This is a genomic window from Stenotrophomonas sp. Marseille-Q5258 (assembly GCF_946900935.1).
Lineage (GTDB): Bacteria > Pseudomonadota > Gammaproteobacteria > Xanthomonadales > Xanthomonadaceae > Stenotrophomonas > Stenotrophomonas nematodicola.
On record NZ_CAMPPN010000006.1, the window covers coordinates 1 to 206799 of the forward strand.

A 206799-nucleotide genomic window follows, 5' to 3' on the forward strand; every position below is an offset into this window, starting at 1 on the left:
GGGTATAGGAAGTTCAACCGCCCTTTTTGGCGAGTCTGGCGGGTAGGAAGCGGCCGCGCAAGCGCCGCTTTGGGCACAGATCGGGCACAGATCGGGGGTTCATGCGTGGGTTTTCGACATCGCGGGGCCACGCAGCGGCTCAGTGCGTAGGCCGCGCAAGCGCCGCTTTGGGCACAGATCGGTGCGATTCGATCAGCCCTTGACAAGATTGTAGAGAGGCTCGTGTCCCTTCGGAGCTGCTTCGACAACTTGCAGCGAAGCGGCGAGATAAAGCCTTGCGGTTGCAATGATCCGGATTGCACTACCTTCCAGCTTAGCGAAAGCGCTGTGCTGGAGATGGACCGTCGACGGCTGGAGCTGTTGGCTGTGGCGCATTCGGTAGCCCCCTCAAGTCCTGACCAATTCTACAATCTTGACTGACGGTAGATGGCGCGTGCCATCGGAACTGGAGCGATTGCAAAACGATCGTTTCCTGTACGCCTCCACGACCGCTAGGCCAAGCTGCACTTTCCGCTAGCCAGACCGCAAGAAATGTCGTAAAACAATCAACGTACAGCCAAGGTACGTTTGATGATCATCGGCTATGCCCGCGTGAGTACGCAGGACCAGAACCCGGAGCTGCAGCTTAACGCGCTCCGTGGCGCCGGCTGCGAGGAGCTGTTCCAGGAGAAGGCAACCGGCAAGTTCCGCGAGCGGCCTGAGCTGACCGCCTGCCTGCGCTCGATGCGCAAGGGCGACACGCTGGTGGTCTGGAAGCTCGACCGCCTCGCGCGGTCGCTGAAGGACCTGGTCGAGATCGTCCACGACCTTAACCAGCGCGGCGTCGGCTTCCGATCGCTCACCGAAGCCATCGACACCCACAGCAGCGGTGGTCGGCTGGTCTTTCACCTCTTTGGCGCGCTCGCCGAGTTCGAGCACAGCCTGATCCGCGAGCGGACGATGGCCGGCCTTGTCGCGGCCCGCGCCCGTGGTCGGAAGGGCGGCCGCAAGCCCGTCATGTCGAAGGCCGACACGCGAAAGGCGGCGGCGATGCTGTCCGATCCGAATATCACCAAAACCGAGGTCGCCAAGCATTTCAGCGTCAGCCGCGTCACCTTGAACGCGGCGCTGGCTCGCGAAGGCTATGCTGCCACGGGCTCTGCGCGACCAACCCCCGAATCCTGAGCCCCCCCAATGCCGACACGAGTCACCCGATGACCAACGAAGAACTCAAACGCACACTCTGGGACACCGCCAACAAGCTGCGCGGCTCGGTGTCGGCGGCCGAGTACAAGTACCCGGTGCTGGGGATGGTGTTCCTGAAGTACGTGTCGGACCTGTTCGATGCGCAGTCGAACGTCATTCGCCAGCGCATCGCCGAGCCGGGCTCGGACTACTACATCGAGGACGAGGCCACGCGGAAGGCCAGCGAGGATGGTGGAAAGAGTCGCGCAAGAACGAGGACCGCTACCTACTCGCCCCCGATGACTTCAGCTACATCGTCGTCGTGGCGGATCGCGGAGGTTATGTCCTGCCGTGGACAGCCTTCTGGATCGAGCACGAGCATCAGCGCAGGAAGCGCGAACGAGCGTACCGGGCGTTCTGGGGCACCTAGAAAAGGCTGAGGCCGCCCCTAGGGACGGCCTCGTTACTCCTTCAACGCATGGTTGATGAGCTGACGCGAATGGTACCCATCAAGAGCTTGACCCGCAATGAACTCCCGATGGGCGGCCGCGAAGATTGCGGTCCAAGCCTCTATCTCGTTGTTTAATGGGGGCTTCCCGGCTACCGCTCAAGGGGCGACATGAACGAAAACCACCTCGAAGTCGTCTGCCTCGACTGGCTCGCGTCCCTGGGCTGGACCTGCCTGCATAGCGACGCGGTATCGCCGGGTGGGGAGCAGGCAGGCAGAGACCGCTACGCCGATGTCGTGCTGGCACCGCGATTGCGCGATGCGGTGTCGCGGCTTTCTCCCGATTTGGTCCCCGCCGAAGTCTGCGAGGTCGTGGCCAAGGTCGCGAGCTACGGCTCGCAGTCGCTGGTCGATGGCAACCGCGAGATGTACGACTGGCTGCGCAATGGCGTTCCGCTCGAGCGTATTGAGCCAGATGGGCGGCGCAGCGTGCTGCGTGTGCCGGTGATCGACTTCGACGGCCCCAATGATCTTCTCGCGGTCCAGCAGTTCACCGTACACGGCCAGAAGCTCCGCCGACCCGACCTGGTCCTGTTCGTCAACGGTCTCCCACTGGTCGTCATCGAGCTGAAGAACCCGGCCGACCCGAATGCCGACTACGAGAAGGCCTACCACCAGATCCAGACCTACAAGGCCGACATCCCGCAGCTGTTCGCGTACAACCTGCTCAACGTCATCTCCGATGGCACGGTGGCTCGCTATGGCTCGTTGAGCGCCGATCTGAGCCGTCATTCCCGCTGGCGCCTGGTTGGCGGCGAGAAGGCCGCCAAGGGCATGTTGGAGCTGGAGTCGCTGATGCGCGGCCTGATGGAGCCGCACACCCTGCTCGATTTCTTCCGCGGGTTCGTGGCCTTTGGCGGCAGCGACGGCGGAGCTAGCTTCAAGATCATCGCGCAGTGGCATCAGTACCACGGCGTGAAGAAAGCGGTGCAACGAGCTGTCGACGCCCTGACCCATCGCAAAGACGGCAAGGGCGGCGTGATCTGGTTCACCCAGGGCTCGGGCAAGTCGCTGCTCGCCTTGTTCTACGTGATGGCCCTGCGCGAGCGATCCGAGTTCGCGAACCCGACCGTCGTGCTGGTCACCGACCGCAAATCTAGTACTTCTCCCAGTGTTGCGTGGAAGATCTAGATTGGAGCCTCCCGTCCGCAACAGAGCCTTTGTTCGATGGTACATATAGTGTTGCTTCCTCAACAGGAAACTGCCTTTGCTCAACGTGCTTACGGATCCTCAGGTTCCAGCCTCACTACGGGGCGCCTTACTAGTTGACGATGTTCACAGGCTGCCTCGTTACTGGGCTAGCGTCCGGGCGTTGATGTCCAATCATGATCTCGCCGCATCTAGTCAGGTTCGTCAACGGCAACTTTGTCGCGCCTATCTATCAGTTCCGCAGCGGCGCCACGCATCAAACCGTGGGGGCCGCATTGGACGATCTGGATGTCGTTCGGCTCTGGCAACAAGCCGGTAGCCGGGTTCGGACTGAGCATCAACCTGGGGCGCTAAACGATTGCGTGGTGGAAAAAGGAGGTGAACGTATCTCGGCAAGGGCCCTTCGGGGCCCTTGTTCGTGCCAGCGCTTGACGAATCGGTTCTTTTCTTATGGGCATGTAGGTATACCCATAAATGCTCGCTGCGGCCTCTTCACTTGCAGGGTGATGTCTCGTTGTCACTCTTCGCGGAGCGCCTCATCAGCCATCCTCTCATCAAGCGCATTGAAGCGCTGATACAGCTGTTCCACCTCATCTGGAAGGCCAACACCCAGATGATTTGCGAGCTGCTGCAGGCCGACGAAGACATAGCGACAAGACGTCATCAAAAGGTGATCAAAATCCGTATCTTCCGGCCCTATCCGTATCGATTCCAGAACGTCCCCGTCCGTCACTAGTAGGCCTTCCAATGACTTCGGAGAAAAATGGAGCGCCTCGGAGGCCATGACGAACCTGCCATACATCAAAGGAACCACGCCACCCGCCTGAGCCCAGTCAAACGTTCTGATGTCACGCGCAGCCCGTCCCTGATGATCCTTGAAGTCGTTCAAGCGTTGCATAGCCTCTGCTATTTGCTGCTGCAACACCTCATCCGACGGCTCGCGAATCATCTCAGCCGGCCAGTCCTGGCGGAAGCTGAGGATGTCGCCCAACATCTTCTTCCGGTTCAAGACGTCTTGGATCAAATAGTCCTGAAGCCACTCAGGCCGAGCTATCAAAGCCGACAGACGGGCCAACGCCTCCATCAAGCTCCGCTGGTGTCCCAGTGCTTCGGTGTAGAACCCATTCACTGCCAAGAGGGTCAGAGCACGAAGCCCCGACACCTGCCTGATGAGAAGGCAGGTAGGGATGAGCTGATGCGGATCGTCGGCCGATATCTCAAGCTTGGCGACAAAGAGTTCACCAGCAGTTGCAAGAGAGCGGGTGACTTCCAGCGATTCAGCATGGCGATCAAGCATCTTTTCGACATGAGGCCCGCGGCCATTGATGGGATCAAGACACCGGCCAGACATAGAATCGGCTCCTTCTATCACTGAATCATCCCGCTCAAACTGGTTGAGAGCGAACACGAGAAATGGCCGTTGTCTGAAGACGACAGCGATCAGCTAACACTCTACTGTCCACGGGCGTTCGCCAACACCTCTTCGGCCTGCCGTGGCGGGATGTAGATGACCATAGCAATGCCTTTGGCATCAGATGTCATGGTATTGATCAGTCCATACCTACGGACGTTCTGCTCACTAATCGATGTCCCGTAGGGAATGAAGACACCGGCGCGGACCGCGGGACTCTGCGGAGCGGGCACACGGAAGGCTTTGAAGGAGTTGATGACATCTGCCTCCACGGCTGCTGATGCCTGACCACTGACCTGAATGCCGCACACTCCCAGGCTGTTGATCACGAGATTCAACGACGGAGCCTCATTGTCTGCCGAGGGGAGCACATACATCTTACGCTGCCCTCGCTGAGGCGATTTGGAGTAGCCGCTCGCGGCCTCGTCAGCAGGCTGTAGAGCGTCGGCCTCTATCAACTGCGCCACCTTCGACGTATCGCTCTGGGTGTCATAGCAATACTTACGAAAACTAGCGATTGCGGAGCTTTCTTCGACGCTCGAAGCAGAGGGGGCCTGTGAAGGAACATCTGCCGGGCTACTAACCTGCGGGCTATGCTCAGCCGCGACGGGGGCAGTTCCGCCCGATGCCGGTGTGCCACCGGGCTGGCAAGCCACCAGCAAAGTCCCCATCGCTCCGGCAAAGACCGATCCGCCAAATGCATTCGCTTTCAAGCTGGTTCTCCTTGAGCACCACACGGCTCTCCGCGAACTATAACGCACCTGCAAATCGTCAGCGCCCCAGTCCCTGCTGTAGCCGTGGGGCCGGAATCCGGGGGCCTTCCAGAGATCCTGGTGGTATGGTCGCTCGTTGACGGCCATGATCGAGAACCTCCAAGAGCCGGCGCGCTTTGCGCTCGCCGCCACTCATTTCCCGTCGTGTTCCCTGCCCTTCTTTGTGCTCGTGAAATAGCGCATCGAGCTTGCTTTGAAGCCCCCCGACCTGTGCCCCGGGCCGTTGGGCTGGCGGGATGGCCGCCGGCCGCTCCTTGACCCCGGCATCGAGCACGGTTGCCTTCAATCGCTCCAACCCCAACCGGGTATTGAGCTGCTCCACGTCGTCGTACGTCCCGTAGAGCTTGTAGCTCCCCTTGGTGAGCCGGGTAAAGGCCACCAGCGACGACGCGTTGTCCATCATCCCCAGGTTCATGAGGTGGAACACTTCGCGCTTGCCCTGCCCCTGGCTCTTGTGGACGGTCACCGCGTAGTCGTGGACCACCGCCTTGTGCTGGTGCGTGTTCCACACCACCTTGCGCCCATGTTCCTTTGGGTTTTCCGAACGCAAGGTGCCGACGATGTCGTAGCCGCCCGAGCGCGACGGCTTGATGGATTGGATGGTGGCCTGGGTGCCATTGACCACACCCAAGTCCTTGCTCTTGGCTGTGAACATCATCTTGCCGCCCCAGGCCATGGTGTCCTGCGCGCTTCCGTCTTTGTCGAGGTAACACTCGGTGAGCATCAGATACTCGACCACGGCCGCGCCGGACTTGCTGTCCTTGCCTTGTGCGGTCAATGCGGTGACGTTGAACATGGGGCCTCCCACTGCGAGCTTTACCATGCATAGCAAAAATATGCGTTTGAGCAATAGGGCTGCTGTTGTCAATCGAAGTGGCAGGCCCTAACATTCAAGGAACATCAGATTCTGAAGGAACTTTATATGCCACGGAAGAAGCAGCTAAAGGTCAGAGGCAGCACTATCACCAGTTATGATGTAGCTGTTAAGCGGATCAAAAGTGAGCACACAGATTCTTCGATCGAGGTCATCAAGCTCCAGATCGAAGCTGATCAGGTGATCTACGAATACCAGTTGCACAAGGACGAGAATTTTTCCGACCTGAAGATGGCAAGAGACGCCATTGATGCATCACTTAAAAAGGCACGAGAGGATTTTCTGAACGTGGAGATCTCTGAATATCCTGAGCGCTCCTACCTCACGCTTAAGGTTCAGGGGGAGTCGAGCAAGCAGTTCACGGGAGACCGCAAATAGGTTTCGTGCGGCGGTTTGAGACCAGTTCGGAAAGGATGCCTCCTTATCTATGACCTTACTTGCGGAAGATCGCTTCCAACTCGTCATCTGAAACGGCGCGGAGCTTCGGCGGCGTGGCACCGCGTTTTTGCAGCTCCGCGGCGGCCTGGCCGGCGGTCATCTTCAGCACGCGCTGGACCTCCGCGGCTCTCTGCGCGTTGGCTTCGGGCAGGGGATTTTTCTGAATCGGTTGCGCCCCCTGTTCGGTCCACGCGGCGCGTTCCTGGCCCTCGCGCGCGTGCGGGTAACTGACGCCTGGCCAGTTTAAGAGGGGCAAATCGCCGGTCGTTTGCACAATCGCCCTGATGCCCGACCTTTCAGGGCCGTATTGCCTTCCCTTCCTGGGCCCTAGATCATCGATCAGCCGGCCGGGGGAAACTACGGCCCGAGATTCTTCGTGGAGCGTTGCGTTCTTGTCATGTGTGCGCCAAGCCACGGTTCGCTTGCCCATCTTGCCGGCCAGCTCGATTGCTGTTGCCCCGGCGGTCTTGCAGCAGATCACGGTGCCGGTCATCGACTCGAACGCTTGAGCGGCCTTGTCTCCGTAGACTTCTTGGATCTGGCTCAGGTCCTGCACGCAGGCGACCAGCGAGACGCCCTTGCTTCTGCCCACGGCGATCAACGGCTCAATGTTCAGTTTTCCGGCCGTGGTCAGCTCATCGAAGTACAAGCCCGGGTGACGGCCTCGCTCATCGTCTTTCAATGTCAGGATTTCCGGGACAACGGTGTTGATCATCGCGCTGATGTATGCGCGCAAGCAATGGATCTCCGAGTAGTCGGCCAGCGGGCATCCCAGGAGAACCGCCGCGGCGCGCTCGGATAGGGCAGACGTGATCGAGGGGGCTTTGCCGAACGAAGCTTCCTAGGCCAGCGTCGTCTCAACCAGTTGTCGGCGGAGGTCTAAATCATAGCCCAAGCGATTCATTTGCATGAGTCATCCAACTATTAAGAGAACCAAGCGGATAACCACTTCAGCTTATTACCGGTGTAAAGCGTGGCTATAAGCCCGACGAAGGCAAGGAAAGCCGGCACGTAGACCTTATATGCATTCGCCCTCCACTCGTTCGCATATCGGTGATCCCCTATTCGCAACCTCAACCTAAAGAGATACCCCCGAAAACTTAAATCCCCATGGGAACTTGTTACAGCGAGGTATCGAAAGAACGTTGCGAAATGCTTTCGAAGTCTGCGCTCGCTCAAAGCGGTAGCGCAGCTATAGCGCGCTATGATCAACTCTTTTTCATCCATCCTCATATTCTTAGATGCGTATGGAGAGATGAATGCCGTAACTGCCCCGGTCGCGTCTTGCGCAAACCAAAGCTGCCCGCCCCTTTCGTCCATCAGCATCTTCCCCAGATTGGAGTCTGCGTATTGAACGTTGAGCATTCGGCTACCAACAATGATCCACAACGCATTTAGAACAGAGTCGGCGTAAGTCCCCTTAAGTGCAGGCATATCCCTCTGATTCTTGAGATAAATGTCCCCAAGCTCGGCACAACCTAGATTTCGGGCCTCATTGAAGAGCCGATCGATCCTTCGCTCAACATCTAACCAAGCAACCCGACTTACAAATGCCTTGACTCTCCCCCTGTGCAGGCACCGTTGCGCTCTCTCCAACTGCTTCTTCATGCCAGCCCTTAAAATCTATCCCTGATGGATGGTTCTACTTGTTCTTCCGCGCCTGTCCAACAATCGCTTTCCTGACCTGCTTACGCAACGGGTCCAAGTCATCGATCGCCGTAGCCACCACCAAGCGCCGCTTCGACCTTTTTAGTTCCTGGCATGCCCAAGACGCCAAGGCGATGATCGCAGTGGTAATCACCGGGCTCTCTTCTGCCGTCAAATCCTGGATCTGCCGGCGGAGCTTGGGCGGCACGGTCACCATCGTTCGCTCGGTCCTGGCGCCGTGGACGTCCCGGTAGTCGAACATCTGCGAGCCCCTCCCCACTTCGAGATGCACCTTCTTGCCCGACCGAGCAAACGGTTTCTCCTCGGAGTAGTCGAAATACGTCTTCCTCCCGGGCGCATCGCCAGCGGCCACCAGCAGCTCGGCCAGCTCTTCTTCGGAAAACTGGTCCAGGTCGATGAGCGGCGCATACGTGCGTTCCGGCTTGGCGTGGACCACTTTCGCAGCCTTGAACAGGTCTTTGCGGGCCGGTGCCTTCTTGGCAAAGGCTTTCTTGGCGGGGGTCTTCTTGGCAGCCATGAGATCCGGCAGGGGCAGCATTGGGATGTCCATCATGCCTTCCCCCGAGCCGGGTTGACCAACCTTTTTTGGATAGCCTGACCTACCCGCAGAATGTCCTCTCGAGCCTTGGCCACGCCCGCGCCGCGCATGGAGAACACGGTCTCGCCGAGCTCGTAGTAGCTCGCCAACGCCGCCCGCTCGGGAATGACGATGGCACCTGCAAGGTTCGGGTCTTCGAGCCGGCGGCGGTGCTCCGCGCGCTTGAGGTTGACCCGGTTGGCGACCGGCAGGAAGGCCTTGCCCTGACGTCGCAGCGTGTCGATGGTCCGCAGGTAAACAACGTAGCTGCCGCCGTCGAGCAGCGTTGGGACGAGATATAGGTCCGCGTCCGGCAGCTGGTCTTTCACTGGGGCACTGGGCGGCATGTCCTGGATATCCAGGTCAAATCCAGGCGAACTTGAGCGACTCACGGTGAACGGGGTTTCCCCGTCGCTCATCGCTGACCAGGCCACGGAACCGCATTGCGGGTCGCGGTCATTGACGAGAACGCGGGATTGGCCGGCGAACGCGGCGGCGAGGTTGAGCGAAAGCGTGGTGCGCCCCACGCCCCCTTTGAAGCAACAGACAACGAAGCGCATGAGCTGGGCTCCTTTCATGAGCTGGGCTCCTTTTATGAGTAGGTTGTGAAACACATTACGGTGCAAACCCAATCCCGCAAGGGCCGTGCAGCTAGAAGGTTTCAGCGGTGCAGACGTCTGAGGTTCAGCGACCCCAGGCCGCGGCGGGAGCCGTGGCCCACCCTGCCGTTGTCTCCACCCCGCTTTTCGGCGGCGAGCAGCCGCCGGCCTGGGCGTCAGTCCACGGCTTTGTGATTGCGACGGAGGTGGGCATAGGCGGGAATCGTCGCTGGATTCAAGATCTTCCCCCTTGAAGGTTAACTTCTTTCTAACTCAACCGTTGACCCTGACCCACCCACCGATTCCCTGTGCACCGTGAAGTAGGAAATTCTACCTTCCGACGCGCCCTACTACGAGGCAATGCTTCAAAACCCCTCAGTGCGCCAAGCAAACTTTCACTTGGCGATCCATAGTCCTGAGGAAAAGCCCTGCCTCGTAAATCAACTGATTGGCTTCGGCGCTCCCAATACTCAAATCAGAATTTATAGCTGGGCCTAATTGCACTCGCCACTCTCTAGTATTAGGGGCCGTGCGCGAGCTTTGCTTTCGTTTCTAATAGCGCAAAGTCCAAGGTCTGATAGACCACACGAACAGCGGCTGCGTAGCCAACTGCGACCACAAACAGTCCGATGAACGAGATTGCAGCAGCAATGGCTGGGAAGAGACTTGTCTCCAAAACTTCTTGGGCAACGGACGGGGAAAGCACGCGTGCCGTAACAAGCCAGAACAAGGCACCCCAGAGGATACCAATGAATACGTTGAATCGCGCCATTCGCTCAGTCGTTTGCGTTTTCACGAGCTGAACCCCAGAAGACAAACGCTCCAACTCCCCTTGATCTTTCACAAGTCCATCGATGGCGCCGGCAAGCTCTTCAATGGACTTTGCGCTGACACCAGCAAGAACCGTCCGAGTTGGGAGGCCGAAGTACACGCTGATAGCACCCAGCGTCAGCGCGGCGACAATCATGAAAGGATTAAAAGCCCGCTCTACAAGGAAGATACCAACCAAGATGATCAACGTAAGAAAGAAGATCCAGAGCAAACGTTTCCAGATGATGCCTAGGCCGCTCATGATCAACCACGGGCCGACTAGTAGTTCCTCTGAAAGTGCGCGTAGCGCGTCTTCCTTCGTCCGAAGCGGTTGGCGGTTGACGACCGCGTATTCGGCAAGCCTAACCGCTGACCGGATCCTATCGAACTCCATTTCCCCTCCTTTGAATAGCCCGGGCTTTTGTAGACACTCTTCTGCCGTTTAGTACGTACTGCTGTTCAAACTCTATCGGGGACAGCCCGCCATTGGAACCGTGTCGCCGTGTCGTGTTGTAAAATATCTCGATGTACTGGAAGACATCGGCGTATGCCTCGTTAACGACGCAGCATTGAGCGCGATTGTGCCTGCCCCTGCTTCAAGTTACAGGGAAAATGCCCTTCGTGAGGATAAGCCTGGCTTGCTACCCGTCAACTGGCTTTACCCAGGTCGGGTGCTTTTGCTCTATCACTAAGACGAAACACAGATCATAGCCAAGCCCACAACGCGGTATCCCGTTCGCCTAGTTTGTCAGTTATGTTGAGCTCCCATCCGCCTGCCCTAAGAGGGCTTGACGCTCAACGTCAGATGGGGCCCACCAGATTGATGGGATATAGCAAGATCCCGCAAACGCCCTACCCCGCGCTGCGCTACGCTTCCACCCAGTCACTGGTACGGAACAGGCGTCATGGGTGCGGCACGCAAGGCCTTGTGGTACATCGAAAGCCACTTTGCCGAGAACCCCTCGCTGGCCCAGGTCGCCGAGGCAGTCGAACTCTCGCCCTTCCATCTCTCACGCCTGTTCCAACTCAGTACCGGGACCTCGATGGCGCGCTACCTTCGTGTGCGTCGACTGACCGAGGCGGCAAGGACCCTGGCTGCTGGCGGCGACCCCATCCTTGACGTCGCCCTGGCCGCAGGCTATGCCTCGCATGCTGCCTTTACCAACGCCTTCACCGAGCAGTTCAAGCTGCCCCCGGAACAGGTTCGCCGGCATGGTCTGCACGGCCTCGCACTGTTGGAGGCCATCAAGCTCGACGCCCCAGCCCCGCCCTGCGAGGTGGAGCCGGTACGTCGCCGGCAGGGCCCGCTGCGTGTGGCGGGCATCCGCGCTCGCCACACCGCCGCTACGGTGGCGTCCATTCCCTCGCAATGGCAGCAGTTGGCGCTGCCCCGGGAGCTCGGCAAGGACATCGCCTTCGGGGTCTGCTGCAACCGCGATGGCGAGGGTACGTGCTCATCGGAACCGCGGCCTTGAACATGGTGCTCATCGGACTCGTCTGGTTCTGGCTGTACACCTCATGGAGCCGTGGCCACGCGGTGACCACCGCGACACTGGCCCAGCTCGGCTTGGTGATGTTGGTGACGGCCGGGCTCTGGTGGTTGTCGCGGCCGGTGTTCCACCTGCTTACACAGCGGGTCACCATGGCAGGGCCCTCGTTCCTGGCTCTCAGCGAGCTCTATGGTCAGCTCCGCACCATGCCGGCGCCAGGTCGAAAGTTGAAGTCCCGAGAGTTCGCCGTCGTGCGCCACTGGGGCACCTGCCCTATCTGCTCGGCCGAGGTGGATCTGGATCACGGACGGGCTGCTTTTCCGAACCGGCTGGTTGGTCGCTGCCATGATGCGCCGCTGGAGCACGTGTTCTCGTTTGACCCGGTGCGCCTTGTAGGGCGGTCATTGCTTAACGCGCAAGATGCAGGCTGAGGGGGTGGGGTCAGCCGCCCTACCCCGATAAATATCCCGAATCTCCAACCTTGAGAGTCTGTTCCCCTCCAGAAGTCGCCGCTCCCGTCGTAGCCGTACGGTAGTCATCCAATGGATCCTCATACTGGCGCTAGTTCAGATGTTCTATCCCTCGAATTGTGGCCTCAGGGAACAGATTCTGAGCAACGATCGCCTTGCGGGCCGCTGCGACTTCGGGCACAAAGACCACGACTGCTAGGTCCTTCATTGCTCGCGAGCAACACACATAGAAGAGGCGACGGGTTCGATCAAGTACGGACTCTTCACCTGCTGCCAGATTGGCTTCGTCCTTGTCCGAGAGGGGGACGTACCCGAGATACTTGCCGTAAGAATACTGCCGGAAGCCCGCTTCCTCATCGTCGATTACGACCAATACGCGCTCAAATTGGGCACCCTTCACCCCATGATGCGTAGCGAACGGTGACTCCTCTGTAAAGTAGCGCCGGTAGGCCCATAGTTCGTCGACACCGCATGCCAGATAGGCTTGAACGTTCTCGAAACCGCTGCTGCCGTCATCCACAGGCTCTGCAACCAGATGTATGGCGAAGCGATCATCAAGGCGCAGCAACTCGTGATCTCGCACATGCGTCAAGACATCCCGGATAGTCGCTTGCGATCCTGCTGCCAACAAACCGAAAAGCTCGTCGAGCGCTTGCTGTAGCGCTGTAAGAACGGAAGCCATCTCTTGTTCTCGAAGCCGCGCTGGTTCAAGCCTCGGGCATTCGCTGCGCAAGGTCGATATCACTGTGAACCGATCACCCGCTTGCGCCGCGACAACTAGCGGAATTATGTGCTGTACAAGTGGACGGAGCGGCCAGGCTGTGCCATCGCTCAGCCCTTCACTCAGACTCATTGGAGCTCGGTCATTGAGCGCAGCATACAGATTAGGGAACCCGAGCCGGTTGGCCGCTATGCGGTGCACCAGTACAAGCAGGCGGACATCGCCTTCCCGCACGTCGCTTAGCCACAGACCGTCGCCGGTTTCGGTGGCCAGCCACTGCCTAACGGCCGCGAGGCGCGCACTGCGCTCCGTGTCCGCCGGCAGGATGAACAGATTGGAGGTGCCGGCAAGCGGGTGCTCGATGCCATCAACGGTTATCGTCCGACCACGCACCTGCTCAAGACCGTCGCCAGGGGCGCGGACTGCATTGATGACCCCAAGCACCGATGTCGGGCATCGGAAGTTTTCGGGCTTTGTGATCTCCGCCCAGCCGTCGTTCAGCGGGACAGCGCCAGCTCCGCTCATATAGATCTTCTGCATCGGATCTCCGAAGAACCCAACACACAAGCCAGGATGTTCGCTCGCAATGTGCCGTAACGCCTCGACGACCTCCGGATTGGTGTCTTGGCTCTCATCGACGAAGATATAGGGAAAGCGCTTAGCAACGAGTTGCCTCAGCAGCGGATGCGCTGCGACGCAGGCTGGGGTGAGTTTGAGGATATCGTCATGGCCAAGAATGCCCTCAGCATAGCTGCTGCCGGTGCCGTAGACGAACTTCTCTACTTCACTGATCACAGTTAGCTCGGCTTCTAGATCTGCGATCTCCTGTTCGAGGCGGGCCTTCGTTTTCGCCTGAGTCCGAGACTTGTCGTAGTGCGCGCGTCGCTCCGCGATCTTATCGTCGATGCGAGTGGCTACCCAAGTCGCGATATCCGAATGGAACGGCCGGATGACTGACCACAGGAAACTGTGGATAGTCGAGATGTGGAATAGCGGCGAGGCCCCTACATCGGTCGAAATCTCACCGACGGCGACTTCGGTATATGTAATGCAGGCGATTTGCTGCCCGGCGCGGCGCAGGGCAGGACCGCGGGTTTCGGCTAGGTGCGCGATAGCCTTGATCAGCGAGGTCGTCTTCCCCGACCCCGCACCGGCGACCATGACAAACGAGCGTGGCGGCGTCAGATCGAGACAAGCTCGAACATCTAGATCGGCTTGTGTGTCAGGACTGCCGACCCGGCTTGTCATGCTGCTACCTCGTTGGTGGCGGCCGGTGCATCTTGGCGCGCGTCTCCATGCGGCTGGTCCTCATGCGGCAGATCCTCGTCCGGTTCCGGCGGCGCAATCTCGGTCTCAAGCCAGCTCAGGCCCTCGGCAATATAGGTTGGGACCGACCAACTGCTTGGATCTTCGGCTAACAAGGCTAGCGCGAAGTCCGTCTTGCTGAAGCTCTTAGCCTGTACGCGTTTGTGGATGCGTTCCGCAAGCGTGGTCAGGTTCTTCTCGTCGGACTTGGCGATGCGGAGCTGAAGCGGCTTACGGTTCTTGTCTTGGCACCAGCCGAGATTTTCGAGTGCGAATGCTTCCTCCAGCGTGCGCCCGGCCAGCGCCAGAGTTTCTCCGCCCCAAGTGACATCGGTTCGGCACTGGTAGGCAACGCGTACCAAAGCGTCTTTGTCGTCCGTCCTCGCCTGGATCTTCTGCTCAGCCGTCGCCTCCCACAGGGCGGCGACCGCGTCGCATTTCGGTAGCCATTGAAGCAAAGTCTGATTGGACGTCGCCGCGCCCGGATGACCGGCTATGCACGCCTTCCCGGGCTTCTCCGCAGCCGCAGGCAAATCCTCCTCGTCATCGTCAATATCCTCAGCGGCAGCGTCGGCAGCCTGCGCGTTCTCGGCGACTGGTTCCGCGACCTCCGGTTGACCAGCGGGTGCCGCGCCCTCGCCATCCTGTCTCAGTGGACCGAACACGCTGTCGAGATCGGTGATGATGAGCGTTGTCAGTCCGAGAAACTCGATCAGCGTTTTGAAACGGTAACCGAACGCTCCGCCGATCTCTAGGACGGTGAGATAGGTCGATTGCAGCCGCGGCGCGGCATTGGCAATCATCTGTGGCAATAGCAACCGTTCGACATTGCCTTCGACTAGCACGGTTCCATCGGCGAAGAATAGATCGCAGTGCGCGAGTTTCAAATAGCGCTCGAGGAAGCTTCGGATGTCCGGATCGGTGCTGTCGTAGAAATCCGAGAGGTTGAGCACATCGGAGGTCGACACATTCTGTGCACGGCTTCGACGAAAATAGCGGATCGGCCGGAAGCCTCGTTCGTAAAGGATATGAGTCGAATGGGTCGTGACGACGACCTGGCTCGTATAGTGTGTGCGGTCCTCGCCCTTGAGCGCTAGGATGTCCATCACCTTGCGGATGAAGGCCTGTTGAAGCTGGGCATGGAGGTGCGCTTCGGGCTCCTCGATGAAGATCAGGTGGACCGGCGGACGGTTTTCCTCGATCGCCAGCCATTGAGCGTGGAGGTCGAGTAGCTCGACGACCATGAAGATGAGGTTTTTGAAGCCAAGACCGTTATACCGATCGGGCAAGGTAGGCGGATCGGGCTTCCCGTCATCGGCTCCCAACGCATAGTGAACGATCGCGCCATCTCGACCGCTCATGATCTGGGCAGGGTCGAGGGCCGAGCGGATCATCATGCGCGGGTTTGAGAGGCCCGGATAGCCGAGCTTCGACAAGCTCTTGAGCGTCGGTTCGAACACTCGTTCGAGATGCTCATTAAGCGAGACTTCGGACGCTGCGAGGGCGCGCAACGCTTCGATATCTTCGCCCTTCTTTTCGAGGTTGCGCCCGTAGAAGCGACTGAGTACACGGGAGAGATCCTCGGCGCGAGAGCCACCTGGGCCGTCCGAGAGATGGCGTTGTGCGTTCAAGAAGTCAATGTGGAGAAGGCCCTTTAAGATCTCACGGCCGCTCCGGTCGCGTCCGGTGAGCGTGGCCGGGTCATAGCCAGCCTCTGCCACCATCTTCGCATCGAACCGCGCGGGATCTAGTACGAAATAGCGCAGCTCATATTCGTCATGTAGCCTGTCGCGAAGGAACTCCCGCAGGTTACGTGGCGAGGGATCGAAGGCGGGCGCTCCGTCTTCACCCTTAGCGACCGCATCGAGCACGCGCCGGCGCACTTCGATATAGCGTGCATGCGTCGCCGCGGGATTGGTGGGCGCGTAGGCAATACGCATCCCAACCAGCTTGCCTTCCCAAGCAAGGCTGGGAAGAAGATCGATGACGCGGTGAACATCGTCCGGACCGATTTCGAACCAAACGTCGACTTCCATCGTGGGAAGGCTCGCCTCGCCATCGCCCTCACCAAACGCGACGATGTCGGCCCAAAGGTCTGCACTAAAGTCGTGAATGTTGAAGCGGCCACCGCCAGTGAACAACTGGAGTGCGTGCCCGAGTGATGTCTTGCCGCTGTTGTTGGCACCGACAAAAATAGAAATGTCGGAAGCAAGGTCAACTACAACATTCTTAAGCCGCCTGAAATTGCGGACAGCCAACACCTTCAAGTGCATCTGGCACCCCTACTCAGTTTGATTTTGTCCGAAGCTTCAGCGCCTATCCCAAAAGGCTTGCTCTCTTAGTGGATTCTAAACCCATCTCAAAGGATCGCCGGATTGGTCCGTAAAGGTAGATCTGCTGGGATAGGCAGGATGTCCAGAGAACCCGGGGCGATTCAGTGCAGTGCGCTAACGTAAATTGCCACCTTGAAACGCAACACTGCTGGGCCACAGGGCTTTTGGGATCGGCGTTACCTGTTGCGGCGATCGCAGTCTTAGCTCGCAACGATCCCGGTCCGGTTTGCTATGCAACGATGGATACAGCGGATTTTGCAGAAGATGTAGTAATCACGCGCCTTATGCCCACGCAACACTATAGATATATACCAAGATTGCGAAATGCCCTAATAGCCGGCTGGCCCGGTTCGTTGGGTCCGGCTGGCGCTGGCTCAAGCTCTGGATCGGCTCTTGCTTCCTCTCTCGTTCTCCAAACAAGGACGAGATTGCAGCATGACTGAGATAGACCCGCACGAGCGTATCGACCTGGCCGGCGCATGGGACGGTTTCGGCTTTCAGGGAAACCACATGTTCACCCCAGAGGGCCACCACCTCGACGTCTGATTGCCACGACGTGATGCCCGGTGTCGACCAGGCGCCGGCGCAGCGCCTTCTCAGAGGCTTCCATCCTGGTGACGCCAGTGGTGCGTAGCTCCGCCCCCCCCGTCCTTCACAGCTTCATAGTCAGCCCGATATACACCTGCCGACCAGCCGAAGGCGAGAACATGGGTTGTGTCTGGCTCTGGAAGAAGCTGTCATACCATACGTAGGCGTACTCACGGCCGGTGGCATTCTTCACCTGCAGATCGACGCTCCAGGTTGGATTGATCTGATAACCGGCACTGAGATCCAGCACGGCGAAGTTTCCGTACTTGCCGGCCACATTACGCTCTTCCAGGTAGTAGTCACCCTGCGCGCGGCCCTGCAGCCCGAACTTCAGGGCGTCGGTGGCACGGAAATCAACACCCACGTTGCTGATGTGGCGCGGCACGGCAGCCACTTCATTGCCCTCCAGCGATTCCACGCCTGCCCGGCCGTCGCGTTCGATCCTGGCCTCCTGGTACGCATGGGACGCCCACACGGTCCAGCGCTCCCCCAGCGGTGCGGAAATCTGCGCATCCACGCCACGCCGGCGGGTCTTGCCCAGCTGCACGGTGGTCCCGGTGGCCGGCATGTTGGAGATTTCGTTTTCCGCATCCTGCTGCCAGACCGCCACGCGTGCCTGCGCACCGCGGAACGGGCTGAACTTCATTCCCAGTTCCATGCCGGTGTTGGTGGAAGGGCTCATCGCCGCCTGGCCCGGGGTCAGGTAAGCCGGGGCCGTGCCGCCGGTCAGCACCTGCGCTGTGCGCCCCCAGTTGGCGTAGATATTGGCGCTGGGGGTCAGCGCATAGACCACGCTCAACTTGGGCTGGTTGATGTTGCCGTAGCGCTGCAGCCTGCCGGTCGTGCCATCCACCAGGCGCGTGCGGCCGCTGTAGCGGTCAACACGGTACGCGGGAACGATCTTCAACGCCTCGATCGGTTGGTAAATGGCTTGCACGTATGCGCCCCAGTTGTCGAAGCTGTGTCGTTCGTCATTCTGGATGCGTGCCGGCGTGGCCCAGAAGTCGGTCGGCTCGGCGTAGCTGAATCGCATGCGCTGGTAACGGTTGTCCTGCTGCTCGTAGTTGAACCCACCTTCCAGGGTCAGCACGCTGCTCGCATTCCAGGTCAGGGTGTTGAGCATGCCGAACTGGCTTTCATCCCAGATGCGGCGCTGGCGCGGCGTATTGCCGGTGGGCAGGTCACTGAAGGTGATGCGGCGATCGTCTTCGTAGCTGTTGTAGTAGAGCTTGGTGCCGAAGTACAGAGCATCGGCCAGCTTCAGGTCGACATGGGCGGCGACCTGGCGCATGTCACGGTCGTCGCCATCGTTGCGGTTTCGCAGGTCCGATCCGCGGCGGTGGGTGCGCAGTTCCTCTGCCGTCATGAAGCCCGGCTCGTCGGCTTCGTTGTGATACGCGCGGGCGGTCAGGCCTGCACGCAGTCCATCGTCTTCCAGGTTGCCGTAGAACCACTTGCCGCCGATGCTGTACTTCTTCGATGCATCATTGTCGCGGTAGCCGTCGGCGTCCTGGTAGCCCAGGAAATAGTTCCGGGCGACTCCATCGCTTTCGCGACCGACCGCCAGCTGGGCACTGCGCGTGTTGTAGCTGCCGTAGCCCAGGCGCACGTCGGTGTAGGTGCGGCCCTGACGGGTGCCGAAGTTCACATTGCCACCGATGTTGTGCAGGCCGTAGCGCGGATCGTTGGTGCCGCGCACGACTTCGATGTAGCTGATTTCCAGTGGGAACAGCATGTCGATGAAACGCTGGTTGCCGCTGTTGACGTTGCTGGGCACGCCGTCGATCAACGTCTTAATCGCATTGAGGTAGCCCTCGCCGTTGAAGGCACGGAAGCTGACCTTGCCGGACTCGGCGCCCTGGCGGGTTTCGGTGAGCTGGATGCCGGGCATCTGACCGAGCAGTTCCCAGCTCTGCGACACGTTCTTGTCTTCAATCTGGTCGGCACCCAGTACATCGACCGAGGTCAGGACCTGGTGCGCCGTGAGCTGGCCTTCGGAATGCGAGTGGACATCGACCTTGCCCAAGGTCAGGGCGGAGTCGACCGATTGGGCGTTGGCCTGCATGGACAGGCAGGCGGCGGCAACGGCGACCACCAGGATATGGATTTTCATGGGTATTCGATGAGGAGATTGAACGGGGCCTACCGCCGCCTGTTGGCTGACGACGCAAATGTGATGATATAACATTTGCGTCAAGGCCGGTTGCCGACCAGACGCCGTTCGGGCACGCCTGCCTTCCGCCCGTTCGACGGCGGACCGTCGCCCTCCCCCGCTGTGCTTCCTGAAGCGGTGCGCTGGAACGCGCCAGGACGACCGCAACGGGTTCTACCTGTCCCCGCTGCATGCACTCCATCGCCTACCGCATCAGCGTACTGCGCGTGCGCTTACCACGCTTGATGCAGGTGCTCCCGACAACGAAAGCATTCCAGAATGCTAATGGCTGCTTAACTACGCCCTAATTCAGCCTTAATCCGGGCCGGCCAGCATGCTCGCCATGTCCTGGATCCCCACTTCCCTCGCTGTCACGTTCCCATCGATTCTGCCGCAGTCGCAGGTGGTGGGCCCGCAGGACCCGCGCCGCCACGAGGTGGAGCAGTTCATCGCCGATGTGTACCGCAAACGCTACGGTGCCTCGCTGCACGCGTTCCTGCCCCATCTGCTTGCGTTCCGGGATGGACAGGGGCAGCTGGTGGCAGCCGTCGGCATGCGTGTTGGCAGCGAGGGTCCCTTGTTCGTCGAGCAGTATCTCGATGAGCCGGCACAGGCACTGCTGTCCCACCGGGAAATCGCCTGCGTGGGTCGCGACCGCATCGCCGAGATCGGCAACTTTGCCGCCACCACCCCCGGCGTAGCGCGTGAGCTGATTGTCCGTTTGACCGACATGCTGCATGCCGCACGCGTGCGCTGGGTGCTGTTCGCGGCCACCCAACAGCTGCGGAACACCCTCGACCGGCTGCATCTGGTCACGGTGGACCTTGGCGAAGCAAGCCCGGGGCGACTCACCGGCGATGCATCCCAGTGGGGCAGCTACTACCATGCCCGGCCGAAGGTGGTCTGCGGGAATGTCGCTGCCGGACGCGCGTTCCTGCATCAAGCACTGAAACAGGATGCACGCCCCAGGACGGATTCGGATCCGTCTCTGCAGGTCATGGTGGGTGCGCAATGACCGCGTCGACCTCTCCCCTGATCGCCGGTCTCGGCGGACGCAAGGCGCGCGTGCTCATCTCCGGTGCGGAGGTTGGAGATGAGCAGATCCGGCAGCGCGCAGTGCGATTGGCTGATCGACTGGACCTGCAGGGCATCGACCGCGTCGCAAGCCGGCTGGACAACGGCATTCACTGGCTGGTTCTGGATCTTGCCGTGCGCGAGCTCGGCGGCGTGCATGTGCCGTTGCCTACGTTTTTCTCTCCTGAGCAGATTGCCCATGCGCTGGCGTCCAGCGGTGCCCACTGTGTTGTCACCGTCGGCGGTGCGCCAGCCCCACCCGGCAGCATGGGCGCACTGGGGACCTTGGATGGCGGGATGCTCGCCCAGTGGCGGACTGAAGCGGCGGCTCCGGTCGGCCTTCCCGCCGGCACGGCATGCGTGACCTACACCTCCGGCACGACCGGCCGCCCCAAGGGCGTGTGCCTGTCAGGCGACACGCTGCTTACAGTCGCCAGTTCACTGGTGCAGGCCTCCTCGTCGATTGCACCGCGCCGCCACCTCTGCCTGATGCCGCTCTCCACGCTGCTGGAGAACGTTGCCGGGCTGTATGCAACGCTGCTGTCGGACGCGCAGATCGCGCTCCCGTCGCTGGCGGAGATCGGCTACACCGGCGCCTCGGGCCTGGATGTACCGACGCTGCTGCGGTGTCTGCACCGCTACCAGCCGGAGAGCGTCATCCTGGTGCCCCAGCTGTTGCTTGCGGTGGTGATGGCCGCCGAAAGTGGTGCTCCCCTGCCCGCCTCGCTGCGCTATATCGCCGTCGGAGGTGGGCGCGTGGGGCCGGGACTGCTGGCACGCGCACGGGCGCTCGGTCTGCCGGTGTTTGAAGGCTACGGGCTGACCGAGTGTGCCTCGGTGGTCTGCCTCAACCGACCCGACGCCAGCCGGGACGGCAGTGTCGGCAAAGCGCTGCCACACGCCCGCGTCGCCGTTGTCGACGGTGAACTCCAGGTCGAGGGGGCACGTGCGCTGGGCTACCTGGGGTCGGAACCGCTCCCGGACGGGCCGATCCGTACAGGTGATCTTGGCCACGTGGACGCTGACGGATTCGTCCACGTCACGGGCCGCCGCAAGAATGTCTTCATTACCGCGTTTGGCCGCAATGTCTCACCCGAATGGGTGGAGAGCGAGCTGCTCTCCCATCCGGACCTGGCCCAGGCGGTGGTATGGGGCGAAGCACAGGCCGACAACGTCGCCGTGCTGGTGCCGCGTCGTGCCGACCTTGACGATGCCGCCCTCGCCCGCGCCGTGGCCCAGGTCAACGCAGGTCTGCCCGACTACGCGCGCGTCTCGCGCATCGTGCGGGCACCGGCGCCGTTCTCTGCCAGCGCCGGGCTGCTTACCCCCAACGGACGCCCACGCCGCGACGCCATCCTGTCCCATTTCCAGGCCGAGGTCGATGCGAGCTATCGCCGTCCCGCCGCCGTTCCTTCCACGGGAGTATCCGCATGAGTTTCCATTCCGAACTGCTCGCCCAGACCCAGGAGGAACGGGCCACCCTGATCTCCGTGCCTATCATCCAGTCCGCGCTGGGGGGGCAGATCGCCCGCGAAGATTACGTCGCTTTTCTCGGACAGGCTTACCACCACGTGCGGCACACCGTCCCGTTGCTGATGGCCTGCGGGGCGCGCCTGCCGGGCCGGCTGGAATGGCTGCGCACGGCCATTGGTGAGTACATCGAAGAAGAGATGGGCCACCAGGAGTGGGTGCTGGACGACCTGGCGGCCTGCGGTGCCGACCGCGCCGAAGCCGCCGCCAGCCGTCCCTCACTGGCGACCGAGCTGATGGTCAGCTATGCGTACGACACCATCCACCGCGGCAACCCGGTCGGCTTCTTCGGCATGGTCCTGGTGCTGGAGGGAACCAGTGTGGCGCTGGCAACCCGCGCAGCCAACACGATCCAGTCCTCGCTCGACCTGCCGCGCAACGCCTTCAGCTACCTGCTGTCCCACGGCGATCTGGACATCGAGCATGTCGGTTTCTTCGAAGGGCTGATGGACCGCCTGGACGATCCGTCTGATCAACAGGCCGTCATCCACGCCGCCCGGCGCTTCTACGTGCTGTACGGGGACATCTTCCGCACGCTTCGCCCGAACGGCGTGCGCTGGGCGGAGGCCGCGTGATGAACCTTGCCGGCAGGACCGTCATCGTCACCGGTGCCAGCGGCGGCATCGGCGTGGCGCTGTGTCAGGCGCTGGTCCACGCGGGCGCCTCGATCCTGGCCGTCGGGCGCAGCCGCAGTCGCCTCACCGCCCTTGCCGCAGGGCTGCCGATGGGGCGCGTGCACACCGTGGTCGCCGACCTGTCCACGTCACTGGGCCGTTCGCACCTGCTTGCTGCGATCCGACAGGCCGATGCGTCCCCGTCCGTCCTGGTGCTCGGCCACGCCCAGAGCGCGTTCGGGCTGTTCGAAGACCAGCATCCCGATGCGCTGGAACATCTGTTGCAGACCAACCTGGTCGGCTCCGCCCTGCTGATCCACGCCCTTCTTCCCGTACTGCGCCGCCACGAGCAGGCCAGCGTCGTGGCCATCGGCTCCACCTTCGGCAGCATCGGCTTCGCCGGATTTGCCACCTACAGCGCCAGCAAATTCGGCCTTCGCGGCCTCATGGAGGCGCTTGCCCGTGAACACGACGGCACCGGCCTGAGCTTCCAGTATCTCTCTCCGCGCGCCACGCGCACCGCCTTCAATACGCCTGCCGTCGATGCCCTCAACGCAGAGCTCAAGGTGGGCAGCGATGCTCCGGAGGCGGTGGCCCGTGCGCTTGTCCACGCCATCGGCCAAGGCGATCGGCGCCGCCAGCTCGGATGGCCGGAAAAGCTCTTCGCCCGCATCAACGGCATGTTCCCCGCGCTGGTCGACCGCAGCCTGCGCGCCCAGCTTCCCATCATCAGGCGCCACGCCTCGCAGGCGCAGCCCATCCACGAGGACTCCTCCCATGAAGCAACGTCACGGTAAAGCCATGTTCATCCTGCTCATCAGCGCGTTGGTCATGTTGGTCGGCATTGCCTGTGCCGCCGAGCAAGGAACGCCCATGACGGTTGCCCAGTTGCGGGACCGCTGGGCCCAGATCAACTACCAGACCAGCAAGCCGCAACGACAGGCCGCGTTCGAGGCGCTGGCCAGTCAGGCGGCGAAGACCCGGCAGACCGAGCCACGGAATGCCAGCGCACTGATCTGGGAAGGTATCGTCCTTTCCAGTCTCGCCGGCGAGAAGGGGGGCATGGGGGCGCTCAGTCTGGTCAAGCAGGCACGCGCGGACTTCGAGGCTGCCCTGAAGATGGACCCCAACGCACTGCAGGGGGCGGCCTATACCAGCCTGGGCGCCCTCTACTACCAGGTTCCCGGGTGGCCACTGGGGTTCGGCAATGACGAAACCGCGGCGGCCATGCTGAAGAAGGGGTTGGTCGTCGACCCGACCGGCATCGATGCCAACTACTTCTACGGCGACTTCCTGCGCGACCAGAAGGACTGGCACGGCGCCCAGGCAGCCTTCGAGAAGGCGCTTGCGGCACCTGCCCGCCCCGGCCGTGACATCGCCGATGCCGGACGACGGGCCGAAGCGTCCGCCAAACTCAAGGAGGTCCGGGCCCACCTTGCCAAGTGAATCCGGGACGACGAGACTGCCTGCATGCGCATTCTGCTCGCCGAAGACGACGCATCACTGGGTGAAGGCATCCGCACTGCTCTGCGCCGCGCTGCCTATGCCGTGGACTGGGTGCAGGATGGTGCCGCCGCGCTGACCGCCATCGGCGACGGCGACATCGACCTGGTCATCCTCGACCTGGGCTTGCCACGGCTGGACGGGATCGAGGTCATCCGGAAGGTGCGCGCAGCGGGCGGCAACGTCCCCATCCTGGTCCTCAGCGCCCGCGAGCGGGCGGCTGACCGCACCCTGGGGCTGGACGTGGGTGCGGACGACTATCTGGGCAAGCCGTTTGACACCCCCGAACTGCTTGCCCGCGTCCGCGCCCTGCTCCGCCGCAGCGTGGGGCGTGCAGCACCGACTCTGGAGGCCGGCGCGCTGTGCCTGGACCCGGCCCGCCTGACCGCTGTCTGGAAGGGGCACGCGCTGGACCTGACCCGCAGGGAGTTCGCTCTGTTGAGACTGCTCATGGAACAACACGGCAGGCCGCTTGGGCGCGAGACCATCCAGCAGCACCTGTATGGCTGGGATGAGGACGTGGCGAGCAATGCCGTCGATGTGCATGTCCACCAACTGCGCAGGAAACTGGATCCCGGCATCATCCGCACCGTGCGGGGAATCGGCTACGCCTTGGGTGACCCCTCGGATGCGGCTGCATGACGTCCATCCGTCGCCGCCTGCTGGTCGTGTTGCTGGGCGTGCTCTCCCTGCTCATGCTGCTGGCGGCCGGCCTGAGCTACCGGGCCGGGTTGCAGGAGGCCGGGGAGATGTTCGACGCCCGGCTGGTGCAGTCCTCGCGGGTGCTGTTGAGCCTGGTGGACGAGCCGCTCAGCGATCTGAGCGCGTTCCCTGGCGACCCCATCGTCCTGCGCGGTTGGCACGGGCGCGCCGAGGGCGTGGGCGAGGCACTGGCCTTCAAAGACGGGCATGCCTACGAGAACAAGCTGGCTTTTCAGATATGGACGCCGGAGGGTCGCCTGCTCCTTCGATCGGACAGTGCGCCCACTGCCCCAATGGCGAGCCTGTCGCCGGGCTACGCGGATGTCGATATTGACGGGGCGCAGTGGCGCACGTTCACGCTGCGCTCGCCACAGGGTCGATGGTTTCAGTCCGCCGAGCGTTCGGACATCCGCCAGGAACTGGCCGAGGACATTGCCATCGGCACGCTGCTGCCGCTGTTGTTTGCGCTTCCGGTGATGGCCGTGGTGATCTGGCTGACGGTCGCCTGGGCGACGCGCTCGTTGCGGAAAGTCTCCACGGACATCGGTGAGCGCGATCCCGACCGCATGACGCCCTTGGATGACACCCAGCTCCCGGAGGAGGTCCACGGCCTGGTTCGCGCGGTCAACGAGCTGCTGCAGCGACTCGATCTCGCGTTGGCGCGCGAGCGCCGCTTCATCGCAGACGCTGCGCATGAGCTGCGCACGCCCATCAGTGCGGTCAAGGTTCACGCAGACAATGCACGCCTCGCTACGCTGGATGAAGAGCGCCAGGAGTCACAGCGGTTGCTTGCGCGAGGAGTAGAGCGTGTCGAACGACTGGTATCGCAACTGCTGTCGCTGAGCCGGACCGAGCGCGGTATCGGCAAGGACGCGTTTCGCAAGCTGAGTCTGGACGCCCTGGTGAGCAGCGAGGTTGAAGAGCTCCGGGGCTTGGCCGCGTCCAAGCGTCAGGTCATGAATCTCGTTCTCGACAACGCCAACGTCTTCGGTGACGAGTTCTCGCTGGGCTTGCTGGTTCGCAACCTCGTGGAGAACGCCATCCGCTACACACCCGAGCATGGCGTCGTGGTGGTGTCTACCGAACAGACGGGGGAACACTGCGTACTCACGGTGGAAGACTCTGGACCTGGCATTCCCAACGATCTGCAGGACCGCGTCTTCGACCGCTTCTACCGGGTGATCGGAAGTGGCGCGGAGGGCAGCGGATTGGGCCTGTCCATCGTCCAGGAGACATTGGACGCGCATGGCGGGGAGATCAGCCTTGGCACGTCGCAATGCCTCAACGGGTTGAAGGTGACTGTGAGACTGCATGCCAGCGCCTCGCCACACGCCCGGGACACGTCATGAGGGGTGTTTCAACCGTGCCGGACTACCCTTGAGTCTTCGCAAAGATGAATGAGGGGCGTGCCGTGTGCCGCCGTCAGCCGAGGGTATGATCATTGAAACCAAGCTTGAAGGGCGCGTCGATGGCAGTGCTCGAACGACCCCTGATCGCCCGGCCACGCATCCTCCTGGTCGAAGACGATGCTGCCGTTGCCGGCCTCACGGCCCGCTTCCTGCAGAATCACGGCATTGAGTGCCACATGGCCGCGGGCGTTGCGGCGGCGGAGCAATGGCTGTCCCGCGAGGTGGTGGATCTGATCCTGCTCGACCTCGGCCTGCCCGATGGGGATGGGTTGACGATGCTGCGACGTCAGTCCTCCCAGATTCCCGTCATCGTGGTGACCGGCCGAGGCGACTCGGTGGATAGAGTCGTGGGCCTTGAGCTCGGTGCCGATGACTATGTCGCCAAGCCGTTCGACTACCGCGAGCTGCTGGCCCGCATACATTCGGTGCTGCGGCGGGCACAGCGCCCTCTGGTCCCAGCCGGACATGTGTTGCGCTTTGACGGGTTGCTCCTCGACGCGTCTGCGCGGGTTGTATTTGATCGTGAGGGCAATGCGATCCGCTTGACGTCGGCTGAGTTCGATCTGCTTTACGCGCTGGTTCAAGCCGCCGGCAAGGTACAGAGCAGAGATCAGCTGATGAACGCGCTACACGGACGCGACGCGGGCCCGTTCGATCGTGCTATCGACGTCCACATCGGCAGGCTGAGGCGCAAGCTTGAGCGTGATCCGTCGCAGCCTCAGCTGATCCAGGCGAGTCGAGGGGTCGGCTATCGGTTGGCTGCCAGCGTGTCGATGTGACCGGACTGATGCTCCCGCAGTTGTTTGATATCGTTCCTGACGCGCTGCTGCTGGTGGATGCAGAGGGGCGTATCAGCCGCGCCAATGGCAACGCAGAGCGTCTTTTCGGTTATGGCAACGACGGGCTGGTTGGTCTCGCTGTGGAGGCCCTGATGCCGACCGACGCGCGAGGGCGGCATCTTCAGCATCGCCTGGGTTACATGGCTTCCCCGCGCGTCCGACCGATGGGCCAATCCGACCAGGTGCTGGTCGGCCAGAAGGCGAACGGTCAGCAGTTTCCGGTGGAAATCGCGTTGAGTCCGATCGAGACTGCACACGGACGACACTTCCTCGCCTCGGTGCGCGATATCTCTGAGAGTCAACGCGTTCGGCAAGCCTTGGTGCGGGCCAGCTATGATGCCTTCATTGCACGGTTGGGACAGATGGCCCTGGACGCGGGTAGCGAGCAACAGCTCGTTCGCGCATTGCCTGGCATGCTTATCGATGAACTCAAGGCCGACGCAGTTGCGTTGGCCTTTCCTGAGTCGGATGGTCATGCGATCGATGTGCGCGTTGCCGGACAGATCAATGGTGAGGCCCTTCGCCACATACTGTCGTCGCGCTGGGACCTGCTCCAAGCATCGCTTCCAGCGGACCGTGCCACCATTCTGGATGATGGGCAGTTGGAGCTGCTGGCCGAAGCAGGTGATGGGTTTGCGTGTGGTGCGGCAACGCTGCTCCGTGACCGCGACCACCCGACAGGGATTCTGATGGTGCTTTCCGCAGATGCGCGACCGATCCAGCATGACATCCTTCATCTGATTCAGGGCGTCGCAGTCCTGGTCGCGGCGATAATGCAGCGCCGCAGAACGGCGGAGCAACTCGCCCATGCGCAACGCCTGGACGCACTCGGCCAGTTGACCGGCGGCATCGCGCACGATTTCAACAACCTGTTGACCATCATCTCCGGCAGCCTACAGCTTCTTGATGACGAGTATGTCGCTCACGAGGGTGCGCGCGATCTTATCGCAGGCGCCCTCCACTCCGTGGCGCGCGGAGCATCTCTCACGTCCAAGCTGCTTGCCTTTGCAAGACGCCAACCTCTGGCTCCCCAATCGGTCAAGCTTCACCAGCTGGTTCATGATCTCGGCACCATGCTGCAACGAACCTTGGGTGAGTCATTCTCACTGACGATCGAATGCCACCGCGGCCTCCCGCCTGCGCATGTTGATCCCTGCCAGCTTGAGACAGCATTGGTCAACGTGGTCTTGAATGCGCGCGATGCCCTTCCAGGAAACGGCGAGATACTGCTCTCGGTTGGGGAGCAGTGGGTCAGTCCGCAGGAGATGGAGGAGCTGCAGGCCGGGCACTACATTGTCATCAGCATCACAGACCACGGCATGGGCATGTCCGCCAGTACCGCTCGGCGCGCGGTTGAACCCTTCTTCACCACCAAGTCGATGGGTCAAGGGAACGGACTTGGCCTCAGCATGGTGTATGGCTTCACGAGGCAGAGTCGAGGCATGTTGCACATCGACACCGTCCACGGTCGAGGCACAACGGTAAGCATGTACCTCCCGGTTGCCACGTCCCAGCCAGAGCGGTCGCTGCCCCCGCGACATCGGGTGGAGGGCGCGCGGCAGACCATCCTGGTGGTGGAAGACGATCCGGGCGTGCGACGGATTGCCGTCTCGTTTCTCCAGGCTGCCGGTTACGTCACGTTGGAAGCATCTGACGCGGCCGAGGCACTTGCGATCGCACGGAGGCACCCGGAAACAGCTCTGGTCTTCAGTGACGTCATGCTCGGAGGCGCGACGAACGGCCATGCGCTGGCCTCTGCCTTGCGCGGGCAGCTGCCGGGCCTGGCGGTACTCCTGACCACGGGCCATGACGACGCGCCCGAGATCAATGCCGACACCGGGCACTGCGGCACCTTGCTACGCAAGCCGTATCGGCGCGAGGATCTCTTGCTCGCGGTCCAGCAACTGATCGCTTGACGGCGGTTCCCGCATGCGACATCGGCACAGCAGGACGTCAGTTCAGTGTTTTTGACTGGGCGCGAAGGCTCGGTAGATCGACGATGCGGATATGGGAACGACTGATCTCGATCAGCCCTTGATCCTGCAACCTGTGCAACGTGCGGACAACGGTCTCGATCTGCATGGCAAGGAAACTGCCGATGTCGGCACGCGTCATGCAAAGCAGCATCTGTGTCGCGCTGAAGCCGCGCTCGGCCAGTCGCGTGGAGTAATCAAGCAGGAACGATGTCACCCGCTGCTCGGCATTCAGGCTGCCGAGCGCCAGCATCCATTGCCAGTCACGTCTTATCTCCGAGGCGAGCATCCCGCTCAAGCGCTCTTGGAATCCGGGAATGCACTGACGCAGAAGAAACGGCTGCAGCTCCCAGACCTCACCGTCGTCCAGCGCTGTCACGTGGCATGGGTAGACAGCCAGGTCCAGTGCTTCCTGCCCGAGGAGCTCGCCGCGCATCGGGAACGCCGTCACACGTTCTCGGCCATCCTCACTGATCAGAGCACTTTTGAAGACGCCCGACTGCACCAGGAACAGTCCGCGAAATGGCTGGCCTGCGCGGATGACGTGCTGCTTCCTGCGAACGCGGCGTTTGACAAGGGGCGTGCCCTGCAGCAGGCGCTCCCAGCTCCCGCCACTACCGCCCACGACGTCGCGTTGAACGCCGAGAAAGGGTGCCACACCCGCTGTGTCGAGCATGACGTGACTGGCAGTGTCCCACATATCCCATCCTCCACTTGACCCACACCCAATCTAGGCGCGGCCGGGGGCTGACGGATGGCGGTGGATGGTCGTTTTGTAACGATATGTAAAGAACCGCGTTTCTTGATGCAGGTCAACACGCCCTCTCCCGGTGCGCCGCCAAATGGACATGCGCCCCGGCGATGCCGTGCATACGTCCGACCTGAGGAGGACGCTTGAAATGAATCGATTGAAAGGAAAGGTGTGCATAATCACCGGTGCGTCTGTGGGTATTGGCCGCGCCTGCGCAGTTCGCATGGCCGAAGAAGGCGCCGCGGTGGCCCTGTTCGACATACATGACGGAGAAGGCAACGCATTGGTCAATCAGCTGGCTGGCGCCGGTTCTGCCGCGATCTACTGGCACGTCGACGTTCGGAGCGAAACCAGTGTGCAGGATGCCATCGACGCCGTCGTGGATCGGTTCGGGCGTCTGGATGTCATGGTCAACAATGCCGGAATTGCAGGCGCCAACCGCCCGACCCACAAGCTCAGTGAGGCCGATTGGGACCAGGTCCAGGCCGTGAATGTCAAAGGCGTCTTCTTCTGTACCAAGCATGCCCTGCCCCACATGCGCAGACATCGTACCGGCAGCATCATCAATCTGTCTTCAATCTATGGTTTGGTGGGCGCAGCGGACCTTCCCGCCTACCACGCATCCAAGGGCGCGGTCACGCTGATGTCCAAGACCGACGCATTGATCTACGCGAGCGACGGCATTCGGGTCAACTCGGTACACCCAGGCTTCATCTGGACGCCGCTTGTCGAGCACCACTTGCAAGACAGTGGTATCGCTGATCTGGTGGCCGGCAGGCACACGCTGGATCAACTGCACCCGTTGGGCCATGTCGGTACGCCCGACGATGTTGCCTGGGGGGTCGTGTACCTTGCATCGGAGGAATCCAGATTCGTCACGGGGTCATCCCTGGTGATCGATGGCGGCTACACGGCGCGCTGAGTTCGCAGGTAGTGCCGTGTACGTTGATCTGCGTCAACTTGCCGGTTCCGCCAGGGTACTAGCCTGCATGCGTCCCCATTAGCCCTGGCTGCCATGACCACTCCAGACCTCCCGTCTTCCCTGTCCCCCGAGCTCTTTCCACGCTGGATAGAGGTGCTGCGCGACCGTACGAGGGTACTGATTCGACCCATCACGGCGGCGGACAGGGATATCGAGCGCGCGTTCATTGAAGGCTTGTCCCCGCAGGCCCGCCGTTTCCGGTTTCTGGGCCAGATTTGCTCGCCCAGCGAACAATTGCTGACGCAGCTGACGGTGCTGGACGATACTCACCAGGTCGCCTTTGCCGCCGTCATTTCCGACGCGTCGCGTGAGCAGCTCATCGGAGTAAGCCGTTACAGCACCAATGCCTCCGGGGATGCCTGCGAGTGCGCGGTGACGGTCGCCGACGAATGGCAGGGACGCGGGCTGGGGGTGATCCTCATGAACCACCTGATTGCCATTGCCAGGTCGCGAGGAATCAAGCGGATGTATTCGATTGACGACGCCCAGAACACACATATGCGGGAACTGGCCCAGCATCTGGGATTCAGCAGCCGCGTCGACCCCGAAGACCATCGTCAGGTCATTCATGAGCTGCCACTCGATCCCGGTACCTGAGATCGCGGAAGGCTCAGGCGATCACCGCATTCCTTTTCCAATCGAAAGACAGCCCGGGCACGTCCCGTCACCCTCCCCCCATCGCATCGGCGTGGGGAACAACGCACGCATCGCCTGCCTGTCAGTGACTACCGGGTAGTCCAGAAAGTGCGCGGCGACCGCATTGACCGAGTCTGTCGCGGCCAGATAGATGCACGTATCGGCCAGTACCGATGCTTGCGTCAGGGTTTCCATCGTGGTGACGGGTGCCGCATACACCAACAGCGTCGGACCATACACGCGAACCATTCGCAAGGATGACGCAATGGCGGAGGGTGTCGCCGAGCCGTCATCGAGCACGATGACCGTTCGCTGCGCCAGTCCAGCCGATGAGCAGATTCCGCAGCGCCTGCGATGCGCTTGAGCCTGGGCGAGGATCGCTCGCTGAACATCCTCAAGGTCTGCTTCGCAGGCCGCTTCTTCCGGACTGCCGAACGGCATTGATGATTCCGCGCGCTCCCTGCGGCTGGGGATCACCTCATGCCATGACGCAGAAGCCCACTCAGCGGGCAAGCCCGCGAGCCTCAGCTGCGCCCCAAGCGCATCGGCGATGAGCCGCCCCATCGGCAGTGATGCACAAGAAACGGCCAGTACTGACGCCCGGGTCTGCTTGTACGCCTCCAGCGCGTCCGCGAGCCCGAGCGCTGCTTCAAGAGAATCCCGGAAGACAAGGTGCGTCACGACGGTGTCCTGTTCTGCAGAAGGTGCCTTCCGCCGCCCATGCCGCCGGGTGGCAACGCTCTTTGGCCTCTGAAGGCCATGCCGAACCGCTCTCACCCCGAGTCGAGGTCAATGTGCTGCAGGTACTCGGGGATGCAGGCAGACCAATGCAGCTGCCGTTCGATGGCCAACCGCAGCGCGTCGGCGGCGTCTGGCTCACCGTGAGTGATGAAGACCCGCCGCGGGGTCGCCTGTGCCGTGCGTAGCCAGTTGAGAAGCTCGTCGGCGTCGGCGTGGGCAGAGGCTGCCTCCACCTGCACCACCTCGGCACGTATCGCCACATCCTGGCCATAGATGCGCAGCAGCCTCTCACCGCGGACCAGCGCTGCCCCGCGCGTTCCCCCTGCCTGGAAGCCTGGCAACAGGATCATGTTGCGTGGATCCGGGCCGAAGGCGATGAGATGATGGAGAATGCGCCCCCCGGTCAGCATTCCGCTTCCCGCGACGATGATCATGGGGCCCTGCCGACGGTTGAGCGCCTTGGATTCCTCGATGCTGTTGACGATCCGGGTTGTCGCGTGCAGCCGCTTCAATGGGGCATCATCCAGCAGATGTTCGTCCCTGTATTTCCCGTAGAGCAAGGTGACGTCCTTGGCCATCGGACTGTTCAGGTAGGTCGGGGCACGCGGGATCCGTCTCTCCGCCTGCAGGGTCGCGATCACGTGCAGCAGCAGCTGGGCGCGTCCCACCGCGAACGCCGGAATCATCACTACCCCGCCGCGCCCGAGGGTACGTCGGATAGGCTCGATAAGCAGGTCCGTCAAGGACGCGGCCGGATGGTGCCGGTTACCGTATGTTGATTCCACCACGACCCAATCCGAGGCCGGCAGCTCGGCGGGAGGGCGCATCACCGGATCGTTTGAACGGCCGACATCGCCACTGAACGTGATGCGCCTGCCTCGGTGGACCAGCGATACGGATGCAGCGCCAAGAATGTGTCCCTGCTTGCGAAACGTAGCCGTTACGCCAGGGACCGGCTTAATGGGGGCGGAAGCGTCGACGACGCGCATCCGCTCCAGGCACCGTTGCGCATCCTCCTCGATGTAGAGCGGCTCGGCCGGATGGTGTTTCGAGCTGCCGCGCTGATTGGCGTGGCGCGCCTCTTCCTCCAGCAGGCGCGCGGCGTCGGGAAGAAGAATCCGGCATAGATCGCGGGTGGCTGGTGTGCACCACACGCACCCGCGGAACCCCTGCTTGAACAGACGTGGCAGATATCCGCTGTGATCCAGGTGTGCGTGCGTGAGCAGCACCGCATCAATGGACGCGGGATCCACGGGAAACGGCAGCCAGTTACGCAGTCGCAGCGGCTTGTATCCCTGGAACAGCCCGCAATCCACCAGGACGCGAGCGTCTCCGGCCTGTACCAGATAGCGTGAGCCGGTGACGGTATCCGTGCCGCCCAGGAACACGACGCTGAAACAGGCTGCATCGTGAGGTTGATCGTTCATGTACATGGATCACCTGGGAGGCCATTGCATCAGGTGTGCGACGCGCCACGCCGGAGTTGCTCGGCAGCCGCTACCCGGCACGGGCGAACGGGTTGGACGGCAGGCTCCCCGCTGGTCTCAGTGGGCAAGAAGTACGGGTATCGGACTGTGCCGGATCAATGTGCGGGTGACGCCGCCAAACAGGAATTCCGAGGCTCGGGATCTGCCGTAGCCGCCGGCGACAATGCAATCAGCGCCGCTCTCCTTCAGGAAGTTCAGTATGGCCGGCCCTGCCCCACCTTCCTCATAGCCGCGGTGAACAGGCGACGCTGCTACACCGTGGCGCTGTAGATGAGTCACCAGGCGCAGACCTGCGTCGTCCTGCCTGCTCGGATCGTCCGGATCGGAATCGATATACAACAGGTGCACGCGCTGTGCTGCGATCAACAACGGCAAGGCGTCATGCACTGCGCGAATGGCTTCCTTGGTGTTCTTCCACGCAATCACAACATGACGCGGCACCGCGTCGCAGGCGTCCGGCGGGACGAGCAGCAGCGGCACGCCCGATTCCACCAGCAACGAGGAGACAAGCGTGTCTTCAATGCCAGGATCATCGCGATGCAACCCCAGGATGGTCAGGTCAACGCATCGTGCCTGAGGCAACACCTGATCCACCGGTCCCTCCCACACCCTCTCGTTCGCACACACGGTCCACTCCACACCTGCGCCCGCCAGCCGCTCCTCCAGCGTGGTGGCGAGCCCCCTGACCGTCTCCTTGGCCGGCTCGTGCAGGGCGGTGTAGACGGCTGGGTAGTACATCCAGCCCGTCGCCACCGGCGCAACTACACTGGCTCCCGCCAGTGCGACCAGGCGGCTTCCCTGCGCACGCGAAAGCGCCGTGGCCAGACCCAGCGCCTCCTCGTGCAGGCGGCCCGAGACGAAAGGCAGCAGAATGTCGCAGTACATGTTCGGTCTCCCCGGGGTGAAGGAGCCGTCAGCTTGCGCCCTGCGTGACGAATGAACTTGATCGAAGTCAATGAAATCCCTTCTGGATCATTGATCTGGATCAAGTCACCCCAGCGTGGGTTCTGCGCAAATGCCCTGACAGAATCGCCACTGACCGATTTCAATGGGCACCCGACCATGCTGAGCATCGTCCAGGATCCGGCAAGCACCGCCACGGGACTGATTGCCGCCTCGGTCGTGGGCATCCTTGCGGGACTGGCATGGCAGCGAGCGGGCAGGAGGTCGGCGGCGGCCAACACGCGATCCGGTGTCAGTGTTCTGCTTGCGCTGGTCGCGATCTCAGGCGGGCTGGGAGCGCTGCTGGGAGACGCGGGGCTGGTAGCTGGCGCGGTGCTGCTGGGCCTGGTCATCCGCCCTCGGCCGCAACGATTCCAGGCAACCGCCGGCACGCTGACGGTGCTGCCTGCCCTGTATATGGTGGGCGCCATTGCGATGGCGTCACCTGGAACGGCAATCCTCGCCGGCAGCGCCATCCTGATGTTACTGGTTGGGGGACCTGGGCTGATCCGCAAGGTGAGTGCGACGATCTCCAATCGAGATCTTCGGGACGTCGCAACCGTACTGGTTGCTGGCTTTCTGATTCTTCCTCTGCTTCCGGACCGCCCCATCGACCCCTGGGAAGTAATCAACCCGAGTCGGCTCGGGACACTTATCGTTGCGTTGATGGCTGTCAGCACCGGGGCGCATCTGGCGCTGCGCCATCTGGGACCGAGATCGGCGTTGGCCTTGACCGGTTTCGCCGGTGGGTTTGTCTCCAGCACCGCCACTGTCGCCGCGATGGCGGACGGAGCGCGGTCGGCCCCCGAACTGGCGCCTGCCTTCGCAGGCGCGGCCTTGCTTTCCAACGTGGCTATGATCCTGCAGTTGGGCCTGGTGATGGGCACCCTCGCACCTGCCATGCTCACCTACAGCATGGTCCCCCTGGCCTGCTCGGCAATCGTGGCCTTGGGAGCCGCATGGGCGTTGGGATGGCGGGCCCTGCTGCGTACGTCAGCAGTATCCGGGCTGGCAATCGGACGGCCATTCAAACCGTTGGCGATCATGGTCTTTGTTGGACTGATCGTTCTTCTCCTTCTGGCAGCAGGTCTGCTGCGGGAATGGCTGGGAGATGAGAGTCTGCCGTGGGTTCTGGGTATCTCCGGCATTGCCGACGTGCATGCTGCCACCGCCTCCGCCGCACAGATGGTGGGGGCGGAGCGGATCAGCAACAGTGCCGCGATACAGGCGGTCACCATTGCACTTGCGGCCAACTCATTGCTGAAGTGCGTTATCGCCGCAGCAAGGGGCGGGTGGCGCTTCTCCGCACCATTGTTGATTGGAACCAGCCTGATTGTCGGAACGTTCGCTGTGGCCGCCGCGCGTAACGGATGGCCGTCAATAAGTTGACCCATGTCAATATGTCCGCGCAGGACCAGCGGAAAATCTGGTCCAACGTCGGCCTCTGTGTCCAGCTGCCAAAATGGATGTTCTTGTCCCTTTGACGAATACGCCTGCTGACACCTCTGCCATGCAGCTGGCAGCAGCACTTGTCGGCGCCCGCGGCGGGCACGTCACGCTGGTGCAGCCGGTAGAATCTCCATTGCCTGACACCGCATACGTCAAGGTCCCCCCTCGAGTTGCCACGCTCGCGCGCCGGGTCGCGCAATGGAGTGTTCCTTATGACATCCAGATTGAGGAAGGACGCGCGGAACGTCCTGTGGACGCGATTTCGATGTTTGCGCAGCGTTTCGACCAGGTGATCATGGCCTGCTCCGGGCATGACCGCGCCGAGCGCAGGCTGCAACATGCCCAGTTCTCTTCACTGGTGAGTCGATCCGGACGCCCCATCATTGCATTGCCCGGGAGAACCCGGTTTGACGGAATCTTCAAGCGAGCGGTCATCGGCTGGAGTGCAACGCCAGAGTCTGCTCGCGCGGCACATGATTTCCTGAGACTGGATTTCGAGTGTTCGCTTGTGGTTGCCACCGTGGACGGAAGTGATCGAGTCCATGAGCACGCTCAGGCGTTCGTCAACAGCTTGGTGCGACAGGGCCGAGAGGCCACATGCGCTTCCTTGTCGTCGAATGGGAGGAGCGTGGCTGACGTGCTGCAGGGCCACGCGCTCGATAGCCAGGCGGATCTGCTGGTCTGCGGCGCCTACGGACATTCGCGCGCGCACGAATGGCTGCTGGGTGGGGCGACCAAGGCGCTTTTCGAATACACCCTCACGCCACTGTTCTTCTCACGATGACGCGACAGGGAGGGCGGGACCATGCTGAAAGACATTCTTGTGCCGCTGGCGGATTCGTCAACGGATGACGCGGCCATACGCTTCGCCATCGAGATCGGCAGATCGCAGGATGCGCGAGTGCGCATCATTGAAACCGTCTACCTGCCGCCACCTGCGATAGGAACGCCTGATCCGACGCCCAGGCCATCGTTCCTGGCGGCGCAGGACGCGCAGCGTAAGGAAGCCTCCGGGAGAGCGGCAAGGATCAGAGCCAGAATCACAGAACATCCCGGAATCTCTGTGGAAGTTCATGAAGCCGTAACGGAATCGCCCGCGGAGCTTGCCGCGCGACTGGCCTTCTCTGCGGACATGGTCATTCTGGGCGGCTGGTCAGGCTTCTCGACGCCCGATCCGATAGGTCTGGACCTGTTCAACGCGTTGCTTTTTGACGCGGGAAGGCCTGTTGTGGTGGTTCCGCCACACTGGCGGCCAAGTGGGAATGCGTGCGCAGTCGTGGGCTGGAAAGACACCCCGAATGCGTGCCGCGCCCTGCATGCTGCCATTCCGTTGCTGCAGCAGGTGCAGTCTGTGCAACTGGTGGAAATATGCAGGTACCGGGACGAGATGGATGTGGCTGACACTGTGATGCCCTCTCTCATCGAACACCTCCACCGCTGGGGCATCGCCGCATCCGCCATCAAACTGGCTGGTCAGCACCGTCGCTCCAGCGAGGTCCTTGTCGACCATGCCAACGCGGTCAAGGCATCGCTGGTCGTGGTCGGCGGTTACGGTCATTCCCGCCTCCGCGAGTGGGCAGTCGGCGGAATGACGAGTGCGCTGCTGCTGGGGGCGGCAATCCCGGTGCTGTATGCCCACTGACGATCCCGCACTGGCGACGCTTAGCCCGGCAAGGCCAGAACGCAGGTTCCGTGCCACGCTGTTGGAGCCGGGTCGCTTTGCAGTGTTGTGCCTTGCGATCTATGCGGGCTGCTGGCTGCTGGCCGCCGTGGAACCGTACCATCGACGCGATTGGTTGCTGGAGAATCTACTGGCGTTCGCTGCTGTTCCCTACCTCGTCGTCCAGCAGTGGCGGCGCCCGTTCAGGCCTGGCACCAACGCGCTGCTCCTCATCTTTCTGTGCCTTCATGCCGTGGGCGCACATTTTACCTATGCGGAAGTTCCCTATGACGCTTGGGCGCAGAAGCTGGTTGGCGGGACAATTTCCGATGTGTTTCACTGGAATCGCAACCATTTCGACAGGCTCGTCCACTTTGCCTACGGCGCATTGGTCGTGCCTGCGGCAAAGGAGCTCTATGCGAGGCACATGGTTGCCGGTGAGTTGACGCTGAACCTGATTGCGGTTCAGTTCATCATCGCCACGTCCGCTGCCTATGAACTCATCGAATGGGGCGCGGCACTGGTGGTCGATCAGGATCTTGGGATGGCGTATCTCGGCATCCAGGGCGACGTATGGGATGCACACAAGGATGTGCTGCTGGCGTCAGTTGGGGCGATCGTCAGCGTGGTGGCTGTCAGCGTACGGCGGGGCAGACGTGCTCATGGCCGCTCGTCGGGCTGATCCACGCAGAAGATTCCATGCAGGGCAACCAGCATCGCCTCAACGCGGCTGTCATCGATGCGATAGAAAACTGAACGTGACTCTCGCCGGGTCGTAACCAGACGCCGCTGGCGCAGCTCGGCAAGCTGCTGGGAAAGGGCCGGCTGTCGGATGCCGGTCGCCTCCTCGAGGGCACCCACGGTCGATTCCCCTTGAGACAGTTGGCAGAGCAGGAGCAGACGCGACGGCGTGGCCATGAAGCGCAGCAACTCTGCCACGTCAGGCACCCGTTCCTTCATGTCGGCCAGGTTGGTTGCGGTAAGACGGTCGTTCAAGAGCGGAGGCACCGGACAGGAGAGCTAGAGCGTACCCGTTAATCCGCACGGCAGCTGAACCGTACCACGGGTACACGCCAATAGTTGCATAGTTGCGGTAACTATGAAGTAATATCCACAATCCGACCGCCGGGAGCATGCCGTGAATACGCCTGTCATCATCGATTCTGCATTGGAGAGGGCTCAGGACATCGTACGCAGGGCGCGAGAAGGCGACACGCCTTCCCCCTGCATCAAGACGTTCTTCGATCCCGCCACGTTCACGGCCAGTCATGTGGTTCGTGATCCCCGTTCTTCAGCGTGCGCCATCATCGACTCGGTTCTTGATTTCGATATGGCCTCTGGACGCACCTCGACCGGCTCGGCCGCAGCGCTGGTCCAGTACATTCGTGACGAAGGCCTCCAGGTGCAATGGCTGCTGGAGACGCATGCGCACGCCGATCATCTTTCCGCCGCACCCTGGCTGCAGCAGCAGGTCGGCGGAAAGCTTGCCATTGGCGAGCACATCACCATCGTCCAGGACATCTTCGGCAAGGTTTTCAACGCAGGTACCGAGTTCAAGCGCGACGGAAGCCAGTTCGACCATCTGTTTACCGATGGCGCGGAGTTCACCGTTGGAAACCTGCAGGCCACGGCGTTGCACGTGCCGGGTCACACCCCTGCATGCATGGCCTACGTCATCGGGGATGCGGTGTTTGCTGGCGACACACTGTTCATGCCGGACTACGGCACGGCCCGCTGCGACTTCCCCGGAGGCTCGGCCCGCCAGCTCTATCGCTCGATCCAACGTCTACTGGCTCTACCGGATGAAACCCGGGTGTTCCTCTGCCACGATTACAAAGCCACGGGCCGGGATCGCTTCGCATGGGAAACCACCATAGGCGCGGAACGAACCGCAAATGTCCATGTGCATGAGGGCGTGACGGAGGCCACGTACGTGGAGATGCGCGAGAGCCGCGATGCGACGCTCCCCATGCCGCGCCTGATCCTGCCTTCGGTGCAGGTCAACATGCGCGCGGGCCATCTGCCCGAGCCTGATGACAACGGGGTGCGCTACCTGAAGCTGCCGGTGGACCTGCTATGACCCTGCCCTCCTTGGCGTGGTACTGGCCACTCATCGGCGGCCTGATGATCGGGACGGCAGCGGGTGGGTTTCTGGCGCTGACCGGTCGCATTGCCGGTGTTTCCGGTTTGCTTGCCAACACCCTTGGCCTGTCGCGAGGGGGCGACCGCGCGTTGTCGGCCCTGTTCCTGGCGGGGCTGCTGGTGTCGTCGGGCGTGGCGCTGGCCGTCAAGCCCATTTCGCTGCCCTCTCCCGCAGGCTCCCCACCGATGCTGCTCATCCTGGCTGGGCTGCTGGTCGGCTTCGGGACGCGGCTCGGATCTGGCTGTACGAGTGGTCACGGCGTTTGCGGCCTGGCCAGACTGTCACCGCGCTCCCTGGTTGCCACCGGCATGTTCATGCTCATGGGCATGGCCACCGTGGCGGTTGCGCGCATGATCATGGGAGACGGAGCGTGATCCGGTTGGCGGCATTTCTGTCTGGTGCCCTGTTCGGGTTGGGTCTGGTCATCTCGGACATGGCCAATCCCGCGCGCGTGCTTGCCTTCCTCGACGTCGCAGGCAAGTGGGATCCGTCACTGGCCCTCGTCATGGCCGGCGCCCTGATTCCGTCAGCGATCGCCTATCGGTGGGTCCGCGCACGCAATGCGCCTGTGCTCGCTGCCGCGCTGCACATCCCCCGTCAGCGCCAGATCGATCGACACCTGGTCATCGGCGCGGCCGTGTTCGGTATCGGCTGGGGACTCGCAGGCGTGTGTCCAGGCCCTGCAGTTGCACTGTTGGCGACAGGTCAAACGTTTGCGCTCGTGTTCGCGGCCGCAATGGTCGTCGGCATGCTCCTCCACTGGCTTATCTACCACTTCCGCACAACAGAGGGTTCGCCATGAATCTCCGATCGCTTTCACCTTGCCTGCGTGTGACCGACCAGCTGGCTCCCACAGATATCCCCGCGCTGAAAGAGGCGGGCATCTCGAGTGTCATCTGCAATAGACCCGACGGCGAGCAGCCGGACCAGCCCGATCACCTTGCACTGCAGGCTGCCTGCTCCAGGGCGGGCCTGCGCTTTGCCTATCTTCCCGTCGTGCCTGGCAGCATTGCCGATGGACAGGTGCAGCAGTTTGCCGTGCTGCTCGAGCAACTGCCTGCGCCCATCGCCGCCTACTGCAGGACCGGCACCCGCTCGACGTCGCTATGGGCCCTATCCCAGGTTCGTACCGGCCGAGCGACGCCCGAACAGGTGCTGTCCGTTGCCGGCGAGGCTGGCTACGACCTCTCCTCCCTCGCTTCGCGCCTGCAGGACGCCCCCTCCTCCCCTGCCTGACGGCCAACCGACATGCAAACCCTCTCCCTGCTGCAGCTCGCGCTGGGTGGACTCTCCGGCATTCTCGTTGGTTTCATACTCGGACTGGTCGGGGGAGGTGGCTCCATCCTGGCTGTCCCGCTGATGCTCTACCTGGTGGGTATCGACGACCCTCACGTCGCCATTGGCACGAGCGCGCTCGCGGTTGCTGCCAATGCACTTTCAAATCTCTTCGTGCACGCCCGCAAGGGAAACGTGAGATGGCCGTGCGCATCCGTCTTCGCGTTGGCGGGTGTCGTGGGTGCGTACCTCGGCTCAACGCTGGGCAAGGCCATCGACGGGCAGCGGCTGCTGCTCCTCTTTGCCCTGCTCATGATCGCGGTTGGCATGCTCATGCTGCGCAAACGCAATGCGGCAGGTGATGCAGGCGTCCGGCTCAGCAAAGGAAACGCACCGGCACTGCTCGGGTTGGGGGCGTCTTCTGGAGCACTCTCCGGCTTCTTCGGCATTGGTGGCGGCTTCCTGGTTGTCCCGGGTTGGTGGCGGCCACCGGAATGCCCGTGCTCGCCGCGGTTGGCAGCTCTCTCGTTGCTGTTTCCGCTTTTGGCCTGGCGACCGCCATCAACTATGCATCATCCGGACTGGTGAACTGGCCGCTCGCCGCCGTCTTCGTCGTTGCCGGCAGCGTGGGCGGCATCGTCGGCGCGCGCACATCCACCTCGCTGGCGCAGCATCGCGGCATGCTGAACATTGTACTGGCGTCGCTCATCCTCCTTACGGCCGCCTACACGCTCTTTCGGGTCCTCTAACGTGTCCCGGGTGATCGGGGAATCGTGTCCACCGCCATCATCATGCTCCACCAGGCGGCGCGTGGTTGCCAATAGCGCCACGCGTCGCCACGCTGGCCGCAGCCCCGTTCCGGCAGCCGGAGGGCCTGCCCTGCCAGGGCAAGCGCAGGCTTCCCAGGCCCTGAGGCCCGGGAAGCCTGGCAATGGTCCGCGCTTCAGCTGCAGGACGTGACGTCGATGACACTGCACTTGTCATAGGTCTGGACATAGGCCCGGCACGACTCCTGCAGCCGGGCCCGCAGTTTGGTCGCTGCCTGGCTCTTTGCTGCCGTGCAGCCTTCGTGCGTAAGCACCCCTTTGCCGGTGTTCGCATAGCCCTTTTCGGTCTGCGTACACTTGTCCGACTGCGCCGCCTGCTTCACCGTTGCCTGGGCCTCATAGCATTGCTTCGCGTGGGCAGTCGCGATGGATGCCCACAGCAGTACCGCGACCAGGATGATCGATTTCATGGTGTTTCCCCTCGGTTCGTGTGAGTAGTCTGTCTTCCGGCAACGCCGTAGCGTGTTGACCTGCCGGTACTGGCGCGCTGCGATCCCTCCTGTCGGCTTGGGCTCCTGTCTGTCAGCGGCGATTGCACTCTAGCCAGCGGCGGGTACGCGCTCTGTTCCGGAACGCTCAGAAAGTGTGCGCGGCGTTGCACGGCCTGCTCCTGCTGCTGAAGCGCACCGGTCCCTGAGCGGTCAAAAGCGTTTTGTGGTGACCCATCCAGCGCCAACGGTGGAGGTCGCAGCGACCTGGCTCCCGACATGCGTCGCGTGCATCAACGCCGCCACAGCCACCCGGAATGACCCTTCTTCCACCCTGCCTGCCATCGGGTACACGCGATGATCGACCAACCCCTGCGCCCGTTGGCAGCGCCACTGGAGCGCACGCCTGCGCCTGCCGCTCCTCCGCATTGGACGACGACGTCTTCACCCGCCCGCCTTATGCTGGAATGCCATTCCGTTCTGCAAGGACGTGCACCATGACCAAGCTCCACACCCTGTTGATCACCGGCTGCCTGATTGGGTTCAGTGCCGCTGCGTCGGCTGAAACCGTGAATCTCACCAACAGTGCCGACGGCGTCAACCGCGATGCCGGCATCACGGCGGTAAAGAAGAAGCTCCAGGACGCATGCACCGAGCGGAACGGCTCGCCCGATGCGGCGTCGTTCGAGGTGGTCTTCGAAAAGACCAGCGACAGCCCGAACGTGCCCAAGCCGTACTACGTGGACGGCAAGATGAAATGCACGTTGCCCGGCTGAGCGGACGTTTCTCTCCCGTGTTCCCGGTAGACCTCCATTGAGGCCGCCACGCTGCGCGGGGGGCTCGAATGGTGGGCCTCCTGTGGGCGATCTCCCCCGCCAGGATGGCGAGGGAGTCGTAGCACCTTTCACCTTCCCGATATGTCGCCTGCAGCGTACCGCCCATCTGTTCGCGCTGGTCTTCCCGCGTTGGCAGAGGATCTCGGGCGGTTATGCGTGACGGATCTGGCGCGCTGCTCAGCGCAGGTGATCCTTCAGGAACAGCCAGGTGATCAGGGTGGCGTCCGGCCCCTGCGGGTCGGTGAATGGCAAGCCGGATTGGCTGCCGCTCCAGGCATGCCCCATCCCCTGCACGACATAGTGCTGCGCCAGCGTCCGGCCACCGTAGGTGTAGGTATCCAGCGTATAGGTGCGCCCACCCGGCACCTGTCCGGTGAAGGTGCTGGTTGGCACGTACTTCACCGAATCGTTGTCAACGCCATCGTCGGCCAGATCATTGGTCTGCAGGAACTGGCGGACGGCCTGCTGTCCGTTCACCGGGTTCACCGTGGCATCGGCGGTGCCGTGGAAAACCAGTACCGGAATCGGTCGAGGCGACGGCGAGCCGGCGCACTGCCAGGCAAGCCGGCCGTTGCTGTCCGGCGGGTAGATGCTGCCCGCCAACAGCGCGTAGGCGCTGCCGGACACCGTGGTAGCGCCCTTGTACATGCCCCCGGAATGGATCGCGCCTGCGGCGAAGACATCCGAGTAGCAGGCCAGCATGATCGAGGTCATCGCGCCGCCCGCCGAGATGCCGGTGACGTAGACCCGGCGCGGGTCCACGCTGTAGCCGGCCTTCACCGCGTCCACGATGCCGGCCAGGATCGACGCCTCGCCGCTGCCGCGCGCCTGGTTGATCGGCAACTGCCAGTTCCAGCAGCGCGCCGGGTTGGCGGTGACGTTCTGGCGCGGGTAGACCACGATGAAACCTTCGGTATCGGCGACGTCGTTGAAGCCGGAGGCCTCACCCATGAGGTTGGGGCCGGTAACGCAGCCATGCAGCACCAGCAGCAGGGGCAGCGGCCGGGTGGCCTGATAGTCTGCGGGCACCCATACCTGGTACTCGCGACTGCCGAACAGGTTGCCGTATAGACCGATGTCCCAATGGCCGGCGGGCCCAGCCGCAACGGCACTGCCTGCCGTGGCAAGCCAGGCGCACAGCACGCGCATGGCTGCCTTGATTGAACCGATTCCAGATGTCATGACCAGCTCCTCTCAGGTGAGTCGTGGATGAAGGAATACCGGGAAACCTCGTGGACCAGCCTTCCAGAGGGTGCAGCGACGCCGCGATCAAACCCAGCCGGTGGCGTAATGGATGCCGATCACCACGAACACCGCGAGGGTCTTGATGAGGGTCACCGCAAAGATGTCTTTGTAGGCCTGGCGATGGGTCAGCCCGGTCACCATCAACAGCGTGATGACGGCGCCGTTGTGCGGCAGGCTGTCCATGCCGCCGGACGCCATCGAGGCGACGCGATGCAGCACCTCCATCGGGATGCCGGCGGCCTGCGCGTTGGCGATGAAGGTCTCCGACATCGCCGCCAGCGCGATGCTCAGGCCGCCGGAGGCCGAGCCGGTCACGCCGGCCAGACCGGTGACCGTGACCGCTTCATGCAGCAGCGGGTCCCGGATCGACCCCAATGCGTTGGCCACCACCATGAAACCCGGCAATGCCGCGATCACCGCACCGAAGCCGTATTCCGAGGCGGTGTTCATGGCAGCCAGCACCGCCCCGCTGATCGCGGTGCGCGTGCCGTCGGCGAACCGGGTGACCACGGGGCGCCAGGCCAGTGCCAGCACCGACAGGATGCCCACCAGCAGCGCGCCCACCACCGCCCAGATGGCGCCGATCTTCTGTACGTCCTGCACGACGGGTGCGGCGCTGCCCAGGATCGCGGGGATGAAGCTGTGTTCGCCGCCATACCACTGCGGTATGCCCAGGGTGAACAGCTTGTTGGACACGAATACCAGTACCAGCGGCAGGATGGCGATGCCGGCATGGGCCAGTTGGGTGCCGGCGAAGGGGGTCGGTTCGTTCACCAGCGTGGCCGGGTCGCCGTAGCCCTCGCCCGTGCGCAGTGCCGCGCGGCGGCGCCACTCCAGGTACGCCATGCCCACCGCAAGCACGAACACGCTGCCGAGAATGCCGAGCACCGGTGCGGCCCAGGTATCGGTGCCGAAGAACGCGGTCGGGATGATGTTCTGGATCTGCGGCGTACCCGGCAGCGCGTCCATCGTGAAGCTGAAGCCGCCGACGCCCAACGTGGCCGGAATCAGGCGTTTGGGGATGTTGCTCTGGCGGAACATTTCGGCAGCGAAGGGATACACCGCAAACACCACCACGAACAGCGACACACCGCCGTAGGTGAGCAGGCCCGACACCAGCACGATCGACAGCATCGCCCGCTGCGGGCCGAACAGCCGGATCGCCGCACCGACGATGGAACGCGAGAAGCCGGACAGTTCGATCAGCTTTCCGAACACTGCGCCCAGCAGGAATACCGGGAAATAGAGCTTCAGGAAGCCGACCATCCTGTCCATGAACAAGCCGGTGAACATCGGTGCCACCAGCGAGGGATCGGTCAGCAGCACCGCACCGAGCGCGGCGATGGGCGCGAACAGGATCACGCTGTAGCCGCGGTAGGCCACCAGCATGAGGAAGGCCAGCGCTGCAAGTACGATCAGTAACGACATGCGGCGCTTCCAGATGAAGAGGCGCCCAGTATCCGGATCTGACGGCCGCTGCCGACTGGACCTAGGTCCACTCGCGGCCGCAGCGCGGCACCCTTAGCCTAGGCGTCATGGGTGGCATAGGGCCACCTGCGACGCACATGCCTTGGGGGAGGACCGAATGAAACGGAATTGTCTGAGTCTTATGATCGGCGCGCTGCTGGCCTCCGGGCCGGTACTGGCCCAGGAGGCGCCACAGGCTGCACCGACGGCAGGCAAGTCTGTTGCGCCCACCAATCTGGACAGCATCACGGTCACCGCCCGCAAGCGCGAGGAAACCCTGCAGGAAGTGCCGGTGGCAGTGACCGCCTTTACCTCCGAAGCGCTGGACAGGATGAACGTGCAGGACATCGGCGATCTGGATGCGCTGGTGCCCAATCTGACCATCTACGCGGCGCGCGGCGCGAGCAGCACGGTCACCGCGTACATCCGTGGCGTTGGCCAGTCCGATCCCACCTGGGGGGCCGATCCGGGTGTGGGCATCTATCTGGACGACGTCTACATCGCCCGCCCGCAGGGGGCCCTGCTGGACGTCTTCGACGTGTCGCGCGTCGAGGTGCTGCGCGGACCGCAGGGTACGTTGTACGGCAAGAACACCATCGGCGGTGCGATCAAGTACATCTCGCGCGGCCTGCCTACCCAGACCGAAGGGTTTGCCCAGATCACCGTGGGCAACTACAGCCAGCTCGATGCCAAGGCCGCCATCGGCGGCCCGCTGGGCGGTGCCGACAGCGGCCTGCGCGCGCGCGTGGCGGTGGCCAGCCTGAACCACGATGGTTTCGGCGAGAACAGGTTCAACGGCCAGCCGGTCAGCGACAAGCAGATCAATGCGGCGCGCCTGAACCTGGGGGCGTATGCGGGCGATGATGTGGATGTGCAGTTCGCGCTGGACTGGATCGACGACCAATCCGGTATGCGGGGCTCAAAGATGCTGGCGCCCAACCCGTTCACCTCGGCGTATCCGCCGATGGACGATCGCTACGACATCCGCTCGGGCATGCGCAATCTCAACAGCGTGGAAACCAAGGGCGCCTCGGCCACGGTGAACTGGCGGCCCAGTGAAGATGTGGCGGTGAAGTACGTGGTGGCCAAGCGCGAATCCGACAGCGAGGCCAACATCGACTTCGACAGCACGCCGGTCAAGGTGGCCGATGTCGGCGGTACCTATACCGACAACCAGGTCAGCAACGAGCTGCAGCTCAACTACGATGCGGGCGGCCGTGTGCGCGGCGTGGTGGGTCTGTACCAGTTCAGCGGCGAAGCTGGCGGGCAGATCCGCAACAACTTCTTCAATCTGCAGTTCGCCGACACCCGGGGCAAGGTGATCACGGACAGCATCGCGCTTTATGCCGATTGGACATTCGACCTGACCAGTACGCTCAAGCTCGACCTCGGCGCGCGCTACACCGACGAGGACAAGCGCGCGATCGTGCTGAACCGCTTCTATGCCGATGCGACGTTCACCCGGCCTGTGGCGGTGGCAGCCGATTTCGACAAGACCACCAGCTTCAGGAACGTCTCGCCCAAGGTGTCGCTGGACTACCAGATCACCCCGGACATCATGGTGTACGGCCTGGCCACCCGTGGGTTCAAGTCGGGCGGGTACAACATCCGCGCCAATGCCGTGGCGGTGCCGCGCTCCGCCGAGCCATTCGATGACGAAACCGTGGACAGTCTCGAGGTCGGCAGCAAGATGGCCTTCCTCGACCAGCGCCTGTTCCTCAACCTGTCGGCGTTCCACAACAAGTACAAGGACATCCAGCTGTCGGTGTTCACGGGTATCGATACCAATGGCGACGGCGTGGACGATGCCTTCTTCGGCGACTTCACCAATGCCGGCGCCGGCACCATCAACGGCCTGGAAGTGGAGTACCAGTACCTGCCGACCCGGCATTGGCTCGTCACCGGCAACCTGGCCTGGCTGCACACCCGCTACGACGAGTACATGGACCGCGGCCTCAACGTTGCCGACCAGATGAAGTTCACCAACGCGCCAAAGGTTTCCGGTGCCTTGAATGTGGAGTACCGCACCGACCTGGCCAGGGGAGGCAACCTGTCCGCACGGGTGGGCTACAGCTACCAGAGCGAGGTATGGCCGACCACGGATCTGAGTCCGGTGATCCGTCAGCAGGGCTACGGCCTGGTCAATGCCGGGGTGATCTGGCGGCTCGACGACACGTGGACCTTCTCGCTGCAGGGCGACAACCTGGCCGACAAGGCGTACCGCACCACCGGCTACAACATTCCGGCGGCCGGCACGCTGATTGGCTTCTATGGCCCGCCGCGCCAGTACAGTCTCAGCGTCCGTTACGATTTCTAGAAGGCACCCGCATGACGCAGTCCCATGATGATCTGTACTGGAACAGCGACGATGGCCTGCGCCTGCACGCGCGCGACCATGCACCGGCCGCAGGACAGCCGCCCCGTGGCACGGTGGTCTGCATTCCCGGGTTGACCCGCAATGCCGCCGACTTCGATGCCCTTGCCGGAACACTGGCTGCCGCCGGGTGGCGCGTGCTTGCCGTTGACCTGCGCGGGCGTGCCGGGTCGGCGCGGGCGCCCGACCCGTCCAGCTACAACCCGCGTGCCTATGCCGACGACATGGTGGCGCTGCTGCGCGCGCAGCACATCGACAAGGCGGTGTTCGTCGGCACCTCGCTGGGCGTGCTGGTCACCCTCACCCTCGCGTCGCGCGCACCGGGTCTGGTCGCTGCGGCGGTGCTCAACGATGCAGGCCCCAAGGTGCCGCGCGAGGCCCTCGCACGGATCGGAACGTATGCCGGCAAGCCCGTGCCGCCGATGGATCTGGACCAGGCCACCGCCTATGTGGCCTCCATCGGCAAAGCCGCGTTCCCGCGCTTCACCGCCGATGACTGGCAGGCGATGGCCACACGCACCTTCCGGCCGCGCGACGATGGTCTGCTGGAACTGGACTACGACCCGGCGGTGATCCGCACCACCCGGCCGTGGGTGCTGTGGCTGCTGCGCCCGGTGCTGTGGCGCGCGGTGCGCAGGCTGACGGCGCGGGTGCCGGTGCTGGTGGTACGCGGGGCGTTGTCGGACATTCTGCCCGCCGAGGTGGCACGTCAGATGGCGGCAACCTCGCCAACTGCCCGGCTGGTCGAAGTACCGGACGTAGGGCACGCGCCCACCCTCTCCGAACCGGAGGCGCGCGACGCGATCCTCGCCCTGCTGGAGCGCGTGCGATGAGTTCGACTGCGCCGATCGAGGCATTGCCCGTGGCGCTGCAGGCGCTACGGGACTGGGCGGAGCGCGAGCGGCTGGGCCGGGTTACGCGCATTGCGCAGTCGCGCATCGACGCGTTTGCCGACGCCACCGGCGACCACAACTGGATCCATGTTGATCCGGCCCGGGCGCAGACCGGGTTGCCGGGGGGCAAGACGATCGCGCATGGGTTCCTGCTGCTCTCGCTGACCGTTGAAGACGATGTGGCGGCGCTGACGGGCTTCCCCGGCATTGCCCACGTACTCAACTACGGCTTGAACACGGTGCGCTTCCTTGCGCCGGTGCCGAGTGGCGCAGAGGTGCGGGTACGGTCGCGGCTGGTGTCGCTGGAGGCGCGCCAGCCCGGGCAGTGGCTGCTGACCCAGCACAAGGCGGTGGAGGTGATGCCTGGCGGCGCGGTGGCCCTGGTGGCCGAGCAGCTGTCGCTGATCGTCGCCGCACCCTAGCGGCGACGCCCTCTCCCGCAACGCGGCGCCGGCCTGCTGCACGCCGGCCGGGGTTCTCTCTACACTGGAGTGATGTTGACGCCCTCCATCGTCCTGTTCGCCTGCATTGCGTGGACCGTGCTGCTGTTTGGCGTCGCCCTGTGGGGAGAGCGCCAGGGGCATCGGCTCACGAAGGTGTGGCCGGCCATCTATGCATTGTCGCTGGGCGTGCACTGCACCGCATGGACCTACTACGGCGCGGCGTCTCAGGGCGTGCAGTGGGGCTTTCCGATCCCGCCCACGCTGATCGGCATGGCGCTGATCTTCGGCTTCGGCCTGCCCTTCCTCGCACGGCTCGGGCGGCTGGCCAAGCAGCACAACAGCGCCACCATCGCCGACCTGGTGGTGGCGCGGCTGCGCACCGACCAAGGGCTGGGCGTCACCATCACCCTGGTCGCGCTGTTCGGGATCATTCCGTACATCGCGCTGCAGCTCAAGGCCGTCAGCCAGGGGCTCGGTGCCCTGCTCGGCGATGATTTCGCGGCGAGTGGCTGGCAGCTGGACATGTCGTTCTGGTTTGCGCTCACGATGGCGGCGTTCACCATGCTGTTTGGTGCACGCAAGGCGTCGGCCACCGAGCACAACCGCGGCATCGTGGTCGCGCTGGGCCTGGAATCGGTGCTGAAGCTGGCGGCGCTGCTGGCCATCGGCCTCTATGCCGCTGTCTCGGTGCACCAGGCGGGCACACCACTGCTGGAAAGAATGGTGCATCTGCCGCCGCCGGCGATCATCCCGGACTTCCTCACGATGGTGGCGCTTGGTGCAATGGCGGCGTTCACCCTGCCGCATCAGTTTCATGTGGGGGTGGTGGAACTGCGCCAGTCGTCGCACCTCAAGACAGCGCGCTGGCTCTTTCCGCTGTACCTGCTGCTGATCGGGTTGCCGTCGGTGCCGATGGCGCTGTCCGGTGCGGCGCAGCTGCCGGCGACGATGTCGCCGGACCTGTATGTGCTGGCCCTCCCGCAGCAGCGCGGCCATCACCTGCTGGCGCTGCTGGCGTACCTGGGCAGCCTGAGCGCGGCTACCGGCATGATGATCCTGTCCGGCCTGACGCTGTCGATCATGCTGGGCAACCACGGTGTGGGCTCGCGCCTGCTGGGCGGTATCGAGCGCGGCGACACCGGTGCCGACCTGCGGCCGCGGGTGCTGGCGTTCCGTCGCGCCGGCATCCTGGCGGTGTTCCTGATGTCGTGGCTGTACAGCCGCGCGATGAGCGGCACCGAGGCCCTCAGCGATTTCGGGTTGATGTCCTTCACCGCCTTGTCGCAGCTGGCACCGGCGGTGCTGCTGGCGGTGTACCGCCCGCGCACGCCCTCCCCGGCCATCATCGCCGGCATCGTGCTGGGCTCGGTCGTCTGGCTGTGGCTGGTGCTGCTGCCGATGGTGATCCCTGCCCCGCCGCCGTCAGCCGGCCCCGACGGGCTGCACTGGCTGGCGATGTTCTCCCTGCGCATGCAGCCGGGCCATATCGCCATCAGCATGGGGGCGAGCCTGGCGGTGAATCTGGCGACGGTGGTGCTGGTGTCGCGCGCGGCGCGCCCCTCGATGCCCCTGCAGCGTGACGCGGTGGCGGCGGCCGCGATGCGCAGGACCGCCGGTCGCTTTCTGGGCCAGGAACGCGCACGACAGCTGATGGACGGGCATGCGGGGCAGATGCTCGATGACGACCGCGTCACGGCGATCGAGCGCGAACTGACCGCCGTGGTCGGCGCGGGCATGGCGCGGCTGCTGGTGGAGGCGGCACGCGATGGCGGCGCGGCCCCGCTGGATGTTGTCACCCGTGCGGTAGGCGAAGCCACCCAGGCGCTGCGCTTCAACCAGCGCCTGCTGGAAGCCGCGTTGGAGAACATGAGCCAAGGCATCAGCGTGGTCGATGCCCAGCTCCAGCTGGTCGCCTGGAACAGCCGCTATGCCGCGCTGTTCAAGTTCCCACCGGAACTGCTGCAGGTGGGCCAGCCGGTGGCCAGCCTCACGGCATGGGCGCTGGGGCAACTGAAGATCGGTGAGGGTCCCGGCGACACGCCCGACAAGGCCCTGCTGCGCCGCGTCGCGCACATGCGACGCGGCACCCCGCACCTGGCCGAGCGCATCTTCCCGGACAACACCATCGTCGAAATCCGCGGCAACCCGATGCCGGGCGGCGGCTACGTGGCTACCTTCACCGATGTCACCGCGTTCCGCCGCGCCGAAGATGCCCTCAAGCGCAGCAACGAAACGCTGGAGCGCCGCGTGCAGGACCGCACCGCCCGGTTGGAGGAAGCCGTGCATGAAGCGGAACGGGCCAACGTGGCCAAAACCCGCTTCCTGACGGCGGTGGGCCACGACCTGATCCAGCCGCTGCATGCGGCGCAGCTGCTGACCGATGCGATGTCCCAGCACATCCACTCCGAGTTTCTCGACAGCTTCCTGCGCCAGATCCGGGGTGCGCTGGATTCCACCGACGATCTGCTGTCGGGCCTGCTGGATATTTCGCGGCTGGAAGCGGGCGGGCTGGTAGCCGATCCACGCCCGTTCGCGCTGTCGTCGGTCCTGGATCCGCTTGCACAGGAGTTTGCGGTGCTGGCCGCCGCGCGCGGCCTGCAGTTCCGCTACGTGCGCACCCGTGCCTGGGTGCACAGCGATCCGCTGCTGCTGCGCCGGGTGCTGCAGAACTTCCTGGCCAACGCCATCCGCTACACCCGTCGTGGCGACGTGCTGCTGGGCGTGCGCCGCCAGGGCCGGACGCTGGTGATCGGCGTGCATGACAGCGGTCCGGGCATCGCGCCGGAGCATCAGGCGGTAGTGTTCGAGGAGTTCCACCGTGGCGACCGCAGCAATGGCCAGGGGCTGGGGTTGGGGCTGACCATCGCGCACCGGATTGCCGACCTGCTGCACGCGCCGCTGCAACTGCACAGCGTGCTCGACCGCGGCGCGGCCTTCTCCATTGCCGTGGCGCGGGCGGCACCGCCGGCTGCCCCTCGCGCCGAGGTTGCCAACGGCGGCACCGGCACGCTCAAGGGCGCCCGTGTACTGGTGGTGGACAATGATCCCGACGCGCTGGACGCGATGCGGCAGATGCTGCTTGCGTGGGGCTGCGATGTCGTCGCGGTACGCGATGCCGGAGCGCTGGATGCCTCGGCACATGAAGCCGCTCTGTGGCTGTTCGACTACCACCTAGACGAGGGCGATACCGGTGTCGCGCTCTGGAAGCGGCTGGTCGCCGTGCATGGGCCGCGGCCGACGGTGATCCTCAGTGCCGATACCGGCAGCGACACGCGTGATGCCGTACGCGAGGCGGGCCTGTCGCTGCTGAACAAGCCGTTCAAGCCTCTGGCGCTGCGCTGGGCGATCAACCATCTGCTGGCAGCGCCCGCCACGGCCAAGGCCTGAGCGGGCAACCTGCCGCGCGGTGGATCAGGCGTCCTGCGCCTCGTCGATCTGCCGGGACGGATCGGCCAGGCCCATTTCGTGCAGAACGCGGATGGCCTGCGCACGATTGCGCACACCGAGCCGGCCCATGATGCGGGTCATATGCGCCTTGACCGTGCGCAACTGCACACCCAGCCGATCGGCGATCTGCTTGTTGAGCAGCCCTTCGGCCACCAGGCTCAACACCTTGTACTGATGCGCGGACAGGCTGGACAGGCGCGCAGCCAGGTCGATGTCCCTGCTGAAGGGCGCCACCCGCGCCACCGGCTCGCGCAGCAACGCCGGTATCCAGCGCTCGCCATCGAGCACCGTCTGCAACGCGGCCTGCAGGTCGGTCAGCCCGGAACTCTTGGGGAGATAGCCTGCTGCACCGAGGTCGATGGCGCGTCGGATCACGTGCGGCTCCTCATTGGCCGAGACGATGATGATCGCCAGGCCAGGCTGCAGTGCACGGATGGTGGCCAATCCGGCGAGGCCGTGATTGCCAGGCATGTGCAGGTCCAGCAGCATCAGGTCGATCGGCTGCGCCTCGATCGCTTCGAGCACGCCGTGCAGTGAATCGGCCTCGCTGATCTGCAGATCGGCCACCGCCTCCTCTGCCGCGCGGTGCAGCGCCGCGCGGAACAGGGGGTGGTCATCGGCGATCAGGAGGGTCGGCATGTCCGTCCGAGGTTAGCAAATCGTCCGCTGCGCGGCACTGGTACCTAGGTACGCTGGCGGAACCGGCCGGGCTTGCTACGGTAGTGCGATGAGCCACCTCCGTCCTGCGTCCCTGTTGTGCGCCGCGCTGCCGCTGCTGTCGGCCTGCGCGTCCGTTGCCGATGCGGCCCCGCCCCGACCCCTCGCGGCATCGCCCGTGTTCGAGCAGTGGCGGGAAACGCTGCACCGCGGCAGTGATGATCTGCTGACCGCAGGACTGGGGATCGACGCCCTGCGTTCCAACAACGCGCCGCCGTTCGCCGCCGCGGCCCAGCCGACGGCGGACGAGGCCCGTCGCCGCGCGATCTGGAGCAGCTGGCGCGGCATCGCCGACCTCACCCCCGGCGGTGGCTTTGGCGAGGTGTATGGGTCATTGCAGGGGGTGCCGGGCCGCGAGTTCTCGGCGTATGCGCGGGTGCCCGGCGCGCGCCACCCGCATCGCGTGCTGGTGCAGGTGCCCGACACCTTCGATGGTGCGCGGCGCTGCCTGGTGGTGGCCGCCTCCTCCGGTTCGCGAGGCATCTATGGGGCCGTTGCGGTGGCCGGGAGCTGGGGACTGGCGCGCGGGTGCGCGGTCGCCTACACCGACAAGGGTGCCGGCAGCGACTACTACGATCTGGACGCCCGCGCCGGCGTCCAGGCGGACGGCACGCCCGCCACCGAGGGCGCATTGGCATTCGTCCCCGCCGATGCAATGGCCACGCGCGGCATCGCCGTCAAGCACGCGCATTCGGGCGACAACCCGGAAGCGGATTGGGGCCGGCATCTGCTGCAGGCGCTGCAGTTTGGCCAGCAGGCGCTGGACCGCGCCTACCCCCGCGCCGCGCCCTTCACCAACGCCAACACCCGCACGCTGGGCGTGGGTGTGTCCAATGGCGGCGGCGCCGTGCTGCGGGCAGCGGAGCTCGGCGTAGATGCGTTTGATGCGATGGTGGCCGGTGAGCCCAATGTCTCGGTGGCCGGCGCCCCGCCGCTGTACGAGGTCGTGACCCAGTCCGCGCTGCTGATGCCGTGCGCGCTGCTCGCACTTGAGGATCTGCCACAACCGCCGCCGCAGGCACAGGCAACGCAGGCCGGCACGATGCGCTGCGCACAGTTGCGCGCCGCCGGGGAGGTTCAGGGCGACGACACGGCGGCACAGGCACGGTCGGCGCGGCAGCAGCTTGCCGAGGCGGGCCTGAGCGACGGCGCCCTGCGTGCCGGCGCGTTCGCAGCAGGGTTCGATCTGTGGCGTGCCATCGCGGCAACCTATTCCTCATCCTATGGACGCTACAGCGTGGGCGCGCATCCCTGCGGCTACGGCTTCTCGGCTGCCGGCGCGGACGGCAGGCCCGGCCCGGCAGCGGCCGGCCTGCGTGCCACCTGGTGGAGCGAGGGCAGCGGCATCCCGCCGGGCAACGGCGTGGTGCTGGTGGATGGCAGCGCGGCATCGTCGGCAGAGCAGCCGTTGCGCGGCCTTGAGTGTCTGCGCGGGCTTGGCAGGGGCGACAGCGCCGATGCCCGCCGGGTGCGTGCCGGCATTGCCGAGGCCGCCGCGAAGGCACCCCGTCGCGGGCTGCCGATCGTGGTCATCCACGGCGTTGACGACGGACTGGTGCCCATCGACCTGACCAGTGACCGCTATGTTCCGCTTGCCCGCAGCGCCGGGGCCCGGATCGCCTATTGGCGGGTGAATCACGCACAGCATTTCGACTCGCTGCTGGCCTTCCCGGACTACCGGAAGCGCTATGTGCCCCTGCTGCCCTACGTCTTCGCCGCGCTGGACCAGGTGTGGAATCACCTTGAAGATGCCGCCCTCGCCCTGCCGCAGGATGCGCTCATCCAACCGACGCCTCGGGCCGAAGCGCCACTGCGGCATGACCACCTGTCCATCCCCACGGCCGTCAGCCGCTGACGCGTTGCCCTCCAGGAAGATCCCATGTCCCATGCCCCCGACGCCCATGCCTACCCGCTGCTGATCAGGCAGCTCCTGCACACGCCACTGGCGGTCCATCCGGCACAGGAGATCGTCTACGGCGACACGGTGCGCTTCGACTACCGCACCCTGCAGGCACGCATCGGCCAACTGGCCGGGCTGCTGACATCGCTGGGAGTCAAGCACGGCGATACCGTGGCGGTGATGGACTGGGACAGCAACCGCTATCTGGAAAGCTACTTCGCCGTGCCGATGATCGGTGCGGTGCTGATGATGGTGAACATCCGTCTGGCCCCCGAGCAGATCGCCTATACGCTCAATCACAGCGGGGCGCGGGTGCTGCTGGTCAACCGTGAGTTCCTGCCGATGCTGGAGAGCATCGAGGAACAGCTGCCGGACCTGCGCGCGCGGATTCTGCTGGACGATGGCGATGGCCCGCTGCCAACGGGTTTCGTGACCGAGTATGAAGCCGGTCTGCGGGAGGCCACAGCGGTCACCGCCTTCCCGGACTTCGATGAAAACACCCGCGCCACCACGTTCTATACGACCGGCACCACCGGCCTGCCCAAAGGCGTGTACTTCACTCACCGGCAACTGGTGCTGCATTCCCTGGCGGCGATGGCCGCGCTGGGCAGTGCGGCCAGCCAGGGGCGCCTGCACCGCGATGACGTGTACATGCCGATCACGCCGATGTTCCATGTCCACGCATGGGGCCTGCCCTATGTGGCCACGCTGATGGGCATCAAGCAGGTGTACCCCGGACGCTATCTGCCCGAGCGGTTGCTGGGATTGATCGCCCGCGAAAAGGTCACGTTCTCGCATTGTGTGCCGACCATTCTGCACATGCTGCTGGGCCACCCCGCTGCCGCGACGACCGATCTTCGACGCTGGAAAGTGGTCATCGGCGGCGCCGCACTGCCGCGGGCGCTGGCGCAGCAGGCGCTGGCCGCTGGCATCGACATTTTCGGCGGCTACGGCATGTCCGAGACTTGCCCCCTGCTCACCCTCGCCCAGATCGATGTCGATGCCCTGACCGATGCGGACGAGGCGCTTTCGCTGCGGACCAAGGCGGGCATCCCGGTGCCGCTGGTGGACCTGCGCATCGTCGACGAAGACATGCATGACGTTGCCCACGATGGCATTGCGACCGGCGAGGTGGTGGTACGTGCGCCCTGGCTCACGCAGGGCTATCTGCACAATCCGGACGCCTCGGCAGCGCTATGGGCAGGTGGTTACCTCCATACCGGGGACATCGGCAATATCGATCCGGGCGGCTACCTGCGCGTGGCCGACCGCATCAAGGATGTGATCAAAACCGGTGGCGAGTGGATCTCCTCGCTTGCGCTGGAAGACATCATTGCGCTGCACCCGGCAGTGAGCGAGGTGGCCGTCATCGGCATCAGCGACACGAAATGGGGCGAGCGCCCCTTGCCGCTGGTGGTCCGGCGTGCCGGCAGCAAGGTCAGCGAAGCGGAGATCATCGAGCTGGTCGCCGCACGCAGCCGCTCGGGCGACATCTCCCGCTACGCGATCCCGGACCGGGTCCGCTTCGTTGACGCCATCGAGCGCACCAGCGTGGGCAAGATCAACAAGAAGAAGCTGCGCAGCCTGCATGACGTGGGCACGGCCACGGACGCCGGCTGAGGTCGACGCCGCAGGTATCCACACCGAGCATAGGAACTGACGAGAGGCGGGCAAACGTTGGCGGCTGGCAGCGTTCAGCGCCGCCGCATCAGGATCATCTTCTCCTGCGACATGTCCCGCATGGTGTACGGAATGCCACCGGTGCCGTAGCCCGACTCGCGGCGGCCCGCGAAGGGCATCCAGTCGGTGCGGAATGCGGTGGGATCGTTGATCATCACGGCCGAGGCGTCCAGCCGGTTCGCGGCGCGCAGGGCGATATCGATATCCTGCGCGAACACGCTGGCCTGGAACGCGGTGGGCAGCGCGTTGGCGCGCGCTATCGCCTCGTCGAGCCCGGCGTAGCGGTATACCGCCACCACCGGTCCGAACACCTCCTGCGTGGTGATCCGCGCGTCGCCGGGCGGATTGAGCAGCACGGTGGGCTGCAGTGTGGTGTCGGAGAGCCGCCTCCCGCCAGCAACCAACTGCGCGCCGCCGCGCACCGCTTCGTCGATCCATTCAGCCACGCGGTCGGCCTCGCGTGGCTGGATCAGCGGGCCCACCTCGGTGGTCTGCAGCGTCGGGTCGCCGGTGCGGAGGCGCTCCACCCGGGCGATCAGGGCCTGGGTGAAGTCCTCGGCGATGGCGTCGTGAACGAAGATGCGCTGCGTGGACACGCACACCTGGCCGGCGTGGTAGTAGCCGCCCTTGACGATCGGCTCGATGATGCCGGGCAGGTCGGCACTGCGGTCGACAATGGCCGGCGCGACCCCGCCGTGCTCCAGCGCCGCGCGTGCGCCGTGGGCGAGCTTGGCATGCAGCGACCACCCTACCCTCGCCGAGCCGATGAAGCTCAGGAAGGCAATGCGTCTGTCTGTGGCAAGCGCCTCGGCCAGGTCGTTGCCTTCCGGCAGAAAACTCTGGCACCACGGTTCGGGCAGCCCCGCCTCGTGCACCATCGCCACGAACTCCAGGCATGACAGCGGGGTTGAGGAGGCCGGCTTGATGATGACCGGGCAACCAACGGCGATGGCCGGGGCGACCTGGTGGACGATCAGGTTCAGCGGATGATTGAACGCCGAGATGGCCGCCACGATGCCGATGGGTTCCCGGGTGGTGAACGCCCAGCGATTCTCGGCGGCCGCCGACAGGCCCATCGGGATCTCGCGGCCGGCAAAGTTGCGCAGTTCGTCGGCGGCGTTGTGAACGCCGTCGATGGCACGGGTGGTCTCGACGATGGCATCCGGCAGCGGCTTGCCACCCTCGCGGGCGATCTGCAGGGCCAGGTGCTCGCGCCTTGCGTCCATCAGGGCGGCGAGCCTGCGCAGGATCGCGACGCGCTGATGAGGGTGGAGCCAGCCGTCGCGGTCCTTGAACACCCGCTCGGCGGCGCTGAGCTTGCGTTCCAGCGCGGCGGCACTGTCAACGCCGATCTCTGCGATGGGCGCCCGGTCGAAAGCCTGTACGACGGTCAGCATGTTGAATTCCTTGCCAAAGGGAGAGCGTGCCTACGCGCAGCCGACCACCGGCGTGCGATTGCGCAGCTCATCCACCAGTACGCGGGTGTTCTCGGAATAGTCGATCGGCACATCCACCACGTGAACGCCGCCACCGACGAAGGCGGCCTCGATCATCGGCACCAGCTGGTCGACGGCTGTCACCCGGGAGCCCTTGGCGCCGTAGGCTTCGGCGTACTTTACGAAATCCGGATTGCCAAACCGCATGCCGAAGTCCTCGAAACCATCCACCGCCTGCTTCCAGCGGATCATGCCGTAAGCGCTGTCATTGAGGATCACCACCACCAGGTTGAGCCCCAGCCGCACGGCGGTTTCCATCTCCTGCGAATTCATCATGAACCCGCCGTCTCCGCACACCGCCATGACGCGACGCTGCGGGTACAGCATCGCCGCCATCATGGCCGACGGCAGGCCGGCGCCCATCGTGGCCAGCGCGTTGTCGAGCAGCAGTGTGTTGGCCACATGCGTGCGGTAATTGCGGGCGAACCAGATCTTGTACATGCCGTTGTCGAGGCAGACGATGCCGTCGTCCGGCATGGACTGGCGCACGTCATGCACCAGACGTTGCGGGGTGACCGGGAAGCGATCTTCCTCGGCGCGGTCGTTGAGACGGGCGAGGATCTTCTGTCGCAGGTCGACCATGCCTTCATCGGTGGGCAGGCGTCCTTCCAGCCGGCCGGCCAGTGCGTCGACCGAGGCGCCGATGTCGCCCAGCACCTCGATATCCGGGTGGTAGACCTGTTCGACCGTGGCGGACTGGAAGCTGATATGGATGACCTTGGGCCCACCGCTGCTCTTCATCAGGAACGGCGGCTTTTCGACGGTGTCGTGGCCGATGGCGATGATCAGGTCGGCCCGGGCGATGGCCTCGTGCACATAGTCACCCTCCGAGAGGGCGGCCGTTCCCACGTACAGGTTGGAGCCGCCGGTGACGGCGCCCTTGCCCATCTGCGTGTTGAAGAACGGCAGGCGCGTGCGCGCCACAAACGCGGACAACGCCTCGGCCAGCCACGGCCGGCTGCACGCCGCGCCGATCATCACCAGTGGCCGCCTGGCTGCAAGAATGGCCGCTTCGGCACGGTCGAGTGCGGCCGGCGGCGCGATGGGACGCTCCAGCGGGTGCACCGGTATGACCGCGACATCCTCCACTTCCTCACCGGCGATGTCCTCCGGCAGTTCCAGGTGGACGGGCCCGGGGCGGTCTTCCATCGCCACGCGGAACGCATCGCGCACCGTGGCCGGAATGGAGGCCGGGCTGACGATCTGACGTGTCATTTTCGTGAGCGGCTTCATCGACGCCACGATATCGACGATCTGGAACCGCGCCTGTTTGGCGCTCATCACTGCCTTCTGCCCGGTGATGAGGATCATAGGCCACGCGCCGAGGTGGGCGTAGGCCGCGCCGGTCGAGAAGTTCAGCGCGCCGGGACCCAGCGTCGCGAGGCAGACGCCGGGCCGGCCGGTGAGCCTGCCATGCGTGGCGGCCATGAACGCGGCCGCCTGTTCGTGGCGTGTGAGAACCAGTTCGATGCGCGAGCCGCGCAGCGATTCCAGGAAGTCCAGGTTCTCCTCACCCGGCACGCCAAAGATGCGGTCCACGCCTTCGTTCTCGAGCGCCTTGACCAGTAGATCCGAGCCCTTCTGCATCGCGTCGATCCCTGTGCTGAGGATGCTCCGACTATACCCCTGGCGATGCGAAGACGCCGTGGCTGCGCCCCCCCAGGGGGGCGCAATCCAGGCTACATCCGTACCGTTACCCCGACCTGGAACCCACGGCCGGGCAACGGGGCGATGTACTTCAGCGGTGAATTGTGTGGACGCGCATCCTCATTGAGGAGGTTGGAGCCATTGAGGAATACCTCGACGGATGACGCGAACGCGTTGCGCACGGCGAATGCACGGCTGAGCTGCAGGTCCACCAGGTTGAACGCATCCAGCGGCACTTCCTGGCTGACGTTCTTGCCCAGGTAGCGCTGCGTGTCGTAGTAGGTACTGGACAGCCGCGCGGTCCAGCCCTCGCGCTCCCACGCCAGGTTCGCACCGTAGCGGTTGGTGGGCATGTTGGGCAGGTACGCACCGTCGTTGTGTGCGCGCAGACGGTCGGGATGGTCGGCCCGGTTCTTCACCAGGTCGGCAAAGGCAGCCAGCGTGAGCGTGCCGGCGCGTCCAAGCGCCAGCGACTGCGCCAGGTCCACTTCGAACCCTTTGACGGTGGTATCGGTCTGCTTCCAGTACTTCAGCGGCAAGCGGTTGGCGGTCTGCAGGCCCGCGTAGCCCTGGTAGAGGAAATCGTCGACCTTCATCCGATACGCGGTCGCCGTGGCCTGCAGCCCACCGCTGTTGAACAGCAGGGTCAGTTCGGTGGTCCGGGCACGTTCCGGCAGGAGGTTCTGGTTGCCCTCCTCCTGGGTCATGATCGAGTAGTGGCGGTTGCTGGCGTACAGCTCGTTGATGTCGGGTGCCCGTTGCGAGGACGCGTAGCGGACCTTGGCACCGAAGAGAGGGCCAAGCCTCACATAGCTGCCGACGTTGTAGCTGTTGAGCGCGTAGGACCGGCCCGCCAGTCGCATGTTGGGGGAATTGCGTGAGGGGGTGAAGCGGCTTTCCCTGATGTCGTGCGCCACACGTTCGTGCCGGTATCCGGCATCGAAGGTGGCGCGATCGAACGCCAGGGTCTGTTTGACGAATACCGCGCTGCTGTCGGTGATGACGTCTGGCAGGTAGCGATCTTTGCCCTCGCCGTCCACGTCGCGGGTGCGATGACTCAGGCCGAGCACACCGCTGAGCGGCCCACGTGGCCGCTGCGCCAGCAGCAGTTCGGACTGGGTGGTGTCGAATCGGTACGCATTGGCCTTGGAGGTGCCCAGGTACTCGCCCGACGTATTGCTTAACCGGGAGGCCCGCAGCTCGGCGCTGTCGAGGAAGGGCAGCGGGTCCAGCAGCCGGCCTTCGATCGCCACTTTGTCCTGCGTGAGCTTGACGCCTACCGGACGGTCGCGGGTGGCGTCCGCCCCGAAGGACTGGTTCTCCATCGAGAAGCCGGGCACGCCGTAGGTGCTGTCCGTGGCATCCAGGCTGACGCCCACATGGCCACGGTCGAAGAAGTACGTGGAGCCCACGCCGAGATGCGTGTTCTTTGCGTAGCTGTTGCCGAGCGTGCCGTGGTAGTTGGGCGTCACATCGCGGTTGATCCTGCTTGTCACATACGACGGCGTGCCCTTCTGATACGCAGGGTTCACCGGATTGACATAGGTCTTGCCCATCCACACCGAACGGGGTGCGTTGGTGTAGAAGGAGAAGTCGCCGTCGGCCCAGTCCGGATTTTCCGTCATGAACTGATCGATGTAGGGCTGCGAGGCTTTGTTGTAGATCTGCTGGACCCTCGCCTCTTTCTGGCACGCGTCGGCGAGCGCGCTGTTGACCCCGCCTGTGGCCGGGAAAAGCTGGCTGTCGCACACCGCGGCCTTGCTGTTGCCCGGAATGTCGTAGTGCGAGATCCGCTGGACCGACATCTGCAGGTTCGTGGACAGGTTGCGCCGGTTGTTGAAATTCATGCGGAAGCCCTGGGCGTCGGCGGCGTTGAACCCTTTTCGCAGTACCAGTTCCATCGCCTGGTCCTGGTCTTCCATCGTCCGGGAGATCAGGCCGGAATCGATGTTGACGCTGCCGCCCAGCGCGTTGCCGCCATAACGGACGGTGTCCGATGACTTGTTGACCGTGACGCTGCGGACAAACAGCGGGTCGAAGGGAATGTTGATGTCGCCGCTCAATGCGTTCAGGCCGAGGATGGACTGGCCATCCTCCAGTATCTGCACCCGGTTGCCGCTCAGGCTGCGGATTACCGGAGCGCCCGCGTTCGGTCCGAAGGCGCTGCTCTGCACCCCGGACACATGCTCAAGCAGAGTGCCGAGCGTCCGGTTCTGCGCCTGGCGGTTCTGGACCACCACGATGCTGTCGATGCGTGACGGGCCATCGGCGTTGACGCGGACCGTGGCTAGCGTGATGTCCTCCGCCGCGTAGGCGCTGTGGATGGATAAAAGAATGGCGACTGCAAGTACCGGACGACGCATACATCCCCCTTTTGAAAGAGGCGGGAGGTTATAACATCACATTAACGGCGGCAATTGGCGTGTGCAGCGTCGCAAGACGCGGATGGCCGGCGCAATGCGGGGGCCGCTCGGTCGGCGGTCCGTCCGCCGACAACCGACTTGCCACGGGGCGCATGACCGGCACCGCAGGCAGGAAGAGTTCCCGCGTCCAGCCTGCACGCGGCCATGCCCCGCAGGGCTCAAGGCGAGCGGCGCCGTCGCCGATAAGAACGACGCAGATGACACCGGTTACTGATACGGTCTCATCCGAGGCAGATTGGCATCCAGACAGGGAAGTACAGATGCGCCAGACAGTGCGTTCGCGGTGGGGCAGCTTGGCGCCAGGTGCCGGTATCGGTCGCATTCTGTGTGCCGCCGCGCTCGGGGCGGCGGTGACCCTGGTGGGCGCGCAGGTGGTGGTGGTGCAGCGCGATGATCGCGCGCTCAATGCCTATGCGGACCTCGTGCTGGACCATGCAGAGCTGGTCGCATCGGCATCGGTGAAGGCACTGGACCGTGCTGCGGCACTGCCGGGCCCGGCGTGCACCGAGGAGGATCTGTCGGATCTCCGGCAACTGGCGATCCAGTCGCACTACGTGCGCGATGTCGGACGCGTGGCGGACGGCGCGGTTCGCTGCACGGCCTCCTGGGGCGTCTTTGCCGTGCCTTCGCCGTTGCCCCCGCCAGACCGGCGCGTACGCGGTTTCGCCCTCTGGCACGCGTTGCCGGGGGTCTTCGGTGCCGATATCGCCGCTGATATGGCCGCCCGCGACGGCGTGGTGGTGACAACATCACCCATTGCATTCGATCGGGTCAGCCGTGCGCCGGCTGGCATGGGCGTGGTGGTTGCCACGCGCGACGGCAAGCACCTGTTCCAGCGCTTTGGCGACTCGCAGGGCGTGACCGTCGGTGAGGCGGCGTCCGCGCTGGACGTCGGGGCAACGCGTCTGGCGTGGCGCTGCAGTACCGCGTTCGATATCTGCGTGTCGGCCCGCAAATCCGGATCGAGCGTGCTGGTGGAACCGTGGTGGTTCTCCCTGTCGCTTGCAGTGCTGGGCGCCCTGGCGGGCGCAGGCATCGCGCTGGCGGTCCACGAGTATCGGGAGCGTCGTCGCTCCCTGCTCGCCCAGCTCCGGCGCGCGATCGATGGCCAGGGGCTGTCGATGGTGTATCAGCCGATCCGCGCACTGTCGGACCGGCAGCTGCTGGGCGTGGAGGCACTGGCGCGGTGGCGAACCGAGGATGGGCGCGAGATTCCGCCTGACCGGTTCGTTCCGCTGGCCGAACGCGACGGCCTTGGCACCTGCATGGCCAAGCGGCTGGTGCGCATCGCACTGGGCGAGATGGCCGGGCGGCTGCGCGGCAACGCCGCCTTCTACCTGAGCATCAACCTTACCTCGCAGGACCTCCTGGACCGTAACTTCCGGCGCTATGTGCACGATGAGGTGCGCCGGCTGGGCCTGCGCCCGCACCAGATCGTGCTGGAGCTGACCGAACGGGCGACGGCCGACCATCACGACCTTGCCGCCTGCATGCTTGAGCTCAAGTCACTCGGGTATCGCTTCTACGTGGATGACTTCGGCACCGGCTACTCCAACTTCGCGTATCTGACCGAACTGCCGATCACCGCCATCAAGATGGACCGACGCTTCACCCGGGCGATCGGCACGGCCTCGGCGGTGACCCAGGTGGTGCAGTCCATCGCGGCGATGGCCGCCGCCCTGGATCTGGACCTGATCGTTGAAGGGGTCGAGACCGAGGAGCAGGCATCGCACATGCTGTCGCTGGTGCCGGGTGGGATCGGTCAGGGTTGGCTGCTTGGGCGGCCGGTGGCGTCGGACCGCCTGCCACTGGAGTGATCACGACCCGTGCGGCGGTACGCCACGGCCACCAGCGCCACCCCCAGCGCAAAACACAGCAGCAACGTCAGCATCGACAGCGGCAGGCCGAACGCCGGATGCCCGGCCACGGCAAACGCGGTGTGCAGTGCCGCCGTGCCAATGCCAAGCGCACCGCAGCCCATTGACCACCGTCGCGCGGAGCGCAGGCCGAGTGTCACGCTGCGGTAGCCCCACAGCACGGCACCGACCGCGACGAGATTGAACACCAGGAAGCCCTGGATGCCGCCGGGGACGGCGAACATGTCCCATTCGTGCCAGAACGCGGCATCGATCTGATGCAGCACGAGTGCGAGGGCGGTGCCGAAGTACAGGTGTTCCATTGCAGCGCGTGGTGGTGCCTTGGTGTCCATTACATCATTCCCCCGGAGCATTCCTTGCGAGGGGGAATGATAGCGGCGACCCGCCATGCGCGATACGGATCGCGATCCCTGCGACCTGGCTTCAGCGCATCGGTGTCCTGTTCTCCCTGCGCACCGCGCTGTTCTCAGGAACGCGGCAGCGGGTTGCAGATCTGGTAAGCGGCATCCTTGAACGCCACTTTCTTCCCGATCAGACCCTGCAGCGCCCGCACATGGGCGACGCGCTCGTCGCCCGGCGGATGGTGGCCGCTGGCATGGGCATCGAAAATATCCGTGTCGCGCCAGGTGCTGATCGATCCGATCACCGCGTCCCAGGTGCTGCCGAGCTGCACGAGGATATAGGCCGCGCTCAGATCGGCGATCACCTCGGTGGCCTGCCCGCTGATGCCTTCCAATCCCACCTGGCTGAGGATATGCAGGCTGGTGCCATGCCCGAGCTCATGGCCGAGGGCGAACTTGATGGTGAGATCGTCGTGCAGCGCCAGCAGGCCCTTGCTGACCACCAGACCCATCTCTTCGTCGATAGGGGTCAGGTTGCCATTGGGCTGCTCACCCTCCTCGGTGATGACCTTGCCCACCATCGGCATATCGAAGGCAGTTGGGGTGGCGCCGGCATAGAACAGTTCGGAGATCTTCGACAGCGCGGCGGTGACGAAGGCGCCCGCCTGGTCGGTGGTCATGGACATGGAATGCTCCCGGGTGATGCAGCCCTGCGCGTGCGGGACTGCGGAGCGTTCTTTCTACGTCGTGGTGGCGGCGGCGGTTTGGCGTGTCGTTGCAGGATGTTTGCCGCACGCATCCGCAGCGCGCCATGTGTCGTCGTGTGTCAAATGCGAATGCGTCGTGATACCATTGTTAACGTTATCTAAAGCCCTCGTTACACGGACGTCCCAGCCATCGCCAGCGGACCCTTATTTTTCAGGAGTTTGCCCGATGCGCGTTGCTTCCCCCACGCTTGCCCACACCGCCGCCACGCTTGCCACCGCGATTGCCCTTGCCCTGTGCAGCCCGGCGCAGGCGGCCGTCAACGGCGATGCGTCCGCGTCAGCCGCTGCCAAGGACATGGATACCGTCGTAGTCACCGCGACCGGTGCCCAGCAGTGGATCAAAGATGCCCCGGCCAGCATCACCGTCATCTCCCGCGAGGAGATCGAGCGCAAGCCGGTCTCCAGCATCGGCCAGCTGTTGAGCACGGTGCCCGGCGTGACCGGCGGCTACGCGCTGTCCGGTGCCCAGTCCAAAATCCGCCTGCGCGGACTGCCCGAGCAATACACGCTGATCCTCATCGACGGGCGTCGCCAGGGCAATTCCTCCGGCGTGAACTACCGCGACGATCTCGGTCCGCAGGATCTGAACTGGCTGTCGCCGGACATGATCGAGCGCATCGAGGTGGTCCGCGGTCCGATGTCCTCGCTGTATGGCTCCGATGCGATGGGCGGGGTGATCAACATCATCACCCGCAAGATCGCCCCCGAATGGGGCGGTTCGGTGACCTACAACTACAGCGCGCCGGATTCGTCCACCCGAGGCGATACCGTACAGGCGGGCGCGCTCTTCAGCGGCCCGTTGACCGAGAGCCTGGGCCTGCGCGTGGGTGCCAACGTGACCGATCGCGCGTCCGATCGGGTCCGTGGGCAGACGCCGGGCAACAAGGCCGAGAACGCCAACGCGCTGCTCAACTGGGCGATCAATGACGACCACACCGTGGGCGTGGAGGCATCGCGCGGCGTGCAGCGCAACAAGGGCGCCGGCACGCTCGGCGCCTGGGGCCTGTCCAAGCTGGTGCACACCGGCTATGCGGCCACCCATGATGGCCGCTACGGCGATGCCAGCACGTCCAAAAGCACCTTGACCTGGAACGACTACAAGGACAAGGGCAGCCAGGTGGGCAACCACTCCAGGGAAACCGTGTTCGACACGGCGTTCTCGACCGGCTTCGAGTGGGGCGTCGAGCATCGTCTGAACGTGGGCGGCCAGTGGAAGCGCGAGGCGCTGACGAACAGCGACACCATCGGCACGGTGCCGGTGACGTGGAGCGGCAGTGGCCGCATCAGCCCAACCAACGAAGCCGATGCCTGGGCCCTGTTCGCTGAAGACCATATCGCCCTGCACGAGCGCTTCACCCTCACCGTGGGCCTGCGTTGGGACAACACCGAGAACTACGACGACAACCTGAGCCCGCGCATCTACGGCGTGTGGCACCCGTCGGATGCCTGGACGATCCGGGGCGGCGTGTCGCAGGGCTTCCGCGCGCCCAACCTCAAGCAGGGCAGTGCCGGCGCGGCCACGCAGTCGGGCGGCAACGGCTGCCGCAGCCTGACCGTGGAAGGCTGGACCAGCCGTTCGGTCAGCGCCGACGGCACCACCGGCTGCTACATGGCGGGCAACCCGAACCTGGAGCCGGAAACCAGCACCAACTACGAGCTGGGTGCCGGCTTCGACCGCGACGGCTGGTCCGCGTCGGCGACCTACTTCCTGACCGACTTCGACGACAAGATCGAACAGGTGCCGCTGCGTGACATCCCGGGCTACAGCTCCAGCTTCGTCAACGGGTTCTGGTGGACGGTGGCGCAGAACATCCAGAAGGCGCGCACCCGCGGCGTGGAGGCGAGCGTGACGGTTCCCCTGCACGAGCGGCTGCGCTGGACCACCAACGCCACCCGCATGCTTGAATCGAAGAACCGCACCACCGGCGCCAACCTGCTGGTGGTGCCCAAGCTGACCGCCAACACCTCGCTGGACTGGCAGGTGACCGACGCGTGGTCGCTCAACCTGAGTGCGCAGCATATCGGCAAGCAGCTGGTGTCCAGCACCAGCCCCACCTTCGCCAAGGCGTACACCACCTGGGATCTGGTCACCGGCTACGACGTCAATGAGAGCCTGACCCTGCGTGCAGGCGTGCTCAACCTGGGCGACGTCTCCACCGTGGACGAGGGCAACAATTACGACGGCGGTGCGCGCACCTTCTTCGTCGGAGCAACCGCGCGGTTCTGAGCTGCGCGGTGCCGGCGAGCGGCTGGCATTCCCGGAAGTTGCCGGCCGGCAACTTCCGGGCCACGCGGGCATCGATGGACCGCCCTCACCTGCTGATATAGTGCGATTCAATGACGGGCGCGGTGCCCGTCCGTCGATCACAGGGAGCGCAACATGGGTCTTGTACAGGCAGTGAAGGGTGCAGTGGGCGGCGTGTTGGCCGACCAGTGGAAAGACTTTTTCACCGTGCCGGCCGGCCTGCCGTCGACGGCCGCGCTGTTCGCCGCCGTCCCGCGCGGCACCAATGCCGGGCGCGGGTCGAATACCAGCGCATCGTCGAACATCATCACCAACGGCTCGAAGATCGTCGTGCCTGAAGGCTACGGCCTGCTGCTGTTCCAGGATGGCGCGATCACCGGTTTCGTCGCCGAGCCCGGCGGCTATGAATGGCGTTCGGACGACACCAACTCGCAGTCGATCTTCGCCGGCGACGGCCTCGTCGGCCCGCTGATCAAGCAGAGCTGGGAGCGTTTCAAGTTCGGCGGCCAGCCGGGTGCCCAGCAGGCGGCCTTCTTCGTGTCGCTGAAGGAACTGCCCGACAACCGCTTCGGCACGCAATCCGAGATCTACTGGGACGACGGCTTCCTGGGCACCCAGGTGGGCGCGATCACGCGCGGCTCGTACACGCTGAAAATCGTCGATCCGATCCTGTTCGTGAAGAACTTCGTTCCGGCCAGCTACCTGCAGCCGGGCCAGGTGTTCGACTTCACCGACCTGGACAATGCCGCGGCCAGCCAGCTCTTCAACGAGGTGGTGGGCTCGCTTGCACCGGCGTTCAGCCTGTACACGAACGATCCGGCCAAGGGCAACCGCATCACCAAGCTGCAGCAGGATTCGCTGGGCTTCGCCAGGAGCCTGTCCGATGCGGTCGAACAGGGTTACCAGTGGAAGTCCGATCGTGGTCTGGCCATCGTCAAGACGGCCATCGTGTCGATCGAGTACGACGCCAACACCCGCGAGCTGCTCAAGACCGTGCAGCGCGCCGACGCATTGGCCGGCGCCCGCGGCAACTCGAACCTGCAGGCCAGCGTTGCCCAGGGCATCCAGTCCGCCGGCGAGAACGGCGGTGCGGCGGGCCTGGTCGGCGTGGGCATGGCATCGGGGATGTTCGGTGTCGGCGGGATGCAGCAGCCGGTCGCACCGGCCGCCGATGATCCGGTCGCCAAGCTGAAGAAGGCCAAGGAGATGCTCGATCTGGGCCTGATCACCCAGGACGACTACGACGCACTCAAGGCCAAGGCGCTGGGCCTGTAAGGCCGGGGATACGCTGCGACCATGTCCGACTCCCGCACTCCGCCGCCGCTGCCGGCAGCCCCCCCTCCGTTGCCGCCCTCGCCGGCGGCACCGGTGACCGGTCCCGGTTCGCCCCGGGACGTTCCGCCGTTGCCCGGCAGCTTCCCGGTCGATCCTGCCACGCTGCCCGATCCGATCCGCGAAGAAATCCAGGCGCCCGATCCGGTGGCCATCGATACCTCGGCCGCCGAGCTGAAGGACGGCCTCAACCGCTGCCCGAAGTGCGGCTCGACCGACATCCGGCCCAAGCTCGGTACCGATATCCTGGTCTGCCAGTTCTGCCGCAACGAGTGGCATGGCACCACGGTGGAGGATGCGTTCGGGCTCGGCGAGGGCCTGGACCAGCTTCGCGGCACGATCATCGCCTCGGGCGCGCGCGACATCGCGGCCGATGCCGCCAGCCTGATGAGCTTCAAGTGCACCGGCTGCGGTGCCGAGGTGACGATCAATACCGAGAGCACGATGACGGCACGCTGCCACTGGTGCCGCCATGTGTTCGGCGTCAATGAGCAGGTGGCCAACGGTGCGGTGCCGGATGCGGTGCTCCCGTTCCACATCACCAAGGACGACGCGGTGGCGCGCATCCGCCAGTTCGTGGACAAGCGCCGCCTGTTCGCGCTGAAGGCGTTCAAGGAGCAGTTCACGCCGGAGAACGTGGTGGGCGTGTACCTGCCCTACATGATCGTGGACAGCAATGTCAGCGCCAGCGTGGCCGGCAAGGGCGAAATCAAGACCCGCGAGTACACCCGCGGCACCGAGAAGAACAAGCAGACCTACTACGACGCCGATGTGTACCAGGTCGAGCGGCACGTGGACTTCACCGTGGACGATCTGCCGCTGGAGTCGTCCACCGAGCGCGGCAACCTCGATACCCGCGCCAATACCAACAACATCATCAACACGATCCTGCCGTTCGACACCAAGAACGCGCTCAAGTGGAACGCCTCGTATCTGAACGGCTTCACCTCGGAAAAGCGCAACGTCGATGTGGAGCAGCTGCGTCCGCGCCTGGAGGATCAGCTGCTGTCGATCGCCCGCGCGCAGGTCGAAGGATCGGTGCGTCGCTACGACCGTGGCGTGCGCTGGGAACAGGAGCGGCTGGACGTGCACGGGTCGCGCTGGGTGTCCATGTATCTGCCGGTGTGGCTGTACTCGTACCACCAGCCCGGCCGCAACGGTGGCATGCTGCACTACATCGCGGTGAACGGCCGTACCGGTGAGACGATGGGCAGCGTGCCGGTCCAGCAGTGGAAGCTGCTGCTGGCAGCGCTCACCACCGGCACGATCATCGAAGCCCTCGTCCTCTTCTTCCTGGTGGCCTCCTCATGAGCGATGACAGTGGTCTCTGGTTGCTGGCCGCCGGCCCCGCCGGCGCCACGGCGCTGTACTGGGCCTTGTACCGGTACTACCGCAATACCGACAAGTCACACGCGTTCGAGCGCGAAACCACGGTCGAGGCCAAGCCGGTGACCGGCTCGGACCGGCTGGTGGATACCGTGACGGGGACGCAGGAACGGCAGATCCCCGGCAACAACGTCGGGGCCTACCGGGCGCGGGTGAAACGGGAGACCTGAGCCGGTCTCCCGCGTCGCTCACCGCGCCGCCTTCGACGGCGAGAACTGTGGCGCGGCCTCGGCGATGCGTCTGCGCAGTGCAATGCCTTCCTCGTCCCCGGCCGCGCACGGCGGCAGGATGTCGCCGTGCAGCTGCGCCCGCAGGTTGTCCCAGCGCCGGGTCAGCACGGCCCAGTGTGTTTCGTCGTAGGTCCCCTCGAACACTACGGGCCGGATCTCGATCCGCGGCAGCTGGCCGGGCGCAACATTGTCACGGATCGCGTCGGCGAGCTTGCGCTCCCACAGGCTGCCCAGCCGGTCCACGCGGCCGATCTGCTGTTCCACCACGGCCGGGTTCCATTCCGAGTGCAGCAGCACCACGGTCCGGCACGCCAGGTGCAGGTTCAGCCCTTCGCGGCCCACCATCGACTGGGCAATCAGCACGCGCGGGAATGCATGTTCGCGGTTGAACGCCAACTGCAGCAGCCGCCGGGTGCCCGCTCCGGTACCACCGTGCATCAGCCGGGCGAAGCCGCCGCGATTGTGCGCGTAGTCTTCCGTGACGCGCTGCGCGGTGACTGACCATGTGTCGGCACCCACCCCTTCGTCGTCGGCCTTGTCGGCGCGTTCGTCTTCGTCATCGCTGCCGGGGTCCAGGTTCGTGGCAGCCTGCACCAGTTCGATGAATGCCCGTGCCACCTCCTCGGGCGGCACGGCATCGAGCTGTTCGCCGAGGTGGTCGGCAAGCGCGCGCGCAACGGCGGCGAGCACACTGACTGCGGCGCCGTCGGTGTCCACGTGGTGGGCGTGCTGCGCCTCCTGGAACGCGTGGAACGTGGGCATGAAACGCCTGCGCAGCGGTGCGTCGAGCAGACGCATGCCCTCCCCGATCGTGGCCACCAATGCGGTGCGGAAACGCTGGCGGCTGTTCTCCAGCTGCTGGTAGTTGGCCGCCAGCTGCGCGTCGAGCGCCGTGCGGTCGAGCGGCCGGTCTGGATGGAGGGTCGCGTGGACCGCCTGGACCGCCGGCCATTCGTCCTGGTGAATGCGTTGTTGCGGCCACGGCAGGCCGGCGTCGAGCGCACGCAGCAGGCGGCGCGCATTGAGCAGGTGTGCCAGCGCGTCCATCGGCGCCCGGTAGCGTGCGAACACCAGCACCTTCTCGCCCTGGTCGCAGATGGCTTCGATGGCCTGCGCCGCCGCGAGGATCGCCGGGTGCTGGTACAACGCGCCGCCGGCATCGCGCGGGGGGCGCACCGCGTTGCGCAGCGCGGTGGTCCACCACGCGGTGCGCGCGATGCGCTTGGTGTGGGCGGGCGATGCAGACGTGTCGTCTTCCACCGCGTCCGCAGCGGCAGCGCATTCAGCCGGATCGACGGCCCGATCGATCATCTCGGCGATGCCATGCCCGTTCCCAATGGTCAGGCGCTGCCGCTTGGCGTGGGCGTCCTCGCGTTGCCGGCTGGCGAGCGAAAGGGCTTCGGCGGCGCATACCGCCCGCTTCCATTCGCTGGGCAGGGTGTCGAGGGTGACACGGATGTCTTCGATGCGGCGATAGGCGCTGATGTCGCCTCCGGCGTGTTGCCTGAACGACTGTACGGCGGCATCTTCGCGTTTGTCGCGGCGCAGGACGTAGGGTGCCAGCGCGGTCTGGTAGGTCTGCGATGCCGTGGTGAAGGCCTCGACCATGCCTTCCTTGAACGGGAAGCGGCGTACGTTGGCCACCGCAGCGACGTAGCCGTCGATGGCCTTCTGGATGCGTTTTGCGTCGTCGTCGGGGAGGCCGATGCGCTGCAGCGTCTGCGTCCATTGCGAGGCGTCCAGCTCGACCGGCGTGGCGCTCATGGCCAGGCGCCGGCTGCTGCCCCCCGGCGCAAGCAGTACGTCGTTCAACAGCTGGTTGAGCAGACTGCTGTCGCTGCGGCTCTTGTGCGCCTCATCGATGATGATCAGATCGACGCTGCCCAGCCCAAGACCGGTGGCGCGCTGCAGGGACTGGCGCAGCGGCGTGTCGTTGCCGTAGCCGTCCGGTGCAAGGGCGTGTACCCACGGGTCGTGGATGTCCGCCAGTCTGCGCAGGGCGGCTCGTTCCGCCCGATGCCCCGGGGCGGCGAGGCGCTCCACGATGGACGCGGCGGCGTGCTTGACCCACGGGTCTGTCAGCAGCGGGTGGTCCTTGTAGCCCCACGGTGCAGCGCCCGTCTCGTGCTTGCGCCAGCAGGCGATCAACTCCGGCAGCAGCGCCCAGCGCCAGGCGTGCGATGCGCCGCCGAGCCGCCAGCGGGCGAAGTAGTGCGAGAGCAGGACGACCGGCTCGTCGAACCAGGGGGCCGGCGCATGCGGGTGCTCCCATGCCTGCAGGTACTGGTAGACGCTGCGCAGCAGCGGTCGCGCCGGAAGACCGCCACGCTGGAGTTCGCGTCGCCACTGGTCATCCAGGCCCGGCGGCGCCACGATCGCCACGCGCCCGCCGGCCTGTACGACGCAATGGGCCAACGCCACGGCAATGCGCGTCTTGCCCATGCCGACTTCGTCGGCCAGGATCGCACCGTGCTCTTTCAGGCGCGTGGTCAACTGCAACAGGCTCGCGGCCTGGCCGGGGTTGAGTTCGATCCGCTTGTCGCGGACGACGTCGTGCGCATGCGTGTCCACGTCCTGCCATCCACGGAACCGGGTGCTCATTGCCTGCCCTCCAGGGGCGCGTAGTCGTGTGTTTCCCACGCCAGCTCGATCCGGCGCAGGGTCTGCTCGTAGTGCCGCCCAGCCGCGGTGCCGGCGTCTTCGGCGAAGTCCGGGCGGAACGCAGGCGCGCGCAGCGGGCTGAGCGGGTTGAGCTGCATCTGCACGAAGCAGGTCACGGCAGGACACTGCCGCGCCTGGAACAGGGACTGCTCGAGCCGGTTGCACCAGGCTGTCCAGTCCACGGCGTCGACAGCGGTCTGCTGCGCGGCAATCTGTTCAATGAGCATCATCATCTGGCGGATCGCCGTGCCCGGCGTCAGGTTTCGCGGCGTGCGCCGCTTCGGACCCGTGTGTCGGTCGTCCGGGAAAATCCCCGGATCCCCCTCCCCTTCGCCCTCCTCCTCGTCGGGCAGGCCCGGGAACGCGGCAAGCTGCGTCCAGGCGTGATCGAGATCGATGGCCGGTAGCGGCGTGGCGGCCACGCGCCCGTGCGCGTCGATCACCGGCACCCAGGCCAGCCGGGCTTCCGCGCCCGCCACCCAGCGCACGCGCACCAGGCGCGGCGCAGGACCGGACCAGGTGTAGCCGTCCGCCGTGATCGCGCAGGGAGTACCTGCCTCGTCGAGTACCTCCACGTCTCCTGCCGTCGGGTCGGGACGGGTCAGCCGGCCGTCGGCCGTCCAGACCAGGTAGGCGATGGGCGCGGCCACATGCTGCGGCGGGGGTGGCGCCCACGGATCGCCGGGCTGGAGTGAAGGCAGATCGTCCAGGGTGTTTCCGCCGATCGGCAGCAGATTTTCGATCCACCGCGACGGGTCGGCGCTCTTTTTCCAGGACAGGCCTTCGGGGAACTCCAGGATGCCGGCTTCGAGATTGCCTCCCGCCTGCGAGGCCGCATTGAGCAGGCCGGCGGTGGTCAGGTTGCCCGAGCCCAGATAGAGCCAGGCGCTGTTGCACGCGCCGGTGGTCGTGCTGCGGTTGGACGAGAAGAGGAACTTGGCATGCAGCGTACGCTCATGTCCTGCACCAAACACCGCTGCAGGCGCTGCCGCCGCCCTGACATGGATGGGGTGATCCGCATCCAGCCGCAGGTGATCCACCGCCCCGGCGATGGCCTGGCAGGCCTGCGGATTCACATACAGATCGACGCGCGCGCGCGGGGACAGCGCCTGGCTTGCCTTCAGGCGTTTGACGATCTTGTGCGGCAGCACGGGCGTCCCAGTGCCGCCCTTGCGCACGGTCGCTGCTTCATAGAAGCCCGAGCCCATGCACAGGTGGCTGCGTGCCACACCGCCTTCGCGCTTGAGCCCGGCGATGATCTGGTCGAGCAGCGATCGGCTGCGCGTGTCCAACAACCGCGGCCGCGCCCGGGGAGCGCGGTTGCAGCGGGCAATCCACTGATCGACATGGTCGGCAGCGTCCCGGCCCGACAGCGGCGTGTCCGCTTCCAGCAGTCGGGTGTCGTGCAGGTCCAGCAGCCACGCGAACAAGCCCTGCGCGGCCATCATGTCCGCACGGCTGACCGCGTCGTCCGCGACGTCGGGCGCCACCTCCAGATCGACGCGCCATGCCAGGTCCAGGCTTTCCTCGAGAGTCTGCCGCGTCCAGTTGCCGGTGGAGACGACCAGCCGCAGATGATGTCGGTCTGCCGTCGCAGCATCCCGGAACCCCAGCAAGGCCACCTTGGCGTGCAGCAGGCGGAACGGCTTGCGCGACAGGTCCTGCAGCGGCAGATGCGCGACACCGGGGACCACGGTGGGAAGCAGCACTGGCTGGCTGGGGTCCAGCATCAGTGCGAGGCGGATCTGTCCGGCGGCAGCGCGCTGCGCGGCAGCGTACGTGGTGAAGCGTTCTGCGGCCTGATTGATGAAACCGGCATCGGCCGAGAAGCCACAGATCCAGCCGAACTCACCCACAAAGCCTTCGGGCGCGGTGAAGTGATCGAGCAGCGAGGGCAGCTGCAGTCCAGGCGCGCGGCTCATGCCGACGCTCCTGCACCGGCGACGCGGCTGGCATCGATCTTCGGGCCCAGCAGGCCGTGCACGTCCATATGCAGCAGATACAGATTGCGCAGGCGGTACGAACAACCGTCGGGGAGTGAGGTCACGTATGCACCCAGGCCGGTCTCTTCCTGCGGGTCGCCGTTGTCCTGCGACAGCGCCGGCGGGTGGCCCGTGTAGGCCGGGCCCGGCTGCGCGCCGTCATCGAGCAGGCGCAGCACGTGGTCGTCGCGGCGCAGCAGGGCCCGCAGCGTGTCCGCGTCTCCGGCCTCGCATTCGCGGCTGAAGCGGTTCGCCTCATCATCGCCGTGGCCGAGTGCCAGGAAGGCGCGGGCATGGCCGGCAAGCTGGGCGAGGTGCACGGCGACGTCCTGGTGCAACGGGCCATCCAACGGCAGACGCGTCTTGCCCTGGCGTGTTGCCAGGATGCCTTCGACACAGTCGAGGACGGCATTGGCGGCGTCGCGCACGCGGAACAGGTATGCACCCGCGCGCACGTCATGCCAGTGATCGGCGTCGAGCTCGGCCGGCCCGGCGTGATGGTCGATGCGGTCGGCGGCGGACGCCGACTGCTGCAGGCGCGCCACCCAGCGCCAGGCGTTCTGGCGGCGGGCGCGGTCGGCGGGGTCCAGGCTGCCGCCCTCCTCCAACGCACGCTGCAGCAGCTTGCAGGCGCTGACCGGCAGCGGCCGGGTGGGATCGAGCGCAGCCCGCAGCCCCCCGCTGCCCAGACTCAGCCCACTCCCGTCGGCCCAGTACTCCAGGTGCTCGACCACACTATTGTTCCTGCCCACCTTCGCGCCATCGGCGCAGGCGTCGATGAAGGCCACGGCGGCATCGCTGCTGCTGAACGCGTTGAAGCGCGATCCCGCCGCGTGCGCCAGGCCCAGCGAGGGCAGCGCCTGTGCAGTGGACATGCGCATGGGCTGGGCGACATGGAAGCCGCGTTGCCGCGCGACGGCGAAGGAGGGCGCCCCACCGGCCGGCAGCTTGTTGCGGCCGCGCAGGCGTGGGTCCGCCGCCCGTCCGTTGGACGCATAGCCGATCATGCAGGCGACGGCCTCGATGGCATTGGCCATTTCGATGTTGCTGCAGCGCTGGCCACGGACGGTCACGCGTTCGGCCACCACCACGCTGAGCGCGGTCAGGTAGGCCTGCCGGCCAAACCACAGACCCCCGGTACCGGGAACAGCGCGTTCGTTGAACCGCCGCACCACCCTGCCCAGGTCCAGCGTGCGCGTACGACGCGTCGTTGCCAGCTTCTCCGGTCCCAACAATCCCCACAGACGTTCCGTCACGCGCGCTCCTTGGCAATGGCCTGCCGGCGTCCGTTCCAGTACGTAACGCAGCGTCACAGGCGCATCCCAGCATTATGAGCATTACGTCACACAAACTAAACGCGCTGGGACACCGGATCCTGGGCCGCGGGAGGCGCGTGGTCGCGCGGTGCGACAGACTGCGTCGCAGCGCATTGCGTGCGTCACGATACGACGCGTGCGCGTGTCTCCGTCAGGCGACAGGCAAGCGCCACCACAACCGCCAGTGCAGCGCATGTCCCCACGGCCCACAGCACCGCGGTGATACCGTGGCGGTCCACGAGCTGCCCGCCCGTCCAGGCGCCGAGTGCAATGCCGACGTTGAAGACAGACACATAGAACGCCGCCGCAATCTCCATCGCGTGCGGGGCCGCGCGCATCATCCAGGTCATCAGCCCCACCGATACGCCGCCATACGCCAGACCCCAGGCGATCAAGGCCGCGCCACCGCCGGCCGGCGTGCCGCCAAGGGTCAGAAACAGCACAGGCGTGAGCAGCAGACCGAGTGCGATCGCAATGATGGTGCGCGTGGTGTGCCGCGCTGCGACCGTGCCGGCCAGGAAGTTGCCGGCAATGCCCGCCAGACCATAGCCGAACAGCAGCGCACCGACCCATTCGGCCGCGACGCCGGACCCGCTCACCAGCAGCGGGCGCACAAAGGTGAAGGCAGCGAAGTGTCCTCCCACCAGCAGCAACGTCAGCAGCAGGCCGATCTGCAGGCGGCGGTTGCGCAACTGCGCGGCAACGTGACGCAGCGAGGTGGAGTGGCTGACCGGCAATGCAGGCAGGACGATCATATGCAGGGCCAGCACCAGCGCACTCACGATGGCCATGCCGCCGAAGGCCCAGCGCCACCCCGCCATCCCGCCGATCAGCGCGCCCAGCGGAACCCCGAGTACCGATGCCGCCGCCACCCCACCGAAGATGAGCGCGGTCGCAAGCCCGATGGACGCAGCCGGTACCAGGCGCGCCGCCAGTCCGCCGGCGATGGCCCAGATGCCGCCCATGCAGAACCCGACCAATGCACGCGCCGCGAGCATCCAGGCCATGTCGGGCGCCAGCGCGCACGCCACGTTGGCCAGCGCCAGCAAGCCAAGCAACGCGCACAGGATGTGGCGCCGATCCACGCGCCCCGCGCCGAGCACCACCACCGGCGCGAGCACGGCCGCCAGCAGCGCCGGCACCGAGATCATCAGCGCAGCGGTGCCGGGGCTGCTGTCGAGGGCAGTGGCGATCGGCGTGAGCAGGCCGACCGGCAGCATCTCGGTGGTGACCACGGAGAACGTGGCCAGGCCGACGGCGATGACCGCAGCCCACGGATGGCGCACGGCCGGCGCGTTGAGGGAGGAAGCATGGTTCATGCGGAGGGTCCGTACGTGGGAGGAACGAAGGGCGGTGTCATGCAGCCGCGTCGGTGTTGACTGAACTGGCGCGCAGGCGGTGATGCGCTATACCGGCCAGCAGCAACACGGCCGCACCGCCGGCGAGCGCCACCGCGAATCCCGCCCGCGCGCCCTGCCCGTCCACCACCTGCCCGGCGATCGCCGCGCCCATCGCCACACCGATGTTCAGCCCTGCCAGCAGCCAGGTCATGCCTTCGGTCAGGCGCGCCGCCGGGACGAGGCGCTCGACCAGCGACATCGCCACGATCATGGTCGGCGCGAAGAACGCACCAGCCAGCAGGAGAGCGGCAGACAACGCCGGGATGCTCCCCGCCAGCAGCAGCGGCGAGGTGGTGGCCGCAGTTGCGATGCCGCCGAACAGCAGCAGACGGTGCAGCGGGATGCGCCACGCAACCGCCCCGAACAGCAGGCCGGCCGCACACGAACCGGCCGCGTAGGCCGACAGCGCCAGGCTGGCCGCTGCCGGCCTCCCCAGGTGCGCAGCGAGGGCCACGCTGGCGATGTCCACCGTGCCGACGATGACGCCCATCGCCACCATCAGGCCGGTAAGCAGCCGCACGCGGGAGGAACGCAGCACACTGCCGTTGCCGTGGGAACCTGCATCCGATGACGGCGGAGGCTCGGTAGACCGCTGTACCACCAGGGCGAACACGCCCAGTATCAGCAGCAGCGCCGCCAGCAGCAGCCCTGCCTGGGGAAACGCCACCACCGACAGCCCTACCGACAGGGGCGGACCGCCAATGAAGGTCACTTCATCCAGTACGGTTTCCAGCGAGTACGCGGTCTGCAGGTGCGGCTGCCCACGGAACATCGCCGTCCAGCGCGCCCGCACCATCGCCGACATGCTCGGCATGGTGCCCGCCAGCGCGGCCCAGACGAACAGACTCCAGTCCGGCGCGTGCCAGTGGGTGCTCGCAACCAGCGCCAGCATGCCGAGTGCACTCAACGCGGTCGCCGCAGGCAGCACCCGTGCCTGGCCATACCGATCCACCCGCGCGGAGATAGGCGGGGACAGCAGCGCGTAGGCCAGCACGAAGGTGGCGGAGACGGCGCCGGCGAGCGCATAACTGCCGTGCGTCCGGGACAGCAGCGTGATGATGCCGATGCCGGTCATGGGGAGCGGCAGCCGCGCCAGCAGCCCCGCCAGGGCGAATGCGCGGGTGCCGCGGGCGCTGAACAGCGCCCGGTAAGAGGTGGACATGTCCGTCTCCGAGATCAGGCCGCTTGCCTCCCAGGAGACCGCGGCAGACAATACATACATTGCGTATGTATAAAAGCATAGATACATACGCTACGTATGTAAATGCCCTGCCGCTGCCACCCGAGGAACCGTGATGGCCCGTCGTACCCGCATCGAGATGGAACAGACCCGTGCCGCCCTGCTGGCTTCCGCCCGCGCGGCCTTCAGCGAGCGCGGCTACGCCGAGACGTCGATGGATGACCTGACTGCCCACGCGGGACTGACCCGCGGCGCGCTTTACCACCACTTCGGCGACAAGACAGGCCTGCTCGCCGCCGTGGTGGCGCAATTGGACGCGGAGATGGACGCACGTCTCCAGGCGATCAGTGATTCCGCAGCCGATCCGTGGGACGGGTTCCGGTCACGCTGCCGCGCCTACCTGGAGATGGCACTGGAACCCGAGATCCAACGCATCGTCCTGCGTGATGCCCGCGCGGTGCTCGGGGGCGCGTCACCGGATGCACAGCGCCACTGCATCGCCTCGATGGAAGGGCTCCTGGACAGGCTGATGCGCGACGGTGTGGTTGCACACGCTGACCCGCAGGCGCTGGCCGCACTGATCTACGGCAGCCTGGAAGAGGCCGCGTTCTGGATCGCGGACGGCGAAGCGCCGGCGGCGCGGCTGCTGCAGGCCGGCACTGCGCTCGACCTGCTGCTGCGTGGGCTGCGCGCCGATACACACGCGGGTACTGCACAGCCCGCATAGAACAGCGCACGGGTTCAACCCCTGAGCCTGCATTTGAACGTAGCTGGATTGCGGCATCGAAAGAAGGGAAACCATCCTATCGGTGCGACAGTTTTTTGCTCCAGTCTGTATTGCACGCATACCAACCGCACTCGTTGCAGGTCGATTTCAAGATGCGGGCGAGACCTGGCGAAATTGTGTTGGCGTCGCCTGCTTCGCTGTATGGATGAAGGGCCAAGGCGTATGCTCGCAGCCTGCTTAGACGAGACACGCCCATGCGCACGCTCTACCCGGAGATCACCCCGTACCGCACGCACCAGGTTGCAGTGGACGACCTGCATACCCTGTTCGTTGAAGAGTGCGGCGATCCCGAGGGCATTCCCGTGGTGTTCCTGCATGGCGGCCCGGGCGCGGGCGCGTCGCCGACGCATCGGCGGTTCTTCGATCCTGCGCGCTATCGCATCGTGCTGCTGGACCAGCGCGGCAGCGGACGCTCCACACCGTTCGGTGCGCTGCAGGACAACACCACACCGCACCTGGTCGCCGACATCGAGCGTATCCGCACCCTGCTGGGGATCGACCGCTGGCTGGTGTTCGGCGGTTCGTGGGGGTCAACGCTGGCGCTCGCCTACGCGCAGGCGCATCCAGAGCGGGTCACCGGCCTCATCGTGCGCGGTGTTTACCTCGGGCGCAGAGAGGAGAACCGCTGGTTCAATGAGGCCGACGGCGGCGCACGCTGGCTGTTCCCGGAACGCTGGGCGCGCTACGAAGCGCATATTCCGCAAGCCGAGCGCGGCCATCTGATCGAGGCCTACTGGCAACGCCTGGATGCCGATGACATGGCTACCCGCATCGCCGCCGCACAGGCGTGGCTGGGCTGGGAAGACAACGCGGCCACGCTGGTGCACGACGTCGATGCCGTATCCACCGACGACCCGCTGCACACGCTGGCCAAGGCGCGCATCGAGGCGCACTACTTCCGCAACAACGCCTTCCTCGCGCACGGCCAGCTGCTGCGCGACATCGACCGCATCCGGCACCTGCCGGGCGTGATCGTACAGGGACGTTACGATGTGATCTGCCCGCCACGCAGCGCCTGGGACCTGGCCTGTGCGTGGCCCGAGGCGCGCCTGGAGATGGTGCTGTCCGGCCACAGCGCTACCGAGCCGGCCACCGCCGATGCGCTGGTGCGGGCGACCGATGCGTTTGCCGATCGCCTCGACGGCCGGGTCAGCGTTGGCGTTTGATGAGGGTGTCGAGGCAGTCGGGCTCGCCCCTGCTGCCCTCGATGAACACCGTGTAGTCGCCGACGTCCTTCTGCAGCGAGGTTGCCGGTTTCCAGCCCTTGGGCGGCCGCTTGCCACCCGCCGGCATGAAGGTCAGTGACGTGAGGGGGCCATGCGCAGCCTCCAGGCGCTGCACCGGATAGCAGCTCCCGGGCGCCATCTGCAGCACGATCAGCCGTGTGGCACCGGCCGTACTCGGGTGCATCTGGTACTCGACGAATGCAACCCGGTAGCCGTCGGCCGAGCCGAAGGCCGCACTGCGGAAGGTGCGTTGCCACGCCGGATCGGTGGCGGCGAAGGCGCCGTAGGCCGCTTCCAGTGTCGGGATGTCGGGCAACGCGTTGTCGCGCAGCAGCCCGTCGGCGATGGTTTCGACCGACGCCGGGGGTGCGGCCGCGGCGCCGAAGCTCATCGCGGCGGCAACGGCCCCGGTCAGCCATGCCCGGCGGAGATGATTCGGAAACAGATGACGACTGTCCATGACCTGCCCTGCACCTTCCAATGGTGGGCCGATGCTACCGCACAGGCCCGGCATGCGCCTGCGGCTGCCTATCGCGCGCGCGCGCGATGGGTCCGGTAGACCATCTTCCCGTTTATCAACCGGCCGGTCGACGTTTCTTCATGGCGTCCATCGGCCGACAGGCTGGTGGTGGTCTGTTCGGCGAGCACCAGGTGGCCGTCGATGTAGCGGTAGGTCTCCACCGAATGCGCGCAGCAGCCGCCGCGCTGGAATGACAGGATGGATCTGCTGGCCGGGTCGATCTCCAGCTGCGGCAGCGCGGACAATTCCGGGTCCAGTACGAATCGCTGCTGCGCCCGGTCGAACAGGATGATGTTGCTGGTGGCATTCGGGCCGGCGCCGCCGGACAGCCCAGGCAGTTGCAGGTCGGGGGCGCCATCGAAGTTCGCATCCACCACCTGCAGCAGGTCCGGCGACGCCCGGGTTGCGTCTGCGTCGAGGTCACGCAGCACCTGGCGGCGCGCGCCCGTGGTGGCGTCCAACACCTCCAGGGCTATCGGCAGCACCGCGCCCTCCTCGTCCTCACCGGGAAGCACACCCACCCGGAAGCGCATGCCCGGCAGCGTCACCGATTGTTCGATCCACTGCAGCGGCTCGAGCACGTCGCGATCCAGCCAGCCGCCCGCGCGCGTGCCGTCCGCTGCGATGCGTTCGATGGCATACCCCTCGCCATCGCGGTCGATCACCGCGACGAAGCTGCCCGCGTCGATCTCAGCGATCGCGGTGACCGATCGCGCAGACGCGAGCATCGGCACCGGGCGCGGCACGAACAGAAGGTCACGGTAGGCGTGCGGCGCGAGGAGCACGAACCGATCATGATAGTGGGTCACCTCGTACTGGTTGATCGTGCTGCCATAGGCCTCGCGCGCGCAGACATCGGCGATGGCGCAGATGCCCGCCTCTTCCGCCGTCGGTGCGCGCACCGCGGGCACCCGGGTGGCGCCGACATGGCGCTTGACGTTCTCGTAGCTGATCGTGAACCCGTCGTCCGTCGATGCGACGCGGGCGTCGTCCGCGCCGATGGCGATGCGGCAGAATGGCCGCGCGGTGGTGTAGTCGTTCCAGTCCGGGAACGCGTAGGCCTGGCAGGTACGGCGGCCCGGCGTATCGCCGTAAGCGCCTGCCGCATCGGAGAGGAACACCAGCGTGTTCAGGCCCGCGGCATCGTCGCGCGCGACCAGCGCGTAGCGTACCCGGGCGGCGTCAGGGACGGCGTGCTCGAAGCGGTCCTGATGGGACTCGCCCTGCACCGGCGGCAGCGGTTCCGCCTCGCGATAAGCGCCCTCGACGAGCCGGTACAGGCCCGGCGGGAGCAGGTCGGCGGCAGCGACGTGGTTGACCCCCAACAGTGCAATGACGGCGGCTGCAATGGCTGCTCCCTTGCCTGACTTCATCGAATGATCCGTTCCGCATCGCCTGTCCAGGCGCGGATTGTACCCGCCTGCGATGCAGCCCCGTCAGGGCATTGCCGGGCCTTCACCGGTGCTGCGCACCGGTATGCGGATCAGGCTGTCCGACCGCCAGTCGATCCGCAGCGGCTCGCCGGCATCGGCCACCGACTCGTCGCTGACGTCGCGGCCGGTACCGTGGTTGACCTGGTGCATCGGGTCCTTGAGCACGTCCACGACCACGACAAGGCGGCTGCCGGGTGCGGTGCGCCGCGCGGTCATGCGGGTCCGTTCGAACGGGACCTCGGTCCAGTCGCCCGGCACCAGCAGCGTGCGGGTGGTCATGTCGCGGGCATGGCTGGCTCGGCCCACGAAGTAGGACAACTGCATCAGGCGGCCATCCGCCAACTGCTCATGCAGCACCACGCTCAGATCGACGTCGCGCTTGTTGATGCGCAGGTTCAGCACGCCGGAGAACGTGCCGACGATATCGACCGGCTGCGCGAAGGGCGCGCTGGCGAACACCAGGCCGGGCCCAGGTTCAAGCGCATCGCGCACGATCGGGCTGGGGTAGTACGCACCCTGGCGTGTGCTGCGGTCGGCAAGATCCACCTGCTGGCTGAGGAAGGTGCCGGCGGCGGGGAGCGTCTGGCTGAGCCGGTGCCGGGTGCCGTCACCGTCGGTTGATGTGGACAGGTACAGCGTCATCGGCGCGTCGGCGGCAGCGTCCAGCGACGGCGCATGCCCCCACTGGTTGGCACCCATCAACTGGTAGTTGATGCGGTCGGCCAGCAGCGCGGGCCGTGGTGCCCCGCGCAGCACGTGGTCCAGCCATTGGAAGGTGATCGCCGGGGTATCGAACTGCGCCGCAGGGTCCACCGTGTACCCGCGCAGCTCCAGTGCCTTGGTCGCGGACTGCGCACCGAAATGGTCGTACGGGCCGATCAACAGCGTGTGGTCCGCATTCGGCCGGTGGCGGTAGTGCTCCTTGAGGTACTGCAGCGCGGAGATCTGCCCATCGTCGTAATAGCCGGTGATGCTCAGCACGGGGATGGCGATCTCGGCGAACTGTGCGCCGTACGGGACCATGTCCTGCCAGTAGGCGTCGTAGTCGGGGTGGCGCAGCCAGCGCTGCAGCCACGGGTTGGGCGTGCCGTCGATCTGGTCGATGTCCCGGTAGGGCCGGCCGGAGGTATACCAGGCATCGGCCAGGTGCGACCAGCGCTCGTGCTGGTCGTAAGTGGCGTCATCCAGCAGGCGTGTGTTGGCGACATAGAACGGCCAGGCGTAGTTGGCGCTGAGAAACACGTTGTTCTCCATCGGCAGGCCAAGGCCGGGGATGGCCGCCACATACGGCACGATGGTCTTCAGTGCCGGGTGCCGATGGCCTGCTGCGGCCCAGGCCGCGAAGCCGGAGTAGCTGCCGCCGTACATGCCGACCCGGCCATCGCTCCAGGGCTGCCGGCTGATCCAGTCGATCACGGCATGCGCGTCGCGGCCTTCGGTTTCGTACGGCGCCGCAGTGCCGGTACCGAGGCGCTTGCCACGGGCATCCACCACGATCCCGGCATAACCGCGCGCCGCCGCCTGCAATGCCTGGCTGCGGTTGCGCGCGGGCTGGGTGTAGATGGTGAACAGCATCGCGGTTGGCAGGCGCGGTTCGGCCCCACGGCGCCGGGCCAGATGCGCCGACAGCGTTACGCCCTCCCCGACCGGAATCAACACGGCATCGTCGATCACGAAACGCCGCCTCTCGTCCGCACGGACCAGCGCTGGGGCGTGGGCATCCGCAGCGCGGTAGGCCTGCACGAACGCGGCTTGGCGGACCAGTTCCAGCGCGTCGTCGCGGCCGATCGTGGCGGCACCCGCGTGCATCGCCCGCGCCTCGCGCAGGCGCGTATTGGCGGCCGCCAGATCGGCGCTGAGCCAGGGATGGGTCTGCACCGCAGCCAGGTCGTCCAACGTCGCCACCCGCGCCTGGAACGCCGCCGCGTACGCGGCCCCAGCCACGGCGTCGCCGCCGGCCGGCGCCTGCGCACGGGCGTGGGCATACAGCAGGAACGGCGCCCAGCGCGGGGCGCGGGCCGCACGCTCGGGGGCGTCGAGCGTGGCCAGCAACGCGTCGATTTCCGTGACCGCCTGCGCCGGCCGGCCGGCGACGATCATCAGGTGGATCCGCTGCGCGGGCGTGAGGGTCGCTGCCGCCGCAGATGGATCGAGCAGTGCCTGCGCGAGTGGCGCCAGACCGTCCTCGGGGTTGGCCGGGGCGTCGGCCGCGGCCGGCCATGCCAGCGGATCTGCGTGAGCGGCGGCGGACAGGGCGGGAAACGCGAGCAGCAGCGCGCACAGCCAGGCGGAACTACGACGGGCGATGGCCACGGGGCGTCCTTGCTGATCGGGAGGATGGCGCTGCGCTGCCGTCATCCTCCGATCATACGGCCGCGCGGTTCACTGCGCCCGGGTGGTGGACATCGAGTACGGCTGCTCGCTGCCCTGTGCCGGCCACGCGGTGTTCGGCGCGGCCTGCAGGGTGAAGCGCAGTTCCCCGCCCGCCATGATCTCGTCGTGGCGCAGGAAGGTGCGCTGCAGCGGTGCACCGTTCAGGGTCACCGCGCCCACGTAGCCGTGCGCCGGGTCCAATCCATCGGCAATGACGGTGAAGGTACGGCCGTTGGGCAGGTGAAGTGCCGCCTTCGGCAGGAACGGGCGGCCGATGATGTACTCGCCACTGCCGGGTGCCACCGGGTAGAAGCCCAGCGCAGTGAACACGTACCACGCCGACATCTGGCCGAGATCGTCGTTGCCGGCCAGCCCATCCGGGCGGTCGGCGTACTGGGTGTCCATGATCTGCTTCAGGCGGGCCTGGGTACGCCACGGCTGGCCGGCATACGCGTAGAGATAGGCGACGTGATGGCTGGGTTCGTTGCCGTGCGCGTACCAGCCGATCAACCCGGTGATGTCTTCCATGTGCTCGAAGATGGACGGGTCCACCTTGGCGTCGAACACCTGGTCCAGCCGGGCAAGCAGCTTTTCGCTGCCGCCATGCGCAGCGGCCAGTCCGGCGACGTCCTGCGGTACGTACCAGGAATACTGCCAGGCGTTGCCTTCGGTGTAGTCGGTGCCATAGCCGCTGGCGCTGGGATCGAACGGGGTACGGAAACTGCCGTCGCGCTTGCGGGCGCGCATGAAGCCGGTGTCCGGATCGAAGGCGTGCCGCCAGTTGCCGGCGCGTGCATCGAAGGTGGTCTGCACATCCTTGCGGCCCATTGCCTGCGCCATGCGTGCGATGGTCCAGTCGTCGAAGGCGTACTCGAGGGTCTTGCTGGCGGCCTCGCCCTCCTCGTCGATCGGCACCCAGCCCAGTTCGCGGTACTGCGCGATGCCGTCGTAGGGGCCGTAGTTGGCGGTGGCCACCATCGCGGCGAGCGCCTTGTCGGCGTCAAAGCCGCGGATGCCCTTGATGTAGGCGTCGGCGATCACCGGTACAGCGTGGTAGCCGATCATGCACCACGTTTCCTGGCCGTGGAACGCCCACACCGGCAACATGCCATACGGGCTGTGCTGCTGGTGCGCCAGCAGCGAGTTGACGACGTCGCTGTTGCGCTTCTCCGGCTGCACCAGCGTGAGCAGCGGGTGCAGCGCCCGGTAGGTATCCCACAGCGAGAAGGTCGAGTAGTTCGTGTACCCTTCGGCGCGGTGCACCGCATTGTCGGCACCGCGGTACTGGCCATCCACGTCCATGAACAGGGTCGGGCCGAGCAGGCTGTGATACAGCGCGGTGTAGGCGCTGCGCCGGTCATGTTCCGGGGCGTCTATCTCGATGGCCGACAGTGCCTGGGTCCACTGCTGTTTCGCCTCGGCACGGACACGGTCGAAATTCTGGTCGCCTGCTTCGCTATCGAGATTGGCGATGGCGCCGTCCTCGCTCACCGACGAGATCGCCACGCTGACCACCAGCGGCGCATCGAGTCTGCCGAAATCGAAAGTGCCGACCAGCTGGCGGCCTTCGATCTGCGGGCGCTGGGTGGGATCGGTGTGACCCGGCGGCGGGAAGCCCTTGTAGGCGATGTCGGTCTCGGTGTTGTGCAGCGCATGGCCGGTCAGCGGCCGCGAGAAGCGCATCGCGAAGTACAGCTGCCGCCCGGGTGCCCAGCCGCGGGTTTCACGGAAGCCGGTCAGGGTGCCATCGGCGCGCAGACGCAGGCGCGACCACAGGATCTTGCCCGGGTAGTCGTACAGGCTGGTACGCAGGTCGAGCAGCACGCGCGCCTGCGCACCGCGCGGGTAGGTGTAACGGTGCACGCCGGTGCGCGCACTGGCGGTCAGCTCGGCTCGCACCCCGTAGTCGTCCAGGGTGACCGCGTAGTAGCCGGGCTCGGCCTTTTCGTTGTCGTGATGGAAGCGCGAGGCGTAGCCGCTGCGGGGTTTGTCCGGGTCGCCGCGCTCGAGACCGGGGTCACCGGTGAACGGCATCACCAGGACATCGCCCAGGTCGGAGTGGCCGCTGCCGGAAAAGTGCGTGTGCGAGAAGCCGACGATGCTGGTGTCGTCGTAGCGGTACCCTGCGGCCCAGCCATAGGCTTTCTCACGCGGCTGGATGCGCGTATCCGGGCTGAGCTGGACCATGCCGAACGGCACCGTGGCGCCGGGATACGTGTGCCCTTCTCCGCCCGTGCCGATGAAGGGATCGACCGCCGCGTAAGCGCGTTCGCCCACTGTCGACGGTGCTGCCCCTGCCGCTCCGGCCACCAGCATCGCTCCGACCGCGAGCCCCCACCACCGCACCGTCCCCGTCTTTGTCATGGTGTTGAATTTAGATCGATTCAAGTTGATCCGATCCTAGCACCGGCTGGCGACGCCCGCATGCTGCAGTGCATGGGCGCCGCCTGTGCGGGACTCACGCCGGCCGTGTGTGCGGCCGGGAAGCATCCGAGGTCACGGCAGGAAGGGTGACCGAGTGACGGGCATGCATTACAGGAAACCGCTGGATTTTCAGCGGTTTCTCACGATTCTCTCAGCGCATCAATCGCGTGCGGCGTGCAGTTCCATTGCGCGCATCACGATCGGCTTGGCCCAGTCCGGCGTCTGCAGCAGTTCGATCACCGAGACCGGGTAGTGCAGCCCGCTGCGGTCCATCTCCAGCAACGGAAGTGGCTCCACCCTGCCCTGCGCATCGGGGGGTGCACTGTTGTCGTACACGTGCAGCGTGGCCAGGTGGGGCAGCAGGTCCAGCAGGTTCTCGCGCGCGGAATCGAACCGCGCACGGATCTTGTCGTGCGGGATATCGTGCCCCCCTGCGCTGACCCGTGCCGCCACCCGCTCGATGTGCAGCGCCACGCTGTCCAGCCCGCAGAACCATATTTCCACCTCGTGGGTGGTACAGGCGTCGCGCAGCAGGCGCGGAATGGTATTGCCGCCGAGGGTGGTCTCGAAGGCGAAGTCGCTGCCGTCCGCCATCGCCTCGCGCAGGCGGCGCGCGCCTTCGTTCCAGGCCGCCGCATTGGCCGCGTCGAGCGCCCAGCCCTGGTCGACCAGGCAGCGGGTGAAGGTGTCCGGGTTGAACCAGGACAATCCGTCCTCCTCAAGCCACGTGCCCAGCAGCGAGCTCTTGCCGGCGCCATTGACGCCGGCCAGCACCAGGATCCGCCCCACGGGTCAGAGAGACGGGCCGAGCGTGACCTTGCGGCCGCGGCGGATCGGCTGGCCCATCACCTTGCCCAGGCCCCCGTCGCGGCCCAGGCTGGCCAGGCGGGTGTCAAATTCGGCCCGCAACCGTTCCAGCTCTCCCGGACGTTCATCACCATCGGCACCGGCCGCCTTCGCCAGCAGCTCCTGGTATGCCTTGATGTCCACGATCACCGCTTCGGGGTGGTTGTGGTTGGTGATCACCAGCGCCTGCTTCTCGCGGACGGTGCGCATCAGGCTCGGCCAGCCACGGGTTTTGACCGACGAGGCGGTGGCCTTTTCCAGGCCAGGGACATCCAGGGGAAGGGTCATGGCAGGCTCCAGCAGGCGGGTCTTGGGGTCACTATACCCCTTTTGGCCAAATTGGGGATAAATGCCAATTCACCCCCGCGCCAGTGCCGCCAGCAGCGGGCCCAGATCGTCGCTGTCGCGGGGCCGCACGACCCGCGCCCGCTCCTGCCCATCGTGGAGCAGAACCACCGTGGGCCAGAGCGTTACCCGGAAGGCGCGCCCCAGCGGACGCCCCTTGCCGTCTTCGACCTTCACGTGGGCGAGCGCCTGGCCATCCACCAACACCTGCAGCGCCGGTTGCGCCGCAATGCAGTGCCCACACCACGGCGCCCCGAACTCCAGCAGCAGCCAGCCTTCGCTGGCCGCAATGCTGGCCGCCTCGGGCTCGACGGCGACGGCGTCGCGCGCGAAAGCCATCAGTGATTACCCGAGTGCGCGCTGGATGTCTTCCAGCGGCGCATTAGTGAGGTCCTTGGCGATGTCCTGAAGCAGCCGCGCCTGGGTCTCCTTATGCAGCTGCGGGCGGATCCGGCCCAGCGTCTGCGGGTCGGCGATCAGAATCAGGTGCGCATAGCGGTTCTTCAGCGCATCCTCGTTCAACTGCGCGGCCAGCTGCTTGGCGAACGTGGCCTCGTTGAGCTGGGCAATGCTCATGTCCTGCGGCATCGAGCCGGACGGGCCCTGCCCCGATACCCCGTGTTCACTGATGTCCTGCACCTTCAGTTCGTCCTGCTGCTTGAGTACCGGCGCGTGGCGGGTGCCCACGTTGGTGAACACGCGGGCAGAGCCGCCGTCAGCGACGATGATCAGGGTGCCTTCGGGGATGTTGGGGTTCATGGCTGACTCCTTCTGCGGGAAACGGGCTGCCGTAGCGCCCGTGTCCCACCGTAGGCAATGCCATGTAAGCGCCGTGCATACGACTGTGTGCACTCCGTATGCACGGCGGTCGGTAGCGGGCGGCTACGGCTCCGGCTCCGGCAGCGTCATATCCAGGTGGCGCGCAAAAAAGCGCGCCATCACCCGATAGGCCTGCTGGCTCTCGGGCAGCCGGGCGTCCAGGTGGAAGGCGTGCCCCAGCCCGTCCCAGACATGCAGATCCGAGGTGCGCCCCAGATCGACCAGGCGCGAATGGGTGTAGGCCACGTTGCTGAGCTCGGCCGCGCGCGTGGCGGTGATGAACAACGTTGGCGGGAACTGTGCGAGCACCGCATCGGAGAACACCGGCGACACCAGCGGGTCATGGAAATCCACCTCGCCGTAGTACAGGTCTTCCGCAATCGGCAAGGTGCCGTCGGCGTGCGGCAGCAGCGCATCGTTGAGCGCAGCCGCCACATAGCGGGTATCACCGCCGTAGCGCGCGTCGCCGCCGGCGCAGAACAGCCCCGCCGCCCCCGGCATCGGCAGCGTCTCCCTGGCAAACCAGGCCAGCGATTCGCCGGTCAGCACACCGCCCGCCGAGCAGCCGAACAGGCCGATATGGCGTGCCGGGAACCGTTCCAGCGCGGCGCGGTACACCGCCGCCACGTCTTCGCTGGCGGCGGGGAACCGATGTTCCGGCCCCATCCGATACTCCACCGCCACCACCGTGGCACCGGTCATCGCGGCCAGTGGGATCGCCTCCATCAGGCCCAGGCCGTTGGCGCTGCCGAACACGAATGCGCCGCCGTGCAGCTCGATCAGCAGGCGTTGCCGCGCCGGCGAGGTCGGCGCGCTGCGCGGTTGCACGCGCACCACGCGCACGCCGTTCCAGGTTTCCGGGTGCAGGGTGACCGGATACCGTTCCTGCAATGCGGCTACTTCGGCTTCCGCCCACGCTTCCGTGCCCCGCCGAAGCTCCGGCAGCGCCTTGAGCAGGGTTGGGTTGTCCATCTTCGCGGTGGGATCGCCGCGACTGATGGCGTTGATGACGCTGGCCGTGGCCTCGGCACTCAGATACGGCGACACCGGCAGATCGAACGCCTGCACGTGGCGGATGCCAGTGGTGGGCGTGGCAGGCGGTGGTGGCTCGGCGGCCACTGAAAGACCTGTGCATAGCAGCCCCGCCGCCAGGAAGAAGGCGCGTTTCAACGATGGTTGGTGCATTTCGTTCCCTCTCGTTGCAGAAGCAGCGTGGCCTTAAGGTCCTGGCTTCCGGCGCGTAGTGCTAGGGAAAGCGCGGCCCGCAGTGCCACTCGGATTGTCCGGATCACTACTCGGATCACTACTCGGATCACTGCTCGGATCACTGCTCGGATCATTGCTCGGATCATTGCTCGGATCACTGCTCGGATCATTGCTCGGATCACTGCTCGGATCATTGCTCGGATCATTGCTCGGATCGCTGTCCGGATCACTGACTGCCTCAGGGAACATGTCACTCAATATTCCCTTCAGGATCTGCTCGCGAGCCTGCTTCCTGAACTCCTTCCGCGCCTTTTTGGTGGGCTTGGGGCCCGAGGGGCCTCCGCTCTTCCGCTCGAGTTCGTGCGCCAGCGCATCGATCCGCTGATCCAGATGCTTCTGCTTCTCCTCATATTCTTCTTTCTGGGCCCGGATTTCATCCCGTACAGCTTCAACCCTGCGCTGGAGATCTTTGTCCTCCAACGGCTTCTTCAACACCTTCTTCAGCGCAGCACGTACTCCAACCGCCGGCATCGCAATCAACGCGCCAGCCCGGGTATGAACGATCAGTACGGACGCGGTCAGATCCGCCGCGCTTGATGCAAGAAGCATCACGTGCGCGGCTGCAGACGCCGTCGATACAGATGAAGGGGAAAGCAGCCAGTCAAGTAGATTCTTGTGCGCTTCAATCGCAGGTCGCTTCGCACTGATGCCTGCCATCGAATCCATCAACTTTCCCGGCGGCGCGACATGCGTGACATGTAGCGTGGAATACGGCCACTCGCGGCGCCGCAAAGGCGCGAAGTACGCCATCGTTGCGCGGGCGGCGTAGGCGTACTGCACATCAACCCCACACTGCTCCAGCCAGCAGTAGTGAAGGTGCTGGAGGAGATCAAACTGCTTCAGAACGGGGACGGCCGCCTTATAGTCCAGCTCTTTGACCTCCAGCAGCAGGATCCGCGCACCGTCGAGCAGGCCAATGATGTCCCCCGGATACTTGCCGCCCGTGTAGCCCTGCTGATTGGCGTAGGGCGCAAAGACATCGGTATGCACGGCATTGCGGTCGCCGTAGACCTCCAGCGACGCCATGATGGCCGCCTGCACCAGACTCTCCTGCTTCACAGCCATCTCCGTTCCCTGGGTAGTGGCCCCAATCCTTCCATATCCGCTCCTGCCGCACCACTGTGGCGGCACGCAATCGCGTGAATACAGCGCAATCGCGCATCAGTGTCGGGATTCTCCCGACAGCACCGCCCTGCTTTGCCGTCATCGGCGCCGCATTTTCCGTCATTGGCGCGTATCGGCGTTTCGGTCGTCGGCCTACTGTGACCCCACGGTGCAACGACCTTCCGCCACGTGACGCTCCCCGGCACAGCGACAGACCGGTGGCCAATGATCGGCAGGACCCGGACGCCGTGAAGTTCCGCCGTCTTGCCTACCCACAACCGCAGGAGATTCACATGGCATTCCCGACCGCCGTCAACGACCAGATCACCGATTCCGTCACCCAGGCCAACACCAAGGTCCTCGGCGATGCGCCGGCGATCGCGATGGGCAACCTGTACCAGGCCACCGCGCAGGCGCTGGCCAACGCTGCCCACAACGCCACCAACGCCCAACAGCAGAGCTACGTGACCGCGCAGTCGGCCACCACGATGGGGGTGGCCACGCTGTACTCCATCGATACCGCCTCCACCGCCGTGGCCACCAAGGAAATCCTCAGCACCGGCGTTCGTGGCCTGGGCTGATCGCGCATCACTGACCGCTGCATAACAAGGAGCATTACATGGCATTTCCGACCGCCGTCAACAACCAGATCACCGACTCGGTGACCCAGGTCAACACCAAGGTGCTGGGCGACGCCCCGGCCATCGCGATGGGCAATCTGTACCAGGCAACCGCCCAGGCGCTGGCCAATGCCGCGCACAACGCCACCAACGCGCAGCAGCAGAGCTATGTGACCGCCCAGGCCGCCACCACGATGGGTGTTGCCACCCTGTATGCCGTGGACACCGCCAGCACCGGCGTGGCCACCAAGCAGATCCTGGGCGCGTAATCCCGCCTGACGCCAAGGAGTCGCGCACATGGCATTCCCGACCGCCGTCAACGACCAGATCACCGATTCGGTCTCCCAGGCCAACCTGCAGGTGCTGGGCACTGCCCCGGCCACTGCGATGGGCAACCTGTACCAGGCCACCGCGCAGGCGCTGGCCAACGCCGCGCACAACGCCACGCTGGCGCAGCAGCAGATGTACGTCACCGCGCAGGCGGCGACCACGATGGGCGTGTCGCTGCTCTACTCGCTCGATACCGGCGCTACCGGCGCCGCCACCCGGAAGATCCTCGGCTGATGTGACCCGCCGCTGGACCCTTCCATTCCGCAGTCGTCCCACAAGGAGCAACCACCATGGCATTTCCCACTGCCGTCAACAACCAGATCACCGATTCGGTTTCGCAGGTGAACACCAAGGTCCTCGGCGATTCGCCGGCGATCGCGATGGGCAACCTGTTCGTCGCCACCAGCCAGGCGTTGTCCAACGCCGCGCACAACGCGACCAACAACCAGCAGCAGTCCTACGTGACCATGCAGGCGTCGACCACGCAGGGGGTGTCCACCCTGTATGCGATCGACACCGCGTCCAACGGCGTGGCCACGCGGGAAATCCTGGGCCTGGGCTGATCCGGCCCGCAGGCGCGGGGGATCGCGCCTGACGTGCCGGACCACCCTGGTCTGGAACGTACGGCATGGCCGACGTCCCCGCCATCGCCGCCCTGGTCGATATCACCGACGCAGGGTCGGCGATGGCCCTTGGCCAGGCGCCCGCCTTCGCGATGGTGGCGACCTACCTGACGATGGCCGATTCGCTCGGCCTGGCCATGCAGAACGCCATCGCCAACCAGCAACGCGGACAGGTCATGGCCGGTGCCGCACTCGCACAGACCCTTGCCATGATCATCCAGAAAGGAGCGACGTCGACATGAGCGACCCAGGAACCATGAACAGCCAGATCGTCGATACGGTCAATGGCATTGTGACGCTCGCGGCCGGCCAGGCGCCCGGCCAGGCGCATGCGATGCTCGACATCGTACTGCTGGAAACACTTGGCAATGCGATGCACAACGCGGTCAACCGCCAGCAGAGCGCGAGCATGATCAGCGCGGCGGCGATCACCGCCGCCTGCGCCAAGATGATCTCCGCGCCGTTCCCGGTGCCGCCGCCACCGCCGCCGCCCGTACCGCCGCCGCCGCCGAATGTGGCTGCGCTGCCGGGCCCGCCGCCGATCCCGCCACCGCCGGCCGCCGTGATCGCCGCCGCCACCGCGGAAGGCAAGGCCGCCATCGGCGCACTCAAGGCGCAGGCCACCGGGAGCAGCGCCAACGCGAGCGCCGCGCAGGCAGACCTGCAGACCCTGCACGACCTCTCGGCCGCAGCCACTCCGCCTTCGCCGCCGCCGTCGCCTCCGCCGGCACCTGCCGCGCCGGCGTCCGATCCGAACGACACCCCGTCCTCCTGACGCCAGCAAGGAACTCTCATGGACCCGACCAAGGTCAATGCCCAGGTCATCGATGTCATCAACCAGGTGCAGCTCGCCACCATGAGTCCACAGGTGGTGCTCACCAGTGGCGCTGGCAAGGCGTACCAGTCGGTGGCGCAGTCGGCGGCCATCGCCGTGCAGGATGCAGCCGATGCGCTGCGCAATGTCTCCACCATCGCCACCACGGCGGCCGGCGTCGCAATGGCGCAGTACCTGGCCACCGGGGAAGACAAGTACGCCAAGGCGCTGACCCAGGCCCAGTCGCTGATGCAGGGCGCCACCGACGACTTCGCGCGCGTCGGCACCGCCGCCGCGACCGTGCTCAAAGATTTCCCGGCCGGCTGAGTCCCAGGAGAACCGCCATGACCGTGACACTGGCAGGCCGCACCATTACCGACCCCGCACAGCTCTCGCCACGCTGCCAGCAGGTGCTGCGCTTCATCGACGGCGGTCCCGAATGGCTGGCGTGGGCGCTTGCATCGACCAGCCGCCGCTATGCGTTCGCCGATGAAACGCTGTTGCTGGAGACCGTCCAGAGCGGCCTGCACGCCTCGCCGCTCACCCTGTTGCCGCGGCTGATGACCCGGATCAGCCCGGTCAAGCTGATGACCCTGGGGCCAAACGATCTGGACCTGTTGGCGCGCTATGAGGCCGGGGAGCACGACGACGTGCTGGACGCGCAGATCCACCGTATCCGCACCGATCACTACCTGGCCGACATGGCCTATCTGATGACCGGCACGCTGGGGCTGCGCGAGTTCCAGCTGGAGACATCGCCGCTGTTCCAGTGCATGGACTTCGGTGAATCGCTGGCGCTGGCGGAGACCGTCATCGCCTGCCCGACGCTGGGGATCCCGCTGGATGTGATCAAGGAGGCCGGCGCCTTTGCGGCGGCGCAGGCACGAACGCCGGTGGAATTCGGCGATTACCTGCGCCTGTATGCGCGCTGCGCATCGTCGGCCTCCACGCCGGAGGGGCGCGAACAGGCCGCCACGGCGACGATGCAGGCGCTGCTGCCGGCGCTGCTCGGCGCGCTGGACTGCCCGCAGGTGGATGGCCTGCCGTCTCCGGCCGAGGTGGCGGCCAGCCTGGCCACCTGGCTGCAGGATCGCCCCGTGGGCTTCGACCGCATTTCCCTGGCCGCACAGCAGGTGGCGGCGAACACGTCCGGCGACCTTGCCGATCCCCCGGTGGCTGCGGCTGCAGCCACCGCGTACCTGGACCGCGCGCGGGCCTTCCTCACCGCGCATCGCCCCACCCAGGGCCGCCTCGCGCAGGACGGACGCCGCGGCACGTTCCAGATCGATGCCGATGGCGTGCGCGCCGTGCTGCAGGTGGACCACGGTGTGGTTTCGCTGCAGTTCTTCGGCCCCGCGCCCACCGCAGGTGTCGCGCCCGAGGCACCCCCCGCATGAGCGCCGTCGCGCGCGACGCACAGGCCGAGCGGCTGGCCACCGCAACGGCCGCCGCCCAGGAGGCCGTGCAACAGGGGCGGCGCGCTGCAGTGGATGGCGCCAGCCGTGCGCTGGCCGATGCCGAACAGGCGCTGCGCGACGCGCTGGCCACCCTGCAGGCCGCCACGCCGGCATCACCTGCCCGTTCCTTTCGCTCCGCATCCCGCCGCCAAGGAGAACCGAACATGGTCGACGACACCCCTACCCCGGCGCCAGGTGCGCCAACCACGCCTGCGCCCCCCAGCGGCCCTGCGCTGATGCAGGACACCCTGCTGATGGCCCAGACCCTGGTGGACAAGGCGATGGCCGAGAGCGATGCCGCTGTGCAGAGGGCGATGCAGGGCCTGCCTGGCGCGACGGATGCAATGGCGCAGGCGATGGACGCCGCCACCCGCGCGATGCAGCAGGCCGACAGCGCCGCCGACGCCGCGATGGAGGCCGCCATCCGCGAGGCCGACCAGGCGATGGGCGCGGCGTCGGGCAAGGAGGATCCCCAATGAAAGAGACAAGCGCCCAGCGCGAGGTGCGTCGCGAGTTCAGTCGTCGCCTCACCGCACTGATCAACAACGCGGCCAACCATCCCGGCATCCGCAAAGCACTGGTGGAATCGCTCGCCGAGATCGCCGACAGGATCGATCAGCTCGACGCATCCGTGCGCGAAAAGTTCCCCCTGCGGAAAGCGCCCCGCGCCGTACGGTTCTACATCAAGGGCGGCAATGCGTTCGATGCGATCATGGCGATATCGCGCGGTGACCATGATCTTTTCGGCGTGGGAAAGTCGGACTGGGACACCCAGGCCATCATCGATCCGTGGTTGCCTGCGACAATCCAGAACAGCCTGTACGGTGACATCGAAGACATCCTGATCGATGCACTGCGGACTGCAGGGCTCAAGGTTGCAACCGCGATCAATGCGCGGCCACAGGATGTATCGCCACTGCGTCCCGTCACTGAAGCCCTGCCCGCCGACGCGACCGTCAACTACACGCTTGCCTGTGATTCACCGCAAACGTTGAGACGGGTCTTCGATCGCGATCGTCTCGGGCTGTGGACCGATGACCGGCGACAGCTCAGCGACGAAACGATCCCTTCGCCCACGCTCCTGCCCGGCATCCTTCTCAACGACGGAATCAAACCGTTTGCGCTTCACCGCCTGGGATACACCTGGCACGGCGAGCGTCAGAACGGCGCAGGCGCAGGGCCGGACCCGAACCTGAGCTCGCGTCCCATCCTGATGGAGCTGATCGACGTCACCCTGCCCCGCCGGGACACCATCGAAGCGGTGGCCACCTGGTCCGACCTGGAGCGCAATCGACTCAGGATCGTCCCGGGCACCGATATGGGCGTCACGTTGCCCCTGCCGGACCTGGACTACCACCTGCGCGAGAACCTGACCATGATCTGTGAGGTGGCAGACAAATCCTCACACCATGCGGACAAGCTGCCAAAACGCCTCCAGCGCATCGGGCAGATATACCAGAGCTATACAACGCCTGAGCGCCAGGCTGGCTTCCGCGACACGGTGAACGCGATGGCAGGTGATACCGTTGCCGCCGAAGGCGACAGCGCTGAAGACATGTGCAAGGCGCTGATGGATTCCATCGCCCAGCGTACCGCCGCGAGCGACGGGAACTTCTGGAAGGGACATGTCAGCACGGCGTCGGCCGAGCGCATCACCCAGGGCCGGCAACGCCTGCGGAGGACGCTGGAAACGATGAGGCGGACATTTGGTGACACTGTACTGCTCTCCTTTGCATACAGTGACGACCTGGCGATGTTCAGGGCATTGGCTGAGAATCCGTATCTGGCCATCGATCGAATCGGTTTTTGCGGAATCGATGCTGCCGCCGTGATTCGGGCCAGTTACGAAGACATCATTGGATTCGATACCGCGGAGTTCGCACGGGCGTTGGGCGCATCCAAGCGCAAGTCGAGCCAGGATGACGTGCCGGGAAAGGGAATCAAGGTTGAGTGGCAATCCCACAACACGCCGCGACCGGGTGGACCCAGCTATGAGTGCACCTTCGTGGTGTTCGACGGGCACAAAGCGACCACGTTCCTTACGCTGACCAGTGCCTCCGCGTTGCAGGCGCCGTTCCAGCGGGATCCTGATCACGCTGGCATTGAATATGCCTCGTTGCTTGACATGGACGCGCAGCGCAAAGCCGCTGCAGCGCTGATCGAAGACTATCTGGTGCGAACCGCGTTGAGCCGTCAGCACGACGCGATCCGCAGTCTTCTCGTCGTCGACTGATTCACCGTCACGCCTGCCCACCGCGTCGGTACGCGCGGGGGCAGGCGCCGACCTGGCGGCGGAAGCTGCGCTCGAAGTGGCTGAGATCGCCAAAGCCCACACGCTGTGCGATCTCGGTGATACGCAGACGCGGCTGCTCGCACAGCAGTCGCTTGGCCTGCTCGATGCGCAGGCATTGCAGCAGCGGTTTGAACGAGGTGCCCAGCTCGGTGCGCAGCAGGTAGCCCAGGTGCGACGGACTGACGTGCACCTCGCGGGCGAGCAGCCCCAACGACAGCGGCTCGGCATGGTGTTCGCCGAGAAACAGCACGGCACGCCGCACGGCATCGTGCAGCGGGTACAACGCCGCCGCATCGCCCTGCAGTGCGATGCCGGCCCAATGGGCGGCCGGGCGCCCCAGGCGCGGCGTCACGAAACCGGCGACGGCATCAGCAGGGGGTGCGGACGGCCCACTGCCGCGCAGCGGCTCCCCCTCGCCCAGCGCGGCCCGGCGAACCACCACCCGTTCCAGCTCGAAGAGGTTTTCCGGCCAGGTGTGCCCGCGCAGCGTGGCGAGCAGTGCGTCGGTGACCAGCGCCGCAGGATCGAAGCCATGCCGGGCGAGCAGCATGTGCACCAGGCCATCCAGTTCGCCCGGTCGCTCGCGCAGGGGCGGCACGTCAGCCACCAGAAAGTTCAGTTCGGCCAACAGGGTCTGCGAGAACCTTCCCTCCCGCACGCGCTGCGACAGGTCGCTGCTGCACGAGGCGATAACCCGGCACCGCCTGCCGGCAGGTCCCTGCAGGCGCTGGCTCTGCAGGCAATGGATGCGGTGCGGCAACTGCACCTGCACGGCCAGCGGCAGCGCGTCGACACCGTTGAGGAACAGGCTGCCGTCCTGTGCCTGTTCGAACCACTGCGCCGGCGCGCCGGACGGATCGGCGCACTGGATCTCCACGAAAGGCGCATCGTGGCAGGGCCCGGCTGCATGGATCGCAGCGGCCAGTTCGGCAGTGTCAGTGCCGAATTCACCGTGCAGGATCACCGGCAGGCGGCTGCAGGCGGCCTTCTCCACGAAGGCATCAAGACGGGTGCGCGCCGCGCAGACGCCGACCAGCAGCAACGGTCGCGACAACCGCGACACGGCCCACGCCTGCAGCTCATGGCGTTTGACCAGCAGCGCGCAGCGATGGGCGAACAGCACGCAGAAGCGCAGGACGTCGGGGCCGGGCGCCGCGCCCGTCCAGCCCAGCCGAAACTCGCCCAGCGGCACACCCGCATAGGCGAGCGGGAAGCAGCGCTGCACGGTCGCGCCCGCCCGCAGGCGAGGCGACGCGGCACGCAGATGCACCGGGTGCGCGGCCGGAACAATCACGGTTGCCTCCACCGCCCGCACGTGCAGCGCCAGCTCGCCGACCAATGCCCGCATCTGCTCCTCGAGCGGCAGTCCGGCGCGATACGCGCGATGCACGGCCGCGGTGACCTCGTCCTCCATGTCGTCTCCTCCAGGCCGCAGGCGGCGGTGCAGACGAAGATGTACGCGAGCGGCAGACAGTGCGTACGACCGTGTGTTGCAACCTGCGGTGCAGCCATCCAGCGCGGCTCGACACTGCCGTTCCGCTGCCCTGCGACGCCATGTCGCACACCCATGCGGCAGTCGCTTGACCAATGTCAACGCGGGCGTCCTGGCGCTGCCGTATTTCTATGCAGGACACGACGTCGCCGCACCGATCGCCGGCCGCGCGGCCCCAACGACACCCGCAACAGGAACCCGTCATGCACTACCGTCCCGACTCCACCCAGCTGCTGCAGGCCCTCGACAATGTCATGGTGATCTCCACCACCGACCTGCAGGGCACCATCACCTACGCCAACGACCTGTTCTGCACGCTCACCGGCTTCCGGCGCGAAGAACTGATCGGGCAGCCGCACAGCATCGTGCGGCACCCCGACGTGCCCAAGGCCGTCTACAAGGACATGTGGGACACCATCAAGGCCGGCGGCATCTGGACCGGCATCGTGCCGAATCTGGGCAAGGGCGGCGTCCTCTATGTCGTCGATACGACCGTGCAGCCGCTGTTCGACCCGGAAGGGAACATCACCGCCTACATCAGCATCCGACGCGTGGTGAACGATCTCATGGCTGATTTCGACGCCGTCGAGTTCAGCAAGGAGAAGTTCGACGACGCTTATGCCGCTGCATGAACGCGATGGCGCCGATCCAGCGCGTTCTGCTCGGCTACGGCTCCGAGTCGGGGACGGCGCGTGCTTTGGCCCGGCGCCTGGCGGACCACCCTGCACTGCACGGCCACTCGCCCGAGGTGCTGGCGCTGAATGATATCGACGTGGCGCAGCTTGGCCACGGCGATGTGCTGGTGGCTGTAGCCAGTTCATTCGGCGATGGAGAGCCGCCGGCCAACGGCGAGCGCTTCGTCGCGGCACTGCGCCAGGCGCACAGCCTGCAGGGTCTGCGCTATGCCGTGTTCGGGCTGGGCGACACCGGCTACCCGCGCTTCTGCGGTTTCAGCAAGGCGCTCGATGCGTTGCTGGGCGAGCGCAATGCCCTTCCCCTGCTGCAGCGGGTGGACGCCGATGCATGCTATCCGGCGTTTTTTGACCGCTGGGCCCCGGCACTGGGGGAGGTGCTGGCCGGCAACGGCACGGCGGCGCAGGATCTCTGCCTGCAGGTGACGGCGTACGGACAGGACCATGCGTTCAACGCCCCGATCGTGGCGCGCGAACGCCTGAGCCGGTCCGATCCCGCCGCGTGGCACATCACCCTGGACCTCACCGGCAGCGGCATCGTCCATCAGGCAGGCGACACGCTGCATGTGATCCCCGACAACGACCCGGCGCTGTTGCAGGCGCTGGCGGCGTGGTACGGCGACTCCCGGGCGGCTCTCGTCCTGGCCGACCGTGAACTGCGGTTGCCCGGACGCGCCGTGCTGCGCGAGATCGCCCGGCTGGGCGGCAGCGAGCCGCTCAGGCAGCTGCTCAAGAGCAGCCAGCGTGCCGCGCTGGAGGCCTACCTGCACGGACATGACCTGCTGGATATCCTGCAGGACCACGCCCATCCGGACACCGTTCCGCTGCAGCGGCTTGCGGCCCTGCTGTCGCCCTGTCTGCCCCGCGCGTACTCCATCGCTTCGGCCGGTGGGCAGGCACAGGTCGCGCTGTGTGTACGCGAGGTCCGCTACACCCGGCGTGGCCGCGAACGGCGCGGGGCCGGCACCGGAACGCTGCTGCAGGGCACCGGGTCGGTTCGGGTCTACTGCCGCGCCAATCCCGGTTTCCGCCTGCCCGATGACCCGGAGTGCCCGCTGCTGCTGATCGGTACCGGTACGGGCATCGCGCCGTTGATGGGCCTGGTCCAGGAGATGGCGGCCGGCGACCGGCGGCGCGAGATCTGCCTGGTGTTCGGCGAGAAGCGCCGCGCGGATGATTTCCTGTACCGCGCGCAGTTGCTGGCCTGGCAGCAGGCCGGACACCTGACGGCGCTGCTGACCGCGTTCTCCCGTGACGGGCAGGCCAAGTACTACGTGCAGGATGCGATCGGCGACCACGCTGCGCCCATCGCTGCATGGCTCGACCGGGGCGCCCACCTGTATCTGTGCGGCAACCGCCGGCACCTTGAGGCAGCAGTACGCGGCGCCATCGACGGCGTCGTGGCGGCTACCGGGTCGCCGCACGGCTGGGAGGCGCTGGCCGCGCAGGGGCGGCTGCACTGCGAGCTGTACTGACCCCGGCGGTAACCCAGGCTCATCCGGCGTCGGCCGACGCCACCAGCGCGGCAAGTCGATCCGGCCGCCGCAGCAGCACGTCGCGCTGCCGGATTTCGATCAGACCATCGTCCTGCAGGCGCCGCAGCACACGTGTGGTGGTCTCCGGCGCCATGCGCAGGTAGTTGGCGATGTCGGTACGAGCCATCATCAGCGTGAAGCGGGTGGCCGAGAAACCCCGACGCGCATAGCGGCCGGACAAGTCCAGCAGGAACGCCGCCACCCGCGCGTCGGTGCGGTGATTGGCCGCCAGCATCGCCACCTTGCCGATTTCGGCGCTGAGCAGGCTGAACAGCCGCGCCTGCAGGCCGGGCATGCGGGTCGCCAGCAGGCTCATGCGCGGAAACGAGAACCGGCACAGGTAGACGGTGTCCAGTGCTACCGCATCGCAGGGATAGCGCCCGTCATGAATGGCATTGAGGCCGATCACCTCGCCCGGCAGGCTGAACCCCAGCACCTGCTCGTGGCCCTGGCTGTCAATGACGGTGGTCTTGACCATGCCGGCACGGACCGCGGCGATGGCGTCGAACGGTTCCCCTGCGCGGAACACCGGCTCGCCGGCATGGAACGGGCCCACATGGTCCACCAGCACATGCAGCTCGGAGAGCGCGCTCTTGTCGTAGCCCTGCGACGCACAGGCGTCGGAGAAGGCGCAGGTGCTGCAGAACCGCAGCGCATCGCCATCATCGGCGGCGGCCGGGTTCGGGGTGGACGGTGAAGACGACATGGCCAGGAGCGGCGACCGGAGGCACAGGAAAAACGAGGGCCGATGATACGCGATGCGCCGCCGGCCCCTGCGGCGCAAGGCCGCACCCAGCGCTGCCGGCTGAACGCCCGAAACCGGCGCCCCCTGCCGATCACGTGTAAAATTCGCCGTTTTTACGCGGGATCATGCCCATTACGCCGCACCGGACGCCTGTAGCGGGCCCGGCCTTCATCCGCCTGCTGTCCGGGCTCATGGACGGCGGGATCGCGCTGTCCAGCCCCGACCTGTCCGACCGCCTGAGCCAATGGGTGGACTGGACCCGGGCGGTGGCGTTGTCGCGCGCGCTCGACGGCCGCCTGCCCCCTGCCCCCGCGCCTGCCTCGGTGTTCGACGCCGCCGAGGACGCGGCGTGCGTCCGTGTCCGCGCGACGTTGATGGCCTCGCTGCAGCAGGACGCCGAGACGGAGCGCGCGGTGGCCGAAGGCGCGGACGCGGCCGTGTTCAGCCGGCGCTACCAGGCCCAGCAGCGGGCGATGATGGCCGCGACCGGGCGGCTGCGTGGCCGCCTGCGCGACATGCTTGCGGCACGGTCGCCGGCGCTGGCGCGGCTGGCGGAGATCGACGCGGTCATGGAACAGACCCTGAGCCCGCGCGAGAACGCCCTGCTGGCCGGCATCCCCGACCTGCTCGCTGCGCACTTCCAGCGTCTGCAGGACGCGGCCGAGCCTGCGCCGACGGCGGAACCGGCCACTGACCCACCCCTCGTTTCCACCTGGCGCACCGCGTTCCGCATCGATATGCAGAACGTCGCGATGGCCGAGCTGGACGTTCGTTTCCAACCGATCGAAGGCCTGCTTGCAGCGCTTCGGCCCCGATAACTGGGACCCCATGTTCAAGAACAGCCTCTACCTTGTTGTCTTCCTCCTCGGCCTGACTGCGGTCTGCTGGATCGGCGCCGGCTATGTCGGTTCCAACCCGGTCGGTGCGGCGGTCGCCCTGTTGATCGGCGCGTGTTATCTCGCCGGCGGTGTGGAACTGTACCGCTACCGGCAGGGCACGCGGGCGCTGGAGGCGGCCGTACGTGACGTGTCGGCGGCCAACGAGGGCCTGGCCGGCTGGCTGCAGCGCGTGCCGCCGGCCCTGCGCCATGCGGTCCGTCTGCGGGTGGAAGGCGAGCGCATCGCGCTGCCGGCACCCACGCTCACCCCGTACCTGGTCGGCCTGCTGGTGCTGCTCGGCATGCTCGGCACGCTGCTGGGCATGATGGCCACCCTGCGTGGCACCGGCCTGGCGCTGGCCCACGCCACCGACCTGCAGGCCATCCGCGGGTCGCTTGGCGCACCGGTGGAGGGGCTGGCCGTTGCATTCGGCACGTCGATCGCCGGCGTGGCCACCTCGGCCATGCTCGGCCTGCTGTCCGCGCTGTGCCGACGCGAGCGTCTGCTCGCCGTGCAGGGGCTCGATGGCCAGATCGCGACTACGCTGCACGTGCATTCGCAGGCGCACCAGCGCAGCGAAACCCTGCGCCTGCTGGAGCAGCAGGCCGGCGTGCTGCCCACCCTGGTCGAGCGCCTGCAGGCGATGACGCAGGCCATTGAACAGAGCAGTACGGCGGCGAGCGAGCGGCTGCTCGCCAGCCAGGAGGCCTTCCATGCCCGCATGGACGCCGACCACGCCCGCTTCGCCGACGCGGTACAGGCCACGCTGCAGACCGGCGTCGCCGACAGCGCCCGGGCCATCGGCGATGTGCTGCAGCCGCTGCTGGAAGGCACGCTCACCGGCATCGTCCGCGAGAACACGGCGCTGCAGACAGCGGTGCGCGACGCCGTGCAACGTCAACTGGATGGCCTCAGCGCAGGTTTCGAGGCCAGCCGCACAGAGGCGGCGGACCAGTGGCGCACTGCGCTCGGCGCGCAACGTGACGCCCAGTCGGCGTTGGCCAGCGATATGCGTGACGCCTTGGGCGCCTTCGCCGAGCACCACGATCGCCGGATCGGCACACTGGTGGAGTCGGTGTCCGCCCGCCTGCAGGACACGGTGCAGCAGTGGGAACGCAGCGTAGCCGCCCAGCAGGCAGCGCAGCACGCGCTTGCCAGCGAACAGCAGGACGCCGGCGCGGCACTGGCCAGCGCCCTGCGCGCCGACCTCGCCGCAGCGGCAACGCGTGACGACGCCCGCACCGTCGCGCTGCTCGATGCGGTGTCCACGCGCCTGCAGGCCTCGGCCGACACCTGGCAGGCCGGTCTGGACGCACAGTCGCAGACCCAGGCCGCGTTGCTCTCCCAGCTCGCCACGGCACTGGCCCGGTTCGGCGAGCGCCACGATCAACGTGCGACCGACCTGCTGGATGCGCTTGCACTGCGACTGGACGCGGGTACTGCCGGCGCCGCCACTGCCTGGCAGGACGCACTGGCGCGCCAGGACAGCGTCAACGCGGCACTGGTGGAGCGCAACCAGCAGGCGTTGGCCGCCGCTGCGGACGCGCTGGAGGCGCGCAGCCTGTCGTTGATCGAGGCGATGCAGCAGTCCCACGCCGGCCTGCAGGCAGCGCTGGAGTCGCGCGACGCGCTGCGCCTGACCACCTGGACTGCCGCCTTCGACTCGCTGTCGGCCCGCCTGGGCGACCGCTGGGAGCGTACCGGGGATCAGATCGCGCAGCGCCAGCAGGCGATCTGCGACACCCTGGCCGTCACCGCCGAGCGCATCACCGCGCAGGCCCAGGCGCACGCCAGCGACACCATCAGCGAAATCTCGCGCCTCGTGCAGGCCGCGTCGGAAGCGCCGAAGGCGGCGGCCGACGTGGTGGCCGAACTGCGCCAGAAGCTCTCCGACAGCATGGTCCACGACACCGCGATGCTGGAGGAACGCAGCCATCTGCTGGCCACGCTGGGGACGCTGCTCGATGCCGTCAACCACGCGTCCACAGAGCAGCGTGGCGCGGTCGATGCGCTGGTCAGCACCTCCGCCGAGCTGATGGAACGCGTGGGCAGCCGTTTCACCGACCACATCGCCGCCGAAACCGGCAAACTCGACGCAGTGGCGGCACAGGTCGCCGGCAGTGCCGTGGACGTGGCCAGCCTGGCCGATGCGTTCGGTGCGGCGATGCATACCTTCGGCAGTTCCAGCCAGGGCCTGGGCGAACGCCTGGAGCAGATCGCCGGCGCGCTGGAGACCACGCTGGCGCGCAGCGACGACCAGTTGGCCTACTACGTGGCGCAGGCGCGTGAAGTGATCGATCTCAGCGTGCTTTCCCAGAAACAGATCATCGAGGAGCTGCAGGCCCTCGCCGGTCGCGGCACCGCCGCGGAAACGGAAACCGCATGAGCGGAGAGATCGAGTCCGACGGCGAGTCCGGTGCGCCGATCTGGGCCGCCTTCGGCGACCTGATGTCGGTGCTGCTGGGCGCATTCGTGCTGATTCTGGTCGGCGTGGTGGTGCTGCAGGTGGAGCTGTCCGACCGGCTGGACCAGGAGGTCAAACAACGCCAGGCCGAGGCCCAGCGTCGCCAGAGCCTGGAACAGGCACTGGCGGTGCCGTTGGCGGCTGGCCGCGTCACGCTGGTGGATGGTCGCATCGGCATCCGCGGCAGCGTGCTGTTCGCGCTGAACTCCGACCAGTTGCAGCCTGAAGGCCGCGAACTGCTGCACAGCCTGGCGGCGCCGCTGGCCGGCTACCTCGCCTCGCGCGAGGAGATCCTGATGGTGAGCGGCTTCACCGACGACCGCCAGGTGCGTGAAGGCAACCGCCAGTTCGCCGACAACTGGGCGCTGTCGGCCGAACGTGCGTTGACCGTGACACGCGCGTTGATTGCCGAGGGCGTGCCGGCCAATGCGGTCTTCGCGGCGGCATTCGGCGCGGAGCAGCCGGTGGGCTCCAACGCCGACGAGGAAGGCCGCGCGCGCAATCGCCGGGTGGAGATCGCCCCGATGCCCCGCCCGTCGGCACCGCGCGATGCGCACTGATCGGACCGATCCACGCGCGCAACTGGCCGAGTGGCTGGCGCAGCCCGCCGCCGGCCACACGCCGTGGCGGCTGCAGGCGATGCAGTCGCTGGCAGAGCGTGCGCAGGACCATGACGGCGCGGCGCGCGCGCAGCTGGAGCAGACGCTGGCCACCCGCGTTGCCGCGTATGCGCAGGCGCTGACCATCCCAGTACCTGCCGCCCCTGCTACGGCCCCCGGCACACGGCCTGGCCAGGCCGCGCTGCACGCCCTGCGCGGGGCGCTGCGGGCGCAGGCCGCCGGCGCCCCGGGCGCCGATCGGCTGTCCGAAGCTCCATCATCAACACCCACGGCCTTTCCGGCGATGCCGGCCGTTGCCGAGTTCCAGGCCCTGTGGACGGCGGTGCGCACGCGCAGCCAGGTCCGGCAGTCGCTGGCGCAGGGACCGGGCGACGGCGGACCGCTGAACTCGGCCGTGCTCATTCACCGCGCCATGACCCGCATGGGCGAATTGGCCCCCGGCTATCTGCGCCACTTCATGGCCTACGTCGACGCGCTGGCCTGGATGGAACACCTGCAGCAGGGCGGCCTGCTGGGCGGAAAGGAGGGCCCCAGGCCCTCACCTGGCAAGCCGCGCCGGCCGCGTGCACGCAAGCCCGGGTGATGTTTTCCTAAGCGCGCGCCCGCACCGGCGCGCTCTACCGGCACGCCACCGTTCGACCTAGCAGTACGGCGCACTGGATCGACGTACCCGGACGTCCGGGAAGCGCATTGTTTCCAGCATGACCGAAATCTGCTCAGGCGAGGCAGGGTTCTTTGGGCCGAGAATGACGTCTCTTATCGGGTGCCCACGCTCGTCATTGCCGGGTAGCGGAAAATCAAGGAATGGCGCAGGCACCCCGTTCCGGAGCCGGAACTGAATTCTTGGCTCGGTCATCTTCTTGTTGGCAGACTCCAGGCGGAACGCCGCTCCCGATTCAACGCGATGTACGATGTGGGTAAGTCGGATTTCGCCCTCCTGCTCGAAAGCCGGATGTTTGAAGGATTCCAATGCTCGGGTCAGGCTTACGCATAGAAACATCGTGTCTCTATCGTGCCACGGCGTTGCGTAAGCTCCGGCGGATTCCTTCACCTCAGAACCGAGATCAAGAACCTCCGTCCCGTCAGCCCATTGGCAGCCACTCCTTGCAAGGTTGCTTGCAAAGCGCTGATAGATCGCGTTGACACTGAACTCGATCTTCTTCCGGATATCCTCGGGATCGTAGACGCAATGCACTGAACTTAGACGGTCAACAGCCGTCATTGCGCATGCGTCGAATCCAATCGAGAATCCGCTTCCATCCTCCGCGTAACCTCGCCACTGACCGAGTGAATCCGGATGTAGAGAGAAGCAGGCGGCGGCGGCAATGGAATTGATCTGCCAGAAATCGATCGCAGCTGCGAGACCTCGGACGAAATCGGCCGCGTAGGCCTTGCCGGCGGACACCGCCAGCGCCACCTGCCCGATGATCTCCCTTCCCCAGATCCGCTCACCACGATCATTCATGCACTGAATGTCGGACAAGCGAATGGTGCGGTGAGTGAGGATGGAAAGGAAGGTTTCAGCACTGCAATAGTGATGAATCACGTCACCGGCCTTCGGTGAAAACTCCAACTGTTCGGTAATCCAATCCATTCCTCAGCTCGAGTCCTTCGCAATTGCGTCTGGACGCCAATTCTACGGTGTCATCCGACGTGCTTCACGACCTCTGTTACGCACTGGGAGGAGATGAAAGCTGCAGGCGGCAAGTGTCACCCGTGCAAACAGCCACGGTGTGGCACCGCGGTAGCGCGTCCGCTTCCAGATCCCTGCTCATTGTCAAACCCTCAGCCGCGCAGGGTAGCGCCGCCGTCCACGTACAGATCGCTCATGGCGATGTGGCCGGCCTGGTCGGACAACAGGAACATCACGGCCTGCGCGATGTCGTCCGGCGTGGCCAGCTTGCGCAGCGGGATGCCGGCCTTGTACGCACCGGGATTGCCATCGATCACGGCCTGGGCGCCACTTTCGTCGGCCCACATGCCGGTCTGCATCGGCGTCAGGGTCGAGCCGGGCGCGACGATGTTGCAGCGGATGCCGAGCGGCGCCAGCTCCAGACCCAGGCAGCGGGTGAACATGGTAGCGGCAGCCTTCGATGCGGCGTAGGCCGCCATACCGTGACGCGGTACGCCGGCCGCATTGGAACTGACCGTGACAATGGCGCCGCGACGACGCGGCGTCATCACCCGCGCCAACGCCCGGCCCAGATGGAATACGCCGTCGGTGTTGACCGCGAATACGTGCCGCCACTGTGCATCGTCGGTGTCGGCAACGGTTCCCACCTGGAGCACACCGGCCACGTTGACGCCGAACCCGATCGGCCCGAGCGTGGTCTCGGTCCACGCGACCAGCGCGTCGACAGCGCGGGCATCGGCCACGTCCAGCGTCCGCGTGTGCAGCGTGCGCGTCGACGCCGGCAGCATCGTCGCGTCGCGGTCGGTGGCCACCACGATGCAGCCGCTGTCCAGCAGCAGCCTCACCAGTGCTGCGCCGATGCCGCCTGCGGCGCCGGTAACCACGGCCACAGTCCCTTCAAATCCCGTCAGTTTCACCTGGATGCCTCCTGTGTGGCGTCCCACTGCTGCAGACGTGCCGACAGCGCGGGGGCCAACTGTGCCACCGCATCGCGACCGGTCAGCTCGGCATGCAGGAACGGCAGCTCGATCGTTTCGACGACGGCCGCATGCGGCGCCCACAGGCTGGACTGCAGATGCGGCCGATGGGCGTGGTCCAGCCCTGCGCGCACGTGCAGCAGCGGGCCATCATAGCGGGCATGGTGATGGGCGCGGATCAGCTGGTTGGTGCCGGTCACCGCACGCACCACGCCATCGAGCACCACGCCCGGCAGGTTGCCGAGCGCGCTGTCGCTGCGGCGCAGGAAGGCGAGAATGCGCTCGCGACTGTCCAGCTCGGGATGCGCGTCCGGGTCATGACCGGCGATGGCCAGCAGCGCACGCAGCGCTGCCACCGGGTCGGGTTCGGGCTCCGCGCGCCAGCAGTCGCTGGGATAGGCATCCAGCAAGGCCAGCATGCCCACCGCCCTGCCCTGCGCCTGCAGTGCGACGGCCATCGCCTGGGCGACGATGCCGCCCACCGACCAGCCCAGCAGGTGCACCGGGCCTTCCGGAGCCTGCGCCTGCACCCGCGCCACGTACGCGTCCGCCAGCGCCTCGATGCTGTCCGGAAGGTCCCGCGCCGGGTCCAGCGCCGGCGATTGCAGGCCGAATACATCGCGGGTCGGGTCCAGGCTGCGCGCCAGGTCGCGGTAGTTCCAGGCAATGCCGCCTGCAGGATGGACCACGAACAGCGGTGCGCGCGCGTCGGTGCCCGTGGCCAAGCGGATCAACGGTGCAAGGCCGTGATCGGCCGTCTGTGGCGGCGCGTCGATCCGGGCCGCCAGCCCGGCCACGGTCGGTGTGGCGAACACTGCGCCCAGGCCCAGGTCGCAGCGCCAACGCGCCTGGATCGCCAGCAGCAGGTGGACCGCGCTGAGCGAATCCCCCCCCAGCGCGAAGAAGTCGGCGTCGATCCCGATCGGCGCGTCGTGGCGCAGCACCTGCGCGAACAGCGCCACCAGCGCGTGCTCCGTCGGGGTGCGCGACGGACAACCGTGGCTGTCGGGGCCGGCCGGCGCCGGCAGCGCCGCGCGATCGAGCTTGCCGTTGGCGGTCACCGGCCATTGGGCCATGTGTACGAACGCGGCGGGCAGCATGTAGTCCGGTACCAGACCGGCCACGTGGGCGCGCAGCGCCGTGACGTCCAGCGGCGCACCGCCCACGTAGGCAACCAGTCGCCGTTCGCCCGGACGGTCTTCGCGCAGCAGGACTTCGGCCCGCTCGACGCCCGGCGCGCTGCACAACGCGGACTGGATCTCGCCCAGTTCGATGCGCAGCCCGCGCAGTTTGATCTGGTTGTCGGTGCGGCCGAGATAGTCCACCGCGCCATCCTCGCGCCGGCGCGCGAGATCGCCGGTGCGGTAGATGCGCTCGCCCGGCAGGAACGGGTCGGCAAGAAAGCGTTCGTTGGTGAGGTCGTCACGGCCGAGGTAGCCGCGGGCGAGTTGCACGCCGCCCAGGTACAGCTCGCCGGTCACGCCCGGTGGCAGCGGACGCAGGCGCGCGTCCAACACGTACAGGCGGGTGTTCCAGACCGGGAAACCGATCGGCACGGGGCGCGCGGCATCGGTTGGCCCGGCGGGCCACCAGCTCACATCCACTGCGGCCTCCGTGGGCCCGTAAAGGTTGTGCAGCTCGGCGTTGAGCGTGGCGTGGAAGCGGTCGCGCAGCTCGGCATCGAGCGCTTCGCCACTGGTGAACACGCGGCGAAGCGCCAGCCCATGTACGGCCGGGGTAGCCAGCCATGCCGCCAGCATCGACGGCACGAAATGCAGCGTAGTGATGGCGTGGGTGCGCACGAGGTCGGCGAGCAGTATCGGATCGCGGTGCGCGTCGGGCGGCGCCACGACCAGCACCGCACCGCAAAGCACCGGCAGGAAGAACTCCCAGACCGACACGTCAAAGGTGGCGGGGGTCTTCTGCAGAATGCGGTCGTCGGCGCTGATGCCGTAGTGGTCACGCATCCACAGCAGGCGATTGACGATGGCGCGGTGTTCGATCACCACGCCCTTGGGCTCGCCGGTGGAGCCGGAGGTATAGATCACGTAGGCCGCATCTGCCGGTCCGGCCAGCGGCGCAAGAGCGGCGCCTGGCTCCCGTGCCCATTGCGCGGGCGAAACCACGGCCGCGCCGTCGAGGCGAATGGCCGCCTCGGCCTCGGCGAGCACACAGATCGGCGCGGCCGAGCGCAGGATGCGCGCGAGACGCTCCGGCGGGTGGTCCAGGTCCAACGGCAGGTACGCAGCGCCGGCCCGCACGACGGCCACCAGCGCCACCACCAGATCCAGCGAGCGCGGCAAGGCGATCGCCACGTGGGTACCAGGGCCGGCCCCGAGGGCACGCAACTGCAGCGCCAGTGCGCGGCTGCGCTGCTCAAGCACGGCATGGCTGAGCCTGGTTGCGCCGAAGACAACGGCGGGGGCGTCGGGCTGGAGCGCCATGCCAGCGTCCAGCAGCGCCGCCAAGGGGGTGTCGGGCAGCGGATGGGCGGTGGCGTTGGTCTCCACCACGCCCCAGTGTGCTTCCGCCGGCGTGGCCAGGGCGATATCGTCCATTGCACCGTGGGCGTCCAGGGCATCCAGAGCGCGGGTCACGAAATGCAGCAGGCGCGTGGCATGCGCCTGCGCCTGGAGCGGGCTGTACAACGCGGGATTTGCCTCGACTTCCAGCGTCAGCCGGCTACCACCATCGCCGCGGAACCCGAGGGTGAGATCGTCCACCGGCCCGGTCCCCAGCACCTGCAGCCGGGTAGCCACGCCCGCGAGTGGCAGCGGGCGATAGAACGGCTGCAGGTTCACCAGCGGTCCATGCAGGCGGCGCTGTGCACCCACACGCCCGAGATCACGGCGCAGCTGCTCACCGCGATAGCGGCCATGCCGACGTGCGCGGGTCAGGTCGCGGGCAACGCCGGCGATGAAGGTCGCCACCGGCTCGGCGCCCCCGGCAACGCGCAGGGGCAGCACGTTCATCACCATCGCCGGAACGCGCGCCGAGGCGCTGCCCAGCCGTCCCATATAGGGCACGCCCACGACGGTTTCATCCGCACCGGCCATGCGCTGGCAATACGCCGCCACAAGCGCGGTCAGCAGGTCCGGCCACGGCACGCCGGTCCGGGTGGACGCGGCCTGCACCCGTACCAACCATGCCGGCTCGACCTCGCGCTCGATCCGCAGCGCGTCCGCGCAGGCTGCGGCAGTCCGACCGCCCGGGCCATCCACCGGCGGAGCCGCCTGCAGGTAGGCATGCCAATACGCCGCGTCGTCGCCCCGTCGCTGGCTGTCGCGGTAGTCGATATCCTCGTCCAGCACCGGCCGCAGCGGTGCGAGCGGCACCGGCGCCGGCGCTGCCGTCCTGCTGGCGGCATACAGCGCGCTGACCCGTTCGCAGAACAGCGCCATGCCATAGCCATCGGTCGCCAGGTGGTGAGCCCGCAGGTACCAGGCGAAGCGTGCCGGCCCGAGACGATACAGGCGTTGCACGGCCAGGCGGTCGCGCCGCGGGTCCACCGCGCGCAGACGGTCGTCGTCCATGCCCTGGCGCGCGGCCTGCTCGGGTTCTTCATGCGCCGACACATCCACGTATTCCAGGCGCGGACGCTGGGCGGGATCCACCCATTGCACCGGCACGCCATCGTCGGTCTCGGCGAATCTCAGCGCCAGCGCATCGGTCTCGGCGACGGCCACGCCCACAGCGGCGGCGAAGGCCGGCTCGTCCAGCGCACCGTCAATCCACACTACGTGGGCGGTGTTGAACGCCGCCGCTTCGGCCGCTACTGCCTGGGCATACCACAGCCCGGTCTGCGCCTCGGTCAGCGCGTGGCGCTCCGGTGCGTGCGGAGCGTTCATGCCGTGGCGGCGCCCTGCAGGCGCTGCACCACGGCCCACCATGCGCGCAGCGTGGTGTGTTCGGCGAGGTGGCTGAACTCCAGCGCGATGCCGGTGTTGCTCCAGGCCAGCACCAGGCCAAGCACGCGCATCGAATCCAGCCCGAGGTCGATCAGGTGGTCGTCGTCGCCCACGGCGTCGGGGGCTTCATGCAGCATGCCCGCGATATCCGCACGCATCCGTTCCAGCGTCAATGGCGACGGCACGCTCATGCCAATGCCTCCAGCAGCTGCGCGGTGGTCATCGGCACGCCGCAGGTGCGCGCGATCCAGCGCATCGCCATGTCGTGGTCATCGCGCGAGAAGTCAGCGACCGCGTCGGCGGCAATGAAGGCCTCGATGTCGTGCTGGAACGCCTCCAGCACGGTAGCGGTACAGCCGATGTGCGCATACACCCCGGTGACCAGCAGCTGGTCGCGGCCGCGTGCACGCATCAGCGTCTGCAGATTGCTGCGCTGGAAGGCGCTGTAGCGGTGCTTGACCAGCACGTGGTCCCCGGCGGCGGGCGCGACCGCGTCGAGAATGGTCTCGTGCGCGGCGGTGGCGGACATGCCCGGCCCCCAGAGATCGGCCTGCAGGCCCCGGTCGCGTCGATCCTGCTGCCCGCGCTGTGCCGTGTAGAAGACCGGGATGCCGCGTGCACGGCACTGCACCAGCAGGCGCTCGATATTGGCCACCGCCGGTGCCAACGGCGATGCGTCCGGCGCGAACGCGGCCAGGAAATACTGCTGCATGTCGTGCACCAGCAGTGCCACGCGCGCGGCGTCTGGCCGCCAGGGGCCTCGAGCTGCCGGCAGCTCGTCGGCCTGCGGCAAGGGATACGCGTGAATTGTCGGCAGTGCCATCAGGGCGAAACTCCATCGGGTTGCAGGAAACGCGCGCGCAGGTGAGCGCGCAGTTCGCGGCGGCTGACCTTGCCCACCGCTGTGGTATCGAATGCGTCGACGAACACGATCTGGTCCGGCACCTTGAACGCCGCCAGTCCGCGCCCCCGCACCCACGCTTTCAGCGCCGGCCCGGTCAACGGCGCGCCACGCGCGATCACGAATGCGCAGCTGCGCTCGCCAAGGTGAGGGTCCGGCAGGGACACCACCGCCGCATCGAAGACGCCCGCATGGGCGAGAAGGTGGTCCTCGATCTCTTCGGCAGACACCTTCTCGCCGGCCCGGTTGATATGGTCGCTGGCCCTGCCCTGTACCACCAGGTACCCGCCGTCGACGCGCTGCACACGGTCGCCGGTGCGGTAGAAGCCGTCCTCGGTGAAGCTGCGCGCATTGGCGACCGGATCGTTGTGGTACGCACGGATCGTGTAGGGGCCGCGGGTCAGCAGATCGCCGGTCTCGCCGTCGGCAACCGGACGGCCCTCCCCGTCCACCACCAGCACCTCGTCGTCAGGGCTGATCGGCCGACCCTGGGTGGTGAGCACACGGTCCTCGGGATCGTGCAGGCGCGTGTAGTTGACCAGTCCTTCGGCCATGCCGAACACCTGCTGCAGCTGGCAGCCGAGGCCGGCAACCACGCGCCGCGCCGCCTCCGGCACCAGCTTGGCACCGCCCACCTGCACCACCTGCAGGCTGGACAGGTCATGCACGGTGGTCTGCGCCGCCTGCGCCCACAGCAGTGCCAGCGGCGGCACCAGCCCAACGCAGGTGACTCCCTCGCGGGCGATCAGCGGAAACGCCACGTCCGGCCCGGCACCGGCGCTGAGCACCACCCGCGCACCGGCATACAGCGCGCCGAAGAAGCCGGGCGAACTCATCGGGAAGTTGTGCGCGGCCGGCAGTGCCACCAGGTACACGCTGTCCTGGTTGATGCCGCAGATGCCGTTGCTGGCCCGGAACGAATAGATGTAGTCGTCGTGGGTACGCGGGATCAGCTTGGGCAGGCCGGTACTGCCGCCGGAGATCTGCAGGAACGCCACGGACTGCGGGTCCGGATCGCCGGGCAATTGCGCCGGGTCACCGGCCAGGTCATCCAGCGCAGAATAGTCTTCGGCCTCTCCGGCGATGACCACATGGCGGACCGACGGCACCTGCGCCTGCACGTCGCGCGCGAGGCTGCGGTGGTCAAAACCATCGCGCACGGCCGAGGTGATGAATGCACCTGCGTCGGCCTTGGCGGCCAGGTGCGCCACTTCGCCGATGCGGTGTGCCGGCAGGGCATACACCGGCACCAGGCCGGCGCGGAACAGGGCGCACACGACGCTGATGAATGCCGGCTCGTTGCCGAGCTGCACCAGCACGCGGTCACCCGGCTGCAGGCCCAGCGCGAGGAGGCCGGCACCGATGCGCCCTGCCTCCTGCCACAGCTGCGCATAGGTCAGACGGAGGTCACCGCCCACTACCGCAATGCGGTCGGGATGCTGCTGCGCCCGCTCGCGCAGAAAACCTGGAAAGGTCTCGCCGCGCCAGTAGCCGGCAGCGCGGTAGCGGGCCACCAAGGCCGGCGGCCAGGTCTGCCGCAGCGGGGGTCTGCCAGAAGGGGGGGCGGCGGTCATCGCAGGCTCCGGGTGCTTCATGTCGTTGGGGCATCGCTGACACCGAGCGCGGTCAGCAGTGCGGTGAACTTGGCAGCGGTCTCGGCCAGCTCGTCAGCGGGGTCCGAACCGGCCACCACGCCGGCGCCGGCATACAGCCGCACCTGTCGGCCCTGCACCCGCGCGCAGCGGATGGCGACATACCAGTCGCCATCGCCCTGCGCATCGGTCCAGCCAACCGCGCCCGCGTAGAACCCGCGGGGCACCGGCTCCAGCGAACGGATCGTGTCCAGTGCCAGGCGCTGCGGCGTGCCACAGACCGCCGGCGTGGGGTGCAGGCGCGCGACCAGCGAGGCAACTGTCGTGGACGGGTCCTTCAACCGGGCCTGGATGCGTGTGCCGAGGTGCCACATGCTGGCCGTGGCATGCAACGATGGCTGCGCGGTTGCCTCGACGTGTTCGCACACCGGCGCCAGCGCGGCCACGATCGCCTCGACCACATGGCGGTGCTCGTCATGGTCCTTGGTCGATGCCAGCAGCGCCTCGGCCGCGCGCGCGTCCTCGTCGGGATCGGCGCAGCGGCGCGCGGAGCCGGCCAGCGGATGCGAGTACACCAGCGGCCCGCGGCGGGACACCAGCAGCTCGGGCGTGGCGCCGACCAACCAGGCCGGCGCGTCCCCGGGATCGGGCAGCGGCACCACGTACGTCGCCACGCTCGGGTCACGGCCCAGTCGCGCGGCCAGCGCGGTCGGCACGACCGGCTGGATGCTGGCCACGCGCAGGCTGCGCGCCAGCACCACCTTCTGCAGCATGGCACCGGGGCTGCGCAGTACCGTGACGGCGTCTGCTACCGCCTGCGCATACGCGGCCCCGCCGGGCTCGGCCCGCAGGTCGGCAACCGTGGCCGGCGCAGCGGGCGGCGCGGGCGGCAGCGTGTCCGTCATGCTGCCGGGCTGGAACAGTGCGTCGTCCCCATCCGGGTCGAACGGCAGCGCACCCACCAGCAGCGCAGGGCCAGGCCTGGCGCTGGCGAAGAACCGGGCGACGCGTTCTGCCAGCGTCGCAGTGGTGCCGGCCGGCAGCCGGGCGCGGCAGCCGTGCGCGGCGAGGCTGCGCCGGGGAGCGCGCAGCAGGAACAGTGGTGCGTCCTGCGCCGGGCCGACCGCCTCGGCCACGTCATCCCGGAGTGCCCCGGCGGCGAGCGTCCCGCTCATGCGGCACCGCCGCGGCCGTGCAGGGCTGCCGCCGTCGCCAGCAGCAGGAGCAGGACGCCGACCAGCAGATACGGCGCGCTGGGCGACCACTGATACATCAGGGTACCCACCATCGGTCCGATCACCATGCCCAGGCCCTGCACGGCGGCCACTGTGCCGGCCGCTGCGCCCTGCTCGCCGGCCTCGACCGAGTCGGCGGCAAGCGCCTGGAAATTGGGGAACACGAAGCCCATGCCGAACGCGGCGACAGCGTAGGCCAGCAGCAGCTGCCACGACGTTGCCACCGCCGCGACCGATGCGAAACCGATCGCGGCGATCAATGCGCCCACCGCAATCCAGCGTCGCGGCGGAATATGCGACAGCTTCATCACCAGCACCTGCGCGAGGATCAGGCCCACGCCCACGGCCGTCAGCGCCAACCCCGCCACACGGGCGCCATCGGCCGGCGACAGCTGCAGCCGGTCGATCGCAAAGAAGCCCACTGTGACCTGCGCGATGGTGACCGAGATCATTGCAGCGAAGACCGCCAGCACGGGCAGTCGCAGGCGCGCATCGCCCCAGGCCAGACGTGGTCGCGGCCCGTCCTGGCGGGGTGCTGCGGGCCCGTGGGCAGGCAACCGCCACGCGATCACCGCAAACGCGAGCACCGGCAGCAGTGCGGCGATGTACAGCGTCAGCGACAGATGCTGGAATGCGATCCAGCCTGCGACGGCAGGGCCGACCACCATGCCCAGTGCATTGGCCGACCCCAGTTTGGCCATCGCCCCCGCCCGCTGGCCGGGCGCGGCCTCGTCAGCAACCAGCGCGGCCGCGGTCGGCGGCACAGCGGCGTAGAACAGGCCCACCAGTGCCCGTGTGCCGACCAGCGCAAGCACCGACACCCACAACGCGGGCGGGGACTGCAACGCGTTGTCGACAAAGACCGCCATCAACACGTAGATCGCCGCGTAGGCGGCCAGCGCGATCAACAGCACCCGCTTCCGGCCGATCCGGTCGCTGAGCATGCCCCAGCGTCGTGCCGACAGCATCCACAGCACTCCCGCAGCCGTCACGGAAAGACCGGCGTGCCATTCGGCGAGGCCAAGCAGGCGCACCACCGGACCGATCACCGCGACGAAGGACATCATCGCCATCGTGCCGACGAGCGCGGCGAATACCAGCGCGGGAAGTCCAGAAACCGTGGAGCGTGCGTGCATGAGGACCACTGCCAATCAGAATGGATGGCGCGCGCGGATCCGCCCACGCGCGTTGATTGATCGGCTTCACTGATCGGTGATCAATGTGGCTATCGGATCAAATGATAACAGTTCGCATTCGCGAAATGGCGATGACGATGGCGGACGTTCAGTCATCAATTCGCGCACACAGGCACGCGGCTAAGCTCGGTGCACCTCGACCTGGTGCACCATCATGGCTACCCCCCGCCCGACCACGGCGCTGCCGGCGTTCATCGCGACGACGACGCACCCTGTCGCGCTGCAGGTGATCAGCCTGACCGGCGAACTGTGGTCCGGCGACGTGCGCGAGGTGCGACTGCCCGGCAGCCAGGGCGAGTTCGGTGTCATGGCACAGCACACGCCCCTGCTCAGCACGCTGCGCGAAGGCATGCTCACGATCCATCCGGTCGCCGAGGCGCATCCGATGCACATCTACGTATCGGGCGGCTATGTGGAGGTGCAGCCGGGCCGGGTGATCGTGCTGGCCGACCTCGCACTGCGCAGCGACAACCTGGATGCCGCACGGGCGCAGACCGCACGCGATGCGGCGGCCTCGCCGATGGCCGCCGCGTTCACCGACATGGCCTACGCACGGCTGCACGCCCAACTGGTTCACGACCGCACCGTGATCCTGGAAAGGCGCCGCTGGCGGTAGGCGCCGCCGCAGCGTTGGACTGCGGCATTTGGTCACCTCTTGTTGGGCGACAGCCCAACATATGATGTTGACGATGAGGCAGACCCACACTATGTTGTGTTCATCGGCTCCCCGCTTCCGCCAGGCCCGGTGTTCCGTCACGTCCCTGCACCCCGCACGGCGTGACCCCGCGAACGACGTCTGGAAGCACACCCGAGGTCGCCGGTCCGCACCGGTTCCGACCACCTGCCCCCGCAGGACACCGCCTCCATGACGCCCGACCGGCCGCCGCGATGCGCGCATCGCGCCACGACAACCGCGTCCTGCATGGAATTCCGATGAGCAACGAAGACACCTCCGCCGCCGCCGACAGCTGCACGCTGCCGGACCCGGCCCTGCCTGCGGCCGATACGGCCCTGTGGATTACCAAGGAAGGCGGCAACCGCCGCATGCCGTTCGACCGGCAGCGCCTGGAGCGGACGCTGCAGACCGTACACGCCGAGTTCCCGCAGCTGGACCTGGCCGGCTATCGGGACGGCGTGTTGGCCCTGCTCGCGCGCCGGCAGCAGCTGAGCGCCGATGAGATGGTGGACCTGCTGATCCGCGAAGCGGAATCGCGCGTGGATCTCACCGCGCCGGAATGGGAGCACTTCGCCGCACGCCTGTACCTGCGCCGACTGTACAAGCGCGCCAGCAAGAACCGGTTCTACGATGCGGCTCTCAGATACGGCTCCTACGTGGGTCTCCAGGAGAGCCTGGCCGACCGCAATGTGTATTCCATCGACATCCTCAAGGCATATTCCAAGGAAGAACTGGAGGAAGCCGGCCGGATGATCGAGCCGGACCGCGACCTGCTGTTCGCCTACAACGGGCTGTATCTGCTGGCCACCCGCTACCTGGCCACCGATCACTCGCGCGCCGTGTACGAGCTGCCGCAGGAGCGTTGGCTGACCATCGCGCTGTACCTGATGCAGCACGAGCACCGCAGTGGCGACCGCAGCCGGCGCCGGCGCATGCTGCTGGTGCGCGAAGCGTACTGGGCGCTGTCGCACCTGTACATGACAGTGGCCACCCCGACCCTGGCCAATGCCGGCAAGGTGGCTGGCCAGTTGTCGTCGTGCTTCATCGATACTGTCGACGACAGCCTGCAGGGCATCTACGACTCCAATACCGACGTGGCGCGGGTCTCCAAGCACGGCGGCGGCGTAGGCGCGTACCTGGGCTATGTGCGCTCGGCCGGCGCATCGATCCGCGGCGTCGCCAATTCCTCCGGCGGCGTGGTGCCGTGGATCAAACAGCTCAACAACACGGCCGTCAGCGTGGATCAGCTTGGCCAGCGCAAGGGCGCCATCGCGGTGTACCTGGATGTGTGGCACCGCGATATCGAGAACTTCCTCGACCTGCGCCTGAACAACGGCGATCAGCGCCTGCGCGCGCACGATGTGTTCACCTCGGTATGCCTGCCGGATCTGTTCATGGAGGCCGTCGAGCGGCGCGGCGACTGGTATCTGTTCGATCCGCACGAGGTCAAGCGGATCAAGGGCTGGTACCTGCAGGACTTCCACGACGAACAGCGCGGCCAGGGCAGTTTCCGCGACCGCTACGCCGAGGTGGTGGCCGACGAGCGCATCGGGCGGCGCACGATCAAGGCGATCGATCTGTTCAAGCGGATCATGGTCAGCCAGCTGGAGACCGGCAACCCCTTCATGTTCTACCGGGACGAAGTGAACCGGATGAACCCCAACAAGCATGCCGGCAAGGTGTACTCCAGCAACCTGTGCACCGAGATTCTGCAGAATATGAGCCCGACGCGGCTGATCCAGGAAATGATCAGCGGCGACCAGATCGTCACCACGCGCCAGGCCGGCGATTTCGTGGTGTGCAACCTGTCTTCGATCAACCTCGGCCGCGCGGTGACTGCGGCGCCGGACCTGTTGTCCAGCGATGTCCTGGAGCGGCTGGTACCGATCCAGGTGCGCATGCTCGACAACGTCATCGACCTCAACCAGTTGCCGGTGCCGCAGGCCACCATCACCAACCGCAAGTACCGTGCGATCGGGCTGGGGACCTTCGGCTGGCACCATCTGCTGGCCCAGCAGCACATCGCGTGGGACGCGCGCCAGGCCGAGGACTACGCCGACACGCTGTACGAGCGCATCAATTACCTGGCCATCCAGGCCAGCATGCGCCTGGCCGAGGAAAAGGGACGCTACAGCGCCTTCCTCGGCAGCGACTGGCACAACGGCGAGTACTTCCGCGCCCGTGGTTACGACAGCCCGGCCTGGCAGGAGCTGGCCGCGCAGGTCGGCGTGCACGGGCTGCGCAACGGCTGGCTGATGGCTGTGGCCCCCAATATGAGCACCGCGCAGATCGCCGGCTCCAGCGCCTCGATCGACCCGGTGTACGGGGCGTTCTACTACGAGGAAAAGAAGGACTTCCGGCGCCCGGTGGCCGCGCCGGGCCTGTCGCTGGACACCTACCCTTACTACGAAAAAGGGGCCTACCGGCTGGACCAGTTCGCCAGCATCCGGCAGAACGCGCGCCGCCAGCGCCACGTGGACCAGTCGATCAGCTTCAACCTGTATGTGCCCAGCACCATCCGCGCCAGCACCCTGCTCGCGCTGCACATGAGCGCGTGGCGCGAAGGCCTCAAGACGACGTACTACGTGCGCTCGAACGATATCGATATCGACGAATGCGAATGGTGCGGGAGCTAGCACGGCGCCTCCGCACCGCCTCCCCACCGGTACCCACACCCCGCCGCTTCGCGGCCCCCCCTGCCGCAGGGGGATCAACTCCGGACACCTCATGGCAACGCCGCTCGAACGCATCAGGATCCTCGAACCGCGCCATCCCAACCGCTCCACCGGGATCATCAACGGCCGCACCAGTGGCATCCTCAACTGGAACGACATCCCCTACCCGTCCTTCTACCGGGCGTACAAGGAGCTGTCGACCAACTTCTGGATTCCCGACGAAGTGGACATGAAGGGCGACGCCCGCCAGTACGGCGAGCTGTCGGCCCGCGAAAAGAATGCGTACGACTCGATCATCGGTCTGCTGGCCACGCTGGATTCGCCGCAGACCCGCTTCATCTACAACGTGGCCGAGTACATCACCGACCCGGCCGCCCACGCCAACGCGGCGATCATCGGCCAGCAGGAGGTGATCCACAACGAGAGCTACAGCTATGTACTGGCCTCCATTGCCGGGTTGGCCGATCAGAACCGGGTGTTCGAGCTGGCGCGGACCCATCCGACGATCCTGGCGCGCAACACGCCGATCATGCAGTCCTACGACGACTTCATGCGCGGGAAGACCGCCGAGACGCTGATCCGCGCGCTGATCCAGTCGTCGATCCTGGAGGGCATCAATTTCTATTCCGGGTTCGCGTTCTTCTACAACCTGGTGCGGCAGAACCGCATGACCGGTACCGGCAAGATCATCAGCTTCATCAACCGCGACGAACTGGCGCACACCAAGTTCATCAGCGAGCTGATCCGCGCCATCGTCGGCGAGAACCAGCAACTGCAGGGCGAACAGCTCACCGCCTACGTACACGACGCGTTCGAGCACGCCATCGCGCTGGAAACACGCTGGACCGGCGAAGTGCTGGACGGTATCGACGGCATCGACGTGGACGAGATGATCCGCTACGTGAAGTACCGCGCCAACAAAATGGCCGGCATGCTCGGCATCGAGAAGCTGTACAGCGATACCACTGTCAACGTGATGCCGTGGATCAAGGCCTACGCCGACAATTTCACCGAGACCAAGACGGACTTCTTCGAGATGCGCAATGCCAGCTACAAGAAGACCAGTTCGGACAACGGTTTCGACGATCTGTAGGCCACGCCGATGCATGTACTGCTCGCCTATGCCTCCCTGAGTGGCAACACCCGCGAGGTCGCGCGCATCGTGACGGCACGGCTGCGCATGCACGGGCATGTGGTGCGGTGCGTGGAGGTGGACGGCGCGCACGCAGCGGACATTGGACAGCCGCGCGATGCGCTGCTGCTGGGCTGCTGGACCGACAATGCCGGCCGCACGCCGGCCGAGATGAAGCAGTTCGTCGCCACGCTGCACGACGGCCCCGGAATGCCGCCGGCAGCGCGCGTGGCGGTGTTTGGTACCGGCGAGACCCAATGGGGCCAGGAGTATTACTGCGGTGCGGCGCATCGGCTGGCGCGGTTCTTCGGTTCCCCGCACCCGGTTCTGGAGATCGAGCAGATGCCGCACGGCGATGCCGACACCCGCACCATCCACCACTGGGCCGATCACGTATCGGCCGCCATCGAGGCCCTGCGCCATGCTGACCCTGCACGCCACCACGCCGGATGATTACCACGCCGCGCTGCGCGCGCACCCGACCGTGCTGGTCGATTTCCACAAGGACAACTGCCCCGGCTGCCGGATGCTGGCGCTGTCGCTGGCCGCGTTCGCCGCGACCCCACAGGCCGAGGGCGTGGTGCTGCTCAACGTGAAGCTGGAAACGCTCGGCGAGGCATTCTTCCGCAGCCTTGGGCTGCGCCAGACCCCGACGCTGCAACTGGTGCGTGACGGGCACGAAGTGTCCCGGCTGCCTGGCTTCCAGACACCGCAGCAGATCCGCGCTGCAGTGGCGGCGGGCGGCACCGGGATGTAGCGGCGGTTTCCAGCCGCTCCCCCGGCGCGCCGACCTGGTTACCGGGCGCGGGCGGCCAGCAGGCCGCGGCGCTTGAACCACCCCTCCAGCGGCAGGGTGACCAGCGGCGGGATGGCGGCGGCCAACGCCACCAACGCGGCCCACCACGGCCAGCGCAGTTTCACTGCAGCCAGCACGGTAACCACGACATACGCCAGGAAGGCGATCCCGTGCAGCGGCCCGAACAGGCGCACGCCGACCGGGCTCGGATCGGCGGCCTGGTACTTGAAGTACATGCCGATCAGCAGGCCGGCCCAGGTCAGGGCTTCGATGAAGGCGACGGTGGCGAACACACGGCCCATCGGGTGCATCGGAGGTTTTGCGTTCACGTCACACTCGGCGTCGCAGTCATCGGAACCCACCATGATAGCGGCTTGCTGAGAATACGACCCGTTTGCGGACGTGCGACCGGCGGCCGCACGTCCGCCGCGCTCACACGAACATGCCGCCGGACGCTTCCACCCGCTGTGCATTGATCCAGCCGGTACCGGGCGACAACAGCATTGCCGCGACAGGCCCGATGTCATCGGGCTGCCCGGCGCGGCCAAGTGCGGTGATCGAGGCGACCATCGCATTGGTCTGCGCGTTGTCACGCACGCGGCCGCCACCGAAATCGGTCTCGATCGCGCCCGGTGCCAGCGTGTTGGCGCTGATGCCACGTTCGCCCAGCTCCTTGGCCAGGTAACGGGTGAACACCTCCACCCCGCCCTTCATCATGGCGTAGGCTGAGCTGCCTGGCAGCGAGAAGCGGGCCAGGCCACTGGAGACATTGAGGATGCGACCGCCATCGGCAATCAACGGCAACAGCGCCTGGGTCAGGAAGTACGGCCCTTTCAGATGCACGGCCACCAGATGATCGAACTGGTCCGGCGTGGTCTCGGCGATGGGCGCGTAGAGACCTTCGCCTGCGTTGTTGAGCAGGCCCTGCAGGTGGGACGCGCCCCAGCCCTGCAGCGTGTCACGCACGCGTCCGGCGAAGTCGCCGAAGCTGGCGCTGCTGGCCATGTCCAGCGGCAGGGCCGCCGCGCGGCGACCCAGCGCCTGGACATCCGCCACCACCCGGTGGGCGGCATCGGCCTGGCTGCGGTAGGTCAGGATCACATCGGCGCCGTCGGCGGCCAGGGCCAATGCGGCATTGCGCCCGAGGCCACGGCTCCCGCCAGTCACCAGCACGATACGGTTCTGAACGCTCATCTCACTCTCCTGCGTGGGTAGAGGTGCAGCGTATTGGTGTTGCCGGGCTGGATAAATCGCGCGATCCTGATTTTACTGTCCAACCAGAGCGAACAATCCGTGGATCGCCTCGACCAGCTCCGCAGCTTCCTGCGTGTCGCCGAACTGGGCTCGTTCACCGGCGCCGCCGATACGCTCGGCCTGCCCAAGGCCTCGGTGTCGCTGGCGGTCCAGCGGCTGGAGGCCGAGGTCGGTGTGCAGTTGCTGCACCGGACCACGCGCCGGGTCCAACTCACCGCCGACGGCGCCCGGTTCCAGCAGCGCGCCCGCGACCTGCTCGATGACATCGAAGAGCTGCAGGGCATGTTCCGCCGCGATACCGGCCAACTGACGGGCCGGCTGCGGGTGGACATGTCCAGCGGCCTGGCCCGGCACCTGGTGATCCCGCACCTGCCTGACTTCCTGGCCCGGCACCCGGGGATCGAGATCGAACTGAGCGGCACCGACCGCCGCGTCGATCTGATCCGCGAAGGCTTTGACTGCGTGGTCCGGGTCGGACCGCTCGACGACAACACCCTGGTCGCACGGCCGCTGGGCTGGATGCACATCGTCAACTGCGCCAGCCCGGCCTACCTCGCGGCGAGAGGCGTGCCGCATGCGCTGGCCGATCTGTCCGCTCACGCGCTGGTCCACTATGTGGGCACGCTGGGCCAGCGCCCGCCCGGCTTCGAGTACCACGACGGGCAGCGCTACCGGACCCTGCCGATGCACGGCGCGGTAACGGTCAACAGTGGCGAGAGCTATACCGCCGCGGCGCTGGCCGGGCTCGGCATCATCCAGGTACCCCGTCTGGGTGCCCGACAGGCGCTGGCCAGTGGCGCGCTGGTGGAGATCCTTCCGCAGTGCGTGGCCGAACCCATGCCGGTGAGCCTGCTCTACGCCCAGCGGCGCCACCTGCCGCGTCGGGCGGCGGCGTTCCTGGACTGGATGGCAGCGCTGCTGCAGCCCGAGCTGGCTGCGACGTCGGGCCCGGACGGCACGACCTGATGCTGGGGATCGGCGTCGAGAATCTGCTCGACCGCGGCGGCTGCACGCGCTCCTCCGACAACAACGGTGGCACGCTCGCGTTCTGAACGGCCCGCGCTGGCGCTACCATCGGCCCCCTGCTTACCGGATGCGCACGATGACGGCACTTTCCTTCGATCCGCGCCCGCGCCGCGCGGCCTTCCGCACGTTGCACGACCACGGCTGCTTCGTGCTGCCCAACCCGTGGGACGTGGGAAGCGCGCGCTACCTGCACAGCCTCGGCTTCCCGGCGCTGGCCAGCACCAGTTCGGGGGTCGCGTGGAGCCACGGCAACGCCGACGGCGAGCTGTCACTGGAGGCTACGTTGGAGCACCTGCACGCGCTGGCAGCGGCCACGCCGCTGCCGGTGAACGCGGACTTCGGCGACGGCTTCGGCAGTCTCGAGGCGGTGGGCCACAACGTGGCGCGCGCCATCGCCACCGGCGTGGCCGGCATTTCCATCGAGGATGCCGGACCGGACCCGGCACACCCGCTGCGCACGCTGGATGAGGCGGTGGCACGGGTACGCGCAGCGCGCGATGCGATCGACGCGTCCGGTGAAGACGTGATTCTGGTCGGCCGCGCGGAGAACTTCTTCGTAGGCCGCCCCGACCTGGACGATGCCATCACCCGCCTGCGCGCCTACGCGGCCGCCGGTGCGGACTGCCTGTATGCCCCCGGCATCACCACCGCCGGACAGATCCAGGCCGTGGTCGCCGCGGTGGCACCGCGACCGGTCAACCTGCTGGTGGGCAGCGCGGTACCCTACACCCTGCAGGACATCGCCGACATGGGCGTACGCCGGGTCAGCGTGGGCGGTGCGATGGCACGGACCGCGTGGGGCGGGATGATGCGGGCCTCGCAGCTGCTGAGGGACGAAGGCCGCTTCGACGGGTTCGCCGATGCGGCCTCCGGCGCTGTATTGAACCAACTGTTCCGCTGACCCCGATCAGTGGCTGGACAGCACCACGACGGCACCGGTGACCAGAGCGATGCCCACCCAGCCGATCGGGCGCAGGCGATTGCCGAACAGCACCCGGCCGCACACGGCGGTGCCGATCACGCCGATGGCGCCCCACATCGCATAGGCCGTGGCCAGGTCGAGCGTTCTGACCGCCTGGCCGAGCAGCGCAAACGCGACCCAGACCAGCACGATGGCGCCGATGCCCCATCCCGGCCTGCGGAAGCCATCGGACTTGGCGACCATCATGTTGGCGGCGATATCGATCAGTGCCGAGCACAGCACGAACAGGAATGCGGTGAGGTTCACGGCCCGTGCTCCTCGCCCAGCGTGACGCAGACGATGCCGACGGCCGCCATTGCCAGGCCGAGCGCCTGCTGCAGCGACAGACTGTCCTTGAACACCAGGATGCCCACCAGGGTCAGCAGGGTCAGGCCAAGGCCCTCCCACACTGCATAGGCCACACCGACCGCGATGCCGCGCACCGACAGCGCCAGAAAGTAGTACGACACGGCCAGTGCGGCCGCCATCACGGCATAGCCGAGGTAGCCGCCATGACGGGCGGCATGGGCCATGAACGAGGTGCCGACCACTTCGGCGATGATCGCCACGACCAGACAGGACCAAGCGGTCAGGCCGCCACGGGCACGGGACGGGGAATGCACCTGTGTGTGCATGGAGAGCTCCTTGATGTCAGCCGGCGCGCGCCCTGCTGACGCGGGGGTACCGGGGCATCGGCCGGAACGGCGGATGCGCGGAACGGGCGATGGCGCCCGGGTGAGGCGCCTATTATCATCGTCAATTCCATCACATCAAAGATGGATTCCATCGTAAAAGGCGATACGTCAATGCGCTACAGCCCGGAATCCCTGCATGCGTTCGTCGAAGCCGCCGCGCTGGGCTCGTTCTCCGCCGCAGCACGCCGCCTGAAGAAGACCCAGTCCACCATCAGCACCGCGATCGCCACGCTGGAAGCCGACCTCGGGCTGACCCTGTTCGATCGCAGTGGCCGCTACCCCGTACTGACCAACGACGGTTGCAAGGTACTCGGCCATGTGCAGGACGTGCTGGCCGCGGCCGACCGCCTGGAGCAGCTCAGCATCCGCCTCGCCGATGTGGTGGAGCCGCGCTTGAGCCTGGTGTTCTCCGACATTTACCAGATCGACCCCGCCCATCACCTGTTGCGGCGCTTCGAGCAGCGCTTTCCGGACATCGAGCTGGAGTGGCTGGATGCCGAGGGCGAGGATGTGCTGGACGCGGTGCAGCGCGGCCGCGCCCATCTGGGGTTGCTGCCGCAGCAGGCCGCCTATCCCGCCGGTCTGGCGGTACGGGCGGTGCCGCTGCGCGCCGAGATGGCCGTGTTCGTTGCCCACGGCCATGCTCTGGCGCAGCGCCCTGCCATCGATGAGGCAGATCTGGCCGGCCACCGGCAGATCTGCCTGAGCGGCAATGAACGACGCAACGGCCAGCCACGCGGCCGGACATGGGCCGCCTCGGACTATCTGATGGTGCTGGAGATGGCCGAAGACGGCTTCGGCTGGGCCGAACTGCCGCGTGCGCTGGTGGCCCGCTACGGGCGCGGCCAGCTTCGCGAACTCGCCCTGCCCGGCTGGCCGCGGCTGGTCGCCTGCGATGCCGTGTGGTCCAGGGATGCGCCGCTGGGGCCGGCAGCCCTGTGGCTGCTGGACCAGTTCCGGGCCACGCGCGAGGCGTGACCGGGTCGCAAAGGCGACTGGATCGCACCCACGGCGACGCAGCGGTGCCTTCAGTGCGTCAGCGCGTAGTCGATCGCCGCGCAGATCGCCGCCACCTGCGCATCGTTGCACTGCTGCGGGGTGGCACGCGGGCTGTCCGGGTACACCTCGGTCGTGGTGGTGTAGCGGGCGCCGCTCACGCTGGCGCACAGGCCCAGCTTCTTCAGGGGGTACTCGATCACCCCCGGCGCCACCACCGGCGAGCCGATGATCTCGCCCTTGTCGTCGGCCGGTGCGATATGGGTCACCTGCTCCACCGCTGCATTCACCGCAGTCTGGAAGGCCGGCTGCGGGTTTTCGGTGTCATCGACCAGATAGAAGCCGTCCGGGATCAGGCCCGGCTCGAACGGTTTGCCGTCGCGCGCGGCCAGCGCCGGGCGGAACTCGGTTTCATCGGTGTCGGTGGTCTCATGCAGATCGATGTGCATCACGATACTGCCGCGCAACGGCGCGACCAGAGCGGTCAACGCCGCCGATTCGGCGGCCGGGCTGTTGGGCACGAAGGAGCGGTTCGGATCGATCGCATCGGCGTTCCAACGCTGGATGCGCTCATAGCCCCACGGGCTCACACACGGCACCACCAGCAGATTGGCACGGCCTGCGTACCCGGCAGCACGCGTCTGCAGGAACTGCAGCGCGCCCTGCACGCCGCTGGTTTCGTACCCATGAATGCCCCCGGTGACCAGCATGGTGGGCAACGACGGGTTCCAGTCGCGGCTGCGCACGGCGAACAGCGGGTACTGGTCCGGCGCGTACTCGAGCGTGCCGTACTGGCTGACATCGAACGTATCGCGCAGGGCCTCCACCGCCGGCAGCACGTCATCGGCATAGCGCCGCTGCGGCACCTGGCGCGCACGCCACTGCGCCTTCTCCGCGGCCCCCCACGGCTGGCCGGGGGTGCCGATCGGGTAGAAGGTGGCGTCGTTCATGGCGTGCTCGCGTCGGGTGGCGGGGAAACGCGGATTTTATCATCGTCACCGCAGCGGCCGGCACAGGCGCGGGCGAGCCAGCCACGCACGGAACCCCAACGCGCGTGCGGTCACGAACGCTTTCCTCACCCCCGTCCGCGGCCCGACTCAGGGCCGCAGCAGCACCTTGCCGCTGCGACCCGCTTCGAGGCTGGCACGCGCCGCGGCGGCCACGTCCTCCAGACCGTACACCCCTTCCACGGGCAGGCTCAGGCCGCCGTTGGCCGCCAGCTGCAGCAGCTCGCCGACCAGACGCCGTTTGTCGTCCGGTGCCATCGCCTGGCTGACTTTGCTGCCCCAGAAGCCCTTGACCGTGGCCTGCTTGAAGATCACGTCGCCCGAATTGAGCTGCATGGGCTCGCCGCTCATCGACCCGAACGACACCAGCGTGCCGCCGTCGCCGAGCAGGGTCATCAGCTCGCTGCTGGCCCGGCCGCCGACCGAGTCGACCGCCGCGGCGATGGACTGCTCGCCCACCAGTGTCTGCAGCTGGGCCATCCAGTCCGAGCGTGCGGTGGAGACGGTGTGCTCGATGCCCAGCGCCGCCATGTCGGCCACGCCGTCATCGCGACGCACCAGGTTCACGCAGTGCACCCCGCGCGCCTTGGCCAGCATCGCCAGCGCCTTGCCCACCGCGCCGTTGGCCGCGTTCTGCAGGATCCATTGACCCGGCCGCACCTGCAGGAACTCCAGCAGCATCAGCGCGCTCAGCGGCATGGCGATCAATTGCGCGGCCACCTCGTCCCCGATCGCGTCGGGCATCGGAATGACCATGCGTGCCGGAGCGATGAAGGCCTCGGCCCAGGTGCCGTGCACCGAGGCCGCGCTGACCCGCTGCCCAACCTGCAGTCCTTCCACACCGGCGCCGAGGGCATCAATGACGCCGGTTGCCTCGCTGCCGCCAATGGCGGGCAGCGGCGGCTTGTAGCCGTAGCGCCCGCGCACGGTCCACAGGTCGTGGTTGTGGATGGGGGCCAGGACGGTGCGGATGCGTACCTCGCCCGTGTCCGGCTCGGGCAGGCGGGCCTGGTCGCAGCGCAGCACATCGGCCGGCTCGCCGAAACGGTCATGCAGGGCCGCCCGCATCAGCGGCTCCCGACGCGGCAGGCGGCGTCGCGCGGGGTGGGGAACGGTGCAACACGGAGCGGGATCGTCATGGGGGATCTCCTGAAAGGATGGAAGACGGCGCTGCGCTCAGCGCCGGTGACGGTGCGCTGCGACGACCGCCGGCACCGGATGGCGCCAGGCGCGTGACCGCAGCAGCAGGGTCTGCAGGACCAGCAGCGCACCGGCTGCCAACGCAAGCACGGCGATGCTGTCCGCACCCGGCAGGGTCCAGCCGGACTGCTTGATGTGTACGCCCACCAGCGCCCAGACCACGGCGGCCGGATAGGCGAAATGACCGCGCAGGCGATGGTTGGCCCACCACGCCAGCAGCGTGGCCATCACCAGCAGCACCACGCTCCAGCCGAACATGTTCTGGGTGGGCAACCACTGGTAGGCCACGATGACCTGCGCGGTGTTGAGGAAGGCGGCCATGCTCAACCAACCCGCATGCAGCGCCAGGGGGTAGGCGGCCCAGGCGCGCTGGGCGCCGCTGGCGTTGAGCGGCGACGCGCGGAACGCAGCCACCAGCAGGCAGATCAAGGCAGCCCAGATGATGGCCAGCGCCGGCAGGAACCACTGGTTGGAGAACACCGGCATCCACGCGGCGGTCAGCGCGAAACCGGCGGCCGCCCAGCCGCGCACGCCATCGAGATCGGGCTTGCGCCGACGCAGCTGCCACAGCCCGAACACCACATCCCACAGGAAGATCAGGCCCCAGATCGCAAAGGCGTAACCGGCCGCCACCAGCAGGGTGGGATAGCGGTCGGAGATGGCGCCATTGGTCGGACCGAACATGCCGGACTGCGAAAACCACGAGACGACCGGCATGGCCATTGCGGCCAACAACACAATCCAGCGCATGCATCACCTGCTCAACGAAAGAGCGATGACGATACGCGGTCTGCGGTTAAGACGGTGGCATTGCCCGCCAGAGCCCACCCCCTCTCCGGCGTGGCCGGTTCACGAGGCGATACGGCCTGATATTGCAATTACTTACTAATATAGCCTTTGCTATATTGAGGCATGGACCGCCCTCGCCTCCCCGCTTCTGCAGACCCCGCCTGGCCGGCGACGCCCGGACACAGCCCGAGCCTGGGTGAGATGAACGCCAGCGTGGCCGTGCCGAGTGGGGGCCATTGGTGGTTCCGCCTGCTGGCCTTCCTCGGCCCGGGCTACATGGTGTCGGTGGGCTACATGGATCCGGGCAACTGGGCGACCGACATCGCCGGTGGCGCGCAGTTCGGCTACCTGCTGCTGTCGGTGATCCTGCTGTCCAACCTGATGGCGATCGTGTTGCAGGGCCTGTCGGCGCGGCTGGGCATCGCCACCGGCCGCGACCTTGCCCAAGCCTGCCGCGACCATTTCAGTCGGCCGGTGAACCTGGGCCTGTGGCTGCTGTGCGAGATGGCGATCATCGCCTGTGACCTGGCCGAAGTCATCGGTACCGCCATTGCACTGAAGCTGCTGTTCGGCATTCCGCTCCTTGCCGGCGCGGTCATCACGGCCGTGGACGTCGTGCTGGTGCTGCTGCTGATGCATCGCGGTTTCCGCGCACTGGAAGCGTTCGTCATCGCGCTGCTGCTGGTGATTTTCGGCTGCTTCGCGGTCCAGATCGTGCTGGCCGCGCCGCCGCTGCAGGCCGTGCTGGCCGGCTTCATCCCGCATGCCGAGGTGGTGACCAACCCGCAGGCGCTGTACCTGGCCATCGGCATCATCGGCGCCACGGTGATGCCGCACAACCTGTATCTGCATTCCTCGATCGTGCAGACCCGCGCGTATCCACGCACCGACCCCGGCCGCCGCAGTGCGCTGCGCTGGGCGGTGGCCGACAGCACCCTGGCGCTGATGCTGGCCTTGTTCATCAATGCCTCGATCCTGATCCTGGCGGCGGCCGTGTTCCATGCACACGGCCGCACCGACGTGCAGGACATCGAGCAGGCCCATGAGCTGCTGGCACCCATGCTGGGCGTGGGACTGGCTTCCACGCTGTTCGCCGTTGCCCTGCTCGCCTCGGGCATCAACTCCACGGTGACCGCGACGCTGGCGGGCCAGATCGTGATGGAGGGCTTTCTGCGGCTGCGCATCGCGCCGTGGGCGCGCCGGCTGATCACCCGCGGCATCGCCATCGTCCCGGTGGTGGTCGTGACCGCCCTCTACGGCGACCAGGGCACCGCGCGGCTGCTGGTGCTCAGCCAGGTACTGCTGTCCATGCAGCTGCCGTTTGCGGTGATTCCGCTGGTCCGCTTCGTATCCGACAGGACCCGAATGGGGGTGCTGGTCGCCCCGCGCTGGCTGATCGCACTGTCCTGGGTGATCGCAGCGGTGATTGTGGTGCTCAACGTGAAGCTGCTGGTGGATACGCTGGCAGGCTGACCAGCGTGCGGTCGTACCCGTGCCGCCAACCCACGCCGCTGTCGATCCGGGTGGTGAGTACACCGATCCGCCAGCAGAGCGTCAGCGTGGTCCCGCCGCGCGTCGCATCAAGGCGCGGAAGCGCGGACACGCCAGATGGCTGGAGGCGCGGCACGCGGCCGCGTGGCGCAGACCATCGCGCACGCGGATCATGGTCTGGATGCTGCGGTCGAGTGCATCAGCCCTGGCGCTCAGCTGCGCGCGGTCGAAGCCGCCCGCCCCTGCCGTGCCGAGCAGCGCACCGATGTCCTGCAGGGTCATGCCCGCCGCGCGCCCCAGTGCGATCAACGCCAACTGCTCCAGCACGCCGGCATCGAACACCCGGCGCAGCCCGCGCCGCCCGATCGCGCGGATCAGTCCCACGCTCTCGTAGTGGCGGAGTGCCGAGGCCGCCAGTCCCGAGCGGCGAGCGACCTCGGCGATATCCATTTCCTGCATGGCTTGACCTCATGTGCACTTGAAGTGGCACAGTGCGGGCTCCCTCCCCTGCTGGCAAGTCCGAAGCGAGTCCGCGATGACCGACACCCCCCAACACGCGCTGTGGAATGGCCCGGCCGGCCAGGCGTGGGTGCAGGCACAGTGCCTGCTCGACGCCATGTTCGCGCCCCTGGCGCGGGTGCTCGCCGATGCGGTCCCGCCGGGCGCGGATTGGCAGGTGCTCGATGTCGGCTGCGGCACCGGCGCGGTGAGCCTGGCAATTGCCTGCCGGCTGGGCACCGATGGCCACTGTACGGGCGTCGACATCTCCGCGCCGATGATCGACACCGCACGCGCAAGGGCGCGCGACGACGCCGTGGCGGCAACCTTCCTGGTCGCCGACGCACAGCGCCATGCCTTTCCAGCCGCCCGCCTCGACCGCGTGGTGTCACGCTTCGGGGTGATGTTCTTTGACGATCCGCAGCGTGCCTTTGCCGGACTGCGCGATGCCACCCGCACCGGCGGCGCCCTGCACGCCATCGTCTGGCGCGCGGCGGCCGAGAACCCGTTCATGACCACCGCCGAACGCGCGGCGGCACCGCTGCTCCCGCTGCCGCCGCGCCCCACGGGCGGCCCGGGGCAGTTCGCGTTCGCCGACCGCGACGCGGTCGCGGACCTGCTGGCAGCGAGCGGCTGGGCCGATATCCGGATTGAACCGCTGGACGTGGTCTGCCGCATCACGCGTGCTGAGCTGACGCGCTACGTGGCCCTGCTGGGGCCGGTGGGCCAGGCGCTGCGTGGCCCGGACGTCGATGCCGCGCGCCGCACCCGCGTGCTGGCGGCGATGGATGCGGCGTTCGCGCCCTTCATCGATGGCGACACAGTGGCCTTCACCGCCGCCTGCTGGGCGCTGCACGCCCGCGCGCCCTGACCGGTGGTCGCATCAATACCCCGGTCAGCGCCAGTGCGGCCAGTGCGATGCCCGCCGCCGTCAGGAACGCATACACCGCGCCGCCTGCATACGCCTGGCGTGCCAGGCGCCCCATGCCATCGGCGGCCATCGACAGCTCGCCCACCACCACGCGCTCCAGCAGGGCCGGCGACACGGCGTGACCGGCCTCGGCAAAGGACTGTGCCGCCGTGGCGCGTACCTGGCTCGACAGCACCGCGCCCAGCGTGGCGAAGCCGAGCAGAATGCCCGAGAACCGCGCGGTCGTACTGATCCCGGAGGCCATGCCCGCGCGCTCGGGCGGCATCACGCTCATGATCGCCTTCTGCGTTTCGCCATTGAGCAGCCCGCCCCCGCTGCCCAGCACCGCCATTGACAGCAGCAGGCCCAGGTCACTGTGCCGCCACAGCGCCAGTGCGATGCCGAGGTTGCCAAGCACCGCCACACCAAGGCCGAGCGCCAGCAGCCTGCCGGTCGGCCAGCGGCGGCCGAGACGACGCCCAGCGAAGGGCATCAACAGCATGGCCAGCGCAAACGGCAGCATGTGCAGCGCGGCCTCCAGCACACTGTCGCCGCGTACGTTCTGCAGCAACAGCGGCAGCAGCGAGGCCATTACCTGCACCGCTGCGGCATAGGCGAACATCGCGACCACCGCACCGACCACCGCCGGGTACCGGAACAGGCCCAGGTCGAGCATCGGCTGCGCACGGCGGCGCTCGACCACCACAAAGGCGCCGGCCAGCGCGGCGGCGGCGAACAGCCAGGGCAGCACCGTCACGCTCGACCAACCCGCCACAGGGCCTCGGATCAACCCCCACGTCCATGCCAGCATCGCGCCGGCGAACAGCAGCACGCCCGGCACATCGAGCGGTCGTCGCTGCGGATCGCAGGAGTCGGCGATGCGGCGCGCGCTCATCGCGGCCAGCAGCAGGCACAGCGGCAGGTTCAGGTGGAAGGCCCAACGCCAGCCCAGCCAGGTTGCGATCACACCCCCGATCAGCGGTGCCAGCACCATCGTCAAGCCCATGATCGCGCCCCAGACCGCCCACGCCCGCGCACGCGACGCAGCGTCCTGGTGCGCATGGCCGATCAGCGACAGCGCTGGCGCCAGCATGAATGCCGCCGCCGCGCCCTGCCCGCCCCGTGCCAGGTACAGCACCGGCGCGCTCGCGGCCGCCCCGCAGGCCACCGAGGTCGCCGCAAACAACAGGAGCCCGATGACGTACAGCCGCCGGCGACCGATCCGGTCGGCCAGCGTTCCGGCCGGCAGCAGCAGCGAGGCGAAGCACAGGACGTAGGCGCTCACCACCCACTCGATATCGGCGAAGCTGGCCGACAGATCCCGTGCGATGGTCGGCAGCACCACGCCCACCACGTTGGTGTCCAGCACGGTCAGTGCGCAGCCCGCGGATGCCAGCAGCAGCACCGCATCCGGTCCGCCCACGCGTGCCGGCGCTGCCGGGTTCATTCGCCCGGCACGGCCAGGCGCGCGCGCAGCCTCGCTTCGATTTCGCGGTCGTCCAGCGCGTATCCGTACACGTCCTGGAGCGCGCCATCGGCACCCAGCAGGAACCAGGACGCGGTGTGTTCGAAGGTCGCCGCGTCACCCTCGCCCACGCGGCGGTACGTCACGCCCAGGCTTTCAGCCACGGCACGGGTGCCGGCCTCGTCGCCGGACAGGCCGATGAAGCCGGGATCAAACGCGGCCAGGTACTCGCGCAGGTGCGCCGGCGTATCGCGTGCCGGATCGACCGTCACGAATACCACCTGCAGGCGGTCGCCAAGTGGACCCAGCCGGCGCTTGAACTGCACCGCCTTGTACAGGCTCAGCGGGCACACCTCGGGGCAGTGGGTGAAGCCGAAGAACAACAGCGTCGGCTGGCCCCGCAGCCCGGCGATGGACAGGCGCCGGCCGTCGCTGCTCTGCAATGCCACCGACTGCAGCGCGGCCTGCCCCATCACCGGCGCATCGGCCGCCTGGCAGGCCGCCAGCACCCCGCACGCCGCCAGCACCACTGTCCGCAACGCGCTCACCGGGCACCCCCCGACATCGCGTCAGCGTTGCGCACCACGAAGTCCACCGGCAGCGTTCCCGCGCGTTCGAACTGCAGCAGCACGCGGACCACCTGACCCTCCTGCAATGGCCGCTTGGGGGTCATCAACATGAGGTGGTAACCGCCGGGCTGCAGCGCTGCCGAGGCCCGGGCAGCCAACGGCAGGCCATCCGGCAATGCGTGCATGCGCATCACATCCCCGTCCATGCGCATCGCGTGGATCTGCACCTGCGCGACGTCCTTGCAGGTTGCGCCCACCAGGCGGTCGTCAGCGCCGGTATTGTGCAGCTGGATGTAGCCCGCCGCGACCTGCGCCGCCGGCGGCGGCAGCCGGATCCACGCTGCATCGTAGGTGATCCCCGGGGCCGCAGCAGGTGCGGCAACCGCATCCCCGGGCGAGCACACCACGCCGGCACCGGTCAGGATGGCCGCGAGCAGGACGCCAGACACGCGCGTCATTGCATCGGCATCATGTTGAGCATGGCGTTGTGCATCACCCATAGCGAGCCGGCCACCACGATGGCGATCAGGAACGCCGTGCACAGGAAGATGCCGGTGTTCTCCCGCTGGCTGCGGCCAGCCCCGATATGCAGGAACAGCACCAGCTGGGCCACCAGCTGCACCACGCACAGCACCACGATGGAGGTGAGCCGCAGCGGCTGGGGCACCAGTTCGGTCATGACCACGCCAAACGACGCGCCGGTCAGCACCAGGCACAGCACCAGACCGGCGATGTAGCCCTTCAGGGTGGCGTGGCCACCGCCGTGATCGGCATCGGCAGCAGAGTGGCTCATACGAACTCCCGCAGGTAGACGAAGGTGAACACACAGATCCAGATCAGATCCAGGAAGTGCCAGAACAGGCTCAGGCAGGCCAGGCGGCGGCGCACGATGCCATCCAGGCCGAACGTCAGGACCTGGTGGATCATGATGGCCAGCCACAGCAGGCCGAACGTGACGTGCAGGCCGTGCGTGGCCACCAGGGTGAAGTACGCCGACAGGTAGGCGCTCACATCCGGGGTTGCGCCCTCATGGATCAGTTCGGCGAACTCGTACAGTTCCATGCCGATGAACACTGCACCCAGCACACCCGTTACGGCGAGCCAGCCGACCACCTGGTTGCGTCGCCCGGCCTGCATGCCAAGCATCGCCAGGCCGAAGGTGAAGCTGCTGAGCAGCAGCACCACCGTCTCGGACAGCACGAACCCCAGCTTGAACAGCTCCTTGCCGCTGGGGCCGTCGGCGGTCCCGTTGAGCAGCACCCCGAACGTCGCGAACAGTACCGCGAAGATCAGGCAGTCGCCCATCAGGTACATCCAGAATCCGACGACGGTCTTGCTGCCGTCGTCATGGTGCTCGTGCGCGGCGTGGTGCCGGCCGACGTCGCGTGTCTCGTGCAGCGGCGCTGCACTCCGGGTATCGCCGCTCATGCCCTGGCTCCTTCCATCTGCGCAAGGTGCGCCTCTTCGATGCGTTTCACCTCGGCCGCGGGCACGTAGTAGTCCACGTCGCGGTCATAGGAACGCAGCACGAACGTGGCGATCACACCGACCAGACCGATGCCGGCCAGCACCCACATATGCCAGACCAGCGCGAAGCACAGCACCAGACTGAACGCCGAGATCACCACGCCGGAGGCGGTGTTGCGTGGCATATGGATGTCCTCGTAGTGGTCCTGCCGCTGCCAGGCGCGGCCATGCTGCTTGTCGTCCCAATGCTGTTCCAGCGACGTGATCACCGGCAGCCTGGCGAAGTTGTAGAACGGCGGCGGCGAGGACGTCGCCCATTCCAGGCTGCGCGCATTCCACGGGTCGCCGGTCAGGTCCTGGTTGGCCTTGCGGTCGCGCACGCTGACGTAGAACTGGATGAACATCGCCGCGATACCGGCAGCGATCACCAGTGCACCGATGGCCGCCACGATCAGCCACGGCTGGTAGCCGTCGATCGCGTAGTGGTTCATGCGCCGGGTCATGCCCTTGAAGCCAAGCACGTACAGCGGCATGAAGGCCAGGTAGAAGCCGATCAGCCAGCACCAGAAGGAGATCTTGCCCCAGCGCTCGTTGAGGGTGAAACCGAACGCTTTCGGGAACCAGAAGCTGATGCCGGCCAGGCAGCCGAACACCACGCCACCGATGATCACGTTATGGAAATGCGCGATCAGGAACAGGCTGTTGTGCAGAACGAAGTCCGCGCCCGGAATGGCGAGCATCACGCCGGTCATGCCACCCAGTGCGAAGGTGACCATGAAGCCGATCGTCCACATCGTCGAGGAGTGGTAGCGGATGCGCCCCCGGTACATGGTGAACAGCCAATTGAACAGCTTCACCCCGGTAGGAATGGAGATGATCGAGGTCATGATGCCGAAGAACGCATTGACGTTCGCGCCCGAGCCCATCGTGAAGAAGTGGTGCAGCCACACGAAGAACGACAGGATGCCGATGGACGAGGTCGCGTAGACCATCGAACGGTAGCCGAACAGCGGCTTGCCGGAGAAGGTGGCGATGATCTCGGAGAACGCGCCGAAGCACGGCAGGATCAGCACGTAGACTTCCGGATGGCCCCAGATCCAGATCAGATTGACGTACATCATGGCGTTGCCGCCGGCATCATTGGTGAAGAAGTGCATGCCGAAGTAGCGATCCATCGTCAGCAGCGCCAGGGTCGCGGTCAGCACCGGGAAGATCGCCACGATCAGGATGTTGGTGATCAGCGCGGTCCAGGTGAACACCGGCATCTTCATCAGGTCCATGCCCGGCGCACGCATCTTGAGGATGGTCACGATGAAGTTCAGGCCGGTCAGCGTGGTGCCGATACCCGACACCTGCAGCGACCAGATGTAGTAGTCCACGCCCACTGTGGGGCTGTACTCGATCCCCGACAGCGGCGGATAGGCCACCCAGCCGGTGGCGGCGAAGTCGCCGACGAACATCGACGCCATCACCAGCACCGCGCCCACCGCCGACAGCCAGAAACTGAGCGAGTTCACGAACGGGAACGCGACGTCGCGCGCGCCGATCTGCAGCGGCACCACCACGTTCATCAGGCCCACGATGAGCGGGGTCGCCACGAAGAAGATCATGATCACGCCGTGCGCGGTGAAGATCTGGTCGTAATGCTCCGGCGGCAGGTAGCCGGCCGCATCGTTGGCGGCGATCGCCTGCTGGGCGCGCATCATCAGAGCGTCTGCAAAGCCTCGCACCAGCATGACCAGCGCCAGGATGATGTACATCACACCGATCTTCTTGTGGTCCACCGAGGTGATCCACTCGGTCCACAGATAGCCCCACTTCCTGTAGTACGTGATGGCCGCGATGATCGCCGCGCCCAGCAGCACCGAGCCCGCCAGTGCCGACATGATGATCGGGTCGTGGTAGGGAATCGCTTCCAGGTTCAACTTTCCAAGCACAATCAGTTCTCCGCGGTACGGCTGGCAGGCGCGGCCAGGCTCACCAGTTGGGATGTGGCGCCAGGCTCCTCGCCCGGCAGGCAGATTTCGTCGTCGGGCATGCCGCCGTAGCGACGCACCACGCTGGAGAACAGGCCGGCATCGACGCTGGCGAAGCGCTGCATCGGTGCGCCGTGGGTCGGCGTTTCCAGGACCTCCAGGCGCGTCGCGCCCAGGTGCTCCCCGGTACCGCGGGCCTGCACCAGCCACTGTTGGAAGTCCGCCTCGGTGACCACGCGTGCATCGAACTTCATGTCCGAGAAGCCCGAGCCGCTGTAGGCCGAGGACATGCCGGCGTAGGTGCCTGGCGTGTGACCGATCAGGTGCAGGCGGGTCTGCATGCCGGCCATCGTGTACACCATGCTGCCAAGCTGCGGCACGAAGAAGGCGTTCATCATCGACTCGGAGGTCAGCTTGAACGCCACCGGCGTATCGACGGGCATCACCAGCTCGTTCACCGTGGCCACGTTGTGGTCGGGGTAGATGAACAGCCACTTCCAATTGAGTGCCACCACTTCCACGCGCAGCGGCGCCTTGTCCGAGGCAATCGGCCGGTACGGGTCCAGCGCGTGCGTGCTGCGCCAGATCAGCACGCCCAGCACCACCACGATCAGGCACGGAATGGTCCACACGACCACTTCGATCGCGGTGGAGTGCGACCAGTCCGGTGCGTAGGTCGCCCGGGTGTTGGATTCGCGGTAGCGCCACGCGAAGTACAGCGTGAGCAGGATCACCGGCACTACCACCAGCAGCATCAGTCCGGTACAGACCAGGATCAGCTGCATCTCCTGCTCGGCGATACTGCCCTTGGGATTGAACAGCTCCAGGTTGCTGCACCCTGAAAGCAGCGGCAGCAGGGCGGCGAGGCCGAACCATCGTCCGGCGTTGCGGCGGCCGGACGATGGCGTCCGGCGAGCGGTGTGTATAGCTGGGTTCATGCGTGACGGCCCTTCCAACGCGGTACCCGGGCCGGGGCGGCCCGTAACAGGAAAGTGGCGGACGCCCCCCTGCATGACCGATATGCATGGGGGGTGCCCGCCGCAGCCGCGTACGTTAGGCAACGACATGATCCATACATGATGCGACACACTGTCGCAGGCGCCTGCGCGGCGGCGGGTAAGATGCGGCAATGAACGCAACGACCGCCGAGTGGCAGCGCCTCATCGCCGACGGCCACGGGCCGGTGTACCTGCGCATCGTGCAGGCGCTGGAGCGCGCGGTCTGGTCCGGCACGCTGCGCCCCGGCCAACGCCTGCCGGCGCAGCGCAGCCTGGCCAGCGAGCTTGGCGTGGACCTGACCACGATCACCCGCGCCTTCAACGAGGCACGCAAGCGCGGGCTGATCGACGCGCGCGGGCCGTTGGGTTCGTTCGTGGCACCGCCGCAGGTCGAGCTGGCGCAGCTGGTCGACCTGAGCATGAACCTGCCGCCGAGCCCCGGCGGGAGCCAGGTGGCCGAGGTGCTGCGGCGCGGGCTGTCGTCGGTACTGACCCGCAGCGATGCCGGCAACCTGATGACCTACCACGTCGGCGGCGGCAGCGCGGCCGACCAGTTGGCGGCCGCCCAGTGGCTGAAACCCATCCTCGGTCGATGCGAGCCGGCACGGCTGGTGGTCACCGAAGGCGCGCAGGCAGCGTTGTCGGCGTTGCTGCTGGCCCTGACCGACGCAGGCGATACGGTGCTGTGCGAGCCGCTGGTGTACCCCGGCCTGCTGCACGCCGCACGGGTGCTGCAGCGGCGTCTGCAGGTGGTGGACAGCGACGAGCACGGCATGCGCCCGGACGCGCTGCGCCGGCTTGCCCGCACCACCGGCGCGCGCGTGGTCTACCTCAACCCGACCGCGCAGAATCCTACCGCACACACGCTGCCCGACGCCCGTCGGCGCGCGTTGGCCGAGGTGCTGCGCGCGCAGGAGCTGCATCTGATCGAGGACGACCCGTACTGGCTGCTTGGCGAGGATGCGCCTGCCCCGCTCGCGCTGCTCGCGCCCGCGCACACCTGTTACATCTCCACCCTGTCCAAATGCCTCAGCCCGGGGCTGCACACCGCATTCGTGCACCTGCCCGACGGCGTCGCCCGGCAGGCGGTGCTGGATGCGCTGCGCGCCGTCAATCTGATGGCACCGCCCCTGATGAACGCACTGGTCACCCAGTTGATCCTGGACGGCTCGGCGCAGGCGATGCTCAGGCTGGTTCAGGACGAGGCGGCCGAGCGACGCTACCTGGCGCGCTCCGCGCTGTCGCCCCGGTTTCTGCAGGCCTGCGCCGGCGTGCACGCCTGGTGCCGGTTGCCCGCGCACTGGACCGATGTCAGCCTGACCCACGCCGCCCGCCTGCAGGGCCTCGGCATCGCGCCGTCGTCGGCCTTCACGCCGGAAGGCGTGGCAATCAGCGATGCCGTACGGATCTCGCTGGGGGCAGCCGCCGACCGCCAGGCGCTGCATCGGGCGCTGCGCCAGCTCGACCAGCTGATGCACCTGCCTGCGGGCCAGGAAGCGACATGGACGGTGTGACCACCGCGCCGGGCGGAGTAGCATGTGCGCCCCCGCTGCGACGGCAGGCCCGTCGGCCTGTCCCCGCAGCACCGTCTCCGACCGCCACGCCATGACCCTTCCCAACCACCGCGTCCAGGGCCTCGACAACGACGAGGTGGCCCCCGACTGGCCCGCCATCGACGCGACCGAGATCGCCTGGCTGCGCACGCGCTTCCCTGCGTTGCAGGGGGATGCAGCGCTGCAGTGGCACAGTCCCCGCCCGCTGTCCGCTGCGGCCATCGTCGGCCGCGGCGCGGATGCGGTGTTCGTCAAGCGGCACCACGCCACCGTGCGCAGCGCCGCCACCCTGCAGGAAGAGCACGGGTTCATCGACCACCTCGCCACTCGGGGCGTTCCGGTGGCTTCACTGCTGCGTGACCGGGATGGCGCAACAGCGGTCGAGCATGCCGGCTGGACGTACGAACTGCATCGTGTGGGCCACGGCGCCGACCTGTATCGCGACGCACCGTCCTGGACACCGCTGACCGACGTGGGCCACGCCCGTGAAGCCGGCCGCGCCCTCGCAGAACTGCACCAGGCCGCTGCCGGTTACACCGCCGCCCAGCGCGGCACCCATCTGCTGGTGGCCCGCGACGACCTGATCCGTGCCCGCGACCCGCTCGCGGCGCTCGCCGCGCAGCTGGACGAGCGCCCCGCCCTCGCCGACTACCTGGCCGGCACCGCCTGGCAGGACGATCTGCAGCGCGATCTGCTGCCCTGGCATGCGCGCGTGGGCGTGCGCCTGGACCAGGAACCGCGATTGTGGGCACACAACGACTGGCACGTGTCCAACCTGCTCTGGCACCAGGACGTCACCGGCGACCGGGTCGGCACGGTGCTCGACTTCGGCCTGGCCTCGCCGACCAGCGCCCTGTTCGACCTCGCCACCGCGATCGAGCGCAATGCGATCGCCTGGCTGGACCTGGACGGCACGATGCCGGTCCGGCCCGATATCGCGCTGGCGCTGGTCGACGGATATCGGGCCGTACTGCCGCTGTCGGCGGCACGCGTTCATCTGCTGGCAGACCTGCTGCCGCTGGTGCACCTGGATTTCGCCCTGTCCGAGGTGGAGTACTTCCACGGGGTGACGCGGTCCACGCCCAACGCACATGTGGCCTACCGGACCTTCCTGCTGGGCCATGCGCAGTGGTTCGGCACGCCCCGCGGCACCGCGCTGCTGGCGGCGTTGCATGCCGCTGCCTGAACCCGTGCTCGCAAACGCGCGCCAATTGGTGTGAAATAGCCGCTGAAGCGGGGGTGCCTGGCAAAAACCAGGCTGAGAGAGTCCCTTGGAACCTGATCCGGTTTGCACCGGCGTAGGGAGCTTTGAGCAGTGGGCGCAGGGACCGTTGACGGTCGATGCGCGCGCGCCGTCGCTTCGTCTCCTTTTGCTGGCTGATGACGAATCGAATGAACCGCTGCTATTCCCCTGCGTTGCTCACCGTCGCATTGTGCGCCGCCCTGCCGCTGTACGCGGCCGAACCTGCCCCGGATTCCGCCGACCGCTCGCCGACCGAGCTGGCTGCGGTGCGCGTGCAGGCCCGCCAGCCGGCCGCCGATACCGCGCAGTCCACCAGTTTCGGCGCCGGCGACTGGAAGAGCACCCCGGCCTCGGTGACGCGGCTGGATCGGACGCAGATCGAACGCCGCCACCTGCGCACCCTGTCCGAGATCGGGACCCAGGACGCGTCGCTGGGCGACAGCTATGCCCCGGTCGGCTACTACCAGAACATCGCCATCCGCGGTTTCGCGCTGGATACCGCCACCGGGTACCGGTTCAACGGCCTGCCCATTGCCGGCGAGCAGCGGCTGGCGCTGGAGAACGTGCAGACGGTGGAGATACTCAAGGGCGAAGCCGGCCTCGCCGCCGGCGTGATGTCGCCCGGCGGCATCATCAACTACGTCGGCAAGCGTGCCGCAGACGTGCGCACGGCAACCCTCGGCACCGATGCCGAAGGCTCGCGCTATGCCGCTGTGGACGTGGGCCAGTGGCTGACGCCGCGTTTCGGCGTGCGGGTCAACGCCGCCTGGGAGGACACCGCCTCCTACATCGACCATGCCGACGGTCGCCGCATTTTCTATTCGGTGGCGGCCGACTGGCTGATCGGCGAGCGCGGCAAGCTCGAGGTGGACGCCAACTACCAGACCAGCGCGCAGCGTTCGGCCTCCGGCTACCAGCTGCTTGGCGCCACGGTGCTGCCGCGCGGCGTGGACCGGTCGCACATGCTGGGCCACCAGGCCTGGCAGCAGCCGGTGGGCATCGACAGCACCAACATCACCGCGCTGCACACCTATGACTTCAGCCCGGACTGGCAGTCGCGCGTCTCGGTCAGCCACAGCCGCACGGTCATCGACGACAACGTCGCCTTCGCCTACGGCTGCTACTACGCCGCGTCCTGCGCCGATGGCAGCGTGCCGGGCAACTACTTTGGTCCGGATGGCGCCTACGACATCTACGACTACCGCAGCCCGGACGACACCCGTCGCAACCAGGCCGCACGCGCCGAGCTGCGCGGCACCCTGCGGAGCGGCCGCGTCGAGCACGCACTGACCTTCGGCGCGGAGACCTTCCGGCGCACGGTGGACAAACGCCGCAACGTCAACGAATACGTGGGCACGGCCAACATCAACGACGCGCAGGTGCCGCAGTTCGCGCCGTCGCCCCGGCAGCCGGGCGCCTCGGCGCGCCGCCTGGACAGCCGGCAGAATGCGGTGTTCGCGCTGGACCGGATGCGCCTTGGCGACGACTGGGAATGGCTGGCGGGTGGCCGCTTCGTACGTCTCAACGAGCGCGCCTACAGCAAGGCCGGCGTCCCCGAACGCCACAGCCGGCTGTCGCGCTTCCTGCCGCAGACCGCGCTGGTGTGGAAGGCCACCGACGAGGTCAGTGCGTACGCCAGCTACGTCCGTGGCATCGCGCTGGGCCAGGAAGCCCCCTTCTGGACCAGCAATGACGGCACCTTCCTTGCACCGATGCTGTCGCGCCAGGTCGAGGTGGGCGTCAAATTTGCCTCCGCCGATGCGCTGACCCTCGGCGCGGCCCTGTTCCGCACTACCCAGCCCTACCAGTACGCCATGCCGGACCGGAGCGACGCCGGCTTCACGTTCGTCCAGGCAGGACAGCAGGTCCACACCGGACTGGAACTCACCGCACAGGGCCACCTGACCGAGCGGCTTGAACTGAACGCCAGTGCCAGTGTGCTGCAGGCGCGCGCGCACGATACCGGCACTGCGGCCCACGAAGGCCATCAGCTGGTCAACGTGCCCAAGGTGCGCGCCACGGTGCATGCCGATTACCAGGTGCCGTCCGTGCCGGGTCTGGGCGTGACCGGCGGCTGGCGCTATGCAGGCGCGAACGTGGCCACGGTCGACGGAGCGGTGCGTGCACCGGCCTACCACGTGTTCGACGTGGGCGTGCGCTATCGTCATCTGCTGCGCGAGCGGCCGGTGACCTGGAACCTCACGGTCGACAACGTCACCGATCGCTTCTATTGGCGCGATACCGGCAGCAGCGCCGGCGACTACTACCTGTTCGCCGGCGCACCGCGCCAGGCGCGCCTGTCGGTGACGTTCGGGCTGTGAACGCCGCCGTGCTCGAGTGGACGGCGGCGATCGTCAGCATGGCGGGCGTCGCCATGATGGGGCGCCGCTGGATGATCGCCTGGCCGGTCGGCCTGCTGTCGGTGGCCCTGTATGCGCTGGTCTTCATCGAGGCCCGCCTGTACTCGGACACGCTGCTGCAGGTGGCCTTCGGCGCGTTCCTGGTCTACGGCTGGCTCAGCTGGCGCCGGCATGCGGTGGAAGACGGTGCGATCGTCATTGCGCCGCTGTCGGCTCGCCATGCGTGGCGCGACCTGGGCATCGGCGTGGTGTCCGGCATCGCGCTGGGTTCGGCAATGCACACCTTCACCGATGCCGCCCTGCCCTGGCTGGATGCGCTGCTGGCCGCACTGAGCCTGGTGGCCCAGTGGTGGCAGGCGCGCCGGCACGTGGCGGCGTGGTGGCTGTGGATCCTGGTCGATGTCGTGTACGTGGGCATGTACCTGGTCAAGTCGCTGCACGTGACCGCCGTGCTCTACTTGGTCTTCGTCGGCCTTGCGGTGATGGGCCTGCGGGCCTGGTCCGCCGCCGCTGTTCCGCCGGCGCCCCTGGCAGCGCGACACCGCTGAGCAGGGGCCGGCGGCGCCGTGCCGGCCGGCCCGGCCAGGCGTCCCCACAGGGACGCCTCCGCCGCGAGCGAGGGCAGGATCACCAGGAGGTGATGCCGGGCATGCATTGCGGTCCCCCGGTCAGCTGCGCGCGGCATCGGGCCGCGCGGTGTGCGGGTACCCTGCCGCGAGCAGGGCGGCCAGCAGGACGCTTTCATCGCGTTCCGACTGGACCTCCACCGAGCGCGCGGACGGATCGGTTTCGATGCGGGCCCGAGGATCGGCATCGAGCAGCGCGCGGGTCACGGAATGGGCGCAGCCGCCGCAGGTCATGTTGGGAATGTGGAACTGGAACATCGTGTCTACCTGTTGAGTGAAGGTGTCCGATCACTCTCCGGCCTGACAGCATGGCAATGTCAACGGTTTTTCCGTGTGCCGGTGCGGCGTGACGGCACCGGCGCATCGACGCCGAACAACGGCGCTCTGCGCGCCGCCGGCGGCGTCTGCGCCACCGCGTCGACGGCCGGTTCGGCCAGGTCGGCGATGATCGGGCAATCGGGCCGGTCATTGCCGTGGCAGTGCTCGGCGAGGTGTTCGAGAGTGCCGACCATCGCCTGCAGTTCGTCAATCCGCGCCTTCAATCCGGCCACATGCGAGAGTGCCATCGCCTTTACATCGGCGCTGGCGCGGGTGCGGTCGCGCCACAGCACCAGCAGGTCGGCGATCTGTTCCACCGAGAAGCCGAGGTCGCGCGCACGCCGGATGAAGCGCAGGCTGTGCGCGTCCTGGGGACTGTAGTGGCGATAGCCGGCCTCCGAGCGCAGCGCCTTCGGAATCAGGCCGATCTGTTCGTAATAGCGGATCATCTTCGCCGAGACGCCGGAAAACTGCGCCGCTTCACCGATGTTCATGGCTTCACCCTCTCGTGGACCGTTCAGAGGGTACCGGCTCGCGCCGGTACATGGGGCGCCTGGAAGCGCTTGAGACGCAACGCGTTGCCCAGCACGAACACGCTGGACAGCGCCATCGCGGCCGCCGCGAAGATCGGCGAGAGCAAGGTGCCACTGATCGGATACAGCGCACCGGCGGCCACCGGAATCAACAGCGCGTTGTAGGCGAACGCCCAGAACAGGTTCTGTTTGATGTTGCGGATGGTCGCCTTGCTGATCGCGATGGCATTGGCCACGCCGCGCAGGTCGCCGGAGATCAGCACCACGTCGGCCGCCTCGATCGCCACGTCGGTACCCGACCCGATCGCCAGCCCGACATCGGCCGCGGCCAGCGCCGGGGCGTCGTTGATGCCGTCGCCCACGAACGCAACGCGCATGCCGGTGGCACGCAGCTGCTGCAGCGCGGCGACTTTGCCGTCGGGCAGCACCTCGGCCACCACGTCGTCGATGCCGAGCTGGCCGGCGATGGCGGCAGCGGTTGCGGCATTGTCACCGGTGATCATCTCGACCTTGAGTCCGATCGCATGCAGCGCGCGGATCGCCTCGGGCGTGGTCTCACGGATCGGATCGGCAACCGCGATCACCGCCGCGAGGCGGCCGTCGATGGCCGCGTACAGCGGACTGCGGCCCTGCGCGCCCAGGCGCCCGGCGGTGGCGACGAACGCCGTGACATCCAGTCCCAGCCGGGTCATGTAGCGGTCCGCGCCCACCGCGACGCTGCGGCCGGCCACCGTGGCCGAGACACCAAAGCCCGGCACCGCATCGAAGTTCCCGACCGCGGCCAGCGCCAGATTGCGCTGCCGTGCGGCGGCCACGATCGCCGCGCCGATCGGATGCTCGGACTGCGTCTCCACCGCTGCCACCAGGGCCAGCACCTCGTCGGAGGCGAAGCCGTCGGCGATCTCCAGATCGGTCAGTTCCGGACGCCCCTTGGTCAGCGTACCGGTTTTGTCCAACGCGACCACGCCCACATCGCGCAGGGCCTGCAGCGCCTCGCCCTTGCGGAACAGCACGCCCAGCTCGGCCGCGCGGCCGGTGCCGACCATGATCGAGGTCGGCGTGGCCAGCCCCATCGCGCAGGGGCAGGCGATGATCAGCAACGCCACCGCGTTGACCAGCGCGAAACTCAGCGCCGGTGCGGGCCCGAACAGCAGCCACACCACGAACGTCACCACGGCGGCGGCCATCACCGCCGGCACGAACCACAACGTCACCTTGTCCACCAGCGCCTGGATCGGCAGCTTGCTGCCCTGCGCCTGCTCGACCAGGCGGATGATCTGCGCCAGCACGGTGTCCGCGCCCACCTGGGTGACCTCGAAGCGGAACGCACCGGTGGTGTTGATCGTGCCGCCAACCACGCTCGCCCCGGCCTGCTTGGCCACCGGAACCGGTTCGCCGGTGATCATGCTCTCATCCACGTAGGAGCTGCCGTCGACCACCGTACCGTCCACCGGCACCTTCTCGCCCGGCCGGACAAGCACGACATCGCCGGTCACCACCTGGTCGAGCGCGATCTCCTGCACCTGGCCATCGCGTTCCACCCGTGCGGTCCGGGCCTGCAGCCCGACCAGGCGCTTGATCGCCTGCGAGGTACGCCCTTTCGCGCGTGCTTCCAGTACGCGACCGAGCAGGATCAGCGTGACAATCACGGCCGCGGCCTCGTAATAGATGTTCGCGGTGCCGGCCGGCAGCACCTGCGGTGCGAATGTCGCCACCAGGGAATAGCCATACGCGGCCGCCGTACCGACCGACACCAGCGAATTCATGTCCGGCGCGCCCCGCAGCAGTGCCGGGATGCCCTTGCGGAAGAAGCGCAGGCCCGGCCCGAACAGCACCAGCGTGGTCAGCACGAACTGCACATACGCGTTGGTCTGTCCGCCCAGGGTGTGCTGCACCCAGTGGTGCAGCGCTGGAATCAGATGGGCGCCCATCTCCAGCACGAACACCGGCAGGGTCAATGCCGCTGCCACTGTCAGCGCACGCCGCAGCGAGCGGTCCTCCGCTTCGCGGCGTTCGGCGTCCTCGTCGGCCGACTGCGTGGTGCCGGCCGACACCGCCTGGGCGACATAGCCCGCCCGCTCGACTGCCGCGATCAGGTCGGCAAGGGCCACCGCGCCGTCCAGGTGGCGCACCCGCGCACGCTCGGTGGCGAGGTTGACGCTTGCCTCCAGCACTCCGGGCACCGCCGTCAGCGCACGCTCGACGCGACCCACGCACGACGCGCAGGTCATCGCCTGGATCACCAGTTCAGTGGTGGCGGCGCGCACCTTGTAGCCGGCATGCTCGATCGCCGCCGCAACCGCCGGTGCATCGGGCACACCCTCAAAGGTGATGTCCGCGCGTTCGGTGGCCAGGTTGACCGACGCCTGACGGACGCCCGCGACCGCGGCCAGCGCGCGCTCGACCCGGCCAACGCAGGACGCACAGGTCATGCCGTCGACGGGCACGCTGATGCGCACGCTCGCGGACGGGTCGACAGGGGGAGCAGGAGTGGCGCTGGGCGACATGGCGGCCTCGGAACGGGATTCGGGAGATCAAGGGTAAAGATTCCCATCATGGGAAGGTCAAGCCCGTCCCTGCCCGGCCGCCATTCGTCCCACAGGGGCCTGCATTCGGCCCCGGCCCAATGACGGCGGGCCTCGCCGGGCGGACACTGGCCCCTGAACAGATGGCCCGGAGGCCGAGGACACACCGCCATGAAACGACGCGACTGCCTGAAGGCCGGACTGGTACTGCCGCTGCTCCCCCTGTTGTCCAAGACCACCGCCCCCCTTCCACCCCGCCTGCCGAGGGTGCGTCCGGGCAGCGCGGGCTGGCCGTGCGATGCCGAGTGGGCGCGACTGTCACGGGCCGTCGGCGGTCGTCTCTCCCTTCCGCAGTCGCCCTTCCTTGGGGACGCAACCGCGCGCGCCGAGGCCCTGGCCCAGATCCACAACCCGTTCTACATCGGCGACCAGCCGGCACTGACCCAGACCAGCGGCTACTACGGCGCCTGGCGTTCGGTGCCCAGTGCCCGGGCGATAGCCGCGACCAGCAGCGAAGATGTTGCCGCAGCGGTCAATTTCGCCCGCCGGCACCGGCTCCGGTTGGCGATCAAAGGCGGCGGACACAGTTACCACGGTACCTCCTGCGCCCCCGATTCGCTGCTGGTGTGGACCCGGGCGATGAACCAGGTGGAGGTGCACGACGCGTTCATCCCGCACAACGCGCGGGCGGGAACTGCCGCCGAGCCTGCCGTGAGCCTGGGCGCCGGCGCGATGTGGATCGATGCCTACGATGCGGTCACCACCCGGCGCGGTCGCTACGTGCAGGGCGGTGGCTGCACCTCGGTGGGCGTGGCCGGTCTGGTTACCGGCGGTGGCTTCGGCAGTTTCTCCAAGGCGTACGGCAGCGCGGCCTCGCACCTGCTGGAGGCTGAGGTGGTGACCGCCGACGGCCGTGTGCGGGTGGTCAACGCCGACAATGACGCCGAGCTGTTCTGGGCACTGAAGGGGGGCTGCGGCGCGAGCTTCGGCGTCGTCACCCGCCTGACCCTCCGCACCCACGCGCTGCCGGACACCTTCGGGGGCGTTTCGCTGGCGGTACGGGCCGACAGCGATGGCGCCTGGCACGACCTGGTCGTGGAGATGCTGCGCTTCTACCGCGACGCCCTGTGCAATCCGCACTGGGGCGAGCAGATCGCGTTCCGCGGCGAACGCACGCTGCGCGTCTCGATGGTGGTCCAGGGGCTGGCCAAGGACGATGCGGAGGCGGTCTGGGCGCCGTTCCTGGCGTGGCTCCAGGCGCGTCCGGCCTATCGCATCGTCGAGCCCCTGCAGGCGCTGTCACTGCCGGCCCGCCACATGTGGGACGCGGCGTTCTTCCGCGCGCACGCCCCGCAGTTCATCGCAGAGGACACCCGCGCCGACTCGCCGGCACAGCACATGCTGTGGAAGGGCGACCAGGGCCAGGTAGGCTGGTTCCTGCACGGCTACGCCTCGGTCTGGCTGCCCTCGGACCTGCTGTCAGACGCCCGGCGTACGGCAGCGGCCACCGCGATCTGTGCCGCTGCCGCGCACATGGACGTGGAACTGCACTGCAACAAGGGGCTGTTCGGCGCGCCCGCCGGGGCGCTGGCCGCCGCGCGCGATACCGCCACCCATCCGGGCGTTCTGGATGCCTTCGCCCTGGCGCTGATCGGCAATGCGGGCGGGCCGGTGTATCCCGGTTGCGGCGGCCAGGTGGACGAAGACCGCGCGCGCTCGGGCGCCGTGCGGGTGGGCCGTGCCTACGCCGCCCTGCGCGACGTGGCGCCCGACCCGGCCACCTATGTCTCCGAGTGCGACTACTTCCAGCCGCAGTGGCAGCAGGCGTTCTGGGGGCCGCACTACCCACGGTTGCTGGCCGCCAAGCGCCGCTACGACCCGGAAGGCCTGTTCGTGATCCATCACGGTGTGGGCAGCGAGGACTGGAGCCCGGATGGCTTCATCCCGCAGGGGTAGCGTGTGCGGGACGCGGTGGGTCCGTTCGCTGCAGCGTTCCCGGCCGCCCGCTTGTTCGCAACGCTCCCGTCCGCCGCTGCAGTGTGCCCCCGGGTTTTGTGCGATGCCGCCGCTGCCGCGCTGAAGGTGGGCATTGCCGGTCTCCAATGAGCAGTCCTGCACCGGTGCATTCCAGATACGCCGGCCTGCCCCGCAACGGCACGTGCCATGCTCGGCACCTCATCCCAACCGGAAGGTGTCGCGCATCATGGCCCAGGTCCAGATCGTTTCAGACGGCCCCAACTACCGTCACCAGATCCACAGCGGAGCGCATGCACTGGTTGCCGACGAACCCGCCAGTCTGGGCGGCCAGGGCGCCGGCTTTGCCCCGTTCGACCTGTATCTGGCCGCGCTGTCGGCCTGCACCGCGATCACCCTGCGCATGTATGCCGAGAAGAAGGGCTGGGAGCTGGGCGAGTTCCGTGCCGAACTGAGCTCGCGTCGCGACGCCGCCGACCGGCTGGTGGTGCACCGGGTACTGCACGCCAGCGCGCCGCTCACCGATGCGCAATGGGCGCGGCTGCTGGAGGTGGTCGAAAAGACGCCGGTCACGAAAGTGATGCGCGAAGGCGCCACCATCACCAGCGAACGCGGCGTCTGACGCCGCGGCTTGGCGGAGAAGAATGGCCCGGCACGCCGCTCCCAGATCGATGACGGGGGAGACATCTCGCTGTGAAAGCGGCGGGCCGGGACAAGGGGGTGCGCACGGCGTGCACAGGCAGGCCGGTACGCGGAAGGAAGGGGACCGGAACGTGTCTCTGCGCTGGGCCAGCGCGATCAGCGCGGTGTGGCCATCCCCGACAGTTCCACACGGCGGTTCGGCGCCAGGCAGGCGATCAGGGCCTTGCGTCCTGCCGAATCGCATTGCACCAGCGGGTTGGCCTTGCCACGGCCTTCGGCGATGATCGCCGCCGCCGGCACGCCCCCCTGCACCAGTGCATCGCGGACGGCCTGCGCCCGGCGCTGCGAGAGATCAAGGTTGTAGGCATCGGTGCCGATGCGGTCGGTGTATCCCAGCACCTGGATGGTCTGCACCTGGCTGGCGCTGCGCACCTGCGCCAGCAGGCCCTCGATGCTGCGGCGCCCTTCGGCGGTGAGCACCGCGCTGTCGAAAGCGAACAGCGCATCGGCCGACAACCGCAGTGGCTCGGCGGGCATCACGACCGGGGCCGGCGGCGGCGGCGGGGCCGGCGGCTGCAGGACCGTCGCGCAGGCAGCCGGTTTCCAGTGGCTGTCCTGGGCGATGCCCTTGTTGTCGAAGGTGACCATGAACTGGCAGGTGAAGTAGTCACCGCCGGGCGTGCTGCGGAAATTGAACAGGTAATTCCATTCGCGCACCCCCCACATGCCCTCGCCGAAATGCGGCGTGCCGAGCAGGCTGTAGAGCTGACGCTTGCTCATGCCGCGCGCGAACAGGCGCAGGCTGTCGATGTCCACGAACAGCCCTTCCTTCAACGTGGCCTTTCGCGGGTCCGGGAACGCGGGGGCATCGGGCGCTGCGCTACCGGCCTCCTGCATGCCCGGACCGTCGGCCTTGCGCCCGTGGCTGGCGCAGGCACTGAACAGCAGGACCGCCAGCCCCAGCGACAGCGAGCGCAGCAGCGGTGACATGGATGTGGATGATGTGGACATGCGATCCCCCTGGATAGGTGCAGGTAGCCAGCCGCTGGAGCGCCGGCGGGTGCCGGCGCCCACGGCGATCACCACTGGATGCCGGCGCCCACGGCGACACCGCCGTCGCCGCGACTGTTGGTCGACCCGCTGAACTTGTAGATCCAGCGGCCGCCTTCGGAGACGCCCGAGATGCCCACCGCCACCCCGGATTCGCCGTTGAAGCTGCCGGCGGCCAGCGAAGCCATGCTGCGACCGGCCTCGTAGGGCTGCGGCAGCGCCGCCACCGCCATCGCCGAGGCGACACCGGCCGAGGCACGGTTGTCGGTCTTCTGCAGGTTGCGGTCGAACGAATCCATGCGCTGATCGGTATACGCCTTGGACCAGTCGAGCGTCTGGCTCAGCCCCGAGCGCAGCTGGTCCACATTGACCGCATCGGTACCGGCAGTGCCGGCGGCGACGTTGCGCACGGTGGTCGGGCCGGTAGCGGTGCTGCCCAGGGTCACGCTGTTGAGGTTGGTGGTGCCGTTGACGTTGGTGTCGTAGCGCAGCGTGCCCTGCTGCGAGGCCTGCAGCTGGCGCACGTTGACCGCGTCGGTGGCCTGGCTGCCATCGGCGACGTTGGCAATCTGCCGTTCCGCACCCACGCTGCCCACCGACACGGTATTGGCCCGGTTGGCCACCGAGCCTGCGCCCAGCGCCACCGAGTTGTCCGCCTGCGCGCTGGCCCCGTTGCCCAGTGCGGTAGCGCTGCTGCCTGCTGCCGTGGCCCCGGCACCGCCGGCGGCGGCATTGGCGCCGGTGGCCGACGGCTGTGCCAGCCCTTGGGTGTTGTTGACCTGGAACATGCCCGACGTGCCATTGTTGATGTTGGTGATCTGCGTGTCGGTGTAGGCCTTGGACTGGTCGATGGCGTAGTTCACGCCGTTCTGCAGCTGGCCGACATTGACCGCGTCATAGCGCTCGGAGCCATCGGCCACGTGGGTGACCTTGCGCTCCGCGCCGCTGCTGCCCACCGCCACTTCACCCACCGAGCTGCTGGCGCCGGCGGCACCGTAGGCGCCGGTATAGCCGCTCTGCGCCCCCACGCTTGCCACCGAGCCGCTGCCCAGAGCGATGCTGTTGTCTGCCGAAGCGCTGGCGCCATCGCCCACGGCCACGCTGCCCGCACCGCCGGCGCTGGCCAGCGGTCCGATCGCCACGCTGTTGGCGCCGCTGGCGGCGGCGCCCCGCTTGAGCGAGTTGACCTGCACATACGGGCTGCCGGCACCCGGCTGGATCTGGTCGATGCGCGTGTTGAGCGTGGTCAGCGACGCATCCACCGCTGCGAAGGCCGTTGTGACGTTGCTGTAATCGTTGCCGACCACGCTGCCGTCGGTGGAAATCGTGGAGATGCGGAAGGTCGGCGCAGTCCAGATGCCCGTGTTGCCGTCAAAGCTCGTGGTGCCGCCGAAGTAGCCGACCAGCGCGTTGTTGGTCTGGAACAGCTGGTTGCCGGTCACCGCCGCGCGGCTGCCGGCCAGCACGCTGCCGTCGGCGAGGTTGTCCAGGCCCACCGCCGCACCGGTGCCGTCACCGGTCAGGGTGATCTGGTTGGTGGCATTGCCCGAGGCATCCACGTCGTACTTGACCGCCAGCTTGTCGATGGTGTCGGTCTGGTCGGCCACGTTGGCCAGCGACTGGCTGACCGCATCGAATGCACTGCCGACGTTGTCGTACGTGCCCGGGGTGACCTGCCCGTTGGTGGCGACCTGGTTGATCGTATAGCTCGGCGCGGTGAGCACCCCGCTGGCATCCACCGCGGCACCGCCGCCCAGGTGGGTGGCCACGGCCTGGTTGGCCGCGAACAGCTGGGCGCCATTGATCGCTTCGGTGCTGAGGGCACCCACCACACCGGCGCCGATGTTGCGCAGCGTGGTCGGCCCGGTCCCGTTGCCGAGCGTGGCGCTGGCGAAGTTGAGGCTGCCGTCCGGATTCTCGTCATAGCGCAGGGCCCCCTGCTCGGACGCCTGCAGCTGCCCCAGGTTCACCGCATCGGTGGCCTGCGTGCCGGCCGCGACATTCACCACCTGACGCTCGCTGCCCACCGCACCCACCGAGACCGTACCGCTGCGGTCGGCCACCGCCCCTGCGCCCACTGCGATCGCGTTGGCCGCCGTTGCCGTGGCGCCCGTGCCCACCGCGATGCTGTCCAGACCGGCGGCGCTGGCGTCGATGCCGGTGGAATTGACCTTCAGGTAGCGGCTGCCTGCGCCGTTGCGGATATCGGTGATCTGCGTATTGAGATTCACCAGCGAACCGTCCACCGCCGAGAATGCGTCGGTGGCGTTGTCATACACGCCCTGCGCGACCGCCCCGGTGCTGGAAATGGTGCTGATCTGGAAACTCGGCGCCGTCCATGCACCGGTCGCCGGATCATAGGCGGTGAGGCCGCCGAAGTAGTCCACGATCGCCGTGTTGGTGCCGAACAGCTGGTCGCCCGTGACCGCTTCGGTGCTGCCCGCCGCCACCGCACCATTGGCCAGGTTGCCGAGCGTGGTGGTGCCGGTACCCTCGCCCAGCGTGATCCGGCGATAGTTGGCATTGCCGGCGCCGTCGTCGTCGTAGGTGACCGCAAACGCACTGACCGCATCGATCTGCGAGATCGCGCCCTGCAGCTGGGCCACGTTGACCGCATCGTTGGCCGCGCTGCCGGCGGCCACGTTGGTGATCTGCCGTTCGCCACCGGCAAAGCCCACCGACACTTCACCGGCCGAGACCTGCGCAGTGGTCAGCCCGTAGGCGCTGTAACTGGCCTGCGCGCCACGGTTGGCGGCCGAGCGATAGCCCAGCGCCACACTGTTGGCCTGGCTGGAGGTGGCTTCCGCGCCCAGGATGGTCTGGCCGTTGGCCGTGCCGCGGGCACTGTCGCCCACCACCACCGAATGGCCCATGCGGGCGGCGTAGTCCGCCGTGGGTACGCCGGTCGGATCGGTCGGGTCGTTCACCCCGTTCCCCGGGAAAGCAATATTGGCGTCCTGGCGCGGCAGCTCATGTCGCGCGTTGGCGCCGATCACCACTTCCTTGGAGCCGTTGGCGTAGGCGCCATCACCCACCAGCACCTGGTAGTCCTGCGCCGCGTTGACCGCCCAGCAGTCCACGGTCGCCACCAGCAGGTTGACGCAGGTGTTGGACCACGCCGGCGAGCCGTCCGGCAGCAGGAGTCCGAGCAGACCGTTGGGCTTGCCGTTGTTGATATTGAAAATGTAGCTGTCGGAGGTGACACCGCCGATCAGCGTCAGGTGCGAGGCACCGCCGGTGGAGGCGTTGCCCAGTCCGTCGAGCAGCGTGCCGACCGGGGTCAGATTGACCGTCGGAATGCCCAGCACGTTGGTCACCGAGTACGTCTGCATGACGTTGGCGCTGCTGACCGCCAGGTTGCCGTTGCGCACGTAGCCATCGCCACCGAGCAGGCCCTGCGCGGTCGGCCCCACCAGCTGCGACAGCGAACCCACCAGCCCGCCGGTACCGATGACCAGGCCGGCATTGGGATCGGCGGGCGCCGGTCCCTTCGGGCTGCCCGGCGGGAGCGCGGTCGGGGCCGGCAGCACAGTGCCCACCACCGGCTGGAGAATCCCGCCGACCGTGTTGCCCACGCCGCCCAGCAGGTCACCCACGGTGCCACCGACACCATCGAGGACGCCGCCGACGGTGGTGCCCACACCGTTGAGCAGATCGCCCACCCCGCCGAGCAGGCCGGTCGGGGCAAGCGTCATCGAGCTGGTCTGTCGCGCGGCGGCCGAGACGTCCACGAGCTTGGGATTGCGGTCGGCCGCATCCACCCCGTGGCCCAGTGCAGCCACCTTGACGCCGCCCGCGGCGGTGGCGGCCAGCGAGGCGGCCACCGTGTCATGCGCAGGGGGGGCGTCCGCCTGCGCCAGGGCATCCACCTCCACCGTGACGTCGGCATCGACAGTGGCCACCGGCGTTGACGCCTTCACAGTGGCAGCGCTGTTGACCGCCGCCGTCACAGCCGCCGCGCCAGCGCGCGGTGCCAGGCCTGCGGCGGCCGTGGCCTGTACATCGACCTGCGCCTGGGGAGCCGCCGTTACGCCTGCCGCCTGCACGCCCGCGGCGGCATCAACCTGCACCCCCAGCCCCTGATGCGGCACCGGGACCGTCGGCGCGACGCCAAGCGTGGCCTTCGCCACCGGCGTGTCAACGCGTACATCCACGCCCAACCCGGCCAGCGTGTCGCCGCTGCCAGGCAGCGCGATGCGCCTGGGCAGGGACAGCTCCACCTTGGCAGCAGCCGGTGCGGCGACGTTGCGGGTGCCGAGGGCGAGATTCACATTGGCCTGGGCGCCGAGCGCAGGCGAGGTGTCGCGGGTATGCGTGACGGCTGCCAGCGCGGCCTCGGCGTCGATCTTGACCGGCAGTGGCGCGTACTTGGCGGCCAGTGCCTGGAGATCGTTGAGTGTCTGGCTTTCGCCGGCCCATGCGCCGCCGCTGCACAGCGCAAGCGCCAGGCCGATCGACAGGGCCGACAGCGGCACGCGAAGGTGCACGCGGACCGGGCCCGCCGCCAGACTGCCACGCGAGGTGGCGATTTCCGAGACGACCACCAAGGCCTTCAGTTGATGGTTCCAGACCAGACGAAAGATGCGATTCATGACGGTATTCCCCCGTTTGACGATCGATGCGGACTGCGGCGTCCATGCCTCTGGGCACGTGGGACCCATTACAGTCGCCGCGTCGAGCGCCGCGCACTTCATTCCGGCACGCCAACAGCGGGTTCCGGCAAAGCAACGGGGAAAACCGGCAGGCGAATGCGCAAATACGGCAGAAAGCCACCGGAATCCCTTGCAGGGCGGCGGCTTGCGTGGGTGAGCGGGGGACGGCGGCCGGCGGCCCGCCGATGACTCAGGCCGGGCTGCCGATCTGCGCCGGGGCCCGCATCAGGGTGTCGCGGGGCAGCTCACCGAAGACACGACGATAATTGTCGGCAAAACGGGACAGATCCCACAGTCCGCAGCTCAGCGCGATCGCCTTGACCGACTTGCGACTGGAATCGGCCATCGACAGGCCACGGCACGCCGCGCAAAGACGCAGCATCGACACATACCGGTTCGGCGAGGTACCAAACAGGTCTTCAAATGCATAGCGCAGTGCGCGTTCGCTGACGCCGGCCGCGTCGCAGATTTCATTCATGTAGATATAGCGGCGCAGATTGAGACGCATGAAATGCTCGGCGCGCTGCGCGATCAGATAATGCGTGCGCCGCGCCCGGCTGCAGGTGGGCCGATCGCCCGGGCCGGCGGCCAGCAACGCCTGCACATGCGCGTGCAGCAGCGTTTCCACTGCGTCATCGGCCAGTGCCACGCCCTGCCCACCCAGCGATTCCTCCAGGTGCCGGTACTGCTGCACCAGCCGGTGCACACCGACCCCGCCGGCTGGATGGAACAGCGACAATGCCTGGCCTGCCGGTGGCGTGCTGAGAAGGCTCAGCTGGGTCAGTTTTCGCTGCACCCGCTGCATCGGCGCCAGCAGCAACGTCAGGCGCGTGCCGGCACTGAACGTGAACTCGCTGATGCCCTCCGGCAACACGGTCAGCGCCATCCCGGACGCCAACGGAACACCGTGGCACCAGCTCACCCCTTCATCGGTGTCGTGGACATACCCAAGCAGACACCAGTCGGGCGGCAACATGAAACGCCCACGAAAGTGAAAGCCGCAGGCCAGCGTGCAGAACAGTGCCTCGTCATGCACCACCGCATCGACGCTGGCGCGGGGACCATTGCCATCGAGCAGCACCATCTCGACGTCGCACACCCGCAGCACACCGCCCAGCGTGGCCAGGTCGAACGCCCTGAGGTTGTCGCCCATGTCGTCCACTACACCATCGACCATGACAGTGATGCCCCCCGTTGGCCCGGTGTGCATCGCGCATCACCGGTTTCCCGTCTCCAAGAACTGCCCGCGCTCCTCGCATACTGCAAAATGCTGCTGCGCATTTTCGATGAGTATGCATCAATCCCCACACACGAAGACAAAATCGATGGCCGGAAATTCCGCAGATTACGTCGGTTTCACCCGGCCATCACATTATCTCGACAATTCATTCACCTTCCGGATATTAAATGGGAGCCAACGCAGAACGGTTCAGTCACCGGCAACACGGGGCTAAAGTTCGGAATATCCATGCCGATTTTGTGCATCACAGCCCTTCGCATTCGCCGAGCATTTCGTTGAATTTCGATGACGCCACACGCGGCGCCATCGCATCACGGGGGAACGTCATGGACAGGCAGGCAACCGTAGTCGTTGCTTCCGCCGGCAGCCAGCAGCGGCTGCGGCATCCGGGCTGCGCCTTGCAGGCGCTTGCGTTCCGCCAGGCACGGTTGCAGCCGGGATAGTCCGGCCGGCATCGGCGACCCGCATGGGTCGCTCCCCTGCGCCAGGACGTGCGCAGGCCAGCGGAAGGCCCTCCGCGGAGTCGGAACGACCTTCTACATCGCAAGGCAGCTGCTGCCCATCCGGGCCCTGATAGGTAAATGGAGATAACCGTCATGAACGCATCCATCCGCAAGTTCCTGGTCGAGGAAGACGGCGTCACCGCACTGGAATACGGCCTGCTCGCCGCGGTCATCGCCGGCGTACTCGTTGTTACCGGCCGCGCCCAGATCACCGCCTTCTTCACCAATCTGTTCACCCGCCTGACCGCACTGGTCGATTCCGCTGCGGCCTGACCGGTAACAGCGCGCGTCGGTCTGCCCTGACTGCCGTTTTCCCGGCGGCAACGGTGGCGTCTGGCCCGCGGTCCATGTTGATACCGCACAGGGGGATTGTGCCCATGTCGTTTCTTCCCCTACTGGCGCTGCTGCTCGGCGTACAGGTCGCCATCAGCGACCTGTACGCCCGGCGCGTCTCCAACCGCGCCCTGCTGCTCGCTGCGGCCGCCGCGGTGGCCTGGCTGTGCGTGCAGTGGGCGGTCACGCGGACCGGCGCGCCCGCTGCCCATGTACTGGGCGCTGTGGCAGGTCTGGTCGCGCTGTTGCCGTTCTACGCCATCGGCTGGATGGGCGCCGGCGACGTCAAGTACTTCGCGGTGCTCGGCCTCCTGCTCGGCTGGACCGCGCTGCTGCCGGTCTGGATCATCGCCAGCCTGTGCGCGGGCGGACACGCGCTGTGCATCTATGCCGTTCGCCGTGTGCGCCCGATGATCCCGCTGCGCCTGCAGTTTCTGCGCGACACCACCCTGCAGCACCTAGAGCATCACCCCGCCGCCGACCAGATCCGCCGCGCCCGGCAGGGCCGCGTGGGAATCCCGTTTGCAGCCTATCTGTCGCTGGGCGCCCTGCTCTGGGTTGTCCGGAACACCTATGCGGTGTCGCCGTGACGACCGCGCGCATTCCGCCCGGCAGCCGGCGCCGCCAAGGCGGGATCGCCACGCTCGAGTTCGCGCTGATGCTGATGTTCGGGCTGTTGCCGCTGCTGCTGATCACCTACTCCGGAGTGATGCTGATGGCCGTGCAGCAGACCCTGTCGATGGCATCGGCCGAGGGCGCGCGCGCGTCGCTGCGCTACGCCGCGCCGGACCAGCGCCGACTGGCTGCCTGTGTGGCCGCTCGCCGCTCCATGCAGTGGCTGCTGGCCTACGCCGGTCAGAACCCGGACTGCGCCACCAGCGCCGCGCCGCCGATCATCGTGTCCGCCCCGGCGCCATGCGCCGACCTGCCCAGCGCGCAATGCATCCAGGTACGGGTCAGTTACGACTACCGCGCCAATCCGTTCCTGCCGGGTACCGGCACTGTCTATGGCTGGGTCGTATCCCGGCCCATCACCAGTACCGCCGTGGCCCAGCTGGACCAGGGCAGCAACTGATGTCACTTCCAGGAGACGCCGCATGCTCAAGTTGACCCGCATTGCCGCCGTGTTGCTGATCGCGTTGGCGGCAATCCTGGCGGTGGTCGCCTTCAGCGTCAGCCGGCGTGCGGGCGAGGCGCCGGCCGCACCCGTGCAGACACGTGCCGCCGAGGCGCAGACCTGGCCGGTGGTGGAGGCCGTCAACGCCCTGCCCGCCGGCCTGCCGATCGCGGCCAAGGACCTGCGCGTGGCCGGCCGCGCGCAGCCGGTAGCCGGCGGGTTCACTACCGTGGCCGACGTCGTTGGCGCCGTGCCGACCCGCGACATCGCCGCCGGCACCGCTCTCGATGGCCTGGTCATCGCACAGGGCTACGCGCTGCGGCTCAATCCGGGCGAGCGCGCGCTGGCAGTACCAGTGGACGAACTGGTGGCTGCGGGCAACCGCATCCAGCCAGGCGACTTTGTCGATGTCTTCCTCAATCTCCGCTCGACGCCCGGTGTCCGCGACGACGGCGATGCACAGGCACGCCTGCTGCTCTCGCGCCTGCGCGTGCTCAGCTATGGTGCGGACGATCTCGGCACGCCCGCCCCCGCGTCTGCTACCACCGACACACCCTCGCCTGCCGACAGCCGCGCGCAGGACATCACCCAGCGCCCGTCCAGCAGCCGTGCCAACGACGCCTCAAGCACCGCGGCGGCGCGCAGCGCGGTGCTGGCGGTGCCGGTGGCGGATGCCAGCCGCCTGCTGCTGGGCGCGCAGCAGGGCAAACTGTTCCTGGCCCTGCGCAATCCGGCGGACGTCGGCCAGCCGGACCTGGCGCTGTTCGCGCAACCTGCAGGGGTGCTCGCCCCACGCCGCGAGCTGACCCCCGAGCAGCGGCTCGCACTGCAGTCGCCCGAGAACGACGCCTACGCCGGTATCGACAGCGCCGCGCTGGCCGGCCGTAGCAGCGCCCGCCCGGTGCCGGTGGCATCGACGGGCAGCGCGCCCCGCCGCAGCGCACCGCGCCTGGACCGTGGCGTGGAGATCATCCGCGGCGACGCCGCCTCCCCCAGCGGCTTGCCATGAGCCACCTGCCGAGACAGCCCATGACCCAACGCCCCACCCCTGCGTGCCGTCTGTTCCACGCCCGAATCCCGGGCGGGTGGCTGCTGCTGGCGCTGATGCTGGCACCCTCCGCTCACGCCAACGCCGACCTGGTGCTGCAGACCCGCGAGCAGCGGCCGTGGACACTGCCGACCGACCTGGAACGCGTGGCCATCGCCGATCCCGGCGTGGCCGATATCGTGATGCTGCGCGGCCCGCGTCAGGCGCTGCTGGTCGGCAAGGCCCCGGGAACGACCACGCTGCTGCTGTGGCGACGCGACAACAGCGAGCCGCAGCGCATGCAGATCGACGTGCGCAGCGCCGTGCAGGGCGCGCTGGGTGACGGCGCCGGCACCCGGTTGACCGTACAGGACGACCAGGGCCTGCTGCAGGGGGTGAGCCCGTCGATGCTGGACCACGCACAGAGCCGCAAGGCCGCCGCAATGGCCATCGGCAAGGAAGGACAGCTCGCCGATGTCGCCACCATCGCCAGCGGCGGTGTGGTGCAGGTCGAGGTCAAGGTCGTGGAGTTCAACCGCACCACACTGCGCCAGGTCGGTGTGAGCTTCTACAACAGCAATGGTGGTTTCACCTACGGGCTCACCCGCCCCGGCGGCATTCCGCCCACCACTGACGACGGCGGCTCCGGCAACGGCGGCGAGACCACGGTGACGCTCAATCCGCTGTCGTCGGCATTCAACCTGGTCGCCAGTTCACTCACCCACGGCTGGTTGGCCAACCTGGACCTGCTGCAGAGCAACGGCATGGCGCGCGTGCTGGCCGAACCCACGCTGGTGGCATTGTCCGGGCAGAGCGCCAGCTTCCTGGCCGGCGGCGAACTGCCGATTCTCGAACCGCAGGGGCTGGGCACCACCACGGTCACCTTCAAACCGTTCGGCATCGGCCTGACCGTCACGCCAACCGTGCTGAGCGCCGATCGCATCGCGCTGAAGGTCGCGCCGGAAGCCAGCGACCTCAACTACAGCACCGGCATCGCCTATAACGGCGTGCTGATTCCCTCCATCACCACCCGTCGCGCCGACACCACGGTGGAACTCGGCGACGGGGAGTCGTTCGTCATCGGCGGTCTGGTGAGCAATGCGGTCAGCTCAAACGTGGACAAAGTGCCTCTGCTCGGCGATCTTCCGATCATCGGGTCGTTCTTCCGCAACCTCAATTACAAACGTGAGGAGAAGGAACTGGTCATCATCGTCACGCCGCGGCTGGTCCAGCCACTGGCCAAGGGCACCGAGCTGCCCCTGCCCGGCCAGCGTGAAGCGGCGCCGAACCAGCCGGTCTGGGGCGCGTGGCTTCTGGGGCCGGCGTCGTCGGACCAGCTCCCCGGCTTCTCACGCTGAGCCATGCCAGGACGCCCCCCGCCATGTCCACCGCCACCATGCATCTGGTTCACCCCCGGGAGTCGGCCATGAAGCTGGTGCTGTACGCGCCGGATCGTGACCTGGTGTCGCGGCTGACGCCGCTGCTGCCCGCCGCCGCCGACGTGCAGTGGCAGGACAGTGGCGCGCCTGCCGCCGCGCTTGAACCCCTGCGTGATACCGGTTGTGTGCTGCTGCTGGACTTCCGCCACGAGCAGGCCGCCTTCTCCGCCGCACTGGTGCGCCAGGTGCAGGCACAGGCACCGGAGCTGCCCCTGGTGGCGGTGGGCTCCACGGCAAGCGACCAGCTCGCCGGGGTGGTGGCAGCCCTGCGCGCCGGGCTGCGCGATCTGATCGACCTGGATGCCCCGCCGCACGAGATCGAGGCGGTGCTGCGCCGCGCCAGCGCCACGGATGCATCGGTTCGCGCCCCTGCGGCAGTCGCGCACAAGGCGCGCATGGTCCTGCTGTTGGGCGTCCGCGCCGGCGTCGGTTGCAGCACGTTGGCCGCGCATCTGGGCGTGCTCGCCCAGCAGGCTCACAGTCCGTTGCTGGCACAGGAGGAGGATCCGCCGCCCGTGGCGAACCATCTGCTGCTGCTCGACCTCGCGCAACCGGCCGGCGACCTGGCGCTGTACCTCAACCTGGACAGCAGCTTCCATTACGACGATGCCCTGCGCCATGCCAGCCGCATCGATGCCACGCTTGCCCGCACGGCCATGACGCGTCACCCGGCCGGCCTGGCGCTGCTCGGTCAGGCGGCCGGCACCGACGGCACGCCGATGGCCGATCCGGCCGTACTGATGCAGCGGCTGCGTGGCATCTTCGACACCCTGCTGTGCGACCTCGGCGGCGCCTGCGTGCGCCAGATTCCGGTGTCGCTGCTCAACAGCGCCGACGACATCTGGCTGGTTGCCGATCAGGCGATCGGCACCCTGGTCTCCCTCGATCAGGCCCTGACCCAGCTCGAGCGCGTCGGTGCACGCGACAAGCGTCTGCAACTGGTGATCAACCGCTTCGACGATGCCAGTGGCATCAGCCCGGCACAGATCGCCACCCGCTTCGGCCTGCCACTGCTGGCCACCCTGCCCGACCGCGCCCGCCTGCGCTCGGCGGCCAGCCACGGCCGGCTGCTGCTGCAGGAGGCTCCACGCGATCCGTATCTACGCGCCCTGGCCCCGCTGCTATCCCGACTGGATCCCGCCGCTGCCCCTGCGGCACGCAGTTGGCGGGAACACCTCGCCCTTCGTCTGAGTGGTAGCCAATGGAAGACAAAGTGACCCCGTTCGCGGTACCCGCCGCGCGCCACGATCCGCCCGCCGATCCGGGCGCGGCGGTGCTGCCGTTCGAGCAGTCCGAGGAGTACCAGAAGGTCCTGATCGCGGCGCACGAACACCTGCTCAATGCGATCGAGGACGAACGCATCGACATCGACGCCTGGGCGCCGGACACGGTCGCACGCTACGTGCACACCCAGACCGCCGCGTTCGTGCAGGAGTGGCGCATCCCGATCAACGAGATCGAGAAGGACATCGTTGCCGCCGCGCTGGTCAAGGAGCTGACCGGTTTCGGCCCGCTCGACGACCTGCTGCACAACCCGGAGATCGAGGACATCCTGATCAACGGTTACAAGGACATCCATGTATCCCAGGGCGGCATGCTCAAGCGCGCACCGCAGCGCTTCAGCGATGACAGCCACCTGCTGCGCATTCTGCGCCGCATCCTCGCCCCGCTCGGCCGGCGTCTGGACGAATCCAACCCGATGGTGGATGCGCGCCTGCCCAACGGCGGCCGCCTCAACGCGATCATCTCCCCGCTCGCCGTCGACGGTCCGATGGTATCGATCCGCAAGTTCCGCAAGGATCCGTTCACCCCGGACGAACTGCTGCGCATGGGCACCTTCGACCGCCCCATGCAGGCGCTGCTGCATGCGATGGTACTGGGTCGATGCAACATCCTCGTCTCCGGCGGCACCAGCTCGGGCAAGACCTCGCTGCTCAATGCGCTGGCCAATTACATACCGCCCACCGAGCGGGTGATCACCGTGGAGGACACGGCCGAACTGTCGCTCAACCATCCCCATGTGGTCCGTCTGGAGAGCCGCATCGGTGGTGCCGATGGCAACGGCGCCGTGAGCATCCGCGATCTGGTCCGCAACAGCCTGCGCATGCGGCCGGACCGGATCGTGGTCGGCGAAGTGCGCGGCGCCGAAGTGCTGGAAATGCTGCAGGCGATGAATACAGGCCATGACGGCTCGATGGCCACCATCCACGCCAACTCGCCGCGAGATTGCCTGTACCGCATCGAGATGCTGGCCGGCTTTGCCGGCTTCCAGGGCAGCGAGGACAGCCTGCGACGGCAGATCGCCAGCGCCATCGACTTCATCGTGCAGATCTCCCGCCTCGGCAGCGGTCGCCGCGTTCTGGTGTCGATCACGGAAATCACCGGCGTCAGCGACAACCTGATCACCACCCAGGAAATGTTCCGTCACGAAGTGCAGTTCGATGCCGACGGCAAGGAGCACGATCGCTGGATCGGACTCGGGTTCCAGCCGCACTCGCACAAGCTCGAACCGTTCCGCCGGCAGTTGCGCGAGGCCCTGGATGGAGGCTACTGACGATGGTCTTCACCCTGCTCCTGGTCAGTGTGGCATTGGTGCTGGTCGCTGCAGCCCTGGCGCTGTGGAGCGGCGCCAGCGCTCGCGAGCAGCGCCAGGTGTCGCTGCAGCATGCCGAACAGCGGCTGGCACGTGGCGGGCCAGGCGGCGCCCTGCCGGAACCGGGCACCGCGCCCACCGGCGGTGCACGGGCCCGCGGCGAGCGTCCGTGGGATGCGCTGTTACGGCGGGCCGCCCTGCCCACCGGTTGGCGGGTACCGCTGCTGGTGGTGGGAATGAGCCTGCTGGCGACATGGATCGCCACTGCGCGTCTGGGCACGTGGTGGATGGTGCCGATCATGCTGGTGCTGTGCACCCTGGTGGTGTGGTTCTGGCTGAGCCGGCGCATCGCCAACCTGCAGCGCCGCCTGCTGCGCCAGTTGCCGGACTTCCTGGACAATCTGGTCCGCCTGGCCGGGCTGGGCAACAGCCTGCAGATGGCCTTCCAGACGGCCACGGCGCAGGTACCCATGCCGCTGCGCGGTCTGCTCGATACCACCTTGTCGCATACCCGCAGCGGGCTCGACCTGGACCGCGCGCTTGCCCAGGCCTCACAGCCCTACCGGCTCGAGCCGCTAAACGTGCTGGCCGTGGTGCTGGGCGTCAGCGTGCGCATTGGCGGGCGCGCCGACCAGATCCTGCAGCGCATGGCCGATTTCATGCGCGATCTGGACCAGGCACAGCAGGAACTGATGGCCACCACCTCCGAAACCCGCATGTCGGCGTGGGTGCTGGGCCTGCTGCCGCCGATCTGCGCGGTGCTGATGGCCATCGCCAGCCCCGACTTCTTCCAGCCCGTCATCCACGAGCCGCTCGGCCACAAGCTGCTGCTCGGTGCACTGGTACTGGAGGCCGCGGGTGGGTTCCTGCTGTACCGGCTGGCCAAATCGATATGACACGGGGGCATCCATGACCAGCACCGGCTACTGGATTGCGGCCCTGTTGCTGCTGGCGGCGGGGCTGGCCCTGCTCGGCATCCGCTGGTTCATCCTCGGCGGGCACCAGCAGCTTACCGAAGCGGCCCTGCAGTCGGCCCTGCGTCCGCGCGACAGCGCCGCCGCCACCGGCGCGCCGGCCGCAGCGCCGAGTGCACGCCAGCATGGCCTCGCATGGCTGACCGCGTTCGGCCAGCGCTTCAGTGGCAGCCGCATCGAGAAGGCACTGCTGGCGCCGGAGGATCGCCTGCTGCTGGACCAGGCCGGTTGGCACACCAGCACCGGCACTGCGATCTTCCTCGGCCTGCGGCTGGTCCTGGCCGTGGTGTCGCTGGTCGTGGCACTCACCTTCAGCGACAGCACCGGTTTCAACCGCGTGATGCTGATGCTGGCCGCACTGGCCTTCGGCATCCTGCTGCCCAAGTTCGCGCTGCGCGCCTGGGCGACGCGCCTGCGCAGGCGCGTATCGGCCGAACTGCCGCTGCTGATCGACCTGCTGCGCCTGCTGCAGGGCGTGGGCTTCAGCATGGACCAGAGCCTGCAGACCCTCGGCGACAAACTGCGCAACGCGATCCCGGTGCTGGGCCGCGAGATCCACCAGGCCAACATCGCCTACATGCACGGCCGCACCCGTCAGCAGTCGCTGCGCCGGTTGAGCGAGTCGTTCGACGACGAAGACCTGCGCAGCCTGGTCCAGTTGATCATGCAGGTGCATGAACACGGCGGCGCGGTGCAGGAACCGCTGCGGCAGTTCAGCGTGCGTCTGCGCGAACAGCGGCGCAGTTCACTGAAGGAAAAAGTCGGCAAGCTCTCGGTGAAGATGACCGTGGTGATGATGCTGACGTTGTTGCCGGCCTTGATGCTGGTGCTGGCCGGTCCGGCCATCATCGCCCTGGCCACCGCCTTGACCAGGATCGGGTAAAGACCATGCCAAGCCCCATGTTGCCCCGCCTCGGCACTGTCGTACTGCTGGCCACACTGTGCGCGGCCTGCGCCTCCACGCGGCCGGCGTCGTACCGCCAGGACCCGATCGCCCAGGCCTCGCCGGAGGTGCCGCCGCAGGAGGATCGCGTGCTGTACCTGGACCTGATCGCCAAAATGCAGAAGCAGGGCGCGTTCTACGCCTCGCTGGCGCATGTGGATGCCTACCGGCAACGCTACGGCGACAACCCGGCGCTGCGGCGGCTGCATGCTGACGCCCTCCGCGAAACCGGGCAGCGCGATGCCGCGCTCGCCGCCTACACCGGATTGACCACGGGCCCGCAGGCCGCAGCCGCCTGGCACGGCATCGGCCTGATTGCCGCGCGCAGCGACGCCGCCGCCCGTGCCGAGACCGCGCTGGCCCGTGCGGTGCAGCTGCAACCGCTCAATACCGATTACCTCGGCGACCTCGGATTTGCACGGCTGCGTGCCGGGCACTGGGACCAGGCGCAGGCGCCGTTGGCGATGGCCGCCGAGCTGGCGCCCGGCAACGTCAAGGCCAATGCAAACCTGGCGGTCTGGGCACTGCTGAGCGGCCAGCACGGGACCGCCGAGCGGATCATCCGCGACGCCCGCCTGCCCGATGGCGCACGCGAGGAAATCCAGCGCCTGGCCCAGCAGCTGCGCCAGCGCGCGGCATCACGCACTGCGGCCGCGGCTGCGCCGGCGCGTGTCGCGCCCGCGATCGCGCCAGCGCGCGAGCGCAGCACCCGCCTGGCCGGCGACGCCAACCGCCCGTCTGCCAGCGGTGATGCCCGCCTGGCGCCTTCCATGCTGGAGCGCTTCAGCGCCACCGATACCGCCACGGGGACCACACCATGAACGAGCACGTCATGACCCGGATCGCATTCGCACCCGCGCTGCGCGCGTTGACCGGCCTTGGGGTGGCGGCAGCGCTGCTGCTGGCAGTGGATGCCCGTGCCCAGCAGCCCCCGTTGACCGGCAGGATGCTCGCCGAGCCGCCCCTGCCGACGCCGACGCCGCCCGCGCGCGCACCTGCGCCTGGGGTGCCGGCTCCGGACAACGACGCGGGTTGGCAATCGCCGCGCGCACCGGCATCTGCAGCGCCGGCACCGACCCGGATCGGCGACACCACGCGCGCGCTGCTGCAGCTCCAGGCCGCCGGCACGAGCGCCGGCACGCGGCTGCCGATCCTCGGCGACCAGGCGGCCGCCAGCTACGCGCGCTACCTCAAAAGCTTCGAGCACGAGATTCCCGAGTACATGAAGACCAACGTGCGCAAGGATGTTTCCGGGTCCAACGACGGAGGCTGATGCCATGAACGTACCTGGCCCTGCCGGGGCGCCCCGCCCGGCCCCCCGTGTGCTGCGCATGCAGCAGCGCGGCGGCATGTCGGTGACGATGATGCTGGTGATGCTGGGCCTGGTGATGATGCTGGGCCTGGTGGAGATCGGCTTCCTGTACTGGGCCAAGCGAGATGCACAGAAGGTGGCCGACCTGGCCGCGCTCGCCGGGGCGCAGCGGCTGGAACTGTGCGCGGCCAACCAGGCCGACAACAGCGCGGCGCGCGGCAACGCGATCACCGCCAATCGCTTCCCCGGCACGGTGCAGGTGCAGTGCGGCAACTGGAATCCGGCCAACCCCGCCGCCGATCACTTCACCACCACGCTCGGCCCGCAGGCGCCGTTGAATGCAGTGCGCGTACAGGCGCAGCGTTCGGTACTGCCGTTCTTCGGCCAGAACACCACCCTGCCCACGCTGCAGGTCCAGGCCGTTGCCATGCGCGCCCAGCCCACCGCCGTGTTCAGCGTCGGCTCGCAGCTGCTGCGGGTCAACGGCAACACCCCGCTCGGCAATGTGCTGCGGCTGGTGGGCGTGGACCTGGACCGCACCACCCTGCTCGGCTACGACGGCCTGGCCCAGGCGCACATCACCCCCGGCGGCCTGCTGCAGGCGCTCGGCATCGAGGTCGCCGCCGACATCGGCATCGCCGAGTTCAACCGGCTGCTGGCCGCCAACCGCATCTCGCTGGGCCAGCTGCTGGATGCCACCGCGACGGTACTGGCACAGAGCGGCGTGGCCAACGTCGACCTGCGCGCACTCAAAGATGCGCTGGCCACGCAGATCAACATCGACCAGGCCAACCTGCAGCTTGGCTCCAACGATGCCGGCAGCGGCCTGTTCGCACGCATCGTGGCCCCCGAAGGCCCGGCCTCCAGTGCACTGCGTGCCGACGTCAATGTGATGGACCTGCTCACCACCGGCATCAGCATCGCCAACGGCGGGCGCGGGGTCGACGTGGACAACCTCAGCGTGCTCGGCCTGGTCAACGCCAAGGCGGCCATCATCGAACCGCCGTCCATCGCCATCGGCGGCGTGGGCACGCGCGCCTACAACGCGCAGGTGCGTTTGAACGTCGATGTGGACAGCAATAATCTGGTGGGACTCGGCCCGATCCTGTCCACCCTCGGCGTTCGCCTGCATCTGCCGATCTACGCCGATGTCACCAACGCAATGGGCACGTTGACCGCACTGCAGTGCGGTGCCCAGCCCCCCACGGCCACCATCAACGTCGAGTCCTCCGTGCTGCGCGCCTGCGTGGGCAGGGTTGACCCGGCCAACCGGTTCTCCACCCGCAACGTGTGCGAAACCACGCTGGAGAACGAACAGATGCTGACCCTGCTTGGCGCCACCCTGGTCAACGACAAGATCCGCCTCAACGGACTCACCCATGCCGAAAGCGTCACCCTCGCCGCCGGCGAAACCGCCTCGACCCGCATCAACGCCGCCCTGCTCGGCGATACAGTCGCCGCACTGGTCAACGAACTGCTGCGCGTGCTGGGCAACGTGCTCAATCCCGCACCGAAAGGTCTCGGCACGGCTGAAACCGCCAACCGTCTGGCCGAGCAGTACCTCAAGGCCGCCAATCCGGATCCGGGAAAAAAGTACGACGTGCACGCCACCATCGACCTGCTGAAGAACGGTGCGCCTGCACGCGGTATCGAGCCGATCGGCACCTGGAACATCCCCAAGGGCGTGCCGTATCCCTGCGGCCTGATCACATGCTTCCGCGACGGCACAGTCTGGGAAGGCTATGAGGCCGCGGTCACCGGCAACGGACAGGGCCTGCTCGGCGGCGTGCTCGGCACGCTGCTCGGGGGCCTGGTGATCAACCGCTGCAACAGCCTGCTCACCGGTCTGCTGGCCTACAACGCCTGTGTCAAAGGCAACCTCGCGTCCTACCTGCAGACCGCCGACGAAGGCGTGCTCGACAGTTTCCAGGGCAGCGGCAGCGTGGTCGACCCGTCCACCGACACGGTGGCGTGCAGCGGGCTGCTGTGCCTGGGCCTGAAACCGGTGCTGGACCTGCTCAAGCCGATCCTCAACGGCGTCGGTACCCTGCTCACCCAGACCCTGGCGCAGGTGCTCGGGCTGGAACTGGGACGGACCGACGTGCACCTGCAGTCGATCAACTGCAGCCCTGCGCAGCTGGTCTACTGAGCCGCTCCCGCCCGCGCGCAGGGGGCGTGCGGACCCCGCCCCGCTGCATGCTAGACTGCCGCGGGGACTTCACATCACCGTTGAATCCATTCGTGGATGGCCTGAATATGCGAGAGAGAAAAGGGGTTGATTCCGCCACCAGGCGTACGCTCGCCGGTGGGATGCTGTTGCTGCTGATCACGGCTGCACCGCAGGTGCTGGCCGCGCGGGCGCCGCGCGCCGAAGCGCCTGTCGAACCCGCGCAGCGTCCGGTACCCACGGTGCGCAACAGCGTGGACGAACTGCGGCAACTGGTGGACTCGCGCCAGCTGACCGAGCTGCGCACCACCTACAACGGCAGCTACGGCGCGAGCCTGCTGTTCAACACCAGCACGCTGAACTATTACGTGGCGCTGTTCCACGAAAAAGAGTTCTGGCGGGTGATCAAGACCGATTCGGTGGACAACGCAGAGAAGGTCTACCGCACGTTCGTGCAGCAGACCGAAGAGCTGGCCCAGGTGTATATCGACACCACGCGTCTGCAGGCCGGCAAGCGCTACACCGAGAATCTGGTGGCCTACAACGCCCAGCGCCTGCAGAGCCTGCAGCAGGAAGCCGAGCTGCAACGCCAGCAGTCGCTGCAGGTCAGCGCATCGCTGCAGGAAGCCAAGCAGCAGGCGGTCAGCCTGAGCACCGATCTGCGCAGCACGCACAGCGAGCTGGACGCGCTGAACCAGCGCATCCAGCTGCTGCAGGCCCAGCAGGGCAATCCCGAGCTGTCGCTGCCCACGCCGGAGGCAGCACCGGTTCCGGCACCTGCCCCGTCAGGCCAGTCGGGCACCCCGTAACACCTGCGGGCCGCGCGCTCCCTGCCTGCCAGGGAGCGTTGCTCGAACAGTGCGCACCGTGCGCTATGCTGATCTCCGATCACTGTTCGATCGTACGCAAGGAATGCCGATGCCTTTCCCGCCGCTGCGACCCGTAGTGGGCCTGGTACTGTCCCTGCTCGTCACCGTCACCGCCGTGGCTGCGCCGCCACTGACGGCCGCGCAGTCCGATCCGGTCGCGCTCGGCTGGATGCAGGGTGCACCACCACCGGAAGACAAACGCATCCGCTACACGGACGAGGACTACTTCGCCTTCCCCAAGCTGCGCTGGACGGTCTGCCATTTCCGCCAGTTGATGCCCACCGTGGGCGTCAGCCGCGGCGAAGGCGCCGCACGCCCGATGACGCGCCGCCTCGACAGCGCGCTGGACGCCGTGACATTCACCCCGCTGGGGGCCACCGCGCCGATGCGCTGGGCAGACGCGCTGGATGCCACCTACACCGACGGCATCGTGGTGCTGCACGACGGCGTCGTCGTCTATGAGCGCTACAGCGGCTGCCTGGATGCCGAGGGGCAGCACGGCGCCATGTCCGTCACCAAATCGATGACCGGCCTGCTCGGTGAGATCCTGGTCGCCGACGGCACCCTGGACGAGAACGCCCGCGTGGATGCCATCGTGCCGGAACTGCACGGCAGTGGCTTCGGCGATGCCACGGTCAAGCAGATCCTGGAGATGACCACTGGCCTGCGCTACAGCGAGGACTATGCCGATCCCGACGCCGACGTGTGGCAGTACGCGGCGGCCGGCAGCACCCTGCCGCACCCGCCGGGCTACCGCGGCCCCACCAGCTACTACGATTATCTGCGAACCGTACGCCCGCAAGGCGCGCATGGCGAGACCTTCGGCTATCGCACGGTCAATACCGACGTGCTGGGCTGGATCATCGCCCGTCGTTCGGGCCAGTCGGTGGCCCAACTGCTCGAGTCCCGCGTGTGGCGTCCGTTGGGTGCCAGCCAGGACGCCTATTTCACCGTGGACTCCAGCGGCACGCCGTACGCCGGGGGCGGTTTCAACGCCGGTCTGCTCGACCTCGCCCGGGTCGGGCAACTGCTGCTTGACGACGGACGCATCGACGGGCGCCAGGTGATTCCGGCGGCGGCCATTGCGCGCATCCGCGCCGGTGGCGACAAAGCGGCCTTCGCCCGCGCCGGGTATGCCCAGCTGCCCGGCTGGAGCTACCGCGGCATGTGGTGGATCACCCACAACCCGCACGGCGCTTACATGGCACGCGGCGTGCACGGCCAGGCGCTGTACGTGGACCCCACCGCGCGCGTGGTGATCGCCCGGTTCGCCTCGCATCCCACCGCCAGCAACAGCGCCAACGATCCCATCACCCTGCCCGCGTTCGACGCCATCGCACGCGCTCTGATGGTCACGCCCTGACAGGACACTCGGTCGCCCCTCCCTACCTCGCATCACGTGCGACGGATGCGGAGTGTCGGCGTCTGCCCGATGTGGGTGCCGGCCGCACTGCGCGACGGAACCGCAGCCTGCATTTCCGACGCGCCGGTGGCCTGGCGGGCGGGTGAATGCCATCGTTCACGCCATAGGACGGTCAGGCCATAATCTGACTACTACCGCCCCTATCGTTCCACCAATATTGTGATCTCCAACAGAAATCGCCCGGCACGCCCGGGATGGAGATCCCCATGAAGAAGGTTCTTGGCGTCTACAGCGCCCCCCGCCCGCACTGGGTCGGCGATGGCTTCCCGGCCCGCTCGCTGTTCTCCTACACCACGCACGGCCAGCACCTGAGCCCCTTCCTGTTGCTGGATTACGCCGGCCCGTACCGGTTCGAGCCCACCGACCAGCGCCGCGGCGTGGGGCAGCATCCGCACCGCGGTTTCGAAACGGTCACCATCGTCTACGAGGGCGAGCTGGAGCATCACGATTCCACCGGTGCCGGTGGCCATATCGGCGCCGGCGATGTGCAGTGGATGACCGCAGGCGCAGGCATCCTGCACGAGGAGTACCACGCCTCGTCGTTCGCACGCAGCGGCGGCACGCTGGACATGGTGCAGCTGTGGGTGAATCTGCCGGCGGCCGACAAGATGGCGACGCCGGGCTACCAGACTCTGCTCGACCGCGACATTCCACGGATTGCCCTGCCCGACGGGGCCGGCACCGTGCGGGTGATCGCCGGCAGCTTCGAGGGCCACGCCGGCCCCGCCCGGACCTTCACGCCGATGGATGTCTGGGACCTGCGCCTCAAGCAGGGTCATCAGACGTTGCTGGAGGTCGCTGCCGGTCGCACCCTGGCGCTGGTGGTCCTCAAGGGCAGCGTGACCGTCAACGACCAGCAGGTCGCACATGAGGCCCAGCTGGTCATCCTCGATCGCGACGGTCGAGGTGTCTCGATCGTGGCCGATACGGACGCCACCGTGCTGCTGCTCAGTGGCGAACCGATCAACGAGCCGATCGTCGGGCACGGGCCGTTCGTGATGAACACCGACGCCGAGATCGCCCAAGCGATGCGCGACTTCAACAGCGGGCGCTTCGGCCGCATGGCCGCCACCCCGCACTGACGCCTGCGGCCGTGCGCTCTGCACGGCCGCGCCCCTCAGCGCAGGCCTGCCGCCCGCGTTGCCAACGCGTCATCCCCCAGGAGCCCCATCATGGCCAGTGAACCGATCCGCGATCCCGCCAGCGACACGCTGCTCACGCCGCAGAATGCCGCCTTCGTCATCATCGACTACCAACCGGTCCAGGTGAACTCCATCGCCTCGATGGACCGCCAGTTGCTGGTCAACAACATTGTCGGCACCGCAACGGCCGCCGTGGCCTACGGACTGCCGATCGTGCACTCCACGGTCAATGTCCAGACCGGGCTGAACAAGCCGCCGATCCCGCAACTGCGCAAGGTACTCGAGGGTTACCCCACCTACGACCGTACCACCATCAATTCGTGGGAAGACGTGGCGTTCCGCCAGGCGGTCCAAGCCACCGGCCGGCGCAAGCTGATCATGACCGCACTGTGGACCGAAGCCTGCCTGACCTTCCCTGCGCTGGATGCGCTGCGCGAAGGCTACGAGGTCTACGTGGTCGTCGATGCCGTCGGCGGCACCTCGCTGGCCGCGCATGATGCCGCGTTGCGCCGCATCGAGCAGGCCGGTGGTGTGCTGATCAGTGTGACGCAGCTGTTCTGCGAGCTTCAGCGCGACTGGAACCGCAGCGACACGGTACCGGCCTTCATCGATCTGTTCATCCGGACCGGCGGCACGGCCGGCATCCAGTTCGCTTACGACCGCACCCCGTAAGCCGGTTCCCCAACAGGTGAATGTGCAGGCGCGGACTTGGCAGGACTCCGCGCCTGCGGCACGATTGAGCATCGACGAACACAGGGAACAGATTCGACGATGCCCGGGGAGCCCGTACTGCGCCTGCCCCTGCAGGCGACTCTGCTGTCGCTTGCGTTCCTGCTGGCGGGTTCACTGTGGCAGTGGTACCCGCCGTGGATGCCGCTGTCGGCCGATACGGCCCCCCTGCCGGCACCGCTCTGGACAGGCCGCACCCTGGCGTTTGTCGAGCGCGCTGCCGAACCGCTGCTGCTGACCTGGCTGATCGGCGTGGTGCTGACCCACGCCCTCGGCCTCCACGACCTGCATCACCGCTGGCGTGCCGGCCTGGTGTTCGTCGGCCTGCTGATTGCAGGGCATGCCGCCGGCCTGGCCCTCTCCGGGCTGCTGCAGCCGCTGGGTCCGCTCGCCCCGGTGCTGGTACACGGCGCCGAACTGCTTGGCTGGGCCGGCCTGCTGACCCTTGCCATGTTTGCCGCGGTACAGGCCGGCCACCCGGCCCGCACCACCCGGCCAGCGGATGTCCGCACCGGCGTGGTGGCCGTGTTCGGGCCCTCCTGCCTGCTGGCGATGTGGAGCGGCTGGACATTCCTGCTGGCAAGCCTGATGGATCTTCCGCTGATCTCGTATGTGCCCGCGCAGGTGCCGCTGCCGATCCGTATCGCGATGCCGATGCTGCTGGTGGCTATCGCCGTGGTCGGCACGCGCGGCGTGTGGGACGGGCTGGCCGGCCTGGTGTCCCCGGTGCCGCCCGCGCGCAGCGCGGCCGCGGCCCTGCTGGCGTGCACGGCCGCGCTCGCCCTGCTCACGCCGCTGGCCGGACTCGTCGCTCTGGTCGCCGCCACCGCCGAACGGCCGTGGCTGAATCTGGTGACCGCCGCTGCCGTCATCGCGCTGTCGCTGCTGGTGCAGTACCTGCTCGCACGTTGGCTGGCGCGCCCGCTGCTGCTCGCGCGCAGGACGCCGCGCCCCCAGCCGCGCGCCCGCGCGCGCGCCTGATCGTTCTCGCAGCTGCAACCCCGCACCCCGCCTCACCGGCACGCCTCGAACACCGCATCGTCCAGGCGCCGGGACAGCGCCAGGTCGCGCGTCAGCCCCGCCGCGCGATACGCCGCTTCGCGCCGCTGCCGGGCCGCAGCGCAGGCCTGCGGATCGCGATGCACGGAGATCAGATGGCCGCGCACCCCCGGCGCTGCCGTGGCGCGACCACGGCGGGCGGCAGGCATCGCTTGCCGGCCACGTCGCGCGGCAGCGTCACGTTTCAGCTCCCGTCGCAGCGCTTCCACATAGGCGGCGTAGTAACGCACCGGGCGGTGCTGTACCGCACTCCAGGTCTGCTCGGTGCGGCCCTCCGGGCACGCCGCCGACTGATACCGCGCCTGCCCGGCGGACACGCATTTGTACACCGTCTGGGCATGCGCGGGCATGCAGGCCAGCCACACAAGTACGCTCCAGATCATCCTGTTCATTCGCCCCACGCTCCCCTGTTTCATCGTGCCGGCAGCATCGCCGAGGGGGGCTGGATAAGGTGCCGACGTGCGTCGCAACCGTACAACGCCGCGCTGTTCCCCTACGTCACAGCGCGCACAAAAAGGCCCGGCAGTGCCGGGCCTCCAGGGATGACGCGATGTGCTGCATTACAGGAAGCGGTAGTCGAACTCCAGCCACAACTGGCGGCCGTACGGGTCGTAGTTGCCCACCGGATAGAACGGCCAGCCACCGCCATTGCGGTCCGCCGGCGGGCGGCTGTCGCGCAGGTTGTTGACGATCAAGCCCAGCGTGGCGTTGTCGTTGAGCCGGCGGTACAGACTGGCGTTGTAGGTCATGTACGGCGCGATGCGGCCACTGCCGTCGGTCTTCGGCAACGAGCCGTAGCGCATCCCGTACAGCGTCGCGGTCCAGTCGTTGATCGCCCAGGTCACGCTGCCGTTGATGCGGCTGCGCCACTGGTAGGAATCCAGCGAATTGCGCTGGTCCTGGATGGCATCCCCGTCGAACTGCCGGTAGTCGTGGTCGATCACCAGTGAGTACGCGAGGCGGCTGGAGAAGCGTCCGTAGCGCCCGGCGTCCCAGCGCAGGTTGGCCTTCAGGTCCACGCCGCGCACCGATTCGGCGGCCGCATTGATCGGATTGATCAGCACGCGCACCACCTGGTTGGGCTGCACGGCGGCGTCGGCCGGGTTGCGGATCACCCGGCGCAACGCGTCCTGGCATTGCGCCGAGGCGATGTCGCGGGCGTCGCCGCCGACGGTCTGGCCCAGCCGGCAGTCGGCCTCGTCCTTGAGGATGCGGGTCGAATCCAGGTTGGTGACTTCGTCCTCGATGCGGATGTCGTAATAGTCGACGGTGACATCCAGGTTGGCCGACGGCGACCACACCGCGCCCAGCCCGTAGGAGCGTGCCGTTTCCGGCTGCAGCTGCGGGTTGGCACCACTGGTGTAGTCGATCGCCAGCCCGCTGTAGTCGCAGTCGTCGTAGGCCTGTCCCGCAGTACGGCACCGCCAGTAGTCGGTCATGCCCGGGTTGTAGCCGCGCGTCTCGGTGGCGAACACGTAGTTCATGTCGGGCGCACGGAAGCTGCTGGCCGCACTGGCGCGCAGCAGCAGCGTATCGACCGGGCGGAATTCCAGACCGGCGCTCCATGTGGCCTTGCCGATGTGATCGCCGGCGGCGCGGTACTGGTCGTACCGGCCGGCCACAGTGGCGGTCAGACGCTCCAGGAGCGGCAGCTGAAGCTCCACGCCGGCCGCGTAACGGTCGCGCTCACCGCCAGCGGGAATACCGGCGCTGGTGTTCCAGAATTCACCGGTCGCCAGGCGCGGATCGGGACGGTTGCGGTAGCCTTGGCTGCCTGCTTCGACCACCGCCGCCAGCGCGGCCCGGCCACCGGGCAGGGCGAACAGTTCGCCGTTGACACTGACGCTGGCGGTCTGCAGCCAGGCCGCATTGCGGCTTTCCTGGGTATCGGACAGCCCGTCGTACTCCGTGGGCGACAGCGGCCGGTACAGGCGCGTCGGGTCCGGTGCGTACACGTCCACGCCGTTGCGCGTGCCAAGCTTCGGCCCGAGCAGATAGTCGTTGATGCCGGCCAGCAGTACCGGGCGGCGCGTGCGGTTCTCGTAGCGCGAGCGGCTGTAGGCCGCTTCATAGTCCCAGTCCGAGCTGCCAAGGCTGCCGCGCGCGCCCACGTTGAATGACCACGACTGTTCCAGGAAGCGGTTGGCATTGCTCTGCACGCCGCCGATTTCTTCCGGCGCGAAGCGTCGGTACCAGGTTTCCAACTGACCGCTGTTCTGGTTGTAGAAGTAATTGCGCGAGGACGTCCAGGTCGGCGCACGGGTATTGTTGTAAATGCGTGCGGTACCGATGGCGGCGTCCGCGAACAGTTCCTGGCGGTCGTTCAGGCGCCAGGTCAGCGCGCTGTAGGCGTCGATGTTGCGTTTCTCGGTCTGCACGGTCCAGAACGTGGCGGCCGCGTCGTTGCTGCCGCAGTAGGCGCCCTGCCGTGGATTCTGCGCGCGGAACACGCTGCCACCGTAGAGGCCGCTGGTCGCATCGCAGCCATCCAGGCCCGGATCGATGTAGTTGCCGCTGCCCGCATTGCGGCGATACGCCACCGCGGTCGGCAGCGGTGCAACGCCGCGCGGATCGTCGGTCAACGAATCCATGAAGTCGCGTTGCGACCCGTAGATCGCCTTGCGGTTGCCAAGTTCCAGACCGAAGATCGCGTCCCACTGGTCGCCCGAGCCACCACCGACCGCCTGCACGCGCTGGTTGTCGCCGCCGCCCTGCTCGGTGGTCCCGGCGCGCACGTTGATGCCCACGCCATCGTAGTGGGGTTTGAGGATGATGTTGACCACGCCGGCGATCGCATCCGAGCCGTACACCGCCGAGGCACCGCCGGCGAGGATTTCGATCCGGTCGATCAGGGCGCTGGGAATGTTGGCCAGGTTGACCACGTTCACCGAGCCCTCGTAGGCCAGCGGGTAGTCCGACTGCCGCCGCCCGTTGACCAGGACCAGCGTGCGGTTCGGGCCAAGTCCGCGCAGGTTGATGGTGTTGGCCGCCGGGGTGAAGGTGTTGCCGAAGTCCTCACCCTGCACGTTGCCGGTGTTCTCGGTCAGCGCGCTCAGGGCCTCGAACGCGCTGCGGTAACCCTGCGCCTCGATCTGCTCCTGGGTGATCACCGTCACCGGCGACGGCCCCTCCACACTGGCACGGGGGATGCGCGATCCGGTGACTTTGACGGCGTCGAGCTGGGTAGGTGCCGTGTCCTGGGCAGCGGCGGCCAGCGGCGCCAGTCCGAGCAGGGGCAACAACGACAGGGCCAGGGGATGCGGACGCAACGAACGGTGGAGCAGAGACATGCAGGTTCCAGGGTGGGGAAACGGAGCGCCGGCGCGCGCGATGCAAGGGATGCGGGCCAGGAGGGGCGCCAGTCTGCTGAATGGGGGCCTGCGGGTGAAATGACCGACCGGGATATGCATATCGGGTTTCCGACTAAGCGCGACGCGCGGTCATCGCCAGCGGCTACACTCCGCGCCATTGCCTGCTGGAGCCTGCCATGAGCGCCCCCGATACCCCGCTGGTCTTCTACGTCAAGCTCCAGGTCAAGCCTGAACGGGTGCAGGACTGGCTCGACGCGCTGCACACGCTGGTGGACCGCATGGCGGACGAGCCGGCGTTCGTGTCCTGCGACCTGCACCGCGATGCCCAGGACCCCACCCTGTTCACCCTGTACGAACGCTGGAACGAGGCCTCCGTGGAGGACTTCCTGGCGCACCAGTCGACCGACTACCGCGCCGCCTACGACGCGCTGCTCCCCGAGCTGCTGCAACGACCTCGCGAGCCGCAGGTGCTGGAACTGCTGCAGAGCTGGCACTGAGCCCATGCGCTTCATCGAGACCTTCTCGCTCTACCCGTTCCTGGACACGGTGGTCAGCCTGGTGGCGGCGTTCGTGCTGGGCACCCTGATCGGCGCCGAACGCCAGTACCGCCAGCGCACCGCCGGGCTGCGCACCAATGTGCTGGTGGCCGTCGGCGCGGCCGCCTTCGTCGACCTGGGCATGCGCATTGCCGGCTCCACCGAAGCAGTCCGGGTGATCTCCTACGTCGTGTCCGGCGTCGGCTTCCTCGGCGCGGGCGTGATCATGAAGGAAGGCATGAACGTGCGCGGGCTCAACACTGCGGCCACGTTGTGGTGTTCGGCGGCGGTAGGCTGCTGCACCGGTGCCGACATGCTCGCCGAGGGGGTGCTGCTGACCGCCCTGGTCATTGCCGGCAATACCCTGCTGCGCCCGCTCGTGAACGCGATCAACCGCATCCCGATCAACGAGGCCGCTTCGGAGGCCACGTACGAGGTGCGGCTGAGTGCCGATCCGATCGCCACGCCGGTTGTCCGCGAGCGCCTGGTGGAGCTGCTGGAAGCGGCGCAGTACCCGGTGGGCGATGTGCAGGTGGTCGAACACGGCGATGCACCCGTGGAGATCGTCGCGATCCTGGTCAGTACTGCCGTGGCGGCCCATGAGCTCGATGCCGTCGTCGCCCGACTGCAGCACGAACCGGGGGTGCTGCATGCCACCTGGGAAGTCAGCACCCGCGACTGACCCCGCCCCCGAAACGCGGACGGCGGCCCGCAGGCCGCCGTCCGGTGTACTGCGCGACGCCGATCAGGCAGTGGCGGGCAGCGGCACTGCGCTCTGGCGCTGCACCAGTGCATTGAAGCGCGCCAGCGAGCTCAGGTGGTGGTGCACCAGCGCCAGCCAGCCGTTGCGGTGCCAGGCCACAACCAGCGCGTCCGGCAGCTTGGAGAACTTCTCCACATCCACCACGCGGAAGCCGTTGATCGACATCTGCGCACCGTTGGACAGGGTCACGTCGATGCTGCGGTCCACCAGCAGGCCCTGCTCGATCAACGCCGCGCTGAACTGACGGGTCAGCTCGTGCTCACGGGTGAAGTCGCCGCAGAAGCGCATTGCCGCGTTGACCAGTTCGGTCGGCTCGCCATTCTCGAACAGCGGCTGGCCCTCGTCGGAATCGCCCTGGTTGACCTGCTCGGCTTCGGCATCCAGACCCAGCACGTAGTTCTGCGGGTCGTCGGTCTGGATGAAAACGAACGGGTAGCGGCGCACGTAGGCCGGCACGTAATGATCGGCGGCCCAGTAGCCATCGGTCACGAACAGGTTGTCCTTGGCCAGGCCAACGGCTGCCAGGGGCACGGCTTCCTTGCCGGTGAACAGAATCGGGTAGAACTGGGCGATCGAGCCGAACTCGCCCACCACCACCGGCAGCGAGTTGGTACCGGCGGCGAAGCTGGCCGATTCGGTGCGCAGGCGCCAGTTGGCATGCGCTTCAGCGCTCAGCGGCACGGTCTGGCGGTAGAACAGCGGACCGGTCGGCGCGGCCGCAGCGGCCGGGGTATTCGTTTCAGCAGTCATGGAATGAGTCATTGACGACGCGCCAGTCGGCCCGGGCGCGAAAGCGGGCACCGCATTGATCGGCCACTATAGCGTGGCTTTGCGATGATTTCCGCCTACAGTTCGGTGAATTCGCTGCAGTCCGGCAGGGCCGGTTCGGCCACGTAGCGGCCCGAATCGAAGCGCAGGGTCCGCTCGAAACTGCAGTCCGGATCGCGCGCGGTGCGCAGGTCGCGGTCGCTAAGCGCGCCCCTGGCCAGCGAATCGCGGCTGCGCGAGGCGAATGCCGGGAAACGGGTGGCGGTGCTGGCATAGCGCAGCAGTGGCATGCCACGGCCCTGCGGCAGCAGCGACAGGGTGGCGCTGAAGCGGTATTCGTCGTGGCAGGCGCCCTTGCGCAGGGCGGCATCCTGCTCGCCGTAGCAGGCACGGATGCTGGCCTGCCCCGCCACCGGAAGCGACAGCACGCTGCTGGTCTCCGCCCCTTCGTCAGTGTGATAGATCGTCTCCAGCAGCAGCGTGCTGCTGGAGGCACCGCCTCCCGAATAGCCGGACGTCCGCTCCACGATGACGCCCACCACCACGTTCTCGAACGCGGCCTGCGCCGGATCGGTGGGTGCGCTGGGTGCGCCCAGGCCGGGCGCAAGGCGAAGGAGGTAGGGCCAGACCTGGAACCGGCCGTCGCGTTCGGGGCCGGTGTAGCCCACATGGCGGTCGCGCGGCTCGGGCTCGCCCGGCACGAACTCCTGCACCTGCAGAGAGGGTCTGGGATTGTTGCGGCTGGCGATCAGGCGTACGCACCAGGCGCGGTCGGCGGTGCAGTACAGCGGCGATACCGCCTGCGCCATGTCCGGATCACCCCCTTCCAGCGTCGGCGGTGGCGCGGTGCCGGGCTGCTCGATCAACGACTCGAGCCGGTTGCCGGCGGCATCATGGGTATCGGCCGCAAGGGCCACCCACGGCACGGCCAACAGGAAAACGGCGCAGAGGGCGCGCGGCGCCGGCAGCAGGTATGCGGAGGTATCGGTCATGGCGGGGTCCTTGCTCTGGTCAGTCCGTGCACGCGGCGGCGCCGGCAGCAATGATAGACAGTGGGGTGCCAGGATGCCCGCGCGCAGGCAATCGACGTGGATGTGCGGCTGAGCGGCGAATCGAGCGCCAGGCTGCCGACCTCGCGCGACGCGTGGACCGTCCCGCCTGTGGCGCGGCAGCGGTCGCGGTATGCTCAGCCCCCCCCTGCCCGGAACCGAGCGCATGCTGCATCACCTGTCCCTTGGCGTGCGCGATCTGCCGCGTGCCGGCCGCTTCTACGACGCTACGCTCGGCGCGCTCGGCTATCGCCGCGTGTTCGACGGCCCGGAATCGATCGGTTACGGCCTGGTCGACGATCAGGACCTGCTGCTGCTCAACCTGACGCCCGACGCGGCGCCGCCCGGCGATGGCTTCCATCTCGCGTTCGCGGCGCCATCGGAGCCGGCGGTGCAGGCCTTCCATGCCGCCGGGATGGCGGCCGGTGGCACCGACAACGGTGGCCCCGGGCTGCGACCGGACTACGGCGACACCTACTATGCGGCCTTCCTGGTCGATCCGGACGGCCACCGCGTCGAAGCGGTGCATCGCGGCCACAGCGACTGACCTCGCCCCCCGGCGCGGCCTGCAGCGGTCACGCCGGCTCGGTCTGCTCCTGCGGCGCGGTTGCGCCTTCCACCACTTCGCCGGGCTTGTACTTGGTGTCGCCGAAATACAGCACCCGCCACTGCGCCAGGTTGCCGATGAACCAGTGCGAGATCGAATCGTGGCCGTAGCCGTCGAAGAACGTCTCCACCGCCTCCGGCAGCAGGGTCTTGTTGTCCCAGGCGTCCAGCATGGTGCGTTCGGCCAGGGTCAACGTCTTGCCGCGCTCGCGCTTGCGTCGTAGCGCCACCATCTTGCCGACCAGCGTATCGGTCTCGCTGGCCAGGCCCTTGCGCTGCTTTTTGACCTCGCCCAGCGCGTCGCTGCGCGCGCTGAGCGCATCAGACGCCCGGTTCCATTCGGCGATCTCCTCGCTGGTCATGCTGGAGGCGGCGTAGTCGTTCCCGTACGGATCGCGCAGCCGCATCTTCTCCCGCCGCAATGTCTTGACCTCCTCCTCAAGCTGCTGCTGCCGCTGTGCCAGGCGCTGCATCGACGGCAGCTTGTCGCCACGCGCCACGCGCACCTTCAACCAGCGGTGCAGCAGCTCCATGTGCGCGGCCTGCACGTCCTCCATGCGCCCGCGCTTGATCCGCACCGCCTGCAGGTAGGCGTTGTAGACCGCCTGCAGTTCCGGATCTGTCTTGTCGAACTCGGCCCGCACCGGCGACGGCAGGCGGGTCAGCGGATTGAGCAGCACCCCGCCAGCCAGCGCGATGTCGTACATCTCGTTGAGCGCAAAGCGGGCAATGCTGTTCTGCCGGCCCTGGTGCTGCGGATCGTAGCCACCGCCCACATCCGAGTGCACGCCCGGGTACCAGATCTCCTGGGTGTTGTCGGGATAGCGCGCATCGTCGCGGGTGGAATCCAGCGGAAACTGGCCTCGCAGCTCATGTGCGGCGGTCATGTGCACCGACTGCACGACCATCGGCGGAATGCGCATGCCCTCGCCCCAACCGTTGTGGCCGTTGCCCGCATTGACCGCCGCATGGACCAGCGACGGCCATACCGACACCACGGTGTCGTACAGGCCGACGAAGCCGATCCGGATCGGTGTCCTGTCGCGATACAGCCAGGTGCCGTCCGGCTGCCGCTTGCACAGCGCAACCAGGTCGCGGACGAAACCGCGCGCCTGCGCCGCCCCGCGGGAGAAGCCGAACACCGCCACGTTGAGGATCACGATACGCATCGACGCCGGCTGCTGCTGGATCTTCATGTCCAGCTCTTCCAGCGCGTAATCGATGCGCTCGCGCCCGCCCTTGCCGATCGCCAGGCCAAGCATGCCGCCGGTATCGCCCACTTCCGGGCAGGGGGTGCCCACGCCGGCAATGTAGGTCGACACCACATTGGGGCGACCATCGATCCGCGCGCTGTACAGTCGCGCGATGTTCGACAACGCCCGTTCGGATTCGCCCTTGGCCAGTTCGGCATCGCGGTTGTTGCCCGTACCGTCGAAGAAAACGGTGAAATGCAGCGCCTGGCTGCAGCCGGTGGTCGCTTCCTCCTTGTCGGGCAGAGAGCAGCTTTGCGCCGCCTGGCGCTGCTGTCGCTCGGCGTCGGTCATCGGGCGGGTGCCCCGCGCCAGCCGCGCGGTGCGTGCGGTGGGGTCGGCGTCGGCCACCGGCTCGGGTGAGCCGGGCTCCAGGTCGACCTGGCCGGGAATGGCGGTTGGGTCTTGGGCCGTCATGGGCGCGCTGCTCCGTCGTTGGCGATGTGGCCCTTGGGCAGCACCTCGCGGCGGGAATCCCAGTAATCCTTCGAGCGGTCGATCAGTTCGGCCTCCACATGGCCGTCCTGGTAGAAATGCAGCAGCAGCGTGCGCGGGTCCGGCGGATACGGCTGCCGCACCGTCACCACCGCCGAACGTGGCTCGCGTGGGCCGGCGGTCTGGTAGGTGTTGGTGGTGAGATCGTAGCGGTCCGACAGCTCCCACTCGACCCGGATCGACAACGGTTTGTCGTGCTTCGGCGCCAGCGGTCCCATCACCGACCCGCCGTTGGTATAGGCCGAGACGCCGCCCATCCACTTGCCGTCCACGCGCACGTCATGCAGGTAGCGGTCACTGTAGTTGAAGGCAAACAAGGTCAGGTACGGCGAGCGCGGCGTCGGTTTGGCCATCGCGCGGGCGCAGCCTGCACTGGCAGCGGCCACGACGATCACGGCCACGACGATCCACAGCAGCGGTTTGTTGCTCAGCATGATGGCTCCACGACGCAGTGGGCGGCGCGATGCGCGCACCCGGTTGACGATTGAATGATGCCCGGTGCGTTCACCAGCTCTCCTCCATCGGCCACACCTCATCGCCGATCTCCTTTGCATTGCGCCGCCCGTCCGCGAAGTCGCGCAACCGCACCTGCCAATCCGGATCCTCACCCAGGTCGTCGCCGACCAGCAGCGCCCACGTGCAGACCATCACCACCCGGCGGCTGTCCTCGATGCCGAACGCCGCCGCCACGGCCACCGCGTTGCGCATGAACGCATACCAGTTCGCCGACGGCAGGCGGTCCAGCAGCTCCGGGTCGGTGAGCTGGAAGTGCTCGATCAGCGTGTAGGGATACGACGCGTCGATCAACGCATGCCGCTGCGGCGCGTCAAGCGTCCACGGCACGGTATGCGGATCCTGCATCGGGCAGTGCAGGGCCAGCGTGTCCCACTGGTGGTCGTGCGTCACGTAATGCCAGCGCTCGCCCACCGCCAGGAAGTCATGCCGCTGGGCATCGTTCAGCGCCTGCACCCACCACGGCAGCACGCGGCCGTCGTAGAAGCGCGCGATGAATTCCTTGCCATTCGGATACCGCGCATCCAGGCGGCGCGCCAGCCGCTGGGTCAGTTCGCCGCTCTCCAGCGGCGACTCCAGCAGCGTCAAGGCGCCAAGCGACCGCACACCGTCCTGCAATCGCAGCAGCGCGTCCTGCAGATCCAGCGCCTCCGGCAGCGGCACCAGAAAAACCGAGGTGTCGGCACTGCCGTCGGCCAACAGACCGTCGAACAGCCGCGATGCCGCATAGGGCAGCCGCTTCAGGACTGTCTGGGGCCGCTCGCACTGGGCGCCATCCAGGAGCAGATAGCGCCGGAACGCGGCGTCCAGCGACACTACGGCGGTACTGGGAAACAGAATCGGCAGCATCGCTCAGCCCTTCGGGGTCAGGGGAGCGGCGCGCTGCGCGGCCAGCAGCAGGCATTCCTTGCATACCGACTGCGGGAACACCGGCAACGGGTAGTTGCCGCTGCCGCCGGGCAGGAACGACTTCTTCGCGGCGTGCACCGTGATGGTGCCCGGCGCGGTGAAGGTGATGTTGCCGCCCTCGATGGTCACGCTGGCACCGCCGGCCGTGGCCACATGCACGGTGCGCCCCGCCGCCAGTTCCACCGCGGCCTGCGCGCTTGCCGCGCGCAGCGCGGCCTTGGACTGCACGCGGATGCTGTCGTTCTGCGCCTGCACGTCCAGTTCGCCCAGGCCCGCCACCACACTCAGCGTGCGCGTCTGCGCGCCCTCGCCGGTGCGGGCGGCAGCCAGCATGCCGATCGCCTGGCGGCTGTGCCAGCGCGACTGGCCAAGCACGATGGCTTCGCTGGCCAGGCCGCTGCCCAGCGTCAGTGTCTCGCCCAGACTCCAGTGTATGGACTGGCCGGCGCGATGCAGCACGCCGCCCGGCGCGGCCAGGCCCAGCAGGGGGTCGCCCGTATGCGGCACCCGGCCCTCCCCGGCCGACCCGTCGCGGTCGCCCGCGGCGCCCCGTGCGTCGGCAAAGGCATCGCCAGGTACCGTGGCGCGGGCGCTGCGCAGCACTGCCTCCAGCGGCGCAGCGTCGCCGACCAGCCTGGAATGCTGCGGGCGCCCCACGCCCTCGGCGCTGGCCAGTTTGACCGTCAGGTGCGTGCCGGCGGCCTGCGCGAACGTGGTGCCCAGCGTGTTCAACTGGTTCAACAGCGCAACCGGCGCGGACACGGTGCCGGCCGGCGACGCCGGGCCGGCCGCATACGCGCTCAGCCACAGGCCGGCGCGGCTGCGTACGCTGCCCCAGGCATCGCTGCGCAGTTCGAAGCCTTCGCCACGCAGGCTGCCGCGGAAGTTGTCGGCCTGGTGGATCAGGTGGCCCAGGGTCAGCGCGCTGCTTGCCTGCGTGGTCGCCAGCTGCACGCGCAACTGGCCGTCGCTGTCGTCGAACAGCAGGCGCGAATGCCCCTCGCCGGCCCACTCGCGCGACTGCACGCCCCACAGCGCGCCTGGATGACGGTGTGCGTCGTCGCCGGCAGCAGCGGCGTGCCACACGGGCGCCTGGCCGCCACTGCGATTGCCCTGTGCACTGGCGATCCGGTCGGTCGCCTGTGCATAGGCGCTGGTGTCGCTCTCGGTGGTCTTTCCGGCGGGCGTCGGGGCGACGCCCGCCTCACCCTGTCCGTTGTAGAGGCTGCCCACCACCACGGGCCGATCAATGTCGCCCTCCAGGAAGCCCACCAGAACTTCCTGGCCGACGCGCGGCAGGAACTGGCTGCCCACGCCCGGACCCGCATAGCGCTGCGCCACACGCAGCCACGTACTGTCCTGAGCGGTGCCTGCGTCCCGGCGATCGGCCTGGAAGTGGAAGCGGACCCGGACCCGGCCCAGGGCGTCGGCATGGACCTCCTGCGGTCCCTCGCCACGGGATGCATCGCCAACCACCACGGCGGTCTGGTAACCGGGCGCCAGGGGACGTGGATTCAGCCGCGCGCCAGTCTCGTCGAGCAGGATCGGACGCCACACCTGGTCACGCGCTACCGCTGCGAAGGTGGCTGCAAAGCCATGCCGGCGCGCGTCTTCCCAGAGCAAGACAGCGTCGGCATCGGGCTGCACGGCCGGCCCGAGGGCCGCCTCCAGCGCGTCACGGACATCGACCGGCAGGTTGTTGATGCCTGCCAGGCGCAGCGACACCAGCAGCAGCTCCTCGGGCACATCGCCGGGCAGATCGCGCAGCTGCAGCCACTGGCCGGCGGTGGCGCTGCGCACCGTGCCGCGCCCCTGCCAGTCATTCCAGCGGGCCTCGCTGGCCTGTGCCATCAAGCCCGCGTAGCGGTCCGCTTCGTGCCGATCCACGAATGCGTAGGCACCGCTTGGATCGTAGAGCTCACGCCCGCCGCTCCCGCCGCCTTCCAGCGGCACGCCGGCACCCAGCGAGCGCACGGTGCGGTAATCGTCGCTGTGCAGCGAGAGCGCCTGCGCGCCCAGCTGGCGCCGCTGGCCCAGTGCCTGCACGGCATCGTTCTGCTCGGTGCCATCGGCACGGTGAAAACGGATGCCGCCGCTGCGCGCACTCACCGCGTCCTGTGGCTGCACGCCACTGTCGGCGAACAGCACCAGCGCATGACCACCGTCGTTGCCATCGCCGTCATCGGGCTGCACGCGCCAGCCCAGGCCTTCCTCGGCCAGCAGCCGCTGCACGAAATCAAGATCGCTTTCGCGGTACTGCACGCAGTAGCTGCGCTGACGCGCGCCCTTGAGGAAATCGGCAACCTCCTCGCTCCAGCGCCAGGCCACGTGGCCCTGGTGCGCGGCGAACACACTGTCCACGATCTGCTGCACCGTCTGGTCCTGGAAGACGCGGCTGTGGCGCGTCTGCGCCAGCCAGCAGCTGGCATCGCAGAAGACGATGCGGTAACGCGCCACGCCGCCGTCGGCTCCCAGCAGATGCGCTTCGGTCACCACCCCGGTACGGCTGTGCAGGGCACCATCAGCCAACCGGGTCTGCAGGCTCGCGCGCGTGCCCAACCAGGACTCCAGCGGGAGATCGGCCTGCAGCGACAGGAACGTCACCTCATGGCGAAATCCCTGCGACAGCTGTTCCTGCCCGTGCCACTGCTCCACCACCACATCCGGCGCGGCCGGCAGCGAAAGTTGGTACAGACGCTGCTCACCCGACAACCGGGCCGCCTGCGTCATCAGGTTCCGTATTGCATCCATGGCTCACCTAGTCGTGCACGCAACGGGCGCAGCCCGCGACGCTTCCATCCCCTGTGGACACGACGGTAGCAGATGCCAATGACAGACGCACGCAAGCATGACGCGGTATGTTAAAGCGACGTCAATCCCTGCTGTCTCAATACGTCCCGTACGGGACTTCGACGATCACCGGCTTGCCGGGCTTGCCGACCGGCCGCAGGGTGAAGCGATCCAGCGCACCGTCGTCATCGGCGAAGGCCGTGGACTGGAACTGCAGCGTGTACCTGTCCGCGCCGACCTTCACATTGCCCGCCGCATCCAGCGTGGCCGACGGCGGCAGCAGCAATCCGCCAAGATCGCTGTACGCCTCGGCGGCGTCGAAGAACGCATATGTCTGCAGCGCCCCGTCGCGCTTCATTTCATAGACGCGCGGTTCGTACGGACGACTCTCGGTGGTGCCCTCATTGAGCACGTCCGATATCCATACCCCGGGCAGCCGGTAGCGCTGCTCCAGCGCCGCCGCATCCAACCGGTCGCTGGTGACCACCATGCAGCACACGGTGCGCTTGCCCTCGCGATCCAGCACGGCAAACCGTGTGCCTTTGGCGGCCTCCGCCGGCAGCATCGCAAACGGAATGTCTTCCAGCGCCGGCTCGGCGCCGTTCTCGGAATGGAGGTTGCGCCATCCTCCGAAGACCTTGGCATCGGTCGTGGCCTGCGCGGCGGCATCCAGGCCGGCCACCAGCCCCAGCGCCAGCAACAGCGCCTGTGAAATCGTCCTTCCCTGCATGTCGGCGACCCTTCCCCGGTGTCAGTCAGTCATGGATTGCCCGCCCCATCGCGGGCGCGGCCCCTCACGGTGCGTGCACTATGCACCGGCGCCGGCCACCAGGCAAACACCCCGGCGCGCCGTCACCCCGCACGCAAACGCAGGCTAGAATCGGCACGTTCCCAATCACGAGATTTGCCATGCTGGATCAGGATGCCCTGCTGGCCCCCATCGCCGACCACGCCCCCACCGGCGAGGACCTTGCCTTCTCGCCCGAGTTCGACCGTATCCAGGAAAGCCGGCGCGCCGACGACCCGACCCTGGACCAGGGCGAGTGGCAGACCGACATCAAGTACGCCGACTGGTCCAGCGTCGCGCGCGAATGCGCCGACCTGCTGCAGACCCGCACCAAGGACCTGCGCCTGGCAGGCTGGCTGACCGAAGCGGCCACCCAGGTCGAGGGCTTCCGCGGGCTGGCGGTGGGGTACCGGGTCGTGGCCGGTCTGTGCGACCAGTACTGGGACGAGGTGCACCCGCAGGCACCCGACGACGACCAGGAAGAGCGCATCGGCAACCTGAGCTGGCTGCTCAGCAACTCCCTGCAGTGGCTGCGCAACGTGCCGATCGTCTCGGCGCCGCAGGGCCGCTTCACGCTCACCGATTTCGAAGTCGCACACGCCCGCGCCAGCAACGGCGGCGACTATCACGACGACCGCCCCGGGCTGGAGCAGCTGGAAGCGGCACGCCGCGATACCCAGCATGAGTTCTATCGGCAGCTGCTGGAAACCCTGCCCGAATGCGCCGATGCACTGGCAACGCTGCAGGCAGCGGTGGACAACCGGCTCGGCCTGGATGGCCCCAGTTTCAGCGCGGTCCGCGAACAGATCGAGCACATCCAGCGTACGGTGATGCGGTTCGCGCGCGATGCCGGCGTGCTGCTCGACGGCGAGGTGGTCGATGCGCTGGATGCCGAAGACGCGTTCACCGCCCAGCCTGGCCCCGGCGACGCCGCCGCACCGTCGGCACGCAGCCCCGGCGGCGCACCCACCACGCGCAAGGAAGCGCTGCAGCAGCTGCGGCAGGTGGCCGAGTTCTTCCGCCGCACCGAACCGCACAGCCCGGTCGCGTATCTGGCCGAGAAGGCCGCGCGCTGGGGCGAGATGCCGCTGCACGTGTGGCTCAAGCGGGTCATCAAGGATTCCAGCGTGCTCGACCAGATGGAGGAAATGCTGGATATCAACCAGAATCTCGACGGGCAATAAGCCCGTCGAGCGTCACGCCGTTACTGGATCTTGAATTCAATGCGACGGTTGCGTGCGCGACCGTCCAGGCTGGCGTTGTCGGCCACCGGCTCGTCCGGCCCCTTGCCAACGACGTCCAGGTGGTTGGCGGCGATGCCCTTCTGCACCAGGTACGCCTTCACCGCCTGGGCGCGCGCATGGCTCAGCGCCAGGTTGCTCTCGCGTTGGCCGACATTGTCGGTATGGCCGATGACCACGAAGCTGGTATCGCCCATCTGCACCATCTTTTCGGACATCTCGTCGAGAATGCGCATGCCCAGCGGGGTCAGCTTGGCGCTGCCGCTCTGGAACTCGATGATGCGGTTGGCCAGGGTCTGGTCCAGCAGCTTCTGCTGGGAGCCCACCTTGAGCGCGTTGGTCACCGTGTAGGAGGTGTTGCTGGCCAGGCTCAGGTCACTGGCCACCTGCTGGCGCAGCGCCTCATTGCCGACCTCGCCACTGACCCGTACCGACTGGCCGTTGATCTCCAGCTTGCCCGGCGACACCCGCTTCAGCCCGGGGTTGATCATGCCGGCCACGTAGTCGCCCCAGTTCGGCGGTGTGGCGATGGACTCGACCTGCACACGGTCCACCACCCGCTCGGCACCGTAGACCTCACGCAGGTTCTTCAGCAGACGGGCCTTGGTGGCCTGGTCGGGGACCACGCCCTCGATCACGACCGGCCGTTCGGTGCCAGCCGCCGCCGGCGCGGCCTGGCCGGCAGCAGCGGCCGAGCCGATCGACGTCAGTACGGCCAGGACAAGTACATAAGCAGAACGAAGGCGCATGGTCAGGTTCCCAGGAAAGTCTCGCCGAACAGGCTGCGCGCCGTGCTCAATGCCAGGTCATCGCGATCCAGATAGCTGGCAAAGCGATTGAGGTTGTAGTCGCTGTGCAGGTAGTCGTCTACCCATTCGGCCTGCTGCACGCGGATCAGGAAGTCGCCGGCCTCGGCCGGGTCCAGCACCGCGCGCAGCGCGTGCCGGTCGGCACCGTTGAAGCCCACCACCATCGTCGGCGCGGCATCGTTGCGGATCAGGACGGCCAGCTCGAAGTCGCCACGGGCAACGAAGCAGGACACGATGTCCAGCCAGAATGCCGCCACCAGCGGCCGGTACAACGGATCGCGCACCAGCGGAAACACCAGGGCCCTGTCCACGTTGACATCGCCGCCGCTGAGCACCGGCTGCAGCAGCAGGCCGAGTGCCGGCAGCGCCTGCTTCAGCACGACGTCCGGATGGCCCGCATCGCGCAGCAGGCGTTCCATCGAGCCGATGGTCTGGCCGTCGAGGAAGTCACGGAATGTGGCGTTGTAGGCGCTGGGATCGGTGCTGATGCTGAAGCGCGCATCGGCCAGCTCGTTCAACGCCGGACCGGCGTCTTCGTCACTGAAGGCCTGGCGCGCCATGCGCGACAGTCCCGACCACGCGTTGGACATGGCCAGCGGGCTGCGGCCGATGAACGGCAGCGGCTCGGCCGCCTCCAGGCGCACCGCCGACAGCAGCGGGAACCGCCGCTGCGAGGCATCGCGACTGGCCAGGAAGTGCCCGCACAGGACCAGCTTGCTGCGCGAACCGAGGAAGGCGTAGTGGATCTCGGGCGAGGCATCATAGACGCGCTTCCAGTCCGGGTTCTGCGCCAGCAGTTCCACGCTCTCTCCGGCCCAGCGGTCCAGCCAGCCGAGCAGCTGGTGGTTGTCCGCCGCGCGCACGAAGTCGCCCCGCGACGGCACCTTGCCGAAGTAGGACACCCCGGCACTCACGGCGCGGCTCATGGCGTACCTCCGGTCGACTGCGCAGGCGCGGTCGGCGCAACGGCACCGGGCGCGGTCGGCGCGGGTGCCACCGGGCCGCTGCCGGCCACGGTCTGCGGCAGCTGCAGGCCGCGCTGCCAGTCACCGCCATCGGCGGCAGCACCGGCACGACGCACCACGCGCATCTCCACCGTCACCGCCACGCCATCGGCGCTCCAGGTGATGCGGCTGCTGCCACCGTCCAGGTGCTCGTACTGGCCTTCCTTCATCAGTCGGCTGAAGCCATTGGCGCCGGCGGCGTTGAACACCTCCACGGTGCGGCCATCCGGGGCCACCGCGGTGACCTTTGCGCCAGGCACCTGGCCCAGGTTCGGGTACTGCATGGTGGTCCACTGCGGCGGCGTGTTGCGGTAGCGCAGGGTCTGGCCATCGATCTCGATCGTGTACTCGATCGCACCGGTGGCCGGCGACGGCAGCAGCTCGAAGATGGTGGTGTCCTGCGAGGCGGCCCCCGCTGCTCCCCCGCTGACCCAGTTGCCGTACTTGGCCACCAGCTCGTTGGACAGGGTGATGCCCATGCCCGCCCAGCGGCGCGCTTCCAGCAGGTTGCCGCGCTGGATCACCAGCGTACCCAGGGCGTCCTTGTTGAACGCGGCGATGCTGCCGCTGGCACCGAAGATCGCGGCAATGTCGCTCGGCGCGGCATCCACGTCCGAATTGAGATTGAAGGGATACTGCTGGCCGATGCGTGCCTTGAACGGCTCGTACACCTGCGCGCCCCAGCTGCGGTTGACCTCACCCTCGGTCGGCTCCACCAGCGCCATGAAGGTCTGGGTCAGCGGACGCAGCAGCAGCGGGCGCAGCGCGTCGCGCTGGGCCGCATCCAGGCCGGTCAACACCTGCTCGTCGACCAGGGCCAGTGCCACGCTCAGCTCGGAGCCCTCATTGCTGAAGGTGTCCTGCATCAGCTTGCGCGTGCCCACGCCCAGTTCGCCCTGGCTCTTGATGTTGTTCAGGCGCGCACGCAGCTTGCCCAGCGTTTCGAAGTACGCGTCGATCACCGCCGGCTGGTCCGCGCGCTTGGTGGTCAGTTTGGCAATGCCTTCGAACGCCTTGCCGATCGGGCCCACCGGCTGTTGCTGGACCGCCGCCTCCGGGTCCTTGCGCAGGATGGTCTTCTGGAACCATGCCACGAACCCGCCCTTGGCCTTCTTCGAACGCGCTTCGGCGGCCGGGTTGTCCCAGATGGTCTGCTCGTTGATCTTCTCCAGCAGCAGGCGCAGCGGCGAGTTGGTGGCGTCGCCCAGCGTGTTGATGCGCGCGGTGGCCTGCTCGAAGGTGTCGAACTGGGCGATGCTCAACCCCTGCATGAACTTGGTCCATTCCTTGGCGTACTCCTGCTTGTACAGGGTCACCAGTTCACGCGAAATGTGTTCCGGGCTGCCCGCCAGCGACAGATCGCTCTGCTCGGTGGTATCAAGCACCCAGTCGGTGGTGCTGAGCTGGGTGTTGGCCGCTTCGTTGATCGCGTCCTTGACATAGTCCTCCCACGCCTTGCGCGAGAAGGCACCGGAAATGGCGTAGCTGCCGGTGATCAGACGGCCGTTGCGCTCTTCGCCAACCAGCGAATCCACCGTCACCGTCGGGAAGCGGGCACCGGCACGCGCCTTGATCTGCGCGAACACGCGCTGCATCGCCGGCTGCCCCTTCATCACCTTGGTCAGGGCCTGACGGCTGTCGCTGACCAGCGTCACCTTGTTCTGGATCTGAGGCCAACCCGGGTCTGCCGACTGGGCCACATAGAAGTTCATCAGTTTCTCGGCGGCCCGCACCATGTCCTCGCGACTCATCTGGCCACGGTTGGCATCCAGCCAGTTGCGCCAGAACAGGGTCAGCTGCTGGGACAGATGCGCGCTTTCCACCTGCTTGCGGTTGCCCAGCATCAGGTAGGTCTTGAGGGCGTTGTACGCATCGTTGGTGCTGGTCGGCGACGCGTTCTGGTACAGCACCTCGCTCTCCGCTGCCGCCTGCGTGCCCTGCCCCAGCTTGTCACGCTCGGCCACCACCTGGCCGAGGTAGCCCTCCAGGCTGCTCACGGTCGGATCCAGCATCACCTGCTGCATGCCGTGGTAGTACTCCTTCATCAGCTTGGCGCGGATGTTGTCGCCCTGGTACAGCCCCAGACTGGTGGTGATGCCACCCTGCTTCTTGTAGCGGTCAAGCTGCTCCATGCGGTCCTGCAGCAACAGCAGCGCATCGATGCGCGACTTCAGGTCCACGCGGTCCTTCTGCACGCGGACAGCCTGCTCCAGGTCCTTGGTGGCGTTGTTCACCAACTGCACGTTGGTGGTGTACGACCAGGTCCACAGGCCAAGCGCGAGGGCCAGCACGCCCACCGCACCGAGGAAGACGCCATAGCGCAGGCGGTTCTGGTGCGGGCTGGAATACTGACGCACCAGTTCCTTGTCCGAGAAGATCACCTTGCGGAACAGGTCCTTGAGGAAGAACGCGGTCTGCCCGGTAGGCGCGGCATCGGTATCGGCGCCGCGCGAGGACAGCGAGAACTGGCGGCCCACGCGCTCGGACGCGTGATGCACCGAATGCCCTTCCTGCAGTGCGCTGCTGAAGTAGAACCCACGGAACACCGGCTTGAACTGGAACGGATTGTCCTCGAACAGCGTCGCGATGAAGGTGCGCAGCGCCGGCTTGATGCCGACGAACTCCAACGGCAGCGTCAGCAGCCCCGGCGACACCTCGCGACCGCGCTGCATCGCCATGTGCGACAGGCTCATTTCCTTGATGCCTTCGGCCAGCTCATCGAAATGGGCATCGAAGGCGGTCAGCGCATCACTCTGCGCCTGCACATCGAACGGCAGCGTCGCACCCCACACGCTTTCGCGTTCGGACGGATCCAGGTTGCGGAAGAACTCGCTGAACCCGGCGATCAGATCGGCCTTGGTGAACAGCACGTACACCGGCGCGAACACTTCCAGCCGCTCGGTGATCTCCTGCACGCGCTGGCGCAGGTTCTTGGCCAGTTCGATGGCGAACTCGGGCTTGCTGCCGGACAGTTCGGCGATGCTGACCGCGATGATCACCCCATTGATCGGCGCGCGCGGACGGTTCTTCTTCAGCAGGCCAAGGAAGGTCAGCCACTCCATGCGGTCTTCAACGCTGACCGAGTAGCGGCCGGCGGTATCCAGCACGATCCCGGTAGTGGTGAAGTACCAGTCGCAGTTGCGGGTGCCGCCGATGCCCTGGATCACATTGCTGCGGTTGTCCTCGAACGGGAACTGCAGCCCGGAGTTGAGGATCGCGGTGCTCTTGCCCGCCGCCGGATTGCCGATGATCACATACCACGGCAGTTCGTACAGCGCTGCCTTGCCCTTGAGCGCCCCCAGCCGCGAGGACTTGATCTGCTTGACCGCCTCCATCATGCGTGACCGCAGCGCTTCGGTGTCGGCGCGTTGCGCCGGTTGCGCCGATGCGACCGCCTGGTCGGCCTGGGTCTGCACCATGGCTTCCACACGCTTGGCCGCCCGCCGGGCCAGGATGCGCTTGATGACCCACACGATCAGCGCCAACAGCAACAGCGCCGCCAGCACCACCGCCACCCAGATGCCGATCTGCCGGGCCTCGGCCGCGCCGAAATACGCCAGCGACCCCGCGCCGATCAAGCCGATCACCATCCACAGGCGATAGTCGCTGAGGAAGAACCTGAAATTACTCAACATCATCTAGGCGTCCAGGGTTAGGCCGGCGACACGCTGTCGGCCGACGGGTCATGCGAAGAAGGGAAATCCACCAGCGCCGCCAGGCGCTGGTCGGGCGCGGATACGCCGAGAATCAGTGCCGCACTCTGCGCAGCGACCGCGTGGTGATGGGCGAGCGTCAACAGCGCCAGCGGCAGTACCGGCCCGAGTTCGCCGGCACAGACCGGCAGGGCCAACGTCTGCCGGCCGATGTCCAGATCCGGATTGACCGCCGTGGCGGCGGCCGAGGCATCCACCGCCAGTTCACTGCGCTGGTCGGCATCGTGCAGCACCATCTGCACCCGATCGGGCGGCAGCGTCAGGCTGCCCAGAAGGCCACGCCCGAGCGCCTCGCTCTGCCGGCGGCGTTCCGCCGCGCCCGCCTGCGGCGCCAGTTCAATCCGCTGCGGTCGCCATACCACGGGCGTTTCCTTCGTCACCACCGACGGCGTGGCGAACAGCACGCCTGCGGCGCCTTCGCCCGGAATCATGCCTTCCTTGTTCTGCCGGTGCAGGATGCGGTTTTCTTCCAGCCACGCCGCCACTACGCCCGGGTCGATCGCCGAACTGCACGAGAGCAGCAGATACCACGGCGGCGTCCCCTGCCCGACCGCATCGGCAATGCGCTGCACGCGCGACCACACCTCACCGGCGTCGGCCGCGATGCCGACGTCAACCGTGAACCGCCGGGCGTCCAGGCCATTGGCCTCGGCCCGACCCTGCAGCCACTCGGCGCAGAAGCCGCGCACCGACACCGACCAATCGACCGGCACCAGCAGTTCAATGGCCAGCACCGAGTCCACCACCTGCTCGTCACGACGGCGCAGGCCGGCCACCACGCGCTCTTCGGCCACCTCAAGTTCGGGCAAGGCGAGCAGCGCCTGCGCCAGCAGGCTGTCGGCCACCGGTTCGAGCAGCGCCATCGCACGGCGCTCGGCGGCGCGCGTATCGAAGGCACCCATCTGCGCTTTCAGCACGCGGGCGTCGTCGAGGTCGGCGGCCGCGCACATCAGCAGCGGCAGTCCGTCGCGATCATGGAAGCGCCCGTCCAGGCCCGGTCGTGGCAATGCGCCCGCAGCCGCGAGCAAGGCGCCCGCGTCCATGTCCAGGCCCAGCCGCATGTCGGTGGCCAGCACGGCCACCGAGGACGGGCGCGACGCGGCGTCCGTCGCCGTCGAGGCCGTCGGCGTGTCCGCCGCGTCCGGCGCGTCGGCTGCGGCCACGGCCTTGTCCAGCATCGAACGGCCGGCATTGCGCAGCATGAAGCCGGCGCTGCTCACGCCCACCGGCAACAGGCCCAGGTACGCCAGCATCTCCATGCCGGTCGGTACCGTGCCACTGTTCCGCCAATAGAAAATCACGCTTCCCCAGGTCACCGCGAACACCGCGATCACCGAAAACGCCTTCCCAAGTATCCCGGACATCTAGCGTCCCGCTCCCTGAGTCATCGAACCATCCTGTTCCGTCGAACCGACGCTGCCTGTCAGTTGATGCCTGTCGTTGCCTGCGATGCGATCAGCGTGGCGCCGCAGCCGGTGCGGTCTCCATCGCGCGCGACCGGATTGCCGTCGATGATCACCGTGGCGTCGCCACTGACGATGGTGGTCGGCCCATGCGCCGCGCACACCGCCTTGTCGCCGATGCGCGCTACGGGCTTGCCGCCGATGTCGGTTTCGGCAGCGCCGCTTACCACCGTGCCACCGTGGCTCAACTTATCCCCGACTACAACAAATGGTCGTGACATCAATCATGCTCCTTGATTGCGTGCGCATCCGGTCATTCCATCGCCCCCTGTACCCCCTGGCGATCCGGATCGTCCCGCAACGATACCAGTAGACCGGCGAAAGTATCACCCTCCCGCCAATTCAGCTTTCTTGGCCGCACGCGCCGCGCGGCAACGCTGCGACATTTCCACGTGCACATAATCCTTGATGCTGCGCCAGTTGCCGCCCCACTCCAGCCCGGCCTGTTCGGCCAGTTCGCCGTACAGGAAGTAGGCGCGCTTGGTCCAGGGATCCCCCATGTCCCATTGCAGCTTGCCATCACGGATCGGTGCGCTGTCCACGCCAAGCCCATACTGATGGCAGCTCTGCCAGGCGCCCGCACGCGTCGCCTTGCCGCCGCTCATCAGCTCGGCCTGCCGCTCGGGGCTGCGGTACCCTTCCACCAGCACCATTTCATATCCATATTGTCGGCGCATGACTTCGTAGATCGCCAGCACGCGCTGCTGCAGGTCCGGATCAATCTGCCCCCATTTTCTGTCGGCCGTCACAATTTCCGGCCGCGTGCGGCGAATCTCTTCGGTCGTGAAGACCTCCGGCGGCGGCGGCGGCGGCGGGGTCAGCCGTTCGCCCCGCAGCAACTGGGCCACCATCGAGCCCGACGCGGACAGGTCGTCGCCCTGGAACTCATCGAGCACCACGTTCTGCCGCGTGATCAGAATGACCAGCGGCGGAATCGACAACAGCAGAACGGCCGCCGCAAGGACCGGCCAATGCCGTCGCAGCGCCCCCTGCGCCGCGCCGAGCTCCTCGCGCACGCCGCCCTGCAGACGGTCGGTGCGCTGCGATACACGCCGACCGGCGCCACTGGCGGCCTGGCCGACGCGACCGAACCAGCGGCCGAGCTGCGCCTGCACACGATCAAAGGCATCGGGAAACATCAGTACCCAGCACACCATTGCCATGACCACCAACAGCACCACCGCTCCTATGAGAATGACGACCACTGCTGCTCCCTGAGATACGCTGTTGACGGCCATGCCCCAGTCACTAGAATGGGGCGGTTCGCTTTCGGCAGACGCCGACCCAAACAAGGGCTGGATGCACTTGAATAATGGCGGAATAAATCGACCAAGTCTGCTCTCAGGGGGAGCGCAGACGAAGAGTCCGGCAGCAAGCTCTGGCCGGATCCTGGCTGACATGGAAGGACGGCCGGTGGCCGGCGCTGCACGCGCCGCACCCGCAACCGGAGCCCGATCACGTCGTTGGCTGTGGCTGTCGCTTATGGCGTTGGCCGTCGTCGTCGTGGGCGCGTTGGCCGCTTGGCGGATGAGCGCGGGCAGCAGCGCCGAGGAACCGATCGGCTACTCGCTGCCCCCGGAAAGCAACGCCGATGCAACAGCTGCACCGTCACCTGATGCCGGTGGCGCGACCATCGTCGATGCCGCCCCGGCACCCGCCGACGCCGCATCCACCGCAACGACGCCGGCAACCGGCGCGGGCACCGATGCGACAGATCCAGCCACACCGGTGGCCGGCGCGGCGGCGGCCGCCACGGCCGGTGCCACCGCGGGCGCTGCACGTGCGGCCGCGCCCGCGACCATCGCGCGCACCTCGCGTGACAGGCCCAAAGGCGACGAGAATCTGCTGGGCACGCTGCTGGGCATCATCAAGGAAGAAGACAAGTCCAAGCCCAAGGCAAAGGCGCAGGCCAAGCCGGAGACGATGGATGCGTTGATCGCCCAGATCCAGGCCGACGAGCGCCAGCAGGATGCAGACGCCAACACCGCGTTCGACAGCATCGGCGGCAAGAAGTCCACGGCGTCCACCAGCTCCAACATCCAGTCGCAGCTGCGCCGCTGCCCGGGCGCGAACACGCTCAAGGGCATCGACTGCCGCCGCAAGATCTGCGCCGCGGTACTCGGCAAGGATCCGGCCTGCCCGGCGATGTAAGTGGTGCGTCACGCGGCATGACTGCACTGCGCCCCGACGGACGCTCCGACGACATCAGCGTGCACTGGCTATGGGCCACGCCGCTGGCGATCGGGCTGTGCATGCTGGCCCTCACCGCCTGGTTCGCGCGCGATGCGCTGCGCTTCCGCGCCGCATCGCTGAGTGCCACCGGCGAGGTGGTCGGCGTGGTCGAGGTCTGGTCGACCGACCGCGACAGCGATGGCCAGCGTCGCCAGTTCTACTGCCCGCGAATCAGCTTCATCGCCAACGATGACCAGCCGTATCAGTTTGTCAGCGGCCAGTGCAGCTTCCCTGCGGACCATGCCACCGGAGATGCGGTGAAGGTGCGCTATCGCGCCGATGCACCCGACGAAGCGCGTCTGGACAGCACCTTCGCCGAGTGGGGTCTCTCGCTCATCTGGGGCGGCCTCGGCCTGCTGCTGACCGTGCTTGGCGTCGGCCTCGGCGTGCTGCTTTGGCCACGCAGAAGCATGCGCCGAACGCGCCGGCGCGCCCGCTGACCCCGGCACCGCGCACGTGCGCATCTGTGCGCCAGCATTCACATTCCAAACAGGCTGCTTGTTACTATTCAAAGCATCACTGTCAAAGGAACCTGGCATGTTTTCCAACCGTACCCTGATGGCCGCAATGCTGCCGATGACGCTCATCCTGGGGACGGCTGCGTGCCACGCCGATGACGGCAAGGCAGCCGCGACGCCGCCAACGCCCCCCACTGCGGATACGGCCAAGGCGGTCGATGCGCTGAAGGCGAAAACCCGCGCGCAGCTGGTGCAGGTCAAGGGCGGAACGTTCCTGATGGGCGATTTCGGCCCGCAGCACAATGACGAGAAACTGCCCTACTCCGGCACCACCGACGATGATGTGCTGCGCAAGGTGACGCTGGACGATTACGCGCTGCAGTCGCACAAAGTGAGCTATGCCGACTTCGATGTGTATACCGACGCGGTGGGCAAACCTCGGGTCGCGCAGAGCACACTGGACCAGCCCTATCGCACCCTGCCCGATATCGCGGCCGGTGTGAGCTGGACCCAGGCCGTCGCGTACTGCGAATGGATCGGCAAGCAGATCGGCACCCCGATGACCCTGCCCACCGAAGCCCAGTGGGAATACGCGGCGCGGGCCGGCGGCAAGATGCGGGTCTACGCGACCGACACCGGCACGCTGGAGGATGGCCGCAACGTATCCAGCATCGCCCAGTACGACGCCTTCGCCGACATGCATGGCACGCGTTCACGAACCAGTTCGCTGGGCGCGTTTCCCCCCAATCCCCTCGGCCTGTATGACATGGTTGACCACGGCTATGAGTGGGTCGCCGACTGGTACGCCCCCGAGTACGATCCCCGCCAGACCCGCAATCCGCGCGGCCCGGCCTCGGGTACCGAGCGCGTGCAGCGCAGCAGTACGGACCGTGCCGCCGATCAGCTTTCGATCACGTCCATGACCTTCACCCGCAATCACCGCGTGCCGGAACCGGGCCCGATGACCGATGGCGAAGGCAATGTGCTGGAAGGCAATCCCAACCCGAACGGCGGCAACGGTTTCCGCTGCGCGACCGCGCCCCGCTGAGGTGCAGACCGGCAGGGAGGCTGAACCTCCCCGCCGGCACTGGCGTCAGGCCATCATGGTGGTGTCGTCGCGGTTCAACCAGACGTCCACCGGGTCCATCATCGCGAAGGTCGGGGATTCCGTGCCGTCCAATGCGGCCAGCTGCACCGGATCGTCGATGGCGTTGAGGTATGCCACCTCGTAACCGCGCGGGAATTCCTTCAGCAGCGCGACGCGCTTTTCCATGTACTTCTGCAGGTAGGTATTGCCGACATCCTTGGGCTTGTCGCGCGACAGCACGTTCATCTGCTTGAACACCGACGGCAGGTCGTTGTTCAACGACCAGCCGTAATCCAGGAACCGCACCACGTCGCCCTCGGCCTTGCCCGAATCGGCGCGGCGGCGGCCGTCCACCGTCATGTGCTGCATCACGTTCTCCCACTCCGGACGGGTGGTGATCGGCAGCATCACGTTGAGGATCGCCTGCTTGTGGGCCGGCAACGCATGCACCTGCACGTCTGTCCAGCCCACGTCCATCGTCGGTGCGTTGTGGGTATGGGTCTCGGCGTAGTGGCGGGTGATCGCATACAGCAGCATGCCGCGGGTTTCCGGCGTGGCGTAGACCAGCCATTCCGGCTTCTGGTTGATGCTGTTCACCAGCTTGGAGCGTGCCTCCGCGCGCTCCAGGCGCGCCTGGAGCGAATCGAACATGACGTTGACCGTCGCGAACGACTCCGTCAGGTACTGGCCGACCCTGCTGTCTTCGGCGATGACCATGAACAGGATCTGCGACAACGCCTGGAACGCGTCCTGGGCGATGTAGGTGAGCGCCTTGAAACCGGCATGCGCGAGTTGGTAATACACCCACTTGACGAACTCGACCATGCCGCCGGCATCGACCGCGAAATCGACCGCGCCTTTGGCACCGAGCCCCCAGCAAAGACGGGCGGCCGCCTTGATGCGGAACTTGCCCTTGGCGTAATAGATCACCAGCTGCGCCTTGGCACCCGCACCGGCACTGCCGGCGATGTCCACCGACAGCTTGGCGAAGCTGACCGGCTCACGGCGATCCGGCGGCAGCCAGCGCAGATCGCCGGACGGAATGATGCCACCTTCGACGCCGGCGAAGACCTCAGCGTTGATTTCCACACCGGCCTTGCTGCCCTTCGGCGCGCCTTCGTTCTGCCCCATCGGCACCACCCGTGCGGGATCGAGGTTGGCGCGCGGCAGCCCGTGGGCGGTATCGAAATTCTCGGACATCGAATCGCCGCGGTCGCGCGGTGTGGGCGTTGCGGTCGGCTTCCCACCAACGTAGGTCAGTTCGGCCGAGCCGACCACCGATGCCTTCGCACCGAGGAAGCCATACAGCTCGCAGGCCACCACAAACACGATCGCGCCCAGGTCGATGTTCTGGAACTGCATCTGCCAGCCTTTGGCCGACGGTACCGAATAGGTGTGCACCCACTTGGCTTCGAGCAGCACGAGCTTGGCCGAGGCACTGCCCTGCGCCTTGACGCTGGCGGTCTTTTTCTTCGGGTCCCAGTTCGCCTCGGCGCTGGCACCGGCACCGGCCACGAAACGCAGCCACTGCGCCGAACTCTGCACCTCGTAACTCTCACTCTTCTTGACCGTCTCGGCGAACTCGTTGCCGGCCACCTCGATGAAGTCGAACACGTACGGGTCGGTCTTGACCTCCTTGCTGACCTTTGCCGCCGTCGTGATCTTCTTCAGCGACTCCATGAACTTGGCGCGGTCGAAGTCCTCCTTGCCGTAGGGGTCATGCTTGGCCTTGTTGGATGCGGTCGTGTTGCCGGCCTTGACCTTGCCCGCCACCCCCATGTCCACCTTGATCGGGATGCCCTTGACGCGTCGCCGCTTGAGATCCTCGTACTTGGCCTTGGGGATGTAGCGGCGGCGCATGCCCATGCGGTCCTTGACCCCACCGTTGCCCGTCGTGCGGCCCTTGTCATAGGTCTCGAACGTCACCAGCTCCTGCAGCTCGGTCAGCTTGTCGAACTTGTCGTTCAACATCTTGGCCACGTCGTCCTCGGCGATGCCCAGCGCCTTCTCGGCCGCCTTGACTTCCTCCGGGCTGCGCCCCTGGAGCGCCAGGGTGAGCTTGTCGCGGGCGCGATGCAGCCCGGCCATCGTGTTCTCAATGGTACCGCTCAGGGCTTCGAACTCCTCCCATTCCTTCGGCCCCAGCAGCAGCATTTCCTCGGCCTGCGGATTGAGCACCGCCGGCGCGCTGACCTTGCCCTGGATGGTGGCAGTCCGCCCATCCTTGGGTTCGGTGGAGGCGATCTGGCTCTTCAACCCAAGCACGTACTTGGTGACCTGCTGGCCCTTGATCAGCGGCACGAGCAGCTCGGTGTTGCGGCCGGACTTGCTGCCTGGCAGCGTGAACTTGAATTTCAGCGGCTGGTTGCAGGTGATCCGCGGGGTCATGCCGTCCTTGCCGGTACTGCCCTTGACCGGCTTGCGCGCGGCATCCAGGCCGGCCACTTCGTCGCCGTCCTTGTTGCGCATTACCGCTTCATACGGCGCACTGGCGATAGGCGTATTGTTGGCCTGCATCTGGAACAGCACGCGCAGGTAAGGCTGCAGCGAGAGCTCGCAGACCACCGGCGCCATCGTGATCGCGTTGGTGCCGATGCTCAGCTCGTTCCTGCCACCATGCACCGGCTTGCTGACCGGTTTCAGGTCGGGCTCGGCCCACTGCTGCAGGTCGTAGTCCCAGACCTGCAGCGTGAAGCGCAGCAGCGTGGGCGCCTTCATCGGAATGACCGGTGCGATCGGCCTGACGCTGGTCAGCGGAAAGTAGCCCTGCTTCTGGCTGTCCACGTTGACTGTGTAGCCGTTGGCGTCGGTTGCGCCCGTCGCGACCTGTTCGCGCCCCGGCAGCTGGAGGATCCGATAGCGCACCTTGGCGGCGGGGTGAACGCCGCGGTTGCCGTCTTCGTAGGTCAGCCTGAAATTTCCATTCGCCATATCATTCTTCCTGGAGGTGTCCGGCGGGGGCCTTCATGGCCACTCAACCTTCTTCGGGAGCGAGGTAGTAGCCTTCGTGCTGCTGCTCGTCCTCGCCAACGATCAGATGGATGGTTTCCGGCCCGGCGGTCATCACCTGCTCGGTCTCGCCCTGGGCATTGGTGGTGCCCTCCTTGATCGTGCCATCGGGCATCAACAGGGTGTACGGCGCATTGGCCATCATCTTGCCGGTGTAGTCGCGCAGTACGTACTTGAGCTTGAAGGCCTCTGCCGTGTTGACCAGCACCACGGAGCCCGGCACCGATGCCGGCCCGGTCCACTCGCGCTGGCTGGCCTTGAACTCCACCTTGCCCGGCGCACCCAGTTCGATGTTGTCGCCCTCGATGCGCAGGTACGCACCGGCGGCAGTGGCCAGCACGTGCTTGGCCGGTGCCGACACCAGCACGTCCGCTTCGGTGCTGGCGATCTTGACCGCGGTCTTGGCCGCCAGCTGCGCCAGATTCTTGTGCGCGCGTGCGCTGACCTTGCCCTGCGCGGCGTGCAGCGCGATGCCGCGCTCGGTGTTGGGGCTGTCCGCCTTGGCCTCGTTGCCGGCGGTGTACAGCACCAGCCCGCCGGACACCGCCAGGGTGAGCGAGCCCTGGCTCAGCCAGTTCAGCGCCACGCCTGAGGCCAGCGTGGTCTGCGTGCCGCTGACCCACACCTGGTCGGCCGGCGTCAGGCTCATCA

183 protein-coding genes, 2 pseudogenes and 1 riboswitch are annotated in these 206799 nt (G+C 66.9%); of the genes and pseudogenes, 97 read left to right on the top strand and 88 right to left on the bottom strand.

Annotated elements, in window-relative coordinates; all coding sequences use genetic code 11:
• Positions 1-567: 567 nt before the first annotated feature.
• The 3 genes from OC534_RS04170 to OC534_RS04180 all read left to right on the top strand — a co-directional run bounded on the left by OC534_RS04170 (position 568) and on the right by OC534_RS04180 (position 2803).
• Complete coding sequence (locus OC534_RS04170) at positions 568-1164, top strand: recombinase family protein (protein ID WP_262071421.1); 597 nt, start codon at positions 568-570, stop codon at positions 1162-1164.
• Positions 1165-1193: 29 nt separating this feature from the next.
• Positions 1194-1604, top strand: coding sequence for a type I restriction-modification system subunit M N-terminal domain-containing protein (locus tag OC534_RS04175; RefSeq protein ID WP_262071422.1), 411 nt, complete (start codon positions 1194-1196; stop codon positions 1602-1604).
• Positions 1605-1783: 179 nt separating this feature from the next.
• Positions 1784-2803 (top strand): type I restriction endonuclease, encoded by a 1020-nt coding sequence (locus OC534_RS04180; protein ID WP_262071423.1) that lies wholly within the window; start codon positions 1784-1786, stop codon positions 2801-2803.
• A 535-nt stretch (positions 2804-3338) separates the two neighbouring features.
• On the opposite strand, the gene OC534_RS04185 is transcribed toward OC534_RS04180, so the two are convergent.
• From OC534_RS04185 to OC534_RS04195, 3 genes are read right to left on the bottom strand one after another with little or no spacing between them, the layout of a single operon-like run.
• Positions 3339-4229: a DUF5677 domain-containing protein gene (locus OC534_RS04185; protein WP_262071424.1), complete on the bottom strand. Its 891-nt coding sequence runs from the start codon at positions 4227-4229 to the stop codon at positions 3339-3341.
• A 44-nt stretch (positions 4230-4273) separates the two neighbouring features.
• On the bottom strand, positions 4274-4945 hold the full coding sequence (locus OC534_RS04190; RefSeq protein ID WP_262071425.1) for a hypothetical protein: 672 nt from the start codon (positions 4943-4945) through the stop codon (positions 4274-4276).
• 58 nt (positions 4946-5003) lie between these two features.
• The gene (locus OC534_RS04195) at positions 5004-5801 is read right to left on the bottom strand and encodes a hypothetical protein (RefSeq protein WP_262071426.1); all 798 of its coding nucleotides are present in this window, start codon (positions 5799-5801) and stop codon (positions 5004-5006) included.
• Between the two features lie 126 nt (positions 5802-5927).
• Between OC534_RS04195 and OC534_RS04200 the strand changes: the two genes are divergently transcribed.
• Positions 5928-6257 (top strand): hypothetical protein, encoded by a 330-nt coding sequence (locus OC534_RS04200; protein WP_262071427.1) that lies wholly within the window; start codon positions 5928-5930, stop codon positions 6255-6257.
• A gap of 55 nt (positions 6258-6312) precedes the next feature.
• Here the strand turns inward: OC534_RS04200 and OC534_RS04205 are convergent, their stop codons facing one another.
• From OC534_RS04205 to OC534_RS04225, 5 genes and pseudogenes are all read right to left on the bottom strand, one after another.
• Positions 6313-7131 (bottom strand): type IV secretory system conjugative DNA transfer family protein, encoded by an 819-nt coding sequence (locus OC534_RS04205; protein WP_316044051.1) that lies wholly within the window; start codon positions 7129-7131, stop codon positions 6313-6315.
• Positions 7132-7959: 828 nt separating this feature from the next.
• A complete protein-coding gene (locus tag OC534_RS04210; RefSeq protein WP_262071428.1) occupies positions 7960-8523 on the bottom strand; it encodes a hypothetical protein in 564 nt (187 codons plus the stop codon).
• Positions 8524-8534: 11 nt separating this feature from the next.
• Positions 8535-9140, bottom strand: coding sequence for a ParA family protein (locus OC534_RS04215; RefSeq protein ID WP_262071429.1), 606 nt, complete (start codon positions 9138-9140; stop codon positions 8535-8537).
• 541 nt (positions 9141-9681) lie between these two features.
• Positions 9682-10365, bottom strand: coding sequence for a hypothetical protein (locus OC534_RS04220; protein ID WP_262071430.1), 684 nt, complete (start codon positions 10363-10365; stop codon positions 9682-9684).
• Positions 10352-10531: pseudogene (locus OC534_RS04225) on the bottom strand (IS3 family transposase); the annotation flags it as partial. The gene OC534_RS04220 and the pseudogene OC534_RS04225, both read right to left, overlap by 14 nt.
• Before the next feature lie 345 nt (positions 10532-10876).
• On the opposite strand from OC534_RS04225, the gene OC534_RS04230 reads away from it, so the two are divergent.
• Both OC534_RS04230 and OC534_RS04235 read left to right on the top strand, forming a co-directional pair.
• Positions 10877-11446 (top strand): AraC family transcriptional regulator, encoded by a 570-nt coding sequence (locus OC534_RS04230; RefSeq protein WP_262071431.1) that lies wholly within the window; start codon positions 10877-10879, stop codon positions 11444-11446.
• Positions 11443-11892, top strand: coding sequence for a hypothetical protein (locus tag OC534_RS04235; protein ID WP_262071432.1), 450 nt, complete (start codon positions 11443-11445; stop codon positions 11890-11892). Before OC534_RS04230 ends, OC534_RS04235 begins: the two co-directional genes overlap by 4 nt.
• A 130-nt stretch (positions 11893-12022) precedes the next feature.
• Here OC534_RS04235 and OC534_RS04240 read toward each other — a convergent pair whose 3' ends face one another.
• Together OC534_RS04240 and OC534_RS04245 are read right to left on the bottom strand one after the other, a co-directional pair.
• Positions 12023-13900, bottom strand: coding sequence for an ATP-dependent helicase (locus tag OC534_RS04240; protein ID WP_262071433.1), 1878 nt, complete (start codon positions 13898-13900; stop codon positions 12023-12025).
• Positions 13897-16230, bottom strand: a complete 2334-nt coding sequence (locus OC534_RS04245) for an ATP-dependent endonuclease (RefSeq protein WP_262071434.1) — start codon at positions 16228-16230, stop codon at positions 13897-13899. The genes OC534_RS04240 and OC534_RS04245 overlap by 4 nt, the downstream gene beginning before the upstream one ends.
• Positions 16231-16725: 495 nt before the next feature.
• Here OC534_RS04245 and OC534_RS04250 point away from each other — a divergent pair, with 495 nt between their 5' ends.
• Positions 16726-16836, top strand: coding sequence for a phage protein (locus OC534_RS04250; RefSeq protein ID WP_262071435.1), 111 nt, complete (start codon positions 16726-16728; stop codon positions 16834-16836).
• Positions 16837-16942: 106 nt separating this feature from the next.
• Here OC534_RS04250 and OC534_RS04255 read toward each other — a convergent pair whose 3' ends face one another.
• Positions 16943-18991, bottom strand: a complete 2049-nt coding sequence (locus OC534_RS04255) for a TonB-dependent receptor (protein ID WP_262071436.1) — start codon at positions 18989-18991, stop codon at positions 16943-16945.
• A gap of 373 nt (positions 18992-19364) precedes the next feature.
• Here OC534_RS04255 and OC534_RS04260 point away from each other — a divergent pair, with 373 nt between their 5' ends.
• The 9 genes from OC534_RS04260 to OC534_RS04300 all read left to right on the top strand — a co-directional run bounded on the left by OC534_RS04260 (position 19365) and on the right by OC534_RS04300 (position 28617).
• On the top strand, positions 19365-20045 hold the full coding sequence (locus tag OC534_RS04260) for a thermostable hemolysin (protein WP_316044050.1): 681 nt from the start codon (positions 19365-19367) through the stop codon (positions 20043-20045).
• Positions 20042-21538 carry an AMP-binding protein gene (locus OC534_RS04265; protein WP_262071439.1) on the top strand — a complete coding sequence of 499 codons (1497 nt, stop codon included), beginning with the start codon at positions 20042-20044 and terminating at the stop codon, positions 21536-21538. The genes OC534_RS04260 and OC534_RS04265 overlap by 4 nt, the downstream gene beginning before the upstream one ends.
• On the top strand, positions 21535-22209 hold the full coding sequence (locus OC534_RS04270; protein ID WP_262071440.1) for an iron-containing redox enzyme family protein: 675 nt from the start codon (positions 21535-21537) through the stop codon (positions 22207-22209). The genes OC534_RS04265 and OC534_RS04270 overlap by 4 nt, the downstream gene beginning before the upstream one ends.
• Complete coding sequence (locus tag OC534_RS04275) at positions 22209-23045, top strand: SDR family oxidoreductase (protein WP_262071500.1); 837 nt, start codon at positions 22209-22211, stop codon at positions 23043-23045. The genes OC534_RS04270 and OC534_RS04275 overlap by 1 nt, the downstream gene beginning before the upstream one ends.
• Positions 23046-23079: 34 nt before the next feature.
• Entirely contained in the window at positions 23080-23694 is a 615-nt protein-coding gene (locus OC534_RS04280) for a hypothetical protein (protein WP_229296461.1), read from the top strand.
• 24 nt (positions 23695-23718) lie between these two features.
• Complete coding sequence (locus tag OC534_RS04285; protein ID WP_017354345.1) at positions 23719-24393, top strand: response regulator transcription factor; 675 nt, start codon at positions 23719-23721, stop codon at positions 24391-24393.
• A gap of 17 nt (positions 24394-24410) precedes the next feature.
• Positions 24411-25802, top strand: a complete 1392-nt coding sequence (locus tag OC534_RS04290; RefSeq protein ID WP_051008546.1) for an ATP-binding protein — start codon at positions 24411-24413, stop codon at positions 25800-25802.
• Positions 25803-25921: 119 nt separating this feature from the next.
• Positions 25922-26641 (top strand): response regulator transcription factor, encoded by a 720-nt coding sequence (locus tag OC534_RS04295; RefSeq protein WP_153164090.1) that lies wholly within the window; start codon positions 25922-25924, stop codon positions 26639-26641.
• Between the two features lie 8 nt (positions 26642-26649).
• Positions 26650-28617, top strand: a complete 1968-nt coding sequence (locus OC534_RS04300) for a PAS domain S-box protein (protein WP_165699747.1) — start codon at positions 26650-26652, stop codon at positions 28615-28617.
• A 37-nt stretch (positions 28618-28654) separates the two neighbouring features.
• Here the strand turns inward: OC534_RS04300 and OC534_RS04305 are convergent, their stop codons facing one another.
• Positions 28655-29374 carry a helix-turn-helix domain-containing protein gene (locus tag OC534_RS04305; RefSeq protein WP_136004759.1) on the bottom strand — a complete coding sequence of 240 codons (720 nt, stop codon included), beginning with the start codon at positions 29372-29374 and terminating at the stop codon, positions 28655-28657.
• 142 nt (positions 29375-29516) lie between these two features.
• Here OC534_RS04305 and OC534_RS04310 point away from each other — a divergent pair, with 142 nt between their 5' ends.
• Both OC534_RS04310 and OC534_RS04315 read left to right on the top strand, forming a co-directional pair.
• Positions 29517-30347 (top strand): glucose 1-dehydrogenase, encoded by an 831-nt coding sequence (locus OC534_RS04310; RefSeq protein ID WP_229296412.1) that lies wholly within the window; start codon positions 29517-29519, stop codon positions 30345-30347.
• 93 nt (positions 30348-30440) lie between these two features.
• Positions 30441-31004: a GNAT family N-acetyltransferase gene (locus OC534_RS04315; protein WP_262071441.1), complete on the top strand. Its 564-nt coding sequence runs from the start codon at positions 30441-30443 to the stop codon at positions 31002-31004.
• Between the two features lie 21 nt (positions 31005-31025).
• On the opposite strand, the gene OC534_RS04320 is transcribed toward OC534_RS04315, so the two are convergent.
• From OC534_RS04320 to OC534_RS04330, 3 genes are all read right to left on the bottom strand, one after another.
• The gene (locus OC534_RS04320) at positions 31026-31724 is read right to left on the bottom strand and encodes a hypothetical protein (protein WP_153164087.1); all 699 of its coding nucleotides are present in this window, start codon (positions 31722-31724) and stop codon (positions 31026-31028) included.
• 92 nt (positions 31725-31816) lie between these two features.
• Positions 31817-33211: an MBL fold metallo-hydrolase gene (locus OC534_RS04325; RefSeq protein WP_262071442.1), complete on the bottom strand. Its 1395-nt coding sequence runs from the start codon at positions 33209-33211 to the stop codon at positions 31817-31819.
• A gap of 117 nt (positions 33212-33328) precedes the next feature.
• Positions 33329-34156, bottom strand: coding sequence for a universal stress protein (locus OC534_RS04330; RefSeq protein WP_262071443.1), 828 nt, complete (start codon positions 34154-34156; stop codon positions 33329-33331).
• A gap of 51 nt (positions 34157-34207) precedes the next feature.
• Between OC534_RS04330 and OC534_RS04335 the strand changes: the two genes are divergently transcribed.
• From OC534_RS04335 to OC534_RS04350, 4 genes are all read left to right on the top strand, one after another.
• Positions 34208-35602: a DUF4010 domain-containing protein gene (locus OC534_RS04335; RefSeq protein ID WP_153164085.1), complete on the top strand. Its 1395-nt coding sequence runs from the start codon at positions 34208-34210 to the stop codon at positions 35600-35602.
• Positions 35603-35675: 73 nt separating this feature from the next.
• Complete coding sequence (locus tag OC534_RS04340) at positions 35676-36446, top strand: universal stress protein (RefSeq protein ID WP_153164084.1); 771 nt, start codon at positions 35676-35678, stop codon at positions 36444-36446.
• A gap of 21 nt (positions 36447-36467) precedes the next feature.
• A complete protein-coding gene (locus OC534_RS04345; RefSeq protein WP_153164083.1) occupies positions 36468-37304 on the top strand; it encodes a universal stress protein in 837 nt (278 codons plus the stop codon).
• Complete coding sequence (locus OC534_RS04350; RefSeq protein ID WP_153164082.1) at positions 37294-38004, top strand: DUF2238 domain-containing protein; 711 nt, start codon at positions 37294-37296, stop codon at positions 38002-38004. Before OC534_RS04345 ends, OC534_RS04350 begins: the two co-directional genes overlap by 11 nt.
• Here the strand turns inward: OC534_RS04350 and OC534_RS04355 are convergent.
• Positions 37983-38282, bottom strand: coding sequence for a metalloregulator ArsR/SmtB family transcription factor (locus OC534_RS04355; RefSeq protein WP_026070483.1), 300 nt, complete (start codon positions 38280-38282; stop codon positions 37983-37985). The genes OC534_RS04350 and OC534_RS04355 overlap by 22 nt on opposite strands.
• Positions 38283-38490: 208 nt before the next feature.
• Between OC534_RS04355 and OC534_RS04360 the strand changes: the two genes are divergently transcribed.
• The 5 genes and pseudogenes from OC534_RS04360 (at position 38491) to OC534_RS04380 (ending at position 41489) form a co-directional block, all read left to right on the top strand.
• Positions 38491-39402 carry an MBL fold metallo-hydrolase gene (locus OC534_RS04360; protein ID WP_262071502.1) on the top strand — a complete coding sequence of 304 codons (912 nt, stop codon included), beginning with the start codon at positions 38491-38493 and terminating at the stop codon, positions 39400-39402.
• The gene (locus tag OC534_RS04365; RefSeq protein ID WP_136004777.1) at positions 39399-39839 is read left to right on the top strand and encodes a YeeE/YedE family protein; all 441 of its coding nucleotides are present in this window, start codon (positions 39399-39401) and stop codon (positions 39837-39839) included. Before OC534_RS04360 ends, OC534_RS04365 begins: the two co-directional genes overlap by 4 nt.
• Complete coding sequence (locus OC534_RS04370) at positions 39836-40267, top strand: DUF6691 family protein (protein ID WP_262071444.1); 432 nt, start codon at positions 39836-39838, stop codon at positions 40265-40267. Before OC534_RS04365 ends, OC534_RS04370 begins: the two co-directional genes overlap by 4 nt.
• Entirely contained in the window at positions 40264-40701 is a 438-nt protein-coding gene (locus OC534_RS04375; protein ID WP_026070481.1) for a TIGR01244 family sulfur transferase, read from the top strand. The genes OC534_RS04370 and OC534_RS04375 overlap by 4 nt, the downstream gene beginning before the upstream one ends.
• 27 nt (positions 40702-40728) lie before the next feature.
• A pseudogene (locus OC534_RS04380) lies at positions 40729-41489 on the top strand (sulfite exporter TauE/SafE family protein).
• Between the two features lie 194 nt (positions 41490-41683).
• On the opposite strand, the gene OC534_RS04385 reads toward OC534_RS04380, so the two are convergent.
• Entirely contained in the window at positions 41684-41977 is a 294-nt protein-coding gene (locus tag OC534_RS04385) for a hypothetical protein (protein ID WP_262071445.1), read from the bottom strand.
• Between the two features lie 515 nt (positions 41978-42492).
• Between OC534_RS04385 and OC534_RS04390 the strand changes: the two genes are divergently transcribed.
• Positions 42493-42771, top strand: coding sequence for a hypothetical protein (locus OC534_RS04390; protein WP_136004781.1), 279 nt, complete (start codon positions 42493-42495; stop codon positions 42769-42771).
• Positions 42772-43008: 237 nt separating this feature from the next.
• Here the strand turns inward: OC534_RS04390 and OC534_RS04395 are convergent, their stop codons facing one another.
• Both OC534_RS04395 and OC534_RS04400 read right to left on the bottom strand, forming a co-directional pair.
• Entirely contained in the window at positions 43009-44013 is a 1005-nt protein-coding gene (locus OC534_RS04395; protein WP_026070479.1) for a PHB depolymerase family esterase, read from the bottom strand.
• Positions 44014-44100: 87 nt separating this feature from the next.
• On the bottom strand, positions 44101-45504 hold the full coding sequence (locus OC534_RS04400; RefSeq protein WP_026070478.1) for a GntP family permease: 1404 nt from the start codon (positions 45502-45504) through the stop codon (positions 44101-44103).
• 157 nt (positions 45505-45661) lie between these two features.
• Here OC534_RS04400 and OC534_RS04405 point away from each other — a divergent pair, with 157 nt between their 5' ends.
• From OC534_RS04405 to OC534_RS04420, 4 genes are all read left to right on the top strand, one after another.
• Positions 45662-47860 carry a TonB-dependent receptor gene (locus tag OC534_RS04405; protein WP_262071446.1) on the top strand — a complete coding sequence of 733 codons (2199 nt, stop codon included), beginning with the start codon at positions 45662-45664 and terminating at the stop codon, positions 47858-47860.
• Positions 47861-47871: 11 nt separating this feature from the next.
• Positions 47872-48750 carry an alpha/beta hydrolase gene (locus OC534_RS04410; RefSeq protein ID WP_136004782.1) on the top strand — a complete coding sequence of 293 codons (879 nt, stop codon included), beginning with the start codon at positions 47872-47874 and terminating at the stop codon, positions 48748-48750.
• The gene (locus OC534_RS04415) at positions 48747-49232 is read left to right on the top strand and encodes a MaoC family dehydratase (protein ID WP_017354328.1); all 486 of its coding nucleotides are present in this window, start codon (positions 48747-48749) and stop codon (positions 49230-49232) included. The genes OC534_RS04410 and OC534_RS04415 overlap by 4 nt, the downstream gene beginning before the upstream one ends.
• A 72-nt stretch (positions 49233-49304) precedes the next feature.
• Complete coding sequence (locus OC534_RS04420; protein WP_262071447.1) at positions 49305-52640, top strand: PAS-domain containing protein; 3336 nt, start codon at positions 49305-49307, stop codon at positions 52638-52640.
• Positions 52641-52664: 24 nt separating this feature from the next.
• Here OC534_RS04420 and OC534_RS04425 read toward each other — a convergent pair whose 3' ends face one another.
• A complete protein-coding gene (locus OC534_RS04425; protein WP_017354326.1) occupies positions 52665-53339 on the bottom strand; it encodes a response regulator transcription factor in 675 nt (224 codons plus the stop codon).
• Between the two features lie 88 nt (positions 53340-53427).
• On the opposite strand from OC534_RS04425, the gene OC534_RS04430 reads away from it, so the two are divergent.
• The gene (locus OC534_RS04430; RefSeq protein ID WP_262071448.1) at positions 53428-55272 is read left to right on the top strand and encodes a D-(-)-3-hydroxybutyrate oligomer hydrolase; all 1845 of its coding nucleotides are present in this window, start codon (positions 53428-53430) and stop codon (positions 55270-55272) included.
• 24 nt (positions 55273-55296) lie between these two features.
• A complete protein-coding gene (locus OC534_RS04435) occupies positions 55297-56937 on the top strand; it encodes a fatty acid--CoA ligase (protein ID WP_262071449.1) in 1641 nt (546 codons plus the stop codon).
• Between the two features lie 74 nt (positions 56938-57011).
• Here OC534_RS04435 and OC534_RS04440 read toward each other — a convergent pair whose 3' ends face one another.
• The 3 genes from OC534_RS04440 to OC534_RS04450 all read right to left on the bottom strand — a co-directional run bounded on the left by OC534_RS04440 (position 57012) and on the right by OC534_RS04450 (position 62503).
• Positions 57012-58394, bottom strand: coding sequence for an aldehyde dehydrogenase family protein (locus OC534_RS04440; RefSeq protein WP_136004793.1), 1383 nt, complete (start codon positions 58392-58394; stop codon positions 57012-57014).
• Between the two features lie 30 nt (positions 58395-58424).
• Complete coding sequence (locus tag OC534_RS04445; RefSeq protein WP_136004795.1) at positions 58425-60080, bottom strand: acetolactate synthase large subunit; 1656 nt, start codon at positions 60078-60080, stop codon at positions 58425-58427.
• A gap of 92 nt (positions 60081-60172) precedes the next feature.
• A complete protein-coding gene (locus tag OC534_RS04450) occupies positions 60173-62503 on the bottom strand; it encodes a TonB-dependent receptor (RefSeq protein ID WP_262071450.1) in 2331 nt (776 codons plus the stop codon).
• A 320-nt stretch (positions 62504-62823) separates the two neighbouring features.
• Here OC534_RS04450 and OC534_RS04455 point away from each other — a divergent pair, with 320 nt between their 5' ends.
• Positions 62824-64380 carry an EAL domain-containing protein gene (locus OC534_RS04455; RefSeq protein WP_166473028.1) on the top strand — a complete coding sequence of 519 codons (1557 nt, stop codon included), beginning with the start codon at positions 62824-62826 and terminating at the stop codon, positions 64378-64380.
• Here OC534_RS04455 and OC534_RS04460 read toward each other — a convergent pair.
• Positions 64326-64772, bottom strand: a complete 447-nt coding sequence (locus OC534_RS04460; RefSeq protein ID WP_262071451.1) for a DUF6713 family protein — start codon at positions 64770-64772, stop codon at positions 64326-64328. The genes OC534_RS04455 and OC534_RS04460 overlap by 55 nt on opposite strands.
• Before the next feature lie 134 nt (positions 64773-64906).
• A complete protein-coding gene (locus OC534_RS04465; RefSeq protein WP_026070795.1) occupies positions 64907-65467 on the bottom strand; it encodes a M48 family metalloprotease in 561 nt (186 codons plus the stop codon).
• A 247-nt stretch (positions 65468-65714) separates the two neighbouring features.
• On the opposite strand from OC534_RS04465, the gene OC534_RS04470 reads away from it, so the two are divergent.
• The 4 genes from OC534_RS04470 to OC534_RS04485 all read left to right on the top strand — a co-directional run bounded on the left by OC534_RS04470 (position 65715) and on the right by OC534_RS04485 (position 70681).
• A complete protein-coding gene (locus OC534_RS04470) occupies positions 65715-67775 on the top strand; it encodes a TonB-dependent receptor (RefSeq protein ID WP_262071452.1) in 2061 nt (686 codons plus the stop codon).
• Between the two features lie 153 nt (positions 67776-67928).
• Positions 67929-69068, top strand: coding sequence for an SPFH domain-containing protein (locus OC534_RS04475; RefSeq protein WP_136004799.1), 1140 nt, complete (start codon positions 67929-67931; stop codon positions 69066-69068).
• A gap of 21 nt (positions 69069-69089) precedes the next feature.
• Positions 69090-70436 (top strand): TFIIB-type zinc ribbon-containing protein, encoded by a 1347-nt coding sequence (locus OC534_RS04480; RefSeq protein WP_166473030.1) that lies wholly within the window; start codon positions 69090-69092, stop codon positions 70434-70436.
• Complete coding sequence (locus OC534_RS04485; RefSeq protein ID WP_017356252.1) at positions 70433-70681, top strand: hypothetical protein; 249 nt, start codon at positions 70433-70435, stop codon at positions 70679-70681. The genes OC534_RS04480 and OC534_RS04485 overlap by 4 nt, the downstream gene beginning before the upstream one ends.
• 18 nt (positions 70682-70699) lie before the next feature.
• Here OC534_RS04485 and OC534_RS04490 read toward each other — a convergent pair whose 3' ends face one another.
• The 5 genes from OC534_RS04490 to OC534_RS04510 form a co-directional block, all read right to left on the bottom strand.
• Positions 70700-73342, bottom strand: a complete 2643-nt coding sequence (locus OC534_RS04490; protein ID WP_262071453.1) for a helicase-related protein — start codon at positions 73340-73342, stop codon at positions 70700-70702.
• Entirely contained in the window at positions 73339-75258 is a 1920-nt protein-coding gene (locus OC534_RS04495; RefSeq protein ID WP_262071454.1) for a hypothetical protein, read from the bottom strand. The genes OC534_RS04490 and OC534_RS04495 overlap by 4 nt, the downstream gene beginning before the upstream one ends.
• A gap of 62 nt (positions 75259-75320) precedes the next feature.
• A complete protein-coding gene (locus OC534_RS04500) occupies positions 75321-76640 on the bottom strand; it encodes a hypothetical protein (RefSeq protein WP_262071455.1) in 1320 nt (439 codons plus the stop codon).
• A gap of 182 nt (positions 76641-76822) precedes the next feature.
• Complete coding sequence (locus tag OC534_RS04505) at positions 76823-78019, bottom strand: MFS transporter (protein WP_262071456.1); 1197 nt, start codon at positions 78017-78019, stop codon at positions 76823-76825.
• 37 nt (positions 78020-78056) lie between these two features.
• Positions 78057-79262 carry an MFS transporter gene (locus OC534_RS04510; protein ID WP_136004807.1) on the bottom strand — a complete coding sequence of 402 codons (1206 nt, stop codon included), beginning with the start codon at positions 79260-79262 and terminating at the stop codon, positions 78057-78059.
• A gap of 133 nt (positions 79263-79395) precedes the next feature.
• Between OC534_RS04510 and OC534_RS04515 the strand changes: the two genes are divergently transcribed.
• Positions 79396-80007, top strand: coding sequence for a TetR/AcrR family transcriptional regulator (locus OC534_RS04515; RefSeq protein WP_017356258.1), 612 nt, complete (start codon positions 79396-79398; stop codon positions 80005-80007).
• 254 nt (positions 80008-80261) lie between these two features.
• Positions 80262-81233 (top strand): prolyl aminopeptidase, encoded by a 972-nt coding sequence (pip, locus tag OC534_RS04520; protein ID WP_262071457.1) that lies wholly within the window; start codon positions 80262-80264, stop codon positions 81231-81233.
• Here pip and OC534_RS04525 read toward each other — a convergent pair.
• From OC534_RS04525 to OC534_RS04570, 10 genes are all read right to left on the bottom strand, one after another.
• Entirely contained in the window at positions 81217-81753 is a 537-nt protein-coding gene (locus OC534_RS04525) for a hypothetical protein (protein ID WP_262071458.1), read from the bottom strand. The two genes, pip and OC534_RS04525, sit on opposite strands and share 17 nt — an antisense overlap.
• Positions 81754-81821: 68 nt before the next feature.
• Positions 81822-83186, bottom strand: coding sequence for a hypothetical protein (locus OC534_RS04530; RefSeq protein WP_262071459.1), 1365 nt, complete (start codon positions 83184-83186; stop codon positions 81822-81824).
• Between the two features lie 63 nt (positions 83187-83249).
• On the bottom strand, positions 83250-85559 hold the full coding sequence (locus OC534_RS04535) for a CocE/NonD family hydrolase (RefSeq protein ID WP_262071460.1): 2310 nt from the start codon (positions 85557-85559) through the stop codon (positions 83250-83252).
• Between the two features lie 69 nt (positions 85560-85628).
• Positions 85629-87935: a GH92 family glycosyl hydrolase gene (locus tag OC534_RS04540; RefSeq protein WP_229296460.1), complete on the bottom strand. Its 2307-nt coding sequence runs from the start codon at positions 87933-87935 to the stop codon at positions 85629-85631.
• Positions 87936-88202: 267 nt separating this feature from the next.
• Positions 88203-88832, bottom strand: coding sequence for a hypothetical protein (locus tag OC534_RS04545; RefSeq protein WP_136004814.1), 630 nt, complete (start codon positions 88830-88832; stop codon positions 88203-88205).
• 3 nt (positions 88833-88835) lie between these two features.
• On the bottom strand, positions 88836-89177 hold the full coding sequence (locus tag OC534_RS04550; RefSeq protein ID WP_017357370.1) for a type II toxin-antitoxin system prevent-host-death family antitoxin: 342 nt from the start codon (positions 89175-89177) through the stop codon (positions 88836-88838).
• Between the two features lie 69 nt (positions 89178-89246).
• The gene (locus OC534_RS04555; RefSeq protein WP_017357371.1) at positions 89247-89573 is read right to left on the bottom strand and encodes a thioredoxin family protein; all 327 of its coding nucleotides are present in this window, start codon (positions 89571-89573) and stop codon (positions 89247-89249) included.
• Between the two features lie 6 nt (positions 89574-89579).
• The gene (locus tag OC534_RS04560; RefSeq protein ID WP_017357372.1) at positions 89580-89993 is read right to left on the bottom strand and encodes a host attachment family protein; all 414 of its coding nucleotides are present in this window, start codon (positions 89991-89993) and stop codon (positions 89580-89582) included.
• 123 nt (positions 89994-90116) lie between these two features.
• Positions 90117-91238 carry an alpha/beta hydrolase gene (locus tag OC534_RS04565; protein WP_262071461.1) on the bottom strand — a complete coding sequence of 374 codons (1122 nt, stop codon included), beginning with the start codon at positions 91236-91238 and terminating at the stop codon, positions 90117-90119.
• A 33-nt stretch (positions 91239-91271) separates the two neighbouring features.
• Positions 91272-92384 (bottom strand): hypothetical protein, encoded by a 1113-nt coding sequence (locus tag OC534_RS04570; RefSeq protein ID WP_262071462.1) that lies wholly within the window; start codon positions 92382-92384, stop codon positions 91272-91274.
• A 332-nt stretch (positions 92385-92716) separates the two neighbouring features.
• On the opposite strand from OC534_RS04570, the gene OC534_RS04575 reads away from it, so the two are divergent.
• The 10 genes from OC534_RS04575 to OC534_RS04620 all read left to right on the top strand — a co-directional run bounded on the left by OC534_RS04575 (position 92717) and on the right by OC534_RS04620 (position 98500).
• Entirely contained in the window at positions 92717-93004 is a 288-nt protein-coding gene (locus OC534_RS04575; protein WP_026070992.1) for a RebB family R body protein, read from the top strand.
• Between the two features lie 38 nt (positions 93005-93042).
• A complete protein-coding gene (locus tag OC534_RS04580) occupies positions 93043-93312 on the top strand; it encodes a RebB family R body protein (protein WP_017357376.1) in 270 nt (89 codons plus the stop codon).
• A 28-nt stretch (positions 93313-93340) separates the two neighbouring features.
• Positions 93341-93607: a RebB family R body protein gene (locus OC534_RS04585; RefSeq protein ID WP_017357377.1), complete on the top strand. Its 267-nt coding sequence runs from the start codon at positions 93341-93343 to the stop codon at positions 93605-93607.
• A gap of 56 nt (positions 93608-93663) precedes the next feature.
• The gene (locus OC534_RS04590) at positions 93664-93936 is read left to right on the top strand and encodes a RebB family R body protein (protein ID WP_017357378.1); all 273 of its coding nucleotides are present in this window, start codon (positions 93664-93666) and stop codon (positions 93934-93936) included.
• Positions 93937-94001: 65 nt separating this feature from the next.
• On the top strand, positions 94002-94238 hold the full coding sequence (locus OC534_RS04595) for a RebB family R body protein (protein WP_017357379.1): 237 nt from the start codon (positions 94002-94004) through the stop codon (positions 94236-94238).
• A complete protein-coding gene (locus OC534_RS04600; protein WP_166473040.1) occupies positions 94235-94771 on the top strand; it encodes a RebB family R body protein in 537 nt (178 codons plus the stop codon). The genes OC534_RS04595 and OC534_RS04600 overlap by 4 nt, the downstream gene beginning before the upstream one ends.
• An 18-nt stretch (positions 94772-94789) precedes the next feature.
• On the top strand, positions 94790-95137 hold the full coding sequence (locus tag OC534_RS04605) for a hypothetical protein (RefSeq protein ID WP_136004821.1): 348 nt from the start codon (positions 94790-94792) through the stop codon (positions 95135-95137).
• Positions 95138-95154: 17 nt separating this feature from the next.
• Entirely contained in the window at positions 95155-96207 is a 1053-nt protein-coding gene (locus OC534_RS04610; protein WP_153164058.1) for a hypothetical protein, read from the top strand.
• A complete protein-coding gene (locus OC534_RS04615) occupies positions 96204-96746 on the top strand; it encodes a hypothetical protein (protein ID WP_262071463.1) in 543 nt (180 codons plus the stop codon). Before OC534_RS04610 ends, OC534_RS04615 begins: the two co-directional genes overlap by 4 nt.
• A complete protein-coding gene (locus tag OC534_RS04620) occupies positions 96743-98500 on the top strand; it encodes a hypothetical protein (protein ID WP_262071464.1) in 1758 nt (585 codons plus the stop codon). The genes OC534_RS04615 and OC534_RS04620 overlap by 4 nt, the downstream gene beginning before the upstream one ends.
• A 7-nt stretch (positions 98501-98507) precedes the next feature.
• Here OC534_RS04620 and OC534_RS04625 read toward each other — a convergent pair whose 3' ends face one another.
• Entirely contained in the window at positions 98508-99974 is a 1467-nt protein-coding gene (locus OC534_RS04625; protein WP_262071465.1) for an AraC family transcriptional regulator, read from the bottom strand.
• A gap of 281 nt (positions 99975-100255) precedes the next feature.
• Here OC534_RS04625 and OC534_RS04630 point away from each other — a divergent pair, with 281 nt between their 5' ends.
• Complete coding sequence (locus OC534_RS04630; protein ID WP_136004830.1) at positions 100256-100684, top strand: PAS domain-containing protein; 429 nt, start codon at positions 100256-100258, stop codon at positions 100682-100684.
• Positions 100685-100689: 5 nt separating this feature from the next.
• Positions 100690-102219: a sulfite reductase flavoprotein subunit alpha gene (locus OC534_RS04635; RefSeq protein ID WP_262071466.1), complete on the top strand. Its 1530-nt coding sequence runs from the start codon at positions 100690-100692 to the stop codon at positions 102217-102219.
• A gap of 19 nt (positions 102220-102238) precedes the next feature.
• On the opposite strand, the gene OC534_RS04640 is transcribed toward OC534_RS04635, so the two are convergent.
• Positions 102239-102985 (bottom strand): helix-turn-helix domain-containing protein, encoded by a 747-nt coding sequence (locus OC534_RS04640; RefSeq protein ID WP_136004834.1) that lies wholly within the window; start codon positions 102983-102985, stop codon positions 102239-102241.
• 164 nt (positions 102986-103149) lie between these two features.
• Here OC534_RS04640 and OC534_RS04645 point away from each other — a divergent pair, with 164 nt between their 5' ends.
• Genes OC534_RS04645 through OC534_RS04660 form a run of 4 tightly spaced genes read left to right on the top strand, consistent with a single transcriptional unit; the run spans position 103150 to position 107569 of the window.
• Entirely contained in the window at positions 103150-103842 is a 693-nt protein-coding gene (locus OC534_RS04645) for a DUF3348 domain-containing protein (protein ID WP_262071467.1), read from the top strand.
• A gap of 10 nt (positions 103843-103852) precedes the next feature.
• Positions 103853-106288, top strand: coding sequence for a DUF802 domain-containing protein (locus tag OC534_RS04650; RefSeq protein ID WP_262071468.1), 2436 nt, complete (start codon positions 103853-103855; stop codon positions 106286-106288).
• Positions 106285-106926 carry an OmpA family protein gene (locus OC534_RS04655; RefSeq protein ID WP_153164053.1) on the top strand — a complete coding sequence of 214 codons (642 nt, stop codon included), beginning with the start codon at positions 106285-106287 and terminating at the stop codon, positions 106924-106926. The genes OC534_RS04650 and OC534_RS04655 overlap by 4 nt, the downstream gene beginning before the upstream one ends.
• Positions 106916-107569, top strand: coding sequence for a DUF2894 domain-containing protein (locus OC534_RS04660; RefSeq protein ID WP_262071469.1), 654 nt, complete (start codon positions 106916-106918; stop codon positions 107567-107569). The genes OC534_RS04655 and OC534_RS04660 overlap by 11 nt, the downstream gene beginning before the upstream one ends.
• A gap of 57 nt (positions 107570-107626) precedes the next feature.
• On the opposite strand, the gene OC534_RS04665 is transcribed toward OC534_RS04660, so the two are convergent.
• The 8 genes from OC534_RS04665 to OC534_RS04700 form a co-directional block, all read right to left on the bottom strand.
• The gene (locus OC534_RS04665) at positions 107627-108580 is read right to left on the bottom strand and encodes a DUF2971 domain-containing protein (RefSeq protein WP_166473049.1); all 954 of its coding nucleotides are present in this window, start codon (positions 108578-108580) and stop codon (positions 107627-107629) included.
• Positions 108581-108771: 191 nt separating this feature from the next.
• Complete coding sequence (locus tag OC534_RS04670; protein WP_136004841.1) at positions 108772-109536, bottom strand: 2,3-dihydro-2,3-dihydroxybenzoate dehydrogenase; 765 nt, start codon at positions 109534-109536, stop codon at positions 108772-108774.
• Positions 109533-113444, bottom strand: coding sequence for an amino acid adenylation domain-containing protein (locus tag OC534_RS04675; RefSeq protein WP_262071470.1), 3912 nt, complete (start codon positions 113442-113444; stop codon positions 109533-109535). The genes OC534_RS04670 and OC534_RS04675 overlap by 4 nt, the downstream gene beginning before the upstream one ends.
• Positions 113441-113695, bottom strand: a complete 255-nt coding sequence (locus tag OC534_RS04680) for a phosphopantetheine-binding protein (protein WP_017357301.1) — start codon at positions 113693-113695, stop codon at positions 113441-113443. The genes OC534_RS04675 and OC534_RS04680 overlap by 4 nt, the downstream gene beginning before the upstream one ends.
• Positions 113692-114327 (bottom strand): isochorismatase family protein, encoded by a 636-nt coding sequence (locus OC534_RS04685; protein WP_026070973.1) that lies wholly within the window; start codon positions 114325-114327, stop codon positions 113692-113694. Before OC534_RS04685 ends, OC534_RS04680 begins: the two co-directional genes overlap by 4 nt.
• On the bottom strand, positions 114327-115979 hold the full coding sequence (locus OC534_RS04690) for an AMP-binding protein (protein WP_136004845.1): 1653 nt from the start codon (positions 115977-115979) through the stop codon (positions 114327-114329). Before OC534_RS04690 ends, OC534_RS04685 begins: the two co-directional genes overlap by 1 nt.
• Before the next feature lie 17 nt (positions 115980-115996).
• A complete protein-coding gene (locus tag OC534_RS04695; RefSeq protein ID WP_153164048.1) occupies positions 115997-117172 on the bottom strand; it encodes an isochorismate synthase in 1176 nt (391 codons plus the stop codon).
• Complete coding sequence (locus tag OC534_RS04700; RefSeq protein WP_136004849.1) at positions 117169-118368, bottom strand: MFS transporter; 1200 nt, start codon at positions 118366-118368, stop codon at positions 117169-117171. The genes OC534_RS04695 and OC534_RS04700 overlap by 4 nt, the downstream gene beginning before the upstream one ends.
• A 214-nt stretch (positions 118369-118582) precedes the next feature.
• Between OC534_RS04700 and atpC the strand changes: the two genes are divergently transcribed.
• The 5 genes from atpC to OC534_RS04725 all read left to right on the top strand — a co-directional run bounded on the left by atpC (position 118583) and on the right by OC534_RS04725 (position 123668).
• Positions 118583-119044, top strand: coding sequence for an ATP synthase F1 subunit epsilon (atpC, locus tag OC534_RS04705; protein ID WP_017356464.1), 462 nt, complete (start codon positions 118583-118585; stop codon positions 119042-119044).
• A gap of 317 nt (positions 119045-119361) precedes the next feature.
• Positions 119362-121740 carry a ribonucleoside-diphosphate reductase subunit alpha gene (locus tag OC534_RS04710; RefSeq protein WP_051008630.1) on the top strand — a complete coding sequence of 793 codons (2379 nt, stop codon included), beginning with the start codon at positions 119362-119364 and terminating at the stop codon, positions 121738-121740.
• A 91-nt stretch (positions 121741-121831) separates the two neighbouring features.
• On the top strand, positions 121832-122872 hold the full coding sequence (locus tag OC534_RS04715) for a ribonucleotide-diphosphate reductase subunit beta (protein ID WP_262071471.1): 1041 nt from the start codon (positions 121832-121834) through the stop codon (positions 122870-122872).
• 9 nt (positions 122873-122881) lie between these two features.
• Positions 122882-123364 carry a flavodoxin gene (locus OC534_RS04720; RefSeq protein WP_262071472.1) on the top strand — a complete coding sequence of 161 codons (483 nt, stop codon included), beginning with the start codon at positions 122882-122884 and terminating at the stop codon, positions 123362-123364.
• A complete protein-coding gene (locus OC534_RS04725; protein WP_017356460.1) occupies positions 123333-123668 on the top strand; it encodes a thioredoxin family protein in 336 nt (111 codons plus the stop codon). Before OC534_RS04720 ends, OC534_RS04725 begins: the two co-directional genes overlap by 32 nt.
• A gap of 38 nt (positions 123669-123706) precedes the next feature.
• Here OC534_RS04725 and OC534_RS04730 read toward each other — a convergent pair whose 3' ends face one another.
• The gene (locus OC534_RS04730; RefSeq protein WP_026070831.1) at positions 123707-124018 is read right to left on the bottom strand and encodes a DUF3817 domain-containing protein; all 312 of its coding nucleotides are present in this window, start codon (positions 124016-124018) and stop codon (positions 123707-123709) included.
• A 121-nt stretch (positions 124019-124139) separates the two neighbouring features.
• Positions 124140-124901 (bottom strand): SDR family oxidoreductase, encoded by a 762-nt coding sequence (locus OC534_RS04735; RefSeq protein ID WP_262071473.1) that lies wholly within the window; start codon positions 124899-124901, stop codon positions 124140-124142.
• A gap of 99 nt (positions 124902-125000) precedes the next feature.
• Here OC534_RS04735 and OC534_RS04740 point away from each other — a divergent pair, with 99 nt between their 5' ends.
• Positions 125001-125927, top strand: a complete 927-nt coding sequence (locus tag OC534_RS04740; protein ID WP_262071474.1) for a LysR family transcriptional regulator — start codon at positions 125001-125003, stop codon at positions 125925-125927.
• Between the two features lie 136 nt (positions 125928-126063).
• Positions 126064-126888, top strand: coding sequence for an isocitrate lyase/phosphoenolpyruvate mutase family protein (locus OC534_RS04745; RefSeq protein WP_262071475.1), 825 nt, complete (start codon positions 126064-126066; stop codon positions 126886-126888).
• A 6-nt stretch (positions 126889-126894) separates the two neighbouring features.
• Here OC534_RS04745 and OC534_RS04750 read toward each other — a convergent pair whose 3' ends face one another.
• Together OC534_RS04750 and OC534_RS04755 are read right to left on the bottom strand one after the other, a co-directional pair.
• Positions 126895-127215: a multidrug efflux SMR transporter gene (locus tag OC534_RS04750; protein ID WP_017356455.1), complete on the bottom strand. Its 321-nt coding sequence runs from the start codon at positions 127213-127215 to the stop codon at positions 126895-126897.
• Positions 127212-127583 carry an SMR family transporter gene (locus tag OC534_RS04755; RefSeq protein WP_017356454.1) on the bottom strand — a complete coding sequence of 124 codons (372 nt, stop codon included), beginning with the start codon at positions 127581-127583 and terminating at the stop codon, positions 127212-127214. Before OC534_RS04755 ends, OC534_RS04750 begins: the two co-directional genes overlap by 4 nt.
• Positions 127584-127754: 171 nt before the next feature.
• Between OC534_RS04755 and OC534_RS04760 the strand changes: the two genes are divergently transcribed.
• Complete coding sequence (locus tag OC534_RS04760; protein WP_136004991.1) at positions 127755-128621, top strand: LysR family transcriptional regulator; 867 nt, start codon at positions 127755-127757, stop codon at positions 128619-128621.
• Between the two features lie 50 nt (positions 128622-128671).
• Here the strand turns inward: OC534_RS04760 and OC534_RS04765 are convergent, their stop codons facing one another.
• The 3 genes from OC534_RS04765 to OC534_RS04775 form a co-directional block, all read right to left on the bottom strand.
• Complete coding sequence (locus OC534_RS04765; protein WP_017356452.1) at positions 128672-129589, bottom strand: M14 family metallocarboxypeptidase; 918 nt, start codon at positions 129587-129589, stop codon at positions 128672-128674.
• A gap of 147 nt (positions 129590-129736) precedes the next feature.
• Positions 129737-130714, bottom strand: coding sequence for a zinc-binding dehydrogenase (locus OC534_RS04770; RefSeq protein WP_017356451.1), 978 nt, complete (start codon positions 130712-130714; stop codon positions 129737-129739).
• A 108-nt stretch (positions 130715-130822) separates the two neighbouring features.
• Positions 130823-131596: a hypothetical protein gene (locus tag OC534_RS04775; protein ID WP_136004864.1), complete on the bottom strand. Its 774-nt coding sequence runs from the start codon at positions 131594-131596 to the stop codon at positions 130823-130825.
• 162 nt (positions 131597-131758) lie between these two features.
• Here OC534_RS04775 and OC534_RS04780 point away from each other — a divergent pair, with 162 nt between their 5' ends.
• Positions 131759-133108, top strand: a complete 1350-nt coding sequence (locus tag OC534_RS04780; protein WP_262071476.1) for an Nramp family divalent metal transporter — start codon at positions 131759-131761, stop codon at positions 133106-133108.
• Between the two features lie 81 nt (positions 133109-133189).
• Here OC534_RS04780 and OC534_RS04785 read toward each other — a convergent pair whose 3' ends face one another.
• Positions 133190-133585, bottom strand: coding sequence for a MerR family transcriptional regulator (locus OC534_RS04785; protein ID WP_017356448.1), 396 nt, complete (start codon positions 133583-133585; stop codon positions 133190-133192).
• Positions 133586-133661: 76 nt separating this feature from the next.
• Between OC534_RS04785 and OC534_RS04790 the strand changes: the two genes are divergently transcribed.
• Positions 133662-134495, top strand: coding sequence for a class I SAM-dependent methyltransferase (locus OC534_RS04790; protein WP_262071477.1), 834 nt, complete (start codon positions 133662-133664; stop codon positions 134493-134495).
• Here the strand turns inward: OC534_RS04790 and OC534_RS04795 are convergent.
• Genes OC534_RS04795 through cyoA form a run of 7 tightly spaced genes read right to left on the bottom strand, consistent with a single transcriptional unit; the run spans position 134455 to position 140949 of the window.
• Positions 134455-135981, bottom strand: a complete 1527-nt coding sequence (locus OC534_RS04795; RefSeq protein WP_262071478.1) for an MFS transporter — start codon at positions 135979-135981, stop codon at positions 134455-134457. The two genes, OC534_RS04790 and OC534_RS04795, sit on opposite strands and share 41 nt — an antisense overlap.
• Positions 135978-136547, bottom strand: a complete 570-nt coding sequence (locus tag OC534_RS04800) for an SCO family protein (protein ID WP_229296405.1) — start codon at positions 136545-136547, stop codon at positions 135978-135980. Before OC534_RS04800 ends, OC534_RS04795 begins: the two co-directional genes overlap by 4 nt.
• On the bottom strand, positions 136544-137026 hold the full coding sequence (locus OC534_RS04805) for a copper chaperone PCu(A)C (RefSeq protein WP_165699743.1): 483 nt from the start codon (positions 137024-137026) through the stop codon (positions 136544-136546). The genes OC534_RS04800 and OC534_RS04805 overlap by 4 nt, the downstream gene beginning before the upstream one ends.
• On the bottom strand, positions 137023-137361 hold the full coding sequence (cyoD, locus tag OC534_RS04810) for a cytochrome o ubiquinol oxidase subunit IV (protein ID WP_017356213.1): 339 nt from the start codon (positions 137359-137361) through the stop codon (positions 137023-137025). The genes OC534_RS04805 and cyoD overlap by 4 nt, the downstream gene beginning before the upstream one ends.
• Entirely contained in the window at positions 137358-137996 is a 639-nt protein-coding gene (cyoC, locus tag OC534_RS04815) for a cytochrome o ubiquinol oxidase subunit III (RefSeq protein ID WP_017356212.1), read from the bottom strand. The genes cyoD and cyoC overlap by 4 nt, the downstream gene beginning before the upstream one ends.
• Positions 137993-139972: a cytochrome o ubiquinol oxidase subunit I gene (gene cyoB / locus OC534_RS04820; protein ID WP_017356211.1), complete on the bottom strand. Its 1980-nt coding sequence runs from the start codon at positions 139970-139972 to the stop codon at positions 137993-137995. The genes cyoC and cyoB overlap by 4 nt, the downstream gene beginning before the upstream one ends.
• Before the next feature lie 2 nt (positions 139973-139974).
• Positions 139975-140949: a ubiquinol oxidase subunit II gene (gene cyoA, locus OC534_RS04825; RefSeq protein WP_153164037.1), complete on the bottom strand. Its 975-nt coding sequence runs from the start codon at positions 140947-140949 to the stop codon at positions 139975-139977.
• A gap of 191 nt (positions 140950-141140) precedes the next feature.
• On the opposite strand from cyoA, the gene OC534_RS04830 reads away from it, so the two are divergent.
• From OC534_RS04830 to pnuC, 4 genes are all read left to right on the top strand, one after another.
• Positions 141141-142523, top strand: a complete 1383-nt coding sequence (locus OC534_RS04830; RefSeq protein ID WP_262071479.1) for a PLP-dependent aminotransferase family protein — start codon at positions 141141-141143, stop codon at positions 142521-142523.
• Positions 142524-142614: 91 nt separating this feature from the next.
• Positions 142615-143748 (top strand): phosphotransferase, encoded by a 1134-nt coding sequence (locus OC534_RS04835; protein ID WP_153164035.1) that lies wholly within the window; start codon positions 142615-142617, stop codon positions 143746-143748.
• A gap of 39 nt (positions 143749-143787) precedes the next feature.
• A riboswitch (TPP riboswitch) is annotated at positions 143788-143884 on the top strand.
• 70 nt (positions 143885-143954) lie between these two features.
• Positions 143955-146126: a TonB-dependent siderophore receptor gene (locus OC534_RS04840; protein ID WP_153164034.1), complete on the top strand. Its 2172-nt coding sequence runs from the start codon at positions 143955-143957 to the stop codon at positions 146124-146126.
• The gene (pnuC, locus tag OC534_RS04845; RefSeq protein WP_262071480.1) at positions 146123-146713 is read left to right on the top strand and encodes a nicotinamide riboside transporter PnuC; all 591 of its coding nucleotides are present in this window, start codon (positions 146123-146125) and stop codon (positions 146711-146713) included. Before OC534_RS04840 ends, pnuC begins: the two co-directional genes overlap by 4 nt.
• A gap of 120 nt (positions 146714-146833) precedes the next feature.
• Here the strand turns inward: pnuC and OC534_RS04850 are convergent, their stop codons facing one another.
• The 3 genes from OC534_RS04850 to OC534_RS04860 are packed head-to-tail and all read right to left on the bottom strand — an operon-like array spanning position 146834 to position 150149.
• Positions 146834-147049, bottom strand: a complete 216-nt coding sequence (locus OC534_RS04850; RefSeq protein WP_017356205.1) for a heavy-metal-associated domain-containing protein — start codon at positions 147047-147049, stop codon at positions 146834-146836.
• Between the two features lie 59 nt (positions 147050-147108).
• A complete protein-coding gene (cueR, locus tag OC534_RS04855; protein ID WP_153164032.1) occupies positions 147109-147603 on the bottom strand; it encodes a Cu(I)-responsive transcriptional regulator in 495 nt (164 codons plus the stop codon).
• 23 nt (positions 147604-147626) lie between these two features.
• Positions 147627-150149, bottom strand: a complete 2523-nt coding sequence (locus OC534_RS04860) for a heavy metal translocating P-type ATPase (protein ID WP_262071481.1) — start codon at positions 150147-150149, stop codon at positions 147627-147629.
• Between the two features lie 189 nt (positions 150150-150338).
• Here OC534_RS04860 and OC534_RS04865 point away from each other — a divergent pair, with 189 nt between their 5' ends.
• Positions 150339-152123, top strand: coding sequence for an FAD-dependent oxidoreductase (locus OC534_RS04865; RefSeq protein ID WP_262071482.1), 1785 nt, complete (start codon positions 150339-150341; stop codon positions 152121-152123).
• A 247-nt stretch (positions 152124-152370) separates the two neighbouring features.
• On the top strand, positions 152371-152763 hold the full coding sequence (locus OC534_RS04870; protein WP_026070789.1) for an OsmC family protein: 393 nt from the start codon (positions 152371-152373) through the stop codon (positions 152761-152763).
• Between the two features lie 176 nt (positions 152764-152939).
• On the opposite strand, the gene OC534_RS04875 is transcribed toward OC534_RS04870, so the two are convergent.
• From OC534_RS04875 to OC534_RS04885, 3 genes are all read right to left on the bottom strand, one after another.
• Entirely contained in the window at positions 152940-153773 is an 834-nt protein-coding gene (locus OC534_RS04875; RefSeq protein WP_017356200.1) for an OmpA family protein, read from the bottom strand.
• An 89-nt stretch (positions 153774-153862) separates the two neighbouring features.
• Positions 153863-158425 carry a YadA-like family protein gene (locus OC534_RS04880; protein WP_262071483.1) on the bottom strand — a complete coding sequence of 1521 codons (4563 nt, stop codon included), beginning with the start codon at positions 158423-158425 and terminating at the stop codon, positions 153863-153865.
• Between the two features lie 250 nt (positions 158426-158675).
• Positions 158676-159662, bottom strand: a complete 987-nt coding sequence (locus OC534_RS04885) for a helix-turn-helix domain-containing protein (protein WP_262071484.1) — start codon at positions 159660-159662, stop codon at positions 158676-158678.
• Between the two features lie 659 nt (positions 159663-160321).
• Between OC534_RS04885 and OC534_RS04890 the strand changes: the two genes are divergently transcribed.
• The 17 genes from OC534_RS04890 to OC534_RS04970 all read left to right on the top strand — a co-directional run bounded on the left by OC534_RS04890 (position 160322) and on the right by OC534_RS04970 (position 177277).
• A complete protein-coding gene (locus OC534_RS04890) occupies positions 160322-160501 on the top strand; it encodes a Flp family type IVb pilin (RefSeq protein WP_017356197.1) in 180 nt (59 codons plus the stop codon).
• Between the two features lie 104 nt (positions 160502-160605).
• Positions 160606-161151, top strand: a complete 546-nt coding sequence (locus OC534_RS04895; RefSeq protein WP_262071485.1) for a prepilin peptidase — start codon at positions 160606-160608, stop codon at positions 161149-161151.
• Between the two features lie 68 nt (positions 161152-161219).
• On the top strand, positions 161220-161636 hold the full coding sequence (locus OC534_RS04900) for a hypothetical protein (RefSeq protein ID WP_051008608.1): 417 nt from the start codon (positions 161220-161222) through the stop codon (positions 161634-161636).
• 22 nt (positions 161637-161658) lie between these two features.
• Complete coding sequence (gene cpaB / locus OC534_RS04905; RefSeq protein WP_262071486.1) at positions 161659-162687, top strand: Flp pilus assembly protein CpaB; 1029 nt, start codon at positions 161659-161661, stop codon at positions 162685-162687.
• Between the two features lie 20 nt (positions 162688-162707).
• Positions 162708-164063, top strand: a complete 1356-nt coding sequence (locus OC534_RS04910) for a type II and III secretion system protein family protein (RefSeq protein ID WP_136004901.1) — start codon at positions 162708-162710, stop codon at positions 164061-164063.
• Between the two features lie 23 nt (positions 164064-164086).
• Positions 164087-165361, top strand: a complete 1275-nt coding sequence (locus tag OC534_RS04915; protein WP_243746250.1) for a fimbrial protein — start codon at positions 164087-164089, stop codon at positions 165359-165361.
• Entirely contained in the window at positions 165346-166698 is a 1353-nt protein-coding gene (locus OC534_RS04920) for a CpaF family protein (protein WP_136004903.1), read from the top strand. The genes OC534_RS04915 and OC534_RS04920 overlap by 16 nt, the downstream gene beginning before the upstream one ends.
• A gap of 2 nt (positions 166699-166700) precedes the next feature.
• The gene (locus OC534_RS04925) at positions 166701-167633 is read left to right on the top strand and encodes a type II secretion system F family protein (protein WP_262071487.1); all 933 of its coding nucleotides are present in this window, start codon (positions 166701-166703) and stop codon (positions 167631-167633) included.
• A gap of 13 nt (positions 167634-167646) precedes the next feature.
• Positions 167647-168594 (top strand): type II secretion system F family protein, encoded by a 948-nt coding sequence (locus OC534_RS04930; protein ID WP_166473067.1) that lies wholly within the window; start codon positions 167647-167649, stop codon positions 168592-168594.
• Between the two features lie 17 nt (positions 168595-168611).
• Positions 168612-169475: a Flp pilus assembly protein TadD gene (locus tag OC534_RS04935; RefSeq protein WP_262071488.1), complete on the top strand. Its 864-nt coding sequence runs from the start codon at positions 168612-168614 to the stop codon at positions 169473-169475.
• Positions 169476-169486: 11 nt separating this feature from the next.
• Positions 169487-169927 carry a DUF3613 domain-containing protein gene (locus OC534_RS04940; protein WP_262071489.1) on the top strand — a complete coding sequence of 147 codons (441 nt, stop codon included), beginning with the start codon at positions 169487-169489 and terminating at the stop codon, positions 169925-169927.
• Between the two features lie 58 nt (positions 169928-169985).
• Positions 169986-172115, top strand: a complete 2130-nt coding sequence (locus OC534_RS04945) for a TadG family pilus assembly protein (protein ID WP_316044052.1) — start codon at positions 169986-169988, stop codon at positions 172113-172115.
• A gap of 161 nt (positions 172116-172276) precedes the next feature.
• On the top strand, positions 172277-172942 hold the full coding sequence (locus OC534_RS04950; RefSeq protein ID WP_017357579.1) for a DUF2968 domain-containing protein: 666 nt from the start codon (positions 172277-172279) through the stop codon (positions 172940-172942).
• 109 nt (positions 172943-173051) lie between these two features.
• Positions 173052-174365, top strand: coding sequence for a serine hydrolase (locus tag OC534_RS04955; protein ID WP_229296400.1), 1314 nt, complete (start codon positions 173052-173054; stop codon positions 174363-174365).
• Positions 174366-174631: 266 nt separating this feature from the next.
• Positions 174632-175507, top strand: coding sequence for a pirin family protein (locus OC534_RS04960; RefSeq protein WP_153164020.1), 876 nt, complete (start codon positions 174632-174634; stop codon positions 175505-175507).
• A gap of 90 nt (positions 175508-175597) precedes the next feature.
• Entirely contained in the window at positions 175598-176239 is a 642-nt protein-coding gene (locus OC534_RS04965; protein ID WP_153164019.1) for a hydrolase, read from the top strand.
• Between the two features lie 99 nt (positions 176240-176338).
• Positions 176339-177277 (top strand): hypothetical protein, encoded by a 939-nt coding sequence (locus OC534_RS04970; RefSeq protein ID WP_136004926.1) that lies wholly within the window; start codon positions 176339-176341, stop codon positions 177275-177277.
• 32 nt (positions 177278-177309) lie between these two features.
• Here the strand turns inward: OC534_RS04970 and OC534_RS04975 are convergent, their stop codons facing one another.
• Together OC534_RS04975 and OC534_RS04980 are read right to left on the bottom strand one after the other, a co-directional pair.
• Positions 177310-177747 carry a DUF4124 domain-containing protein gene (locus OC534_RS04975; protein WP_136004929.1) on the bottom strand — a complete coding sequence of 146 codons (438 nt, stop codon included), beginning with the start codon at positions 177745-177747 and terminating at the stop codon, positions 177310-177312.
• A gap of 168 nt (positions 177748-177915) precedes the next feature.
• Positions 177916-180645: a TonB-dependent receptor gene (locus OC534_RS04980; RefSeq protein WP_262071491.1), complete on the bottom strand. Its 2730-nt coding sequence runs from the start codon at positions 180643-180645 to the stop codon at positions 177916-177918.
• Between the two features lie 197 nt (positions 180646-180842).
• On the opposite strand from OC534_RS04980, the gene OC534_RS04985 reads away from it, so the two are divergent.
• On the top strand, positions 180843-181163 hold the full coding sequence (locus OC534_RS04985; protein ID WP_262071492.1) for a putative quinol monooxygenase: 321 nt from the start codon (positions 180843-180845) through the stop codon (positions 181161-181163).
• A gap of 4 nt (positions 181164-181167) precedes the next feature.
• Positions 181168-181884 (top strand): MgtC/SapB family protein, encoded by a 717-nt coding sequence (locus OC534_RS04990; RefSeq protein ID WP_017355997.1) that lies wholly within the window; start codon positions 181168-181170, stop codon positions 181882-181884.
• Between the two features lie 63 nt (positions 181885-181947).
• On the opposite strand, the gene OC534_RS04995 is transcribed toward OC534_RS04990, so the two are convergent.
• Both OC534_RS04995 and OC534_RS05000 read right to left on the bottom strand, forming a co-directional pair.
• The gene (locus tag OC534_RS04995) at positions 181948-182715 is read right to left on the bottom strand and encodes a SapC family protein (protein WP_262071493.1); all 768 of its coding nucleotides are present in this window, start codon (positions 182713-182715) and stop codon (positions 181948-181950) included.
• A 95-nt stretch (positions 182716-182810) separates the two neighbouring features.
• On the bottom strand, positions 182811-183725 hold the full coding sequence (locus tag OC534_RS05000) for a hypothetical protein (protein ID WP_262071494.1): 915 nt from the start codon (positions 183723-183725) through the stop codon (positions 182811-182813).
• A gap of 223 nt (positions 183726-183948) precedes the next feature.
• Between OC534_RS05000 and OC534_RS05005 the strand changes: the two genes are divergently transcribed.
• Entirely contained in the window at positions 183949-184329 is a 381-nt protein-coding gene (locus OC534_RS05005; RefSeq protein WP_026070764.1) for a VOC family protein, read from the top strand.
• Between the two features lie 28 nt (positions 184330-184357).
• Here OC534_RS05005 and OC534_RS05010 read toward each other — a convergent pair whose 3' ends face one another.
• The 5 genes from OC534_RS05010 to OC534_RS05030 all read right to left on the bottom strand — a co-directional run bounded on the left by OC534_RS05010 (position 184358) and on the right by OC534_RS05030 (position 191075).
• Positions 184358-186055 carry a DUF2235 domain-containing protein gene (locus tag OC534_RS05010; RefSeq protein WP_017355993.1) on the bottom strand — a complete coding sequence of 566 codons (1698 nt, stop codon included), beginning with the start codon at positions 186053-186055 and terminating at the stop codon, positions 184358-184360.
• Complete coding sequence (locus OC534_RS05015; protein ID WP_037591195.1) at positions 186052-186567, bottom strand: DUF3304 domain-containing protein; 516 nt, start codon at positions 186565-186567, stop codon at positions 186052-186054. The genes OC534_RS05010 and OC534_RS05015 overlap by 4 nt, the downstream gene beginning before the upstream one ends.
• 70 nt (positions 186568-186637) lie before the next feature.
• Entirely contained in the window at positions 186638-187495 is an 858-nt protein-coding gene (locus tag OC534_RS05020) for a DUF4123 domain-containing protein (protein ID WP_153164013.1), read from the bottom strand.
• 3 nt (positions 187496-187498) lie between these two features.
• Positions 187499-190306 carry a type VI secretion system tip protein VgrG gene (locus OC534_RS05025; RefSeq protein WP_262071495.1) on the bottom strand — a complete coding sequence of 936 codons (2808 nt, stop codon included), beginning with the start codon at positions 190304-190306 and terminating at the stop codon, positions 187499-187501.
• Positions 190307-190442: 136 nt separating this feature from the next.
• Positions 190443-191075 carry a decarboxylase gene (locus tag OC534_RS05030; RefSeq protein ID WP_246864012.1) on the bottom strand — a complete coding sequence of 211 codons (633 nt, stop codon included), beginning with the start codon at positions 191073-191075 and terminating at the stop codon, positions 190443-190445.
• Positions 191076-191254: 179 nt separating this feature from the next.
• Between OC534_RS05030 and tssA the strand changes: the two genes are divergently transcribed.
• A complete protein-coding gene (tssA, locus tag OC534_RS05035; RefSeq protein WP_017357295.1) occupies positions 191255-192316 on the top strand; it encodes a type VI secretion system protein TssA in 1062 nt (353 codons plus the stop codon).
• A gap of 20 nt (positions 192317-192336) precedes the next feature.
• Here the strand turns inward: tssA and OC534_RS05040 are convergent, their stop codons facing one another.
• The 6 genes from OC534_RS05040 to OC534_RS05065 form a co-directional block, all read right to left on the bottom strand.
• Positions 192337-193122, bottom strand: a complete 786-nt coding sequence (locus OC534_RS05040) for an OmpA family protein (RefSeq protein ID WP_017357294.1) — start codon at positions 193120-193122, stop codon at positions 192337-192339.
• 2 nt (positions 193123-193124) lie between these two features.
• Positions 193125-194108, bottom strand: a complete 984-nt coding sequence (gene tagF / locus OC534_RS05045) for a type VI secretion system-associated protein TagF (RefSeq protein ID WP_017357293.1) — start codon at positions 194106-194108, stop codon at positions 193125-193127.
• On the bottom strand, positions 194105-197821 hold the full coding sequence (gene tssM / locus OC534_RS05050) for a type VI secretion system membrane subunit TssM (RefSeq protein ID WP_026070971.1): 3717 nt from the start codon (positions 197819-197821) through the stop codon (positions 194105-194107). Before tssM ends, tagF begins: the two co-directional genes overlap by 4 nt.
• A 17-nt stretch (positions 197822-197838) precedes the next feature.
• Positions 197839-199263, bottom strand: a complete 1425-nt coding sequence (locus OC534_RS05055) for a hypothetical protein (RefSeq protein ID WP_153164011.1) — start codon at positions 199261-199263, stop codon at positions 197839-197841.
• Between the two features lie 59 nt (positions 199264-199322).
• Positions 199323-199583 (bottom strand): PAAR domain-containing protein, encoded by a 261-nt coding sequence (locus tag OC534_RS05060; protein WP_026070970.1) that lies wholly within the window; start codon positions 199581-199583, stop codon positions 199323-199325.
• A 105-nt stretch (positions 199584-199688) separates the two neighbouring features.
• Positions 199689-200600, bottom strand: a complete 912-nt coding sequence (locus OC534_RS05065; protein ID WP_262071496.1) for a M15 family metallopeptidase — start codon at positions 200598-200600, stop codon at positions 199689-199691.
• Between the two features lie 289 nt (positions 200601-200889).
• On the opposite strand from OC534_RS05065, the gene OC534_RS05070 reads away from it, so the two are divergent.
• The 3 genes from OC534_RS05070 (at position 200890) to OC534_RS05080 (ending at position 203100) form a co-directional block, all read left to right on the top strand.
• On the top strand, positions 200890-201513 hold the full coding sequence (locus OC534_RS05070) for a hypothetical protein (RefSeq protein WP_166473077.1): 624 nt from the start codon (positions 200890-200892) through the stop codon (positions 201511-201513).
• Between the two features lie 17 nt (positions 201514-201530).
• Positions 201531-202034: a DUF3592 domain-containing protein gene (locus OC534_RS05075; protein ID WP_017357020.1), complete on the top strand. Its 504-nt coding sequence runs from the start codon at positions 201531-201533 to the stop codon at positions 202032-202034.
• Between the two features lie 97 nt (positions 202035-202131).
• Positions 202132-203100, top strand: coding sequence for a formylglycine-generating enzyme family protein (locus tag OC534_RS05080; RefSeq protein ID WP_262071497.1), 969 nt, complete (start codon positions 202132-202134; stop codon positions 203098-203100).
• Positions 203101-203145: 45 nt separating this feature from the next.
• Here OC534_RS05080 and OC534_RS05085 read toward each other — a convergent pair whose 3' ends face one another.
• Both OC534_RS05085 and OC534_RS05090 read right to left on the bottom strand, forming a co-directional pair.
• Entirely contained in the window at positions 203146-206070 is a 2925-nt protein-coding gene (locus tag OC534_RS05085) for a DNA repair protein (RefSeq protein ID WP_229296396.1), read from the bottom strand.
• A 43-nt stretch (positions 206071-206113) separates the two neighbouring features.
• The coding region (locus tag OC534_RS05090; RefSeq protein WP_262071498.1) for a DUF2345 domain-containing protein at positions 206114-206799 on the bottom strand (686 nt) is incomplete at its 5' end.

Bases quoted from the DNA above. Each gene is read 5' to 3' on its own strand.
- OC534_RS04910 (WP_136004901.1), top strand. From the start codon at position 162,708: ATGACCCAACGCCCCACCCCTGCGTGCCGTCTGTTCCACGCCCGAATC.
- OC534_RS04915 (WP_243746250.1), top strand. From the start codon at position 164,087: ATGTCCACCGCCACCATGCATCTGGTTCACCCCCGGGAGTCGGCCATG.
- cyoD (WP_017356213.1), bottom strand. From the start codon at position 137,361: ATGAGCCACTCTGCTGCCGATGCCGATCACGGCGGTGGCCACGCCACC.
- OC534_RS04200 (WP_262071427.1), top strand. From the start codon at position 5,928: ATGCCACGGAAGAAGCAGCTAAAGGTCAGAGGCAGCACTATCACCAGT.
- OC534_RS04440 (WP_136004793.1), bottom strand. From the start codon at position 58,394: ATGCTGACCGTCGTACAGGCTTTCGACCGGGCGCCCATCGCAGAGATC.
- OC534_RS04245 (WP_262071434.1), bottom strand. From the start codon at position 16,230: ATGCACTTGAAGGTGTTGGCTGTCCGCAATTTCAGGCGGCTTAAGAAT.
- OC534_RS04330 (WP_262071443.1), bottom strand. From the start codon at position 34,156: ATGTACTGCGACATTCTGCTGCCTTTCGTCTCGGGCCGCCTGCACGAG.
- OC534_RS04280 (WP_229296461.1), top strand. From the start codon at position 23,080: ATGTTGGTCGGCATTGCCTGTGCCGCCGAGCAAGGAACGCCCATGACG.
- OC534_RS04340 (WP_153164084.1), top strand. From the start codon at position 35,676: ATGGATGTTCTTGTCCCTTTGACGAATACGCCTGCTGACACCTCTGCC.
- OC534_RS04625 (WP_262071465.1), bottom strand. From the start codon at position 99,974: ATGGAGGACGAGGTCACCGCGGCCGTGCATCGCGCGTATCGCGCCGGA.
- OC534_RS04430 (WP_262071448.1), top strand. From the start codon at position 53,428: ATGAGCCACCTCCGTCCTGCGTCCCTGTTGTGCGCCGCGCTGCCGCTG.
- OC534_RS04955 (WP_229296400.1), top strand. From the start codon at position 173,052: ATGCCTTTCCCGCCGCTGCGACCCGTAGTGGGCCTGGTACTGTCCCTG.
- OC534_RS04635 (WP_262071466.1), top strand. From the start codon at position 100,690: ATGGCGCCGATCCAGCGCGTTCTGCTCGGCTACGGCTCCGAGTCGGGG.
- OC534_RS04310 (WP_229296412.1), top strand. From the start codon at position 29,517: ATGGACATGCGCCCCGGCGATGCCGTGCATACGTCCGACCTGAGGAGG.
- tssA (WP_017357295.1), top strand. From the start codon at position 191,255: ATGCTGGATCAGGATGCCCTGCTGGCCCCCATCGCCGACCACGCCCCC.
- OC534_RS04715 (WP_262071471.1), top strand. From the start codon at position 121,832: ATGGCAACGCCGCTCGAACGCATCAGGATCCTCGAACCGCGCCATCCC.
- OC534_RS04650 (WP_262071468.1), top strand. From the start codon at position 103,853: ATGTTCAAGAACAGCCTCTACCTTGTTGTCTTCCTCCTCGGCCTGACT.
- OC534_RS04175 (WP_262071422.1), top strand. From the start codon at position 1,194: ATGACCAACGAAGAACTCAAACGCACACTCTGGGACACCGCCAACAAG.
- OC534_RS04775 (WP_136004864.1), bottom strand. From the start codon at position 131,596: ATGCGCTGGATTGTGTTGTTGGCCGCAATGGCCATGCCGGTCGTCTCG.
- atpC (WP_017356464.1), top strand. From the start codon at position 118,583: ATGGCTACCCCCCGCCCGACCACGGCGCTGCCGGCGTTCATCGCGACG.
- OC534_RS04555 (WP_017357371.1), bottom strand. From the start codon at position 89,573: ATGGCTTTCGCGCGCGACGCCGTCGCCGTCGAGCCCGAGGCGGCCAGC.
- OC534_RS04315 (WP_262071441.1), top strand. From the start codon at position 30,441: ATGACCACTCCAGACCTCCCGTCTTCCCTGTCCCCCGAGCTCTTTCCA.
- OC534_RS04975 (WP_136004929.1), bottom strand. From the start codon at position 177,747: ATGAACAGGATGATCTGGAGCGTACTTGTGTGGCTGGCCTGCATGCCC.
- OC534_RS04260 (WP_316044050.1), top strand. From the start codon at position 19,365: ATGCTCGCCATGTCCTGGATCCCCACTTCCCTCGCTGTCACGTTCCCA.
- OC534_RS04895 (WP_262071485.1), top strand. From the start codon at position 160,606: ATGTCGTTTCTTCCCCTACTGGCGCTGCTGCTCGGCGTACAGGTCGCC.
- OC534_RS04790 (WP_262071477.1), top strand. From the start codon at position 133,662: ATGACCGACACCCCCCAACACGCGCTGTGGAATGGCCCGGCCGGCCAG.
- tssM (WP_026070971.1), bottom strand. From the start codon at position 197,821: ATGTTGAGTAATTTCAGGTTCTTCCTCAGCGACTATCGCCTGTGGATG.
- OC534_RS04400 (WP_026070478.1), bottom strand. From the start codon at position 45,504: ATGTCGTTACTGATCGTACTTGCAGCGCTGGCCTTCCTCATGCTGGTG.
- OC534_RS04265 (WP_262071439.1), top strand. From the start codon at position 20,042: ATGACCGCGTCGACCTCTCCCCTGATCGCCGGTCTCGGCGGACGCAAG.
- OC534_RS04415 (WP_017354328.1), top strand. From the start codon at position 48,747: ATGAGTTCGACTGCGCCGATCGAGGCATTGCCCGTGGCGCTGCAGGCG.
- OC534_RS04960 (WP_153164020.1), top strand. From the start codon at position 174,632: ATGAAGAAGGTTCTTGGCGTCTACAGCGCCCCCCGCCCGCACTGGGTC.
- OC534_RS04390 (WP_136004781.1), top strand. From the start codon at position 42,493: ATGACCAAGCTCCACACCCTGTTGATCACCGGCTGCCTGATTGGGTTC.
- OC534_RS04675 (WP_262071470.1), bottom strand. From the start codon at position 113,444: ATGAACGCTCCGCACGCACCGGAGCGCCACGCGCTGACCGAGGCGCAG.
- OC534_RS04180 (WP_262071423.1), top strand. From the start codon at position 1,784: ATGAACGAAAACCACCTCGAAGTCGTCTGCCTCGACTGGCTCGCGTCC.
- OC534_RS04605 (WP_136004821.1), top strand. From the start codon at position 94,790: ATGGACCCGACCAAGGTCAATGCCCAGGTCATCGATGTCATCAACCAG.
- OC534_RS04805 (WP_165699743.1), bottom strand. From the start codon at position 137,026: ATGACGCGCGTGTCTGGCGTCCTGCTCGCGGCCATCCTGACCGGTGCC.
- OC534_RS04610 (WP_153164058.1), top strand. From the start codon at position 95,155: ATGACCGTGACACTGGCAGGCCGCACCATTACCGACCCCGCACAGCTC.
- OC534_RS04760 (WP_136004991.1), top strand. From the start codon at position 127,755: ATGCGCTACAGCCCGGAATCCCTGCATGCGTTCGTCGAAGCCGCCGCG.
- OC534_RS04510 (WP_136004807.1), bottom strand. From the start codon at position 79,262: ATGTCCACCTCTTACCGGGCGCTGTTCAGCGCCCGCGGCACCCGCGCA.
- OC534_RS04995 (WP_262071493.1), bottom strand. From the start codon at position 182,715: ATGACTGCTGAAACGAATACCCCGGCCGCTGCGGCCGCGCCGACCGGT.
- OC534_RS04240 (WP_262071433.1), bottom strand. From the start codon at position 13,900: ATGACAAGCCGGGTCGGCAGTCCTGACACACAAGCCGATCTAGATGTT.
- OC534_RS04640 (WP_136004834.1), bottom strand. From the start codon at position 102,985: ATGTCGTCTTCACCGTCCACCCCGAACCCGGCCGCCGCCGATGATGGC.
- OC534_RS04375 (WP_026070481.1), top strand. From the start codon at position 40,264: ATGAATCTCCGATCGCTTTCACCTTGCCTGCGTGTGACCGACCAGCTG.
- OC534_RS04965 (WP_153164019.1), top strand. From the start codon at position 175,598: ATGGCCAGTGAACCGATCCGCGATCCCGCCAGCGACACGCTGCTCACG.
- OC534_RS04255 (WP_262071436.1), bottom strand. From the start codon at position 18,991: ATGAAAATCCATATCCTGGTGGTCGCCGTTGCCGCCGCCTGCCTGTCC.
- OC534_RS04880 (WP_262071483.1), bottom strand. From the start codon at position 158,425: ATGAATCGCATCTTTCGTCTGGTCTGGAACCATCAACTGAAGGCCTTG.
- OC534_RS04300 (WP_165699747.1), top strand. From the start codon at position 26,650: ATGCTCCCGCAGTTGTTTGATATCGTTCCTGACGCGCTGCTGCTGGTG.
- OC534_RS04885 (WP_262071484.1), bottom strand. From the start codon at position 159,662: ATGGTCGATGGTGTAGTGGACGACATGGGCGACAACCTCAGGGCGTTC.
- OC534_RS05085 (WP_229296396.1), bottom strand. From the start codon at position 206,070: ATGGCGAATGGAAATTTCAGGCTGACCTACGAAGACGGCAACCGCGGC.
- cueR (WP_153164032.1), bottom strand. From the start codon at position 147,603: ATGAACATCGGTGAAGCGGCGCAGTTTTCCGGCGTCTCGGCGAAGATG.
- OC534_RS04575 (WP_026070992.1), top strand. From the start codon at position 92,717: ATGGCATTCCCGACCGCCGTCAACGACCAGATCACCGATTCCGTCACC.
- OC534_RS04935 (WP_262071488.1), top strand. From the start codon at position 168,612: ATGTTGCCCCGCCTCGGCACTGTCGTACTGCTGGCCACACTGTGCGCG.
- OC534_RS04700 (WP_136004849.1), bottom strand. From the start codon at position 118,368: ATGCACGCACGCTCCACGGTTTCTGGACTTCCCGCGCTGGTATTCGCC.
- OC534_RS04230 (WP_262071431.1), top strand. From the start codon at position 10,877: ATGGGTGCGGCACGCAAGGCCTTGTGGTACATCGAAAGCCACTTTGCC.
- OC534_RS04250 (WP_262071435.1), top strand. From the start codon at position 16,726: ATGACTGAGATAGACCCGCACGAGCGTATCGACCTGGCCGGCGCATGG.
- OC534_RS04720 (WP_262071472.1), top strand. From the start codon at position 122,882: ATGCATGTACTGCTCGCCTATGCCTCCCTGAGTGGCAACACCCGCGAG.
- OC534_RS04350 (WP_153164082.1), top strand. From the start codon at position 37,294: ATGCCCACTGACGATCCCGCACTGGCGACGCTTAGCCCGGCAAGGCCA.
- OC534_RS04285 (WP_017354345.1), top strand. From the start codon at position 23,719: ATGCGCATTCTGCTCGCCGAAGACGACGCATCACTGGGTGAAGGCATC.
- OC534_RS04410 (WP_136004782.1), top strand. From the start codon at position 47,872: ATGACGCAGTCCCATGATGATCTGTACTGGAACAGCGACGATGGCCTG.
- OC534_RS04355 (WP_026070483.1), bottom strand. From the start codon at position 38,282: ATGAAGGAACGGGTGCCTGACGTGGCAGAGTTGCTGCGCTTCATGGCC.
- OC534_RS04455 (WP_166473028.1), top strand. From the start codon at position 62,824: ATGCGCCAGACAGTGCGTTCGCGGTGGGGCAGCTTGGCGCCAGGTGCC.
- OC534_RS04620 (WP_262071464.1), top strand. From the start codon at position 96,743: ATGAAAGAGACAAGCGCCCAGCGCGAGGTGCGTCGCGAGTTCAGTCGT.
- OC534_RS05025 (WP_262071495.1), bottom strand. From the start codon at position 190,306: ATGGATGCAATACGGAACCTGATGACGCAGGCGGCCCGGTTGTCGGGT.
- OC534_RS04745 (WP_262071475.1), top strand. From the start codon at position 126,064: ATGACGGCACTTTCCTTCGATCCGCGCCCGCGCCGCGCGGCCTTCCGC.
- OC534_RS04525 (WP_262071458.1), bottom strand. From the start codon at position 81,753: ATGGACAGTCGTCATCTGTTTCCGAATCATCTCCGCCGGGCATGGCTG.
- OC534_RS04850 (WP_017356205.1), bottom strand. From the start codon at position 147,049: ATGTTCCAGTTCCACATTCCCAACATGACCTGCGGCGGCTGCGCCCAT.
- OC534_RS04405 (WP_262071446.1), top strand. From the start codon at position 45,662: ATGAAACGGAATTGTCTGAGTCTTATGATCGGCGCGCTGCTGGCCTCC.
- OC534_RS04865 (WP_262071482.1), top strand. From the start codon at position 150,339: ATGAAACGACGCGACTGCCTGAAGGCCGGACTGGTACTGCCGCTGCTC.
- OC534_RS04870 (WP_026070789.1), top strand. From the start codon at position 152,371: ATGGCCCAGGTCCAGATCGTTTCAGACGGCCCCAACTACCGTCACCAG.
- OC534_RS05040 (WP_017357294.1), bottom strand. From the start codon at position 193,122: ATGCGCCTTCGTTCTGCTTATGTACTTGTCCTGGCCGTACTGACGTCG.
- OC534_RS05060 (WP_026070970.1), bottom strand. From the start codon at position 199,583: ATGTCACGACCATTTGTTGTAGTCGGGGATAAGTTGAGCCACGGTGGC.
- OC534_RS04925 (WP_262071487.1), top strand. From the start codon at position 166,701: ATGGTCTTCACCCTGCTCCTGGTCAGTGTGGCATTGGTGCTGGTCGCT.
- tagF (WP_017357293.1), bottom strand. From the start codon at position 194,108: ATGAGCCGCGCCGTGAGTGCCGGGGTGTCCTACTTCGGCAAGGTGCCG.
- OC534_RS04445 (WP_136004795.1), bottom strand. From the start codon at position 60,080: ATGCAGAAGGGCTCGGATCTACTGGTCAAGGCGCTCGAGAACGAAGGC.
- OC534_RS05070 (WP_166473077.1), top strand. From the start codon at position 200,890: ATGAGCGCGGGCAGCAGCGCCGAGGAACCGATCGGCTACTCGCTGCCC.
- OC534_RS04680 (WP_017357301.1), bottom strand. From the start codon at position 113,695: ATGAGCGTGCCGTCGCCATTGACGCTGGAACGGATGCGTGCGGATATC.
- OC534_RS04695 (WP_153164048.1), bottom strand. From the start codon at position 117,172: ATGAGCGGGACGCTCGCCGCCGGGGCACTCCGGGATGACGTGGCCGAG.
- OC534_RS04900 (WP_051008608.1), top strand. From the start codon at position 161,220: ATGCTGATGTTCGGGCTGTTGCCGCTGCTGCTGATCACCTACTCCGGA.
- OC534_RS04335 (WP_153164085.1), top strand. From the start codon at position 34,208: ATGAACTTGATCGAAGTCAATGAAATCCCTTCTGGATCATTGATCTGG.
- OC534_RS04985 (WP_262071492.1), top strand. From the start codon at position 180,843: ATGAGCGCCCCCGATACCCCGCTGGTCTTCTACGTCAAGCTCCAGGTC.
- OC534_RS04395 (WP_026070479.1), bottom strand. From the start codon at position 44,013: ATGACATCTGGAATCGGTTCAATCAAGGCAGCCATGCGCGTGCTGTGC.
- OC534_RS04770 (WP_017356451.1), bottom strand. From the start codon at position 130,714: ATGCGGGCGGCCCTGCATGACCGTTTCGGCGAGCCGGCCGATGTGCTG.
- OC534_RS04685 (WP_026070973.1), bottom strand. From the start codon at position 114,327: ATGGCACTGCCGACAATTCACGCGTATCCCTTGCCGCAGGCCGACGAG.
- OC534_RS04270 (WP_262071440.1), top strand. From the start codon at position 21,535: ATGAGTTTCCATTCCGAACTGCTCGCCCAGACCCAGGAGGAACGGGCC.
- OC534_RS04920 (WP_136004903.1), top strand. From the start codon at position 165,346: ATGGAAGACAAAGTGACCCCGTTCGCGGTACCCGCCGCGCGCCACGAT.
- OC534_RS04215 (WP_262071429.1), bottom strand. From the start codon at position 9,140: ATGAAAGGAGCCCAGCTCATGCGCTTCGTTGTCTGTTGCTTCAAAGGG.
- OC534_RS05030 (WP_246864012.1), bottom strand. From the start codon at position 191,075: ATGCAGGGAAGGACGATTTCACAGGCGCTGTTGCTGGCGCTGGGGCTG.
- OC534_RS04585 (WP_017357377.1), top strand. From the start codon at position 93,341: ATGGCATTCCCGACCGCCGTCAACGACCAGATCACCGATTCGGTCTCC.
- OC534_RS04295 (WP_153164090.1), top strand. From the start codon at position 25,922: ATGGCAGTGCTCGAACGACCCCTGATCGCCCGGCCACGCATCCTCCTG.
- OC534_RS04420 (WP_262071447.1), top strand. From the start codon at position 49,305: ATGTTGACGCCCTCCATCGTCCTGTTCGCCTGCATTGCGTGGACCGTG.
- OC534_RS04475 (WP_136004799.1), top strand. From the start codon at position 67,929: ATGGGTCTTGTACAGGCAGTGAAGGGTGCAGTGGGCGGCGTGTTGGCC.
- OC534_RS04590 (WP_017357378.1), top strand. From the start codon at position 93,664: ATGGCATTTCCCACTGCCGTCAACAACCAGATCACCGATTCGGTTTCG.
- OC534_RS04735 (WP_262071473.1), bottom strand. From the start codon at position 124,901: ATGAGCGTTCAGAACCGTATCGTGCTGGTGACTGGCGGGAGCCGTGGC.
- OC534_RS04660 (WP_262071469.1), top strand. From the start codon at position 106,916: ATGCGCACTGATCGGACCGATCCACGCGCGCAACTGGCCGAGTGGCTG.
- OC534_RS04435 (WP_262071449.1), top strand. From the start codon at position 55,297: ATGTCCCATGCCCCCGACGCCCATGCCTACCCGCTGCTGATCAGGCAG.
- OC534_RS04345 (WP_153164083.1), top strand. From the start codon at position 36,468: ATGCTGAAAGACATTCTTGTGCCGCTGGCGGATTCGTCAACGGATGAC.
- OC534_RS04835 (WP_153164035.1), top strand. From the start codon at position 142,615: ATGACCCTTCCCAACCACCGCGTCCAGGGCCTCGACAACGACGAGGTG.
- OC534_RS04645 (WP_262071467.1), top strand. From the start codon at position 103,150: ATGCCCATTACGCCGCACCGGACGCCTGTAGCGGGCCCGGCCTTCATC.
- OC534_RS04600 (WP_166473040.1), top strand. From the start codon at position 94,235: ATGAGCGACCCAGGAACCATGAACAGCCAGATCGTCGATACGGTCAAT.
- OC534_RS04690 (WP_136004845.1), bottom strand. From the start codon at position 115,979: ATGACCGCCGCCCCCCCTTCTGGCAGACCCCCGCTGCGGCAGACCTGG.
- OC534_RS05055 (WP_153164011.1), bottom strand. From the start codon at position 199,263: ATGTCCGGGATACTTGGGAAGGCGTTTTCGGTGATCGCGGTGTTCGCG.
- OC534_RS04490 (WP_262071453.1), bottom strand. From the start codon at position 73,342: ATGAGCACCCGGTTCCGTGGATGGCAGGACGTGGACACGCATGCGCAC.
- OC534_RS05005 (WP_026070764.1), top strand. From the start codon at position 183,949: ATGCTGCATCACCTGTCCCTTGGCGTGCGCGATCTGCCGCGTGCCGGC.
- OC534_RS05075 (WP_017357020.1), top strand. From the start codon at position 201,531: ATGACTGCACTGCGCCCCGACGGACGCTCCGACGACATCAGCGTGCAC.
- OC534_RS04615 (WP_262071463.1), top strand. From the start codon at position 96,204: ATGAGCGCCGTCGCGCGCGACGCACAGGCCGAGCGGCTGGCCACCGCA.
- OC534_RS04515 (WP_017356258.1), top strand. From the start codon at position 79,396: ATGGCCCGTCGTACCCGCATCGAGATGGAACAGACCCGTGCCGCCCTG.
- OC534_RS04275 (WP_262071500.1), top strand. From the start codon at position 22,209: ATGAACCTTGCCGGCAGGACCGTCATCGTCACCGGTGCCAGCGGCGGC.
- OC534_RS04505 (WP_262071456.1), bottom strand. From the start codon at position 78,019: ATGAACCATGCTTCCTCCCTCAACGCGCCGGCCGTGCGCCATCCGTGG.
- OC534_RS05020 (WP_153164013.1), bottom strand. From the start codon at position 187,495: ATGCTGCCGATTCTGTTTCCCAGTACCGCCGTAGTGTCGCTGGACGCC.
- OC534_RS04565 (WP_262071461.1), bottom strand. From the start codon at position 91,238: ATGCACCAACCATCGTTGAAACGCGCCTTCTTCCTGGCGGCGGGGCTG.
- OC534_RS04990 (WP_017355997.1), top strand. From the start codon at position 181,168: ATGCGCTTCATCGAGACCTTCTCGCTCTACCCGTTCCTGGACACGGTG.
- OC534_RS05000 (WP_262071494.1), bottom strand. From the start codon at position 183,725: ATGACCGATACCTCCGCATACCTGCTGCCGGCGCCGCGCGCCCTCTGC.
- OC534_RS04780 (WP_262071476.1), top strand. From the start codon at position 131,759: ATGGACCGCCCTCGCCTCCCCGCTTCTGCAGACCCCGCCTGGCCGGCG.
- OC534_RS05015 (WP_037591195.1), bottom strand. From the start codon at position 186,567: ATGCTGAGCAACAAACCGCTGCTGTGGATCGTCGTGGCCGTGATCGTC.
- cyoA (WP_153164037.1), bottom strand. From the start codon at position 140,949: ATGAACCCAGCTATACACACCGCTCGCCGGACGCCATCGTCCGGCCGC.
- OC534_RS04980 (WP_262071491.1), bottom strand. From the start codon at position 180,645: ATGTCTCTGCTCCACCGTTCGTTGCGTCCGCATCCCCTGGCCCTGTCG.
- OC534_RS04940 (WP_262071489.1), top strand. From the start codon at position 169,487: ATGACCCGGATCGCATTCGCACCCGCGCTGCGCGCGTTGACCGGCCTT.
- OC534_RS04665 (WP_166473049.1), bottom strand. From the start codon at position 108,580: ATGGATTGGATTACCGAACAGTTGGAGTTTTCACCGAAGGCCGGTGAC.
- cyoC (WP_017356212.1), bottom strand. From the start codon at position 137,996: ATGAGCGGCGATACCCGGAGTGCAGCGCCGCTGCACGAGACACGCGAC.
- OC534_RS04655 (WP_153164053.1), top strand. From the start codon at position 106,285: ATGAGCGGAGAGATCGAGTCCGACGGCGAGTCCGGTGCGCCGATCTGG.
- OC534_RS04875 (WP_017356200.1), bottom strand. From the start codon at position 153,773: ATGTCACCGCTGCTGCGCTCGCTGTCGCTGGGGCTGGCGGTCCTGCTG.
- OC534_RS04530 (WP_262071459.1), bottom strand. From the start codon at position 83,186: ATGAAGTCAGGCAAGGGAGCAGCCATTGCAGCCGCCGTCATTGCACTG.
- OC534_RS04540 (WP_229296460.1), bottom strand. From the start codon at position 87,935: ATGCTGGTGGCCGGAGCGGCAGGGGCAGCACCGTCGACAGTGGGCGAA.
- OC534_RS04460 (WP_262071451.1), bottom strand. From the start codon at position 64,772: ATGGACACCAAGGCACCACCACGCGCTGCAATGGAACACCTGTACTTC.
- OC534_RS04730 (WP_026070831.1), bottom strand. From the start codon at position 124,018: ATGCACCCGATGGGCCGTGTGTTCGCCACCGTCGCCTTCATCGAAGCC.
- OC534_RS04485 (WP_017356252.1), top strand. From the start codon at position 70,433: ATGAGCGATGACAGTGGTCTCTGGTTGCTGGCCGCCGGCCCCGCCGGC.
- OC534_RS04755 (WP_017356454.1), bottom strand. From the start codon at position 127,583: ATGCACACACAGGTGCATTCCCCGTCCCGTGCCCGTGGCGGCCTGACC.
- OC534_RS04765 (WP_017356452.1), bottom strand. From the start codon at position 129,589: ATGAACGACGCCACCTTCTACCCGATCGGCACCCCCGGCCAGCCGTGG.
- OC534_RS04840 (WP_153164034.1), top strand. From the start codon at position 143,955: ATGAACCGCTGCTATTCCCCTGCGTTGCTCACCGTCGCATTGTGCGCC.
- OC534_RS04365 (WP_136004777.1), top strand. From the start codon at position 39,399: ATGACCCTGCCCTCCTTGGCGTGGTACTGGCCACTCATCGGCGGCCTG.
- OC534_RS04785 (WP_017356448.1), bottom strand. From the start codon at position 133,585: ATGCAGGAAATGGATATCGCCGAGGTCGCTCGCCGCTCGGGACTGGCG.
- OC534_RS04595 (WP_017357379.1), top strand. From the start codon at position 94,002: ATGGCCGACGTCCCCGCCATCGCCGCCCTGGTCGATATCACCGACGCA.
- OC534_RS04970 (WP_136004926.1), top strand. From the start codon at position 176,339: ATGCCCGGGGAGCCCGTACTGCGCCTGCCCCTGCAGGCGACTCTGCTG.
- OC534_RS04930 (WP_166473067.1), top strand. From the start codon at position 167,647: ATGACCAGCACCGGCTACTGGATTGCGGCCCTGTTGCTGCTGGCGGCG.
- cpaB (WP_262071486.1), top strand. From the start codon at position 161,659: ATGCTCAAGTTGACCCGCATTGCCGCCGTGTTGCTGATCGCGTTGGCG.
- OC534_RS04725 (WP_017356460.1), top strand. From the start codon at position 123,333: ATGCTGACCCTGCACGCCACCACGCCGGATGATTACCACGCCGCGCTG.
- OC534_RS04450 (WP_262071450.1), bottom strand. From the start codon at position 62,503: ATGCGTCGTCCGGTACTTGCAGTCGCCATTCTTTTATCCATCCACAGC.
- OC534_RS04830 (WP_262071479.1), top strand. From the start codon at position 141,141: ATGAACGCAACGACCGCCGAGTGGCAGCGCCTCATCGCCGACGGCCAC.
- OC534_RS04305 (WP_136004759.1), bottom strand. From the start codon at position 29,374: ATGTGGGACACTGCCAGTCACGTCATGCTCGACACAGCGGGTGTGGCA.
- OC534_RS04480 (WP_166473030.1), top strand. From the start codon at position 69,090: ATGTCCGACTCCCGCACTCCGCCGCCGCTGCCGGCAGCCCCCCCTCCG.
- OC534_RS04890 (WP_017356197.1), top strand. From the start codon at position 160,322: ATGAACGCATCCATCCGCAAGTTCCTGGTCGAGGAAGACGGCGTCACC.
- OC534_RS04470 (WP_262071452.1), top strand. From the start codon at position 65,715: ATGCGCGTTGCTTCCCCCACGCTTGCCCACACCGCCGCCACGCTTGCC.
- OC534_RS04385 (WP_262071445.1), bottom strand. From the start codon at position 41,977: ATGAAATCGATCATCCTGGTCGCGGTACTGCTGTGGGCATCCATCGCG.
- OC534_RS04425 (WP_017354326.1), bottom strand. From the start codon at position 53,339: ATGCCGACCCTCCTGATCGCCGATGACCACCCCCTGTTCCGCGCGGCG.
- OC534_RS04550 (WP_017357370.1), bottom strand. From the start codon at position 89,177: ATGACCCTTCCCCTGGATGTCCCTGGCCTGGAAAAGGCCACCGCCTCG.
- OC534_RS04710 (WP_051008630.1), top strand. From the start codon at position 119,362: ATGAGCAACGAAGACACCTCCGCCGCCGCCGACAGCTGCACGCTGCCG.
- OC534_RS04945 (WP_316044052.1), top strand. From the start codon at position 169,986: ATGCAGCAGCGCGGCGGCATGTCGGTGACGATGATGCTGGTGATGCTG.
- OC534_RS05065 (WP_262071496.1), bottom strand. From the start codon at position 200,600: ATGGCCGTCAACAGCGTATCTCAGGGAGCAGCAGTGGTCGTCATTCTC.
- OC534_RS04560 (WP_017357372.1), bottom strand. From the start codon at position 89,993: ATGAACCCCAACATCCCCGAAGGCACCCTGATCATCGTCGCTGACGGC.
- OC534_RS05080 (WP_262071497.1), top strand. From the start codon at position 202,132: ATGTTTTCCAACCGTACCCTGATGGCCGCAATGCTGCCGATGACGCTC.
- OC534_RS04860 (WP_262071481.1), bottom strand. From the start codon at position 150,149: ATGTCGCCCAGCGCCACTCCTGCTCCCCCTGTCGACCCGTCCGCGAGC.
- OC534_RS04220 (WP_262071430.1), bottom strand. From the start codon at position 10,365: ATGGAGTTCGATAGGATCCGGTCAGCGGTTAGGCTTGCCGAATACGCG.
- pip (WP_262071457.1), top strand. From the start codon at position 80,262: ATGCGCACGCTCTACCCGGAGATCACCCCGTACCGCACGCACCAGGTT.
- OC534_RS04580 (WP_017357376.1), top strand. From the start codon at position 93,043: ATGGCATTTCCGACCGCCGTCAACAACCAGATCACCGACTCGGTGACC.
- OC534_RS04210 (WP_262071428.1), bottom strand. From the start codon at position 8,523: ATGCTGCCCCTGCCGGATCTCATGGCTGCCAAGAAGACCCCCGCCAAG.
- OC534_RS04570 (WP_262071462.1), bottom strand. From the start codon at position 92,384: ATGGCTGTGAAGCAGGAGAGTCTGGTGCAGGCGGCCATCATGGCGTCG.
- OC534_RS04465 (WP_026070795.1), bottom strand. From the start codon at position 65,467: ATGTCCATGACCACCGACCAGGCGGGCGCCTTCGTCACCGCCGCGCTG.
- OC534_RS04950 (WP_017357579.1), top strand. From the start codon at position 172,277: ATGCTGTTGCTGCTGATCACGGCTGCACCGCAGGTGCTGGCCGCGCGG.
- OC534_RS04195 (WP_262071426.1), bottom strand. From the start codon at position 5,801: ATGTTCAACGTCACCGCATTGACCGCACAAGGCAAGGACAGCAAGTCC.
- OC534_RS04325 (WP_262071442.1), bottom strand. From the start codon at position 33,211: ATGAACGATCAACCTCACGATGCAGCCTGTTTCAGCGTCGTGTTCCTG.
- OC534_RS04630 (WP_136004830.1), top strand. From the start codon at position 100,256: ATGCACTACCGTCCCGACTCCACCCAGCTGCTGCAGGCCCTCGACAAT.
- OC534_RS05010 (WP_017355993.1), bottom strand. From the start codon at position 186,055: ATGACGGCCCAAGACCCAACCGCCATTCCCGGCCAGGTCGACCTGGAG.
- OC534_RS04795 (WP_262071478.1), bottom strand. From the start codon at position 135,981: ATGAACCCGGCAGCGCCGGCACGCGTGGGCGGACCGGATGCGGTGCTG.